Origin of the sequence: Burkholderia sp. SIMBA_051 (assembly GCF_046534915.1) — a bacterium.
In the GTDB taxonomy this organism is placed as follows: Bacteria; Pseudomonadota; Gammaproteobacteria; order Burkholderiales; family Burkholderiaceae; genus Burkholderia; species Burkholderia ambifaria.
On record NZ_JAWRXS010000012.1, the window covers coordinates 1 to 230686 of the forward strand.

The 230686-nt window shown below is 64.3% G+C and carries 167 protein-coding genes and 5 pseudogenes (1 of these 172 cut by a window edge); 91 read left to right on the forward strand and 81 right to left on the reverse strand.

Annotation, left to right across the window (positions count from 1 at the left end; all coding sequences use genetic code 11):
• From SB771_RS26350 to SB771_RS26380, 7 genes are all read right to left on the reverse strand, one after another.
• The coding region (locus tag SB771_RS26350; protein WP_410721210.1) for a beta strand repeat-containing protein at positions 1-5891 on the reverse strand (5891 nt) is incomplete at its 3' end.
• A gap of 89 nt (positions 5892-5980) precedes the next feature.
• Positions 5981-7405, reverse strand: a complete 1425-nt coding sequence (locus SB771_RS26355; RefSeq protein WP_175662138.1) for an HlyD family type I secretion periplasmic adaptor subunit — start codon at positions 7403-7405, stop codon at positions 5981-5983.
• Positions 7389-9590 (reverse strand): type I secretion system permease/ATPase, encoded by a 2202-nt coding sequence (locus SB771_RS26360; RefSeq protein ID WP_175662137.1) that lies wholly within the window; start codon positions 9588-9590, stop codon positions 7389-7391. The genes SB771_RS26355 and SB771_RS26360 overlap by 17 nt, the downstream gene beginning before the upstream one ends.
• Positions 9591-10186: 596 nt before the next feature.
• Positions 10187-11428 (reverse strand): citrate synthase family protein, encoded by a 1242-nt coding sequence (locus SB771_RS26365; RefSeq protein WP_175662136.1) that lies wholly within the window; start codon positions 11426-11428, stop codon positions 10187-10189.
• Between the two features lie 60 nt (positions 11429-11488).
• Complete coding sequence (locus SB771_RS26370; protein ID WP_175662135.1) at positions 11489-11881, reverse strand: VOC family protein; 393 nt, start codon at positions 11879-11881, stop codon at positions 11489-11491.
• Between the two features lie 59 nt (positions 11882-11940).
• On the reverse strand, positions 11941-13227 hold the full coding sequence (locus SB771_RS26375) for an MFS transporter (protein WP_175662152.1): 1287 nt from the start codon (positions 13225-13227) through the stop codon (positions 11941-11943).
• A 97-nt stretch (positions 13228-13324) separates the two neighbouring features.
• Entirely contained in the window at positions 13325-14083 is a 759-nt protein-coding gene (locus SB771_RS26380) for an SDR family oxidoreductase (protein WP_175662134.1), read from the reverse strand.
• A 313-nt stretch (positions 14084-14396) separates the two neighbouring features.
• On the opposite strand from SB771_RS26380, the gene SB771_RS26385 reads away from it, so the two are divergent.
• The 4 genes from SB771_RS26385 (at position 14397) to SB771_RS26400 (ending at position 20193) form a co-directional block, all read left to right on the forward strand.
• Positions 14397-15359, forward strand: a complete 963-nt coding sequence (locus SB771_RS26385) for a 2-hydroxyacid dehydrogenase (protein WP_175662133.1) — start codon at positions 14397-14399, stop codon at positions 15357-15359.
• A gap of 618 nt (positions 15360-15977) precedes the next feature.
• A complete protein-coding gene (locus SB771_RS26390) occupies positions 15978-18098 on the forward strand; it encodes a polysaccharide deacetylase family protein (protein WP_175662132.1) in 2121 nt (706 codons plus the stop codon).
• Between the two features lie 34 nt (positions 18099-18132).
• On the forward strand, positions 18133-19365 hold the full coding sequence (locus tag SB771_RS26395; RefSeq protein ID WP_175662131.1) for a S53 family peptidase: 1233 nt from the start codon (positions 18133-18135) through the stop codon (positions 19363-19365).
• A gap of 528 nt (positions 19366-19893) precedes the next feature.
• Complete coding sequence (locus SB771_RS26400; RefSeq protein ID WP_011661253.1) at positions 19894-20193, forward strand: H-NS family nucleoid-associated regulatory protein; 300 nt, start codon at positions 19894-19896, stop codon at positions 20191-20193.
• A 28-nt stretch (positions 20194-20221) separates the two neighbouring features.
• On the opposite strand, the gene SB771_RS26405 is transcribed toward SB771_RS26400, so the two are convergent.
• The 4 genes from SB771_RS26405 to SB771_RS26420 all read right to left on the reverse strand — a co-directional run bounded on the left by SB771_RS26405 (position 20222) and on the right by SB771_RS26420 (position 23136).
• On the reverse strand, positions 20222-20665 hold the full coding sequence (locus SB771_RS26405; RefSeq protein ID WP_175662130.1) for a hypothetical protein: 444 nt from the start codon (positions 20663-20665) through the stop codon (positions 20222-20224).
• Between the two features lie 41 nt (positions 20666-20706).
• Complete coding sequence (locus SB771_RS26410; RefSeq protein ID WP_126224658.1) at positions 20707-21162, reverse strand: carboxymuconolactone decarboxylase family protein; 456 nt, start codon at positions 21160-21162, stop codon at positions 20707-20709.
• Between the two features lie 25 nt (positions 21163-21187).
• Positions 21188-21604, reverse strand: coding sequence for a cupin domain-containing protein (locus tag SB771_RS26415; RefSeq protein ID WP_175662129.1), 417 nt, complete (start codon positions 21602-21604; stop codon positions 21188-21190).
• Between the two features lie 119 nt (positions 21605-21723).
• A complete protein-coding gene (locus tag SB771_RS26420; RefSeq protein ID WP_175662151.1) occupies positions 21724-23136 on the reverse strand; it encodes a PLP-dependent aminotransferase family protein in 1413 nt (470 codons plus the stop codon).
• 147 nt (positions 23137-23283) lie between these two features.
• Between SB771_RS26420 and SB771_RS26425 the strand changes: the two genes are divergently transcribed.
• The 4 genes from SB771_RS26425 to SB771_RS26440 all read left to right on the forward strand — a co-directional run bounded on the left by SB771_RS26425 (position 23284) and on the right by SB771_RS26440 (position 25776).
• The gene (locus SB771_RS26425) at positions 23284-23940 is read left to right on the forward strand and encodes an HD domain-containing protein (RefSeq protein WP_175662128.1); all 657 of its coding nucleotides are present in this window, start codon (positions 23284-23286) and stop codon (positions 23938-23940) included.
• A 313-nt stretch (positions 23941-24253) separates the two neighbouring features.
• Entirely contained in the window at positions 24254-24694 is a 441-nt protein-coding gene (locus SB771_RS26430; RefSeq protein ID WP_006751146.1) for an Hsp20/alpha crystallin family protein, read from the forward strand.
• Between the two features lie 15 nt (positions 24695-24709).
• Positions 24710-25117 (forward strand): Hsp20/alpha crystallin family protein, encoded by a 408-nt coding sequence (locus SB771_RS26435; RefSeq protein WP_105831526.1) that lies wholly within the window; start codon positions 24710-24712, stop codon positions 25115-25117.
• A 95-nt stretch (positions 25118-25212) separates the two neighbouring features.
• Entirely contained in the window at positions 25213-25776 is a 564-nt protein-coding gene (locus SB771_RS26440) for an Hsp20/alpha crystallin family protein (RefSeq protein WP_175662150.1), read from the forward strand.
• A gap of 36 nt (positions 25777-25812) precedes the next feature.
• Here the strand turns inward: SB771_RS26440 and SB771_RS26445 are convergent, their stop codons facing one another.
• Complete coding sequence (locus SB771_RS26445; protein WP_175662149.1) at positions 25813-26067, reverse strand: hypothetical protein; 255 nt, start codon at positions 26065-26067, stop codon at positions 25813-25815.
• A gap of 119 nt (positions 26068-26186) precedes the next feature.
• Between SB771_RS26445 and SB771_RS26450 the strand changes: the two genes are divergently transcribed.
• The gene (locus tag SB771_RS26450) at positions 26187-27239 is read left to right on the forward strand and encodes an RNA-guided endonuclease InsQ/TnpB family protein (RefSeq protein WP_175662127.1); all 1053 of its coding nucleotides are present in this window, start codon (positions 26187-26189) and stop codon (positions 27237-27239) included.
• Between the two features lie 123 nt (positions 27240-27362).
• Here SB771_RS26450 and groL read toward each other — a convergent pair whose 3' ends face one another.
• From groL to SB771_RS26465, 3 genes are all read right to left on the reverse strand, one after another.
• Positions 27363-28985 (reverse strand): chaperonin GroEL, encoded by a 1623-nt coding sequence (gene groL, locus SB771_RS26455; RefSeq protein ID WP_175662126.1) that lies wholly within the window; start codon positions 28983-28985, stop codon positions 27363-27365.
• A gap of 77 nt (positions 28986-29062) precedes the next feature.
• Positions 29063-29380 carry a co-chaperone GroES gene (groES, locus tag SB771_RS26460; RefSeq protein WP_006759515.1) on the reverse strand — a complete coding sequence of 106 codons (318 nt, stop codon included), beginning with the start codon at positions 29378-29380 and terminating at the stop codon, positions 29063-29065.
• A gap of 171 nt (positions 29381-29551) precedes the next feature.
• A complete protein-coding gene (locus SB771_RS26465) occupies positions 29552-30190 on the reverse strand; it encodes a diguanylate cyclase (protein ID WP_175705141.1) in 639 nt (212 codons plus the stop codon).
• A gap of 198 nt (positions 30191-30388) precedes the next feature.
• Here SB771_RS26465 and SB771_RS26470 point away from each other — a divergent pair, with 198 nt between their 5' ends.
• The 5 genes from SB771_RS26470 to SB771_RS26490 all read left to right on the forward strand — a co-directional run bounded on the left by SB771_RS26470 (position 30389) and on the right by SB771_RS26490 (position 32297).
• A complete protein-coding gene (locus SB771_RS26470) occupies positions 30389-30577 on the forward strand; it encodes a hypothetical protein (protein ID WP_244096857.1) in 189 nt (62 codons plus the stop codon).
• Positions 30578-30814: 237 nt separating this feature from the next.
• Complete coding sequence (locus SB771_RS26475) at positions 30815-31051, forward strand: hypothetical protein (protein WP_175662125.1); 237 nt, start codon at positions 30815-30817, stop codon at positions 31049-31051.
• 145 nt (positions 31052-31196) lie between these two features.
• Positions 31197-31439 (forward strand): hypothetical protein, encoded by a 243-nt coding sequence (locus tag SB771_RS26480; protein WP_175662124.1) that lies wholly within the window; start codon positions 31197-31199, stop codon positions 31437-31439.
• A 214-nt stretch (positions 31440-31653) separates the two neighbouring features.
• Positions 31654-31884: a hypothetical protein gene (locus SB771_RS26485; RefSeq protein ID WP_175662123.1), complete on the forward strand. Its 231-nt coding sequence runs from the start codon at positions 31654-31656 to the stop codon at positions 31882-31884.
• Positions 31885-32081: 197 nt separating this feature from the next.
• Positions 32082-32297 (forward strand): hypothetical protein, encoded by a 216-nt coding sequence (locus SB771_RS26490; protein WP_105831556.1) that lies wholly within the window; start codon positions 32082-32084, stop codon positions 32295-32297.
• Between the two features lie 49 nt (positions 32298-32346).
• Here the strand turns inward: SB771_RS26490 and SB771_RS26495 are convergent, their stop codons facing one another.
• The 4 genes from SB771_RS26495 to SB771_RS26510 all read right to left on the reverse strand — a co-directional run bounded on the left by SB771_RS26495 (position 32347) and on the right by SB771_RS26510 (position 34374).
• Positions 32347-32658, reverse strand: a complete 312-nt coding sequence (locus tag SB771_RS26495) for a hypothetical protein (protein WP_175662122.1) — start codon at positions 32656-32658, stop codon at positions 32347-32349.
• A gap of 69 nt (positions 32659-32727) precedes the next feature.
• The gene (locus tag SB771_RS26500) at positions 32728-32964 is read right to left on the reverse strand and encodes a hypothetical protein (protein WP_011661270.1); all 237 of its coding nucleotides are present in this window, start codon (positions 32962-32964) and stop codon (positions 32728-32730) included.
• 560 nt (positions 32965-33524) lie between these two features.
• A complete protein-coding gene (locus SB771_RS26505; RefSeq protein ID WP_011661271.1) occupies positions 33525-33839 on the reverse strand; it encodes a hypothetical protein in 315 nt (104 codons plus the stop codon).
• A gap of 169 nt (positions 33840-34008) precedes the next feature.
• The gene (locus SB771_RS26510) at positions 34009-34374 is read right to left on the reverse strand and encodes a winged helix-turn-helix transcriptional regulator (RefSeq protein WP_175662121.1); all 366 of its coding nucleotides are present in this window, start codon (positions 34372-34374) and stop codon (positions 34009-34011) included.
• 91 nt (positions 34375-34465) lie between these two features.
• Here SB771_RS26510 and SB771_RS26515 point away from each other — a divergent pair, with 91 nt between their 5' ends.
• Together SB771_RS26515 and SB771_RS26520 are read left to right on the forward strand one after the other, a co-directional pair.
• On the forward strand, positions 34466-34792 hold the full coding sequence (locus SB771_RS26515) for a nuclear transport factor 2 family protein (RefSeq protein ID WP_175662120.1): 327 nt from the start codon (positions 34466-34468) through the stop codon (positions 34790-34792).
• Positions 34792-35571, forward strand: a complete 780-nt coding sequence (locus SB771_RS26520) for an SDR family oxidoreductase (protein ID WP_175662119.1) — start codon at positions 34792-34794, stop codon at positions 35569-35571. The genes SB771_RS26515 and SB771_RS26520 overlap by 1 nt, the downstream gene beginning before the upstream one ends.
• A gap of 116 nt (positions 35572-35687) precedes the next feature.
• Here the strand turns inward: SB771_RS26520 and gcvA (SB771_RS26525) are convergent, their stop codons facing one another.
• Positions 35688-36620: a transcriptional regulator GcvA gene (gene gcvA / locus SB771_RS26525; RefSeq protein ID WP_175662147.1), complete on the reverse strand. Its 933-nt coding sequence runs from the start codon at positions 36618-36620 to the stop codon at positions 35688-35690.
• A 142-nt stretch (positions 36621-36762) separates the two neighbouring features.
• Between gcvA (SB771_RS26525) and SB771_RS26530 the strand changes: the two genes are divergently transcribed.
• Both SB771_RS26530 and SB771_RS26535 read left to right on the forward strand, forming a co-directional pair.
• Complete coding sequence (locus tag SB771_RS26530) at positions 36763-37974, forward strand: MFS transporter (RefSeq protein WP_175662118.1); 1212 nt, start codon at positions 36763-36765, stop codon at positions 37972-37974.
• Positions 37975-37979: 5 nt separating this feature from the next.
• Positions 37980-38876 (forward strand): oxidoreductase, encoded by an 897-nt coding sequence (locus SB771_RS26535; protein ID WP_175662117.1) that lies wholly within the window; start codon positions 37980-37982, stop codon positions 38874-38876.
• 439 nt (positions 38877-39315) lie between these two features.
• Here the strand turns inward: SB771_RS26535 and SB771_RS26540 are convergent, their stop codons facing one another.
• The 8 genes from SB771_RS26540 to SB771_RS26575 form a co-directional block, all read right to left on the reverse strand.
• Entirely contained in the window at positions 39316-40347 is a 1032-nt protein-coding gene (locus SB771_RS26540; protein ID WP_175662116.1) for an alcohol dehydrogenase, read from the reverse strand.
• Between the two features lie 123 nt (positions 40348-40470).
• A complete protein-coding gene (locus tag SB771_RS26545; protein WP_410721211.1) occupies positions 40471-40581 on the reverse strand; it encodes an SDR family oxidoreductase in 111 nt (36 codons plus the stop codon).
• 79 nt (positions 40582-40660) lie between these two features.
• A complete protein-coding gene (locus SB771_RS26550; protein WP_175662115.1) occupies positions 40661-41887 on the reverse strand; it encodes a bifunctional alpha/beta hydrolase/OsmC family protein in 1227 nt (408 codons plus the stop codon).
• 10 nt (positions 41888-41897) lie between these two features.
• Positions 41898-43061 carry a flavin monoamine oxidase family protein gene (locus tag SB771_RS26555; protein ID WP_175662114.1) on the reverse strand — a complete coding sequence of 388 codons (1164 nt, stop codon included), beginning with the start codon at positions 43059-43061 and terminating at the stop codon, positions 41898-41900.
• Between the two features lie 2 nt (positions 43062-43063).
• The gene (locus SB771_RS26560) at positions 43064-43732 is read right to left on the reverse strand and encodes a cupin domain-containing protein (protein WP_175662146.1); all 669 of its coding nucleotides are present in this window, start codon (positions 43730-43732) and stop codon (positions 43064-43066) included.
• Between the two features lie 77 nt (positions 43733-43809).
• Complete coding sequence (locus tag SB771_RS26565; protein ID WP_105834166.1) at positions 43810-44154, reverse strand: carboxymuconolactone decarboxylase family protein; 345 nt, start codon at positions 44152-44154, stop codon at positions 43810-43812.
• Between the two features lie 61 nt (positions 44155-44215).
• Positions 44216-44497: a hypothetical protein gene (locus tag SB771_RS26570; RefSeq protein WP_012372478.1), complete on the reverse strand. Its 282-nt coding sequence runs from the start codon at positions 44495-44497 to the stop codon at positions 44216-44218.
• A 64-nt stretch (positions 44498-44561) separates the two neighbouring features.
• The gene (locus SB771_RS26575) at positions 44562-45335 is read right to left on the reverse strand and encodes an SDR family NAD(P)-dependent oxidoreductase (protein WP_011661318.1); all 774 of its coding nucleotides are present in this window, start codon (positions 45333-45335) and stop codon (positions 44562-44564) included.
• Between the two features lie 307 nt (positions 45336-45642).
• Between SB771_RS26575 and gcvA (SB771_RS26580) the strand changes: the two genes are divergently transcribed.
• Entirely contained in the window at positions 45643-46572 is a 930-nt protein-coding gene (gcvA, locus tag SB771_RS26580) for a transcriptional regulator GcvA (RefSeq protein WP_175662113.1), read from the forward strand.
• 73 nt (positions 46573-46645) lie between these two features.
• On the opposite strand, the gene SB771_RS26585 is transcribed toward gcvA (SB771_RS26580), so the two are convergent.
• The gene (locus tag SB771_RS26585) at positions 46646-47263 is read right to left on the reverse strand and encodes a TetR/AcrR family transcriptional regulator (protein ID WP_175662112.1); all 618 of its coding nucleotides are present in this window, start codon (positions 47261-47263) and stop codon (positions 46646-46648) included.
• 69 nt (positions 47264-47332) lie between these two features.
• Here SB771_RS26585 and SB771_RS26590 point away from each other — a divergent pair, with 69 nt between their 5' ends.
• From SB771_RS26590 to SB771_RS26610, 5 genes are all read left to right on the forward strand, one after another.
• The gene (locus SB771_RS26590; RefSeq protein WP_175662111.1) at positions 47333-48220 is read left to right on the forward strand and encodes an alpha/beta hydrolase; all 888 of its coding nucleotides are present in this window, start codon (positions 47333-47335) and stop codon (positions 48218-48220) included.
• Between the two features lie 17 nt (positions 48221-48237).
• Positions 48238-49065 carry an SDR family NAD(P)-dependent oxidoreductase gene (locus SB771_RS26595; protein WP_175662110.1) on the forward strand — a complete coding sequence of 276 codons (828 nt, stop codon included), beginning with the start codon at positions 48238-48240 and terminating at the stop codon, positions 49063-49065.
• A gap of 422 nt (positions 49066-49487) precedes the next feature.
• Entirely contained in the window at positions 49488-50036 is a 549-nt protein-coding gene (locus SB771_RS26600; protein ID WP_175662145.1) for an OsmC family protein, read from the forward strand.
• 87 nt (positions 50037-50123) lie between these two features.
• Positions 50124-51002: a PhzF family phenazine biosynthesis protein gene (locus SB771_RS26605; protein ID WP_175662109.1), complete on the forward strand. Its 879-nt coding sequence runs from the start codon at positions 50124-50126 to the stop codon at positions 51000-51002.
• Positions 51003-51252: 250 nt separating this feature from the next.
• A complete protein-coding gene (locus SB771_RS26610; protein WP_175662108.1) occupies positions 51253-51783 on the forward strand; it encodes a GNAT family N-acetyltransferase in 531 nt (176 codons plus the stop codon).
• A gap of 27 nt (positions 51784-51810) precedes the next feature.
• On the opposite strand, the gene SB771_RS26615 is transcribed toward SB771_RS26610, so the two are convergent.
• Positions 51811-52689: a LysR substrate-binding domain-containing protein gene (locus tag SB771_RS26615; RefSeq protein WP_175662144.1), complete on the reverse strand. Its 879-nt coding sequence runs from the start codon at positions 52687-52689 to the stop codon at positions 51811-51813.
• 126 nt (positions 52690-52815) lie between these two features.
• Here SB771_RS26615 and argH point away from each other — a divergent pair, with 126 nt between their 5' ends.
• The 8 genes from argH to SB771_RS26655 all read left to right on the forward strand — a co-directional run bounded on the left by argH (position 52816) and on the right by SB771_RS26655 (position 64861).
• The gene (gene argH, locus SB771_RS26620; RefSeq protein ID WP_175662107.1) at positions 52816-54249 is read left to right on the forward strand and encodes an argininosuccinate lyase; all 1434 of its coding nucleotides are present in this window, start codon (positions 52816-52818) and stop codon (positions 54247-54249) included.
• Positions 54243-55136, forward strand: coding sequence for an amino acid ABC transporter permease (locus SB771_RS26625; protein WP_175662106.1), 894 nt, complete (start codon positions 54243-54245; stop codon positions 55134-55136). The genes argH and SB771_RS26625 overlap by 7 nt, the downstream gene beginning before the upstream one ends.
• Positions 55133-55936, forward strand: coding sequence for an amino acid ABC transporter ATP-binding protein (locus SB771_RS26630; protein WP_279607332.1), 804 nt, complete (start codon positions 55133-55135; stop codon positions 55934-55936). The genes SB771_RS26625 and SB771_RS26630 overlap by 4 nt, the downstream gene beginning before the upstream one ends.
• 94 nt (positions 55937-56030) lie before the next feature.
• Complete coding sequence (locus SB771_RS26635; protein ID WP_012372490.1) at positions 56031-56864, forward strand: ABC transporter substrate-binding protein; 834 nt, start codon at positions 56031-56033, stop codon at positions 56862-56864.
• A gap of 7 nt (positions 56865-56871) precedes the next feature.
• Positions 56872-57744 carry a polysaccharide deacetylase family protein gene (locus SB771_RS26640; RefSeq protein ID WP_175662104.1) on the forward strand — a complete coding sequence of 291 codons (873 nt, stop codon included), beginning with the start codon at positions 56872-56874 and terminating at the stop codon, positions 57742-57744.
• Complete coding sequence (locus SB771_RS26645; RefSeq protein WP_175662103.1) at positions 57741-58649, forward strand: polysaccharide deacetylase family protein; 909 nt, start codon at positions 57741-57743, stop codon at positions 58647-58649. Before SB771_RS26640 ends, SB771_RS26645 begins: the two co-directional genes overlap by 4 nt.
• On the forward strand, positions 58646-60022 hold the full coding sequence (locus SB771_RS26650) for an MmgE/PrpD family protein (protein ID WP_175662102.1): 1377 nt from the start codon (positions 58646-58648) through the stop codon (positions 60020-60022). Before SB771_RS26645 ends, SB771_RS26650 begins: the two co-directional genes overlap by 4 nt.
• 459 nt (positions 60023-60481) lie before the next feature.
• Positions 60482-64861, forward strand: coding sequence for an autotransporter-associated beta strand repeat-containing protein (locus tag SB771_RS26655; RefSeq protein ID WP_175705140.1), 4380 nt, complete (start codon positions 60482-60484; stop codon positions 64859-64861).
• Positions 64862-65186: 325 nt separating this feature from the next.
• Here the strand turns inward: SB771_RS26655 and SB771_RS26660 are convergent, their stop codons facing one another.
• On the reverse strand, positions 65187-66935 hold the full coding sequence (locus SB771_RS26660) for a cholesterol oxidase substrate-binding domain-containing protein (RefSeq protein WP_175662100.1): 1749 nt from the start codon (positions 66933-66935) through the stop codon (positions 65187-65189).
• Between the two features lie 1556 nt (positions 66936-68491).
• Between SB771_RS26660 and SB771_RS26665 the strand changes: the two genes are divergently transcribed.
• Positions 68492-69325, forward strand: a complete 834-nt coding sequence (locus SB771_RS26665) for a response regulator transcription factor (RefSeq protein ID WP_244096855.1) — start codon at positions 68492-68494, stop codon at positions 69323-69325.
• A 243-nt stretch (positions 69326-69568) separates the two neighbouring features.
• Here the strand turns inward: SB771_RS26665 and SB771_RS26670 are convergent, their stop codons facing one another.
• From SB771_RS26670 to SB771_RS26680, 3 genes are read right to left on the reverse strand one after another with little or no spacing between them, the layout of a single operon-like run.
• The gene (locus SB771_RS26670; RefSeq protein WP_244096854.1) at positions 69569-70711 is read right to left on the reverse strand and encodes a helix-turn-helix transcriptional regulator; all 1143 of its coding nucleotides are present in this window, start codon (positions 70709-70711) and stop codon (positions 69569-69571) included.
• A complete protein-coding gene (locus SB771_RS26675; RefSeq protein ID WP_175662097.1) occupies positions 70605-72308 on the reverse strand; it encodes a cyclic peptide export ABC transporter in 1704 nt (567 codons plus the stop codon). Before SB771_RS26675 ends, SB771_RS26670 begins: the two co-directional genes overlap by 107 nt.
• Positions 72309-72324: 16 nt before the next feature.
• A complete protein-coding gene (locus SB771_RS26680; protein ID WP_175662142.1) occupies positions 72325-72804 on the reverse strand; it encodes a hypothetical protein in 480 nt (159 codons plus the stop codon).
• A gap of 92 nt (positions 72805-72896) precedes the next feature.
• Here SB771_RS26680 and SB771_RS26685 point away from each other — a divergent pair, with 92 nt between their 5' ends.
• Positions 72897-73949, forward strand: coding sequence for an RNA-guided endonuclease InsQ/TnpB family protein (locus tag SB771_RS26685; protein WP_175662096.1), 1053 nt, complete (start codon positions 72897-72899; stop codon positions 73947-73949).
• A gap of 70 nt (positions 73950-74019) precedes the next feature.
• Here SB771_RS26685 and SB771_RS26690 read toward each other — a convergent pair whose 3' ends face one another.
• The 12 genes from SB771_RS26690 to SB771_RS26745 all read right to left on the reverse strand — a co-directional run bounded on the left by SB771_RS26690 (position 74020) and on the right by SB771_RS26745 (position 124703).
• Positions 74020-74676: a glycosyltransferase family 25 protein gene (locus SB771_RS26690; protein WP_175662095.1), complete on the reverse strand. Its 657-nt coding sequence runs from the start codon at positions 74674-74676 to the stop codon at positions 74020-74022.
• Positions 74673-84215 carry a non-ribosomal peptide synthetase gene (locus SB771_RS26695; RefSeq protein ID WP_175662094.1) on the reverse strand — a complete coding sequence of 3181 codons (9543 nt, stop codon included), beginning with the start codon at positions 84213-84215 and terminating at the stop codon, positions 74673-74675. The genes SB771_RS26690 and SB771_RS26695 overlap by 4 nt, the downstream gene beginning before the upstream one ends.
• An 87-nt stretch (positions 84216-84302) precedes the next feature.
• Entirely contained in the window at positions 84303-93413 is a 9111-nt protein-coding gene (locus SB771_RS26700; protein ID WP_175662093.1) for a non-ribosomal peptide synthetase, read from the reverse strand.
• Positions 93410-97324, reverse strand: a complete 3915-nt coding sequence (locus tag SB771_RS26705; protein WP_175662092.1) for a non-ribosomal peptide synthetase — start codon at positions 97322-97324, stop codon at positions 93410-93412. Before SB771_RS26705 ends, SB771_RS26700 begins: the two co-directional genes overlap by 4 nt.
• Complete coding sequence (locus tag SB771_RS26710; protein ID WP_175662091.1) at positions 97312-98928, reverse strand: MBL fold metallo-hydrolase; 1617 nt, start codon at positions 98926-98928, stop codon at positions 97312-97314. The genes SB771_RS26705 and SB771_RS26710 overlap by 13 nt, the downstream gene beginning before the upstream one ends.
• A gap of 10 nt (positions 98929-98938) precedes the next feature.
• Complete coding sequence (locus SB771_RS26715) at positions 98939-112366, reverse strand: non-ribosomal peptide synthetase/type I polyketide synthase (protein ID WP_175705139.1); 13428 nt, start codon at positions 112364-112366, stop codon at positions 98939-98941.
• Entirely contained in the window at positions 112363-115686 is a 3324-nt protein-coding gene (locus SB771_RS26720; RefSeq protein ID WP_175662089.1) for a type I polyketide synthase, read from the reverse strand. Before SB771_RS26720 ends, SB771_RS26715 begins: the two co-directional genes overlap by 4 nt.
• Positions 115683-120107: a beta-ketoacyl synthase N-terminal-like domain-containing protein gene (locus tag SB771_RS26725; protein ID WP_175662088.1), complete on the reverse strand. Its 4425-nt coding sequence runs from the start codon at positions 120105-120107 to the stop codon at positions 115683-115685. Before SB771_RS26725 ends, SB771_RS26720 begins: the two co-directional genes overlap by 4 nt.
• A 190-nt stretch (positions 120108-120297) precedes the next feature.
• Positions 120298-121296 (reverse strand): TauD/TfdA family dioxygenase, encoded by a 999-nt coding sequence (locus SB771_RS26730; protein ID WP_175662087.1) that lies wholly within the window; start codon positions 121294-121296, stop codon positions 120298-120300.
• A 77-nt stretch (positions 121297-121373) separates the two neighbouring features.
• The gene (locus SB771_RS26735; RefSeq protein WP_175662086.1) at positions 121374-122684 is read right to left on the reverse strand and encodes a diaminobutyrate--2-oxoglutarate transaminase family protein; all 1311 of its coding nucleotides are present in this window, start codon (positions 122682-122684) and stop codon (positions 121374-121376) included.
• 193 nt (positions 122685-122877) lie between these two features.
• Positions 122878-123828: a UDP-glucuronic acid decarboxylase family protein gene (locus tag SB771_RS26740; protein WP_175662085.1), complete on the reverse strand. Its 951-nt coding sequence runs from the start codon at positions 123826-123828 to the stop codon at positions 122878-122880.
• Between the two features lie 155 nt (positions 123829-123983).
• The gene (locus SB771_RS26745) at positions 123984-124703 is read right to left on the reverse strand and encodes a thioesterase II family protein (protein WP_175662084.1); all 720 of its coding nucleotides are present in this window, start codon (positions 124701-124703) and stop codon (positions 123984-123986) included.
• Positions 124704-125878: 1175 nt separating this feature from the next.
• On the opposite strand from SB771_RS26745, the gene SB771_RS26750 reads away from it, so the two are divergent.
• From SB771_RS26750 to SB771_RS26775, 6 genes are all read left to right on the forward strand, one after another.
• On the forward strand, positions 125879-127159 hold the full coding sequence (locus SB771_RS26750) for a polysaccharide biosynthesis/export family protein (RefSeq protein WP_175662083.1): 1281 nt from the start codon (positions 125879-125881) through the stop codon (positions 127157-127159).
• A gap of 406 nt (positions 127160-127565) precedes the next feature.
• The gene (locus SB771_RS26755; protein ID WP_175662141.1) at positions 127566-128783 is read left to right on the forward strand and encodes a carboxylate--amine ligase; all 1218 of its coding nucleotides are present in this window, start codon (positions 127566-127568) and stop codon (positions 128781-128783) included.
• On the forward strand, positions 128770-130038 hold the full coding sequence (locus SB771_RS26760; protein WP_175662082.1) for an NAD(P)-binding domain-containing protein: 1269 nt from the start codon (positions 128770-128772) through the stop codon (positions 130036-130038). The genes SB771_RS26755 and SB771_RS26760 overlap by 14 nt, the downstream gene beginning before the upstream one ends.
• Before the next feature lie 79 nt (positions 130039-130117).
• The gene (locus tag SB771_RS26765) at positions 130118-131002 is read left to right on the forward strand and encodes a polysaccharide deacetylase family protein (protein ID WP_175662081.1); all 885 of its coding nucleotides are present in this window, start codon (positions 130118-130120) and stop codon (positions 131000-131002) included.
• Between the two features lie 172 nt (positions 131003-131174).
• On the forward strand, positions 131175-133520 hold the full coding sequence (locus SB771_RS26770; RefSeq protein WP_175662080.1) for a polysaccharide biosynthesis tyrosine autokinase: 2346 nt from the start codon (positions 131175-131177) through the stop codon (positions 133518-133520).
• Between the two features lie 65 nt (positions 133521-133585).
• The gene (locus tag SB771_RS26775; RefSeq protein ID WP_175662079.1) at positions 133586-134914 is read left to right on the forward strand and encodes an O-antigen ligase family protein; all 1329 of its coding nucleotides are present in this window, start codon (positions 133586-133588) and stop codon (positions 134912-134914) included.
• Here the strand turns inward: SB771_RS26775 and SB771_RS26780 are convergent.
• Together SB771_RS26780 and SB771_RS26785 are read right to left on the reverse strand one after the other, a co-directional pair.
• Positions 134826-136259, reverse strand: coding sequence for a hypothetical protein (locus tag SB771_RS26780; protein ID WP_175662078.1), 1434 nt, complete (start codon positions 136257-136259; stop codon positions 134826-134828). The two genes, SB771_RS26775 and SB771_RS26780, sit on opposite strands and share 89 nt — an antisense overlap.
• On the reverse strand, positions 136243-137487 hold the full coding sequence (locus tag SB771_RS26785; protein WP_175662077.1) for a glycosyltransferase family 4 protein: 1245 nt from the start codon (positions 137485-137487) through the stop codon (positions 136243-136245). Before SB771_RS26785 ends, SB771_RS26780 begins: the two co-directional genes overlap by 17 nt.
• A 666-nt stretch (positions 137488-138153) precedes the next feature.
• Between SB771_RS26785 and SB771_RS26790 the strand changes: the two genes are divergently transcribed.
• From SB771_RS26790 to SB771_RS26805, 4 genes are all read left to right on the forward strand, one after another.
• Positions 138154-139236 carry a sugar transferase gene (locus tag SB771_RS26790; protein WP_175662140.1) on the forward strand — a complete coding sequence of 361 codons (1083 nt, stop codon included), beginning with the start codon at positions 138154-138156 and terminating at the stop codon, positions 139234-139236.
• 64 nt (positions 139237-139300) lie between these two features.
• Positions 139301-140509: a glycosyltransferase family 4 protein gene (locus SB771_RS26795; protein WP_175662076.1), complete on the forward strand. Its 1209-nt coding sequence runs from the start codon at positions 139301-139303 to the stop codon at positions 140507-140509.
• 100 nt (positions 140510-140609) lie between these two features.
• Complete coding sequence (murJ, locus tag SB771_RS26800; RefSeq protein ID WP_244100491.1) at positions 140610-141890, forward strand: murein biosynthesis integral membrane protein MurJ; 1281 nt, start codon at positions 140610-140612, stop codon at positions 141888-141890.
• A 226-nt stretch (positions 141891-142116) separates the two neighbouring features.
• Complete coding sequence (locus tag SB771_RS26805) at positions 142117-143661, forward strand: mannose-1-phosphate guanylyltransferase/mannose-6-phosphate isomerase (RefSeq protein WP_175662075.1); 1545 nt, start codon at positions 142117-142119, stop codon at positions 143659-143661.
• A gap of 159 nt (positions 143662-143820) precedes the next feature.
• Here the strand turns inward: SB771_RS26805 and SB771_RS26810 are convergent, their stop codons facing one another.
• On the reverse strand, positions 143821-144624 hold the full coding sequence (locus SB771_RS26810; RefSeq protein WP_175662074.1) for a Crp/Fnr family transcriptional regulator: 804 nt from the start codon (positions 144622-144624) through the stop codon (positions 143821-143823).
• A 793-nt stretch (positions 144625-145417) separates the two neighbouring features.
• On the opposite strand from SB771_RS26810, the gene SB771_RS26815 reads away from it, so the two are divergent.
• A complete protein-coding gene (locus tag SB771_RS26815; protein WP_175662073.1) occupies positions 145418-145606 on the forward strand; it encodes a hypothetical protein in 189 nt (62 codons plus the stop codon).
• 118 nt (positions 145607-145724) lie between these two features.
• On the opposite strand, the gene SB771_RS26820 is transcribed toward SB771_RS26815, so the two are convergent.
• A complete protein-coding gene (locus SB771_RS26820) occupies positions 145725-147095 on the reverse strand; it encodes an MFS transporter (RefSeq protein WP_126224773.1) in 1371 nt (456 codons plus the stop codon).
• 606 nt (positions 147096-147701) lie between these two features.
• Between SB771_RS26820 and SB771_RS26825 the strand changes: the two genes are divergently transcribed.
• From SB771_RS26825 to SB771_RS26845, 5 genes are all read left to right on the forward strand, one after another.
• Positions 147702-148505 (forward strand): transporter substrate-binding domain-containing protein, encoded by an 804-nt coding sequence (locus SB771_RS26825; RefSeq protein ID WP_175662072.1) that lies wholly within the window; start codon positions 147702-147704, stop codon positions 148503-148505.
• Between the two features lie 4 nt (positions 148506-148509).
• The gene (locus SB771_RS26830) at positions 148510-149244 is read left to right on the forward strand and encodes an ABC transporter permease (RefSeq protein ID WP_175662071.1); all 735 of its coding nucleotides are present in this window, start codon (positions 148510-148512) and stop codon (positions 149242-149244) included.
• Positions 149241-150008: an ABC transporter permease gene (locus tag SB771_RS26835; RefSeq protein WP_175662070.1), complete on the forward strand. Its 768-nt coding sequence runs from the start codon at positions 149241-149243 to the stop codon at positions 150006-150008. The genes SB771_RS26830 and SB771_RS26835 overlap by 4 nt, the downstream gene beginning before the upstream one ends.
• Positions 150009-150034: 26 nt before the next feature.
• Positions 150035-151417 carry an LLM class flavin-dependent oxidoreductase gene (locus SB771_RS26840; protein WP_175662069.1) on the forward strand — a complete coding sequence of 461 codons (1383 nt, stop codon included), beginning with the start codon at positions 150035-150037 and terminating at the stop codon, positions 151415-151417.
• A gap of 368 nt (positions 151418-151785) precedes the next feature.
• Positions 151786-152870, forward strand: a protein-coding gene (locus SB771_RS26845; RefSeq protein WP_175662068.1) for an IS3 family transposase whose coding sequence is annotated in 2 segments (ribosomal slippage) — positions 151786-152038 and positions 152038-152870 — 1086 coding nt in all. Because the reading frame shifts where the segments join, the coding sequence is not laid out codon by codon here.
• Positions 152871-153281: 411 nt separating this feature from the next.
• On the opposite strand, the pseudogene SB771_RS26850 reads toward SB771_RS26845, so the two are convergent.
• Positions 153282-153599: pseudogene (locus tag SB771_RS26850) on the reverse strand (transposase); the annotation flags it as partial.
• A gap of 880 nt (positions 153600-154479) precedes the next feature.
• Between SB771_RS26850 and SB771_RS26855 the strand changes: the two are divergent.
• The 18 genes and pseudogenes from SB771_RS26855 to SB771_RS26940 all read left to right on the forward strand — a co-directional run bounded on the left by SB771_RS26855 (position 154480) and on the right by SB771_RS26940 (position 179324).
• A complete protein-coding gene (locus tag SB771_RS26855) occupies positions 154480-155562 on the forward strand; it encodes a 3-deoxy-7-phosphoheptulonate synthase (protein ID WP_175662067.1) in 1083 nt (360 codons plus the stop codon).
• Positions 155563-155746: 184 nt separating this feature from the next.
• Complete coding sequence (locus SB771_RS26860; protein ID WP_175662066.1) at positions 155747-156751, forward strand: reactive intermediate/imine deaminase; 1005 nt, start codon at positions 155747-155749, stop codon at positions 156749-156751.
• Complete coding sequence (locus SB771_RS26865) at positions 156741-157637, forward strand: glutathione binding-like protein (protein ID WP_175662065.1); 897 nt, start codon at positions 156741-156743, stop codon at positions 157635-157637. Before SB771_RS26860 ends, SB771_RS26865 begins: the two co-directional genes overlap by 11 nt.
• Before the next feature lie 17 nt (positions 157638-157654).
• A complete protein-coding gene (locus SB771_RS26870) occupies positions 157655-158830 on the forward strand; it encodes an MFS transporter (protein ID WP_175662064.1) in 1176 nt (391 codons plus the stop codon).
• Between the two features lie 169 nt (positions 158831-158999).
• Positions 159000-160415, forward strand: a complete 1416-nt coding sequence (locus tag SB771_RS26875; RefSeq protein WP_175662063.1) for a phenylacetate--CoA ligase family protein — start codon at positions 159000-159002, stop codon at positions 160413-160415.
• A 127-nt stretch (positions 160416-160542) separates the two neighbouring features.
• Positions 160543-162405: an asparagine synthetase B family protein gene (locus tag SB771_RS26880; RefSeq protein ID WP_175662062.1), complete on the forward strand. Its 1863-nt coding sequence runs from the start codon at positions 160543-160545 to the stop codon at positions 162403-162405.
• A gap of 234 nt (positions 162406-162639) precedes the next feature.
• Positions 162640-163024: pseudogene (locus SB771_RS26885) on the forward strand (transposase); the annotation flags it as partial.
• A 58-nt stretch (positions 163025-163082) separates the two neighbouring features.
• Positions 163083-163670, forward strand: coding sequence for a shikimate kinase (locus SB771_RS26890; RefSeq protein ID WP_175662061.1), 588 nt, complete (start codon positions 163083-163085; stop codon positions 163668-163670).
• A 392-nt stretch (positions 163671-164062) separates the two neighbouring features.
• Positions 164063-164470: pseudogene (locus SB771_RS26895) on the forward strand (hypothetical protein); the annotation flags it as partial.
• A gap of 500 nt (positions 164471-164970) precedes the next feature.
• Entirely contained in the window at positions 164971-166851 is a 1881-nt protein-coding gene (gene tssF, locus SB771_RS26900) for a type VI secretion system baseplate subunit TssF (RefSeq protein ID WP_175662060.1), read from the forward strand.
• A 147-nt stretch (positions 166852-166998) separates the two neighbouring features.
• Positions 166999-169998 carry a type VI secretion system Vgr family protein gene (locus SB771_RS26905; protein WP_175662059.1) on the forward strand — a complete coding sequence of 1000 codons (3000 nt, stop codon included), beginning with the start codon at positions 166999-167001 and terminating at the stop codon, positions 169996-169998.
• Positions 169998-170867: an ankyrin repeat domain-containing protein gene (locus SB771_RS26910; protein ID WP_175662058.1), complete on the forward strand. Its 870-nt coding sequence runs from the start codon at positions 169998-170000 to the stop codon at positions 170865-170867. Before SB771_RS26905 ends, SB771_RS26910 begins: the two co-directional genes overlap by 1 nt.
• Positions 170868-170882: 15 nt before the next feature.
• On the forward strand, positions 170883-171323 hold the full coding sequence (locus SB771_RS26915; protein ID WP_175662057.1) for a hypothetical protein: 441 nt from the start codon (positions 170883-170885) through the stop codon (positions 171321-171323).
• 65 nt (positions 171324-171388) lie between these two features.
• Complete coding sequence (locus tag SB771_RS26920) at positions 171389-171847, forward strand: DUF1795 domain-containing protein (protein WP_175662056.1); 459 nt, start codon at positions 171389-171391, stop codon at positions 171845-171847.
• A gap of 21 nt (positions 171848-171868) precedes the next feature.
• Positions 171869-176131, forward strand: coding sequence for an RHS repeat-associated core domain-containing protein (locus SB771_RS26925; RefSeq protein WP_175662055.1), 4263 nt, complete (start codon positions 171869-171871; stop codon positions 176129-176131).
• A gap of 9 nt (positions 176132-176140) precedes the next feature.
• Positions 176141-176569, forward strand: coding sequence for an NTF2 fold immunity protein (locus tag SB771_RS26930; protein WP_175705137.1), 429 nt, complete (start codon positions 176141-176143; stop codon positions 176567-176569).
• A gap of 234 nt (positions 176570-176803) precedes the next feature.
• Positions 176804-177364, forward strand: coding sequence for an imm11 family protein (locus SB771_RS26935; protein ID WP_244096852.1), 561 nt, complete (start codon positions 176804-176806; stop codon positions 177362-177364).
• Between the two features lie 1495 nt (positions 177365-178859).
• Entirely contained in the window at positions 178860-179324 is a 465-nt protein-coding gene (locus SB771_RS26940; protein ID WP_175662052.1) for a hypothetical protein, read from the forward strand.
• 64 nt (positions 179325-179388) lie between these two features.
• On the opposite strand, the gene SB771_RS26945 is transcribed toward SB771_RS26940, so the two are convergent.
• The 3 genes and pseudogenes from SB771_RS26945 to SB771_RS26955 all read right to left on the reverse strand — a co-directional run.
• Positions 179389-179592, reverse strand: a complete 204-nt coding sequence (locus SB771_RS26945; protein WP_175662051.1) for a hypothetical protein — start codon at positions 179590-179592, stop codon at positions 179389-179391.
• Between the two features lie 12 nt (positions 179593-179604).
• On the reverse strand, positions 179605-179814 hold the full coding sequence (locus SB771_RS26950; protein ID WP_081467185.1) for a hypothetical protein: 210 nt from the start codon (positions 179812-179814) through the stop codon (positions 179605-179607).
• A gap of 21 nt (positions 179815-179835) precedes the next feature.
• A pseudogene (locus SB771_RS26955) lies at positions 179836-179988 on the reverse strand (H-NS family nucleoid-associated regulatory protein); the annotation flags it as partial.
• A gap of 14 nt (positions 179989-180002) precedes the next feature.
• Between SB771_RS26955 and SB771_RS26960 the strand changes: the two are divergent.
• The 3 genes and pseudogenes from SB771_RS26960 to SB771_RS26970 form a co-directional block, all read left to right on the forward strand.
• A pseudogene (locus SB771_RS26960) lies at positions 180003-181400 on the forward strand (RHS repeat-associated core domain-containing protein); the annotation flags it as partial.
• A gap of 9 nt (positions 181401-181409) precedes the next feature.
• Positions 181410-181934, forward strand: coding sequence for an SMI1/KNR4 family protein (locus SB771_RS26965; RefSeq protein ID WP_175662050.1), 525 nt, complete (start codon positions 181410-181412; stop codon positions 181932-181934).
• A gap of 512 nt (positions 181935-182446) precedes the next feature.
• Entirely contained in the window at positions 182447-183262 is an 816-nt protein-coding gene (locus SB771_RS26970; RefSeq protein WP_175662049.1) for a DUF817 domain-containing protein, read from the forward strand.
• A gap of 126 nt (positions 183263-183388) precedes the next feature.
• Here SB771_RS26970 and SB771_RS26975 read toward each other — a convergent pair whose 3' ends face one another.
• Positions 183389-183808, reverse strand: a complete 420-nt coding sequence (locus tag SB771_RS26975; RefSeq protein WP_244102798.1) for a hypothetical protein — start codon at positions 183806-183808, stop codon at positions 183389-183391.
• A 761-nt stretch (positions 183809-184569) separates the two neighbouring features.
• Here SB771_RS26975 and SB771_RS26980 point away from each other — a divergent pair.
• Complete coding sequence (locus SB771_RS26980; RefSeq protein WP_105830806.1) at positions 184570-185493, forward strand: LysR family transcriptional regulator; 924 nt, start codon at positions 184570-184572, stop codon at positions 185491-185493.
• Positions 185494-185541: 48 nt separating this feature from the next.
• On the opposite strand, the gene SB771_RS26985 is transcribed toward SB771_RS26980, so the two are convergent.
• The 12 genes from SB771_RS26985 to SB771_RS27040 all read right to left on the reverse strand — a co-directional run bounded on the left by SB771_RS26985 (position 185542) and on the right by SB771_RS27040 (position 198788).
• Positions 185542-186846: an MFS transporter gene (locus tag SB771_RS26985; protein ID WP_175662048.1), complete on the reverse strand. Its 1305-nt coding sequence runs from the start codon at positions 186844-186846 to the stop codon at positions 185542-185544.
• A 402-nt stretch (positions 186847-187248) separates the two neighbouring features.
• A complete protein-coding gene (locus SB771_RS26990; RefSeq protein ID WP_165754556.1) occupies positions 187249-187686 on the reverse strand; it encodes an acyl-CoA thioesterase in 438 nt (145 codons plus the stop codon).
• A 137-nt stretch (positions 187687-187823) separates the two neighbouring features.
• Entirely contained in the window at positions 187824-188645 is an 822-nt protein-coding gene (locus SB771_RS26995; RefSeq protein ID WP_175662047.1) for an acetoacetate decarboxylase family protein, read from the reverse strand.
• 61 nt (positions 188646-188706) lie between these two features.
• Positions 188707-189225, reverse strand: coding sequence for a cupin domain-containing protein (locus tag SB771_RS27000; protein WP_006756721.1), 519 nt, complete (start codon positions 189223-189225; stop codon positions 188707-188709).
• Between the two features lie 2 nt (positions 189226-189227).
• On the reverse strand, positions 189228-189884 hold the full coding sequence (gene maiA / locus SB771_RS27005; protein ID WP_175662046.1) for a maleylacetoacetate isomerase: 657 nt from the start codon (positions 189882-189884) through the stop codon (positions 189228-189230).
• Positions 189885-189886: 2 nt separating this feature from the next.
• Positions 189887-191824 (reverse strand): FAD/NAD(P)-binding protein, encoded by a 1938-nt coding sequence (locus SB771_RS27010; RefSeq protein WP_175662045.1) that lies wholly within the window; start codon positions 191822-191824, stop codon positions 189887-189889.
• Positions 191821-192729, reverse strand: coding sequence for an N-acyl homoserine lactonase family protein (locus SB771_RS27015; RefSeq protein WP_165754559.1), 909 nt, complete (start codon positions 192727-192729; stop codon positions 191821-191823). Before SB771_RS27015 ends, SB771_RS27010 begins: the two co-directional genes overlap by 4 nt.
• Positions 192726-194123, reverse strand: coding sequence for a KamA family radical SAM protein (locus SB771_RS27020; RefSeq protein WP_175662044.1), 1398 nt, complete (start codon positions 194121-194123; stop codon positions 192726-192728). The genes SB771_RS27015 and SB771_RS27020 overlap by 4 nt, the downstream gene beginning before the upstream one ends.
• A gap of 152 nt (positions 194124-194275) precedes the next feature.
• A complete protein-coding gene (locus SB771_RS27025; protein WP_229083561.1) occupies positions 194276-194917 on the reverse strand; it encodes a CoA transferase subunit B in 642 nt (213 codons plus the stop codon).
• A 1-nt stretch (position 194918) separates the two neighbouring features.
• A complete protein-coding gene (locus SB771_RS27030; RefSeq protein ID WP_410721214.1) occupies positions 194919-195623 on the reverse strand; it encodes a CoA transferase subunit A in 705 nt (234 codons plus the stop codon).
• An 84-nt stretch (positions 195624-195707) separates the two neighbouring features.
• A complete protein-coding gene (locus SB771_RS27035) occupies positions 195708-197387 on the reverse strand; it encodes a flavin-containing monooxygenase (RefSeq protein ID WP_175661278.1) in 1680 nt (559 codons plus the stop codon).
• Between the two features lie 138 nt (positions 197388-197525).
• Positions 197526-198788, reverse strand: coding sequence for an MFS transporter (locus tag SB771_RS27040; protein ID WP_165754564.1), 1263 nt, complete (start codon positions 198786-198788; stop codon positions 197526-197528).
• A 391-nt stretch (positions 198789-199179) separates the two neighbouring features.
• Between SB771_RS27040 and SB771_RS27045 the strand changes: the two genes are divergently transcribed.
• Together SB771_RS27045 and SB771_RS27050 are read left to right on the forward strand one after the other, a co-directional pair.
• Entirely contained in the window at positions 199180-199545 is a 366-nt protein-coding gene (locus SB771_RS27045) for a hypothetical protein (RefSeq protein WP_175661277.1), read from the forward strand.
• A gap of 254 nt (positions 199546-199799) precedes the next feature.
• Complete coding sequence (locus SB771_RS27050; RefSeq protein ID WP_175661276.1) at positions 199800-201206, forward strand: MBL fold metallo-hydrolase RNA specificity domain-containing protein; 1407 nt, start codon at positions 199800-199802, stop codon at positions 201204-201206.
• Between the two features lie 62 nt (positions 201207-201268).
• Here the strand turns inward: SB771_RS27050 and SB771_RS27055 are convergent, their stop codons facing one another.
• Positions 201269-202189 carry a LysR family transcriptional regulator gene (locus tag SB771_RS27055; protein ID WP_175661275.1) on the reverse strand — a complete coding sequence of 307 codons (921 nt, stop codon included), beginning with the start codon at positions 202187-202189 and terminating at the stop codon, positions 201269-201271.
• 95 nt (positions 202190-202284) lie between these two features.
• On the opposite strand from SB771_RS27055, the gene SB771_RS27060 reads away from it, so the two are divergent.
• The 5 genes from SB771_RS27060 to aroE are packed head-to-tail and all read left to right on the forward strand — an operon-like array spanning position 202285 to position 206138.
• A complete protein-coding gene (locus tag SB771_RS27060; protein WP_175661274.1) occupies positions 202285-203235 on the forward strand; it encodes a ketopantoate reductase family protein in 951 nt (316 codons plus the stop codon).
• Positions 203232-203624 (forward strand): VOC family protein, encoded by a 393-nt coding sequence (locus SB771_RS27065; protein ID WP_126224814.1) that lies wholly within the window; start codon positions 203232-203234, stop codon positions 203622-203624. Before SB771_RS27060 ends, SB771_RS27065 begins: the two co-directional genes overlap by 4 nt.
• Positions 203625-203626: 2 nt before the next feature.
• Positions 203627-204085, forward strand: a complete 459-nt coding sequence (locus SB771_RS27070) for a MaoC family dehydratase (protein ID WP_175661273.1) — start codon at positions 203627-203629, stop codon at positions 204083-204085.
• A complete protein-coding gene (locus tag SB771_RS27075) occupies positions 204085-205308 on the forward strand; it encodes a CaiB/BaiF CoA transferase family protein (protein ID WP_175661272.1) in 1224 nt (407 codons plus the stop codon). Before SB771_RS27070 ends, SB771_RS27075 begins: the two co-directional genes overlap by 1 nt.
• Positions 205305-206138: a shikimate dehydrogenase gene (gene aroE / locus SB771_RS27080; protein ID WP_175661271.1), complete on the forward strand. Its 834-nt coding sequence runs from the start codon at positions 205305-205307 to the stop codon at positions 206136-206138. Before SB771_RS27075 ends, aroE begins: the two co-directional genes overlap by 4 nt.
• A gap of 200 nt (positions 206139-206338) precedes the next feature.
• On the opposite strand, the gene SB771_RS27085 is transcribed toward aroE, so the two are convergent.
• From SB771_RS27085 to SB771_RS27100, 4 genes are all read right to left on the reverse strand, one after another.
• Positions 206339-207226, reverse strand: a complete 888-nt coding sequence (locus SB771_RS27085; protein WP_175661270.1) for an ABC transporter permease — start codon at positions 207224-207226, stop codon at positions 206339-206341.
• Positions 207223-208191: an ABC transporter ATP-binding protein gene (locus SB771_RS27090; protein ID WP_244096802.1), complete on the reverse strand. Its 969-nt coding sequence runs from the start codon at positions 208189-208191 to the stop codon at positions 207223-207225. Before SB771_RS27090 ends, SB771_RS27085 begins: the two co-directional genes overlap by 4 nt.
• Positions 208192-208315: 124 nt before the next feature.
• Positions 208316-209371, reverse strand: coding sequence for an ABC transporter substrate-binding protein (locus tag SB771_RS27095; RefSeq protein ID WP_175661268.1), 1056 nt, complete (start codon positions 209369-209371; stop codon positions 208316-208318).
• 46 nt (positions 209372-209417) lie between these two features.
• Entirely contained in the window at positions 209418-210344 is a 927-nt protein-coding gene (locus SB771_RS27100) for a TauD/TfdA dioxygenase family protein (protein ID WP_175661267.1), read from the reverse strand.
• Positions 210345-210714: 370 nt separating this feature from the next.
• On the opposite strand from SB771_RS27100, the gene SB771_RS27105 reads away from it, so the two are divergent.
• Positions 210715-212907: an ATP-binding protein gene (locus tag SB771_RS27105; RefSeq protein ID WP_175661266.1), complete on the forward strand. Its 2193-nt coding sequence runs from the start codon at positions 210715-210717 to the stop codon at positions 212905-212907.
• Between the two features lie 56 nt (positions 212908-212963).
• On the opposite strand, the gene SB771_RS27110 is transcribed toward SB771_RS27105, so the two are convergent.
• The gene (locus tag SB771_RS27110; RefSeq protein ID WP_126224841.1) at positions 212964-213674 is read right to left on the reverse strand and encodes an MgtC/SapB family protein; all 711 of its coding nucleotides are present in this window, start codon (positions 213672-213674) and stop codon (positions 212964-212966) included.
• Between the two features lie 310 nt (positions 213675-213984).
• On the opposite strand from SB771_RS27110, the gene SB771_RS27115 reads away from it, so the two are divergent.
• Together SB771_RS27115 and SB771_RS27120 are read left to right on the forward strand one after the other, a co-directional pair.
• Positions 213985-214269 carry a multiprotein-bridging factor 1 family protein gene (locus SB771_RS27115; protein WP_175661265.1) on the forward strand — a complete coding sequence of 95 codons (285 nt, stop codon included), beginning with the start codon at positions 213985-213987 and terminating at the stop codon, positions 214267-214269.
• Entirely contained in the window at positions 214259-215563 is a 1305-nt protein-coding gene (locus SB771_RS27120) for a HipA domain-containing protein (RefSeq protein ID WP_175661264.1), read from the forward strand. The genes SB771_RS27115 and SB771_RS27120 overlap by 11 nt, the downstream gene beginning before the upstream one ends.
• Before the next feature lie 104 nt (positions 215564-215667).
• On the opposite strand, the gene SB771_RS27125 is transcribed toward SB771_RS27120, so the two are convergent.
• The 3 genes from SB771_RS27125 to nthA are packed head-to-tail and all read right to left on the reverse strand — an operon-like array spanning position 215668 to position 218215.
• Positions 215668-216921, reverse strand: a complete 1254-nt coding sequence (locus SB771_RS27125) for a GTP-binding protein (protein ID WP_175661263.1) — start codon at positions 216919-216921, stop codon at positions 215668-215670.
• Complete coding sequence (gene nthB, locus SB771_RS27130) at positions 216918-217571, reverse strand: nitrile hydratase subunit beta (RefSeq protein ID WP_175661262.1); 654 nt, start codon at positions 217569-217571, stop codon at positions 216918-216920. The genes SB771_RS27125 and nthB overlap by 4 nt, the downstream gene beginning before the upstream one ends.
• A gap of 44 nt (positions 217572-217615) precedes the next feature.
• Positions 217616-218215: a nitrile hydratase subunit alpha gene (gene nthA, locus SB771_RS27135; protein WP_175661261.1), complete on the reverse strand. Its 600-nt coding sequence runs from the start codon at positions 218213-218215 to the stop codon at positions 217616-217618.
• A gap of 425 nt (positions 218216-218640) precedes the next feature.
• Between nthA and SB771_RS27140 the strand changes: the two genes are divergently transcribed.
• The 4 genes from SB771_RS27140 to SB771_RS27155 all read left to right on the forward strand — a co-directional run bounded on the left by SB771_RS27140 (position 218641) and on the right by SB771_RS27155 (position 223441).
• Positions 218641-219537 (forward strand): transporter, encoded by an 897-nt coding sequence (locus tag SB771_RS27140; protein WP_175661260.1) that lies wholly within the window; start codon positions 218641-218643, stop codon positions 219535-219537.
• Between the two features lie 97 nt (positions 219538-219634).
• Positions 219635-220687, forward strand: coding sequence for a phenylacetaldoxime dehydratase family protein (locus SB771_RS27145; protein WP_175661259.1), 1053 nt, complete (start codon positions 219635-219637; stop codon positions 220685-220687).
• A 57-nt stretch (positions 220688-220744) separates the two neighbouring features.
• Positions 220745-222271 carry an amidase gene (locus tag SB771_RS27150; RefSeq protein WP_175661258.1) on the forward strand — a complete coding sequence of 509 codons (1527 nt, stop codon included), beginning with the start codon at positions 220745-220747 and terminating at the stop codon, positions 222269-222271.
• 132 nt (positions 222272-222403) lie between these two features.
• Entirely contained in the window at positions 222404-223441 is a 1038-nt protein-coding gene (locus SB771_RS27155) for a helix-turn-helix domain-containing protein (protein ID WP_175705049.1), read from the forward strand.
• A gap of 187 nt (positions 223442-223628) precedes the next feature.
• Here the strand turns inward: SB771_RS27155 and SB771_RS27160 are convergent, their stop codons facing one another.
• Together SB771_RS27160 and SB771_RS27165 are read right to left on the reverse strand one after the other, a co-directional pair.
• A complete protein-coding gene (locus tag SB771_RS27160) occupies positions 223629-223841 on the reverse strand; it encodes a twin transmembrane helix small protein (protein ID WP_006752898.1) in 213 nt (70 codons plus the stop codon).
• Positions 223838-224188, reverse strand: a complete 351-nt coding sequence (locus tag SB771_RS27165) for a hypothetical protein (RefSeq protein ID WP_175661256.1) — start codon at positions 224186-224188, stop codon at positions 223838-223840. Before SB771_RS27165 ends, SB771_RS27160 begins: the two co-directional genes overlap by 4 nt.
• Before the next feature lie 314 nt (positions 224189-224502).
• Here SB771_RS27165 and SB771_RS27170 point away from each other — a divergent pair, with 314 nt between their 5' ends.
• On the forward strand, positions 224503-225261 hold the full coding sequence (locus tag SB771_RS27170) for a YoaK family protein (protein WP_011661419.1): 759 nt from the start codon (positions 224503-224505) through the stop codon (positions 225259-225261).
• Between the two features lie 92 nt (positions 225262-225353).
• The gene (locus SB771_RS27175; protein WP_006752901.1) at positions 225354-225539 is read left to right on the forward strand and encodes a ribbon-helix-helix protein, CopG family; all 186 of its coding nucleotides are present in this window, start codon (positions 225354-225356) and stop codon (positions 225537-225539) included.
• Between the two features lie 33 nt (positions 225540-225572).
• Here SB771_RS27175 and SB771_RS27180 read toward each other — a convergent pair whose 3' ends face one another.
• Together SB771_RS27180 and SB771_RS27185 are read right to left on the reverse strand one after the other, a co-directional pair.
• Entirely contained in the window at positions 225573-226409 is an 837-nt protein-coding gene (locus SB771_RS27180; protein WP_165754582.1) for a spermidine synthase, read from the reverse strand.
• Between the two features lie 44 nt (positions 226410-226453).
• The gene (locus tag SB771_RS27185) at positions 226454-226798 is read right to left on the reverse strand and encodes a zinc ribbon domain-containing protein YjdM (RefSeq protein ID WP_006752903.1); all 345 of its coding nucleotides are present in this window, start codon (positions 226796-226798) and stop codon (positions 226454-226456) included.
• Positions 226799-227151: 353 nt separating this feature from the next.
• On the opposite strand from SB771_RS27185, the gene SB771_RS27190 reads away from it, so the two are divergent.
• The 3 genes from SB771_RS27190 (at position 227152) to SB771_RS27200 (ending at position 228607) form a co-directional block, all read left to right on the forward strand.
• The gene (locus SB771_RS27190; protein WP_041491840.1) at positions 227152-227415 is read left to right on the forward strand and encodes an HPr family phosphocarrier protein; all 264 of its coding nucleotides are present in this window, start codon (positions 227152-227154) and stop codon (positions 227413-227415) included.
• Positions 227416-227480: 65 nt separating this feature from the next.
• Entirely contained in the window at positions 227481-227702 is a 222-nt protein-coding gene (locus tag SB771_RS27195) for a hypothetical protein (protein ID WP_011661424.1), read from the forward strand.
• A 350-nt stretch (positions 227703-228052) separates the two neighbouring features.
• Positions 228053-228607: a GNAT family N-acetyltransferase gene (locus SB771_RS27200; RefSeq protein ID WP_244096800.1), complete on the forward strand. Its 555-nt coding sequence runs from the start codon at positions 228053-228055 to the stop codon at positions 228605-228607.
• 582 nt (positions 228608-229189) lie between these two features.
• Here SB771_RS27200 and SB771_RS27205 read toward each other — a convergent pair.
• On the reverse strand, positions 229190-230686 hold the 3' portion of the coding sequence (locus tag SB771_RS27205; protein WP_175661254.1) for an efflux transporter outer membrane subunit. Its footprint extends 324 nt past the window's final position; 1497 of the gene's 1821 nt are visible here — the last part of the coding sequence; its start codon lies beyond the right edge, outside the window; it ends in the stop codon at positions 229190-229192.

Sequence of the window (230686 nt, forward strand, 5' to 3'; positions counted from 1 at the left end):
CTGGTGTTCCAGGTATGGCCGCCATCGGTCGAGTATTCGACGGTGGCGCCCGTTTCGACAACGGTCAGATTCAACGTACCGACGTTGGTGATGTGATCCGTCGAGCTAGTGCCAGAATCGGCGGTCAATGCGACGCCGGGCGCGGCGGCTGAGGTATCAAGTGTAAAGCTGAACGCCGTCGGATCCGACGTATTGCCTGCGACATCGGTTTGCCGGACCTGCACGTCGTTCACGCCTTCGACGGCATTGAAACTGGTGTTCCAAGTATGGCCGCCGTCGATCGAGTATTCGACAACTGCGCCAGTCTCCACACCAGACACGTTGAGTGTGCCGACCTTGGTGATGTGATCAGTGGCGTTGCTGCCGGAATCGGCGGTCAACGCAATACCCGGTGCAGCGGCCGAGGTATCGAGTGTGAAGTGGAACGTCGTCGAATCCGACGTGTTGCCTGCGATATCGGTCTGCCGCACCTGTACGTCATTCACGCCTTCGACGGCATTGAAGCTGGTGTTCCAGGTGTGTCCACCATCGGTCGAGTATTCGACGGTGGCGCTCGTTTCGACGCCGGTGAGATTCAACGTACCGACATTGGTGATGTGATCGGTGGCGCTGCTGCCGGAGTCGGTGGTCAGTGCGACACCGGGCGCGGCGGCCGAGGTATCGAGCGTGAAGCTGAACGAGGTCGGGGCCGACGTGTTGCCAGCGACATCGGTCTGCCGCACCTGTACGTCGTTCACGCCTTCGACGGCGTTGAAGCTGGTGTTCCAGGTGTGGCCACCATCCGTCGAGTATTCGATCGTGGCGCCGGTTTCGACACCGGTGAGATTCAACGTGCCGACGTTGGTGATGTGATCGGTGGCGTTGCTGCCGGAATCGGTCGTCAATGCAACGCCGGGCGCGGCGGCCGAGGTATCAAGTGTGAAGCTGAACGCCGTCGGATCCGACGTATTGCCTGCGATATCGGTCTGCCGAACCTGTACGTCGTTCACGCCTTCGACGGCGTTGAAGCTGGTGTTCCAGGTATGGCCACCATCGGTCGAATATTCGACGGTGGCGCCCGTTTCAATACCGGTGAGATTCAACGTGCTGACGTTGGTGATGTGGTCCGAGGCGCTACTACCGGAATCATTCGCGAGCACGACACCGGGCGCAGCAGCCGAGGTATCGAGCGTGAAGCTGAACGAGGTCGGGACAGACGTGTTGCCCGCGACATCGGTCTGCCGAACCTGTACGTCATTCACCCCTTCGACGGCATTGAAATTGGTGTTCCAGGTGTGTCCACCATCGGTCGAGTATTCGACGGTGGCGCCCGTTTCGACACCGTTGAGATTCAACGTACCGACATTGGTAATGTGGTCGGTGGCACTGCTACCGGAATCGCTCGATAGTGTGACACCGGGCGCAGCAGCTGAGGTATCAAGCGCGAAGCTGAACGCCGTCGGATCGGATGTATTTCCTGCGACGTCGGTTTGCCGAACCTGTACGTCATTCATGCCTTCGACCGCGTTGAAATTGGTGTTCCAGGTATGACCGTCATCGGTCGAGTATTCGACGGTGGCGCCGGTTTCAACGCCGGTGAGATTCAACGTGCCGGCATTGGTGATGTGGTCGGTGACATTGCTGCCGGAATCGGTGGTCAATGAAACGCCGGGCGCGGCGGCCGACGTATCAAGCGTGAAGCTGAACGCCGTCGGGTCCGACGTATTGCCTGCGATATCGGTTTGACGGACCTGGACGTCATTCACGCCTTCGATGGCATTGAAACTGGTGTTCCAGGTATGACCGCCATCGATCGAGTATTCGACGGTGGCGCCCGTTTCGACACCGGTGAGGTTCAACGTACCGACATTGGTGATGTGATCGGTGGCGTTGCTACCGGAGTCGATGGTCAGTGCGACGCCGGGCGCGGCGGCCGAGGTGTCGAGTGTGAAGCTAAACGAGGTCGGGACGGACGTGTTGCCTGCGACATCGGTCTGCCGCACCTGTACGTCGTTCACGCCTTCGACGGCGTTAAAGCTGGTGTTCCAGGTGTGGCCACCATCCGTCGAGTATTCGATCGTGGCGCCGGTTTCGACACCGGTGAGATTCAACGTACCGACATTGGTGATGTGATCGGTGGCGCTGCTGCCGGAATCGGTCGTCAATGCAACGCCGGGCGCGGCGGCCGAGGTATCGAGCGTGAAGCTGAACGCCGTCGGGGCAGACGTGTTGCCCGCGACATCGGTCTGCCGCACCTGTACGTCATTCACGCCTTCGACGGCATTGAAACTGGTGTTCCAGGTATGGCCGCCGTCGATCGAGTATTCGACGGTGGCACCCGTTTCGACACCGGTGAGATTCAACGAACCGACATTGGTAATGTGGTCGGTGGCACTGCTGCCGGAATCGCCGGTGAGCGCGACGCCAGGCGCGGCGGCCGAGGTGTCAAGCGTGAAGCTGAACGAGGTCGAGGCGGACGTGTTGCCTGCGACATCAGTCTGCCGGATCTGTACGTCGTTCACGCCTTCGACGGCATTGAAACTGGTGTTCCAGGTATGGCCGCCGTCGATCGAGTATTCGACGGTGGCACCCGTTTCGACACCGTTGAGATTCAACGAACCGACATTGGTAATGTGGTCGGTGGCACTGCTGCCGGAATCGCCGGTGAGCGCGACGCCAGGCGCGGCGGCCGAGGTATCGAGTGTGAAGCTGAACGAGGTCGAGGCGGACGTGTTGCCTGCGACATCAGTCTGCCGGATCTGTACGTCGTTCACGCCTTCGACGGCATTGAAACTGGTGTTCCAGGTATGGCCGCCATCGGTCGAATATTCGACGGTGGCGCCCGTTTCGACGCCTGTGAGATTCAGCGTACCGACATTGGTGGTGCGATCAGTAGAGCCGCTACCGGAATCGCTCGTGAGCGCGACACCGGGCGCAGCAGCTGAGGTATCGAGCGTGAAGCTGAACGCCGTCGGGTCCGACGTATTGCCAGCGACATCGGTCTGCCGAACCTGTACGCCGTTCACGCCTTCGACCGCGTTGAAACCGGTGTTCCAGGTGTGGCCACCATCCGTCGAGTATTCGATCGTGGCGCCGGTTTCGACACCGGTGAGATTCAACGTACCGACATTGGTGATGTGATCGGTGGCGCTGCTCCCGGAGTCGGCGGTCAGTGCGACACTGGGCGCGGCGGCCGAGGTATCGAGCGTGAAGCTGAACGAGGTCGAGGCGGACGTGTTGCCTGCGACATCAGTCTGCCGGATCTGTACGTCGTTCACGCCTTCGACGGCATTGAAACTGGTGTTCCAGGTATGGCCGCCATCGGTCGAATATTCGACGGTGGCGCCCGTTTCGACCCCGGTGAGATTCAACGTACCGACATTGGTGATGTGATCGGTCGAGCCACTGCCGGAATCGGTAGTCAGTGCGACACCGGGCGCGGCGGCCGAGGTGTCGAGCGTGAAGCTGAACGAGGTCGGGACGGACGTGTTGCCTGCGACATCGGTCTGCCGGACCTGGACGTCGTTCACGCCTTCGACAGCGCTGAAGCTGGTGTTCCAGGTGTGGCCACCATCGATCGAGTATTCGACAACTGCGCCGGTTTCCGCACCAGAAACATTGAGTGTACCGACGTTGGTGATGTGATCGGCGGCGTTGCTACCGGAATCACTCGCGAGTGCGACACCGGGCGCAGCGGCTAAGGTATCGAGCGTAAAGCTGAACGAGGTCGGGTCTGATGTATTGCCCGCAATATCGGTTTGCCGAACCTGTACGTCATTCACGCCTTCGATGGCATTGAAACTAGTGTTCCAGGTATGGCCGCCATCCGTCGAGTATTCGATCGTGGCGCCGGTTTCGACACCGGTGAGATTCAACGTACCGACATTGGTGATGTGATCGGTGGCGTTGCTACCGGAGTCGGTGGTCAGTGCGACGCCCGGCGCGGCGGCCGAGGTGTCGAGTGTGAAGCTAAACGAGGTCGGGGCCGACGTGTTGCCCGCGACATCGGTTTGCCGAACCTGTACGTCATTCACGCCTTCGACAGCATTGAAACCGGTGTTCCAGGTATGACCGCCATCGATCGAATATTCGACGGTGGCGCCCGTTTCGACACCGGTGAGATTCAGCGTGCCGACGTTGGTGACGTGGTCGGTCGTGTTGCTACCGGAATCGCTCGTGAGTGCGACACCGGGCGCGGCGGCCGAGGTGTCGAGCGTGAAGCTGAACGAGGTCGGGGCAGACGTATTGCCTGCGACATCGGTCTGCCGAACCTGTACGTCGTTCACGCCTTCGACGGCGTTGAAACTGGTGTTCCAGGTATGGCCACCATCCGTCGAGTATTCGACAGTCGCGCCGGTTTCGACACCGGCGAGATTCAACGTGCCGACATTGGTGATGTGATCGGTGGCGTTGCTGCCGGAATCGGTGGTCAGGGCGACACCCGGCGCAGCGGCCGACGTATCGAGCGTGAAACTGAACGACGTTGCCGACGACGTATTGCCCGCAACATCGACCTGCCGAACTTGCACGTTGTTCAACCCCTCGACGGCGCTGAAGCTCGTGTTCCAATGCCCACCGTTATCGATGCTGTATTGAACTGTGGCGCCGGTTTCGACGCCAGTGACGTTCAGTGTGCCGACATTGGTGACGTGGTCGGTCGAGCTGCCACCGGAATCGCTCGTAAGCGCAACACCCGGCGCAGCAGCCGCGGTATCCAGCGTGAAACTGAACGAGGTCGGAGCCGACGCATTCCCCGCAACATCGACCTGCCGAACCTGCACATTGTTCAGCCCTTCGACGGCACTGAAGCTCGTGTTCCAATGCCCGCCGTTATCAACGCTGTACTGAACGGTGGCGCCGGTTTCGATCCCCGAGAGATTCAACGTCCCGACATTGGTCACGTGGTCGGCGGCATTGCCACCGGAGTCGGTACTCAACGCAACACCGGGCGCCCCAGCCGCCGTATCCAGCGTGAAACTGAACGAGGTCGGAGCCGATGCATTCCCCGCAACATCAACCTGCCGAACCTGCAAATTGTTCAGCCCTTCGACGGCACTGAAGCTCGTACTCCAATGCGCGCCATTATCAACGCTGTACTGCACGGTAGCACCCGTGTCGACCCCGGTGACATTCAGCGCCCCGACATTCGTAACATGATCCGTCGCACTACTACCCGAATCGACCGCCAACGCCACCCCGGGCGCCGTCGCCCCAGCCGTATCCAGCGTGAACGTGCACGAAGAAACGGCCGATGCATTGCCGGTCACGTCGATCTGCCGCACCATCACGGTATTCGTTCCTTCGACGGCGCAGAAGCTCGTGTTCCAGTGCGCGCCGTTGTCGGTGCTGTACTGAACGGTCGCGCCGTGCGCGACCGCGCCGACCGACAGCGTACAGTCCGACGTGAGGTGGTCGGTCGCCGACATCCCCGTGTCGTGCGCCAGCGAGACGACAGGGGCGGGCGGTGCAATGTCGACATAGGCGGTCGCCCAGCTCAGCGTACCGTTGCCCAGCCGGATCGCATACGTGAAGCTGTCCTGCGCGTAGCCGAGCGTATTGAAGCTGTTCGACAACCACGACGCGTCGAGATGGCTCGCGTCATACCCGACCTTGCCGTCCGACGTGATCCAGATGTGCGCGCCGTGCGCGCTGAAATCCGTGCTCACCGATTCGGCCCGGACCGTATCCTGCGTCAGCAACGCCGCCTGTTCGAGCGAGACGGTCGTTTCAGTGCCGGAGTCGAGCGAATAGAGCGTCTTGGCCGCGCCGCCGAGATCGTTCGCCATCACGTTCAGGTAGACGGTGGTGAGCGAGTTGTCTGTGAGCCCCGTCTGCGCCGACGTAAATACGTCGTTCGTTGCCTGCGGCGTATTGCTGATGGAAACCGCGGTCCCGCTTGAAGTCGTCGCCATGTCGTGCTCCCCGTCCTGTCATGTTTTGATGCGGGCGCTGCGCCGCCCGATGCGGCGCATGCCCGACGAACTGCAAACCGCTTTTCGTGTCAACGCTCGCGCAACGCCATTTCCTTGGTCTTGATGACGGGCTTGAGCAGGTAATGCAATACGGTACGGCGCCCGGTGCGGATGTCGACGGTCGCGATCATCCCCGGCACGATCGCGACGGGCTGGCTCCGGCCGCTCGGCTTGCTTTGCCGGGTGCGCACCAGTACGCGGTAATAGCTGTCCGGTTTCTCGCCGGGACGGTCCGGCACGATCGTGTCGGCGCTGATGTCCTCGACGACGGCGGGAAAGCCGCCATAGATCGAGAAGTCGTACGCGGACAGCTTGACCGTCGCGTCCTGCCCCGGGTGCAGGAACGCGATGTCCGCCGGCCGCACGCGTGCCTCGATCAACAGCGTGTCGTCGAGCGGCACGATTTCCAGCAGGTCCATCCCCGGCTGGATCACGCCGCCCACGGTGTTGATCTTGATCTGCTTGATCATCCCTTTCAGCGGCGCGCGCACGAGCGTGCGCGTGACGCGATCCTCGAGCGCGACGTTGGCCGCACTCAGCGCCGACTGATCGGCGCGCGCGAGATTCAGTTCCTTCATCGCGTCGGCACGAAAATGCGCGGTCGTTTCGTCGATTTTCTGGCGCGCCTCGCGATAGGCGGCTTCCAGCCGCGGCATCGCGAGCCGCGTCGCATCGAGGTCGCCCTTCATGTCGGTCGCCTGCCGCTCGAGCCGCAGCACCTCGACGTCCGATACCGCGCCTTTTTCGACGAGCGGGCTCGTCAACGCCAGCTCCTTCGCGACGAGCGCGTAGCTGTGTTGCAACTGCCCCTCGCGCGAGCGCTTTTCCGCGAGCTCCTGCCGGTGCTGTTCGGCCTGTTGCCTGAGCACGTCGAGATTGGCCTGCAATTCGCGCTGACGCGACTCGAACAGCGAGCGTTCCTCGTCCAGCAGGCCCGGGTTCGCGCGCGCCAGGGCGGCCGGCACGACGAACGCGGCGCCGTTCGCTTCGGCGCTCAGCCGCGCGATGCGGGCGAGGAGGGCGGCATCCTTCGCCTGTCCTTCCTTGTACGACGACGTGAACCGCGTATCGTCGATGCGCATCAGCGGCTGGCCTTTCTGCACGACCTGGCCGACGCGCACCATGATCTCGGAGACGATCCCGCCCTCCAGGTTCTGCACCACCTGCACGCGGCTGGACGGAATCACCTTGCCTTCCCCGACGGTGACTTCGTCGACTTCGGCGAACGCGGCCCACAGGAGGGCGATGACGATGAACGCGAGCGTCGCCCACAGGATCCAGTGAGTGAAGTAGCGCGGCCCCTCCATCGCGGCCGCGCAGCGTTCGCGCATGAACGCGGTATCGTCGGCGCGCGGCTTCAGCGCGGCGCCGATGCGCGCGCGCAGCGCCCTGAGCGCGGCGATGCGATGCGTCGTCGGCGCGCCGGCGCCGTCGGGTTCAGCCAGCAGCGACATGGAGCTTTCTCCCTGCAAGAGCCGCGAGGACTTGGTCCTTCGGGCCGTCAGCGACGACACGTCCTTGATCCATCACGATCAGGCGATCGACGAGCGAGAGCAGCGACGGACGGTGCGTGACCAGCAGCAGCGTGCGGCCGGCGAGCTGAGCCGACAGACGTGCCTTGAACAGCTCCTCCGAGCGGTTGTCCATCGCGCTGCTGGGCTCGTCGAGCAACAGCACCGGCGGCGACAGCAGCATCGCGCGGGCGATGGCGATGGCCTGGCGCTGCCCGCCGGACAACGCTTCGCCGCGCTCGCCCACCGCGAGGTCGAAGCCGTTCGGCACACGGTTGACGAAGTCCGCGACGCCGGACACCTGCGCGGCGCGCAACACGGCGTCGTCGTCCGCGCCGGGCGCGCCGAGCACGATGTTGTCGCGCACGGTGCCGTTGAACAGCATCACGTCCTGCGGCACGTGACCGATCCCGCGCCGCAGCGCGGCAGGGTCGTACTGACGCAGTTCGACGCCGTCGATCAGCACGTTGCCGGATGAAGGCGGGTAGAGGCCGAGGACGAGTTTTTCGATGGTGGTCTTGCCCGAGCCGACGCGCCCGATGATGCCGACGCGCTCGCCCGCGGCGATGCGGAACGACACGCCTTCGAGCGACACGCCGCTCTGGCCGGGATACGCGAAGCCGACGTTGCGGAATTCGATTTCGCCGGCGAGTGCGGGCCGATGGACGAAGCGCTGCTCGGCCGGACGCTCGCCGGGCAGGTTCATCACGCCGTCGATCGACGCGAGCGCGCTGCGCGACTGGTGGTAGCGGGTCAGCAGCGACGCGACCTGGCCCATCGGCGCGAGCGCGCGGCCGGTGAAGATCGTGCAGGCGATCAGTCCGCCGGTCGTGAGCCGGTCGTCGCCGATCATGTACACGCCGCACAGGACCACCGCGAGATAGGCCGCCTGCTGCGCGAACATCGCGAAATTGACCGCGCAACCCGACAGCAGGCGCGACTTGAGCCCGAGCCGTGCGATCTCGCCGAGCATCTGCTCCCAGCGCGCCTGCATCGGTCCTTCCGCGCCGTTGACCTTGATCGTCTCGAGGCCGACCAGCGTTTCGATCAGCAGGGCCTGGCGCTGGCTCGCGTGGCGCTGGCTGGCTTGCACGGCCCGCGCGAGCGGCCCCTGCACGGCCACGCCCGCGCCGATCACGAGCGGCAAGGCCAGCAGCGGCAGCCAGCCGAGCCCGCCGCCGACCCAGAACATCGCCACGACGAACACGATCGAAAACGGCAGGTCGATCAGCGCCGCCGCGGTCGCCGACGTGAGGAATTCGCGCACGGCTTCGAATTCCTGGATCTGCGAAGCGAACCCGCCGACGGACGGCGGCCGCGCCGCCATCCGGATGCCGAGTACTTTCTCGTAGAGGTTTGCCGACAGGATCACGTCGATCTTCTTGCCGGCCACGTCGATGAAATAGCCGCGCAACGTGCGCATCACGACGTCGAACACGATCACGAGCGCGATGCCGGCCGCCAGCGCCCACAGCGTCTCGAGCGCGCGGTTCGGCACGACGCGGTCGTAGACGTTCATCGTGAACAGCGGCATCGCCAGCGCGAAAAGATTGACCAGCGTCGACGCGAGCATCACTTCCGCATAGATCGGCCACGATTGCGCGACCACGCCCCAGAACCAGTGACGCGGGCGCGGCACGACGCTTTCCGTGTCGCGTGCATCGAACCGGTGGGCCGGGCGCGCGAACAGCACGTGGCCGGCGTGGCGTTGCGCGAGTTCGGCCGCGTCGACGGCTTCCTCGCCGATGCCGGTTTCAGGAAGGATCACCTGCAGGGTGCCGCACGCGTTGCGGCGAACCAGCACGCAGGCCTGGCCGTCGTTGAGCAGCAGCACCGCGGGCAGGACCGCATCCGGGATGTCGGGCAGCGCGCGCCGGGCCAGTTTGGCCGATAGGCCGGCGCGCGCCGCGGCCCGCACGAACAGGGCCGGCGTGAGGCGCCGGCCGGCGAGCGGCAGGCCGGCCACGAGCGTGTCGACGCCGACCGGCCGGTCGAACAGCCGCGTCAGCACGAGCAGGCAGCCCAGCAACGGATCGTCTTCGACACCCGATCCGTGTGGCAGATTCCAGCCGTGCGCGGCGCACGGCTCCCCGGCCGCGGCAGCGGCTTGCGTAGCGGCGGCCTGCATTACAGCACGCCGCCGGCCTGATGACGGTTCGACCGGTGCGGCAGCCCGCCGCGCGCGCATATTGCCGCCGTCAAGCGCTCCGTCTTGTTCATGCCTCACCCCGATTGTTTATGTGCTGTTGGTCGCTTGTGCGACTGCTTGTGACTGCCTTGTGTTTGCTTCTGTTTGCGTCGGAGCAACAGCAAGGAGCGGGCCAGATGCGGCGACTGCCGCGCGGGGTGGGGTTTAGGCAGGCATGCGCCGGCCGACGGTGGTATGCGAATGCGGGTTTGGTTTCAGGTCTGATACGTTGCGGCTGCGCGGGCGCCGGGCGATTTCGTGCCTATCCAGCGGCAATGGCGCACTGGAGAAGGCGCGCACGCTACTCCTGATGCGGAATCGCGGTCGGCACGGGGCCGGATCCGGTATCGAAAATGTTTCAGGCGTGAAACGTTGCGGTTAGGGGGGCGTATCGGCGGTGTACATATGCGTCGGTTCAACGCACCGTCGGGCGCCTGCACTTCATGCGCCTACGCGCCGGGAGGCTTCGATCGGAATCGTGACGAATCGAAAAGGCCGCGTCGATGCTTTGCGGTCTACCTCCATCGCAGCCGCCGTCAATCCACGATCTTGAACACCCGGTTCTTCTCGATCACGCCGGCTTTCGGCAGTTTGCCGTCGTCCTCGGCCTCGGGGCGCAGATGCCGTTCGTCGAGCGTCGGCCCCGTATAGCGGCTGCGCGGCCGGATCACCTTGCCCACGCGCAGTTGTTCGATGCAGTGGGCCAGCAGCCCGACGCTGCGCGCGATGGAAAACAGCCCGAAAGCCGCGTCGCGCGGCAACCGAAGCTGTACCGACAGCATCGCGAGCGCGACATCGATGGTCGGCCGCTGGCCGGTGAGCGTCGTCACCTTGTCGATGAAGTGCGCGAGTTCCGCCGACGGATCGAGCCGCGCGAGCAACGCGGCCGCGCGCGGGTCGCCGTCGGGGTAGAGATGATGACCGAAGCCGGGAATCGGGATCGCGGACTTCAGGTGATGATCGACCACGTGCGCGGCCCCGAGCCGCTGCACATCGTCGAACACCGCGCGCACGCGTCCTGACGCGTCGCCGTGCAGCGGGCCTGACAACGTCGCGAGCCCGGTCAGCAGGCAGCCCGCGAGCGACGCGCCGGTCGATGCGGTGATGCGCGCGGCGAACGCCGAACTCGTGATCTCGTGATCGGCGACGAGCACCATCGCGCGGCGCAGCAGGTCCGCGCCGCGATCGTCCAGGCCCCAGCCCGCCGCGAGCCGCTGATGGGTCCACGGCAGGCCCGCGTCGTCCTGCGCACCGAACGCGCGCGCGACGATCGCGACAAGTTGGCCGGCTTCGATGTGCAGTGCGCTGTCGAGCCGGCCGAGCGTCGAGTGGCCGTGCGCCGCCAACGTGGCTAGCAGCGTGAACGCGCACTGGCGATCCCGCTCGCCGGCCGGCAATGCAACCGCGGGCGCGTCGAACGTCACGGGTGCGGTGGCTTGCCAGAGCAGCGCGGCCGTGTCCTCGAGCGTGGCGGTGTCCGACAGTTGAATGCTGTCGCGGCCGCGATACCACGCACGGCCCTTGGAGAAGGTGGTGATGCCGCTCGGGATGCACGGCTCGGCGCCGAAGATCGTGCCGGCTGCCAGCGCCGCACGCTTGCGGCCGACCTGTTTCTTGCGGCACAGCGCGATCACGTCCTCGGCGCGATACAGGCTCTTGCGCGGATCGTCGGGATCCTGCATCACGGCGATGCTGCCGCGGCTCGCATACGCGTAGACGGTCTGCGCCCGCACGCCGAGCCGCCGCGCGGCTTCCGTCAGGGTGATCCAGTTGTGCATGGGGAGTCGTGATGAGGACGCGGCCGGTGCCCGGCCGCTTGCGCCGACTATAGACCGGGTTCAGCCCGATGTCATCTCGGCCGGGCGCCGCTCGAGCACCTCGACGAGGATCTCGCCCGGCGCGCGCACGAAACAGCCACGCACGCCGGCGCGGATCCGCGTCACCGGCTGGACGATTTCGGCGCCATGTTCGATCAGGTGGGCGTACGCGGCATCGAGATCCTCGACCAGCACGCCGAAGTGATCGATGCCTTGCGCACGTGCGCCGTCGGGTACGGCGGCCGGTCGTGCGTCGGGTAGCGCCGTGATGAACAGGTTGATGGCGCCGATCCGCAGGTCGACGCGGCCGGGCCGTCGCACGATTTCGGCGTTCAGGCAGCGCGCGAACCACGCGGCGGTGGCCTCGGCGTCGGCCGAGCAGAGTTGCAGGTGATCCCATTTGAATTCGATCATGATCGTGGGCCGGATGGAGTTGAGCCGCCGCGGCGGCCGGTCAAGGGATGCGAACGCGTTCAGAGCTCGATGCGCGACAGCTTGCCGAGCAGCACGGAGTACGACAGCGTGCCGACGAGGCAGATCGCGCCCATCAGGTTCAGCGCCCAGAAGAAGTTGCCGGTGTGCTGGGTCACGTAGCCGATCATCAGCGGCGTGGTGACGGCCGCGATATTGGCCGCGAGGCTCGTGATGCTGCTGGTGAGCCCGACATAGCGTCTCGGCGCGATCTCGGATACGGCGGCCCAGGACATCGAGCCGATCCCCTGCGCGAAGAACGCGACGGTCAGGATCGCGATCACGAGCGCGTTCGAGTGCACGAAGTTGACCAGCACGATCGACGCGCCGAGGAAGGTGCCGATCACGAGCGGCGCCTTGCGGGACGACGACATCGACACGCCGCGCCGGATGCAAAGATCGGACAGGTAGCCGGCGATCAGGATTCCCAACGTCGCGCCAATGAACGGCATCGCCTGAAAGAAGCCGACCTTGATCATCGACATGTGCCGTTCCTCGACCAGGTAGGTCATGAACCAGGTCGTGAAGAACACCAGCAGCGTGTTGTTGCAGAACTTGCCGAGACAGATCGCGAGGATCTGCCGGTAGCCGAGCAGGCGCAGCGCCATGCGCCAGTCGAAGCGCTCGCGTGCGGTCACGACAGGGCGCCCTTCGGTGATGTACTGCAGCTCGGCCGCGTTGACGCTGCGATGCCGCGACGGATCGCGATAGAGCCGGTACCAGACGAGGCTGAACAGGATGCCGAAGCCGCCCGTCGCGAAGAACACCGCGCGCCACCCGAACGCCGACGAGATCCACAGCAGCAGCCCGGTGAAGAGCGGTGTGCCGATGTACTGACCCATCACGTAGACGCTCGTCGCGAAGCCGCGCTCCTGGACCGGGAACCACATCGTTACCGCGCGCGCGTTCGACGGGAAGGCCGGCGCTTCCAGCGCGCCCATCGCGAGCCGCGAGCCGAGCAGCATGTGATAGCCGTGCGCGAGCCCTTGCGTCAGCGTTGCCAGCGACCAGCCGACCAGCGACAGCGCATAGGCGACGCGCGAGCCGAGCAGGTCGGCGAGCACGCCCGCTGGCACCAGCGCGATCGAATAGGCGAGGCCGAACACGGCGAACAGCTCGCCCATCTGCACGCGGGTGAGCGCGAGATCCTTCGACAGCGCAGGTGCGACGATGCCGAGCGCCGAGCGGTCGACGTAGTTGAGGATGGTTGCCACCAGCAGCATCGACAGCACGCCGTAGCGTACTCGCGACCTTCTGGCGACGTCCGCGTGCGAGCCGAACTCGCGCATGACCGAAACCTGTTCTTCTGCGGTTTTCAAGGTTGTCTCCTGTCTCCTGATGGGGGGGGCCGGCGCGGTGTCGTCATGCGCGCCGGCGGTCGTCCGGTCAGCCGCGCCCGACGTAGGGCATCGCGCTTGCCATGATCGTCATGTTCAGAATGTTGGCTTCGAGCGGAAGGCTCGCCATCTGCACGATGGCGTTTGCGACGTGCGCGACGTCGACGCGCGGCTCGGGCGCGACGCGGCCGTCGGCCTGCAGCACGCCGCTGTTCATGCGCTCGGTCAGCGACGTGGCGGCGTTGCCGATGTCGATCTGGCCGCACGCGATGTTGAACGGCCGGCCGTCGAGCGCGAGCGAGCGGGTGATGCCGAGGACGGCATGCTTGGTGGCCGTGTACGCGATCGTGTTCGGGCGCGGCGAGTGCGCCGAGATCGAACCGTTGTTGATGATGCGGCCGCCTTGCGGAGTCTGGCGCTTCATCTGGCGGCACGCGGCGCGTGCGCACAGGAACACGCCGGTCAGGTTGGTCGCGACCACGTCGTTCCAGAATTCGAGCGAGTAGTCGTCGAGCGGCACGGCGCCGGCATTGCGGCCGGCGTTGTTGAACAGCACGTCGAGGTGCCCGAACTCTCGTTCGATCCGCGCGAAGCTTGCGTCGACCGACGCCTCGTCGGCGACGTCGGTCGGAATCGCCGCGGCCACCCCGCCGGCCTGTTCGATGATCTCCTTCGTCGCGAGCAGCGGCTCGACGCGCCTGCCGAGCAATGCCACGCCGAATCCGGCTCGCGCCAGCGCGACGGCCGCTGCGTGGCCGATCCCCGTGCCGGCGCCCGTCACTGCCGCGATTTTTTTCCGTGCCTGCATTTTCACGACCTCGTCTTCCGTCCGTTGAACATGCAAAAAGCATTGCGCGGCGGCGATTCCCCAGCAATCTTGATTCTTTCAATCAATATCAAGTGCCCCGTCGCGACGGGGCGGCGTCAGGGTTTTCCTGAGTTCGCGGGCACGTCGTGCACGGGCCGCGATGGGGGATGCGCATGATGCGCCGCAACCGGAACCGGCCGGGGAAGCCGGCAGTGCGATGCCGCGCGGACACGTTGATTGAATCAATCAATATTGACCCGCGCCGAGCGCGCTTCGTAGGCTGTGCTCCGTTTTCCGACCCAAGGACGAGACCATGCCTGACAACAATTCCCCCCGCCTGCTGGTAGCGCGACGGGTCCCCGCCGCCGTGGCCGCACGCGCCGAAGCCGAATTCCATGCGTACGTGACGGACGCCGACATGGATGCGCCGTCCGTCGTCGAGTTCTGCAATCGCTACGCGACGCCGGCCGTGCTGATCGGCAAGAAATCGGGGCTGCAGGCCAAGCACATCGCGGCATTGCCGCCGAGCGTGAAGATCATCGCGAACGCGAGCGCCGGCTACGACCACCTGGATGTGGCCGCCGCGCGCGAGCGCGGGATCGTGGTCAGCAATGCGCCCGACGCGCTGACCGATTGCACGGCCGATTTCACGATGCTGCTGATTCTCGCCGCGTGCCGGCGTGCATCGGAGTACGAGCGCATCGTGCGCGCGGGCTGGGGCAAGTCGTTCGGCATGACCGACATGCTCGGCACGCGCGTGAACGGCAAGACGCTCGGGATCGTCGGCTTTGGCCGGATCGGCCGCGCGGTCGCGCAGCGCGCACGCGGCTTCGGGATGAAGATCGTCTATACCGACAGGCGGCCGGCGCCGCCCGAGGTCGAGTCGGGCGCCCGCTATTGCGCGGATCTCGACACGCTGCTGCCGCAGTGCGACATCCTCACGCTGCATGTGCCGGGCGGCGGCACGCCGTTGATGACCCGCCGCGCGTTCGCCCTGATGCGCGACGGCGCGGTGTTCGTCAATGCGGCGCGCGGGAGTCTCGTCGACGAGGATGCGCTTTACGACGCGTTGAAGTCGCAGCGGTTGTTCGGCGCGGGGCTGGACGTCTATCGGAACGAGCCCCATATCGATCCGCGTTTCGCCGCGCTCGATAACGTGTTTCTGTCGCCGCACATGGCCAGCGCGACGATCGAGACGCGCGACCAGATGGGTTTTACCGCGCTCGATAACGTCGCCGCGGTGCTTGACGGAAGGGCGGCGCCGAACGCGGTTTGACGGGGAACGTGAGGGGTGGGGTGAAGCTCGCGGCGCGCATCCGTGCCGCTGGCATGATGCAGTTTCGGGGCTTCCGGTGACCGGAGGCACCCAGCTGTTAGCACGGCGTTACACGTCAGAATCATTTTCCGTCGATGTCCTGGCCCCCCGCCGAGGTCCGGCCCATGCCGCTAGCGATCGCGCCGGGCCGCGGCGCGCGACGCGCGTCCGTGCGACGCCGCACCAACGGATCGCATCGTCCATCGCGACGCTTCCCGCCGGCTTCGTTCCATTGCGCGATCCGGTACGCCGTATCGACGCTGTAACGTTTTTTGCGCGATTTTTCCCGTGCGCGGTGCTTGGCAAGGCCGCCCGCTGTCCCGGCAGAGCGGTCGCAAGACTGGCACGTTGTTAGCTTCACCGGTTGTGGTGGGAACGAGGGTCGCCGCGCATTCGTGATCGTCCGACGAATCGATGCGCATGCGCCGCCGGTGACGCGTTCGAAACGCGACACATTCGCTCGCCGCCAGCCGATGGCGCCACACGGCCCACGCCGGCCGCACGCACGCGATGTGCGGAACGCGCCGGCAGCAGCGTGCTGGACATCGGCAGTCATCACACCTCCGCCGGGAGAGCATAATGTTGGCCAACTCAATTCGCACCCTACGAGCCTTTCTGATCGTCTTCACCGTTTGCGTGATGACGTTCGCGCCCGGACGGGCAAACGCCCTGTCGAACCAGTTGCTGTTGCTGCTGCCGGACAACTTCACGCTGCCCGACCCGCGTGTGTCCGCGTGGCTCGATTCCGCGTCGGAGGAAGGGCTGCAGATCTCGCTCATCAGCGACACGCAATTCAAGCAGGGCGGCACGTCGCTGCAGCAGTACCAGGGGCTCATCCTGCCGGACCAGGTGCATACGGTCGCCGACGATACCCTCGTGACCGCCATCCAGAACTATGCGCTCAACGGCGGGCGCGTGATGCTCGTCTATGACTTCGGCGTACTGAACGCAACCGGCTTCTATCCGCCCGGGCAATCGCGCTTCAGCTCGATGGCCGGCGTCAACTACGTGCTCTACGACACGCTCGGCGGCAGCATGATCGGCCTCGGCCCGGTGACCGGGATGGGCAGCACGTTGCGCGCGCTGCAGATTCCGCCCGGAAAGTCCATGGCATGGTCCGGCTCGACGACCGCCGCAACGGCATTGGCCGCCACCGCGTCGATTGCTTCGACCGGCTCGACGACGAACGAGCAGCTCTTCCTGCAGCCGAGCGCGTCGAACGCGGGCGGGCTGGCCGGTTACAACCATCAGGCGTACTTCACGTACAAGATGAATAACGGCCGCATGACCGGCGTGCCGCTGAATCTCGGGCGCGTGTGGAAGGGTGGCAAGGTCAAATCCGGATCGTATTCGCCGACCTCGTCGAAGCTGCCGGCGGTGAATGGCGCGACGTCGCTCGTGACCGCGTCGCCCTCCGTGACGACGGACGTGCTCGAAGGAATTTCCGGCTACGTATACGGCTTCCTCACCTATCCGAGCTACGTCACGCAAGGCACGTATACCGGCACGACGCTGCTGACTTCACCGAACTTCGGTCTCGTCGCCGGCTATCAGCCGTACGGAAACGGCGGCGTGATGTTCGTCAACCTGCCGCTCGCCTATCTCGACGGACAAACCGACAGCATGCCGATCCACGGCTTCCTGCGCTACTTCACGACGAACATCGTGCCGATGCCGCACCTGTCGCTGCAGCCGCGCGCCCAGGCCGGGATGGTGCTGAACTGGCACTTCTGTGCGGCGGACCAGATCCAGCCGGCGCAGTACCTGAAGAATTACGGTGTCTGGAACAGCGGCCCGTACTCGATCGTCGTGACGGCCGGCCCGGACGACGTGACGATCGGCGACGGTCTCGGGATCAACCTGAAGAACAACACGCCGGCGAAGCAACTGATGTCGTTCCTGCTCAAGCGCGGGCACAAGATCGGCAGCCACGGCGGCTGGGCGCACGACTACTGGGGGGCGAACGCCAGCGAAACGAACGCGAGCACGTTCACGCAATATCTGGTGCTGAACCACAATGCGGTCCAGTCGGTCACCGGAAAGCCGGACGTCGAATGGGCAGCGCCGGAAGGCAACACGCCGACGTGGGTAGTGAACTGGCTCGAAGCGAACGGCTATTCGGGCTACTACTTCACCGGCCATACCGGCAATGCGCAAACGCGCGCGTATCGCAACGGGTCGCTGCTGAACCCGGGCGTCTGGGCGTTTCCGGTGATGCCGTTCGGCAAGTATGCGACGTTCGAAGAGTTCCAGGAGTTCGCGGTGCCGACGACAGACGTGCAGAACTGGTATCAGTCGCTGATGGATTTCGTCGTCGCGAACCGCACGAGCCGGCTGATCTACATGCACCCGCTGGGCGCGTCGTGGTATCCGAGCGTCGTCACGACGATGCTCGGCTATGCGGCGTCGCTCGCGGCGACCGGCCAGTTCAAGTGGTTCACGATGGACCAGCTCACGCAGTTCGACCGGCGCCGTCTGCTGGTGAACTGGACGGCGACCGATACCGGCACCGGCTGGACATTCAGCGCGACGCATCCGACGAGCCTGCAGGACATGACCTGGCTGCTGCCGAAGAGCACCTATCAGATGCCGAGCGTGCAAAGCGGCAGCGCGACGGTCGTGATCACCGATCCGAACAACTGGCTGGTCATCGCGGGCACGGGCAAGTCGCTGTCGTTCACGAGCGCGAAGGCGCATTGACGCACGTCGGCTTGCTTGCCAACCGGGAAACACCATGAAACGAGCTTCGTTCATGCGTGCGCTGCGCACGCTCGTCTCGGCGAGCGTCGCGCTCACGTTCGGCGTGTCGTTCGCGCAGCACGCGCCGCGGGCCCCGCACGCGTTCGCGCGGCCGCCGCTCCATCTGCACGGGCCTGCGAAACGGAACCCGGTCGGGCTGTCGCCGCAGCGGATCCGCAGTTTCTACGGGTTCGATCAATTGCCGGCGCGCGGCTATGGCGGCGACGATCAGGTCATCGCGATCGTCGATGCGTACGACAACCCGAACATCGAAGCGGACCTGCGATTGTTCAGCAGCACGTTCGGCCTGCCGCCGTGCGCGTCCCCGCGCTGCTTCACGAAGATCTACGCGACCCCGGACAAGCGTCCGCCGCCACCCGACGCGTTGTGGGCGCTCGAGAGCTCGCTCGACGTGCAGTGGGCGCACGCGATCGCACCGAATGCGCGGATCGTGCTGGTCGAAGCCGCATCGAGTTCGCTCGACGACCTGATGAGCGCGATCGCGCTCGCGACGACGCCGGCTCCCGCCGGCCCCGGCGCGAAGGTCGTGTCGATCAGCTGGGGCACCCCCGAATTCCTGGCCGAAACGCAATTCGATGGACAGTTCGCCAGCGCGAACGGCGTGTCGTTCGTCGCCGGGTCCGGTGACGGCGGCAATGGGATCGACTACCCAGCCGCGTCGCCGTATGTGCTGAGCGTCGGCGGCACGTCGATCGCGACCGATGCGGGCGGCGCCTATGCCGGCGAAACGGCGTGGGCGGGCAGCGGCGGCGGACAGAGCGCCATCGAGCCGGAGCCGACGTATCAGTCGAACCTCGGGATACCGTCGGATAGCCTCGGGCTGCGCGGCGTGCCCGACGTCGCCTATCACGCCGACCCGGCGTCCGGCTTCGCGATCTACGATTCGTACGGCTATGCGGGGCAGAGCGGCTGGTTCGTCGTCGGCGGCACGAGTGCAGGTGCGCCGCAATGGTCCGCGTTGATCGCGATTGCGAACAGCGTGCGCATCGCGCGCGGCAAGACGACGTTGAACGCGGTGGGCGCGATCCACACCGTGCTGTACGGGCTTGCGTCGAGCGCCTCCGCGACGAACTTCCGCGACATTGTCAGCGGCTCGAACGGCGCGTGCGGCACGCTTTGCACCGCGACCACTGGATACGACTACGTGACCGGCCTCGGGCGCCCGATGGCCGCCAATCTGGTCCAGGCGCTGATCGCCGCACCTTGATGCGGATAGGCGTGACGAAAGCACGATCGCGCGATCGCGCGACTAAGCGGCTTCTCGGCTTGGGACAGTGACGAGGTTGGCACACTGTCCCGATACGAAATCTTGAACTCCGCATTCCGGCAGCCGGCCCATCAGCCGGCGAGCCATGCCGCATGGTCAATTCAAGCCGTTGCGTTGCACGTCACGGCTTGCGTCTCCCATCCGCCGTTGAATGACCTAGAACCGGTCCAATTCACGCGTCGTCACCGTAATTCGTTCCGTTGCAGTCCTCGCAATCTCCGGCCGTGGACACCCCGCGACCCGATCGCTTGCGCGGCGCGAAAGCGGATATTCCTATAAAACTACGACGCCGCTTCCGGTTTTCAGTTTGATTTATATAAAGACGATAGGGCATACTGCGGAAATCGATCGCTATCGATTGTCGTCAATGTCGCGAATATAATGCCGACGGTGTAGTCGACGGCCTTTCGCGACGACATAAAGGGCTGTTGAGCCACTTCCCACATTTCAAGGAATCCTTTCATATCCATGGCTACCTACCTCGAACTCAAAGCACAGGCAGAAGCGCTGGCACAGAAAGCGGAAGCAGCGCGGCTCGCCGAACTGGAAAGCCTTATCGCGACGATGCGTGAGCAGATTGCCGAATATGGCATCACGCCCGACCAGCTTTTCGGGCGACGTCGTGCCGCTTCGTCGGGCGCCACCCGCGCGCCGGTCGCACCGAAGTATCGCGATCCGAAAACGGGCGCGACGTGGAGCGGCCGCGGCAAGCCGCCGCATTGGATTGCAGGCGCAAAGAACCGTGACCGGTTTTTGATCGAGCAGTGAAGGGAGTCGGCGGTTGAGTCCGATGCCGTCAACGCTCCCCGATGGAAAATACCGGGCGACGTGCCGCGAGCGGACGATCTTTGCGGCCAGGGCGATGGGACACGGCGACGTATTTCCGGACGCCGAGTTGATCGTCGAGAATGGATGGGCCACCTTCACACGGAATGCCGCTGAAGTGTGGAATTGCAGTGCGCGCTATGCCGCTGCTCACTTCGACATTCAGTCCGCCTAGGAAGCGCCGCCAATGAGCGAGCTTGTTCAGATTGCGCCGGGTGTTGTGTTCTCGTCCGATGTGCTTGGCATCGCGTGGGCGCGCAAGTATCAGCCGGGCGGTGGGAATGCGGCGCGCAATGGAAACATGCAGTCCGCGGACCGCCCGGGCCCACCGGCACAGGAAAGCGAACACGACGCTCGCGCAACCGCGTCGGGCCAATTGTCGTTGTTGTAGAGAGGATTGCAGGATGACGGGCATCCTGCGACTATCGGCTGTCGGCCTTCACATTGCGGCCAACATTACTGCTCCAGCACGGCCTGCGGCGTATTGCGGAAGCTGATCGCCATACGGTTGTAGGTGTTCATCAGGCTGACTGCAATCGTGAGGTCGACGATCTCGCGTTCATCGAATACGGCGCGCGCCGCGTCGTAGGCGTCATCCGGTACACCGGTCGCCGCGACCAGCGTCACCGACTCGGCCCATGCCAGCGCGGCACGCTCGCGTTCGTCAAATAGATTGCCGGCCTCCCGCCACGCCTGCACCAGCGCCAGCTTTTCAACCTTCACGCCTTTCTTCAGCAGGTCGCGCGTGTGCATGTCGAGGCAGTACGCGCAGTTATTGATCTGCGACACGCGAAGGTAGACGAGGTCGACGAGAACCGGCGACAGCCCGCTCTGCATGACATAACCATACACGCCGCCCAGGGCCTTCACGCCCGCGGGCGCAATCTGGTTGTAATCGAGACGCTTGCTCATGACGTAACTCCTTGATGAAGGGGATTTACTTGACCGGGGTGGTCAGGACCGTGTCGTTGCTGTCCGCGACGAATACCGCGAGTAACCTGGCGGGCCGCGATTCGCTCGCATTGCGGCTCACGCGATGAACGGCGCCGGGCTCCTCGAAGAAGCTTTCTCCGGCGTGATAGACGCGCTTCGGGCCGTCGTTCACCTGAGACTCGATGTCGCCCGACACGACGTACGCATAGATGAAAGCCGAGCCCGCATGCCGGTGCGCCGGCGATGCGGCGCCGGGTGCGTAGTCGACGACGACGGCGGTCAGCGACTTCCCGGGAATGTTGGGAATCGCATGCTGGAAGTTCGGCGTGACGGTTTCACCGGCGCCGTGTGCCGCGGCCGGCACCGCGATGCACAAGGCGATGCTGGTGCAGGCGGCAACTGCAAAGGACTGAAGGTTCATGGTCGTCTGGCTCGTTGATGTTCGCCCATTGTGGTGTGGGACGCGGACACCCGAAAGCACCAGGAATGAACATTTTCGTTGTACCAAGACGCAATGGCGGCGCCGCGCTTGCCGGCCTGTCAGGGGCCCGCGCGAACGAGCTCCAGCAGGCGGGAACAGTCGGTGGCGAGCGTGCGTTCGGTCAGGTTCGTCACGCCGAGCAGCAGGCCCTGCTGCCGCGGCGTGCCCGTGTACCACGGCGAAAGCGGGACCGGGGCCAGCCCGAACGCGCGTGCCCGCAACGCGATATCGACATCCGACACCTCCGCGGGCAGCGTCGTCACCACCGCCATGCCGGCAGTGGCCCGGATCTGGATCGCGTTCGAGCCCAGTTCCTTCAGACAACTAAGCAGCGCCTCCCGATGCGATGCGTAGAGACGTTTCATACGACGTAAATGGCGAAGATAGTGCCCGCCATGCATGAACTCGGTGACGGCGTGCTGGATGCACGCCGCCGGCGCGGGCGCGAGGCACGCCGCGATATCGCCGAAGCGGCGCGTCATGTCCGGCGGCACCACGAGAAAGCCAAGACGCAGCGCCGGGCTGATCGTCTTGCTGAAACTGCCGACGTGCAGAACCCGTCCGTCCTGATCGATCGACGCAAGCGCGGGCGCTGCCCGGCCGCTCAGCTGCAGCTCGCTCAGGTAGTCGTCTTCGACGATCCACGCATCGTTTTCTTGGGCCCAGGCGAGCAGTGCAATCCGCCGAGGGAGCGACATCGTCATCCCGAGCGGCGCCTGCTGGCCGGGCGTGACCACGGCAAGCGCCGCTTCCTTCGCCTGCCGGATGCCTGCCTCCACATCGAGGCCGTCGGCGTCCACCGGCACGGCCGTCACGGTCATGCCTGCCAGCCCGAGCGCGGTGCGCGTGAGCGGAAAGCCGGGGTCTTCGATCCATGCTTGCCGGCCTTCGATTCCGAGCCCGCGAATCGCGAGGCTCAGTGCGCCTGAGAAACCGGCCGTGACGAAGACCTGCGACGGACTGCAGCGAAGACCGCGGGCGACACCCAGATAGGCGGCGATTTCCCGGCGCAAGTCCGGCTCGCCGCGCGGATCGGGGTAGCCGACCGGCGCCGCGGAGGCCCGGCGCGCCGCACGCGCCAGGATGCGCGACCACAGCTTGAACGGAAACGCGTCCTGTGACGGCACGCCCATTTGAAACGCGCGAGGCGCCGCGCCGAACGCGTCGAACAGATCCGGCAGGGGCGGCGCTTCCGGCGACCAGCCGGCCGCGATCGGCACGGCCGGACGCTCTGCGACCCGCGTGCCGGCCGCGCCGAGGCCGATCGCGAATTGCTCGTCGATCAGACGCTCGTAAGCGGCGCGTACGGTGCCCCGCGATACGCCGAGCTGGGCGGCCAGATCCGACCAGGAAGGCAGCCGCGCGCCCGAAGCAAGCTTGCCGGACTCGATCGCGTCGCGGATCGCGCTGTAGATCTGCGCGGACAGCGACGTGCGTCTGGAGTGATCCAGGCCAATGGAAAGCGTCGTCATGTGTCGATGGTGCATTCGAATGTGTCGATCTTGGGACTGTTGCATGCCCCGGGAGAAGCGTAGCTTTTCTCCGTGGCCGCAGCCAATCGGTCCCGGCCCGAATGCTACGCGATGGGGCAGGCGAGCCACACGAAATCGAGCGAACAGATGAAGGAAGATACCGTGCAGACGAATGAATCGATCAACGCCGTGATCCCGGACAGCCAGCTGGCCCGCGAGGTCACGCAACTCATTCGCGATACCGAGGGCGATTTGCTGTTCAACCACTCGACTCGCGTCTACCTGTGGGGTGCGCTGCTCGGCGCACGAAACAACATCGCGTTCGATCGCGAGTTGCTCTACGTTGCGGCCATGTTTCATGACATCGGGTTGACGTCGATCTATCACGAGAGCCAGCTTCGGTTCGAAGTGGACGCCGCCAATGCGGCGCGCGATTTCCTGCGAAGCCATCGCATCAGCGAGGCAGACATCGAGAGGGTGTGGACAGCGGTGGCGCTCCACACGACGCCCGGCATTCCGGAGCACATGCATGGAGAAATCGCGCTGGTACAAGCGGGCGCGGGGATGGACGTGGCAGGGCGCGGCTTCGAGCAGTTCACCGACGAACAACGCGCCGCGGTGGTCGACGCCTATCCGCGCGGCGCCGACTTTGCCAACAAGATGATCGATGCGTTCTACGACGGCATGAAGCATCGCCCGGGCACGACGTTCGGCACCTTCAACGATGACTTCCTCGCGCACAAGGATCCGGGATTCGTCCGCGTCGATCTGTGCAGTGTCATGTTGAATTCGAGCTGGGGCTGAGTTTTCTCCGCTTTGGGTACGGACTCATCGATGCGACCGAATGCCCGCTGAGATCTGGCACGGATAATGGTCGGAAGAAAGTATGTCGGGCCCGACGCGCATGGGCGCCGCAGCAAAAATCCGGATGCAAAAAACGGCCCACCATCCCCTTGAAATTTTCCGCAGAATACCTATCTTAAGTTTCGCTCAGGCAGACGCGCGGGCCGCTTCACTCCGCGCGCTGCGTGTTTCGATTTGTTTGCCAGCAAGGTGGCAGGCGAACTGGAGCGCGTAGGCCCGTTCGCCTCCATGCTGCATCGAGGAGGATGTGATCATGAGCGATCTCTACTTCGGAACCGACCTCTTCAGCGAGTTCGACCGCCTGCAGCAGCAGATGGCGCAACTCTTCGGCGGTTTCCCGTCCAGCATCCGCGCGAGCCGTTTCGGCACGTTCCCGCAGGTCAATATCGGCGCGACAGACGATTCGATCGAGATCGTCGCGTTCGCGCCCGGCGTCGAGGCCGGCGCGTTCGACGTGTCGATCGACAAGGGGCTCTTGACCATCAGCGGCGAGCGCAAATCGTCGCAGCCCGACACGGACAGCGAGCGGCGCACCTATGCGCAGGAGCGTTTTAGCGGGATGTTCCGGCGCGTCATCGAGCTGCCCGAAACCGCCGATCCCGACAAGGTTCAGGCGCGCTACGAAAACGGCTGTCTGTCGATCAGCATCGGCAAGCGCGAATCGTCCAAGCCGCGCGCCATCACCGTCCAGTAATACGAGGAGCCGATCATGAAAGACACTACCCAGCTGGCGGAACGGGATTCCTCTGCCGTTGCCCGTCGCGGAACCGAACAGCCGGTGCGCCGCATGACACTCGTGCCGGCCGTCGACGTCTACGAGGACAGCCAGGGCGTCACGCTATGGGCCGATTTGCCCGGCGTCACGAAGGACAAGCTCGACGTCAAGGTTCACGACAGCAGCCTGCTGATCGAGGCCGAGGCAATGGTGCCGACGCCGCAAAACCTGCGGGTGCAGCATGCCGAGATCCGTGAGCCGCATTTCGCTCGCACGTTCACGCTGTCGGCCGACTTCGATACGTCCAGGATCGAGGCGAGCCTCCAGGATGGCGTGCTGAAGCTGACGATCCCGCGCCGCGACGAAGCGCGTCCACGACGCATCGAAATCAAGACCAGCTGATGCGTCGGCTGCCGCGGTGCAGCACGGGGTGCCTCGCTCGGTACCCGCTGCGCTGCCCGCGGCTCAAACCAGTTGAAGCTGAATCGGAGCACGCCATGAACACCGATCCGAAAAAGTGGAATCCCTTCAAGTTTCTTCGCGGCGCTCCCCGCAAGTCCGATGCGGAAGGCCCGGAAAACGCGTCGGCCAGCGAGCAATGGCGCGCGTCGTGGCCCGACATTTCGCGCCTGTTCTCGCGCGAATCATGGGGTGCGATGGAGGACTTCTTTCATGACCCGTTTGCCGGCCGCGGCGCGCTCGAGCGCTGGTTTGGCGACTTCAGTTCATCGCGTTTCCAGCCGCGCATCGACGTCGTCGACGAAGGGCCGGTGCTGCGCGTGACCGCCGAACTGCCCGGCATGGAGCGCGACGATCTGAAGGTGAGCGTCGAGGAAGGGGCAATCGTGCTGCGCGGCGAGAAAAAGCAGGACGTGCACAGTGAGGAAAACGGCTGCTACCGGCTGGAGCGCGCGCATGGAAGCTTCACGCGCACGATCCCGATGCCGGAAAACGCCGACCCCGAGCACACGTTGGCAAAGTTCGACAACGGTGTCCTCACGTTGACCGTGCCGAAATCGGAACCGGCCAAGTTCGCGAGCCGCACGATCGATATCGGCTGATGTAACGCACCGCGCGTCGGAACCGACGCGCCCGGTTCACTCGTCCGCCATCAGATAACGAATCACGAGTGCCGGGTCGGCGATATCGAGAATCAGCCGGCGCAGGATGCGTCGACGCATGTGTTCCTCGTCGAGTATCCAGGGCGCCCCCTTCTCGCTGAGATAACGGGTGATCGCGTCCTGGTGATCGGCGTTGGCGGGCAAATCCAGACGGACCGCCAGCAGTCCAGCCACGACGTCGTCGATATCGACGTCCAGCGGTTTCGAATCGATGTTCAGCTTCAGTTTCATCAGAATTTGCTCCGAGAAACCCCGCCATTTCACCCAAGGGGACTTCCTTCGGGGCGGATGGCGGGAAGGAAAGGCGTGCTGTTGACAGGCAGCTTCTTCCACGGGTTAGGATCACCGGCATGATCCTTGTCTACCGCTACCGGGTGAAGTCGCTCAACGGACTGCTCAACAAGCAGAGCCGTGCGGTGAACTACGTCTGGAACTTCTGCAATGACACGCAGAAGCATGCGCTCAAGTGGAGCAAGAAGTGGCCGACGGGATTCGATCTGAACGTGCTGACGACGGGGAGCAGCAAGGCGCTCGGCATCCACTCCGGCACGATCAACGCAACATGCGAGCAATACGCGAAGTCGCGCAGTCAGCACCGTCGGCCCTACCTGCGCTATCGCGGCAAGAAATCGCTCGGTTGGGTGCCATTGAAGGGCCGTGACCTGAAGCGCGAGGGTGACGCGTTCCGCTTTGCCGGCAACACGTTTCGCGTGTTCAACAGCCGGGCGCTTCCCGAAGGCAAGATCAAGGATGGGACCAACTTTGCGCAGGATGCACGCGGCAACTGGTTTCTCAACATCGTGATCGAGATGCCCGATGTGCAGGCCCGCCCGATCCGTTCCGGTGTTGGCATCGATCTCGGCCTGAAAGACTTCGCCACACTTTCGACCGGCGAGAAGCTGCCCAATGACCGATTCGGCCGACGCGCGGCGGAGAAACTGGCGAAAGCGCAACGGGCGCGAAAGCACAAGCGGCATATCGCGAAGCTGCACGCCAAGGTGGCGAATGCCCGTGCCGATTTCCAGCATAAGCTCGCGCTCGATCTGGTGCGGCGTTTCGATTACCTCGCGGTCGGCAACGTGTCGGCCGCGAAGCTCGCCAGAACCAGGATGGCGAAAAGCGTCTACGACGCGTCCTGGTCGTCCTTCCGAAACAAGCTCCGCTACAAAGCGATCGCGCACGGAGCCACGTTCGAGGAAGTCGACGAAAGCGGTTCTACCCAGTCCTGTTCGGCGTGCGGATCGAAAGACAGCACGACGCGGCCGAAAGGTATCGCGGGACTGCGAATAAGAGAGTGGGCCTGCAGTGGCTGTGGTGTCGTGCATGATCGTGATATCAACGCTGCGCTGAACATTCTCCGATGCGGACGTGCATCGCCAGGTGTGGGAATCCTCCGCCTTTAGGCGGGTGAGGACGTCAAGGCCGCTTCCACCACAAAAAGCGGCGCCGCATGACGGGAACGACTTGCGGCGCCGAACGCGTTGCGCCGGCCGCGACTGTTAGCCGGCGCGTGCAAGACCCGCAGGTCAGTACTCGAGCTCCGGCGCGGGTGCCTGCGCAGGCTTTTCGTCCTTCGGCGCATCGGCAACCGTTGCATCCGTCGTCAGAATCAGCCCGGCAATCGATGCGGCGTGCTGCAGTGCCGTACGCGTGACCTTGGTCGGATCGACGACGCCGGCCTCGACCAGATCGCCATACTCGCCGGTGGCCGCGTTGTAGCCGAAGTTGCCCTTGCCTTCGAGCACCTTCGCGATGACGACGGAAGGCTCGTCCCCGGCATTCGACGCGATCACGCGCAGCGGTGCCTCGAGCGCGCGCAGCACGATCTGGATACCGGCGTCCTGATCGCTGTTCGCGCCTTTCAGGCTCGTCGCCGTCGAACGCGCGCGCAGGAGCGCCACGCCACCGCCCGGCACGATGCCTTCCTCGACCGCCGCGCGCGTGGCGTGCAGCGCATCGTCGACGCGGTCCTTTTTCTCCTTCATCTCGACTTCGGTGGCAGCACCCACCTTGATGACGGCCACACCGCCGGCGAGCTTCGCCACGCGTTCCTGCAGCTTCTCGCGATCGTAGTCGCTCGTGGTTTCGTCGATCTGCGTACGGATCGACTTCACGCGCGCCTCGATGCGCTCCTGATCGCCCGCGCCGTCGATGATGATCGTGTCTTCCTTGCGGACCTCGACACGTTTCGCACTGCCGAGATCTTCGAGCGACGCCTTCTGCAGTTGCTTGCCGGTTTCTTCCGAGATGACGGTCGCGCCGGTGAGGATCGCGATGTCCTCCAGCATGGCCTTGCGCCGGTCGCCGAAACCGGGCGCCTTGACGGCCGCGACCTTCAGGATGCCCCGCATCGCGTTGACCACGAGCGTGGCCAGCGCTTCGCCGTCGATGTCTTCCGCGACGATCAGCAGTGGCTTGCCTGCCTTCGAGGTCGCCTCGAGAACCGGCAGCAGATCCCGGATGTTCGAAATCTTTTTGTCGTGCAACAGGATCAGCGCGTCGTCCAGATACGCGGCCTGCTTCTCCGGATCGTTGATGAAGTAGGGGCTGACGTAGCCGCGGTCGAACTGCATCCCTTCGACCACATCCAGCTCGTTCTCGAGCGACTTGCCGTCCTCGACCGTGATGACGCCTTCCTTGCCGACCTTCTCCATCGCGTCGGCGATGATCTTGCCGATCGCCTCGTCGGCGTTCGCCGAGATCGAACCCACCTGCGCGATCTCGCGGTTCGTGGAAATCGGCTTCGACAGTTTGCGCAGCTCGTCGAGCACGGCTGCCACGGCCTTGTCGATGCCGCGCTTGAGGTCCATCGGATTCATGCCGGCGGCCACGTGCTTCATGCCTTCCTGCACGATCGCCTGCGCGAGCACGGTGGCCGTGGTCGTGCCGTCGCCGGCCACATCGGCCGTCTTCGATGCGACCTGCTTGACGATCTGCGCGCCCATGTTTTCGAAGCGGTCCTTCAGCTCGATTTCCTTCGCGACCGACACGCCATCCTTCGTGATGGTGGGCGCGCCGAAGCTGCGCTCGATCACCACGTTGCGGCCTTTCGGCCCGAGCGTCACCTTCACCGCATCGGCGAGCACGTTCACGCCCTTGACGATGCGGGCGCGGGCGCTGTCATGGAATTTGACGTCTTTTGCACTCATGTTGTTGCTCCGGATAGTAGTCGTTGACTCAACGCGGCGCGAACCACCCGTCGGGTGTTCGCGACCGGCTCAGGATGTCAGGCGGCCTTGCGGGACGCGCCGGTATCGGACTCGAGGACACCCATCACGTCTTCCTCACGCATGACGAGGAGTTCGTCGCCATCGACCTTGACGGTCTGGCCTGCGTATTTGCCGAAGAGAACCTGGTCACCGACTTTCACCTGGAGCGCGCGCAGCGTTCCATCCTGCAGCAGCCGGCCGCTGCCGACCGCGACGACTTCACCCTGCTCGGGCTTTTCCGCGGCCGAGTCGGGGATCACGATGCCCGAGGCCGTCGTCCGCTGCGTCTCGATTCGCTTGACGATAACCCGGTCGTAGAGGGGACGAATCTGCATTCTCATCTCCTGAGCGATTGAAGGTTCACGAAAAAGGAATCCGGTTGCCGGGCGTCCTCACACGTAAGAGTCGCCGCCGGGCAGCCGCACCACTGTCTGGCGGAATGCGAAATAGAGGCGCCCATCGCGCCCTTCAAGAGGCGTCAAAACGCCTCTTTGTAACAAATTGTTTCAGCGCGGCAGCAGTATGCGACGGACCGTACCGAGGCGGTAAACCGTGCGGCCGCGTCCATTCGCGCGACGCGGCACAGGCGGCACAGGACAGGGCGGCTCGCGTCCGCCATCGGCGTCGAGCGTGTCGTCCGGCTCGTCGAGCGTGCGCCACACACCGCCCTTGACGGGCCGGAACAGCCAACGCACGTAGCCTCGGCGCGCGGCAAGTTGCATCAGCTCGTCGCGATCGGTTTCGTCAACGAGAAGCTGCGAGGGGGCGGCCGCGTTCTCGCCATAGTCGCCGAACGCCTGACGGCACGCGAGCGCCTCGGCAGCGCTGGCGCCGATCACGTTGCAGCCGCGCCGCTCGACGCGCTCGACATCCCATGCGCCGGATTGCCACGCGGCATCGAGCAGCATGGCATCGACGGTCTCGAGGCTGTGCCAAGGTGTATCGATCTGGAAAGCCGAGCCCGGAACCGGCCGTGGCGGAATCTCGATGCCGGGCAGCACGAGCGGTGTCGCGCGCCGGAATCCATGCCAGTGGAGTATCGCGAAGAGCGGGGTATTGACCTGTGCGGCCGCCGTGACCGTGACGGCAAAGAGCGGCATGCGCACGCTGTCCATCTGTTCCCGAAGCATATCGAAAAGGACCATGAAGCCTCCCGGATGACATGTTGCAGGGCCCCTTGAAATTTCCGTTGCTTGCGCTATTTTATGCATCGCTCAGGCAGTCGCGATAAGCGCTGCGTGTTTCGATTTGTTTGTCGGCGGAGCTTTTCCACGGACGGGCGAACTGGAGCGCGTGGTCCGGTTCGTTCCTCGTGAGAGGCCTCCGGTTTCAAGGAGCCAGTCATGAGCGATCTTTTCTTCAGCACAAATCTGCTGGGCGAATTCGACCGCCTGCACCGGCAGATGGCCAGCGTCCTGGCTGGCTTTCCCGCGCGCCTGCGCGCGATGCGCTACGAACTCTTTTCTCCACATCGGCCGCACCGACGACAGCGTCGAGATCACCGCGATCGCTGGCGGCGCTCGACCGTGTAGCGACCGATGGATCGCTTGAGCAGGGGACGCTGACGATCAGCGACGTGTGCAAGCCGCCAACGTGCGTGACACGCACCATCGGCGCCGGCTGTCTCGACGACACCGGCTCGCCGGCGCGCTTCGTCGCGCGAGTGCGCGACGGCGCATGGCGGCGGCGCCGTTCCATACGGCCTGCACGACGCGTCGCTTTTCTGCACCGTGCCCCTGCATTGGGACGATGTCTTATGGGAGACCAAAATGCTCAGCCCGCACGAATTTGCGACCTTGATGCTGGTTCGCCAGGCGCCGGACCAGATCGATATGAATCGCGCCGAGCTCGACGCACTGTTGGAGCGCCAATTGGTCATGCTCGAACATTGCGCCGCAGGCGCACGCCGCGCCTACCTGACCGAGAAGGGCAAAACGTTCCTCGATGCGCTGCACCCGAGCGACACACCACGCCGCAGCCGGCAGAGTGCTGACAACGGCGGATGATGAAGCAGGGAGGCGGCTACTGGACGCGCTGAGTGATGGACTGCGCGATCTCAACGACAAGGTTTTCATCGTGCGTCGGGCTTGCGGCAGCGACAGCCGACATCGTGTCGCCCGCGCCCCGGCGATGCACTGCAGGAGGTGTCGTATGCAAACGGACAACGTCATCGAGTATCACGGCTGCGAGGTCCGGCCGGTGGTAACCGCCACCGGCGGTGGCCGCTACGCGGCATCGGCCATCGTCACCGACCGTGTCGGCGAAACACGCACGCTCGGCGTCGATGGGGACTTCGCCGATGCGCAGGCGGCGCGCAATGAAGCACTGGAACTCGCCGTCGCATGGATCCAGCAGCGCTCGGTCGTGTCGGAGCGGTATGTCCGGCGGACCTAGCGTGCCGGTTGGAAACGGGGCTCGTGAGACGTTCCATGCATGAACGTCCGAACGAACCACGATATCGAGCCGATGCAGTCGTGCATATAAGCCGAATGTGCTCACAGGGTACGAATCGCCGATGAAACGACCGGAAAGGAGGGGTTTATAGGCGAATACGACTGGATGTTGACGAGCATACTTGAGATCCCAATGACTCGAACCGGGCTCGTCCATGGTGACCCTGAATATGCAAGCGATTGCGTGCGGCAAGACGATTCACGTTGTGCTGATGGCTGATGCCGGGAGTGCCAACGTTTTCGTGATGGACAACGAGAACGGCTCCCGTCAATCGCAGAGCATGAAGGTTCGCCAATACCTCGACGCAGGGATGACCGACGCGAGTGTTGCCCGCCATGTGATCAGTGTTGTCGTGGCCGCGATCGAACGTCGTGGTCACCGATAGGCGCACTGAACTTCTGCTTGCTCGTCGAGGTTGATTAACCGGTACGAGGCTCGCGTTCGCGGTGAATACACATGACGGTTGGCCACGTGCTCCCCGTTCATGCCGCGATACGGTTGAATGCTCAAGGTCCGACGCGCGTTCCTGCGCGGCTTCTGCCGCAGCACGGCTCGCGGAAACCGGCCACGGAGGGGTGGCAAATGCTCATCAATTCGACGCGGTTCCGAATCGATCCGACGCCGCGCAGGGCTGACGGAGAATTCATCGCGCACGTGAGGATCATCACGATTCTGGAGGACGGCGACGAGAGAGAAGTGCACGTCAGCGGCGACCTGGCCGGCTTCGATGTGCGTGACGATGCAGTTGCGTATGCAACGAAGTGGGCGGAGGAATGGCTGGCCGCTCAATTTGGCTGAACTCGAGGAACGGTAACGCCGCTGCTTCGGCCATCGCGGCGCGCTACATTCACGGCCGCTTCATCTCCTCGCTTTCCATCACTGCCTGTCGCGCTTCGCTTGCGGAAACGGATTCCATCGCTTCGTCGACCGACGCCAATGCATACTCGCAGGCCAATTTCGTTTCTTCGATATCCGCCTCGGGCTCTTCGTCGTCGTTCGGAGGCGGATCGAGCATGTCCCGAAGCATCGTCGCCAACTCCGGCGTGTCCCACGGTTCGCCTTTTTGACTTTTCCGCTTGATGTAGTGGTGAATTTCCGCGTCTTGTTCGACTGTGAGCGGCAGGTGCCGAAACGTGATGTTCGGGTTGGCGTCAATCATGATGTTGCTCCCGGGTCATACGGAGTGGATGCCGCGACTGTCGAGTTCCCGCACGCGCTCGGCAAACGCTTATTTGCGGAAGCTCGCATCCTGGATTCGCTGGAGGCGAGCAAAAAGCTCATCCATCTGGAGTTCGAGCACCTTGTTGCGCTCGAATCGCAAGCGGAGCTTGTTGAGCTTGACTCGCCAGTACGCGGGATCATTGACGGACGATCGGTTGACGAACGCATGTTGCGTCTTTTCAAGTAATCCGATCGATCGCCTGATATTCGCCAGCTCGTGCTCCACATCGCAGTACCAGCTCATGATTGCCACCTTCCTTTTTGGATTTGAAATTTTTGTTCGCTGAGCGGCGAAAACTCGTCACGAACGGGTGGCGCTCGTGGCGACGAACCGTGAGGATGAGCCCGTTCTTTCCGGATCGCCGACGCATGGCGGGGTGACGCGAAAGGGGCAACGACACGTGCGAGAGAGGGGCGGGGGCGGGGTGAGCAGTCAAGCCGCTTACGTGCACTCGGGCAAATTCATCATACGCGCATCCAACCTCGCGTGCGGGGCATATTTTTGCTGCGGTGAAGCGGCGTTCGGCGGGAAATTGGGCTCGACGGGTATCGAGACGAGGCGTAACGTGTTTGAGTGGAATCGGAGTGCGTGACGGTCGGATGGTTCGTGTCGATCATTGCGATCGTGGTGGCCAACTTCGCGACGGTGCGCGCGGCTGGTGCGCTGTGATTGCGATCCGGGGCCGGCGCGATATCGGCATCCGGAAGGCGCTGCGTTCAATGCTTGAGCGACGCACAAGCTCGAATTCGAAGTGCTGCACGAATGAGCACAACGCTCCCGTCGGCTTCCGTTCAGACCGCCTTTTACGCGTCTTTCAGCCAGGGCATTTCCACGGGTGACACGACCAGTTGCCGGAATTCGCGTTTCAGATCGAAGATGAACCCGACCAGGATCATGGAGTCGGCGTAAGGAATCGGAAAGACATGCGGATTTTCCGGAGTACGCAGCGGGCGCTCGGGTGTGTCCGCTGTCGCCGCGGCGTTCTCGCGAACGCTTTCCAGTTCGTCGGCCATGGCCGGGCCACTGACTTTCAGCACACGGCTACGCAGGTCGCTAAAGGGCTCGATGCGCGCGGCGTCTTCGTGGTATTCGGGCACTTCGTAAATGAACCAGGACATTGTCGTCTCCCATGAGAAGGGGCGCTATTCTAACGCTGCGCGAAGATCCACCGAAAATCGACCGCGTTGAGCGATGGCCGCGGTCGCTGTGAGTCAGTCTACCAGCGGCGATTTCTGACGACGCGGGGCCGCCTCCGCCGCGGAAGCGTTCTGTCGGCTAACCCAATCATCAGTCGTCAGTGTTGTCGTCCGGAACGGGCGTCACAACCATGGCTTCGCGTTTTTCCGCCCATTTCAGCATCGCGTCCAAAGCAGGACACAAAGCCTGCCCCCAATCCGTTAGACGGTACTCGACTTTCGGCGGCACTTGCGGATACAGCTTTCGCGACACGATTCCATCGGATTCCAGTTGCCGAAGTTGTTGGGCCAGCATCTTCTGGGAAATCCCGGGGATCAACTTCTCGAGATCCGAATAGCGTTGTACTTTTCCATCGAACAAATGGAAAAGGATGATCAGTTTCCATCGACCTTCCAGCAGTCGAAGAACTTCCTCTACTCCCAGTGCGGCGGTCGCGGGCGTGTATATCTTTCCCATAGCGCAGTAACTTACTTTCCGGTGCGTTCTTGTTGAATAGATAGTCTATGGCGAAAATACCAGTACAGCCAACTATAGCGAGAACGCAACCATGTCCCTTTCACTACCCGATCCAGTCTCTGCCTACTTCAAGATCACCAATGGCGAGGACATCGCGCACATCGTGCGTGTCTTCTCGCAGGATGCGTTCGTCGTTGACGAAGGCCGGACGCACCGAGGCCATGGTGCCATCGAGTCGTGGCGACGGGAGGCGCGGAAGAAATACGAGTACACCGCGGAGCCAGTCAGCGCTTCCCAGGAAGGCGGTCGGCTGACGGTCGCGGTCAATGTTGTCGGCAACTTCCCGGGTAGTCCTGTCCAGCTCGATCATGTGTTCAGCCTGGAAGGCGACAAGATCAAGGCGTTGGAGATCGGTTGATGGCCATGAACCTGGAATTGCAAGGCAAGCGCGTGTTGGTGACGGCAGGCACCAAGGGGATCGGAAAGGCCGTCGTCAGCCTGTTCCACGAACTCGGCGCAAAAGTACTCACCACGGCCAGAGGACAGCCGACCGATACGTTGGCTGACGTCTTCGTCGCAGCAGACTTGACGACAGTCGACGGCTGCGATGCGGTGGCAAGGGCCGTCACGGACCACTTTGGAGGCGTGGACATCATCGTCCACGTCGCGGGTGGTTCGATGGCACCTGGTGGAGGGTTCGCCGCATTGGGTGAAGACGAGTGGGGGCAAGAATTGAACCTCAATCTGCTTCCTGCCGTCCGGCTGGATCGTGCATTGTTGCCCGGCATGTTGGCACAGGGTGCCGGCGTCGTCATTCACGTCACCTCGATCCAACGCGAACTTCCGTTGCCGGAATCGACCACCGCCTATGCGGCGGCAAAGGCCGCGCTCTCGACATACAGCAAGAGCCTGTCGAAAGAGGTTTCACCGAAGGGCATTCGTGTCGTTCGGGTGGCGCCCGGGTGGGTTCAAACAGAGGCATCCGTGGCGCTGGCCGAGCGGCTTGCCTTGCAGGCGGGCACGGACTACGAGGGCGGGAAAAAGATCATCATGAATTCGCTGGGCGGTATTCCGCTAGGGCGGCCGTCGCAACCCATCGAGGTGGCGAACCTCATTGCCTTCCTGGCTTCTCCGCGCGCAGCCACGATCACCGGAACGGAGTATGTGATTGATGGGGGCACGATTCCTACTGCATAGGCATTCGGAAATATGAAGCGGCAAGGTGGAATCGCGTCGCGCGGCGTCTTGCGCGCTTGCCGCAGCGCAAACGGGCGCGCCGACGGAAGGTGTGCCGCCTGCCCTGATCTGCGAGCCTATCCAGCCTCTTGGCTCGCCATGCCTTCCATCCATTGCTCGAACGCGGACACCGCGGCATCGTCGGCGCGATCGGCGTTCGTCACCAGCGTGTAGTCGTCGGCGCGCCATACAGGCGATGCGATGGGGCACACGAGGCGGCCTTCGGCGAGATCGCGCCCGATCAACGGCAGCGACGCCAGCGCCACGCCCAGCCCCTCGATGGCCGCGCCGAGCTGAAGATTCACATGATCGAATTCGACATGGCGCGCTGTGCGCAGATCGGCGGCGCCCGCTTCCCGCAACCAGTGCGACCACGCTGAGCGCGTCGTGGCCGAATGCAGCAGCGTGTGATGGCGCAGATCGGCCACGCTCTGTATCGGATGCTGGCGCAGCAACGCGGGGTTGCAGGCCGGCACGCGCAGGTCGGGCATCAACGGGCGCGATACGACGCCCGCACCCTGTTCCGGACCGGAGCGAACACCGATATCGAAAGCGTCGGCGACATAGCGCAGCTTGCGCGATGTCGTCGACACCCTGACGTCGATGTCGGGATACCGCGAATGGAAATCGGCAAGCCGTGGCAGCAGCCAGCAAAACGCGAAGCTCATCGGCACATTGACCCGCACGACGCCCGATATCCGGTGCGTGAGGGTGTTGTGGCGCAGCCGCACCACCGCGGTACCGAGGTGTTCGAACGCGTGGCTGACGTCGTTCAGCAATACGGCCCCTTCGTCGGTCAGCACGACGCCGCGCGGACGACGGTCAAACAACGGCAGGCCGAACCAGTCCTCCAGCAGCCGGATCTGTTTTCCGACGGCCCAATGGGTGACATGCAGCTCCGCCGCCGCGCCCGCGAAGCTGCCGTGCCGCGCGACCGCATCGAAAGCGCGCAGCGCATTGAGCGGCGGCAACTCGTCCCGATTCTTCGCAGCACCTCGGCTTTCGCTCATGACGTACGTGACTTTTTCTCTCCGTTGACGCGATTTTAGCTCAATTGATATGACTGATACCTCGGCCATAAAATTGACGCGTCCAACCAGAAGAACACACCACGAGTGGCTTCCATCAGCCACTCGTATAGAGAGAACGTCGATGCGCTTGCCGGTTTTTTCCCCTCCCGTCATGCGGGACGCTGTGCCATCACGACCGCGCGTGCTATGGCTCTCGTGCATTGCACACGCACTCCACGATGGCTATACGGACATGATCTACGCGCTGCTGCCCGTATGGCAGTCCGAGTTCGGGCTCGACTTCGCGGCCCTGGCTATCCTGCGCGGCCTCTATGCCGGCACGATGGCGGTGCTGCAGTTGCCGGCAGGACGCCTCGCGCAAAGCCTCGGTAGTCGCGCCGTCCTCGCGATCGGCACGCTGCTCGCCGCGCTGGGCTATGCAATCGCCGGCATGTCGGGTGGCCTGCTCGGTTTGTGCGTGGCGCTGGCGATATCGGGCGGTGGATCCAGCACGCAACATCCGATCGCATCGGGCGCCATCTCCCGCACCTATGGGCGTGACGCGAGAGGCCCACTGAGCCTCTACAACTTTTCCGGCGATCTGGGGAAATCCGCGCTGCCGGCAGCCATTTCGCTGCTCGTGACCATGATGCCGTGGCGTCACGCGCTGTGGGTCGTCGCTGGATTGGGCTGCGTCGCTGCCGCCGGCATCGCGCTCTGGTTTCCCGCCGTGCCACGTGGCGCGGGAAAGACGGCGGCAAAAGAGCAAGCGTCCGCTCAACGCACGGGCACCCGGGGGCGCGGATTCAACGCGCTGTTTTCCATCGGCGTGCTCGATACGGCCGTACGCATGGGACTGCTTACCTTTCTGCCTTTCCTGCTCAACGCGAAAGGCATCTCGCCTCAACTGCTGGGAACGGCCCTTGCGCTTGTTTTCATTGGCGGGGCGGCCGGCAAATTCTTTTGTGGCTGGCTTGGCGCGCGTATGGGTGTGGTGAGGACTGTGCTGCTCACGGAAGGCGGTACGGCCGCATGCATCATCGGCGTGATGTATCTGCCGTTGGCGCTTACCATGGTGCTGCTGCCGATTCTGGGCATGATGCTCAACGGCACGTCGTCCGTGCTGTACGGAACCGTTCCGGAGATGTCCGCGCCCGAGCGCACGGAGCGCGCATTCGCGATTTTCTACACGGGAACGATCGCATCGGGCGCGATATCGCCTGTCCTCTACGGTTTCCTCGGCGACAGGATCGGTGTGCAGGCCGCTACGTATGCCACCGCGTTCACCGCTCTGGCAATTTTTCCGCTCGTGCTCGCACTGCGCCCGCATCTCGGAGATCACTCGAGAGGATGAACACCATGACGAAGTCTGACTACCCGACCGTGGCCGTTGTCGGTCCGGGCGCAATCGGAACGACCGTTGCCGCAGCCCTTCATGACGCTGGCCGCACGCCGGTGATCTGCGGCCGCTCGGCGCACGAGCGGTTGACGCTGCGCTTCGATGGCGGCGAGATCGTCGTGCCCGGTCCCGTGCGGACCGATCCGCAAGCGGTCAACGAAAGGTTCGATCTCGTGTTCGTTGCGGTCAAGTCGACGCAAGTGGCGAGCGCGGCACCCTGGATCCCGGCGCTATGCGATGCGAAGACGGTTGTCTGCGTGCTGCAAAATGGCGTCGAGCAAACAGCCGCCTTCGCGCCATATGCGGCCGGCGCGGCGATCGTGCCATCGGTCGTCTGGTTTCCGGCGCAACGCGAATCGGATGCGTTGGTGTGGCTGCGCGGCAAACCGCGGCTCACTTTGCCCGATACGCCGGCGAGCAACGTGGTGGTCTCGGCGTTGCACGGCACGCGATGCCCGGTCGAGGTGGCGGACGATTTCATCTCGCTCGCATGGCGAAAGCTTTTGCAGAACGCGGTGGCGGGACTGATGGTGCTGACTGGCCGCCGCGCCGGCATGTTCTCGCGAAGCGACATCACCGAGCTGTCGCTCGCCTACCTGCGGGAATGTCTCGAAGTCGCCCGTGCGGAGGGCGCGAAGCTGGGCGATGAAGTGCCGCGGGAGATCGTCGACGGATTCCATCGATTCCCGCCCGATTTGGGGACGTCCATTCTTGCCGACCGGCAGGGCAACCGCCCGCTCGAATGGGACTGCCGGAATGGCGTGGTGCAGCGATGCGGACGAGCTCACGGAATTTCGACGCCGATCAGTGATCTGGTCGTGCCGCTTCTCGCGGCCGCCAGCGATGGGCCGGGCTAGTAGCAAGGCGCCCGGTGGCCAACCCGACTTGCGTAAGCCGCCACCCGTCACTCGAACTGGCCGAAATCTGTTTCTTCCTTGACGAGTTTCCCTGTCAACAGGAGTGCTCGTTCGATGTCCGCGACTAGGGACGAGTTGTTGATTGAGGCGGTGACGGATAGTCTCCCAATATTGTTCTATTTCATAGTAGCCGCGAGCATATTTCCAATAGCTGAAATAGCGATCCTGAGTTAGTGCGCTTCGTGGATCATCGAGGCCATCTGGATGCGGCACTCGGACAGAATGGAGAGCATCTTGTAGGATCGCAGCGACGTTTGGAAAGTCGACAGTGCGATGGTCTTCAAGTATCTCGACCAGAAGATCGCTACCGTGATATATGGGCCGAACCGGCAATCGAATTAGTGTTGCCATTGCTCGTTTTTTTCTGTTGATTCGGGAATCACTTCCGGCGTGCACTCGTTGTCAAGACCATGCGAAACTTGACGTCGCCGGATTTCATCCGCCGGTATGCGTCATTGGCCTGTTCCAGCGGCATGACCTCGATCTTCGGACGAACACCAGCCAGCACGCTAAACGCAAGCGTCGACTCATTTTCGTACGGCGTGCCGGTGATTGAGCCGAGCATGCTGCGCTCGCCCACGACCATTTGGCCGGTCGAAACAGGCAACGGATCCTTGCCGGCGCCCAGTAGTACCAACCGTCCTTGCGGTGCCAGGCCGCCCATTAGTGCCGATACGGTGCCCGGATGAGCGATCGTGGTCAAAATGGCCTGCGCGCCACCCATGCTGCCGAGCTTGGCCACTGCATCTTCCTGCTCGGTGTCGATGTAGATGTGTGCGCCGAGCGCGAGCGCGTCATCGGCGATGTCGTTGCCTCGTCCGACAGCGACGACTCGGAAGCCCATGCGGCGTGCGTATTGCAGCGCCATATGTCCCAAGCCGCCGATACCCAGGACGACGACGGTGTCGCCAGCTTGGGCACCGCACTTCTTCAGCGCGTTGAACGTGGCGATCCCGGCGCAGAGAATCGGCGCCGCTTCCTCGGCATCGAGTTCGTCCGGAATAGATACGAGCCCGGTGGCGCGTGCGAGCATCATTTCGGCGTACCCACCGTCGCATGTTGCACCGACGAAGGGTTGATTCTGGCAGAGCTGAAAGTGTCCCTTTCGGCACTGGACACATTCGTTGCAATGTCCGCCGAGCCGACCAACCCCCACGCGCTGACCCACCTTCCAGATGGAGGGAACATGCGCACCGAGCGCGGCGATGCGGCCGACCACCTCGTGACCGGGCACACGCGGAGGTTGTACTTCCGTACTGGCTCCTTCGACGTCGCCGACGTCGGCGCCGCAGATGCCGCAGGCTTCTACTTCGATCAGCACTTCGCCGGTGCCCGGTGTGGGTGTCGGACGTTCCACTAGTTCAAGGAAGCCGGGGCGCGTTATTTGCATCGCACGGTAGACGGTTTTCATGATCGTTGCTCCTGGTGTGGTCGAAAGGTATGAAGGCACTAGCGCACCGGCACGGCCAGACGCTGGGTCTGGGGCATGGACCATGCTCGATCGAGCGCTGCGTGTTCCGCGCGGCTCAAGTTCTCAGAGCTGCGCGAATCCGCCATCGACGACGATTTCGGCGCCCATCATGTAGCGTGAATCATCGCCGGCAAGGAAGAGCACGGCCTGGGCAATTTCCATCGGCTCTCCCATGCGGCCCGGTAATCAAGGCGGTTTACCCTTTAATCTCATGGTCAATTCGTTGATATGAGTAGATTGTCAGGAGAGCGTCCTAATCATTCGACTGGATCACCAGTTTTTCGCTTTCCGTTTCGAGCGTGGTGCTGACATCCGAGCCGCGGACGAGCGTCAAATCGACGGGGCACCGGTCGGCAATTGCCAGGAGTTTCTGCCGCTGCTCGTCGTCGAGTGGCCCCTCGAGGGAGATCGTCCGAGCGAACAGGTCCGCGGGTGTCTGATCGGGGCGCTTGCTATGCGTCACCCGAGTAGATGCACGCACGAGCGGAATGCCTTTTCGGCGCGCATACATGCGCATGGTCATGACCGTACATGCGGCGAGCGCGGCACAGACGAACTCGTAAGGCGATAGTCCGCTTGCCATCCCGCCAACGGACTCCGGTTCGTCGGCCAGGAACTGATGCTTTCCGCTGCGCATGGCCAACTGAAACAGCCCGTTGCCTGTTTCCTCGGCCAATACGCCGTCTCCCTCGGAAATATCGGGTATATCGGCGGCTGCCGCGGGCAGGTAGCGTACGGCCCAAGCCGCGACCACCGACGCGACGTAGTCCGAATCCGGCCGACGAGTCAGCAGATGGTCGGCGTCGTCGAGCGACACGAAGCTCTTCGGATGGTGCGCGGCGACGAAGATTCGCGTTGCATGTTGAATGTCCACAATACGATCACCGGGCGCATGCATCACAAGCAAGGGCTTGTGCATGCGTGCAATGCGATCCTCCAGCTTCTGTTGGCGCACATCGTCGAGAAACGACTTTCGGAACGTGAACGGGCGTCCCGCAAGCAGAACCTCGGCTTCACCGTCTGCTTCGATTTGCGCGAGCGAATCGTTCCCGAACAGCCCGAGAACGTGTTCGACGCTCGAAGGGGCGCCGATCGTTGCGACAGCCTGCACCGAGGGCATATCGGCCGCGGCGGCCAACGCGGCCGCGCCTCCGAGGCTATGACCGATCAGCAGGGAAGGCGCGCGGCCTGAGGCGGCCATGGCGCGGCCGGCCGCCACGAGATCATCGACATCTGCCGCGAAAGTGGAATTTGCGAACTCGCCTCCGCTACCGCCCAAACCAGCGAAATCGAAACGAAGCACGCCGATTCCGCTCAACGCAAGGGCTCGGGCAATGCGTGCTGCAGCGACGCTGTCCTTACCGCACGTGAAGCAGTGAGCGAAAATCGCCCAACCGCGGGGCGTGGTCTGTGGGCTTTCGAGCCGGCCGGACAGAAGGGTTCCGTGCGCGCCGTGAAAATCGAAACGTTGCTCCGCCATGATCATCTCCTCAGTGAGACGCGGTCGTCAAAGAAGTGTTTCCCGTTGTGATGCGCGAAACGAGCGCCTGCACACCTAACCCGGCTGCCTCCACCGCGCCGGCCAGATAGCCGGGAAAGTGGGGTGACCATTCGCTGGCGATACCGGTCAGGCGCCCGCTCCATGGACCCGAAGAAACCGTCGCGACAGGGGCGGCGGCATGCGCGTTCGCAGCGACGAGGTCAGCGGACGTCGCCGTATAGGGTTCCTGTGCCCAGTCCTTGATGAATTCCGCGCGAGGTGCGGCTGCCGCCGGGCCGAACAGGCGCACAAACTGCGCGCGGCTATGCATGCACAGCACTTCGTCGGATACGTTCTGGCGAACCTGGGCGGGCACGCCGAAGAAGCCGAACAGTGCCGCGCTGCCGCCAGGCATCGAGGCGTCGTGAATTTCTCCCAACGGCCCGCGCGCGCTGCGGGCTTCGCCGGAGAGTCCCTGATCGCGCCAGAACGGCGTATCGTAGATCGCGATGTACTTTGCGTGGGGAGCCATCCAGGTCGCCGTAGCGCGCCATTGCCGCGCCAGCATGGGTGGAAGCTCCGGCTCGAACGAAATGGTGTTTTCGGCGAGGCGGGGCGGCAGCGCCAGCAATACCTGTGCGACGCGCCACGTCGTGAAGCCGCCGGAAGCGTCTTCACTATCCAGCTCGACATTCCCGTCCACGATGCGCATGCGGTTCACCGACTGGCCGGTGATAACCCGCTGGGGATCCAGCGCCCGGCGTAGGCGATCCACTAGCGAGCTCATGCCGCCGATCACGCGCATCGAGGCCGGCGAGTTGACATAGCCGCGCATGCGCACCGGTGGCTCATCAGGTGAGCGCTCCACCATCATGTCGCCCGTTTCGAACTGTTCGAACTGTTCCAGGCCCAACGCGTCGACGAGGAGTCGCAGCTCCTGCTGATACTCGGGCCAAAACCAGGTGGGCCCAAGGTCGAAGCGGTCGATCGCGTCCGCAGTGAAATCGGCGTCGGCTGAAGCCTGTCCCGGACCCGGGACGGAGATGATCCGGCCGCCGAGCGTATCGCGTGCTTCCAGCAGCACGTAGTCCCGGATGCCCTGGCGCTCGAGCAACCAGGCGGCATAAAGGCCGCTTAATCCTGCGCCGATGATGGCAATGCGAGCTGTTTGCATGGCTATACTTCCGCTCCGATGGCGACCGGAAGACCAGTCTTGAGATAAACAGTGGCTCCTTGCGAAGCAGCGACGACGTTGAGGGAGTCGTCGGCGGGAACCCGGATCCAGCTGCCGCGACCGTAAATTTCGCCTTCTGCCACCACGGCACCCGTCAGGACGAGTAGTTCGGTACCGTCTCCCTGCGCCGTGACGAGAGCATCGTTCGGCGCCACGCGGTGCAAGCAGACTTGTTCGGTCTCGCCGGCAAACAGTGGACAGACGTCGCGGCCGTTCTGCCTGCGCCAAGCGGCTGGGTCACGGGTGTCCACGCGGACACGGCGCGCCTCATGTAACGGCATCTGACGTAGCTTGACGAAGATCGTGGCGCCTTCACGACTCGACGGCTGATGACAGGAGCCGGGCGGATTACGGAGATACCAACCGGCCGGATAGTGGCCGCCCTCATCAGAGAAAGTGCCTGAGAGCACGAGGATTTCCTCGCCGGCTGGATGCTGATGGCGTGGGAAATGTGAACCTGGGGCGTAACGTACGATACTCGTTGCTCGCGCTTTCTCTGCGCCCACACGATCCAGCATGACGCGTTCGACGCCCCCTTGGGGCGACGCGACCCATTGGTATTCGTGTGGCGTGACGATCGCGCGGCGCGAGAAATCGGCGTTGATTAGCATGGATTCTTCCAGACATCGGATCGAAAAATGTGGGCTGGCCGTCTCATCGTCGAGCGGCCAGCTCATTTTCGTACTGCTTACTTGTTGGGCAATTGCTGATAGGTCTCGATGACGCGTGCCGAATAGGTCAGCGCAGCACCTGCGTTGAGGGCGATCGCAACGCCGAGCGCCTCGGAGATCTCCTCCAGCGACGCACCGGCCTCGACGGCCTTCTTGGTGTGAACCGAAATACAGCCGTCGCAACGCGTGGTCACGGCCACGGCCAGCGCGATCAGCTCGTGCATCTTCGCTTCCAGATGGCCGGTCTTCGCGGCGGCGTTGTCGATTGTCATCAGACCGCGCACGACCTCGGGGCTTTGCTTCGCGTAATCGCCCACGCGTTCCAGCAGGTCGTCGCGGTAGGAATTCCAGTCTTGCATCATGGCTTTTGCTCCTGTTGAGAATTGAGACGCCGGGTGTCAGCATTGGCCCGGCGACATGGAATTACACCGTCTGGTAAATGCGCACATCGGGTGCGGCATCGAGCAGCGGTTTGAGGGCGCCCACGACGTCGGCGTTGAACAACTCGCTTTGCAGATAAGCGCTCGCATGCGCTTCGGTATCGAAGCCGTGCAGCACCTGGACATCGTCGTCTCGCACCAACAGTTCCTTGGATTTCGCACCCTCGATGGTCTCGAGGAACGGCGCCTTGTATTTCTGATAAATACCGGCAGCTGCAGCGCGATTGCCTTGGGCGACCTTCAGCGTAATTTGCAGATAGACCATTTGCAGTTCTCCTTGATAAGTGGAAGTTGATGCGAACCTGCGCGGCGCTCGTGTGCGCCGTACCTCAATTGCGGCCGGCCATCACGCCGCCGTCGACATCCCAGATCGCGCCGGTGACCCAGCTCGCCTTGTCCGAGAGCAGGAATGCGACGACTTCCGCGACGTCTTGCGGCGTACCCACGCGGCCGATCGGGTGGAACGTGTTGAACCCTTGCAGTGCGGTGTGGACTTCCGCCTTGGGGATGAAGCCCTCGTAGATGGGGGTCTGAACGACCGCCGGCGACACGGCATTGACACGGATGTGCTTGGGCGCGAGTTCCATCGCGAGGTGCTGTGTCAGCGAGTGCAGACCGGCCTTCGCCATCGAATAGGCGGACGACGGCGTGGCTGCGATGGCCTGCTTAGCCCACATCGAACCGATGTTGACGATGGCGCCCGGCTTGCCGTTGGCGACCAGGTTGGCGGCGACCTTCTGCGTGATGAAGTAGAACGCCTTGTTCAGCTTCATGTATTGGTCATAATCCGCGCCGGTATGCTCGAGGAAAGGCTTGGGGAAGAACACACCCGCGGCATTGACCAGCAGATCGATGTCGGCGTGCTGTTCGTCGATGGTTTTGAGCAGCGTCGCTACGCCGTCGTCGCTGGACAGGTCCGCGGTCACTGCCCATACTTGGCCGAGCTTGGCCAGTTCCGCTCGCGCTTCTTCCGTTTTCTCCGGACGATTGCCGACGATTACTGCGCTGCCACCTTCGGCCAGCACCATGCGCGCCGACTGCATGCCCATGCCGCTGGTACCGCCGACGACCAGCAGTTTCTTGCCCTTGAATTGGTTGCTCATCTCGAAACCTCTGTTGTATACCCGCCGATGGGCAGGTGTTGGACTAGAAGAAAAACTCGCACGGCGCGGGCGGCTCGCTACTTCGATGCCCCGCCGGTGCGGCAGACTGCGACTGTCCGGGCTTCCGCCAGCCGCCATCGGAACCAATGCGAACAGATAAATGGGTGCTGCTTTTTCCCGTATTTGCATTGCGACCACGTCGCGGGCGGAAGCTACTGACCGTCGACATGGGAGTAATTCTTTGCCTGTTTGCATCCGCCGACAAACGAGATAAAGTGTCCGATGTTGAAAGAAAAACTTTGTCTCCATGAAATCTCCCGTCCATCTCAACGCATTACGGGCCTTTGAGGCCAGCGCTCGCCATCAGAGCTTCTCTGCGGCTGCGGTGGAACTGAACGTCACACCGGCAGCGGTCGGGCAATTGGTGCGCACACTCGAGGATTGGTTGGGCACGCCGTTGTTTCTTCGAAGCACCAGTGGGCGAGCGAGGCTCGTCCCGACGGAGATGGCCGAACGCGCGTTGCCGGACATCAGGGCCGGTTTCGATCGGCTGACGCTGGGTTTGGAGCGGTTGCAGGAGATCTCGACCAGCGGTGTGCTTACCGTGACGGTCAGCCCGGCTTTTGCCGCCAAGTGGCTGTTACCTCGTATCGATCGGTTCCAGGCCGCATGGCCTGACACGGACGTGCGCCTGGATACGAACCATAAGTCAGTCGATTTCGTGGCCCAGCGGATCGATATCGGTGTGCGCTATGGGATGGGAAGCTGGTCGGGCCTCAAGGCGGACAAGCTGATGGACGAGGAGGTTTATCCGGTCTGCTCGCCGGAACTGCTGCGGCAGCATTGGCGTCTGCGCAAACCGGCAGACATCGTGCGCGAGACCTTGATCCATGACTTGTCGATGGACGGCCACGCAGGCTTTCCGACCTGGGAGATATGGATGAAGAAAGCGGGTGTGACGAACGCGCCTCCCACGCGCGGCATGCAGATCAACAATTCCGCCGCGGTGCTCCAGGCTGCGATCGAGGGACACGGCATTGCGCTCGCACGCAGCGTCATGGCGGGAGATGATCTCGCGAGCGGACGATTGGTTCGACTATTCCCGGATATCAGCGTTGCATCCGAGTTGGCCTACTACGTCGTTTATCGGCCGGAGTGCGCCAGCTTGCCGAGATTGGTCGCCTTTCGTGACTGGTTGCTCGCCGAGGCGACGCAGCATGACGGAACAGGTCTCTGATCGTCGAAAGAGCCAGTGCTTCTCTGTCACGACCGCATACCTGTCCCCTGGCATTCGCTGAGCGTTGTTCGGGTCAGCGAGCTTGCATACCGCGCGCGAGCACTTTCCAGGTTTCGCGGACCAAATTTTCCGGGGCAACATTGTTTGGGCGCATGGCGTCGCTTCGCAAAGCCAGGCAGAGGACACCATCCATCATTGCCCACAGCGCGTTGGCAGCACTTTCAGGTTCCAGGTCTGCATGAAAGTCGCCAGCCGCGATCCCGTCCCGAATAATGCTTTCCAATTTCGCGTTCTGCTGACGCGCCATCGACGCGATGCGTTCGATCGCTTCCGGTTCATCCGGCGGATTGGCGAGGATACGAAACTGTTGCGGACGCTCGAATGCGAAGCGCACATACGCGTTGAACACGCTTAACGCGCGTTCTTCTGCCGTACCGGAGGCGCTATACGCCTCGTCAATGAACGCGTGATTTTCCTCCATGGCCCGCTCGGCGATGGCCATGAGCAGCGCTGGTTTGCGGCCGATCCGGTTGTAAACAGTTTGAAGGGAAACGTCCGCGCGTCGCGCGACCTCTTCAGCCGTCACGGCAGCCACACCTCCTTCGATCAGGAGGTCCTCCGCAATGTCGACGAGCGTACGCCGCATTTCAGCGGCTCGGCGCTGCGTGCGGGTCAGGGTTGGTGTATCCATGGGTTGACTTTACCTTTTTCAAAATTTAGAGTCCACTCCAACAATGGATTTCACTACACGGAGGTGCTCATGCGGCGGCTTGAGGTGACGTTCCCTTCCGAGGGCGACGATTGTGGAGCTTGGCTATACCTTCCGGACACTAGCAGGCCGGCCCCGGTGATCGTGATGGCACATGGTCTGGGCGGCACGCGTGAAATGCGACTGGACGCGTTTGCTCACAGATTCTGCGAGGCTGGATTTGCCTGTCTGGTGTTTGATTATCGGCACTTCGGCAGCAGTGGCGGCGAGCCGCGGCAGTTGCTTGATGTAGGCAAGCAGCTACAAGACTGGAGGGCCGCGATAGCATTTGCTCGAACACGAACCGACGTAAACGCAGAGAGAGTGATTGTCTGGGGATCGTCGTTTGGGGGAGGGCATGCACTGACCATCGCGGCCGACAACGCTCACGTGTCCGCGGTCATTGCCCAGTGTCCGTTCACGGATGGGCTGGCTTCTGTTTGCGCTTTACCATTAGGAACACTAATCAAGGTAACTGCCAGAGCGATCCGCGATCAATTCCGCGCATGGTTGGGAGGGCACCCGGTGACCATCCCGATAGCCGGGAAGCCCGGGGAGGCCGCATTAATGGTGGCTCCTGATGCCGAACCTGGCTACCTGAAGTTGGTGCCGAACGATATGTCACCGGTCTTTCGTAACTACGTGGCAGCCCGGTTCGCTCTTCAAATCATTCGCTATTTTCCCGGTCGCAAGACTTCACGGATCGCCTGCCCGGTGCTGTTCTGTGTTTGTGATCCTGATACCGTCGCGCCCACGCGTACGACGTTGCGTCACGCAAAACGTGCACCCAAAAGATTTGTGAATATATATCCGTTCGGACATTTCGACATTTATGTCGGTTATGCCTTTGAGCGGGCAGTCAGCGATCAAATCACCTTCCTTCAAAGATTCGTTGATTAATAAATAGAGAGAAATCCATGAAAAAATATGATGTTCGCAACCGAGTCGTCGCCATAACCGGCTCTACTGGAGGGCTGGGAGGCGGTCTTGCTCGTGCGCTGGTCGACAAAGGGGCGCGAGTCGCACTTCTCGATATTGACCGCCGTGCGCTGCATGCGCAACAAGCGTCACTTGGGCAATCGGCCGTCGCGTTTGAAACCGATGTCCGTTCGATGAGCAGCGTCAATGCCGCGATGAAGGCGGCTGCAGGGCATTTTGGCGGGATTGACATCGTGATCGCGAATGCCGGAATCGATTGCGTCGAGCCTTTGATCTCGGCAGATCCAGAAAATTTCGAGCGTGTCATCGATATCAACCTGACCGGCGTCTGGCGGACGTTCCATTCGAGTATTCCATATGTGGCGCAACGACAAGGCTATCTTATGGCGGTTTCTTCCATGGCTGCATTCGTTCATTCACCGTTGCAAGCCCACTACACCGCAAGTAAGGCTGCGGTGTGGGCGATGTGTAACAGCATTCGTCTCGAGGTCCGACACATGGGGGTCGACGTCGGCAGCGTGCATCCGACATTCTTCCAAACTCCCATGATGGAACAAGTTCATTCGGACAAGGCGGGATTGAAATTGTGGGGAGGAAATCGTGGCGGAATTTGGAAGATGATTTCAATCGAAAGCGTGGTGGATGGCATTGTCAACGGAATCGAGAACCGTAGAGACATGGTCGTGCTGCCGAAACAAAACGCATTGATCGCCAGAGCCCCGGGGTTATTCCGTCCGCTGATCGAAGCTATGGGCTTCAAAGAGAAGGATGTCAGGGAAGCAATCGAGATTTCGACCCGACGTTGAACCTCGTTCCGATGGAGCGAGTGGCGGCTGTCCATTGAGGCCGAGGTGCGGCACAAGTGCCCCCCTTTCATCCACGAAATGAAGTGGCGTCCGACCAAGGCCCGGAACGGTTCGACGGTGACATTGATCGCCGGCGCGAGGCGGTTGTCGAGGTAGCGTGAAAGTTTTTATTTCGGAAGGGAAAACTTTATCTCGTTTGCCAGAAGAAAAGAAAACGTCGAATCTTACGCTACGCCAACCCGCCAGCCAGCTTCATCACGAGTCGTATCAACAGACAAAAACGAATTCTCCTCGTCATGTCCTCGGTGGACGAACCGGCGTGAGGCTGCCGGAGCGCGTACGGAGCGTAACAACGGGCGATCAACTTCGCGAGCGCGGTAGTGGGATGCCAGCGTAGGCGTTAATGAAAAGAGGGTGAAATGATGAAAATGAATGGAATTGATCTGGTGGCGCTCGGCGCTATGGCTGATAAGGCCAAGAATAGTGGCGAGAATGCGACCGCTAAATTCAAGGTAAATACGAAATGGATGGGGCAAGCAAAGACAGTCGGCGTCGTATCTGAATACGTGCTTTTCGACGAGACTTTCAATCGCCATTTCGACATTAACGCGGACGAGCCACGTGAACTTCTCGGAGAGAATAGTGCGCCGAATCCGCAGGAGCTTTTGATGGCGGCTCTGAATGCCTGTATGTCAGTAGGTTTTGCGGCAAATGCAGCGGCAATGGGAATCAAGCTCGACAAGCTGGAAATTGAAACGGTCGGCGAGCTGGACCTTCGTGGTTTCCTCGGCATCGATCCGGCAGTCAAGCCAGGGTACGAAGAGGTACACTATACGGTCAGGGTTAAGTCCGATGCATCCCGCGAGCAGTTGGAAGAATTGCATCGGGCTGTCGTGAAGACGTCGCCGAATTTCTCCAATTTCTCGACCGCGATAAAAATGGTTCCGGAATTCATTATCGAAAATCTGTAGAGAGAGTGCGCCGCCTGGGTCGCTGTGACGTTCGTCATTGATTCCGGGCGGCGTTTGTCGAATATATCAATGCTCCAAGGGCCTTCCATGTCGAATATCCTTTTCAAGCAAGTCGATGTCTTCACCAGCGTACGGTTCAAAGGCAATCCTGTCGCGGTTGTGTTGCGCGCCGATGGATTGACCACTGAACAGATGCAGCAAATCGCCAATTGGACGAACCTGTCGGAGACAACCTTCGTATTGCCGACCATGGACCCGAAGGCAGACTATCGAGTTCGCATCTTTACACCCGGAGCTGAATTGCCCTTCGCCGGCCATCCCACCATCGGGACCGCTCATGCGCTTCTCGAGGCGGGTCTCGTCCACGCAAAGGAGGGAACGCTCATCCAGGAATGCAGCGCCGGTTTGATCAGGCTGAAGGTGGCGCGCGAGGACGATGGCGAACAGTGGATCTCGTTTGATCTCCCGGAGTCCACGATCACCCCGCTGGACGATGCTCAGATCGATGAGTTGGACGCCATCCTCGGTAGCTCATTGTGCCGCCAGTTCAAACCCAGTTTGATCGACGTCGGCGCACGCTGGATCGTCGCTCAGCTTGCTGATGCGCAGGCCGTGCTATCGACCAAGCCCGATCTGCAGCGCATGAAAGTGCAGGACACCAAGGCCAAAGCAACGGGTGTTGTGATCTTCGGGGAGTACGACGAAAAGGCGCCTTCGCGGATCGAGGTTCGCGCATTCGCTCCCGCACATGGGGTCAATGAAGATCCGGTTTGCGGCAGCGGCAATGGCGCTGTCGGCGTCTTCATTCGCCATACGGGCCAAACCGCTCACTTCGGCAGCGAGTTCCTGGCATCGCAGGGCAAGGTCGTTGGTCGGGCGGGTGTTCTCCGCTTGGCCGTGACCGATCAGCGCATCCAGGTCGGTGGAGTCGCTGTCACTTGCATTGACGGTCAGTTGTCGATTTGACGACTTGCCGGTTGCGCGATTCGGTCGGTCAGAAGCCGGCATGGGTGGGAGCGCGGGACGGCAGAACACCTCTTCGAGCGGCCGCAGCGGGTAGCGTTGACGCGGTTCCTGCGCAGCGTCCGCAACGCGGAAGCGGTACCGCACTGATCCGCCATGCCCGCAAGATGCTGACATCCTCGCCCGGATCATCGACAATCCGGCGTGTGCGCCGCGCCACCCGCGCGCGCCAAGCCGCCCGAGAGACGCTTCCATGTCCGGACTATCCATCCGATCCGCCAGCCTCGCCGATGCGCAGGCGATCGCGGATTTTCACGTCAAGGTCTGGCGCCATACCTATCGCGATCTCGCGCCGGCGCAAGCGCATGCCGTCCTCGACGCGCACTATCGCGGCCGGAAATGGCGAGAGAAGCTGGCGTCGAACGATGGCGACCAACTGGTGCTCGTGGCGGAAATCGACGGCACGATCGTCGGAATCGGCGCGGCCGGCGCGCCGTCGGAGCCGATCTTCGGCGGCCGTGGCGAGATCAAGTTCCTGTATGTCGATCCCGGGTTCAAGCGTCGCGGCATCGGCCGCACGCTGCTCGCCCGGCTCGCCACGCATTTGCAGCAGATGCGGTATCGGGGCGCGGCGTTGAGTGTCGTCAAGGGAAACGATGCCGCGATCGCCTTTTACGCGTCGCTGCACGGCCGGTTGGCGGGCGAGTATGTCGACCCGGGGCCGATCTGGCGATCGCACAACATCGTGATGGTATGGGACGACCTGGCGAGTCTCGCTACCTGAGTCCGCCCGCTGCCGCGCGCCCGCGCGTCACGCCAGACGGGCGCGCAACCACGTCGTGAACGCGGTTACGAGCGGCGAATCGGCCAGCTCGTGACGCGTGACCAGATAGTACGCATGACGCGATGGCACCGCCGCGCTGAACGGCCGCACGAGCGTGCCGTCGAGCAGGTCGTCGCGCACGGAGAGGCTGTCGCCGAGCGCGACGCCTTGCCCGTGCACCGCGGCTTCGACGCCGATGTGCGCGTTGCCGATTTCCAGAATGCGGATGCCCGGCAGCTTGTCCGCGTTCGCTTCGGCCAGCCAGCGCGTCCACGAGCCCGCGTGCTCGCAGAACAGCGTGCGTCCCGCGAGATCCTGCACCTTGCGGATCGCATCGGGCCCGTTCATCAGCGCCGGGCTCACGACCGGGAACAGCGCCGGATGCGCGAGCAGCTCGACGCGCCGGTTTCGCCAGTTGCCTTCCCCGTAGCGAATGCATACGTCGACGTCAGGCGAGTAGGTCTCGCGATCGTCGTTCGACGGAATCACTTTCAGATGGATCCCCGGATAACGCTCGAGAAAATCGCCGATATGCCGGGCGAGCCAGCGCGACGTGAGCGACAGCGGCGTCGACACGACGAGATCGCCGGCGGCCGCCGGCGAATCGAGCCTGACGGTGGCGTTCGCGATCATGTCGAACGCGGCGCCGACCGGTTCCAGCAATGCCTCGCCTTCGGGCGTGAGCTTCACGCGGGCTTTTGATCTGACGAATAGTGCGACGCCGAGCGTGCTCTCGAGAATCCGGATCTGGTGGCTGACCGCGCTCGCGGTCACGTGCAGTTCGTCGGCGGCGGCCGACACGGTGCCGCACCGGGCGGCAGCCTCGAACGCGCGAAGCGGGTTCAGCGGGGGCAGGCGGTTGCGCATCGGCGGGCGCGTCGCGGGCGACGGTGCTGAGAAAAATTTCATTAAAGCGGATTCAATTTCTCGCTACAACAAAAAAAATTGAATGCCTACAGTGGGGGTAATCCAACCGAGTCGAGGTCGACCGCAATGAGCCTTACCGAACCGATCGAGCGCCTGTGGGGCGGCCGCTTCCAGTCGAAACCGTCCGATGCGCTGCAGAACCTGTCGCGCTCCGATCCGAGTTTCTTCCGTCTCGTGCCGTACGACCTCGCGGGCTCCTGCGCGCATGCGCGCGAGTTGCATCGCGCCGGCATCGTGAACGACGAAGAGCTCGCACAACTGCTGGCCGCCATGGACGGCATCGCGCGCGACCACGCGGCCGGTGCGATCGCGCCGTCGCTCGCCGACGAGGACGTGCACACCTTCCTCGAGCGCGTGCTCACGCAGCGGCTGCCGGCGCTGGGCGGCAAGCTGCGCGCCGGGCGCTCGCGCAACGATCAGGCGGCGAACGACCTGCGCCTGTACCTGCGCGACAAGGCCCGCCAGCTCGTGCGCGGCGTGCTCGACCTGCAGGATGCGTTGATCGGCCAGGCGAGCCGGCACGTCGACACGGTCACCGCCGGATTCACCCACCTGCAGCCCGCGCAGCCGATCGTGTTCGGGCATCAGTTGCTCGCGCATGCGCAGTCGCTGTATCGCGACGTCGACCGCCTCGTCGACTGGGATCGCCGCACCGCGCGTTCGCCGCTCGGCGCGGCCGCGCTCGCGGGCTCGGCGATCTGCGTGCGGCCCGAGCTGTCCGCGCGGGAACTCGGTTACGACGCGCCGTGCGAGAACTCGATCGACGCGGTGGCCGCGCGCGATCACGTCGCCGAATTCGTATTCGTCACGAGCATGCTGGCCGTGAACCTGTCCCGGCTGTCGGAAGAAGTGATCCTGTGGACGTCACGGCAATTCCGCTGGGTGGAACTCGACGATGCCTATGCGACCGGCAGCTCGATCATGCCGCAGAAGAAGAACCCGGACATCGCGGAACTCGCGCGCGGCAAGGCGGGGCGCCTGATCGGCAACCTGACGGGCCTGCTCGCGACGCTGAAGTCGCTGCCGCTCGCGTACAACCGCGATCTCGCGGAAGACAAGATCGCGGCGTTCGACTCGATCGACACGCTCGAACTCGTGCTGCCCGCGATGGCGGGGATGATCCGCACGATGCGCGTGAACGTCGACGAGATGCGCCGCCAGGCGCCGCTCGGCTTCACGCTCGCGACCGAGGTGGCGGACTGGCTCGCGCTGACGGGCGTGCCGTTCAGCGAGGCGCACGAGATCACCGGCACGCTCGTGCGCGCGTGCGAGCGGGACGGCATCGAGCTGGCCGACGCGAGCGCGGAACAGTTGCTGGCCGTCGACACGCGTCTCGCGCCCGCGGTGCGCGCGCACTTGACGCTCGACGCGGCCGTCGCCGCCCGCGGCGGTGCGGGCGGCACGTCGCCCGCGCGCGTGCGCGAGCAGATCGACCGCCTGAGCGACGCGATCGAACGCCAGTCCGCATGGGCAGCCGACTACCGGGGGCCGTCATGCTGAGCGCATCCGAATCGGGCCGTCTCGATGACACGCCGGAGCCGGCCGCCCGCGCCGCGGACGATATCGCCGGGTTCGTGCGCGTGCGCCGGCGCTACTGGGGCCGCTATGTCGCGTCGATCGCGATCATTGCCGCGCTCGCGTATGTGGCGGTCGCGTTCGCGCGCGGACAGATCGAATGGCGCGTCGTCGGCCAGTTCCTGACCGCACGCTCGATCCTGACGGGGCTCGGCAACACGATCGTGATGACCGTCCTCGCGATGACGCTTGGCGTCGTGCTGGGCGTCGTCACAGCGGTGATGCGGCTGTCGTCGAACCCGGTGCTCGGCGCGATCGCGCAGGGGTACATCTGGTTGTTCCGCGGCACGCCGGTGATCCTGCAATTGCTGCTGTGGTTCAACCTCGCGCTGGTGTTTCCGACGCTCGGCATCCCGGGTATCGCCGAATACCGGACCGTCGACGTGATGACGCCGTTCCTCGCGGCGGTGCTCGGGCTCGGCATCAATCAGGGGGCCTATACATCGGAAGTCGTGCGGGCTGGGCTGCTGTCGGTCGACACGGGCCAGTACGAGGCCGCGAAATCGATCGGCATGGCGCGCCTGCAGGCGCTGCGCCGGATCATCCTGCCGCAGGCGATGCGCGTGATCGTGCCGCCGATCGGCAACGAGCTGATCGGCATGGTCAAGCTGACGTCGCTGGCGAGCGTCGTGCAGTACGCGGAGATGCTGCACAACGCGCAGAACATCTATTACGCGAACGCCCGCGTGATCGAGCTGCTGATCGTCGCGGGTATCTGGTATCTCGCGATCGTCACGGTGCTGTCGCTCGCGCAGGCCCGCGTCGAGCGGCGTTTCGCGCGCGGCGCGGGCCGGGCGGCGGGCCGCACATGAACGACACGACCCTCAACCCTCGGGAGAACGTCATGACGAACGCGGTCGTTCGCGCGGTCGACGTACGCAAGTCGTACGGCGATTTCCAGGCGCTGCACGGCATCACGCTCGACGTCGCGCCGGGTGAAGTGCTGTGCATCATCGGGCCGTCGGGCTCGGGCAAGAGCACGTTCCTGCGCTGCATCAACCAGCTAGAGACGATCAGCGCGGGTGCGCTGTGGGTCAACGGCGAACTGGCCGGCTACCGCCGCGCCGGCGACCGGCTCCACGAACTGTCGGAGCGCCAGGTCGCGCGCCAGCGGCTGGCGACGAGCATGGTGTTCCAGCGCTTCAACCTGTTTCCGCACAAGACGGCGCTCGAGAACGTGATCGAAGGCCCGGTGCAGGTGCTCAAGCGCCGCCGCGCGCAAGCGGAGGAGGAGGCGCGCGCGCTGCTCGCGCGTGTCGGGCTCGCGCACAAGTGCGACGCGTTCCCGGTCGAGCTGTCCGGCGGCCAGCAGCAGCGCGTCGCGATCGCGCGGGCGCTCGCGATGCATCCGCAACTGATCCTGTTCGACGAACCGACGTCGGCGCTCGACCCCGAACTGGTCGGTGAAGTGCTGGCCGTGATGCGCGACCTCGCGAAGAGCGGAATGACGATGATCGTCGTCACGCACGAGCTCGGGTTCGCGCGCGAGGTGGCCGACCGCGTGGTGTTCATGGACGGCGGCCGCATCGTCGAGAGCGGGCCGCCCGACCAGGTGCTGTCCGCGCCGACGCACGCGCGCACGCGCGAGTTCATCTCCGCCGTGATTGCATGACCGGGCCGGGCGCCCCGTTTTGCAGCGCCCAACGATCGAGCCGTCGACGAGCGCGGCATCGTCCCCATTCCTTCACCATCACAAGGCCACACCCATGAAAGCATCCGTCCTGACCCGCACGCTGGCCGCCGTCGCATTCGGCGCACTCGCGCTTCATGCATCGTTCGCCGCCGCGCAATCGGCAAGCGCGAAACGCACGCTGAACGTCGCGATCGTGCCGAACTATCCGCCGTTCGAATACAAGGATCCGGCGACCGACAAGCTCGCAGGCTTCGACGTCGATCTCGGCGAGGCGCTCGCCGCGAAGATGGGCGCGAAGCTGAACTGGGTCGAAACGAGCTTCGACCAGATGATGAGCGCGGTCGCGACGCAGCGCGTCGACATGATCCTGTCCGGCATGACCGACCTGCCGACGCGCCGCGACGCGGTGACATTCGTCGACTACATCGAGACCGGCCCGCAGTTCTATACGCTGAAGACGCGCGCGGGCGAGTTCGCGCAGATGGGCGCGCTGTGCGGCAAGCGCGTCGGGTCGAGCCGACGCACGTCGTTCCCCGACAACACCACCGCGTGGAGCGCCGAGAACTGCGTGAAGGCCGGCAAGCCGGCGATCATCGTCGTCGGTACCGACGGCTCGTCGGACGCGCGGATGCAGTTGCGCCAGAACCGCATCGACGCGGCCGTGCAGGGCGGCGAGACGCTGCCGTACCAGAACAGCCTCGAGCAGAACGCGTATGCACCGGTCGGCAAGCCGTTCCTGTCGCAATACACGGGCATCGGCGTCGCGAAGAGCAATACCGCGCTGAGCGGCGCACTGACGACGGCGCTCAACCAGCTGATCGCGGACGGCTCGTACCAGAAGCTGCTCGCGAAGTGGGGGCTGCAGGAGCATGCGGTCGCGAAGGCGATGGTCAACGGCACCCACTGAGCGCGCGATGACGGACCTGGCTCCCCGCTGGCCGGACGCGAAGCGCGCGTGCGTCGCGCTCGCGTTCGATCTCGACGGCCCGACCGGCGACGCGATGCTGAACGGGTCGATCTGGCGCAATCCCGCGTATTTCACGCTCGGCAGCTACGGGCCGTGGCGCGCGCTCGGACGGCTGCTCGACATGCTTGCGTCGTTCGGGCTGCCCGCGACGTTCTTCGTGCCCGCGTGGGTCGCGCGCACCTGGCCCGACCAATGCGCGGCCATCGTCGAGCGCGGCCACGAGATCGGATATCACGGTTACCGGCACGAAGCGTTCTGGGCGCTCGAGCCCTGGCGGCAGCGCGAGATCATGGCACAGTCGGCCGACGTCTTCGCGCGCACGCTCGGGGTGCGGCCGGTCGGGTTCCGCACGCCGTCCGGCGACTGGAGCGACGCGACGGTCGCGGTGCTGCGCGAAGCGGGCGTGCGCTATTCGAGCTCGATGCGCGGCGACGACCGTCCGTACCTGCTGCCCGGCGCGGACGGCGAGCCGCCGCTCGTCGAGATTCCCGGCCGCTGGGAGACCGACGATTACGCGTCGCTCGCGTATCACCGCAACCCCGACTATCCGGCCGGGCTCGACCGGATCGCCGGCTACGCGGCGACGCTCGACAACTGGACGCGCGAATTCGACGGGATATACCGCGAAGGGCTGTGCCTGACGACGCTGCTTCATCCGAAGGTCTGCGGCAAGCCGGGGCGCATCGCGCTGCTGGAGGCGTGGCTCGGCCACATGTGCGCGCAGGATGGCGTCTGGTTCGCGCGCTGCCGCGACGTGGCCGACTGGTGGCTCGCGCAGCACGCGCACGGCGCGCAACCCACGCACCGGAGCGACATGTGAACACACCTTGTGCATGGCCGGGCGGCGCGCGATGCGCGGTCGCGATCACGGTCGACTTCAACGACATTCATGGCATCCAGACACGCGAGCCGCGCATCGTCGGCCGGGAAAAATCGCTGTCGGTGTGGCGCTACGGCGCGACGCGGGGCGTCGACCGGCTGCTCGCCGCGTTCGACGAATTCAGCGTGCCGACGAGCTGGTTCGTGCCGGGCCGCGTCGCGCAGACGCATGGCGGCGCCGTGCGGGCGATCGCCGCCGCCGGGCACGAGCTCGGCGTGAGTGGTTTTCGCTGCGAGGATTTCGACGCACTGCCGCTTGCCGCGCAGATCGACGCGTGCCGCGCCGGGCGGGCGGCGCTCGCGGACGCGACAGGACGCCGCGCGGAAGGCTTTCGCTCGTTCACCGGCAACTGGGCCGACGGCTTTGCGGACTTTCTCGTGGCGGAAGGCTTCACGTGGTCGTCGTCGTGGCGCGGCGACGATTTGCCGTACCTGCATCCGCGCGCCGACGCAGGCGCGGCCGACCAGCGGCTCGTCGAGCTGCCGCTGCACTACGAACTCGAGGACGAGCCGTACTTCGAGTTCAACCTGTCGCCGCCGGTGCCGGCCGGTCAGCCGCGCATCGCCGCGTACCGTGACGTGCTCGACAACTGGCGGCGCGATGTCGACGGGTTTCGGCGCTTCGGGCTGTGCTGCGTGCTGCGCCTGCATCCGGAGATCATCGGCACGGCAGGGCGGATCGACCTGCTGCTTGCGTTGCTCGCGCACCTGCGCGATGCGGGCGACGTCTGGTTTGCGACCGGGCGCGATGTTGCGCGCTGGTGGCGCGAGCAGGCTCACGACAACGAGCCGAACCATCCGGTCGACGTGTTTGCACGCTGCGTGGCAGACGCGTCGGCGCGATGACGATGGATACCGAAACGCGCACCACGCGGCTCGCGACGTTTGTCGCGCAAACGCCCGCCGCCGCCGTGCCTGACGATGTCGTCGCCAAGGCCACGCGTCATGTGCTCGATACGTTCGGTGCCGCACTGGCTGGCACCTCGGCCGTCGAGACGCGCAGCGCACGTGCGCTCGCCGGCGCTGTCGCGCGCGACGGCGCGTCGCTGTGGGGCACGCGGTGCAGCGCAAGCGCGCGCGACGCCGCGTTCGTCAACGGGATCGCCGCACACGCGCTCGAGCTCGACGATGCCGGCGGCTGCGATCATTCGGGCGCCGTCGTGCTGCCGGCCGTGCTCGCCGCGTTGTCGTGCGCAGACCGCCCCGTGACCGGCCGGGAATGCGTGACCGCAATCGTGCTCGGCTACGACGTCGGCCGGCGCGTGCTGGAAGCCGCCGGCGGCTACGCAGCTCACAACGGTGCCGGCTGGCACTCGACGCTCAGTTGCGGCGTGTTCGGCGCGGCGGCCGCGAGCGCACGCGTGCTCGGGCTCGACGCTGCGCGCACGCGCGACGCGCTCGGCCATGCGGCAAGTTTCTCCGGTGGTCTGTGGGGCTTTATCCACGACGGCTCGCAGACGAAGCGGCTGCATGCCGGCCGGGCCGCGGAAGGCGGCGTGCTCGCGGCGCTGCTGGCACGCGAAGGTGTGACGGGCCCGGCCAGGGTGTTCGACGACGTGTGGGGCGGCTTCTTCAACACGTTCGCCGCGCAATCGCACGCGCCCGACGCACTGACCGACGGCCTCGGCGCGCACTGGAAACTGATGCGCTGCTCGATCAAGCCGCACGCGTCGTGCCGCAGCGCGCATGCGGCGATCGACGCGGCGCTGCAGCTTGCGGACGGTCACACGTTCGACGCCGGCGAGATCGAGGGCGTGGTCGTGCGGGCGAGCGCGTTCGTGGCCCGGATGTGCGGCGGCCGCGACCTGTCGACGCTGTCGTCGGCGCAGATGAGCCTGCCGTACGCGGTGGCGGCGGCCCTCGCGTATGGCGACACGGGGATCGACGTTTATCGCGACGACAGGCGGACGGATTCGCGCGTCACGGCGTTGCTCGCACGTATCGCGATCGAGGTCGATCCGGCGCTGGGCGATCTCGACGAGCCGACGGTGAGCCTGCATCGCGCGGACGGGCGGCGGGACTCGCGTCACGTGCCGATCGCGCTCGGCGATCCGCGCAATCCGTTGTCCGACGCGGCGCTGCTGGCGAAATATCGTGCGCTGGCGGGCATGGCGCTCGAGCATGCGCAGGCCGATGCGTTGAGCGACGCGTGCCTGTCGCTGGAGCGGTTGGCGGACGCGCGGGTGCTGAACGCGCTGCTCTCGGGGGATGCGCGCTAAACGGCTCGCGAGGGTCCATGAAACGCTGGCCGGTCCCGTTTGCCTTCGACGCAAGCGTATAAGCGAACGCACCGGCAACCGGGCAGGTCGGCGTGAAGCGCGATGCGGCGAGCGCTCCCGATAGATGTTGACCACGGTGGTGCCCGTAAACGTGGACGTGGCGTGGATCAACCGATCTGCGTGACACAGCAGGCAACCACGCGCCGGGGCGACACAGCGCGTTTTTCTAGGGATTCGGCCGGATACCCGGAGCGTGGCGGGCCCGCGACAGCCCGGGCAATGTTTCCCGGGCAGGTGTTATATTGCGCGCGCATGCGCCCCGACCGATGAGCCAAGAGCCGTAGTACCCGCGGACCGGCGCGCCAGAGAACGACAACAGAAACGGGTCCGTCGCGCCATCGGTCCAGCCTCTCCGTGACCAGTGCCAGGCCGACGGGCCGATGCATCGAGGGGATCAACATGAACCGGGTCTATCGGCTGGTCTGGAACCGCACCTTGCGCGCCCCGCAAGTGGTATCCGAACGCACCCGCGCGTCGCACGGCGGGATCGACGCCAGCCATGGCGCCATGCCTGCGCGCCGCTGTGCCGCTTCCATCGTTTCCATCGGCGTGTCGCTCGGTCTGGCCGGCACGGCCCTCCCGGGCTGGGCCGCCACGTGCACTGTCAGCACCATCGCGAATTGCAGCGCCCCCGGCGGCGACGGTATCCCGGACCGAAGCGGCAACGGCGGCAGCGGTAACGGCGGTGGCGGGGGTGCCTCTGCGTTGGGCGGAGGCACCACCACGATCCAGGTTCCTGGCGGGCCCACGTCGGGCGGGACAGGCGGTACCGGTGCCATGAACGACAGTGGCCAGAGCGGCCCCGGCGGGGCGCCCGACGTGGTGCTCGCCGGCGATGCCGTGATCAACGGGAACGCTCAGGGCGGCGCGGGCCAGGGCTTCGACGGATTCAATTTCGCGGGCGGCGGCGGCGGCGGTGGCGCGGGCGTGTATTCCACCGGCACCGGCGTGACCGTCAACAACGGCGTGACGGTGCAAGGCGGCACAGGCGGAAATGGCGGCGCCGGCACATCGGGGCCTGCCTCCAACGGTGGCGGTGGCGGAGGCGGGGGCGGTGCGCTGGTGATCGTGACGCCGGCGGCCGATGTGATGAACCGAGGCACGCTCATTGGCGGAAATGGCGGCAACGGGGGAGGCGGCGGAAACCCGGGAGGCGGCGGCGGTGGCGGCGACGGCCTGCTGACCGTGGGACCGGGTTCGCAGGTGACCAACCTTGGGACGATCGTGGGTGGCGTGGGCGGCGCCGCTGGCGGTGGCGGAAGCACGGCGGGCGCCAGCGGCGCGGGCGTCAACTTGGGCGGTGGATTCACCGTGCTGTCCAACGTCGGCACGATCACGGGCGGTGCCGGCAACGGAGGGGCCGCGGGAGCGGGTGTCATCGCCAATGGTGGCGATGTCATCGTCAACGGCGGCACGATTGCGGGCGGCTTGTTCGCGGACGGCGTGACGCGCGCGGCAGCCATCCGGTTCAACGGAGCGAACGATACGCTGCAGTTGCTCGGCGGATCCAACATCATCGGTGATCTCGAGGTGGCGTCGGGCGCGTCGGCCACCATCACCGCGGGCACGCCGGGGCTTGCGCTGTCCAACCACATCACGCTCGGCGATGCCGCATCCCGCGTGACCTTGAACTCAAACACGACCGATCTCGCGGTTTCAGGCGTCATATCGGGGACGGGCAACGTGGCCGTGAGCGGCAGCCACACGATCACGCTGACGGGTGACAGCACCTATACCGGCGGCACCACGATCAACGCCGGCACGCTGCAGATCGGCAATGGCGGGACCACCGGCTCCGTCGTCGGCGACATCGTCAACAACGGCACGCTGGCTTTCAACCGCAGCGATACGGTGTCCTATGGCGGCACCATCAGCGGGACGGGCAGCCTCGTGCAGGCGGGTACCGGCACGCTGGCGATATCCGGCGCCGCCGGCTATGCGGGGAGCACCACCGTCAACGCCGGCACGCTCGCGCTGATCGGCGCGGGCAGCATTGCCGCTTCCAGCGGGGTCGTCAATAACGGCACGTTCGATGTCTCGGGGACTACCTCCGGGGCTACGATCAATGCGCTGACGGGTACGGGCGCGGTTGCGCTGGGCGGCCAGACACTGACGCTGGCCAATGCGGCCGGCACGTTCGGCGGAACCATCGGCGGTACGGGTGCGGTGACCGTCGGCGGCGGTACGCAAGCGCTGTCCGGGCTGAACACCTACACGGGTGTCACCGCTGTCAACGCCGGCACGCTCGCGTTGACCGGCACCGGCAGCATTGCCGCTTCCAGCGGGGTCGTCAACAACGGCACGTTCGATATTTCGGGGACCACATCCGGGGCCACGATCAATGCGCTCACCGGCACGGGTACGGTCGCGCTGGGCGGCCAGACGCTGACGCTGGCCAATGCGTCCGGCACATTCAGCGGTGCCATTGGCGGTACCGGCGGGCTCACCGTGGCGGGCGGCACGCAGACGCTGTCGGGTGCCAACGGCTATACCGGCGCAACGTCGATCAGCGCCGGCACGCTCGCGCTGTCAGGCGGCGGCAGCATTGCCGCTTCCAGCGGAGTCGTCAACAACGGCACGTTCGATATTTCGGGGACTACCTCCGGGGCGACGATCAATGCGCTCACCGGCACGGGCTCTGTTGCACTGGGTGACCGGACACTGACGCTGGCCAATGCATCCGGCACGTTTGCCGGAACCATCGGCGGTACGGGTGCGGTGACCGTCGGCGGCGGTACGCAAGCACTGTCCGGGGCGAACACCTACACGGGCGTCACCACCGTCAGCGCGGGCACGCTCGCGCTGATCGGCGCGGGCAGCATTGCCGCTTCCAGCGGGGTCGTCAATAATGGCACGTTCGATATTTCGGGGACGACCTCGGGGGCCACGATCAATGCGCTCACCGGCACGGGCACCGTTGCGCTGGGCGATCGGACGCTGACGCTGGCCAATGCATCCGGCACGTTCAGTGGCGCCATCGGCGGCACCGGCGGGCTCACCGTGGCGGGCGGCACGCAGACGCTGTCCGGCGTGAACACCTATACCGGCGCGACGATGGTCAACGCCGGCACGCTCGCGTTGTCGGGTGCTGGCCGGCTTGCCCCTTCCACGTCGGTCACGCTCGCCGGCGCAACGGCCGCGCTCGACCTGTCCGCCGGCGGCAGCCAGACGGTCGCACATCTCTCCGGCGTGGCAGGCAGCCGCGTGGTGCTCGGCGGCAATGCGCTCACGCTGTCTGACGACTCGTCGCAAATATTCGCCGGCAGCCTCAGCGGCACCGGCGGTTTGGTCAAACAAGGCGCGGGCACGCTGACGCTGAACGGTGTCAGCGGCGCGTTCTCCGGGACGACGACAGTGGCTGGCGGCACGTTGGCCGTGGGCGAAGCGGCTAATGCCGGTGCGGTGTTGGGCGGCAATGTCCTGGTGAACGCGCTTGGCACGTTGCGCGGCCATGGCGCGGTATCGGGCGACGTCAGCAGTAGCGGCGTGGTCGCGCCGGGCGGCTCCATCGGAACGCTGTCCGTGGGCGGCAACTATACCCAGGCGGCGGGCGGCACCCTGTCGATCGAGGTCAGCCCGACGGAGGCGTCGCAACTACGCGTAGGCGGTGCCGCGACGCTCAATGGCTCATTGGCGGTTCTGTTCGATCCCGGCACCTATACCGCACGCCGCTACACCGTGCTGAGCGCCGCCAACGGCGTGACGGGCCGCTTCGCGAACGTCGGCACCACCACGGCCGGCGCGAATCTCGGCGCGTTGCAGTCGTCGGTGGACTACGGCGCCAATGGAGTCGACTTGCTGCTCGCCGAAGCCGCCGGGCCCACGCCGGCCGGCCCGACTGTCATCGCGCCGACCAAGACCTCCATCTACACGGCGCTCGGCACGACGGCATTGCTCCAGGCGCAGGGCGCCAGTTCGACGCTGCTCGGCCGTCTGGTGGGCCCGCAGGATAACGCGGCGGGTTCGCGCAGCGTGTGGGCCGTTGCCAGCGGTTCCAGCACGAAGGTGGGCGGCACGGGCGGCGCGCCCGGCTTTCTCACCCACGCCTATGGGTTCCTGGCGGGCGCGGGAGGACGGCTCGGCGATGCGACGATCGGTGCGGCCGGCGGCTACACGCACACCACGCTGGGTGAGGACACGACGGGCGCATCGGGTGCCATCGATACGCTGCGTGTCGCCCTGTATGGCGCGCAGCCCGTGGGTGCCGTCAACCTGTCGGCCACGGTCGGCTATGGGCTGGATTTCCTGTCGCAGAAGCGGCCGTTCGGTAGCGCGGGGACCGCAGAAGGCGATCATCTCGGCCACGAGTTCACCGCCGCGACGCAGGCCAGCCTGCCGATGGACGCCGGCGGCCTTCGGATTGCGCCGCACATCGGGCTCCGGTATGCGTACGTGCGCGGCAGCGGCTTCGGCGAGAGCGGCGCCAACGGCCAGAACCTGCACGTCGGCCCCGACAGCGCGAGGAGCCTCCAGCCTTACGTCGGCGTCTCGCTCGACAAGGCTTTTGGCGATGCCTTGCGCCCCGTCAACGTACAGCTTCGGCTGGCCTATGCGCACGAGGTGCTGGGCGCGCGCCGCGTCGTCCAGGTCGGGAGCCAGGACGGGACCGTATTCGCCGCGCCGGGCACCGATCTGCCGCGTTCATTCCTGACCACGGGCGCCGGCGTCACCGTTCAGGCCGCCAAGGCGACCACGGTATCGCTCGGGTTCGATGCGACGATCGACACGAGCCATGTGTCGGCGCAGTCGGCGTATGTACGGGTCAATCACTCGTTCTGACTGCGGGGGCATGGATTGGGCCGTGCGGTTGCGCTTCGCATCCGCGCGACCGGCGACCCGACACAGGCGCCAGCTACGGCGCAAGCGATTGCGCCATTCGGTTCATGAACACCTGCACCCGCATCGGCAGGTGCCGCCGGTGCGGGTGCGCGAGCGACACCGGGCATCGGTGGAGGCGGGAAGTCGTGCAGCCCGTCGACGTGCGTGTAGCCGCGCGACCACCATCCCCAATGCGTCCTGAGGAACGATCTCGAACCTGTCTCGCCGCGCATCGTCACGTGCTCCGTTCCGTTGCGGCCATGGCAGCCGGCTTGCGCAGCGATCGCTACGGCATCAACCGATCGAGCAGCGGCGACCGGAAGATCCGGCTCGGATCGTAGCGTTCGAGCGTCGCGCGCGCCGCATCCCAGCTGCTCGACGGCGGCTGGCCGTCACGATGCAGGTTCGGGATCGTGGTCGCGAGCATCGTGCCGTCCTGCCAGGCGGCCGTGTCGGTATAGCCCCAGCCCTTCGACCATTCGGGGCGCAGCGTCGCATACGAGCCGGTGTAGTTCGCGAGCATCCATTGCTCGATCTCGCGATAGAAGCGATCGGCGCCCGGCGTGCCCGGTAACGTCAGGATATCGAACCATACGGCGATGTCCCATTCGGGGTGGTCGGGGCGCGGCTTGAGCGCGGACAGCGTGGGAACGACCGCGCCGGCGCCTGCATCGGCCGGCTTGTCGAGACCGGTGACACGGATCTCGACCGGACCGTTGATCGGGTACTCGCCGCGTGCCTTGTACGCGTCGATGCGATTCTGATAGAACTGCACGAATTCGCTGATCACGCGCTGCACGTCGGCGCGCCGCGCCACTATCGCGTAGCCGTTCGCGGTGACGCGCAGCGTCGTCGGCCGAATGTACTGCAGCACGGTGCGCGACCAGCCCCAGATGTCCCCGCTCAGCGTGAGTGCGAGGCCGGCGGTCGTGATGGCCAGCTGCGTCTGGCCGAACAACGGTGTCAATGCGCCTTCGCCGCCGATCACGATCCGCTTGACGAGATCCGAGATGGACTGCGAGATCGAATCGGAGAACGGATAGTTGTATGGCTGCGTGACGGCGCGCGACAGGAGCGGCTTGCCGGGCGTCGGCGTCCAGACCTTGAGCCACGGGCTGGTCGTGAACGGGAACCAGATCGCTTCCATCCGGCCCGAGCGATCGAGAAACGACGCGATCGTGCGGCCCGGCGTGCCGGCCGGCGCAAACAGTTCGGACGACGGAATGTCGACGAAGCTCTGGCAGCGCAGCCGCTGGTTCGGGCCTGCAATCAGCGTGACTTCGACGACGAACGCCATCCCGATGTGCGCGAGGAACGCGCCGATCTCGGGATCGCTGCGCTCGAACCGGCGCAGCACGTATTGCTGCCGGGCCGCATCGAACACGACCGCGGTCAGCGCGACCACGAGATTGCTCAGCGAGCCGTAGGTGTGACCCGGCTGCAGGGTCTCGCCGGCCGCCGGTACGGCGGTGCCGTGTGCATCGATCGCGAGCGCACCGCCGAGCGTGATGCCGCCCGGCGCGGGCGCGGCGATCACGCCGAGCCCATATTGCTCGAGCGTCGCGAGCAGCGCCTCCAGCGAGACGCCCGTTTGTGCGGTGACGCGCGCCGGACGCGCCGACGTGTCGACGGAGACTGCCGTGAGCGACTGCGTCGTATCGAGCAGCACGAGGTTCGCCGCGCCGGCGCTCGGGTCCAGCGTCAGCGGCGACCAGTTGTGCATGTAGCCGCGCGGGCGTATCCGGTAGCCGTTCGCGCGCGCCCAGTTGACTGCCGCGACGACGTCGTCGGCGGAGCGCGGCGCGGCGGTCCATACGTCCTGCACGACGATCTCGCCACTCCAGTTCTGGAACGCCTGCTTGTAAAGCGGAATGTTGGCCGGGAAGCCGGGCGGTGTCGCGCCGGCCGTCCGCGCGTGCGCCGCAATCTGGTAAAGCGGCGTCCAGCCGGTGACGACGCCGGCCGCCGCGAGCTTCGCCATGTCGGCGAGGAAGGCGCGGCGCGGCGCAGGTTCGTCTCGGAAGTCGTGACTCATGGTGTGCTCCAATTTTTCGGAATTGTTTTGCAGATTGGAAAGACGACAAGTGGCGCGTTGAGACCCATGCGGCAATTCGGGCAGCCGTGACGTGCGGGAAGCGTTGCGCGTTGCCGGGCCAGGATTGAAAAAGACGATGCGTTCGGCAATGCGCGGCCGCACCTCAGCACGGATGTCCAAGGGGAAATCGAAAAACCGCCGGGCGAATTCTTCAATTGGCCGTCGGCCTGCCTGCCGGCAAACGGATAGGGAGATTCGATTGAATAGCGCGTGGCGAAGCGCTCGCCGCGACGATCGACAAGAGATGATTGCGCGTGAATATTAATTTACATATTTCGTTTTTTTAAATAAACCAGCCCGTAATTTAAAATCGATTGACGATGCATTATTTATTCCGTTGGAAAGCGTAACAATTTATTTATCGGGCGGCAAGTGGTGGAGTTGACAAATTCCGTGCCCTTCAATATGGAAATTTTGTGACTGGCAATGGCTTCGCCATTTGTGGATATTTTGCAACACCGTTGTTGGCAGTGCTGAAAATGATGTTCGTGGAAATTTTTATCGCTTGAAAGGGTAATCAACGGCGCGCAGCCTCAGGCCGACGGCGGGGATTATGTTTTTCCGGCGCACATATCAAATCGATCGTTGAGAAACGCGAAACAATATCCGGGCGACAATGCCTGAGGCCACGTCGGCGGGCGAGAAGAGCATGATGAAAATCAACAATTCGCCTCTCGCTTAAGGATTCGGATGAGAATCCGTGGTATGTGGCGCCGAGACAATTTTTACAAACTTTCGTGGTAAATGGATGTTGATTTATCCAGAAAACTTAGAATCGCATCGCTGCGCAGCGCGCAGATCGATCGATTTCAGGATCGCGCGCGGCGTGACTAAAAAAATGGACATCACGGTAACTGCAAGGATTTTAAATCGTCGCTATCATACGCGGCTGGGATATGCAGGGATCAAATTCAATGGAAAGAACCGTTTCGTTTTTTGTTCGTGATTTTTGTTGAATTCGACGGGAATAAAGTCCGCTCCGGGCTGACGCCGGGTTTTCCGATTCTGGGATTCAGCGCGTCGGGCGTTTTCATCCAGCAACGCTCATTGACTGAAGTGGATGTTTCAGCTTCTCGCAGCGCTCGCCGGTAAGGATCGCCCATCGATGCGACGCCGCCTGCATGGCGCCGTCCAATAAGGAGGAAACATCGTGCCTGTTTCATGCTTGTCATCGCGCTGTTCGACCGTCGGTGACGAGGCTGCGCTCGCCGCGCCTGAAGGTCGTTCGCACGAGCATGGCGTCCTCCGGATCGCGGGCTGGGCATGCTTGCCCGACCGTCCCGGCCCCGCACGCGATCCCGCATCGAACTGAACAGGGAACGGCGCGCCGCCGTTCGCGTGAGCCGAACGCATCGGCGCGCGATGGTGGCGGCGCGTCGCCCGCCAAAAGAGGCACGCGACGAAGCGTGACGAAACGCGCGCCGCGCACACCGCGCCGGCTCGCCCGCGCTGGCGTTGCGTCGCCATCCTCAAGAATGCACAACAAGGAGAGTCAGATGTTCGCGAAGCTCGGGAAGGTGATTTCGAGCGCCGGCAGTGAGCGGTTCGCATCCGACATGCATGCATTGCTGGTCGAATCGATTCCGCTTGCGATCACCCGGATGACGGAATGGACGCTCGACGAGCCGGCGGGCGAAGTCGTCCGCGTACAATCGCTCGGCGCGTTCGGCGTGCCGGCTGACGACGGGCGCGCCGGCGCGCCGGCCGCGCACGGCGAACGGGAACCGGCGGCGCATCCGCTGTCGAGCCGGATCGTGGCTGCCTGCGACCGACAGCTCATTCACATCAATCCGCTGATGCGGCGCGGCAATGGCGGCAATGGCGGCGAAGTCGCACCGCCGCGCGCGCCGGGCGGCGGATTTCAGTGCCATCTCGTGTCGGGCAAGGCGAATCGCCGCTACGTGATCTCGCTGCATCGAACGGCATCGCATCGCGACTTCTCGTTGCAGGAGATGTCGTTCCTGAAGAGTTTCGCCGATACGCTGCTGCCGCTCGTCGAGTGGCATGCGTCGACGCGCCGGCACGGGGAACTCGAAGGCGCGACAGCGCCCGGTGCGACGCCGGCCATGCCCGGCGTCGAGGCGCTGCGCCACGAGTTCGAATCGCGGCTCGCGCGCGCGGCGGTCGTGCTGTCGGCGCGCGAAAGCGAAGTGTGCCTCGGCCTGCTCGCGGGCAAGATGCTGCGCGAAATGGCCGGCGAGCTCGGGGTGAAGGAAAGCACGGTCGAGACGTACATCAAGCGCGCCGCGGTGAAGCTCGGCATCAGCGGCCGGCACGGGCTCACGAAATGGATGATCGACGATTACATGCCGTGCGCGTCGGCGGCGTGATGCCGTCACGCCGGGCGCGCGCGTCGATACCCGACGCACGACGGACGCCACCGGTCGACGTGCCGGAATGGCTGCCGCTTGTCGTCGCGGGCGATGACGGCGAGGTCACGGGGTGCGGCAGTTCGGTCTGTGTCGCCGGCCGGATTGCCGGCGCGAGACGGGAGGGGCAGGCCGGCGGCCGCTATCCCGGGTCGTTTCGCGCGTCGTCTGTGGAGGCAGCCCGCGCGTTCGGGCCGAGAGCGTTCAGGTTCCGATGCACGGCGCCGCGCAGTCGCGCGGCGCGCTTCTCGTGCCGTCCCGGCCGGCGTCCGTCGTGGTCCCGGCCGTCTCCTCGAGCATCCAGCGCGTCAGGCCATGACGCCCGCCGAAGCCCAGCTTGACGGCTGCCCGCTTCAGATAGGTCTCGACGGTGCTTTCGCGCAGCGCGAAACGCACGGCGATGGCGGACACCGTGTCGCCGGCCAGCAGCGCCGTGCATGCCTCGATCTCGCGCGTGGACAACTTGACGCCGGCTTGCCGCAAACGGTCGGCGAACCGCCGCGCCACGCGCTCCCGGCCCGATTGCGTCGCCGGCGGCGCGGCGGTGGTCACACGGGCGACCGGCGGAGCCGAATCGAGCGCCGCGACATGGCTGTCGATGATCGGAAACAGCACGTGCGAGAGCTCCTTGAGGAAGCTCCGCTGATGCGGCGAGAAATCGTCGAACGTGTTCGCGCGATACAACGAGATCACGTAATAGTGGCCCCGCTTGCGGGTCACCAGATGGAATTGCACGCGATGCGGCGGCACGGTCTCCGCCTGCATGAGGAAGAAGCGCTCGAGCAGCGCGTGGGTGGGGGCATGGCCGGCGAGCGTGTCGGCGACGTGCACGCGGCTCATGTCGAGGCGCGGCAGCATCCGCGGCCCGTGACAGGCAGCGGCCGGGCCGGCCTGCGTGAGCGCCGCGCCGGCCACGCCGAGGCTGCGCACGCCGAGATCGCCGTGAGGCGCGGCGTCGGCCGCGAACGCCGAAATACGCATTTCGTCGACGGGGACCGCCGCGCAGATCAGGCTGTACATCATGCGGGGAAAGCGTCGGCTCCCGCTGGTCGAGATCGCTTCGCCGACGTGTGCGAACAATCTGCTGAACTCCATGAAAGGATTCCTGATGAGACGTTGAAGCTGCGCTTGCGCGCATGGTTGCCGACGTGATTTAAACACCCCTCCGCGAACGCGTCTGTAACGGATAGCCGGGACAGCCGACGAATCGCCGGCCGCCGAACCGGGCGCGGCGCGCGGCTCATCCCGCGACTTCGGCTTGCACGGCACACATGGCCGTATCGGAGAAGATGCGGCCGCTATCCAGGCGAATGACGCGGTCCGCCAGCTTGAAATACTGATCGTCATGGGTGATGATCACGACGCATTTCCCGCGGGATTTCAGATCGGGAACCAGCACTTCATAGAAAAATCGCTTGAAAACCGGATCTTGATCGGCGGCCCATTCGTCCAGGATGTAAATCGGACGATCTTCGATGTACGCGCACAGCAACGCCAGTCGCTTGCGTTGTCCTGTCGATAAAGCCCTGGTCGTCGAGTACGTCTTGCCGTTGATCTCGACCTTGCCCGCCAATTTCAGCGTGTCGAGGTATTGCCGCGCAAGTTCGATGCTGCCATTTTCCCCGTCCGGCCCGATGATGCGGTTGAACAAATGGAAATCGGTGAAGACGGCGGAAAACAGGTTGCGGTACCGTTCCCTGGCATCGTCGTCGATGACTTGTCCATCGAGCGCGATATGGCCTTCGGTAGGCGCATAGAGGCCGCTGAGTACCTTGCCCAACGTGCTCTTGCCGCTGCCGTTGCCACCGATGACATAGACGAGCTCGCCGGCATGAATCGTCATATTGATGGGGCCAAGCACGAAGTCGGCCGACGACTCGTTGTCACGGTAGTTCATCTTCACGTCTTTCAGCTCGATGCGCGTCCACGGCTTCGCCGATGACGATTCCCCGGTGCCCGCGGCGGACGGTTCCTTGGGCGAATCCTGCGTGTCGTCGAGCAGAAAGCCGAATTCCGCCAGCCGCGCGAGCGCGGTCTTGCCTTCGGCCACGATCGGCAGAATATTGATCAGCATGGTCAGCGGGCCCATCATGTACAGAACGGCCAGAATGCTCGCCGTGAGTACCGAAGGGTCCACGACGCCGAGCGAAGGTACGCCGAACAGCAGGAATCCGAGCAGGACCGCTACCGTGATCTGGCCGATGCTGTCGCCGCCCATGAACCAGAAGCGTTCGATGTAATTGAATCCTGCCACGCGCTTCGACGACAATTCGATCGCGGCTCGGGTGAACCAGCGCCGCCTCGCCCGGTTGAGCTTGAGCTCCTTGATGCCGAACACGAGGCCGTGCGTATATTCATTGAACTGGACGAATTCATCGCGAACCCGCTCCGTGAAATTGACCGCCTTTCGATAGAAAAACAGATACAGCACCAGGCCGACGATGGTCAGGAGGATCGTCGAAGCGAAAACGATCCACGAGAGATAGGCGAGATAGACGATGCTGCATATCAAGACGACGGATTGAACGATGATCGTCGGCAGGGTGAGCAGGGTCTGGCTCAGTTGCGGAATGTCCTGGGTCAGCATGGTCAGCACATGGGGTGCGCCGCGCCTGTCGATTTCATCGAGCGGGGTCGCGAGGATCCTTTTGCACAGGTTGACGCGCAGTCTCGTCATGACTTTCATGCACGCATAGGAGGGCATCACGGCAGCGCTGCTTCTGCATAGAACGGCGACGACATTCACGGCAACGAACAGCAGCAACAGCGTCTGTCGATCCTCCCCGTCATGCAGCACCCGGCTGATCAATCCGACGCCCACGATCGACGCGATGCCGCTGACGAGGCCCGTCAGGACCGTGCCCAGCGTCAACCAGGGATGACTGCGCCACATCAGGGTGGCGGCCGAATGCCACGGCGGCGATTTACTTTGAGCGGAATCCATGAGTTGCCAATATGACTCAGTTGATCAGGTGGCTGAGTTCGACATTGTTTGCCGCTGATCTCAACCTCGACGAGGTTTCATGCTTGCCCAGGAACGTGATGCTTTCCACGATTTCCAGCGGCGAGTCGGAAAACAGGATGCAGCACTTCAGCAAGCGCTGCGCACGGTCCCACCCGAGGCTCGATGAATCGGCCACGCTGCGCAATGCAGCCTCGATCGACGCGACTGTCCAGCTGGGCTCATGTGTCAGCCGCGACTCGATCAGTCGAAGAAACTGCAGGAGGGTGCGGGGATTCCTTTCTATGCTGTACATCAGAACGTAATCCACCCGCCGTTTCTTCGTGATCAACGGAAAAATCAGATCGATCACGTCGGCGGTCGATTCGCATTTCCCGTAAGCGAGCGAAATTGCCTCGCCGAGCTTGCAGTCCCGGTGGAGCGAATCGAGCGCGGACTTGACGAACGCCGCTTCGAGGTCGACGGTGGTGATTTTCATCAGAATTTGCTCCGAGAAACCCCGCCATTGATGGCGGGAAGGAAAGGAGTGCTGTTGACAGGCAGCTTCTTCCACGGGTTAGGATCACCTGCATGATTGTTGTCTACCGCTACCGCGTGAAGTCGCTCAACGGACTGCTCAACAAGCAGAGCCGTGCGGTGAACTACGTCTGGAACTTCTGCAATGACACGCAGAAGCACGCGCTCAAGTGGAGCAAGAAGTGGCCGACGGGATTCGATCTGAACGTGCTGACGACGGGGAGCAGCAAGGCGCTCGGCATCCACTCCGGCACGATCAACGCGACGTGCGAGCAATATGCGAAGTCGCGCAGTCAGCACCGTCGGCCCTACCTGCGCTATCGCGGCAGGAAATCGCTGGGCTGGGTGCCGCTGAAGGGCCGTGACCTGAAGCGCGAGGGTGACGCGTTCCGTTTCGCCGGCAACACCTTCCGCGTGTTCAACAGCCGACCGCTTCCCGAAGGCAAGATCAAGGACGGGACCAACTTTGCGCAGGATGCGCGCGGCAACTGGTTCTTGAATATCGTGATCGAAATGCCCGATGTTCAGGCCCGCCCGATCCATTCCGGTGTCGGCATCGATCTCGGCCTGAAAGACTTCGCCACACTTTCGACCGGCGAGAAGCTGCCCAATGACCAGTTCGGTCGACGAGCGGCGGAAAAGCTTGCGAAAGCGCAACGGGCGCGAAAGCACAAGCGGCATATCGCGAAGTTGCACGCCAAGGTCGCGAATGCCCGCGCCGATTTCCAGCACAAGCTCGCGCTCGATCTGGTGCGGCGCTTCGATTACCTCGCGGTCGGCAACGTGTCGGCCGCGAAGCTCGCCAGAACCAGGATGGCGAAAAGCGTCTACGACGCATCCTGGTCGTCCTTCCGAAACAAGCTCCGTCACAAGGCGATGGCGCACGGGGCCACGTTCGAGGAAGTCGACGAAAGCGGTTCTACCCAGTCCTGTTCGGCGTGCGGATCGAAAGACAGCACGACGCGGCCGAAAGGTATCGCGGGACTGCGAATAAGAGAATGGGCCTGCAGTGACTGTGGTGTCGAGCATGATCGTGATATCAACGCTGCGCTGAACATTCTCCGATGCGGACGTGCATCGCCAGGTGTGGGAATCACCTGCCTTTAGGCGGGTGAGGACGTCAAGATCTTCAAGGGTCTGTCGAGAGTGGGATCGCTGCGAGCGCCGGCCACAGCCATTACCAGCCGTCCGGAATCGGAAGGGAATAGGTCAGCGGCTTTTCCGGCATGACTTCGTCCATGATGTCGGAGTAACCGGACTCCTGTCCGACCAGATTGGGCTCGAAGCAATAGCAATTGAACGTCTGCTGCAGGACGAGGTTGTTGCGGTCGTTGATCGCCGGCGGGTTTTCGTTGATCGCAATGAATGCGTCGTAAAGCGAGTCCCTGACGACGTACGCATGCGCGGTGAGCGTCTCCACGGTCTTGACGATGTACGGCGCGACGGGAATGGGCGGCGTGAAGTGATAGGCGCCCAGAAACAGCATGTGCCAGTCGTTCGGCAGCTGCGCGATGAACTCGGGGAAGCGCGCGGCGAAGTCGCGGTCGAAGAACGCGTCGTCCTCGAAGATCAGGACTTCGCTCGCGCCGGCGGCCTTGGCCTGTTTCACGGCGGCGAGATGGCTCATCGTGCAGCCGTAGTCCTGCGGGCGCATATGGCGCAACGATTCCGGCACGGTCACCTGCCGCGCGTCGACGGCGGACAGTCGTTCCACCGTGAGGATGTTCTGCTCCGCGAATTTCCTTTGCATGGCTTCCCAGCGGTCGGGACGCCGGTCCAGATTGATGCAGACCTTGCGGGCGAAGGTGTTGTCGATCGTCGGTGTCGAGTTCATGAGGGCTTTTTTTCCAGAAACGGATTGACGTGGGTAGCGAGCACGCCGGCGTGCGGATCGAGCAGCATGGTCAGGTGGTCGCCGGGTACGTCCGTCACCTCGACGGGCAGCGCCGAGAAGCGGGACCAGCCCCAGGTCGGGTCCAGGCGGAGCTGTGCGATCTCGGGCGACGGATCGTAGTCGCCGGGATCCCGCTCGGTGCTGCGGAACAAGGCGATCGGCACGGGAAGCGCGGTGGCTTGCGGCGCGTAGCGCGATTTGAAGTTGGCCTGATAGACCCGCAGATACGCGCGCACGCGGTCGGATCCGGCATCCGCGAACCAGTTGCCGCGGTCGCCGATTCGGTCGAGGATCAGGCCGGCCTGGGCGTCGGGGTCGAGCGCGACGAGGTCCGCTCGCGTCACTTCGAGGTCGGTCCCGAGGAAGGTGCCGATTTCATGCGCGATCGCGACCAGCCAATCGGTGTCGTCCCAGTCTTGCCAGTAGGTGGCGGCCGAGCTGTCGACGGGGGCCGACGCGTCGAAGATCGCCAGCAGTTTGACGACGGCGCCCTTGGCGACGAGCTGCCGGCTCATTTCGAGCGCCACCTGCGCGCCGAACGAGTGGCCCGCCAGGTAGTACGGACCCGCGCCCACCAGCGGCCAGATGCGTTCGATATGACGGGCCGCGATGTCTTCCACGCGGGTGAGCGGCAGGCAGGCGCCGTCGAGGCCGAGCGCTTCGAGGCCGAGCACCGCGTGAGCCTCGCTCAGGTGGTTCGCGAGCGGGTGGAAGTAGACCACGTTCCCGCCGGCGCCCGGCAGCAGGAAGAGCGGCGCGGCGGGACCGCCGTCCCGGATCGTCACGAGTCCGCCTGGAGGGGCGGACGGCGTTTTCTTGGCCAGTGCCGCCGCCAGTTTTTCGATCGTCGGATTCTCGAAGAGACAGGAAATGGGCAGCCGGCGATCGAACGCCTTTTCGACATTGGCCATCAGCTGGATCGCGATGATCGAGTGCCCGCCGAGGTCGAAATAATTGTCGCTGACCGTGATGTCGTCTCGTTTGAAGATCCGCTGCCAGATCGCCAGCAACGTACTTTCGTCCGCCGTCGGCGCGACGGCGCGTGCCGTCGCGGCCGCACCGGCGGCGGGTTGGGCGGGTTGGGCGGGTTCCGCGGCAGCGGCGGCCACGTCGCGCGGCGCGCCCGGCCGGCTGCCGGCGGCCTGCGCCGGCGCATCGGCGAGCTGGCCGGTCAGCTGCGCCGGATCGTCGGCGAATCGTTCCAGCAACGCGCGGAGCGTGCCCAGCATCTGCCGCACCGCGTCCGGGGCGACGCGGTGCGCGTCGTGCGTGATAAGGAACGCGAGGCGGTTATCCGGGTGTACGGTCAGGGTCAGCGGATAATTCGATTCCGCGAAGGCGCGGGTGTCGCGGATCTCGATGCCGTCCGGCCCGAGATCGGGCGCGGCGGCAACCGGGAAGTTCTCGAACACCAGCAGGCTGTCGAACAGGCTGTCGCGGGCGGCCAGTTCGCTCCATGACTGGATATCGACCAGCGAACTGTACGAATGCGGCTCCATCGCCGTCTGGGCTGCGTGGACCTCCGCCAGCCACTCGACGAAGGGGCGCTCCGGCGCGATGCGCACGCGAAACGGCAGCGTGTTGATGAACAGCCCCACGATCGACTCGACGCCGTCGAGCTGCGGCGGACGGCCGGACACGGTGACGCCGAACACGACGTCGTTCGTCCCGGCGTGGCGCCGCAGCACCAGCGCCCAGACCGCGCGTATCAGGACGTTGAGGGTGAGGCGATGGGTGCGCATGAGCGCTTGCAGCCGGGTGGTCAGGGCTTCGTCCAGCACGCATTGCTGTGTCCGGAGCGTGTCCTGCCGCGCGGCGTCGCCGGCGCTCTGCCGGGCCGGCTTGGCCGCGATCGGCGTGGCGGCATGGAACCCGGCCAGCTCGGCGCGCCACCAGGCTTCGTCGGCCGAACGAGGATGACGCGCGAGCCAGTCGATGTACCTGCGGTATCCCGGCGCCGACGACGCGGTCGCGGGCGTGCCGGTGCGGGCGAGCGACAGGTAATCGTCGAACACTTCCTTCATCAGCGTGGCGGTGCTCCAGCCGTCGAGAATGATGTGGTGCGCGCTCCAGCAGAACCGATGGCGTGCCTCCGCTTCCTGAATCAGCGTGCAGCGGAACAACGGCGCCCGGTGCAGATCGAAGCCGCGCCGCCGGTCGTCGGCGAGGAACGCATCGAAGTCCTGCGCGCGGCGGGACGCATCGCGGTGTCGCCAGTCGAGGAACGTCCACGGCAGGTCGACCGTGTGCAGGACGGTCTGGACGGGATGGTCGCGATCGGCCCACGCGAACGCGGTGCGCAATACGGGATGGCGCGCGAGCGCGTTGGCCCACGCTTGCCGGAGCGCCGGCACCTGGAGCGGGCCGCTGACGACGAAGCTGAACTGCTGGAAGTAGGCGGCAGGGTCCAGTTCGTACAGCGAATGGAACAGAATGCCCTGCTGCAGGGACGACAGCGGGTAGCTGTCTTCGACGTTGTCCCACGTGGTGTCGGAAACCGACGCCACGAAGTCGAGCAACCGGTCCTTGAAGTGCGCGGCCAGGTTTTCGACCGTCTGCCGCTGGTGGAGACGCTCGCCGTAGCGCCAGTCCACCTGAAGCTTGCCGTCGGAAACGGCGGCGACGATCTCGAACGCGTGCGTGCGCCGGGACCGCTCGGCGCGCAGCGAACCGAGGTCTTCGGCCGCCGGGCTCCAGCCGTCGGACTGTTGCAGCACGGTATCGAGCTGCCCGTGATAGTTGAACAGGATATCGGCATTCGGCAGCGTGGCGAGGCTGTCACGCACGGCCTCGTCGGGGCTCAGGTAGCGGAGCAGCGCATACCCGAGGCCGTCGGCCGGAATCCGGCGCAGCTGCTGCTGGCCGGCACGCAGCGCTTTCTCCGGCGTGTGCATCGCGTCGGCCTCGAGCACGATCGGGTAGATGGAGGTGAACCAGCCCACCGTTCGGGTGACGTCGAGCGGCGCATCCGACACGTGGCGGCCGTGACTTTCGAGATCGATCCGGGTGCGGGCGTTGCCGGTGGCCATGCTGCACGCTTGCGCGAGCGCGACGAGCAGGACGTCGTTGATGCGGGTGTCGTAGGCCCGCGGCAGCCGGCGCAGCAACGCCGTGGTGTCGGCTTCGTCCAGCTCGAATGAAACGGATGCCGCGTCGCCGACCGCATTGTTGTCCGCTTTATTGGCCGCGCCGGCGGCCGGATAATCGACCGGCATGGGCTCGACGTCCTGCGACAGGAGGGCTTGCCACCGTGGGGCCTCGTCGCCGATGGCCGGCGACCGCGCCAGTTGCTGCAGATGCAACGCCCATTCGCGGAACGAAGTCGTCTTCGCGGGCAACGGCCGGCCGTGGTACGCGGCATGCAGGTCCTCGAGGAGCACGCGCCATGACACGCCGTCCACCGCAAGGTGATGGATCGAGACGAACAGGCGGGCGAGCGGTTCGTCGGCAAAGCAGAAAAGCCGGGCCGCCAGCAACGGGCCATGCGTGATGTCGATACCGCGTTCCGCTTCCTCGGCGGCGGCGCGCATCGCCGCGATGCGCTCGCCGGCGTCGCCTGCCAGCACTTCCTTCGCGAAGAGCGCCGGCATCTCGCCGGCGGCGACGACTTCCTGAGTCCAGTGGCCCGCGCTGCGCGAGAAACGCAGGCGCAATGCATCGTGATGTTCGTAGACTTGCCGGAACGCGTCGGCGAGCCTCGACGCGTCGATATCCGCCGGCACCTGGATCAGGACCGTTTGATTGTAGTGCGACGGCGTATCGATCTCCTGTTCGAAGAACCAGTGCTGGACCGGTGTGAGCGGCGCATCGCCCAGCGGGCTGACGCTCGACGCGTGCGCTGCCCGTTCTTCAGGCGCGGCGGCCAGCTGAGCGACCGTCTGATACTGGAACAGCTGTTTCGCCGTCACGCGAAGTCCCGCCTGATTGGCGCGCGAGATCACCTGAATGCTCAGGATCGAGTCGCCGCCCAGCTCGAAGAAATTGTCGTGGATGCCGATGGACGGCAGTTGCAGCACGTCTTGCCAGATCGACGCCAGCAGGATTTCCCGGGGCGTGACGGCTGGCGCGTGCGGCTGGGCCGCGTCGACCGTGTCCGCCGGGACGGGCAGCGCCTTGCGGTTGATCTTGCCGTTGGGCAGCAGCGGCAGGGAGTCGAGCGTGACGAACTTCGACGGCACCATGTAGTCCGCGAGCTTGCCGCTCAGATAGCCGCGAAGATCGGCGAGGTTCGGCGATACGGTCGCGACATAGGCGATCAGGAACGTCCGGGCGCCGTCGGTTTTCGCGATCACGACACAGTCGTCGACCGACGGATGCTCGCGCAGCGCCGCCTCGATTTCACCGGGTTCGATGCGCAGGCCGCGCAGCTTGATCTGGTGGTCGATGCGGCCGAGGAATTCGATGTTGCCGTCGGGCCGGTAGCGCGCGAGATCGCCGGTGCGGTAGAGGCGTGCATGCGGATCGGCAGAGAACGGATCGGCGATGAACTTCTCGGCGCTCAGTTCGGGCTCACCGTGGTAGCCGCGCCCGACCGGCGTGCCGCCGATCAGCAGCTCGCCCGCCACACCGATCGGCACCGGCTGCAGCTGCGCGTCCACGATGTAGACGCGCGTATTGGCGATGGGCCGGCCGATCGGCACGATGCGGTGCGGGTCGTCGCGCCGGCATTCCCAGGCGGTCACGTCGACGGCGGCCTCGGTGGGGCCGTAGAGGTTGAACAGCCTGACGTCCAGGCGCGCGAGGCAACGCTGCTGCAGGTCGTATGGCAGCGCCTCGCCGCTGCACACGACGCGGCGCAGCGACGTGCAGTGCGCGTCGAGGTCCGGATGATCGAGAAAGGCGCGCAGCATCGAGGGCACGAAATGGACCGTGGTGATCCGTTCGCGCTCGATGAGTTCGACCAGATAGTCGGTCTCGCGCTGTCCGCCGGGCCGGGCGAACACGAGGCGCGCGCCGGTGACGAGCGGCCAGAAGAATTCCCAGACCGACACGTCGAAGCTGAACGGGGTCTTCTGCAGCACGGCATCGTCGGCGCCGAGCGTATACGCGTGTTGCATCCACAGGATGCGGTTGGTGATGGCGCGATGGGTGTTGAGCGCGCCCTTGGGCCTGCCGGTCGAACCGGAGGTGTAGATCATGTAGGCGAGGTTCTCGCCGCTCAGCGCAGGCGCGGGGTTGGACGCGGGCGCGGCATCGAGGTCGAGCGTGTCGCGATCGACGACGATCACGCGGGCGTCGGTATCGGGCAGTGCGTCAAGCAGATGCTGCTGGGTGAGGAGCCAGCGTAGCTGCGCGTGGTCGATCATGAAGCGCACGCGCTCGGCGGGGTACTCGGGGTCGACGGGGACGTAAGCGCCGCCGGCCTTGAGGATCGCGAGCAGCGCGACGCTCATGTCGAGCGAGCGCTCCATGGCGACGCCGACGAGGGCATCGGGGGCGACGCCGAGCTCGATGAGCCGGTGGGCGAGGCGATTGGCGCGCAGGTTGAGTTCGGCGTAGGTGAGCGCGACGTCGTCGTAGACGGCGGCGACGGCATCGGGCGTGCGCTCGACCTGCTGTTCGAACAACCGGTGCAGCGGTTGCGCGGCGGCCTCACCGAAATCCGTCTCGGTCCGGTTCCGCTCGATTGTCAGCAGGTTCCGCTCCGCATCGCTCCACAACGCAAGCGCGCTGAGCGGCCGGTCCGGATCGGCGACCACGGCATCGAGGAGCGTGCGAAAGTGTTCCGCCATGCGATCGATCGTATCGGCGTCGAACAGGTCCAGGTTGTATTCCAGCGAGCCCGCGAGCCCGTGGTCGGCATCCTGGATATGGAGCGTGAGGTCGAACTTGGCGGTGTGGGTCTCCACCGACACCGGCGTGGCCACGAGACCGGGGAAGTCCACCGCATGGGGCTGCGCTTTCTCGTACGCGAACACGGCCTGGAAAACGGGCGTGCGGCTCAGGTTGCGTTCGAGCTTGAGCGAGTCCACCACCTGCTCGAACGGAATCTCCTGGCGACTGTAGCCGTCCAGCGCGACGCGCTTCACGCGCGCCAGCAGTTCGCCGAAGGTCGGATTGCCCGACAGGTCCACGCGCAGCGCGAGCATGTTCGCGAAGAAGCCGATCAGCGGCTCGGTCATGCTGGAACGCCGATTGGCAATCGGCGAGCCGATGACGAGGTCTTGCTGGTTGCTGTACCGCGAAAGGAGCAGCGCATACGCGGCGAGCACGACCATGTACGTGCTGGTGCCGGACGCGCGCGCGATCGCACGCAGGCCGTCGGCGCGTTCGGCGTTCAGCTGGAACGGCAGCACCGCGCCGTGAAAACGCTGGATGGCGGGCCGGGGGCGATCGGTGGGCAGTTCGATCAGGTCCGGCGCATCCGCCAGCGCCGCGCTCACGAGCGCCAGTTCCCGATGCGTGTCGGCCGACGCCAGGCGCTCGTGCTGCCAGGCGGCGTAGTCCGCGTACTGGACGGCGAGTTCCGGCAGCGACTGGCCGGCATAGAGCGCGGCCAGTTCGCGGATGAGGATGCCTGACGACCACGCATCCGAAATGATGTGATGCATCGTGATGCCGAAGACATGCAGGCGCGCGTGCACGCGATACAGCACGACGCGATAGAGCGGCCCGGTGGCGAGATCGAATGGGCGGTCGGCTTCCTCGGCGAGCAGCGCGAGCGTGTCGGACTCGCTGGCGACGTCGACGACGTCCAGCGCGACCGGCGCCGGCGGCGCGATGCGTTGAACCCCGAGGCCGTCGACGGCGGGAAACGTGGTGCGCAGGATCTCGTGACGCCGGCTGATGTCGGACACGGCGGCGCGCAGGCGCGCGACGTCCAGATCGCCGTCGAAACGCAGCGCGCTCGAAATGTTGTAGGTGGCCGACGGGCCTTCCAGTTGCGCGAGGAACCACAGGCGCTGCTGCGGAAAGGACAGCGGCAGGTCGTTCGCGCGCGAGCGGAGCGGGATGTTGCCGGCCATCGAGCCGGTCCGCGGCGACGACGCCTCGATCAGGTCGGACACCGCGCCGATGGTCTGGAGTTCGAAGATGGCGTCGATGCCGATCTCGACGGAGAAGCTGCTCCAGATCCGCGAGACGAGCTGCATGGCCTGCAGCGAATCCCCGCCGTAGTCGAAGAAGCGGCCGGTGAGATCGACGGCCGGATTGTCGAGCACTTCGCGCCAGATGCGCACCAGCTCGAGCTGGATCGGCGTGGCGTCGAGGCTGGCGTCGAGGCTGGCGGCGCCGGGCGCGGCGGCGGGCTCCATGGCCAGGAGCGCCGGGCGATCCAGCTTGCCGTTGGCGTTGAGCGGAAATTCGGCGATCGGGAAAATGTCGGACGGGACCATATAGTCCGGCAGTTTCCCGGCCAGGAAGGCCCTGAGGTCCGCGACGTTCAGGTTCGCGGAACCCTTGACGTAGGCCGCCAGCTTGCGCACCCCGTGGGCGGATTCGCGCAGCATGACCGCCGCGCCGACGACATCCTCGTGCGCGGTGAGCGCGGCCTCGATCTCGCCCAGTTCGACACGGTGCCCGCGGATCTTGACCTGATCGTCGACGCGTCCGTAGCACTGGATCTGTCCGTCGGGCAGCCAGCGGCCGATGTCGCCGGTGCGATAGATGCGCGCTTCGCCGGGGAACGGATGCTCGACGAATTTCGCGGCGGTGACGTCGGGCCGCTGGTGATAGCCGCGCGCGAGGCCGTCGCCGGCGATGCAGATTTCCCCCGGCACGCCGAGCGGGACCGGCCGCAGCGCGTCGTCGAGCATGTACACGCGCGTGTTGGCGATGGGCCGGCCGATCAGCACCGTGGGCGGCGTGCCGTCGACGCGCTCGACGATGCAGCCGACCGTCGCCTCGGTGGGACCGTACTCGTTGTAGATGTCGAGCGCGGGATCGATCTTCCGCAGCGTCGCGATGTGCTGGGGCGTCAGTTCCTCGCCGCCGACGATCACCTTGCGCACGCCGGAGCGTGACAGGTTCATGTATTCCAGCAGGTGAATGTGGGTGGGCGTGAGCTTGAGGGTGTCGACGCCGCTGCCGGGCTGGAACATGCGGGCCAGGATGGTGTCGATGCTTTCCGACTGCGGATAGATGCGCAGCGATTTGCCGCGCACCAGCGGGCAGAAGATATTGGTCAGCGTGAAATCGAAGCACAGCGAGCTGTACAGGCCGAAGCTGCCGGTCGTGCTGTCCGCAAAGTAATACCCGGCGGCCCACGCAATGTAGTGGGCCAGGTTCCGGTGTTCGAGCAGGCAGCCTTTCGGTCGCCCGGTCGAGCCGGACGTGTAGATCACGTAAGCCAGGTTCGCCGGCTCGGCGCGGCAAGGCGGGTTGTCCGGCAGCGGCGTCCAGCCGGGGAGCTCCTGATCCAGCAGCAGCGTCACGCCGGAGAATTCGTACCACTGCGCGAGTTGGCTCGATTGGGTCACCAGCAGCGACAGGCCGGTGTCGCCGAGGATGTGATTGATCCGTTCGGGCGGATACGCCGGGTCCAGCGGAACGAACGCCGCCCCCGCCTTCAATATGCCGAGAATCGCGACGATCATCCATTCGGAACGGTCGAGCATGATGCCGACCAGCGATTCCGGCCCGACGCCATGGTGGTGGCGCAACTCATGCGCGAGGCGGTTGGCCTGCGCGTTCAGATCGGCGTAGGTCGTGAGCGAACTGTCGGTGACGAGCGCCGGCGCCGCGGGCGTGCGGGCGACCTGGGCTTCGAACATCTCGACGACCGTGGGATGGCTGGGGCCGGCCGTCGCGGTTTCATTGAACGAAGCCAGCATCCGGCGCGCTTGCGGCGGGATCGCCTCGATGTCGCCGACCGGCTTGTCGAGCTGTTCGAATTCCTCGAGCACCACGCCGAGGCTCGTGGCGAAACCGTCGATGAGCAAAGGCTCGATGGCGCCTGCGTAACGAATCTCGATTTCGCCGCGCGCGAGTCGCAGGTGCAACTGCAGGTCGTCGTCTTCGCGGCCCAGCGCGCGGTGCACGCGGTCGTCCACCAGCGAGACCTTCGTGAGCTGCGCGAGCTCCATGTCCTTTTCGTTGCGCACGAGCGTTTCCAGCGGGAAATGGTGCTCGGCATAGCTGTCTTCCACGATCCCGGCCACGCGCGACAGGTAGTCGTCGATGCGCTCTTCGGGACGGACCTCGACGATCAGCGGAACGGTGGCGGCACGGGCCGACGGATGCTCGGCAAGCCCCGGCGTTCCGAGCACCGTGACCGGGATCCGGAAGTACTTCCAGAGCAGCAACGCAATGCCCGCGGCCGTGACGGCGAATTCGGCAAGCTCGCCGTCGCCGATGCGCCGCAACAGGTCGAGCGACGCGGGCGTGAGCGGCACCGTGCGGGACAGCAGACGGCCCGGCTGCGGACTCGGGGCGTGCGTTGCGATCCGGTAGACGCCGGTCACCAGGGAAAGGCTTTCGCGCCAGAAACGCGCGGTTTGCGCATAGCGATGGTCGGTGACCAGTACGTTATTGTCTTGCACACGAAACTCCTTGAGACGTTTTGTTCATCCGAAACAACCCGACGCAGGCCGCATGGCGCCCGCCGGTCAAACCCCGCCCGGCCCGCATCACGTTTTCTCCTCGAGCGCATCGTCGGCGGTGACTTCGGGCGTGCGCTTCAGGCGCAGGCCGACCCGGACCTTCGGGCTCGCGGCGGGCGCATGGCCGGAGAGCGAAATGCGATCGACCGGCGTGGTCGGATCACGGAGAAAGACGTCGTGGATCTCGAGCAGTCGATCGCGCATCGCGGCGATGGTCGCGGGGCGGAACAGGTGGGTGTTGTAGATGAACTGGATGAGGTGCCTGCCATCGCTTTCCACGATCTGGAAGGACAGGTCGAACTTGGCCGTGGTGTCCGTCTGCGAGCGGTCCGTGATGCGAAGGCCCGGCTGAGGCGCCGGCATCGAAATGTGGTTCGCTTGAATGTCGAAGATCGGGAAATGGCCCGCCGGGGTGCGGATCCGCAGATCTTCCAGCAGGACATCGAACGGATAGGACGCGTGCTCCAGCGCTTGCGTGGAGGCTTTCGCCACACCGTCGATCACTTCTTCCACGGTCGCGGATTGCCGCACCGGCACGCGGAGCACGACGGTGTTGAGGAACACGCCGATCTGCGATTCGAGCTGTTCGCTGTCGCGCCCGGCCGACACGCTGCCGATGACGATGTCCTCACGCCCCGTGTAGCGGTGCATCAGCACGCAGAACGATGCGAGGAGCACGGCGTAGAGCGACGTATGGTGAGCGCGGGCCAGCTTCGCGAGCCCTTCCACCCGCGGGCCCGACAGTTCGACTTCGAGCGTCTGCCCGGCATGACCGGGCCGCTCGGGGCGCGGGTAGTCGGATGCCAGTTGCAGGCGGGGCAGCGGCGGCGCGAGTTGCTCGAGCCAGTACGCGCGATGCGCGGCGGCACGCGCGCCTGCCAGGCTGGCGTTGTGCCACGCGGCGTAGTCGCGGTACTGGATCGAAAGCGGCGGCAGGTCGCGTCCCGCATACAGCGCATGCAGATCGTCGGTCAGCACGCGAATCGACCACGCATCCGATATCACGTGGTGCATGTTCAGCAGCAGCAGGTGTTGCTCCGGTGAGAGCCGGACCAGCTTGACGCGAAAGAGCGGTCCCGTCGCGAGATCGAATGGCTGCTCGCTTTCCGCGCGGATCAGCGTATCGATCGCTTGCGGCCCGGCATCGTCCGCGAGGTCCACCTGCTCGACGCGGAAACCGGAGGCTTCGCGGGTGAGGATGCGTTGCCGCAGATCGCCTTCGATCATCGCAAACACGGTGCGCAGGCTCTCGTGCCGATCGACCAGCATGTCGAACGCACGCACGAGACGCGCCGTATCGACGGCGCCGTCCAGTTGCAGCGCACCTGCCATGTTGTACGTGGACGGATCCGCGCCGCGGCTGGCGAGCCAGATCCGCTTCTGGGCGCGAGACACCGCGTACGACGATTGCGCGGCAAGGGCCGGGATGATCGCGTCGACACCGGCGTCGTCGGCGGGCGTGGAAGCCAGCTTCCGCGCGAGCGCGCGTGGCGACGGCGCATGGAAGATATCGGCGACCGCGACGTTCAGTTTCAGTTCGCGCCTGATCCGGCTGACCATCTGGATCGCCTTGAGGCTTTGGCCGCCATGCTCGAAGAAATTGTCGTCGACACCGCCCGGCTGGCGGCCGAGCACCTCCGCGAAGATGCGCAGCAGCGCCGCCTCGACCGGCGTCCGCGGTTCGACCGGCACGCCGTCGGGCACGGACGCGGCCTCCGGGAGCGGCAGCGCGGCGCGGTTGATCTTGCCGTTCGGCATGACGGGTAGGGCCGGCAGCAGCATCAAGGTGTCGGGCACCATATGCGCCGGCAGTGTGTCGCGCAGTGCATCGCGCAGGCGTTTGGGCGTCCAGCCGGTGCCCGACGCGTAGCCGCACAGAGTCTTTTCCGCGTCCGGCGTGTCGCGGACGACCACGACGGCGTTGGAAATGCCGGCAAGACCGGTTAGCGCGGTTTCGATTTCGCCGAGCTCGATGCGATAGCCGCGAATCTTGACCTGGAAGTCGCGGCGTCCGAAGAAGTGGAGATTGCCGTCCGGCCCGAAGCAGCCGACATCGCCGGTGCGATACAGGCGCGCGCCCGGTTCCGGACTGAACGGGTCGTCGCGGAACACCGCCCGGGTGCGCGCTTCGTCGAACAGGTAGCCGCGCCCGACGCCGGCGCCGCCGATGCAGATCTCGCCCTTGACGCCGACCGGGCAGAGGTTCATGTCGGCATCCACGACGTAGAGGCGCAGGTTCTCGATGGGGCGGCCGATCGGAATCGCCGGCAGATCCGGCGCGCGCTCCATGCTGTAGTGCGCCACGGAGTCCGACGCTTCGGTCGGCCCATAGGCGTTGATGAGCCGGACCCCCGGATTCAGACGGAACCACGCTTGCGCGGAAGCAGGCTGCAGGGTTTCGCCGATGGTCAGCAGCGTGTCGAGGTGCGGGAAAGCCGGGGCCGCATGCGTTTCCAGCTCGCCGAGAAAGGTGGCCAGATAAGACGGCACGAATTGCATCGCCGTGATGCGGTCGCGCTGAAGGCGGTCGATCAGGCGCGCGGGCTCGAGGATCACGGCATCGGGATAGATCACGGTCGTACCGCCCGACACCAGCGCCGCGAAGCACTGCCAGACCGAAATATCGGAGCAGTGCGAAGCGGTCTGCGCGACCGCGCTCCGCGCGCCGAGTTCGACCCGGCGCGCCATGGCGAGCACGTGATTGAGCATGCCGCGATGCTCGACCATCGCGCCCTTCGGTTGGCCGGTCGAACCCGACGTGAAGATCACGTAGGCCAGGTCCACGGGCCGGCAACGCGGCGTCACGGGTGCCGGCGCCCCGGCGCCGTGAGGGGCGGGCAGTCGGGCGGGATCGACCAGCGGGATCGACGCCAGGGCCGGCGGCGGCACGCAGTCCGTGGCGACGATGACCGTCGGCCGGGCCAGCGTCAGGATGGTCTCGACCCGCTGGGCCGGATAGGCCGGATCGACCGGAACGTAGGCCGCGCCGCACTTCCAGATGGCCAGGATCGTTTCCAGCATCAGCGGCGAGCGCGGCATCCAGACGGCGATCCGGTCGTCCGGCTGGATCGCCGCTGTCTGCAGCAGATGACCGGCGATCCGGTTGGCGCCCTCGACGAGATCCCGATAGGTGCGGACCTCCGTGCCGTGGCGGACCGCAATGCGCTCGGGATGAGCGGCGGCCGCGGCCTCGATCAGGTCGGGCAGCGTCCGGTCGGACGGAACCGGCGCGACGCTGTCGTTCCAGTCGAGCAGGATGGCGTCGCGGTCGTCCGCGGTGAGGAGCGGAATGCCGCGGTTCGGGCGATCTTCCGCACCGGCCAAGCCGGCGAGCAGCGTTTCGACATGGCGCAACAGGCAGACGATCGTGTCGCGGTCGAACCGGCCATTGTCATACAGCACTTGAAGCGACAGGCGCTTGCCCGGCGTCACGACCAGGGTCAGCGGGTAATTGTTCGGATCGGACACCTGGAATTCGCCGATCCGCAGCCCAGGCAGCGCATCGGCCAGCGCTTCCTCGACCGGATAGTTCTGGAAGATGAGCAGGCTTTCGAAGAGCGGCACGCCGGGCGGCAGGCCCGCGAATGTCTGAATGTCGGCCAGCGGATAGTGCGCATACTCCTCCTGCTGCGCGAGATCCATCTGCAGCTGGGCGAGCCACGCGGACGTCGGGCGCGTGTCGATGCGGACCCGCACCGGCAGCGTGTTGATGAACAGCCCGACCATCTCGTCCGACGCCGGCAGCGACGCCGGTCGACCGGAAACGATCGTGCCGAACACGACGTCCGCTTCGCCGCTATAGCGGCCCAGCAACTGCGCCCACGCGCCCTGGGCGAGCGTGTTGAGGGTGATGCGGCGCGTTTGCGCGAAGGCGACGAGCCGCCGCGTCTCGCTTTCGGAGAGCAGCAGCTGTTCTTCCACATAGGCGCCCGGCGCGGCCGTGCCGTCGAGTTCGGGGCGTCCCAGCACGAGCGGCGTCGTGGTCGGGAAATCCTCCAGCTTCGTCTTCCAGAAGCGTTCCGCCGCGGCGGCGTCCTGGCGCGCCAGCCAGCGCACGTAATCGGCGAAGGCGGGCGGCGCGGCGCGCTGCGGGGCGGCTTCGTCCGCCAGGTCCTGATAGGTGGCGGCCACTTCGCTCAGGAGCCGGGCGGAGCTCCACCCATCGAGCAGGATGTGGTGATGGCTCCAATGGAAGCGCCATGCGTGATCTTCCACGCGCAACAGCGCGAGCCGCATCAGCGGCGCCCGGGTAAAGTCGAAGCCGCGTGCCCGGTCTTGCGCCACGTAGGCCGCCCAACGCCGCTCCGCCTCCTCGGCGGACGCCGCGCGCAGATCCTCGTCATGCCAGGGCAACTCGATACGGCGATGCACGACCTGCACGGGGCTTTCGATTTCTTCCCAGTGAAACGAGGTTCGCAGGATGTCGTGCCGGTGCGCCACCGTCTCCCACGCGCGGCGGAATCGTTCGACGTCGAGTGCCCCGTCGATACGGAAATCGAGGCTGCTGAAATACGCATCCGATGCCGGTTCGTACAGGCTATGGAACAGCATGCCCTGTTGGGTCGGCGTCAGCGCGTAGACGTCGGCGATCTCGTGCGGTATGACCGAGGCCAGCGCCTGCGGCAGCGCATTCGGCGGCTGGCCCAACGCGGGCCCGGCCGATGCGGACTGGACGGCATGGTCGGCGACCAGCGATTCGAGCGCCGCGATGTAGGCATGCGCTACGCGCCGGATGGTGTCGGCGTCGTGGCAGGCGCGGCTGAATTCCCATGCAACGTGCAGGCGGTTACCGGTCACGTAGGCGTTGATGTCGAGCAGGTGCTCGCGCAGCTGGTTCGCATCGCGGCCGTCTCCGCTCGGCTCCGCGGCCTGTTTCCAGTCGCGGGCGGCGTTCAGCATCTGGTCGGTCTGACCCAGGTAGTTGAACAGCAGCCGAGGCCGCGGAACAGGGCCGTCGAGCCGGTCCCGCAGCAGACCGTAGGTGAGGCCCGCGCTCGGGACGGCGCGCAATTGCGTCTTGATCGACGCAACCAGGCGAGCCGGGTCGTGCGAGCCGGCATCGACCGTCAGCACGACCGGGAACAGGGACGTGAACCAGCCGACCGTGCGCGAGATGTCGAGATCCGCGATCAGTTCCTCGCGCCCGTGCGCTTCGAGATCCACCAGCACGTCGGCGCATCCGCTCCAGTCGCTGACGGCACGCGCGAGCGCGGCCAGCAGCACGTCGTTGATCTGCGCGTCGTAGGCGCGGGGCGCGGCGCCCAGCAAGGCCGCGGTCGCGGATTCGCCCAGCTCGACCACGATCGTTTCGGCGGACGACACGGAATTGGCGGCAGCCGTTGCGGCACGATCGAGCGGCAGGCCGGGCAGGGTGGCGCGCGCCAACGCCTGCCAGTGGGCGAGGTCGGCGTCGGCGGCGCCGGAGCCGGCCCAATCCGAGATGGCCCGGGTCCATGCGGTCCACGTCGCGCCGCCGCCCGCGAATTCGGGGGCCTGGCCGTGGCGCAGGCGGGTATAGGCGTCGTACACGGTTTCGAGCAGCGCGCCCCATGACACGCCGTCGATGACCAGATGATGGGCGACCAGCAGCAAGCGCAGCGATCGGCCTTCGTCGACGCGGAACAGGTCCGCGCGCACGACGGGGCCGTCCGACAGATTCAGGCTCGCATGAGCGTGCGCGACGTGCTGCGCGAGTTGATCGCGTCCGATCTCGACTACGCCGACGGGAATCTCCGGATCGTCGACGACTTCCTGGATCCAGCCGGACTCGCCCGCACGAAAGCGCAGCCGCAGCGCGTCATGCCATTTGACCGCGTGCCGCAGCGCCTGGCGCAGCAAGACCGGATCGACATCCGCCGGCACGTCGAGCAGGACCGCCTGGTTGTACTGGTCCTGGTCGTCCTTGCGCTGCGCGAAGAAGTCCTTCTGGATGGGCGTCAGCGGCAGCGGGCCGGACGACGCGACGAACTCCGCCGCGCCGAGCGTGGCGCGGGTGGCCACGGCGGCGAGTTCGGCAACCGTCGGATGCTGGAAGATGAGCCGGGTGGTGAGCTTCAGCCCTGCCTTGGCGGCCAGCGACACGATGCGCATGCTGAGAATCGAATCGCCGCCCAGCGCGAAGAAATTGTCGTGGATGCCCGGCGCCGGAATGCCCAGCGCTTCGCCCCAGAGGCGGCACAGCAGCGTCTCGGTGGGCGTGCGGGGCAATGTCGGCGCCTGTCGCGCGGCGGACAGCCGCGCGCGGTCCAGCGGGGGCAGCGCGTTGCGGTGGATCTTGCCGTTGCCGCTCAAGGGCAGCGCGTCGAGCACCACGTAGATGCCGGGCACCATGTAGTCCGGCAGCGTGGCGGACAACGCGGCGGCAATCTCCGCATCGCTCAGCGACGCGCCGGCGCGGAACGCGACGTACGCGCACAGCGCGGCGCGGCCGGCGTCGTCGCGATAATCGAGCGCGGCCGCCTGGCGGATTTCCGGAATGGCGGCCAGCGCGTTGTCGATCTCCCCGAGTTCGATGCGGTAGCCGCGGATCTTCAGCTGATGGTCCTTGCGGCCGTAGAGCACGATCGAACCATCGGGGAGATAGCAGCCGATGTCGCGGGTGCGGTACATGCGCACACCGCGGTCCGCGCGGAACGGATCTTCGAGGAACGCTTCCCGCGTGCCGGCCTCGTTGTTGAGATAGCCACGGCCGACGGCGACGCCGGATACGCACAGTTCGCCGGGAACCCCGATCGGGCACAGGTTCATCTGCGGGTCGACGACGTAGATGCGCACGTTGCGGACCGGCTTGCCGACCGGTACGTAAGGCGTGGTCGGCGCGCACGTCATGCGGTGCTGCGCGACGTCGTCGGACGCTTCGGCCGGGCCGTACGCGTTCACCACCGCGATGTCCGGGAACAGGTCGAACCACCGTTTCACCAGGGCCGGGCTGACCATCTCGCCGGTGACGAGGAGGTGCCGCAGGTGCCGCATCAGCGCGGGCCGTTCCGACGCGTGGTCGAGCACGGCGGACAGATAGGACGGCACCAGTTCGAGGATGCTGATCCGCGCGGCTTCCAGGGTCGCGACGAAAGACGCCGGGTCGCGGATGCACGCGTCGTCGACGATCACGGTCTTGCCGCCGACGAGCGGCGCGGTGAAAAATTGCCAGACCGAAATATCGAAGCAATGCGGCGCGGTTTGCGCGATCACCGACGACGCCGAGATCGAAAACTCGTCGATTTCGGCGAGCATGTGATTCAGCATGCCGGCGTGCTCGACCATCGCCCCTTTGGGCTTGCCGGTCGAACCGGACGTGTAGATCACGTAGGCGAGGCTGTCGGGCGACACGGGGCGGCCGGGATTGGCGTCGTCGACGATATCGGTGGCGGCGTCGAGCGACACGACCGGCGCGAGCGTGGCCAGCTCGGGCGGCAGGAGGCCGTCGCAGGTCATGACGAGCGCGGCGCCGGAATCCTCGAGAATCGTGCGGATGCGGGCCGCCGGATAGTCGGGGTCGATCGGGATATAGGCGGCGCCGCACTTCCAGACCGCGAGGATCGCCTCCATCAGGCGCTCCGACCGGTGCATGCAGATTGCGACCAGCGCGTCCGGCCGCAGCTCGACGGCGGCCAGCAGGCGGTGAGCCGTGCGGTTGGCGCGGGCGTTCAGCTCGCCCGCGCTCAGGACGATATCCCGGTACTCGACCGCCGGCCGCTCGGGGTGGTCCGCCGCGGCCTGTTCCAGGCGATGCACCACGGTGCGCGCGGCGTCGAACGGCACGTCGGTGTCGTTGAAGGTGTCCAGCAACTGCCGGCGTTCGGCCTCGGGCAGCATCGGCAGGCGCCCTAGCAGCCGGTTCGGATCGGCCGCGAATGCGTCGAGCGTCGCGGCCACGTGGCCCAGCATCCGCTGCATGGTGTCTTCATCGAAGCGCCGCGGATCGAACGACAGCTCCATCTTCCAGTCGTCGCGCGCCGTCACGACGAATTCGAGCGGGATGTCGGCGCGGTTGTAAAGCTGCACCTCGTCGACCGCCAGGCCATGCGCGCCGTGCGTCAGCGACGCATCGAGCGGGTAATTCATGAACGTGATGTTGCTTTCGAACAGCGGCGTCGTCAGCGGCACTTCGCTGCAGCGCTGGATATCGGGAAGCGGGGTGTGCTCGAACTGCGCACGGGCGGCCACGCGCGCCTGGATCATCTTCAGCCAGGCCGCGAGCGGCTGCCGCGGATCGACCCGCACCCGCACCGGCACCGTATTGATGAACAGGCCGAGCATGGTTTCGATCCCCGGCAGGTTGGCGCCCCGTCCGGACACGACGGCGCCGAACACCACGTCGGTTTCCCCGCTGTAACGCGACAGCACGAGCGCCCAGGCCGCTTGCGCGAGGGTGTTGAGGGTGACGTGATGCCGGGCCGCGAATTGCCGCAGGCGCGCGCTCAGGTCGGCCGACAGGTCGGCCTGGACTTGCGCGAGGCCCTGGCCGAAGCGCTCGCCCGCTTCCGCGCGCGCTGCCGTGGGCAGCGGGGTCGGCGAGCGGAACCCTTCGAGATAGCGCGTCCAGTATTGCTGCGCGGCTTGCGGTTCGCGCTGCTGCAGCCACTGGATGTAGTCGCGATAGGGGCGCACCGCGGGGAGCGCCGGCGGCACGCCGCGCGTGAGCGCGCCATAGACCTCGAAAATTTCCTCGATGACGAGCGACAGGCACCAGCCGTCGGCCAGGATGTGATGGTGGCTCCAGCTGAACAGGTACGCGTCGTCGGCGACGCGCGCGAGCCGGCAGCGCACGAGCGGCGCGCGATCGAGCGCGAAGCCCTCGGCCAGATCGTTGTCGAGATGCGCGCGCCACCGCGTGCGCTGTTCGTCTTCCGGCAGGTCGCGCCAGTCGTCCTCCACCCACGGCAGCGCGGCATGTGCATGCACGACCTGCATGGGCTTGTCGAATTCCTCCCAATGGAACGACGTGCGCATCACCGGATGCCGATCGACCAGCTGCTGCCATGCGGCATGAAACAGCGCGGGGTCGAGGCTGCCGGTGATCCGGCAACCGAGCTGGTTGAAGCTGCTTCTCGTGCCGGGCGAGTGCACGGCATGAAAGAGCATCGCCTCCTGCATCGGGGAAAGCTCGTAGATATCGGCAATGGTGGGGGATGTCACGATTTGATCCTTGAGACAAGCGCGTCCAACGCTTCCTGGCTGATGCGCGCGGCCGGAAAGTCCGTCGGGCTCAGCCCGCGCGGGTCGCCGCCGCTGGCCGCGACGATCGACAGCAGACGGCTGCGGTAGCACTGCGTCAGCTGCGCGATGACGTCCGGCTCGCAGGCTTCCCGGTTGTAGTGCCAGGTCAGGCGCAAACGCCCGTCGCACACCATCCCGTCGATCTCGAAAAGATGGCCGCGCCGCGCGCGCGCGCTGTGCTCGGGGCTCTGGAAGTCGAGCACCGGCTTCCAGCCCGTGTCGTCGGTCAGCACGCGATCGATCTGGCCGAGATAGTTGAAGCGCACCGGCGCCGGCGGCTGCCGTTCCAGTGCTGCCGCGATGCCGGCGTCCTTGCCGAGGTAGCGTGCGATGCCGTAGCCGAGCCCGCGCATCGGCACCGCGCGCAACTGTTCCTTGACGTTGCGCAACGCCTCGGCCGCCACGGTGGCGTCGCCGGCACTCAGGAACACCGGATAGTGCGCGGTGAACCAGCCGATGGTGCGCGACGTATCGACACCGTCGAAGAGGTCCTCGCGGCCGTGGGCTTCCAGATCGACGACCAGCGAAGCGTTGCCGGTCCAGTCGCCGAACGCGAGCAGCAGGGCCGTCAGCAGGACTTCATTGATCTGGGTGTTGAACGCGCGCGGCACGTCCTGCAACAGCGCGAGCGTCTGCTGGGCGTCGAACTCGATGAACGTCGAGCCGGCTTCGGCGACGGTGCCGACCGGCATGTCGTCGAAGCCGGACGGTTCTTCGGCGTTCGCCTGGAGCCAATAGTCCAGTCCGTCGAGCGCGCTCGCGCCGAGTTCGGACAGGCGCGTCGACCAGTCGCGCCAGGCCGTCGTCCGGGCCGGGAGCTGTACCGCTTCGCCCGCCTCGAGCTGGCGGCACGCCGTGTACAGGTCTTCGAACAGGATGCGCCACGAGACGCCGTCGATCACCAGGTGATGCGCCACCACGAGCAGGCGCTGCGGCTCGCCGGGACCGAACTGGAACAGGTGGGCGCGCAGCAGCGGCGGCGCGGACAACGTGAAGCTTTCCTGCATGCGGGTGGCGGTCGCGAGCATCTCGGCCTGCCGCACGGCGGGCGCCGCGCCGGCCAGCGACGTGACGCCGAGCGGGATCGCCAGCGGCGGCGCCGCATGCGATTGCTGCCACGCGCCGGCGACGCGCTCGAAACTCAGCCGCAGCGCGTCGTGATGCGTCGCGACGGCCGCGAGCGCGTGCTCGATCACGTCCGGCCGCAGCGACGCGGGCACCTCGATCATGGTCGACTGGTTGTAGTGGTGCGGATCCGCCACGTCTTGCGCGAAGAACCAATGCTGGATCGGCGTCAGCAGGGCGGGACCGACCACCGGCTCCTGAGGAATTCTGATGGGTGGCGCATCCACGACGACCCGGGCGAGGTCGGCGATGGTCGGATGGGCGAAAAACTGATCGGCGGTGAATCGCAGGCCGACTTGCTGGGCCAGCGACATCACCTGAATGAGCAGGATCGAGTCGCCGCCCAGTTCGAAGAAATTGTCGTGCACGCCGATCGGCTCGCGGCCCAGCACCTCCGACCAGATCGTGCCCAGGCGCGCCTCGACGTCATTGGTCGGCGCGGCATACTCGGTTTCGCTCGCCACGGGCACCAGTTCCAGCGCGGCGAGCGCCTTGCGGTCGGGCTTGCCGTTCGGCGTCAGCGGCAGCCGTTCGAGCGTCACGATCGATGCCGGCACCATGAACTCGGGCAGGCGTTCCTTCAGGTATTCCCGCAGGCCGGCGACGCTGGCCGTCGCCGTCTCGACGCAGGCCACCAGCTGCCTGTGCTGCGGCGTGTCCTCGCGCACGAACACGATCGCGTCCGCGACGTCGGCGTGCTGCCTGAGCGCCGCTTCGATTTCCCCCATTTCGATGCGATAGCCGCGAATCTTCACTTGCATGTCGCGGCGCCCGGTGACTTCCAGGTTGCCGTCAGGCAGCCAGACGCCGAGGTCGCCGGTACGATAGAGGCGCTCGCCCGACTCGAACGGGTGGTCGACGAAAGCGGCGGCGGTCAGGTCGTCCCGGCCGAGGTAGCCGCGCGCCAGCGCGATGCCGGACACGCAGATCTCCCCCGTGCAGCCCTCGGGCGCCAGTGCCCCGTGCTCGTCGAGCAGGTACAGGTGCGTATTGTGGATCGGCCGGCCGACCGGCAGACGGGCGCCGTAGGCGATTGCCGGATCGACCACGTAGTCCGCGATGCAGACGGTGGCCTCGGTGGGGCCGTACGAGTTGTGGCACGTGCGGGTGCGAGCCAGCTCGCGCAGATCCGCCACGCGGGCGTTGTCGCCCGCGCTGATGATCCGTTTCACGGCGCCGAGCGCGTTCCAGTCGAGCGCGGCGAGATAGGCCGGCGTCGCGTTGACGGTGGTGACGCCCTGCTGCGCGATATATTCGACGAAACGCGGCACGTCCCGGATCACGGCAGGCTTCGCCAGCACCAGGCGCGCGCCCGCGAGCAGCGTGACGAAAATCTCCATGATCGAGCCGTCGAAGCCCGGGGAGTAGAACTGGACGAACCGGTCGGCGGCATCGAAACCGAAGGCGTCCACATGGTATTGCGCCATGTTCAGGAGGCCTGCGTGTTCGAGCACGACGCCCTTGGGCACGCCCGTGGAGCCGGACGTGTAGATGATGTACGCGGCGTCGTCCGGCCGGACCTCGACCTGCGCCGACGCCGATGCGGGCGCCAGCGTGTCGAGCTGAAAGTCGAGGGCGAACATCGGAATCGCCCAGAAATCGGCGAGCAGCGGCAGGTGTTCCGAGTGCGTCAGCAGCGCCTTGACCTTCGCGTCCTCGATCATGAAGCGCAGGCGCTCCTGCGGAAACTCCGGGTCGAGCGGCAGATACACCGCGCCCGCCTTGAGCGCGCCGAGCAGGCCGACGATCCAGCGCTCGGAACGGTCGGCCACCACGCCCACCACGTCGCCGCGTTCGATCGCGTATTCCGTGAGCAGGAAGCTCGCCAGCCGCGACGCCTGATCGTCCAGTTCGGCATAGGTCAGCGATGCGTCGGCGGTCGCCACGGCGATGCTGTCCGGCGCGGCCGCGACCCGTTGCGCGAACTGCGCCAGGAAGGTGCCCTGCACCGCGACGGGCGCCGCATGCGAGCGAAGTCGCGCACGTTCGTCGTCGTCGAGCAGCGAGACGATGTCGAGCGGCGCATCCAGCGTGCCGAAGCCGGCCAGGACGTTGCGCAGGTGTCGCGCGACATGCTGGAGATAATGCAGCGTGAACGCCGTCGGCCGGCCCGTCAGCACGATCTCGTAGCGCTCGCGATGCCGGATCTCGATCGACAGGTCGTGGTCCGCCGACGCCCAGTTTTCGTGAAGACCGTCGAAGCGCACGCCTACGTTGGTCGTGCGGCGTTCGCCATGCAGCTTGTGCGCCAGCGCGGCGATCGGAAAGTCCTGATACGAATAGCTGCGCTGCACCCTGTCGCGAACCTGGTTCAGATACGCGCGCACCGTGGGGCCGGGCTGGATCGCGTCGAACAGCGGGACGGGGTCGGCGGAGCCGCTCGCGGGTTCGACGATCAGGTGCGGGGACTCCACGAACAGGCCGGCGGTGCCGTCGTAGCGCCCGAGGACACGGAACAGGGCCGCCAGCAGCACGACGAAAGCGCCCAACGCCTGACCGGCAGAGAGCTTCTCCAGCACCTGCGATGCGTCGCCGTCGAGCTCGAACGTCAGTTCCGGTGCCGGGCCGAGCGGCAGCGCATAGGCTTGCCACGCCTGCTGAAGCCGGAAGTCTTCGTCGATGCGACCGAGCGCGTCGCTCCAGAACGCCACGTGTTCCTGGTATTGCCCGCTGGTCGAGAGCGTGTTGAGATTCAGTTCTGACACAGCACGATCTCCCTCGTCGCGTACAGGATTTCGGAATCGATGCCCTTGGCCTTGCAGTGCGCGACGAACTGTGTGGACTGGATATGGCTGGGCGAGTTTTCGTCGAAGGTGTTGTCGAGGAGGTAATTCAGCCACGGCTCCTGACCCATCGCGTAGACATATGCTGCGTTGAACGCGAAGTCGTCCACCAGCGCGGCGGCCTCGCCGAACTGGCAGCCGCGCGCCCGGCGCGACTGATCGATGTCGCGCGGCAGCGCCTTCGGAAACAGCGGGCCACAGACCCACGACGGCGGCGCGCCCTCGGTTTCCATCCCGACGAACAGGGTGTCCGGCTTGCCCGCGACGCGAAAGACATGCTCGTAAAGGGTGGGGTCGAGGTTGCACGAATCGGCGACGCACAGCACCGAGCGCGTGCCGAAGCGGATCATGAAGCCCTGCTTGCTCTGGATCGCCAGGTCGTTGTGTTCGCCCAGGAACGGAATGGCGGTGATGGCGCCGTTGGTCACCTTGATTTCCTGAGCATCCCGAACTTCCAGCACGTCGTCGAAGCCGAGCTTGCGCAACGCCAGTTGCAGTGACGGATCTTGCGGAAAACCGTCCAGGTTCCTGCCGACCACCACGGTCTTGACCTTGTGGCGAAGCTGCAGCAGCGTTTCCAACACGATGTGATCGTGATGGCTGTGCGTGATCAGCACGTAGTCGATCTGGTCCGGCAGGTCGGCGAAGGTATAGCGCGGCAGCGCGGTGTCGTAGCCGTAGCTGATCACCGGATCGATCAGGATGCTCACGCCGCGGCTCTGAATCAGCAGGCACGCGTGGCCGTAGTAACGGATGCGGATGTCGTCGCCATCGAACGAACGATCCGGTTTCGGTGCCGGCGCCTCCTCGACGAAGAACGAGCGGAACAGCGGCTCGTCCTTCTCCTCCACGCGCATCAGATCGACGATTTTCGCATAGCTGCCGGGCGTGTCGCGCATGCGGAACAGCACGTCGAGCGCGCGATCGTCGAAGGCCGTGTTGCTGAACACCGTGCGCTCGTCGCTGAGCCGGGGCGTGCTGAGAATGAATGGCCGGGGCGTGTGCTCGTCGATCGCCGACAGCGCGATGCTCTGCGCGTCGCGCACATAGAGCGGGCTCGCGTACAGCAAGCTCTCGTAGACCCGGAAGGACGGGTTGTGATTCAGGTCGTAGTAGATCTCGACATAGCCTTTCAACACCTCGGGAATCTGCGGGTAGAGCGGGTCCGACGCCATCCCCTTGGCCTGTTCCAGCAGCAGCGTGGAGAATGCCTTGTAGGCCTTCGCCAGTTCCAGTTGCCCGGTCGCGCGCCGGGTGGTCTGCTCGATCAGCGCGCGGATTTCGTCGACGCGCTTGCCGTCCAGGTCGAGGAACGGGCCGCCGCGCATCGCCGGATCCTTGCACGCCGCCGCATGCATCATCGGCGATGCGACATAGGACTTCATCAGCGGCAGGAACCGCTCGGCCACGTTGAGTGCGGCGGTCAACGGCGGAAGCGTGTGAAACCACGCGTACCAGCCGTTGATCAGCGGTTCGAACTGGATGTTTTGCCGCAGGTAGACCTGCGTGTTGGACGAAATGGTCAACGAAGGCTCCTTAGAATGCACTGAGTTCGACGGTGGGCTGGCGGGCTTCGGCCTGCAGCACGTGTTGTCCCAAGGTCAGGTTCCGGATGCGAACGCCCGGATTGGCCAGCACTTCGCCGATGACGGACGTCAGCTCGTTGGCAAGGCCCTGCACCAAGGCCTCGCTGAACCGCCCGGCGTGATAGACGACGCGGATCGCGAGGCCCTCGGCGTGCGGCTCGGCCAGGAACCAGAAGTCCGTCGCGGCTTCCGTGTCCGCACCCAGCAGGTCGTGGTCCGGCAGTTCGGCGATGCGCACTTGTCCCGCGTAGCGATCGACGGCGCCTTGTCGCTGGTTCTGCAGCGTCAGCCCGATGTCGAAGAGCGGATTGCGTCCCGCGACGCGTTTGATGCGCAGGTCGTCGAGCAAGCGATCCAGCGGATACAGCGGGTGCGAGAACGCTTCGAGGGTGGTGTCCCGCACGCGGGTCAGCAGCGTATCGAAACGATCGTCGCCGACGACGCGATCGCGCAGCGCCAGCACGTTCAGATAGGGGCCGACCTGCGACTCGAGTTCGGGAAGCTCGCGGCCCGCGACCGGCGTGCCGACGACGATGTCCTCCTGGCCGGAGCGGCGGTAGAACAGCGCCTTGATCGCGGACAGCAGCGCGATGAACAAGGTCGCGCCGTGGCGTTTGCCGAGCGATTCCAGCGCCGTCGTCTCGGCGGCGGGCAGCTCGAACCGCCAGGTCTTCCAGCTCGGCGCGGCCGGCTGCTCGACGTCGCCCGGCAGTTCCAGCGCGCGCAGGCCGCCGCCCAGCCTGGTCAGCCAGTATTCCTTCATCCGTTCGCCGTCCGGCCCGGCGAGCAGGCGGTTCAGCCAGCCGGCGTAATCCTTGTACTGGATGGAAAGCGCGGGCAACGGATTGTCGCGACGCTGGACCAACGCGTCATAGATCGTCGACAGGTCGTCGAGCAGCACCTCCGTCGACCAGCCGTCGCTCACGATGTGATGCATCGTGCAGATGCAGACGTGGCGGACTTCGGAGAGCCTGAGCAGCTTGACGCGGAAGAGCGGGCCGGTGCCGAGATCCATCGGCGCGAGCCGCTCGCGGGCGGTGATCGACATGGCCTGGGCATCCCGGTCCTCGGCTTCCTGCAAATCGATGACCTCGACCGGGAAGGCGGCTTCGCCCGGAGGCAGCACTTGCTGGACCGGCTCATTGCCGGACAGCACGAAACGCGTGCGCAAGATCTCATGACGTTCGCTCAATGCACGGAACGCTCGCACGAGCGCGTCCACGTCCAGCACCCCTTCGAACAGCAGGGACGTGGGCAGCGGCCCGCCGGATTGCGCCGCATTCAGGCGATCCTGGACCCACAGCCGCGTCTGGGCGGGAGAGAGTGCGTAATGCGCGTGCGCCGGCAGCGGCGTCACCGGCGCGTAATCGATCGGTTGCGTATCCGCGATGCGTTTCGCGAGGCTCGCAATGGTGGGATGCGAGAACAGGCTGCGGATGTCCAGCTTCACCTGCAGATCGCGGCGGATGCGCGCGGCGACCTTCGTCGCGGAAAGCGAATTGCCGCCCAGCTCGAAGAAATTGGCGGTGGTGCTGATCCGGGCCTGGCCGAGCACTTCCTGCCAGATTGCCGTCAACTGCGCTTCGAGCGCGTTGGCGGGCGCAACGTGGTCCAGGCCGTCGCCCGGTTCGGGCAGTCGGGCGCGATCGAGCTTGCCGTTGGGCAGTTGCTCGAACGCGGGCACGACGACGAATGCGGACGGCACCATGTAATCCGGCAGCCGCTGGCGCAGGTGCCCGCGTACCGCTGCGATCAGTTCGGCTTCGGCGTGCGACGAGCGCAGCCATGCGACGAGTCGCGCGCCGTCGTCCGCACCGCGCAGTGCCACGACCGCGGCCTCGACCAGCGGATGCGATGCCAGCGCCGCCTCGATTTCGCCGGGTTCGATGCGCAGGCCGCGCAGCTTGATCTGATGGTCGATGCGGCCGAGGAAGTCGATATTGCCGTCGGGCCGGTAGCGCGCGAGATCGCCGGTGCGGTAGAGGCGTGCATGCGGATCGGCGATGAACGGATCGGCGATGAACTTCTCGGCGCTCAGTTCGGGCTCACCGTGGTAGCCGCGCCCGACCGGCGTGCCGCCGATCAGCAGCTCGCCCGCCACGCCGATCGGCACCGGCTGCAGCTGCGCGTCCACGATGTAGACGCGCGTATTGGCGATGGGCCGGCCGATCGGCACGATACGGTGCGGGTCGTCGCGCCGGCATTCCCAGGCGGTCACGTCGACGGCAGCCTCGGTGGGGCCGTAAAGGTTGAACAGCCTGACGTCCAGGCGCGCGAGGCAACGCTGCTGCAGATCGAATGGCAGGGCCTCGCCGCTGCATACGACGCGGCGCAGCGACGCGCAGTGCGCGTCGAGGTCCGGATGGTCGAGAAAGGCGCGCAGCATCGAGGGCACGAAATGGACCGTGGTGATCCGTTCGCGCTCGATGAGTTCGACCAGGTAGTCGGTCTCGCGCTGGCCGCCGGGCCGGGCGAACACGAGGCGCGCGCCGGTGACGAGCGGCCAGAAGAATTCCCAGACCGACACGTCGAAGCTGAACGGGGTCTTCTGCAGCACGGCATCGTCGGCGCCGAGCGTGTACGCGTGTTGCATCCACAGGATGCGGTTGGTGATGGCGCGATGGGTGTTGAGCGCGCCCTTGGGCCTGCCGGTCGAACCGGAGGTGTAGATCATGTAGGCGAGGTTCTCGCCGCTCAGCGCAGGCGCGGGGTTGGACGCGGGCGCGGCATCGAGGTCGAGCATGTCGCGATCGACGACGATCACGCGGGCATCGGTATCGGGCAGCGCGTCAAGCAGATGCTGCTGGGTGAGGAGCCAGCGCAACTGCGCGTGGTCGATCATGAAGCGCACGCGCTCGGCGGGGTACTCCGGGTCGACGGGGACGTAAGCGCCGCCGGCCTTGAGGATCGCGAGCAGCGCGACGATCATGTCGAGCGAGCGCTCCATGGCGACGCCGACGAGGGCATCGGGGGTGACGCCGAGCTCGATGAGCCGGTGGGCGAGGCGATTGGCGCGCAGGTTGAGTTCGGCGTAGGTGAGCGCGACGTCGTCGTAGACGGCGGCGACGGCATCGGGCGTGCGCTCGACCTGCTGTTCGAACAACCGGTGCAGCGGTTGCGTGGCGGTCTCGCCGAAATCCGTCTCGGTCCGGTTCCATTCGACGGTCAGCAGGTTCCGCTCCGCCTCGCTCGTCAGCGGCAGCCGCGCAACGGCGGCCGACGCATCGTCCGCGAGACGCGTCAGCAAGGTCCGGTAGAACCCGAGGAAACGTTGCACCGTGCTCTCGTCGAACAGATCGCTGTTGTAGTCGCAGTCGATCAGGAGTGCCTGCCCCGCGTCGAGGATGTTGACGTTCAGATCGAACGCGGTATGGCGGATCAGCGGCGTGACCAGGCCGACCGTCAGGCCGGGCAGTTCGGGCAGCGCCGACACGGGTTCCAGATTGAAGACGACCGACACCAGCGGGGCGGCGTTGAGATCGCGCTGCGCGCCGATTTCGCGGACCATTTCGGCGAACGGGAAATCCTGGTGCTCGAGCGCGTCGAGCAGGTTCTGGCGGGTGCCCGCCAGGAAGCCGGCCACGGTGGCCTGCTCCGGCAGCGTGGAGCGCAACGGCAGCAGATGCGTGCAATAGCCGGCGAGGCGATCGCTGCCGGCCACGGAGCGGCCGGTCACCGGGATGCCGGTGACGATCTCCTGCTGGCCGGCGATGCGGTGCAGGAACAGGTTGAAGCCCGCGAGCAGCATCATGTAGAGCGTGCAGCCGTTCTGACGGGCGGCGGTGCGCAGCGATGCGGCCTCCGCCGCGTCCAGATGCAGGGACACGCGCGCGCCGTGAAACGTCTTCACCGCGGGCCGGGGGTAATCCAGCGGGAGATTCAGCGGTTCGGTCTGGCGCGCGCATTGCGCCAGCCAGTACGCGCGATTCGCCTTCGTTTCCGGGCTGTGGCGCTGGCCGTCGAGCTGCTTCAGGTACTCGCGGAACTGCAGCGGCGCCGCGGCCGGTGCAGCACCGGCATAAGCGCGGGCGAGATCCTCGAGCAGGATGCCGAACGTCGAGCCGTCACAGATGATGTGATGGGCCGTCATCACCAGCAGGTGACGCGTGCTGTCCAGGCGCACGAGCGCGGCGCGAAAGAGCGGACCGTTCACGAGGTCGAACGGCTGGCGGCTTTCGTGGTCGCGCCACGCGTCCTGGTTCGTGTCGATCAGCGGAATCTGCAGCGTCAGCGACGGATGCACGATCTGGCCCGACCCGTCCGGCGTCAGCGTGGTGCGCAGCGCTTCGTGCCGGTCGACGAGACCCTGCACGGCCGCGCGCATGGCGGCCTCGTCGAGCCGGCCATTCAGTTCGAGGGTGGTGTTGACGTTGTAGGCCAGCGATCCTTCGGGATCGACTTCCGACAGGATCCACAGCTGGCGTTGCGCTTCGCTCAGCGCGGCCACCGTGCCGTGCTTCGAGTGAGGCCGGATGAAACCGCCCCCGCGCAGGTCGGCGACGCTGTCCTTCACCGCCCGGATGAATCGGTCGATATCGGCTTCCGTATGCGCGGTGGAGAGGAAGCAGGTGCGCCACTCCCAGATGTAGATGCCCTTTTCGAGCATGTGATAGAAGAACAGGTCGAGGTTCTCGGTGAATTCGAAGCGGAACATCGAGCCGAACCACGTGACCTTGATCGGCGCCTCGGCCTCCGCGAAAAACGCATTCAACGTTTCGGCGATTTGCGCGGTCCGTTCGTTGAGCGCGGCCTGCAGCGCCGGCCCCTCCTGTTCGATCTTCTCCAGCACGGCCAGCGCGGCCGCCATCGCGAGCGGGTACTGGCAGAAGGTGCCGCCGAACGCGGTGCGGTCGGCCGCGGGGAACGAGTGGTCGCCGTAGGTCCACATGCCGCCGTCGATGGCGTCCATGAAGCGGCTGGAACCGGCGATGACGCCCAACGGCAGGCCGCCGCCGATGATCTTGCCGTATGTCGCGAGATCGGCCCGGACCCCGAACATGGCCTGCGAGCCGCCCGGATGGACGCGGAAGCCGGTGATCATTTCGTCGAAGATCAGCGCGATTCCGGCCTCCTCGGTGATGCGGCGCAGTTCCTTGAGGAACGCGACCGGCTGCAGGGACGGGTTGCGGCTCTGCACCGGCTCCACCATCACGGCGGCGAGGGTCGAGGCCATCCCGCGAATGGCCTCGAGCGCGGCGTCGCTGCCGTAATCGAGCAGGACCATGTTCTCGACCGAACCGAACGGCACGCCGGGGGCGATGGTTTCCGTCACGCCTTCCGCGTTCGCCGCGGCGAGCGTGCCGTCGGCATGGCCGTGATACGAATGCGTGAACATCACGATCTTGTCGCGCCCGGTCACGGCGCGCGCGAGCCGCATGGCCGTCATGACCGCCTCGGTGCCGGTGTTCGAGAAAGCCACGCGATCGAGACCGGTGACGCGCGCAAAGCGCGCGGCCACTTCGCCGACGAGGCTCGAGCGCGCGCCCAGTTCGAGCGGACGTTGCCACTCGCGGGTGACCTGGTGCTGGATGAAGTCCGGCGTGTGGCCGAACAGATGCACGCCGAAGCCCATCGTGAAATCGATGTACTCGTTGCCGTCGATGTCCCACAGTCGCGAACCGGCCGCGCGATCGCCGACGATCGGATACAGCATCTCCTTGGTCGAAAACCGGAAGCCGACCGTGGCGCGGCTGTCGGCCAGTACCGGGCGGGACGCCTGCACCGATTCCTTCGATTTCCGGGTGCGCGTCGTGTAACGCACGATCAGCGCTTCGAGATGCTCCTGCTGCACGGCGGACAAGCCACGCGCCCGCTGTTCGACCGGGCTGCCCCACGGCATCATCGGCTTGGACGGCCGATTGTCCGCCGCGGCCGCGGCTGCAGTTGCAGGCGCGGGCTTCGTTGCGGGCCCGGCGGCCGGGGCCGCGATCGCGGCCTTCGGTGTGACGTTGGCGACGCTCGCAGCGCTCGCGACGGCTTGCGCGGCGATCGTCGCCGGCCGGACGCCGGCCTGGCCGGTCAGCGACGTGCGCAGCAATTCCATCTGCTGGCCCATGACGCGGGACAGCAACTGATTCTGCTCCCGCAATACCCGCTCGACCGTGGAGCCGCCTTCGGCCGCCACCCATTCCGCCGGGGCGGCGGCGAGCGGTGCAAGCGCCGCCTCGGACGGCGCGACCGCCACCGCGGACAGCCCGGCTTCGGCCGTGGCCTCGGGCTCGGCCGGCGCGGCAGCCGCCGGCAGATTGTCCGCGACGTACTCGGCGAGCGCCTGCACCGTCGCCAGGTCTTCGAAGAAGCGGCGCATGACCAGCTTCACGCCGTACTGTTTCTCGATGTGCCGGATGGCCTCGATCAGCACGATCGAGTCGGCGCCCATCTCCAGGAACGGCAGGTCGATGTTGATGGTGGCGGGATCGGCCTGGATCAATTCGCCGATCTTGCCGCGAAGCCATTCGAGAACCTCGCCGCTACGATTGTGCGTCGGCGTTGCAGCGATGGGTGATGCGCTTGTCTGAGTCATGGACATGTCCGCTTTCTGGAACCAGGTACGGCTGCGTTGGAAGGGATAGGACGGCAATGCGACGCGCGTGGGCGCGGGTGTTTCGGTGGGGGCCCAGTCGACATCGACGCCGCGCGCGTAAAGGCTCGACAGCGTTTCGATCAGCGCTTGCTGCTCGACTTGCGGCCGCTGCAGCGCAAGGAACTGGATCCCGGCGTCCGGCGCACAGCACGCGCGGGCCAGGTTGACGAGCACCGGCTTGGGACCGATTTCGACCAGCAGGTTGAACCCGGCTTCGGCGAGGCGCTCGACGCTGCTCGCGAACTGCACCGGCTCCCGGCAGTGACGGCGCCAGTATTCGTCGGTGGGCGCCTCGTCCATCACGGCGCCCGTGAGATTGGAATAGAACGGGATCGCCGGGCGCGTGGCGCGTACTGCTTTTGCCACGGCCTGGAAGCGGTCCAGCATCGGCTCGACCAGCGGCGAGTGGAACGCGTGCGACGTATTGAGCTGCACGGACCGGATGTCCAGCACCGCGAACGCGTCGACCAGCGTCGCGATGCGCTCGCGCTTGCCGGAGATCACGATGCTGGCCGGACCGTTGACGGCCGCCACCGCGACCTCGTGCGGCCAGGCTTCGATCGCGCGCTCGACCGTGGCGAGGTCGGTGAAGATGGCCGCCATCTCGCCGTCGCGGGGCAACGCCTGCATCAGCCGGCCGCGTTCGGCGATCAGCCGCAGGCCGTCTTCCGGCGAGAAGACGCCGGCCGCGCAAGCCGCTGCGTACTCGCCGACGCTGTGTCCCATCACGGCGTCGGGCACCACGCCGAACGACGCCAGCAACGTGGTGAGCGCGAACTGCAGCGAGAACAGGGCCGGCTGGCTGTAGCCGGTCTGGTGGATATCGTCGTTCGGGGCCGACAGCACCTCGAGCAACGGTTTGTCGAGCAGCGGATCGGCCACCGCACGGCAGCGGTCGATGGCGTCGCGGAACACCGGATAGGCGTCGTACAGACGGCGGCCCATGCCGGCGTATTGCGAGCCCTGACCGGTGAACAGGAACGCCATTTTCACCCGCGGGGGCTGCGCCGCGTCGGCCGGTTCCTTCGCCTGGAACGCGCGCAGCTTTTCGATGGCGTCCTCGAGCGACGTCACCGGCAGCGCCAGCCGATGCGCGAAATGCGAGCGGCCGGTCGATGCCGAAAAGGCCACGGCCGCGATATCGAGACCGGGTTCGGCTTCGAGCCGCCGCTGATAGCGCCGGCCAAGCTCGCGCAATGCTGCCGGCGTCTTGGCCGACAGGACCAGCGGATGCACGTTGTGCTTCGACGGCGTCGCCTGCCGCACCGGCGCGGGCGCTTCTTCCAGCACCAGGTGCGCATTGGTGCCGCTCGCGCCGAACGCGCTGACGCCGGCGCGCCGCGGCCGCTCGCCGCGCGGCCACGCGCTCGCCTCGGCGCAGACCTCGATCGGCAGCGCGTCCCACCGCACCAGCGGGCTCGGCTGGCGGAAATGCAGGTGGGCGGGAATGCGGTCGTGGTTCAGCGACAGCACGACCTTGATGACCCCCGCGATGCCGGCGGCGGATTCCGTGTGGCCGATGTTGGTTTTCACCGAGCCGATGCGCAGCCGCCGGCCCTCGCCGCGGTCGGCGCCGAACACCGTCGCCAGCGCCTCGACCTCGACGGGATCGCCCAGCGGCGTGCCGGTGCCGTGCGCTTCCACGTAATCGATGGATGCGGCGGGAAGCCCGCCCAGCGCCTGGCGGATGACGGCTTCCTGCGCGCGGCCGTTCGGCGCGGTAAAGCCGCTCGACGCACCGTCGTGGTTGACGGCCGAACCGCGGAGCACGGCCAGCACGCGATCGCCCGCGGCGAGCGCATCGGACAGGCGCTTGAGCACCAGCGCGCCGCAGCCTTCACTGCGCACGAAGCCGTCCGCCGCCGCGTCGAAGGTCTTGCAGCGGCCGTCCGGCGCCAGCGCCCGCGTGCGCGAGACGGCGATCGAGTTGTCCGGCGACAGGATCAGGTTGACGCCGCCCGCGATCGCGAGATCACACTCGCCGCTGCGCAGATTCTGGCTGGCGGTATGGATCGCGGTGAGCGACGACGAGCAGGCGGTGTCGATCGCCATGCTCGGCCCCTGCACACCGAGCCCGTAGGAGATGCGGCCGGCCGCCGTGTTGAGCGGATTGCCGGTGAAGAAATAGCCGTCGATGCCGCTGCCGCCGCCGTTGCGAAGCTGCAGATTCGCGTAATCGTTGGTGGTGATGCCGACGAAGACGCCGGTCCGGCTGCCCTTGAGACTGTCGACGGGAATGCCGGCGTGCTCCAGCGCTTCGTGACTGACTTCGAGCAACAGGCGCTGCTGCGGGTCCATCGCGGCCGCTTCGCGCGGCGTGATCCGGAAAAATGCCGGATCGAACTGATCGACGTCTTCGAGAAAACCGCCGAAGCGGCAGTACATCCGGCCCGGCGCTTCCGGATCGGGATCGTAGTACGCGTCGACATCCCAGCGCTCGCGCGGCACTTCGGAAATCGCATCCACGCCGTCGTTCAGCAGCCGCCAGTAGGCGTCGAGATCGTGCGCGGCGCCCGGAAACCGGCAGCTCATGCCGACGATCGCGATCGGTTCCGGCGTGCCCGCCTCGCGCGGCGCAACGGCTGGCGCGGCCGGCCGCGACGGCACGGCCTGCGCCGGCGCCGCGCTCGCGTCCGGCGCCGTGGGGGACGACTGGTCCGCCAGGAAATCCGCGAGGGCATTGACCGTCGGATGATCGAACAACAGCGCGACCGACAACGGGATGCCAAGCACTTTCTCGAGCTGCGTGCGCACATCCAGCGCCATCAGCGAATCCATGCCCATCTCGAAGAAGCCGAGGTCGCGGTCCAGCGTCGTCGCGCCGAAGCCGAGCACCTGGGCCACCGCGCGATCGATGCTGTCCGCCAGCAGGCGCTTTCGCGCGCGGGGTGAGGCGTCGCTCAACGCCGGCATCGCCAGCGCGCCTGACGCGGCTGCGGCCACCCGCACGCGATCGAGGAACGGCTTGGGTCCGCGCGCCTCGTAGGAGCCCTGGAACAGCGCGAGGTCGATATCGACGACCGCGATCTGGGGCACGGCGGGGAGACGATCCAGCACGTCGAGCGCGCGATCCGCCGTCAGCGAGCGGATCCCGACACGCCGCAGCAGCGCTTCGGCCTCGGGGAACGTCATGCCGCCTTGCGCCCACGGCCCCCAGTTCACGCTCAGGGCCGGCAGGCCCAGGCCGCGGCGATGATGCGCGAGCGCGTCGAGGAATCGGTTCGCGGCGCTGTAGTGCGCCTGGTCGCGCGAACCCCACGCGGACGCGATCGACGAAAACAGGATGAAGAAATCGAGCGGGAACGGTTCGCTGTGCTGATGAATCAGCCAGGCGCCCGCGACCTTCGGCTGCAGGACGGCTTCCAGTTCCTCGCGCTCGAACTGCATCAGCGGCTTGTAGCCGACGATGCCGGCCGCGTGCACGATGCCCCGCAGCGGCACGCCGTCGCGCCGGAGCGCGGCGAAGAAATCGGCGACCGCCACCGGGTCGGCGATATCGAGGCGCTCGCAACGCACGGATAGGTTCCGCTCGCGCAGCTCGGCGATCGCCTGCCGGCTCTCGTCGCCCCTGGGCCCTTGTCGGCCGACGAGGATCAGCGTGCGTGCGCCGTGTGCCGCCAGCCACCGGGCGGTGTGCAGCCCGAGCGCGCCGAACCCGCCGGTGATCAGGTAGGCCGCTTCCGGGTCGACCCGCAGCGCGGCCGCTTCGGCGGGCGCGAGCGGGCTCAGGCGCGCGACATGGCGCACGCCGTGCCGCAACGCCACCAGCTCCTCACGGCTTTCACCGAGGATTTCCCGAAGCAGCGCCTGCGTCTCGTCCTCCGGCGCGGCCGGATCGAGATCGATCGAGGTGCCGAACCATTCCGGATGCTCGATCATCGCGCCCCGCGCCAGGCCCGACAACGCAGCCTGTGCGAGCCCCGATACGCGGGGCGATTCGCCGGCTTCCACCGCGTCGCGCGTGACCACCCAGATCCTGGGTCGGGTCGACGACGCCCAATCGCGCTCGCTGCCGACCAACGCGTGCACGAGATGCAGCAGGGCGGTGGCCATGCGCGACGCGCCGACGGCTTCGTCCAGCGCCCATAGAAACACGATGCGCTGGCCCGGGGCGGCGGTCTCGTTCAGCAAGCGGACGAAATGATCCGGCCGCTCGGGCGCGACTTGCCAGCCCGCTTCCGCGACGCCGCCATGGTCGGGGCCGGGGCGCACCAGCGAGCAGGATGCGCCGCGCGCGCGCAGCAGCGCCGCGAACCGCTCGCCCACACCGCTTTCGTCCGCGAAAATCAACCACGGGGACGCGTCGGCGGCGAACCGGGCCTCCGGCAACGCGGCTTGCGGCTCCCATGCGACGTGATAGAGCGGGTGGGCGTTCGGGGCAGCGGTTCCGGCGGGAGCGAACGCAGTCTGAAGCAGGTCCGGCAACGCGTTCAGCACGTCCTCAGAGTACTTGCCCGACGTCTTGAGGTGCCGCAACGCTTCCTCGATGCTGCCGGCATCCATGCCGACGACGGGCGACGGCGTTTTCTCCAGGCCGAAGCGCTGCCGCTCGAACGGATAGTTCGGCAGGGGCGTGGCGGGCTGGGCCGGCACCGGGAACAATGCGTTCCAGTCGAACTGCGCGCCCTGCACATACAGCGCCGCGAGTGCGCGCTCCAGTGCATCGCCGGCGCATGGCGGCGGCAGCCAGCCGTCGGCAAGCCCCTCCGGCGCGGGCGGCGCCTCGGCCTGCGCGTTGGCCTGCACTTGGGCCTGATTCGACAACTCGGCAAGCTGCAACCAGTACTGGGGATGCGTTACCTCGTCGGTCACCTCGGCGCCGAGACAGCCGGAAATCAGGCGGACCGAGGGCCGTGCGAGGGGCATGTCCTGAAGCGCGGCGCGCAACGCGTCGGCATCCGACCGGGCTGCGACGAGACGCAGCGCGTCGGCAACGCTGATGACCCCCGCCACGCAGGCCGCGACATATTCTCCGACGCCGTGGCCCGACACGACGGACGGGCGGATGCCCCATGCGTTCCACAGTTCCGCCCACGCGAACTGGATCGCGAAGCAGCCCTCGTCGGTATCGAGTGCCGCCAGCGGCACCGCGCAACGCGCGAAGGCGTCGCGGAAAAGCGGTTCGGACGCATGGAGTTCGCGTGCGACGCCGGTGTCCGGCGCACCGAACATGAAGCCGATGCGCAAGGCCTTGCCCGTGCGTGCCGCTGCCGCCGACGGTTCCCTCACGCCCGACACATAGGCCGCGCGAAACGGATAATGGGTCCGCCCCGTGGCGGCGGCCCGGCAGATGGCGGCCAGTTCCCGCGGCGTCGCGCCGGCGATCGCGCGCTCGTAGCGTTGTGCGAGCGCCGTGAGCGCAGCTTCGGACCGGGCCGACAGCAGCAGCAGCGTGCGCTGCGCGGCGTGGGCCGGCGCGACGGGCGGTTCCTCGACGATCGCGTGGGCATTGGTGCCGCTGAATCCGAACGCGCTCACCCCGGCGATTCGCCTGCGTTCCCCGCGCCGCCACGCGACCGGGTCGGCCGCCACGCGAATGGGGATGTCCTGCCACGGCGTATGCGGATTGGGCTGCGTGAAATGCAGATGCGCCGGGATCCTGTCGTGCTCGAACGACAGCAACACCTTGATCAGGCCGGCGATGCCGGAGGCCGACTCCAGATGCCCGATATTGGTCTTGACCGAACCGATCACGAGCGGCTCGGCCGCCTCGCGCCCGGGGCCATAGACGCCGGCCAGCGCTTCGACCTCGATCGGGTCGCCGAGGGACGTCCCCGTACCGTGGGCCTCGACATAGGAGATGTCGCCGGGCACGAGGCCGGCCTGATTCAGCGCGCGACGGATCACCCGTTCCTGCGAATCGCGGCTCGGCACGGTGAGCCCGCCGCCCGCCCCGCCCTGATCGACCGCCGTGCCACGCACGATGCCGAGCACGCGGTCGCCGTCGGCGAGCGCATCGGACAGGCGCTTGAGCACCACCATGCCGCAACCTTCGCCGCGCACATAGCCGTCTGCCGCCGCGTCGAAGGTCTTGCACCGGCCGTCCGGCGACAGCATGCGCGCTTGCGAGAAACTGACCATCACCTCGGGCGAGAGCATCAGGTTGACGCCGCCTGCAAGCGCCATGTTGCTTTCGCGCGAGCGCAGGCTTTCGCAGGCCAGGTGCAGACAGACCAGCGACGACGAGCACGCGGTATCGATCGCCATGCTCGGGCCGGTGAGGCCCAGCACGAACGACAAGCGGCCCGCGGCCATGTTCAGCGCGCTGCCCGTGCCGGCGTAGCTGCTCGACGGCGTCGCCGCATTGGACACCTGGATCGCATGGTCGAAGCAGGTAATGCCGACATACACGCCCGTGGCGGACTGCCTGAAGCGTTCGGGCGGGAGATGGGCGTTTTCGAGCGCTTCCCAGGCCACTTCGAGCAGGAGCCTTTGCTGCGGGTCGAGGTAAGTGGCTTCGCGCGGCGCGATCCCGAAGAACGCCGCGTCGAATTCATCCACGCGTTCGAGAAACGCGCCGTGGCGGGTCGCCATCTTGCCGGGCGTGGATGGATCGGGGTCGTAATAGCGACCGATGTCCCAGCGTTCGGCCGGCACTTCGGCGACGGCATCGCGCGCGTGATCGAGCAATTGCCAGAACGCGGACGGCGTATCGCTCTGGCCGGGGAATCGGCAAGCCATGCCGATGACGGCGATCGGCTCGTTGCGGTCCGAACGCAGTGCCGCGATCTCCGCGCGCCGCAGGCGCAGTTCGTCGAGCGCGGCTTTCAGTGCATGCGTGGCCTTGGCGTTCATTGGGCGCCGATCTCCTGGGCGATCAGTTCGGAAAGGTCGTCCTCGTCGAGGTCGTCGGATGCTTCATCGACGACAGGCGCGGGGAGCGACGGCGACAGTTCGTTGAGAACGTACTGGGCGAGCGTTTGCAGGTTCGGATAGGAAAAGAACAGCGTCGCGCGAAACGGCCGTCCGAACACCTTGTTGAGGCGGTCGGTCAGTTCGAGCGCGACCAGCGAATCCAGGCCGAGATCGAGCAGCGATTGCTCGGCCGCAATGGCGTCGGGGCCCGACAGACGAAGGGTCTCGGCCAGCATCTTCGCGAGCGTGTCGGTGATGAGCTCGACCCGCTCGCGCGGCGCGCACGCATGCAGTTGGCGCAGCAATGCCGTCTCTTGCTGTGAAGGCTGCGCGGCCGGTTGCGCCAGCTCGGAAAACAGCGCCGACCCGGCGGCCGGCGCGTCGACCCGGAACAGGGTCGGCCAGTCGATCCGGGCCACCCCGGACTGGGCGACGCCGGACGCCATCAGCCGTTCCAGCGCCGCGATGGCCAGTTCGGGCGACAGCGTGCCGACGCCGAGCGCGGCCAGCTGTTCGTGCGCGCGCCGTCCATAGTCGGTGGCGGCGTGGCCGATCTCCGCCCACGGCCCCCAATTCACGCTGAGCGCCGGTTTTCCCTGCGCGCGCCGATGCTGCGCGAGGGCGTCGAGGAAGCTGTTCGCCGCCGCGTAGTTGCCCTGGCCCGGCATGGTGATCAGCGCGGCCATCGACGAGAACAGCACGAAATGATCAAGCGGCAGGTCGGCCGTCAGCTCGTGCAGATACCACGCGCCATCGGCCTTGCCGCTTCCGGCGCGATGGAAGGCATCGTCGTCCTGGCGCGTGAGCAGCGCATCGTCCAGCGCGCCGGCGAGGTGAAAGACCCCCTTGAGCGGCGGCATCGAATGCGCGATTTCACCGAGCGCCTGCGCGACGTCCTCGCGACGCGACAGGTCGGCGCGAATGAACCGCGCGTCGAGCGTGCTCAGGATTTTTTCGGCCGCGGGGGAGGGCGCGCCGCGCCCGAGCAGCACGACCTTGCCGGCGCCGTTGGCGGCAAGCCAGGACGCGAGCCGCAGGCCGAGCCCGCCGAGCCCGCCGGTCACCAGATAGGTCGCGTCATGGTGGAATCGGATCGGACGGTGACTGACGAATTCGCGATTGTCGCGGGCGATACGCGCGACGTAGCGCTGTCCGCCGCGAAACGCGATCATGTCTTCACGGCCGCCGGCCTGTACCGCCTGCACGATGTGCGCCGCGGACGGCTGCGCGGGATCGAGGTCGATGAGCCCGCCCCACAGCGCCGCATGCTCCACGGCGATCGCTCGCCCCAATCCCCACAGGGGGGCCTGCGCCGGGGCAGTCGATTCGCCGTCCAGCACGTTCATCGCGCCCGACGTCACCAGCCACAGACGCGCCTGCCGCGCCGCCGGTGCGCGTGACGCAAGCGCCCTGACCAGTTGCAGCACGCTTGCGCTGGCACGCCGTCTCGCCGCGATGTCAGCCGGTGCGAGATCGAGACTCCACAGGTGAACGATGCCCTTCAGCGGCCGGTCGGGCGCGGGCAGTTCCGGCGTCGCGTCGGCGAAGCGCAGCGTGCACGTATCGCCCGCGCTTTCCAGCAGGTCGGCCAGTTGCGCGCCGACGCCGCCGCGGTCCGCGAGAATCAGCCACTCGCCGTGCGCCGAAGCGCCGGTTGCCGCGTCGACGCTCGACGGTCTCCACACGCGTTGATAGAGCAGCGCGGACAAGTCGTGCCGCTCGACGGTGGACGCGGAACGCACATGCTGCAACCGCAGCGCATCGATCTCGATCAGCAGTCGCCCGGCGAGGTCATGGACGCGGATATCGCCCTCCAGCGCGCCTTGCCCGATCGGCTTGCGCAGCGTGGCGTGACTCCATGCGTCCGTTGACGACGGCGGCTGATGAACCCGTACCGCACCGATCGAACTGGGCAGGTACAGGTCGCCCGCCTCCAGCGCGTCCGGATCGATCGCGGCGGCGAGCACCCGGCTGCACGCGTCGAGAAAGGCGGGGTGCACCTGGTATTGCGACGATGCCAGCGCGTCGGCCGGCAGGCTGATTTTCCCCAGCGCCTCGCCGGCCGTGCGCCAGATCTGCTGGATCGCATCGAACACGCCGTCGATCTGCACGCCGTGCTGCCGGACTTCGCCATTGAAGTCCGCGCCTGAAGTCGTTTCGATGCAGCGGGCCTGCACCGCGGCGGCATCGAATCTCGTCGGCGCGGCGGATTGCCTCGGGGCACACAGCTCCCGCAGCCGACGCAACTGCGGAAGATTGCCGAGGATCAGCTCGACCGGCGGACCGAAATCGAGCAGGCAGGCCACTTCGTCCACGCCGATCGACTCGAGATCGCGCACCAGTTCCACGCAGGTTTCCGGCGTGCCGATGAGGCCGCGCGATTGCGCGAAGCGTTCGTAGAGAAACTCGACGAACTCGTCCAGTTCGCGCGCGCCCATCGCGCGCACGTCCACCGACTGGCCGCGGCTCTGCGCCAGCCCGTTCAACAGCCCGATATTGCTGCGGATGTAGTTGCAGAACGGCGCACGCGCCTGCTCGCGCACCCGCGCCGCATCGTCGCCGACGAACGTGTGCAGCATCACGGACACGGTGCCGGCCGCCGGATCGAAGCCATGCGTTGCGCGCGCCGCGCGGTAGAGGGCGATCTTCTGCGCGAGCTGGTCCCGATCCTGGTCGAGCACGTGGGTCAGCAGGTTGGCGCCGACTTCACCGGCGCGCACGAAGGTCTGCGGATTGCTCGCGGCGGTCACCCAGACGGGCAGCTCCGGCTGCACCGGCGTCGGATAGATGCGCAACTGCACCGGCTTGCCGACGCCGTTGCGCGCATCCAGCGACCCGCCGCGCCACAGATGCTGGACGGCGCGCATCGTGGTCAGCATCTCATCCTGCCGGGTCGCATATTTGTCCGGGGCGAACACGAAGTCGTCCGGATTCCATCCGGACGCGAACGACACGCCCACGCGGCCATTCGACAGGTTGTCCACCATGGACCACTCTTCCGCGATCCGGATCGGGTTGTGCAACGCTGCGACCACGCTGCCCGCGACCAGCTTCACGCGTTCGGTGGCCGCGGCGAGCGCGGCGTGCAGGACAGCGGGATTCGGGTACAGCGAGCCGAATTCGGTGAAATGGCGCTCCGGCACCCATACGCTGGAAAACCCATTCGCATCGGCGAAACGGGCGCTTTCCATCACGAGCTGGTACTTGTTGCCGGACAACGCCTCTTCACTGCTGGCGAAGAACATCAGGCCGAATTTCATGCGTGGCTCCGATCCGATTCGTGAATTTCGGCACTCGCGCATATCTGCCATGACGCGGCGGCGCGGGTGTCCTCGATCCGGTGATAGACGGCAAACGAAAACGGTCCCCAGGACCGGCGGCTCAGCACGGTCTGCACGCTGTGCGATGCATGCGGATGCAGCGGCAACGGCGCATGCAGTGCGAGGTCCTTCAACGTGGTATGGCTGGCGGCGCCGATTTCCGACGTCGCCGCCAGCGCCATTTCCACATAAGCGGAATAGGGCAGCACGGGCGATCCGTTGACGCGATGACCGCCGAGAAAGGTGGTGGCCGGCGCGTCGAGACGCGACTGCCAGATCCACGTGGCCGGCGCATGTGCGTGCTGCTCCATGAGACGCCCGAGCAACGGATGCCGAGGCGCACGTGGACTGATCCAGAACGCGCGACGCTCGAACGGGTAGGTCGGCAGCGCGAGCCGGCGGCGCGGGACGTCCTGCTCCACGGCATCCCAGTCGACGGACGCGCCGCGTACGTAAAGCTCGGCGAGCGTGCGCAGGATCGTGTCCCACGCGGCCGTGTGCGCGCCGATTTCGATCACGATGCCGTGGCTTCCCGCCGCAGCGCCGTCCGGCGCGTGCGGCACATCAGCAAACGCGGCCGCGGCGCGATGCCCGTCGCCCGTGCTGCTGACGGCGCCCGGCGTGATACCGAAGGACATCCACAGTTGCGCGAGCGCGCGCTGGAATGCCGTGAATCCGGCTTCGGCGGAATCGACCGCGGGCGCGTCGGACACCGCCGATTGCCGCTGCATCAGCGCGCCGAAAGCGGGGCAGGCCGAACGCAATTGCCGCACCGCCTCGTCGCTGCCGCCGTCGTCGGCGCAAAAGTGGAACGTCACCGCAGGCGGCGTTTCGGCGGGCTCGCCGGCCGAAACGGCATCCAGTTGCGAACGCAACGTATCGAGACTCGACGCGACGATGGCCGCGCGCCGCGTGAAGTGGGTGCGCCCGGTATTTGCCGTGAACGCGACATCGCGCACACGGATCCCGGGATGGGCGTCGAGATACGCCGCATAGGACGCCGCCAGTGCTTGCAACGCTTCTGGGGTGCGCGCGGAGAGCGTCACGACGCGCGCCGCAGGCGCCGCCGGGTCGGCTTCGATCTCGCCGGGCCGTGGCGCTTCGGACAGGATCATGTGTGCGTTGGTGCCGCCGAAGCCGAACGAACTCACGCCGGCCATGCGCGGCCCGTGTTCCGAATGCCAGGGCGTGACGTGCTGCGGAATACGGAAGGGCGTGCCGTCGAGCGCGATTTCAGGATTGATCGACCGGAAATGGAGGTTCGGCGGAATGGCGCGATGGTGTAGCGCAAGGGCGGTCTTGATCAGGCTGGCGATGCCCGCCGCCGATTCCAGATGGCCGATGTTGGTCTTGACCGAACCGATCCAGCAGTGATCATCCGGCCCACGGGATTCGCTCAGGACGGCCGCCAGCGCGTTCAATTCGATCGGATCTCCGAGCGGCGTTCCCGTACCGTGCGCTTCGACGAAGCCGATGTCCTGCGCGCGTACGCCGGCATCGTGCAGCGCACCGCGAATCACGGCCTGCTGAGCCGGGCCGTTCGGCGCGGTCAGGCCATTGCTGCGTCCATCCTGGTTCACCGCCGAGCCGCGGATCACGGCGTACACGGTGTCGCCGTGCTCGAGCGCATCGTCGAGACGCTTGAGCAGCACCATGCCCGCACCTTCGCCGCGCACATAGCCGTTGGCTGCCGCGTCGAACGCCTTGCATCGACCATCCGGCGAAAGCATGCCCGCCTGCGTGAAGGAGTCGCTCAATTGCGGTGCCAGAATCAGGTTGACCCCGCCGGCCAGCGCCGCATCGGCCTCGCCGCGCTGCAGCGCGCGGCACGCGTGGTGAACCGCGACGAGCGAGGACGAACACGCGGTATCGACCGCCCAGCTCGGGCCGCGCAAATCGAGCATGTAGGAAATGCGGTTGGCGGCGACGCTGAGCGCATTGCCGGTCGCGACATAAGGGCCGACATCCGCGAATTCTTCCTGCGCCAGACGGATGTAGTCCGAATTGCTGATGCCCACGATGACCGCGGTGCGTCCGCCGGCGAGACGCCGCGGCGCGATCCCCGCATGCTCGAGCGTCTCCCACGCAACCTCGAGAAGCAGGCGCTGTTGCGGATCCATCGCTTCGGCTTCGCGGGCGCTGATGCCGAAGAACGCCGCATCGAACAGATCGACCTGATCCAGCAGTCCGGTGGGCGGAAGGTCGCCGGCACGCTTCTTCGACGCGCCGACCGCGTCCCGGCCCTCCAGCAGAAGCTGCCAGAATGCGTCGGGATGATCGGCGCCGGGGAAACGGCATCCCATGCCGACGATCGCGATATCCGCGCGTGCTGCGGCGGAACCGGGCGCGTGGTCCGGCACGGCATTCCCGATACCGCTCAAATGGCGCGCCAGCAGGGAAATACTCGGAAAATCGTAGACGACGGTAGGCGAGACCGGCAGCCCGAGCCAATCCTGCAACTCGCCCGACAGCATGATGGCGTCCTTCGAATCGAGCCCGTAGATGCTGAACGGCGCGTCGGGGTCGATCTTGCCGGCATCGATTCCCGACAGACGCGAGACACGCTCGACGCACCATTGCACCAGCGCTTGCGTGTCGCGTAGCGCGGCCGTGGAGGGCGCGTACGCCGCGGAGAACGAACGCCGCCACTCGCCCGCGATCGCGAGCCCCTGTTCGTCGAGGAACGCTTGCCTGATTCGGCTCCGCTGGATTTTTCCGCTGGACGTGCGCAGGATCGTCGCGGGCTTCAACAGGATCGCCGCATACAGATCGACGTCATGCGCTTCGGCGAGCGTGCGCCGGATCTCCGCGGCGACGGCTTCCGCGTCCAGCGTGTTGAGCGCTTCCCGGCGCACTTCGCATGCGATAACGACGCGCTCCACGTCATCGACGTTGATCGAGAAAGCCGCCGATGCGTTGGGCGCCAGCGCGGGGTGGCTGCCCTCGGCGGATTGCTCTAGATCCTGCGGGTAGTGATTGCGCCCGGCGACGATGATGAGGTCCTTGAGACGGCCGGTGACGAAGAGGTGCTCGCCATCGACGAAGCCGAGATCGCCCGTGCGCAGGTAATGCGCATCATCGCCATCCAGCTTCGCGCGAAAGGTGTGCTCCGTTTCGTCGACGCGGTTCCAGTAACCGACGCCGACGCTCGGGCCCGTCACCCAGATTTCGCCGATCCGGTCGGGCGGGCAGCGCTCGCCGGTATCCGGATTCACGATCTGCAGGCGGTGCTCCGCCCAGGCCCGGCCGCACGACACCAGCGCGTGGCGCTTGCCGCCGTCGCTTCTCGTCGCCACGCCTTGTGCGAGGCCGTCGGCGTCGTAGTCCGCCACGAGCGGCAGCGAGCGTGCCGGCTGACCGGAGATGAACAAGGTCGCCTCGGCCATGCCGTAGACCGGGCGCATGGTATGCGCGTGGAAGCCGCATGCGGCGAAGGCGCGCGAGAAACGCGCCACCGACTCCGCGCGCACCGGTTCCGCGCCGTTGAATGCAACGCGCCAACTGCTCAGATCCAGCTGCGCGCGGGCTTCGTCGGATATTTTGCGCGCGCACAGGTCGTACGCGAAATCCGGCGCGGCGCAATGCGTGCCGCGATACTTCGTGATGGCCTGCAGCCAGCGGATCGGTTTCTGCACGAACGCCGCGGGCGCCATCAGCACTGCCGGCACACCGAGATAGATCGGCAGCAGCACCTTCCCGAAGAAACCCATGTCGTGAAACACCGGGAGCCAACTGACGAACACCGTCGACGCATCGGCATCGCTCGCCTCGGCGATGACCGCCATATTGCTCAGGATGTTCGCGTGGCTGATCATCACGCCTTTGGGCGTACCGGTGGAGCCTGACGTGTATTGCAGAAGCGCCAGCGTCTGCGGCGTGATGTCCGGTGCGCGCCATTGCTCGGCCGGTGCGTCGAAGCCCTGGTCCGTCGCAAGGATCTTCAGTTCCAGCGTGTCGGAATAGCCATCCGCGCGATGCGCGATGCCGTCGAGCGTGGCTGCATCGGTCAGCGCGACGACCGGGCTAGCGTCGGCGACGATGGCCTTCAGACGATCGGCGGGACGATGCCGGCGCGGAGGATAGGCCGGCACGCCGATCAGGCCGGCGTACAGGCATCCCGCCCATGCGCAGATGAATTCAAGGCCGGGCGGATAGACCAGCAGGACGCGGTCGCCCGGCTGCGCCATGCCCTGCAGCCTGGCGGCGATGCCGCGCGCGCGTTTGTCCAGGTCGCCGAACGTGAGTCGAGCCCGCTCCGATTCGCCGTTCTCGAGAAAAATGAATGCCGTCTTCTCCGGTTCGACCTTGCCGCGAAATATGAAAATTTCTGTAACAGTCCTGAATTTTGTATCGGGAAGCATCTCGACCTTCGTTGTCTGCTGAACGTTGAATTCCTCAGGACCCGTTGCGACGATCCCGCCAAGCTTGCTTCTTGAATTGGATGGCATGAAATTAGAGCACCGCTCCAACCCGACGTCTGCCCCGTAATCCAAGGACACGGCGTTTCGCACACTTGATCAATACGGGTTTTAATTTGCGCGCGCGGCCCTGCTAACGACCGGCCATTCCTTCGATGTCGGGGGAGTACGGGTCCAGCAGGGACACGACGACCTTGCGCTCGCCTTCGAACGGGTTGCGGCCATGCGCGAAGCGCATGTTGTCGACCAGCAGCACGTCGCCTCGTTGCCATGGAAACGTGATCGCGCATTCGCGGAACGCGTTGCGGATCTGCTCGATGTCGGCGAGATCGAACGGACTCCCGTCGCCATGGCACGCGTTGCGCGGAATTCGGTCAGTGCCGAACAGGCTGACGATCGAACTGGCGAGCGATGCTTCCAGGTTCGAGATATGGAACAGATGTGCCTGATTGAAGAACACCCTGTCGCGGGTGACCGGATGGTAGGCCACGCCCTGATTGATCTGTACGGTGCGTAACGTGTCGTCGTCGAGCCATTCGAGCGCGATGTCGTTGTCCGCGCAGAAGGCCGCAACCTGGCTGCGGTCGCCGGTCTGAAAGACGGTTTCCCACGGAATGTCGACATGCCGCCGGTAGTGCCTGACGTAGCGCACCCGCTTCGCCTCGAAGCGCTCCATGATGCGCGGCCCGATCCTGCGGCTCACCTCCCGCATGTCGGCAATTGGCGTTTCGCCGCCGGTCGTGGCCGGCGTCAGGCAACAGAATGCAACTCTCAGCGGCCAGCTTCGTTGATACGCGTTTTCGCAATGAAGTGCGATCGTCTCGCTCGGCGGATACTCGGTTGCGGTGAAGATGCCGTTGCCGATCGAGGTGCGCGGCGTGGAACGATAGACGTAGTCGGACTTATGGGCCGAAATCGCGTTGGCAAACGCTTCGAAGCCGCCCACGGATGAAACGTCGAAGCCGCGAAACAGCAGCGCACCATGTTCCAGAAGCCGGGATTCGAGTTCCACCCGGTTGTCGTTCACCGCCAGCACGAGATCGTGCCCGTTCGCGCGTGCGTTCGACGCAGGCTCCAGCAGCCACGGAGAGCTCCCCTCGGCAAGCAGCTTGCGTTCCGTCATGCCCAGCATCGTCAATGGTCCTTTTCTGAACGAGGATCGCGGCGCAACCCGGACCGGTCGGCCGGCAGGGTCGCGCCGCGGTGCGGCTAGGCACGGCAGGCCGTTTCCACGGCATGCTCGAAGCGATTGAGAATTTCGTGGATATCCGCTTCCGAAACGACCAGCGGCGGCAGGAATCGGAGCACCGCGCCGTTGCGGCCGCCGGTTTCGATCACGAGTCCGTTTCGCAGGCAGTTCAGCTTGATGGCTTTCGCCCGTGCCGCATCGGTCGGGCCGGTTTGGCCGTTCGTGCCGGGTATGACGACTTCAGCGCCGATCATCAGGCCGCGGCCGCGTATCTGGCCCAGGCAGGGGAAGCGTTCGGCCAACCCTTCGAGGCCGGCAACCAGCAGTTTGCCCATTCGCTCCGCGTGCGCCGACAGGCCGTCCCGTTCGACGATCTGCATGGTCGACAAGCCGGCCACCATCGCGATCTGGTTGCCTCTAAAGGTGCCGGCGTGTGCGCCGGGCGGCCAGGTGTCCAGGCGCTCGTCATAGACCACCACCGATAACGGATAGCCGCCGCCGAATGCCTTCGATAACACCAGTACGTCCGGCCGGATGCCGGAATGTTCGATGGCGAACAGGGCGCCGGTTCGACCGAGCCCGGTCTGCACTTCGTCGACGATCAACGGGATTTCATGCCGAAGCGTCAGGTCGCGCAATTCGATCAACCAGGCGTCGGAAGCGGGGATGCAGCCGCCTTCGCCTTGCACGACTTCGACAATGATTGCCGCCGGTTTGGTTATCCCGCTCTCGGGATCGGACAGAACGGTCCGAATATAGTTGATGCTGAGTTGATCGGTCGCCGAGCCATCGGTGCCGAACGGGCAGCGAAACGCATACGGATACGGCAGGAAATGAACGTCGCGTCCATTGCCGCCGGCCGATTTGGGCGTGAGATTTCCCGATGCGGCGAGTGCGCCGGCCGTCATGCCGTGGTAGGCGCCGTGGAACGCCATGATCGTCGAGCGGCCCGTATAGTGCTTGGTCAGCTTGACAGCCGCTTCGACGCCATCCGCACCGCTGGGACTGCAAAACTGGATCTTGCCGGATTCGGCGATCTTCCCGGGCAGGAGCGAGAAAAGCTTCTCGACGAACGCGTGCTTTGCCGGCGTTGCCAGGTCGAGTGCCTGTTGCATTTGATCGGACGACAGAAACCGCATGACGGCTTCATTGACTTCCGGGTGATTGTGTCCGAGCGCGAGCGTACCTGCATTCGACAGACAATCGATGTATTCCTGCCCGTCGGAGTCGCGTACGCGTATGCCTTTGGCATGGGTAAACAGCCGTGGGAAAGATGTCGCGTAGGTCCGTGCCTTCGATTCGACATGCTTCAGATACTCGAGTTTTTCCATGCGCGGAGAGCCGGCTTGCGAGGCGGATTGATGGACACTGGCGCACGAGAATCGCTTCATCCCGGCCAATGGCGTGATTGGAGCATGTCCTCCATGTCACGTCTGTCACGTAAAAATGGGACACAGGCAATGCAACGTCACTACGTGATGCAATCGCCTCTCGACCATCGACGCGTGGTTTTTGGACGCGCCGTCAAGCCGGCACGGTCGAGCGGAAATAGTCGATGGTCCGCCGCAGCCCGGCTTCGAGCGCGACCGTCGGCGCCCAGTCGAGGTGGGCGCGTGCGAGGCCGATATCGGGGCAGCGTTGTGTCGGATCATCCTTCGGCAGCGGACGGAATACGAGCCGCGACTTGGAGCCGGTCAGCCGCAAAATGATCTGCGCGAGTTCGCTGATCGCGATCTCGTGCGGATTGCCGAGATTGATCGGGCCGGTGAGGTCCGCGGGCGACGCCATCATCCGGATCAAACCGTCGACCATATCGTCGACATAGCAGAACGCCCGGGTCTGGCTGCCGTCGCCGTACAGCGTGATGTTCTCGCCGCGCAGCGCCTGCACGATGAAGTTGGACACCACGCGGCCGTCATTGGGATGCATGCGCGGCCCGTACGTGTTGAAGATGCGTACCACCTTGATTCGCACGTTTTGCTGGCGGTGATAGTCGAAGAACAGCGTCTCCGCGCAACGTTTTCCTTCGTCGTAGCAGGCGCGCGGCCCGAGCGGGTTGACGTTGCCACGGTAACTCTCCGGTTGCGGATGCACATCGGGGTCGCCGTACACTTCGCTCGTCGAGGTTTGCAGCACGCGTGCATGCGTGCGCTTGGCGAGCCCCAGCATGTTGATCGCGCCCATCACACTGGTCTTGGTGGTCTGCACGGGATCGAATTGATAGTGGATCGGCGAAGCCGGACAGGCGAGGTTGTAGATCTCGTCCACCTCCACGTACAACGGAAAGGTCACGTCGTGGCGCAGCGCCTCGAAGCTCGGGTTGCCGAGCAGGGCGGCCACGTTCTGCTTCGTGCCGGTGAAATAGTTGTCGACGCACAGTACGTCGTGACCGAGTTCGACCAGCCGCTCGCAAAGATGCGAACCGAGGAAACCCGCGCCACCTGTCACGAGGATTCGTTTTCGATTACGTTGCACAATTGCACTCCAAGTATCGCGCGCAAGGAAGCGACGCGCGGCCGCCACGCATGCTTGACCGGCTCGCGGCGCCGGCATGGAAGCCGATAACGCGCGAGCCTCTTCATTCGACGATCACGGCGCCGGCCGGCACGCCGATCGCGAGGATCGGCCCGTCATGCTTGCAGTGCGCTCCACGCAACGTGTTCCGTGCGCCGCAGGCGCGCCGCGATGATGCCGGCCATCGTCCGCATTTCGCTTCTCATAAAGAAATGATCGCCTTCGATCACATGAAAATCGAAGTGCCCGGTCGTCTCGGCGCCCCAGCCTGCAACGGCATCAACGGGGGCGTGTTCATCCGCGCGGCCCGCGAACGCGGTGATGTCCACCGCGAGCCGGCGCCCGGGCACGGGCCGGTAGTTTTCGATCAGCGTGAAATCCGCACGCAGCGCCGGCATCAGCAGCGCCATCAGTTCGCTGTTGTCCAGCACCGGCCTCGGTGTGCCGCCCATCTCGTGCAGTGCATCGACGAAGGCGCGGTCGTCCAGCGCCTGCATCTGTCGCATCGGTCGCTCCCTGCCCGGTGCGGCGCGCCCGCTCACGAACAGATGCCGCAGATTCGGTTGCGCCCGGGCGGGAAGCCGCAGCGCCAGTTCGACGGCAATAGCCGCGCCCATGCTGTGTCCGAGCAGTGCGAAGGGACGATCGAAGCAGTTGTCCAGGTCGCACAGCAACGCGTCGATCAGCGTCGACATGTCTCGTGCGGCAGGCTCGGACAGGCGGCTGCCCCGGCCTGCAAGTTCATGACGGCACACTTCGATGCCGGGCAACAACGCTTGCAGCGCACGATAAACGGCGGCCGAGCCGCCCGCATAGGGAAAACAGATCAGGCGCATGCGAGCGGGGTCTCGAGCGGCTCGCTTGCTGCCGGCGCGCGGGAGATCGCACTGCGGGAATTCACGTGTTCGGCGTTTTTCACCATTCAAGTTCCAGTCATTGTTGCCACGGCGATGCGTCGGCAATCTTCACGTGGAGAGAAACGGGCGCGACAGCCAGGCGCGCGCAGGTTCACGCTCCGATGGCCGGTTCGTCAACGCTACAAGGGCGTTGCGTCGAGCACGACGCAACGCATGGAAGCATCGATTTGCGTCATGAAAATTCACGGTGCACGCCGCTCGGATCCGGAATACGCCCGATCCGCTCTGGCATGAGTTAAACATGCGGCCGCGTGAATGTATGTCGTAGGAAAAGGGGACGCGCGGAGTCGAAAATGTCTGCGCCTGACGTCATACGCACATCACATGCTGGGCTTGGCGATCCATCCGGATCGCTTAAGCCGGCTGTCGGTCAGACCATCGCAGTCGCCTTCGACGCAAATCCCGATCCAAAGTCGAGACCGCGTCAGCGGTACACGGAAACCTGGGCGGCCCCTCGCGTTGATGCGAGGACGGTACTGACGAACGGGCGCATCTTGCGCAGCGCGCGCCGTGCCGCCTCGGGCGGGGAAACACGTAGGGAAACACCCGCTCTTGTTTCAGCGCGGATACATCGGAGTCGGTCCCGGTGCGTTGCGCGGCCGTGCGTATCGCAGTCCGCATGTCGGGCGGCATCCGACGCGTGCATGTGCAACGGTTGTGGATGAGAGTCGGTTGTCGGCTCTGCCGTCCGTTGCACGGCCTGTTCGCCGCGCGGAGCCGCGCGCGCAAACGGCCCCGTCCGGTCCGGGAAATCAGTGCGAACCTGACGCGGCGCGTAGCAAATTTGAAACGAAAACGCGTTTTTGCGTCGCGATTCTCGTGCGCGCCGCCCGGTGTCCCTCAAAGGGGCTGGATTTCCGATGGGTGGCACGCTTCTCGCTGGCGCTCGGAGGTAAGGCCAACGCCGACGCATATCAGCGCTGTGCCTGCATGGCAGCGGTTCGCCCTCTGAAGGGTGGACGCTCACGCGTTCGCACTGCATTGCGCGGAACGCTGCGGCTCTTGCGATCGTATGAACGGCCGGTGCCCCCATACACGCAACCTCGGCAGCGGTGCCCGTGCATTGCTGCCTCGATACGAAGAGGTATGACGCGATGTTACCTAATCGACGTGAACGGGCGAAGGCGCCGGGGCTTGAATCCGGCGACAGGACGGCTTCTGATCGACCAGTGGCCGCCGTGCCAGCGGGCACGTCGTGGCTGGCGGTCCTGACCATCGCGGCGGTCGTGCTGAACGGATGCACGCTGGCGCCGGGCATGAGCTTCAGCGACAGTTCGGCAGGGGGCGCCGCGACCACCGCACGGTTTGGCGACGCGTCGCGCGCGGTCCACGATGCCAGAGGCACCGGCGGGAAGGGCTCGGCTGCATCCGGACGCGACGCGGCCCCGGCGGGCTCGCTGATCGAGATCAATGACGAGCTCATCCGTACCGAACGCGCCGCCGTCGAACCAGGCATTCCCACCAAAGTGCGCAAACTGTTTGCCCGGCCCGGCCCCTATACGCTCGGTCCCGGCGATGTGTTGAGCATCGTCGTCTGGGATCATCCGGAGCTCAACATGCCGCCCCCGACGATCGGCGCCGGCGCGGACGCAGCCGGATCGAACTCGGTCGTCGCCGGCTATACGGTCGATTCCGGTGGCAACGTGCAATTTGCCTATGCCGGCCCGATCAAGCTGAGCGGCCTGACCGAGATGAAAGCGCGCGACCTGCTGGCGTCGAAGATCGCTCGCTACATCCGCAACCCGCAGGTGACGCTGCGCATACAGGCATATCGCAGCAAGCGCGTCTATCTCGACGGAGAAGTGCGCAACCCGGGCATCCAGATCCTCAACGACCTGCCGATGACGTTGCCCGAGGCGATCAACCGGGCGGGCGGCTTTACCGCCAACGGCGATCGTGCGGCGGTCGCGGTGACGCGTGGCGACGATACCGCCGTCGTCGACATCGCCGCGATGATCGAAAAGGGCATCAATCCGGACAAGATCCTGCTGCGCGATGGCGACCTCGTGCGCGTGTACTCGGTGAACGACCGAAAGGTGTTCGTGCTGGGCGAGGTCGGGCGCGCGACCTCGCTGCCGCTCAACAACGGACGGCTGTCGCTGAACGAGGCCCTCGGGTCCGCCGGCGGGGTCAGCCAATACTCGGGCGATGCCGGGCAGGTGTATGTCGTGCGCAACAAGCGTCCTGGCAAACCGGAAATTTTCCATCTCGACGCGCGATCGCCGGTTGCAATGGCGCTGGCCAACGACTTCGAACTGAAGCCGAACGATGTCGTGTTCGTCGATGCGTCGCCGCTCGTTCGCTGGAGCCGCGTCATCAACATGCTCCTGCCGAGCGCGCAGACCCTCGCCACCGGTCGAAACGCTGCGTACTGACGGCGGGCGGGACTCTGTAACCCTTCGTTTTCCGATCATTCAGCGCGCCGTCCTGGCGGCGCGCTGAATGATCGCGTCCATCCCATCGATCATGTTGTTAGAACGACGAAGCGTACGCATCATGCCATTGGTTGCTCATACACCTATATCGATGAATCTCTCAAGCCTTGGTCTCGCATCGCCGCTCGTATGCGAGTGTGCTCTAACACACCGTAACGGAGGCCACGTGCGCATAACCTTCTTCCTTGAGATGCGTCACCTGATTCGATTCATCGAGTCCGGGCCATTTGCCGATGCGCACGAAGGCGTTTCCCCGTCGACCGATGCGCATGCCGGGCTTTGACGAACACGAAAGGGTGCCGACGGGATTCGGCGTATGAAAGACACAATCGATGGAGACGTTTCCATGTCGCACGCATACGATTCTGACCAGAAGGTCGCGGTTGTCGTGGTCGGCTGCTCGCTCAACGGGCTGGGCGTTGTCCGCTCGCTCGCCCGCGAGCGGGTTCCGATCGTCGCGGTGGATTGCAAACGAATCGGGCCGGCCTTGTGGTCGCGCCATGTCCGCGGGCATTTGATCCGCAGCTTCGTGGGGCGGAAGTTTGTCGACGACATGGCGCGTCTCGGCGCGACGTTCGAGCGTCCGCCGGTGCTCCTGCTGACGGACGAGGATGCCGTTCATTCCGTTTCCGAGAACCGCGACGAGCTGGCGAAATGGTTCTGCTTCTGTCTACCCGAGGATCGCAACGTCAAGCTCCTGAGCAGCAAGTCGTCATTTCATGAATTTGCGTGGCAGCACGGTTTCCCGGTCCCGCGCTCCGTCATTCTGCAGACGCAGGCCGACCTCGGCCTGCTCGCCGAGCTGCGCTTTCCGTGCGTGCTGAAGCCGGACGACAAGCGTTACGTGCTGACGGGGAAGAAAGAGCGGGCGGTGCGCGTGCGGACGTTGAGCGAGGCGCGTGAACACGCGGTCGTCATGCTCAGTTCACCGGGCGGCATCGTTGCGCAGGAATGGATCGAGGGGCCGGGCAGCAATATCCATTTCACACTCTTCTATCGCGGAGCGGGCGGGGAAGTCGTCAGCGTGTTCACCGGCCGCAAGATCCTGAGCGATCCCCCCGACATCGGCAATACGGCGATTTGCGTCGCCGCGGATGAAGCGCGCGATGTCCTCGAGCCCATGACGCTGGACTTCGCGGAGCGCGCGGGCATGGTCGGCATGGGCAGCATGGAATACAAATGGGACGACAACTACAAGGAATTCGTGATGATCGAGCCGACCGTCGGAAGGACGGACTGGCAGGAGGAAATCGCGACGCTGTGCGGGGTCAATATTCCCGCGGCCGCGTATCGATATGAACTCGGCTTTCCGCCATTGCCCGCTCAAATGAATCATGCATCGGTCGCGTGGCGCGCGACCTTCCTCGACCGGCCTCCGCCCCGCCTGACGCGTGCCGGTACGAGGATGATCGACGGCTACTTCCGATGGAACGATCCGTTGCCGGCGTTGCAGTTTTACTGCGCGATTGGTCCTCTGCGCCGCGTCGTCAGAGGATGGCGGGAAAAAAAGCGTACGCGGATTGCACGACAAATACTCAGGGAGGCAAAGAATGCCATCGACTGACACGGTAATCATTGGCGCAGGTCCGTACGGCTTGTCGCTCGCGACACATCTGAAGGCCGCCGGCGTGCCGCATCAAATCCTCGGTCAGCCGATGTGCGCGTGGCGAAACTACATGCCGCCCGGCATGCTCATGCGCTCGGAGGCATTTGCTTCGAATCTCAGTGCGCCGCGACGCGGCTATACGCTGAAGGACTATTGCCGGGTGAAGGGCATCCCGTATCAGCCGGTGGGCATGAAGCTGACATTGGAAACCTTCGTCGACTACGGGCTTTGGTTTCAATCAACCCTGGCCGTCGAGACCCGGCCGGTCGAAGTCGTCGACCTGCGCCGCAGCGACGATGGCTTCAACCTGAGCCTGAGCGACGGCAGCACGCTGGACGCGCGCAGGGTGGTGATGGCGCTGGGCCTCAAGGGATTTGCCCACACACCGCCGGCGCTGCAGGGATTGCCGGATACCTACGTGTCGCATTCCGAAAAGTACGGCAGCCTGACATGGGCCGCCGGACGGGACATCGTCATCGTCGGCGGCGGGCAATCGGCGCTCGGGCTGGCTGCACTGCTGAACGAAGTGGGCGCAAGCGTTCGCGTGCTGGTGCGAGATCAGTCGGTGGACTGGAATCCGACGCCGGAAACCGAGCGCTCGTTCGTGTCGAAAATGCGGAGTCCGGACGCAGGCCTGGGCCGTGGCTGGCGAACGCATGTGCTGTGTGAATATCCGCAGATCTTTCACGCGCTGAGCCCGCGATTGCGCAAGCATCTCATCGAGCGATTGCATGGGCCGTCCGGCGCGTGGTGGCTGCATGATCGCGTCGTCGACAAAATCCCGATCGCCGTCGGCACGGAAGTACGAAGCGCGGCAATCGACGACGACAAGGTGGCGCTGCGGGTCGCGAACGGGAACGGAGAGTCGACCGTCACGGCTTCGCATGTCATTGTCGCCACCGGATTCAAGACCGACATGACGCGGCACACGTTCATTTCGAAAGAAATCATGGATTCGATTTCACTCTTCAGCGGCGGGCCGGAGCTGACGAGCCACTTCGAGACGACGGTGCGCGGGCTTTACGTGATCGGGCCGGCTTCCGCGCAATCCTTTGGTCCGGTGATGCGCTTCGTCTACGGGGCAAAACACGCCGCTCCGCACGTGGCATTGCACATCGGCAACGCGCACCGAAGCGAGACGGCGAAGATCGGATGGCGCGACGCGGCAGGCCAACTCCTCGAGCCGACGAGCGAGCGAGACGGTTCGTTATAGGAAACCGGCACCAGCGCACCGTTGCTGAACGAAACCATTCGAATCGGTTGCTCGAATGCAACGATACGGAGAGTCGACGATGATCTCGGGTAAAGCAATGTTGAGAGAGATCCTTTCGCGATGTGTGATGATGTTCGGCATCGACCATATGGTTCGCGTGTTGCTATGGCGCGATCGAGTGGCGATCCTGCTCTACCACGACCCCGATCCGGCGACGCTGGATCGGCACCTCACCTACCTGAAAACAATCTGCGATCTCGTGCCGCTCGACGCACGCGGTTTGCCGGGGAACGGGCGTCCGCGCGCGGCCATCACGTTTGACGACGGACTGGCGGGGAATGCCCGCCTGCTGCCGATCTTCATCAAGCACCAGGTGCGGCCGACGATTTTCCTGTGCAGCCGCATTGTCTGCCGGCCGCGCAGGCACTGGTGGTTGCATCCGGCCGCGGAGCGGCTTGGCGTCGAGCGCCTGAAGCGACTCGCGAACGATCAACGCCTCGCCGAGCTGCGTGTGCACGGCTTCGACCAGGATGGCGACGACGAGCCGACAGGGCTGAACCTGCAACAGCTCGAAGCGATGCGCCCATTCGTGGATTTTCAGGCGCATACGCGCTTTCACCCGATACTGACGCGCTGCGGCGACAGCGAATGCAAAGCGGAAATCATCGAATCCCGGCGTGAGGTCGAGGCGTTGACGGGCAACCGTTGCGAACACTTCGCCTATCCGAACGGCAATTACGGCAAGCGGGAAATCAATCTGCTGAAGGCAGCGGGGTACAAGAGCGCGCGAACCTGCGACGTCGGCTGGAACGATCACCGTAGCGACGCGTTTCGTCTGAAAACCATCATCATCGACGATCGCGCATCGCTCAGGTGGTTCATCTGCAATTTGACGGGCATCCCGCCGTTTTTGGGTTATCTGCGCAAGGGCGGCGGTTTGCGCGGGCATTTTCCCCAGTTCTGATCCGGCCGCGACCCTGTCGATACGCGAGCGCGCCCGCGATATGGAACGTGCAATGTGCGCTGGTGAACATACACGGCGCCCGCCGATGACAGACTACGGATATCGCAAGACGAACGACGTCGCTTGCAGATAATTCGGATTTCGAAAGAGTCGTGCGTAAGGAGTATTCGACATGATTGCCCGACAGCTTGAAATGGGGACGATCGATGCCAGCGATGAAACCGGCGGTTCGTCTCCGAAGGAGATGATTCGGTTCATCATCGACAACATCTGGACCGTCATCCTCATCACCGCGGCGGTGACGATAGCGGCGAGCCTTTACTGCGTGTTCGCCACGCGCGTTTACTCCGCCGATGCGATTCTGCAGGTCGATCGATCGAATTCCGGCGGGCTGAGCATCGCTGCGCAGCCGACCGCGCAGACCCAGCAGCAGCCAGCCACGCCGATGGCGCAGCTGAGCCAGACCGAAATACAAATCATCCGCAGCCGCTCGGTGCTGACGCCGATCATCGAGCAATACCGGTTGTTCGTGTCCGTTACGCCGCGCACGGTGCCGGTGCTCGGCCAGATTGCCGAGCGATTCGCGACGCCCGGCCATCTCGCCGCGCCCTGGCTGGGACTGAGCGACTACGGCTGGGGCGGAGAACGAGCCGATATTGCCGTTCTGGATGTGCCGGCCAGTCTCGAGAGCAAGGAACTGCAATTGATCGCGCTGCAACATGGCGGCTATCGGCTTGCCGATCCGAATGGACGGGTGCTGGTGGAAGGGACGGTGGGCAAGGAGGCGACCGGCAATGGCGTGCGGATCCGGATTACGCAACTGGTGGCGCACTCGGGGATGCGCTTCGGCGTGGTCCGTTATAACGACATCGATGCCATGCAGCGCTTCTTGCGCGATCTGCGGGTGAGCGAGCAGGGCGCGGATACCGGCCTCATCAAGGTTTCCTACGAGAGTGCCGACCCGGCGCGTGCCACCGCGGTCGCCAACGATATCGCGCAGAACTACATGGCCTCGCATATTGCATACCGTCAGGACGAGGCCACCCGGATGCTGGCCTTCGTCAACGGCGAGCTGCCGCGCCTGCGTACCGAGATGAAGGAGGCGGAAGACAAGCTCACCAAGCATCAGGCGACGACCGCTTCACTGCAGCCGGCCAGCGAGAGCCAGGTCTACCTGCAAGGGATCATGGACTTCGACCGACAGATCGCGACGCTCTCGATTCAGCGCACGCAAATGCTCGAGCGCTTCACGACGGAGAGCGCGCAAGTCCGGACTATCGATCAGCAGCTCGGCCAGCTCAACATGGCGAAGCGCAATTTCGAGGCCCGCTTTGCCAGCATGCCCGCCGCCGCGCGCCAGTCGGCCGATCTGACACGCGACGCGAAAGTGGCCGAGCAGATCTACGTGGCAATGGTCGGCAAGGCAAACGAGTTGTCGGTCACGCGTGCGGGCACGATCGGCAACGCGCACATTCTCGATGCCGCCGTGCGACCCGCGGCGCCGATCAAGCCGCAGAGCGCCTTCATCATCCCCATCGGCGGCGTGCTGGGGCTCATGTGCGGCGTGTTGTTCGTCACCGTGCCGCGCCGGTTCTCGTCGAAGATCGAGGATCCGGTTGCCGTCGAGCGGCGCTTCCGGCTATCCGGTCTGGGCGTGATCCCGTTCAGCGAAGAACAGGTGAGGCTCTCGCGTTGCCTGCAGCAGGTCGATGCAATGCAACGCGAGCCGGATGCGTGCGGCGATGCGTCGGCTCCCCGGATTCCGGACGGACGTGCAGGCGTCCCGGACGAAGCCGCGCCGCCGGTGTGCGACTTGCGCGCCACGCTGCTGGCGATGCGGTGCCCTCAGGATGTCTCGGTCGAGGCGCTGCGCTGCGTGCGCACCGCGGTCGTGAGCGAGATGGCGGACGTGCCCAGCAAGGTGCTGGTGATCACGAGCCCGACGCCATCGACCGGCAAGAGCTTCGTCGCGTCCAACCTTGCCGTGCTCCTGGCGGAAACGGGCAGTCGGGTGCTGTTGATCGACGCCGACTTGCGGCGCGGCAATCTCGCTGCGCGCTTCGGGCAGCCGCGCGCATGCGGTCTTGCCGATCTGCTGGCCGGGCACATCGAAGCACGTCAGGCGATCCGGCCGATCATCGACGACAGGTTGTGGTTCATCTCGACCGGGCCGTATACCGCCAATCCGTCGGTATTGCTGTCGACGCCGCGGATGAACGAATTGCTGAACGAGTTCCGTGCCAGTTTCGACTTCGTCATCGTCGATTCGCCGCCGGTGCTGGCTGTGAGCGATGCGTCGATGGCAGCGGGCAGCGCCGACGCGACGATTCTCGTGCTGCGTGCCAACGTGCAGACCGAGCGCGAGATCGAGGAAACGCTGAGCCGGCTCGAGCGGGCAGGCGCGCGGGTGATCGGCCCGGTGTTCAATGCCGTCGCCATTCGGCGCAGCGACAAGCGCCTTTACCAATACACGAGCGCCTATATCGCCGACGAGCCGGCCAGGTGGCAAATCAACTAACGACGTCGCCGGCGCCCCAAGGGTGCCGGTGAGAACACTATCCGACACCATTCGAGCTGCTTCCCGTGGTCTACATCACGCTCATCGCGCTGCTTTTCAGCATCACGAACTTCATCCCGGTCAGTGCGATCGGCTTCGCGCCGATTTGCCTCTGCGCGTGGCGCTTGTTCGACCGGCGCTATCCGCCGTTCGTGACCTGCTTGTCCGTGTTCGGGCTGTTGGCGCTGGGCTCGACGCTGCTTTACGACCCGCAAGCGTTGCTGTCATACGATTTCTACCGCCACGATGGCAACTTCTTCGTGTCCTATGCGCCGATTCTTGCCGGTTGCCTGTATTCGCACGAGCTGGATCTCGACAAGGCGCTGAGACGCTTCTTCGTGTTTGCCGTGCTCGCGAACCTGCCGCCCTATGCCGTCTATGTCGCGCAAAACGGCCTGTTGGCGATATTCTCGAACGCCAACGACTCGTTCGGCAGCTACTTCATTGCCCGTAACGCCGCCGGCGGTTTCCTCGCGATGCTGTTCTGTCTCGGCTTGGCCTGCTACGTGAAGCGCCACGACAAGCTCGTGCTCGGGTTGCTGGTCCTCAACGCGATGTTCGTGTTTTCCACCTACAGCCGTGGATCGATGCTGGGGATGGCGACCGCCATCGCGTACCTGTTGCTGGGCCGCAAGCGCTGGTTGGTGGCGGTGCTGATGGCCGCGGCAGTGGCGTTCTCCTTCGGCGCGGCCTGGAACCACACGCAATCGGCAGTCGACTACATGGCCCACGAGCACACGGTGCGGGATGTGGACGCGAAAACGGCTAATGTGGACGTGCGCTTCGGATGGCTCTGGCCGCGGGCATTGGCGTATTTCGAAGCAAGCCCGATCATCGGGATGGGTGTCGGGTCGTTCGACGACGAAGTGCATGACGTCGTGAACTATTTCGGTGTGGTCGGCCAGCCGCGGGACGTCACCGTGCTTCATACCGATGCGCATGCACACAATTCCTACCTGCATATCGCCGCGGAGCTGGGCGTGATCGGTCTCGCTCTGATGCTCGCCTTCTATTGGCATCTCGTCAAATGGGCAGTGGAAGGCGCCGCGTCGACGCTGCCTGCGCGCCGCAGCAGTGTCGGCGCGTATACGTTCGTCGAGTTGTCATCGGTGTGCCTGCTCGCGATGGGCACGACGGAGCACCGCCTGACCACGCCGTCGAATGTGCTGATTCTTGCGCTGGTGGTGTCGTTGCTGCTGTCGTGGCGCGTGCGGCGCGCGGGTGCGGTGGCAAACGTGGCGCGTCCCGCGACGCGCGGCGTGGCGCTTAAGGCAGCGGCGTCACGACGAGATAGCCAAGGCACGGGCACGGTTTGTCGTCCGCGCCGGGCCGTGGCTCCGGTACGTAGAAGCTGATCGAAAGGTGACCGCCGGCCCACGACGACACGAGACGCGGTTCCGGAATCGGCGTGCCGAGGATGGCGTCGACGTAATCGATGCGAAACCGGCCCGATGCCGGTGCCGGCAGGCCGTCGACCGAAAGCCATCTGCGCCCTGGTGTGCCGCCGACCTGGAACACGATGCTTTCGCCGGAGATCAGCGCGTTGCCCGACAGTTCGGGGCTGAATTCGATCCGGTGATGAAACGCTGCGAGCGGGCCCGACAAGACGGACCTGAGCGTAATCAGCGAGCGCCCGGACGCGTTATAGACGCGCGTCGACCCGCGATGCGTGAGCCGGTACGGCTCGCTGCCATCCCAGTGATAGATCATCGACACGTACTTGTCGGGGTCGTCCCAATTCCGATCGAGCGCCCACGCGGCAAGATCGAAAAAGTACGTGGGCAGGTAATTCGGATTGTCGATGTAGGTATCGCCCATCTCGGTCTGCCACAAGCCGCGCACCTTGCCGGTGGCGACGTAGCGCTGGTAAAGCCGGTCGAGGCTGTCGAGGCCGAGATAATGGACATCGAGATAGTCGACCCAATCGAGCATTCGCGCGTGAGCGGTCGGGCTGGTGTATTCGAGCCAGCGCATGTAGTTGTCGAGGCCGCCCTGGTCGGGCCAGCCGCCGTAGACGACGTACGCGTGATACTTGCGGATGATTCTGGCCGCCGGTATGTGAATTCGCTCGACATAGTCGCGCATCGCGTCAGGGTACGGGCGGGCCAGCGCCGGATTGCGGTTGTTGCCCGGTCCATGCCAGAACGACGCTTGCGGCGAGCCGCCCGAAAGCGGGCCGGCCGCCTCGTTCCAGATCTGGAAGTACTTGACGTTGTACGGCGGTGCCGAATACTTCTTCACGACGGCCTCGACATACCGTTCCCACACCGCGACGTCCTTCGGCGCGGAAAACCCGTCTCCGGGCACGGACGCATTCCATGCCGGGGTATAGCCGACGAACAGCAGGGACTTGATGCCGTTGCGGTTGTTGCGCAACAGGATCGGCGGCAATTCCGCGCCGTAGCTCGGGCCGGTCCGGTCAATATCGATCCGGCCGTCGTGCGGGCCGGGCTGACCCGGGCCGACGGAATCGCGTCCCCAGCGAAGGCCCATGCGTTGCCAGTACGGAATGTCTTCGTCCGAGCCCGGCCATCCGTTGGTGCCGATCAGCTCCGTGATCCGGTGTCGCGCCGGCGACGTGCGTGGCGCAGGATTCGTGTCGGTGCCGCTCCATGCCGGCAGCGCGTTTCCCAGTACCGCCAGCGCAAACGCAACGCACGCGCCGCGCGCCGCGCGCGTCATTTCAATGGGACGGCACATGGGCGTGCGCTCCGTTCGCGACTGGATCGCGCGCTTCGGGGAGCAGTTCGGTGTTCGGCTCGCCGAGCGACAAGTGACGCATCACCTCGCACGCGTAACGCGACTTCGTGTACAAGCCCACGTCGTACGACAGCTGCGCGTTCGCGAGATGATCGGCGAGCGCATCGAGTGCTGCCGCGAGGCTGGCCGGGTTCGCCGAGTATTTGATCTTGTTGCCGATTTCGTCACCGAAGGTCGACATGCTGCCGAGATCATGAACGAGGATCGGCATGCCGAGCGCGGCCGCTTCGACGATCACCAGCGGCGCGTTCTCGCCGCAAATCGACGGGAGCACCAGCGCGTCGAGCCCGCGCGCACGCGGAAACAGCTCGGCGTGCGGCAGACTGCCCGCGAACGACACACGTCCTGCGTCGATCAGCGAAGCGTACCGGCTTTCCAGCCGGCGTCTGTCGGGACCGTCGCCGAACAGCGTGATGCACCGCACGCCGTGAAATTGCGTGGCCGCCAGTAGCTCGAGGAACTGGCCGATGCCCTTTTCCGCCGAAATTCGCCCGATGAACGCGAGTTGCAGGCCTGAATCGCGTCGGCCGGCGCGCCGTGGATGACATTCCGGAATCGCGACGGGGTTGGGAAAGAACACGCTGTTCGTGATGCCGCGCCGGCGCAACGCTTCGCGCATGAACACGCTCGGGCACAGGAACAGATCGAAGGCGCTGCGCGGATCGGTCAGCCGGTCCATGGCCAGCCAGTGCATTTTCCTGAGCGTGTCGTAGACGAAGCCGCGCGGGCTGGAGCGTGTCATCAGCGGACGCAGCGTGCCGATATCATCGAGCGGGACCGGCACCACGCGCCCGCGTGGGTAATAGAGCATCAGCGGGTTATGAAACACGAGGTGGTAGTCGTGGCAGGTCAGGTAGGTCCTGTAGCCGAACCGCTGCCTGTTTCGCCTGATCACGCCGAGAATCGACGAAGACATGTAGCCGTGATAGTTGTGGACCCAGATGCGATCCGGCATGAACCGCTGAATCGTCCTGTCCAGCGCCAGCGCGGCACGAATGTTCCATACGGGATGGGCAGCCAGGCTCACCTCCGCGACATCGCCCTTGTCGAATTTCTCGACCACGACTTCGGGCATCTCCCGCAACGTCTCCACCGACAATCGATAGACCTGCTCGGCCCCGCCGAAGGCATCGTAGTCGTTCACGATCAGCACGCGCTTGCTTTGCATAAGAGGCCTCGGAGCGTGCCGTTCCGCCACAGGATCAGGACGCGATGATTGCGGCGCGCATCGCGATGGATGAATGGAATGGCTTCGATCCGGAACGGATCGATTTCGAGTGGTGCCGCCATTGATTCACGAATACGCGCCGGATTTTCCCGATCCACTTCTCAGCATGCGGTATGCCAGCAGTGAAAGAAACGAGGCGTGCCAAGGGTAAGCGCGACGAGGCGGCATTTTTGAATGCCCAATTCGATGAAAAACGTTGCAGGCGTGAATCGTCGGCGCGTGGAACCAGCGCGTGGCGGGCATCCGTGGTTTCAAGAGAGAAACGTTGCGCGGGATAACGGCGCGATCGCTCGTTCGTTGATCGTATGAATTTCGCCCGCCCGATTCGATATGAACATTTCCATTAATTAAAAGGAGCCGTCCACAGACGTTTTGCGGAATTACGGTATTTCTTTGTGGGTTTCATAACAGAGCACGCGTGCTTCCTTCAGTACGATCGATCATGAATCGGGGTGGCGGGCGACAGACGCCGAGTAGCGAAGGGACGGGGGCCAGCGGCCATTTCCAGTCCTCGGTCGGTGCTGTCGTCATAAGCGGAAGGACCGGCTGCGTCGGCGGTTTCGTGGCACGACCGTCGCGGTGGCTGCAATGCTGGGGGAAGCTGAAATGCCTGGATATTTCCACAGAGCGATCGACGTCACGTTGATCGTGTTGGGCGCGGTCGGAACATCCCGTGTCGGTATGGCCGACATCGGCAGTCCACCCCGACTGGATCCCTCGTTGGTCGCATTCGTCGCCGCGCTTGCGTTGTCGGTATTCCCCGCGTGCGGCGCCTACTCGGCGCGATGCACGAAGTCGCTCGCAAGTGCGATCAGCCGCACGACGCTCGCGTGGTTCGTCGTGCAGCTGTGCGGCCTCGTCTTGCTGTTCATGATTCATCGCAGCGCGCCGCCGTTGTTGCCGTGGTTCATCTACTGGACCCTGGTGAGCGGGATTTCGCTTCTCGTTTCACATACGGCCGCCCTCGTTGCATTGTCTGTCGCGCGGCCGGCCTGGCTCGGCCATTGGCAGACGGCACATGGCTACGGCATCGGCGGCGCCGCCCCGGCATCGGCCGGCGAAGCACGCCCGTCCGTGCCGGCGCGGTACATCGTGAAGCGCTGTTTCGACGTGGTCGGCGGTGCGTTGCTGATCGTCGTGCTGTCGCCGCTGCTGATCACGCTGATGGTCGTCGTATGGTGCGACGGCGGGCCGGCATTCTACGGACACGTTCGCGTCGGGCAGCATGGCCGCAAATTTCGCTGCATGAAGTTCCGCTCGATGGTCGTGAACGCGGACCAGATGCTCAAGCAACTGCTGGACACGGATCCTCAGGCGCGCGCCGAGTGGGAGAGTGGCTTCAAGCTCAAGAACGATGTCCGCGTGACGCGTATCGGCCGCTTTCTGCGCCGCACGAGCCTGGACGAGCTGCCGCAGCTCTGGAACGTGATGCGCGGAGAGATGAGTCTGGTGGGGCCGCGGCCGATCGTCGATGAAGAGCTCGCGCGTTACGGCGCCGACGTCAAGTACTACCTGCAGGTCAGGCCCGGCATGACGGGGCTTTGGCAGGTCAGCGGCCGCAGCAATACCGACTATGCGACGCGCGTGTCGCTGGATGTGGACTATGTGAAGAACTGGTCGGTCCTTCGGGACGTGGTGATCCTGTTCAAGACGATCAAGGTGGTCGTCAAGGGCCACGGCGCGTACTGATCACCCGGGCGCGATCCCGTCGCCGGGATCAATTACCTCACGCACATACTGAAGAGATGTCGACATGGCTCATGTGATGCAAAGCGATACGGCCGTCAGCGATTCAACGCGCTTCGGCAGGGTGGCGATCGTGCACGACTGGCTGACGACGTATGCCGGATCCGAGCGCGTGCTGGAGCAGATCATCCGGATCTGGCCTGACGCGGACTTGTTCAGCATCGTCGACTTCTTTCCCGACGAGCATCGCGCCGCGCTGGGCGGCAAGCGTGCGAAGACCTCGTTCATCCAGCATCTGCCTCGGGCGAGAACGGCTTTTCGCACGTACTTGCCGCTCATGCCGCTGGCCGTCGAACAGTTCGATCTCTCCGCGTACGACCTCGTGATTTCGTCGAGCCATGCGGTTGCGAAGGGGGTCATTACCGGGCCCGACCAGGTTCATGTCAGCTATGTGCATTCGCCTATCCGCTACGCGTGGGATCTTCAGCACCAGTACCTGATGCAGGCCGGCGTGACGAAGGGGCCGAAGAGCTGGCTCGCACGCAGCGTGCTGCATTACATGCGGATCTGGGATCAGCGCACCGCGCATGGTGTCGATGCGTTCGTCGCGAACTCGGAATTTATCGGCCGCCGGATTCGCAAGATCTATGGAGCCGGCTCGACGGTCGTGTATCCGCCGGTAGACGTCGATCGTTTCGACCTCGGCACAAACCGTGAGGATTTCTATCTGATCGCGTCGAGGATGGTGCCGTACAAGCGTATCCCGCTGATTGTCGAGGCGTTCGCGAGCCTCCCCAATCGACGTCTGGTCGTCGTCGGCGACGGGCCCGACTTCAAGCGGGCGAAGGCGCTGGCGGGGCCGAACGTCACGTTGCTCGGGTATCAGCCGACACCCGTGCTGGTCGACCTGATGCGGCGCACGCGCGCGTTCGTGTTCGCCGCGGAAGAAGATTTCGGCATCACGCTCGTGGAGGCGCAGGCCTGCGGCGCGCCGGTCATCGCGTACGGCCGGGGCGGGGCGCTCGAAACGGTCATCGAGTCGCAGGATCCGAACTACGGCACGGGCCTCTTTTTCATGCAGCAGAGCGTGCCGGCGATCGTCGATGCGATCACGCGCTTCGAAGCGCATGAGCCGATGCGTCCGGAGGTGTGTCGCGGCAATGCGGTTCGCTTTACCGCCGAGCGCTTCAGAGCCGAGTTTCTGCAGGTCGTCGAGAACGCCATATGCGAGGCGCGCGCGCGATGTTCGCCACACGGTGCATTCGAGGGGGCATGAATTGATCGCACAGATCGCAGCGTGGCGGAGCCGCCTGTCCCGGCTTCACCCCGACCATCTGCGGATCGCGCGGGGCGCGATCTGGATTTCGACGTTTGTCTTGCTCGGCAAAGTCGCGGCCGCGCTGCGGGAAATGGCGATCGCCTACCACTACGGCATCAGCCCGGTCGTCGATGCCTACCAGCTCACGTTCAACCTGATTACATTTCTGCCGGCGGCATTCGTCGTCGGGCTTCAGATCATGCTGGTACCCACGCTGGTCGGACTACGCACGCAGCCCGTACGCGAGCAGGCACGCTTTCTGGGCGAATTGCAGATGGTGGCGCTGGTGTTCGGCAGCGTCTGCGCAACGGCGTTGCTGGTTGCGTGGCCCTGGATGCTCGGACTGTTCGAGCGCAACCTGTCCGGCCAGACGCGCGAGATGTCTCGCGCGATGATGATGACGATGAGCCCGATCGGCATCCTGATGATGACGATCTGCGTGTTCGCGGCGCGCCTGCAGGCGCGCGAGCGCCACATCAACACGTTGCTGGAAGCGCTGCCTGCCGTCGTGGTGCTGCTCTTCCTGATCGTCTGGCGGCAAGGGAATTCGCCCGCGCCGCTGATGTGGGGCACGACGATCGGTTTCCTGCTGCAAGCGGCATGGCTCGCCGCGCTGGCGCGCGCCACCGACGGTGTGCAAACCCGCTTCTTTTTTTCGCTGCGGTCGCCGCAATGGTCGCGCAACTATCGCACGGTCGGCATGTTCATGCTGTGTCAGCTCGTGTTGAGCCTTGCGGTGCCCCTCGATCAGTATTTCGTCGCGGGCCTCGGCGATGGCGCGATCGCGACGCTCTCCTATTCAGGCCGGCTGATTGCGCTGCTCGAAGGCGTCGGTGCGATGGCTATCGGCCGCGCGACATTGCCGGTGTTCTCGGATATCCAGAGCAACGGCGAGCCGGCGAGGGCACGCGAGATGGCGCTCAAGTGGTCGTTCCTGATGCTGGGCGTTGGCGTGCTGGTGACGGCGATCGTCTGGCCGCTCGCGCCGATCGTCATCAAGCTGATCTTTCAACACGGCGCGTTCACGGATGCGGACACGGCCACCGTCGCCCATCTGGTGCGCTGGAGTCTCGTGAAGTTGCCGTTTTATTTCGCACAACTGGTGCTGCTGCAGCTGTTCGCGAGCGAAGGGCGCCTGAAGGCGTTGGCCGGCATGGCCATCGTGTGCTTCATCGTCAAGGCGCTCGCGAACGTCGTGTTGATCCAGTGGCTCGGCATCGTCGGTATCGTGCTCGCATCGGCGGCATCCGCCGCGAGCGCGTTCGCCTACCATCTCTCGCTCATGGGTTGGGACCGGCACGTTCGAACGGTGACCCGGAGCGGGAAACGAAAGTCATGATCGTCATCCGTTCACTGCGCGGCCGTGGAGCGGTGGCGGCGACCTGATGAACCACGCATGTCGCGAATCGAACGTCCAGTGTGTCGTTACGCACGGTCTGCGAAATCGATGCGACTTAGAGTGAATGCATGAAAGGGCGGGCGCGATCGTCCGGAAAGCATCGCGCGTCCGAATGCGCTTCAGTCGCGGGAGACAGCGGCGCGTTCCTCGACAGCGGAGCAATACCATGTCATCACTGCAAGTAGAGACGTGCGACCTCGACGAAGGCCGGCAGCCGGAGTGCGGTCCGGTCGTCGATCAGTCGACGGCGCCGGTGCGTACGCGGATTCTGCCGGTCATCCTGGCCGGCGGTTCGGGCACACGCCTATGGCCGGTTTCGCGCGAGCATTATCCGAAGCAACTGATCGATGTCGTCGGCTCGGATTCGTTGCTGCAAGCCACCGCAACGCGAATGACCGATCTCCCGGCCGGCTGGCAGGTGTCGGGCTCGCCTGTCGTCGTGTGCGGCGCCGATCTTCAATTCCTGATCGCCGAGCAACTGCGCGCGGGCGGGATCGACGCGCGGTTCATCGTCGAGCCCGTGCGGCGGGATACCGCGCCCGCGTTGACACTGGCGGCCTCGTTTGCATGCGCGGCCGGCGACGACGCGATCCTGGTCGTCATGCCGTCCGACCAGTTGATCAAGGACACACCGGCGCTCAAGCGGGCCGTTGCCCTGGCCGCACGCCATGCGGAAGCGGGAGCGATCGCGACGCTCGGTGTGCCGCCGACCCACGCCGCGACTGCTTTCGGGTACATCTGCGTCGGTGCCGCGATTGGCGACGGCGCGCACCGGATCGAGCGGTTCGTCGAGAAGCCATCGGCGGAGCGCGCGGCCGAGTACCTCGCGGCGGGCGGCTACTGGTGGAACAGCGGCATCTTCGTGTTGCGCGCGTCGGTCTGGCTCGCGACGTTGCAACGGCTGCAGCCGGACATGCACGAGTCGTGTCTTGCCGCGTTCGTCGCCGGCGCGTCCAGCGGCAGCGTCTTCAATCCCGAGCCCGGCGCGTTCGCCCGCGTCGACGCGAACTCGATCGATTATGCGGTCATGGAGCGCATCGGCATGCCCGAATCGGAGTGCGACGGGGTCGTCATACCGCTCGACGCCGGCTGGTCGGACCTCGGTTCGTGGGATGGCGTGTGGGACGCGCTCGACAAGGACGATTGCGGCAATGTGGGGCGCGGACGCGTCATGTTCGAAGGCGCGGCTTCCACGTACGCTCATTCGAACGGCCGCCTCGTGGCGTGCGTGGGTACCACCAATGTCGTCGTGGTCGAAACGGCCGATGCGGTGCTCGTGGCCGACCGGGCGCACGTGCAGGACGTGAAGCGGCTTGTGGCGCGCATCAAGGCGGAGCGGGCGCCCGAGGCCGATTCGCATCGCAAGGTGCATCGCCCTTGGGGCTTCTATGATTCGATCGATCGCGGCGAGCGTTTTCAGGTGAAGCATATCGTCGTGTCGTCCGGTGGGCGGCTGTCGTTGCAGATGCATCACCACCGTGCGGAGCATTGGGTCGTCGTGCGTGGCACCGCGCTCGTCACGCGCGGTGACGAGCAGCTGCTGCTCACCGAAAACGAGTCGGCCTTCATCCCGGTCGGCGTGCGTCACCGGCTCGAGAATCCGGGTAAAGTCCCGCTCGAGATCATCGAGGTTCAATCGGGCACGTATCTGGGCGAAGACGACATCGTTCGTTTCGACGACAGCTATGGGCGCTGCGACTCGCACACGTGATGCCGGATGAAGCGCTTGCGACGTCCGCCGGATCGGCGTCGCTCGCTTTGTCCTGGTGCCGCGCCTGCCGGGGCGGCGGTTGGTCGCGGCACGGCAACGCCGCGCCGACGCGCGTTCGCGGCGCGGCGCGGCGCACCGCTGCCGCATTTCGCATGCGGGTTAGACAGAGGGGCTGTGCAACGGTGTGAGGCCGCAAATCGCTTCGCCCTCCGGGCGCCCGACCGTACCTGCGTCGGGCAGGGCCGCGCGGTGCCGATGCGGCAACAAGCGGTCGAACTCGCGCTTGACGAGTCCATAGCATTCGCAGGCGTTCGCTTCGAGGCCGTTGCGATCCAGCACCCGGATATGGCCGCGGCGATGGAGGATGAGGCCTTCGCGATGCAGCTTTCCGGCCGCTTCGGTGACGCCCTCGCGCCGCACGCCGAGCATTTCCGAGATCAGTTGCTGGGTGACCGCCAGTTCGTACGAGTCGACCCGGTCGACCTCGATCAGCAGCCACCGGCAAAGTTGCTTGTTCAATGAATGGTGCCGGTTGCACGCGGCCATCTGCGCGATCTGGGTGAGCAGTGCGTGCATGTAGAGCAACATCAGGCGCTGCATGCGCTCGGATCGCGCGAAATGGAGCCGGAGCGCCTGCGCGCTCATTCGGTACGCGAAGCCGGCGTACTGCACCTGGACGCGGTTCGGCATCGCTTCTCCGCCGGTCAGGACGGGCACGCCGGTCATGCCTTCGCGGCCGACTGCGGCCACCTCGACGGAGCCGCCGTTTTCCATCATGTAGAGGATGGAGATGACTGCCGTGGTCGGGAAGTAGACGTGATGGATCCGTTGCCCCGAGTCATATAGCAACTGTTCCGCGCGCAAACGAACGAGTTCGAGGTGGGGGGCGAGCGCTTGCCATTCATCGTATGGCAGTGCGCTGAGGAGGTGGTTGCCGTGAAGATCCGATTGCAGCGCCAACATGTCAAGTTCTCCATCCGAAGCCGCATGTGACGCAGCTTGTTGCATCCGCATCCGGTTTGCACGGCTAGCCCTGATCTGCCGGATGAACGGCGACCAGGGGCAGTACCGTGCGATTCAACGCTATGCGGCCCCGATGCAGATGCTGAATTTATCGAGCAAGTGGCTAGGTTTAAAGCTAGAAACATGCCAATCGAACGGAAAGCAAGCGCTGATATGGTGCAACGAGTTGTCCGTGCGAGCGCTTGCGGGAATACGTACACCGACGATTGCGTTGTGTTTCAATTTCGAACGCCATTTTCCGGCGAGCGGCGCGGCGATCTTCCCAATGATTCAACGGAGGTGGTTGATTCGATTGGGTTTCCATGGCGAAGACCCGCGCACGTCCGCTGCGCACCGCACGTCAGGCGGCTGCATCTGCAGCAAATCGGCATCCGGCCGGGATCGAATTGTTTCAGAAGTGTTCACGGTGGTTTCCCTATGGCGGACCGCAGGATTCGATGTGCGGTGGGGGAGCGCCGGGTGCCTGTGTGTGTACCGCGGTCTGTCCTGACACGGGATCGATCTCCCCGGCGCACTGGCCGAGATCGGATGTCCCGCGGCCATTTGGGTAAACGTGCATCACCTTCTGCGGAAGGAAATCGCGGTCAATCGTGCCAGGCGTTATCGTGGTTGCGTCCGCAAGTGTCGGCTGCGGACGCAAGCGTGACCGCGTCATCGCAGCGACATTTTTCTCGCGTAAATCTATCGCACTTCGTCAGTCGGCGGGGTACCGTTTTCTCAAGGAATACCGACCATGGCGGCAAAACGCCTTCGCATCAACATGATTACCCGTCGCCAGTCGACGTTCGATGGCCGGCATCTCGACACCGAGTCGGCACGCCGTTTCGACGCGCACGCGCAGGACGCGACGCCTGCTCATCTGAAAGGTACGCAGGGCGCCGTGGCTGAATGGCAGCCGCGCGTGAAAGTCAGCGAGAGATAACCCGGTCGTCTCGCGGCGCGGGCCCCGCGGGTCGGCTCACCAAAGGAGCTGCGATGCGCCCGCGGCGCCATGGGATCGCGGCTGCCGCCGTCATCGCCTGCCTGATCTGGCGAATTCGTCAAGTCACCGGCGGCGCGTGCTCATGATCCCCCAAACCCCGAGCGTCGTCGTATTCCCGCGAAATATCCTTGTTCGTGTAGTCCCCGAGCTTCGATGCGGCAACCACGCTCAGCACCGCGCACACCAGCACGTACGCCGCGATCGCATACCCCGAGTGGTAGTAGGCAAACAGCGCCGTTGCGATAAGCGGTGCCGGGCCGCCGGCAATGACCGAAGCGAGTTGATAACCCATCGACGCCCCGCTATACCGCAAGCGCCCTGTGAATGACTCGGCAATCAATGCAGCCTGCGGTCCATACATCATCGAATGCGGGACCAGCGACAACACGATGGCCGCGAATATCCATACCGGATTCCGGCTATCGACCATGGCGAAGTAGACGAATCCGAACACGCCGGCGGCAGCCGCACCGATCATGTACATCCTTCGCCGCCCGATCAGATCCGACACGTGCCCGAACAGCGGAATGGTGAAGAACTCGACCACGGATGCGACCAGCACCGCCGCCAGCAGCAGTTCGCGCGTGACGCCCAGCGCCGTGATCCCGTACGTGAACACAAACGCCGTATAGATGTAGAACGGCGCCTGTTCAGCCATCCGCGCAAACGCCGACAGCACGATATCCCTCGGCTGCTTGCGCAGCACTTCGAGCATCGGCGTCTTCTCGATCCGGCGCTCAGCCAGCAGCTTCGCGAAGATCGGCGTCTCGAGAATATTCAGCCGGATATAGAGTCCGATCGCGACCAGCACGATGCTGAGGAAAAACGGCACGCGCCAGCCCCACGCGAGGAAAGCGTTGCCGGAAAACCAGCTCATGGCCAGCACGGCAAGGTTGGCGAGGAACAATCCCGCAGGCACGCCGAACTGCGGCCACGACGCGACGAAACCGCGATGCGTATTGGTGCGCGCCCACTCCATCGACATCAGGACCGAGCCGCCCCATTCGCCGCCCACGCCGACGCCCTGGATGAAGCGCAGTACCGTGAGGATAACGGCGCCCCAGATGCCGATCGCGGCATAGGTCGGAACAAAGGCCACGGCGAACGTGGCGAGCCCCATCAGCAACAGGGTCACGATCAGTGTGGCCTTGCGTCCGATGCGATCGCCGTAATGGCCGAAGATCGCCGCGCCGACCGGCCGTGCGACAAAGCCGACGGCATAGATCAGGAACGCCTGCAGCGTGCCGACGAGTGGGTGGGATTGCGGGAAATAGAGCTTTGCGAAGACCAGGCCGGTGACCGTGCTGTAGAGGAAGAAGTCATACCATTCGATCGTGGTGCCTATCGTGCTGGCGATGACGGCGCGATGCAACTGGCGCCGGGCTTCCTCGTCGGAGAGGGGCGTGGCCGCGGATTGCATGGCAGCCATTTTGATATCTCCCGAAAAAGGGCGATAGAGAAATAAACCTTACGCCCAGCGACAGGATCCTGCAAGCAGCAAGCTGCGAATTTTTCCACGGCGTCCGGATGTGTTTATTCAGCCATCCTTATATATCACGATATGACATATGGTTGCCATTCGCCACTGGTCCGATGGAGTTGGCCTGATGTTCGAAGTGAACGCACGAGGAACCGATTTGCGAATCCACGGTATTCCATATCCGGCCGGAGCGTTTCGATCTCGTTGTGCGAAGCGGTGTGGAAGCGAAGTTCGTTGGCTGAGGCATCGCTAACTCGACGTTCGCCGAAATCAAGAGACGGTGGAATTCAAGGCCGATGGTTCGAGGAGTCTTTGCCGCAGACAATCATTCGGTCGACTGTTCTTGCACATGAATCGTCGCCGTCGAGCTGCAGCGATTTCGACGGCAAGGCGCATGGCCGGAGGCATCCGGCACGTATGGCAGTGGCATATCTCACGATCAGATATCTATCGAAAAAATAACCATTTGGTACACGCATCGGCAGGCACTAAAGTCACGCATCCCGATGCCGGTGCGACACCGGTGACTTCGATGTTATCTCGGAAGCCTGCCAAATGAATCGTTTGATGTATTCAACGGTCCGCCGTGCTGCGGCCGCACTGTTCGTCCTCGGTCTTGTGCCGGCAGTCCATGCGACCCAGCCGGTACTGCGCGTCGGGATCGACGCCGAGTCGTACCCGCCGTTCTTCTCCAAGGATGCAACCGGCAAGTGGAAAGGCTGGGAAGTCGACCTGCTCGAGGCCGCATGCGGCAAGCTCAATGTGCGCTGCGAAGTCACCGACATCGCGTGGGACGGGCTGATTCCGGCGCTGCAAAACCGCAAGATCGACGTGATCTGGTCGTCGATGACGATCACCGGCGAACGGCAGAAGGCGATCGACTTCAGTCGCGCCTATTACGAATCGCCGACGGTATTCGTCGGCGCGAAAAGCGATCGACGTCGTATCGATTGCGCGGTGCCCGCAACCTTCAAGGATCGCGTGATCGGCGTGGAAGCCGGCACGAATTTCTCGGCATTCCTCGATGCACGCTTCAAGCGTGACGCGCAAATCAAGGCGTTCGATAAATTCGACAACGCGCTCGCGGACCTGGTCTCCGGACGGGTCGACTACGTGCAGGAAGCGAAGGGCCTGTTCACGGCGTTTTTGTCGTCGCGCGACGGAAAGGATTTCGAGGTCAAAGCCGCCTGCGGGGACAACCCGGTGCTGGGTCTCGGCGTCGGCGCGGGCGTGCGGCAAGGCGATGCACTGCGCGGCCGGTTGTCGACCGTGATCGCGCAACTTCAGCAGGACGGCACGTGGGACGCGATCACCGCGCGCTATCCGAACCTGAAGGGCACGATCGAGAAGGGCCGGTGAGCGGATGGCCGCGGATGATTCGCTGCTGGCATTGCTCGCGTTCGGTGACGGCGGTTACGGCCGCATCTTTGCGAGCGCGTTCGCGCTGACGCTTGGCGTCGCCGCGTCGTCGTTTGGCGCCGGGACGCTGCTCGGCATCGCCGGCGCGCTCGGCAAGCTGTCACGGCACGCGTCGCTCGCGTGGCTCGCACGGATTTACACGACACTCGTGCGCGCGCTGCCCGAACTGTTGTGCCTGCTGCTCGCGTTCTACGCGGTCGCGCCAGCGCTCGAGGCCGTTCTGCACCGCATCGGTGTCGTGCCCGACGGTTTCGCATTCGATCCGTTCATCGTGGCCGCGTTGTCGCTCGGCTTCATCCAAGGCGCCTATCTGACCGATATATTCCGCGCGGCGCTCGTCAACGTGCCGGTCGGGCAGATCGAGGCCGCACACGCATACGGAATGAGCCCGTGGCAAACCTTGACTCGCGTCCGGCTTCCGATTGCGGCGCGGCTCGCGCTGTCCGGCGTCGGCAACGTGTGGCTGAACGCGACCAAGGACGCTTCGTTCATCAGCGTGCTGGGCTCGTTCACGGATCTGCTGAAGGCGAGCCAGCTCGCCGCCGGTGCGACGCGGCATTACGTTTTCTTTTACCTGGTCACGGCGGCGCTGTTCCTGGTGATGAGCATCACGTCGACGGGGCTTTTCGCTCTGCTCGAGCGGTACGCTAATCGTGGCACGAGGCGCGCCTCCGCATGAATTTTTCTCTGACGTTCCTGCTCGACACGGTGATGCCGAAGCTGCTCGCCGCGGTGCCGACGACCCTGGCGTTGCTGCTGTTGTCCGGTATCGCCAGCGTGGCGATCGGCATTCCGCTCGCGCTTGCGGCGGGTTCGCGTCACGCACCCTACCGCTGGCCCGCGCGCGGCTGGATCATGCTGATTCGCGGCACGCCGTTGCTGGTGCAACTCTACCTGCTGTATTACGGCTTCGGCCAGATCGTCCCGCGCGAATGGATGCGCGACAGCTGGGCGTCGCCTCTGTTGCGGGACGCGTACTGGTACGCCGTCGTCGCGTTGAGCGTGAACGAGGGTGCCTATGTCGCGACGATCCTGCGCGGCGCGATTGCCGGCGTGCCGGCCGGCGAGATCGAGGCCGGCTATGCATACGGAATGACGCGGGCGGGTGTACTGCGCCGGATCGTCGGGCCGCGTGCATGGCGACTCGCGCTGCCCGCGCTCACCGGCGAAGCGATCCTGCTGCTGAAATCGACCGTCCTCGCGTCGACCGTCACGGTGTTCGACGTGATGGGGACGGCCAATACACTGCGCTTCGAAACATTGCGAGTGTACGAACCGCTGGCCGGCGCGGCGATCGTCTATGTCGTGCTGGTCGCGCTGCTGACGATTCCCGCCGCCCATCTCGAGAAACACCTCAACCGCTACCTGACGCGCGTGCCCGACGATCGCATGCCCGCACGGCGCCGCGGCACATCGTCCGGCGCGTGGGCGGCACCCAACTGATTCCTCCTTTTGCACTGAACACGACGATGTCCGATCCTCGCCCCTTGCTGTTTTCCCTTTATGAACAAGCCAGCGTCGGCTGCGGCGGCGCGCCGAGCCTCTGGACCCATCCCGCCGATGAGCGACTGCGCGCGAATACGCTTGCGTACTGGTCGGATCTCGCGCGCAAGGCCGAGCAGGCCGATCTCGACATGCTGTTCTTCGCGGATGTGCTCGGTCTCTATGACGTATATGGCGGGTCGGCCGATGCGGCACTGCGATGGGCGGTGGAGTTGCCCGCGAACGATCCGATGATGCTGATCCCCGCGCTTGTCGCCCAGACCGAGCGGCTCGCATTCGGCGTGACCGCGAGCACGACGTATGAGCATCCATTCGCGCTCGCGCGGCGCTTCAGCACGCTCGACCACCTGAGCAACGGCCGGATCGGCTGGAACATCGTGACATCCTACCTGACAAGCGCAGCGCGCAATTTCGGGCTCGACCGGATGATCAGCCACGACGAACGCTACGCACGTGCGGAGGAGTTCCTCGACGTCGTGTACAAGCTGTGGGAAGGGAGCTGGGCGGACGACGCCGTTGTGGCCGACAAGCACGAACCGCGCTACGCGCGCGGCGATCGTGTGCGGCCGATCGAGCACGTGGGGAGCCATTATCGCGTGCACGGTCCGCATGTCTGTGCGCCGTCGCCGCAGCGCTCACCGGTGCTGATCCAGGCCGGCTGGTCGGGGCGTGGGCGTGAATTCGCGGCGAAGCATGCCGAAGTGGTGTTCGTCGCGAAGTCGAATCCACTCGAGATTCGCACCGGCCTCGATGAAATCCGGCGGCTGGCGGTCGAAAACGGCCGTGCAGCGGAGGATGTGAAAGCGCTCACCGTGCTGCGCATCGTGACTGCGCGCTCGTCGGCCGACGCGAAGGAGAAGTACCACGCGCTGCAGCAGCACTATCACCTGCAGGCGCAACTCGTCAGCTATGCGGGCGATACCGGCATCGACATCGACCGCTATGCGGATGACGAGCCGCTGACCACGCAAACCGAAGGGCTCACGTCCTACGTCGTGCGGCCGGACGGTAGCGGCAAGGCGCTGACCGCTGGCGACGTGCGGCGCAAATTCGCGAGCGTTACGCGCGGCACCGATCTGATACTCGTCGGTTCGCCTGACGAAGTTGCCGACCAACTCGCCGAGCACGCGCGGCAGTCGACGACGAGCGGCTACATGCTCAATCCACTGATCAGCCGAGGCACGCTCGATGATTTCGCCGAATTGATCGTGCCGGAACTGAAGAAGCGCGGCCTGTACCGGATGACGCCGCCGGCCGGTACCTTCCGCTCGCGACTGAGCGCCCGCGATCGCCTACCGAATAGCGCCTATGGCGCTTCATTCCGGCAATCTGGCGAGACCGGGCGCTGACGAACGCAACGTTTCGTTGGAAGGCACTTACGCCGGCATGGAGCCTAGGCTTCGACTTGTCCAAGCCTACCAACTGAGTCCTTGGCTAGCCGAGGGGTGAGGCGAGTGTCTTCAATAGAAGACGAAGAGCCCGACGCCTGTCGTGCCGGATCGTCCGGGCGGGAAGGATCGATCGTGGCCTTGGAAACCAGCATATCGGTGCAGCACCCAGTCTTGCAGACTCGACTCATCGTGGAAGCTGCCTGCGGGTCCATAGCGGCACCTGTGGAAATGCGTGTGGTTGGGATGTACGATTTTTCGCCCGCTAAAAAAGTATATGGTTGGAATGTAGGGGTCGGAAATCTATGCGGTTGGGATGTAACCTTGTCATGAAGAAGTCGCGGTTCAGCGAAGAGCAGATTATCGGGGTGCTGAAGGAAGCCGATGCTGGCATGAAGGTCGCGGACTTGTGCCGCAAGCACGGCATATCGGATGCAACGTTCTATAACCGGCGTAGCCGCTACGATGGCATGGATGTGTCGGAAGCACGGCGATTGCGGCAGTTGGAGGAGGAAAACCAGCGACTCAAGCGGTTGGTAGCGGACCAGGCGCTGGATATCCAGGTTCTGAAGGACGTGCTCGGAAAAAAGTGAGTTCGCCCGCGCAGCGCCGGGAATTCGTGCAGCAGGTAATTGAACAGCACGACTATTCGGAGCGCCGGGCGTGCGCGCTCATTGGCCTGAATCGCCGAACGTTCCGGCGGCCGGCGCCGCCTGACGTCGACCACGAAGTGCGGCAGCGGCTGCGCGAGCTGGCACAGGAGCGACCACGGTTTGGCTCGCCGCGCCTGCATGTCTTGCTGCGTCGGGAGGGCCTAGTCCAGAACCACAAGCGGACTGAGCGGTTGTACCGCGCAGAAGGTCTGTCGCTTCGCCTGAAACGGCGAAAGAAGCGCCCGAGTCATCTGCGCGTGGTGATGCCGACGCCTAACGGCGCAGACGAAAGCTGGGCGATGGACTTTGTTGCTGACGCGCTGGTGCATGGCCGACGTATTCGCATGTTGACCATCATCGACGCGTGGAATCGCGAGTGCCCGCACATCGAGGTCGACTTCTCGCTGACGGGCGTTCGGGTCGCGCGCGTGCTGGAGCAGCTACGTCAGCAGGGACGGCAGCCTAATCTGATTCAGGTCGGCAACGGGCCAGAGTTCGTCAGCAAGGCGCTCGATGCCTGCGCGCACGAACATGGCGTCAAGCTGCAGTTCATCCGTCCAGGTAAGCCGGTGGAAAACGCGCACATCGAGAGCTTCAACGGACGGCTGCGCGAAGAGTGTTTGAACCAGCATGCGTTCGTCAGTCTCGACGATGCACGCACGCGAATCGAAGCGTGGCGCACGGACTACAACTCGGTGCGCCCGCATAGGTGCCTTGGGGCAACTGGCGCCGGACCAATTCCAGCAACTGCATCAACCTAAAAACGGCGAGCCCACTAACTTACGAATGGTGTACTCGGCGGGGTAAGGTCAGCTCAACGACGGCATTCTGAGCATGATCCAGACGCCGCATGAGTGGGTCTTCGACCAGAAGTACTTGGTGTATTGCTTCAGATGTCTTGTTCTGAACGACGCCGATGTCACTGCATCACGGTGGAAGAGGGAGTGGCTCGATCCGTCAGCCGACTACTGCCGGGTGCACCACAGCCTGCTCGAGACTGTTCCGCAATCGATTTTCGCCAACGCTCCGAATTTCGACGCCGCGCTGCGGGCGATATCACGTTATCGATGCCCACCGCTTAGGCCGAGCAAAACACTACGCTAGCAGTATTAGTGAACATTGCTAGCACTCCTTTGGGCACGGCTAGCATTGATTGTGAACTCCTACAGATTCCACACCGCGTCTTCGATCGACAGGCCGACGAACCAACGGAACAGAAGGTTATACGAGATCTGCTCGACCAGTTGCCGCTCGCTGCGAATGCTGTACAGCACCTGAAGTAGCATCGCCCGCATCAGCTTCTCCGGCGCAATGCTCGGCCGACCGCCTTTGATGTCCGCTTCGTACATCGCCGAGAACTTGGCATCCATATTCGACAGCGCCTCGTTCATCCAAGTCCGGATCGGGCGCAGCGGATGCGTTTGCGGTACGAACTCCTCCAGTCTGACTGTACTGAACAGGGATTCGTTGTAGCTGTCGGTGCCTCGCATGCTGCCTTCGTGCCTTGGGATCGGGTTGGCTACATCGTGACGGATCGGCGGGGGTATTTCAACGGCCTGTTAGGGTCAATTTATGAGGTGCACCGACACATGAACGAGATCCGCCGAACACGCACCAAATTTGCTTGGCAGCGATTCTTGTCACGGAATCCACCTTCTGGCTGCACATTTAGCCAAACATGCGTGCACCACGTACGATTTGTTCGTTTTTATAAATTATCAAACACAAAATTTGAAAATATCAAATCGGACATTTAATGATTGAAGGGGCGGCTTATGTGCCGTGCTTCACTGACCTGCCTGATTTCTTCAGGTCATCCCAGCCTTGGAGAACGGCCTCGCGCGACGAAATACAGAATTTCGCCTTGGTAAAAAAACAACTTGGTCGATTTATAATTCGAAATTACCGTACGCGGCTCAATAGAATGTTTATGTAATATCTCTTTCAATTAAATAACGAATGCGGCGGCGCAAAAAAAGCTTGACAGGGTTTGATCGTGGAGATGATCATTGCAATTAAGTAAAACGAATTTCATTCACGCTGAGAGATTCCACAGGGCCAATTTATCTCCCGTTTTTGGGAGAATCCTCGTCCTGAGTACGGGAGTTCACTTATCGTCGCTCGCACTCTCCTTGATGTGTCAACTAATATATCGATGTAAGTGCGGCGGGGGATGTCAACCAACCGCCGAGTTGCCTCAGTATGAGTGTCAGGTGATTTTTGTAATTAATTTCGGTGTCGCGCAGTCCGAAAAGATCGTCTTTGACGTGAATGCAATTCTTCAAAATAAATACGAAAATTCGGTGGATTGGTAATTTTTACCACTTTAAATCCACTCGAGAGTTCGCTCTTTATCTTAGGATTTTCAAAATGCTATCGGATGCCAATAATCACTTTGGCAGTAATGCGGTGCGGCTGAGCTCTCCATTGGAAATGATCGATGCATATCCTGCGACGCGTGATATGCTGCGTTACGTCGAGCAGGCCCGGACACGCATCGGCCATCTGTTGAGCGGAAACTCAGACAAACTGTTGGTCATTACTGGCCCCTGCTCGATACATGACGTCGATGCCGCGCATCGGTATGCGCAATATCTGATCGAGGCGCGCAGGGAGTTTGGCGATGAGCTAGAAATTCTGATGCGAGTTTATTTCGAGAAACCGCGCACCGTGTCGGGATGGAAGGGATTCGTGAACGATCCGCATCTTAACGAGACCTACGACATCGAATACGGTCTGCGTAACGCGCGCAAACTCTTGGTCGACCTCACAGGAACCGGCGTTCCGATCGCGACGGAACTCCTCGATACGCTCGGACACGGATATTTCTCGGATCTGATCAGTTGGGGCGCAATAGGTGCGCGGACTGTGGAATCGCAGGTGCATCGGGAGATGGCGTCAGGTATGCCGTTCCCTGTCGGCTTCAAGAATCGCACCGACGGCAATGTCAAGGTCGCGGTGGACGCGATACGGGCAGCGGCCCGCCCGCATCACTTTCTGGCCGCGGGCGAGGACGGCCGTTACATTAAACGGAGCACAGCGGGCAATCCCGAGAGCCATCTGGTGTTGCGCGGCGGCGAGACGCCAAACTATGACGCTGTGAGCGTGGATGTCGCATGCGCGATGCTGGCCTCGCACGGACTATTGACGCGTGTCGTCATCGACGCGAGCCATGGCAACAGCGGCAAGAATCATGAAAATCAGTCGGCGGTCTGCGAATCGCTGGGTTTCAGAATTGCGTCCGGAGACCGACGGATCGCCGGCATTATGATCGAGTCCAATATCATCGCCGGTAATCAGCCGCTCGTTCCGGGCGAGCCCCTCGCGTTTGGAAAAAGCATTACCGATGGTTGCATCGGTTTGCCCGAAACCACGTGGATTCTAAGCAATCTCGCACAATCCGTCAGGTTGCGTCGGGAGATTGCCTATGACGTTAAGCCGGTTCGGGCTTGACGCGCGCCGTCACGCCTTTTTTTACCGCTTCCGTGTCTGATCAGACGAAATCAGCGTCGAAATATATCATCGACTGAGTCGTTATTTTTAAAAACCTAACCGATTAATATTATTATCGGAATGGCGGGGCTTTTTCGATTCAAATTTAAACATTATATTTTAATGAAAATTTAGGCCTGCATTTATGGAAATTCAAGAAACCTTGAACGTGACGTACGATCCGCCGGAAACCATGCGCTATGGCGAGTTGGTCGAGATCAATTTCAATTCATCACGCAGCGGAATCAAGCTGGAGCAGGGCCGGATCAAAATAGATATTCCCGGTTTGGGCCCGATCGTACGGGAAGTGTGGTCCTTGGGCCAGGAATCGAAGCTTCCCGTCGAATATGGCCGCGAGGATGCCATCGTCTGGGGGGATACCGGCACGTCTTTCGTGTGCGCTGTGCAGATGGATGATGAAGGTGTGCTGGCCAGCTCCGTCGCGCAGCTTTATCGTCGCGCGCTCGACATCATCAAGGCGAAGGGTTACTCGCATCCATATCGAATCTGGAACTACATCGGCAACATCAATGAGCCGAATTCGAACGGACTGGAGCGATATCGCGATTTCTGCAAGGGCCGCGCGGAAGGCTTCGACACCTCTAAGACTCCGTTCAATGACCTGCCCGCGGGCACCGGCATCGGCTTTGCGTCCGGAGGGGTCACCGCGATTTTCTTCTCGTCGAGGCAGGGGCACTTCTTTCATATCGAAAACCCGCTTCAGATGCCTGCCTATCACTATCCGGATCAGTATGGTCCGCGGTCGCCGTCCTTCGCGCGCGGCACGATCCATGCGCTCGTGGGCGAGGCACGCCTCTTTATCTCCGGTACGGCGAGTATCCGGTCGCACGAAACCATCGGCTCGACGGTGGACGAACAATTGAAGATCACCTTCGAGAATCTTGAAACCCTGGTCGAGAACGGTCGGCAGAAGTTGATTAACGAGGGCCGCCGGATCCGTGGCGGACATTTCGAGTCTGTAAAGATCTACGTCCGACACGAGCGTGATCTGCGCTACGTGGCGGATCAGGTTCGTGAGCACTTCCAGCTTGGAGCGGATCTCGCTCCAGCCTTGCTGTCCGACATCTGTCGCGCGGACCTCCTGCTGGAAATCGAGGGCGTCTATCAATTCTCGCTTTATGAAAACTGATTGCTTCTTGCCGCCGGAAAACTATGTGCTGGGGATTCCCGGCGGCCCGATCCTACCGCGGCAGATCTTTCGTTCGCCGCTCATGGAGCGTCGCCTGCAAGCCGGCACAAACCGCTATAAATTGGTCTATTCGGCGGTCGCGCCGTCCGGGCAGAAACTTGCGCTGACCGTTGCCTGCGCGGGTTTGCTCGATGAGATTGGTGTCCTGTGCGTCGAGGAAGGCAAGCTGTCGCATACACGGTCTGATGGCGCCGATTCGCTCGTGTGGACGCCATTCGATGCAGCCGACGCGGTGATCATCCAAATCGCGCGGCAATACCGATTGCCGGCGCTCGTCGATCTGGAGACGCGCTCGGTCGTCAGCAATGATCCGTACGCGTTGCCGTACAAGATCATCCTCGACCTCGGCAGCGAACACGACGGTAACGATGATGTCCTGAATGCCGCCCGTATGCGCTGCGAAGATCATGTCTCGATCGAGCAGGACCTTTTCTACAACCTGCACACGGCAGTCTACCGGTCAGGATTCTTGGACGGTCAAGCCTCATACGACACCGAAGTAGCCAAGGTCTACGACTACTTGCACCGGCTGGACGCGACCCTGGCTAACGAGAGGTATCTAGCCGGCGACGCGCTGAGTATCGTCGACTTGTGGCTGTTTAGCCTGCTGATCCGTTACGACAACATCTATGCGACAGCATTTCGCTTGCACAAGTATCGGCTCAGGGACTTTTCCAGAATCTGGCGGTACGTTCGACAGCTATACCAAAGGGAGGCATTCCGTCTGACGACCAACTTTGATGTGATTTCAAGAGGCTACTTCCTGGGTATCCCGGCACTCAATCGTGGCGTGGTGCCTCGCGGGCCGGATGACCTGTTCTTGTAAAAAAGTGGAAAGATGAAATGAAACTGAAGTTAATCGTGTTGTGGGCGACTCTGTTCGTGATCGGCAGCGACGGCTTCGTCATCGCCGGCCTGTTGCAGGATATTGCCAGCCACACCGGCGTTTCGGTGTCGACGGCCGGCCAGCTGATCACGGTGTTCTCGTTGGTCTATGCAGTGTCTGGTCCGATTTTGGCGTCCACATTCGGCAATATCGACCGCAAGCATCTTCTGATCACCGCGATGCTGGTATTCACCGCTGGGAATCTGCTGATCGGCGTGACGAGCGATTACGGCGTAATAGTGGCGGGCCGCGTCATCGCTGCGCTTGGCGCCTGCCTGGTAACACCGACCGTCATGATGATCACCGCGATGATGGCTCCGGTGGAGCGCAGGGGCAAGTACATGTCCTATGTCATTGGTGGCATCACGGTCGCCACAATCGTCGGCGTGCCGCTTGGCACCTTTGCTGGACATCTGCTCGGATATCGGTCCGTGTTCTTCGCGATCGCGCTCGGTTCCGTGCTAATCATCGTCCTGCAACTGGCGATGTTTCCACGAACGCCTTCCCCGTTCAATGTGCCACTGGCGGCCCGGCTCAGCGTGCTGAAGCTGCAAGGAGCGAAAAGAACGCTGCTCATTACGTTCCTGGTGTTCCTTGGAGCGTTCACCGTGTACTCGTATGTCTCGGTCTATTTCGCTGGTCGCGCGGACGTCTCGGTGGGCGAGATCGCCGAGATCCTGCTTGCGTTCGGTATCGGCGGGAGTATCGGAAACCTGTTGGGAGGGCATCTTACCGATCGGTGGGGTGCAAAGAAAACCGTGTTTGTCAGCGTCTCTGGACTGTGCGTTTCGTTCGTGTTGATCAGCCTGTTCGCCAAGGAAATTTCGACGATTCTTGTGCTGACGTTCCTCTGGGGCGTGTTCGGATGGCTGCTTGCACCGGCGCAACAACACCGCCTCGTAGGCATCGGCAAGGAGCGTTCCCAATTGCTGATTTCGCTTAACGCGTCGGGAATGTACTTCGGGATAGGCGCGTCGGGGATCGTTGGAGCGCTCGTCATCCGGCATCTGGGGCCGGCGGCATTGACGTGGGTTGCCGCGACCGTCGCCGTGCTGTGCGCCGTACTGGTGATGACGCTTTACCAGGACGAGCATGCGGTGCTCGAATCGTCAGGCACGCAGCGTTCGTCCTGAAGAAACGTATCGCCGGATCGCAGCGCTTTTCCGTCCGGATTCGCGACATGACGCCTCTAGTCGTCGTGAGATGTCGCACATTCATCATCTTGACAGCCATAGTGAAGCCACTGGACCGACGGCAGGCGCGACGCCTGTCGTTCGGTGAGGGTTCTGGGAGGGTATGACGATGCATCAGAGTCTTGCGGTTCGAGAGCATGTCAACGCGCTGGTGCAAAGCCAGCAGGATCTTATTCGAAACTGGGACGCGGTAAATCCGGACGAGTATTATCTTCGCCGCCTGCGCACCGTGCTGTCTGCAGCGCTAGCGCTGCCGTTCTATGGCGAGCTCTACCGGAACAGTGGTGTGCCCCCCGTAGACGGGCTGTTCGACGGGCACGCGACCTATTACGACATCCTTGGAAAATTGCCATTCATGTCCAAGGCCGAGAGCCGGTCGGTGAGCAACGACGTGCTCGAGGTCAATCGCGGCAAGCTGATCAACTACTTCGAGACGTCGGGGACGACTGACGTGCCGGTCTCGGCGCCGAAGGCGCTCGACGATCTGGTGCTGAACACGGTCAATTTCGGCGAAGGCTGGTCGTCGTTTCTCGATGCAAGCGATTCGGCCGTGATTCTCATCAACACGCCGCAAGGGCCGGCGGCCTTTCAGTTCGAGAAAGCACTGAACTATCTCGGGATATTCACTTTCAGGACCTGGGTCGATACGGTTCGGAACGATTATGGCAGAGTGATCGAGACGATCGCGAGGATTCGTCCGACCGTGTTTGCAGGTGCGCCGTCGCAGCTGCTCAATCTGTATGAATTCGCCAGCATCAGGAAGCTGGCGCCGCCGAAGTTTAGGAAGGTCTTGCTGACTGGGGAAAACTCCAGTGTCGCGCTGAAAGCGCGGATCGGCCATCTGACTGGCGCGAGCGTTTTCGATGCGTCATACGGTTCCTCGGAAACGGGAACGACGGCCGTGGCGATCTCCCCTGGCACGATGAAGCTGCAGGAACACAGCTACATCTTCGAATTGCTTGACGCCCAGAATGCATCGTTGCGGCCGTCAGGAAAGCTCGCGATCACGGGCGAGTTAGTCGTGACGTCGCTCGATAACCTCTCCAAGCCGCTTGTCCGTTATCGCACCGGCGACCTGGTCACGATCGAACCGCTCGCATCCGGAGGGAAGACGCTGGTTCCCATGGGTCGACTAAGCGACAACCGGAAATTCGAATGGCTGAATGCGGATCAGGCGACGATTGAATCGCTCATCTGGGGACGCGACGGGCGCGTTCGCATCTTCAACTATGTGATCGCGCGCACGCCGGAACAGGTCCATTTCCTCGTCACCGGAGACTACGGTAGCAGCGATGCGTTGCGTGATGACGTGCCAGAGCTCAGGCGCTCGTTTCCGGAGGCGTCGATCGTGCTGGTGCCGAAGCTTCCCGAGATCGCGAGCCTCGGGTCCGCGATCGGCTGGAAGATGTCCCGCATCCACGACCTGACGAAGTCCTATGACGAGTATCCCGCGCATACCGCGGGCGCGATTCAGGAGCTGAAGCGGTTTGTCGAGGCAGTTGAAGCATCGACTGCCAAGGTCTGAATCAGCAAGACGCCAAGGCGCCCGAAGGCACCGACGGGGTGATCGTCAAGGTGACACATCGTCCTGGAAGGGAAACCCTCAACGCCGGAAATTAACTTACGCAGTTGATCGTAACGGGATATTAGTGATGAGCGCGATTACATTTGTGTGGAACGAGATGCCGGTGATCAATGGCATCACGAATGAGAATTTCGTCAGGAATGCGCTCTCTGCCATGACCGGGCGAGCGCCTGGCACTGTCGACGTTCTGGCGCAGGGCCGGCATGCCGTCTTTGGCTTCAGGAAGTCCCGGCCGCTCGCGAAAGGTCCATGGCAATCGGACGGAATTGCATCGAGAATGATCCATGGCCAGCAGATCACGCTGGCGATCAGCGGCTTCATCGATAATGCGGAGGACATATCGGGCAAGTTCGGCCAGCGCGACAAACCGGGGGCGAGCTCCGTCGCGGATCTGCTGATCGATCTGTATCTGGCTAATGGGCGGGATTTTGCATCGGAAATCGGTGGATCGTTCTCGATTGTGATCCGGGACGAACGGCGCGATGAGACGCTCCTCGTTCGGGATCGATTCGGCATTGAACCACTGTATTTCTGGGTCGGCGAGAACGGGACGAAACTGATCGCCGCGTCCGAGCCGAAGGCGATCATCGAGGATCGAGAATTCAAGCGTGTGTTCGATGAGTCCGCGATCACGGACTTGCTCAACTCGACCTCCCGGATTCCGGGCACGACGGTGTACAGAAACCTCAATGAGGTGCGTCCGTCTGAAGTCCTCACTTTCAGGCGGGGTTATTTTTACAGTGCGCGATATTGGTCTCTGCCGCTAAGCTTCGGCCGCCCGTCGGATACGGAAGAGGTCTCCAGCACCCTTTCGGATCTGCTGCATCAGGCGGTGTCACGGCGGGTGGACACGTCGCGCAATGCACAAGCCTTTTTGCTGTCCGGTGGGCTCGATTCGAGTGCGATCTGCACGCTGGCTAACCGGATCGCGCCAGATCGAGAAGGCTTGCGTACCTTCTCGTTTACTTATCCGGAAGACGAGGCGGACTTTCAGTCCGACGCGCTGCACATCACGTCGGACAGCCCCTACGTCGACATCATGGCTCGCTTCCTCGGATCCCGGCACGAGAATATCGCCATTACGAATGTCGACTTCAGGCTCGCGCTCGAAGAAACGGTTCACGCGCGGGACCTGCCGGGCGTGGGAGACCTGGACGTCACGTTGCTGCAACTGTTCAAGGGCCTGAGATCGCGTGGCTATACGGAAGCATTCTCAGGGGAAGGCTCGGACGACACCTTTGGTGGGTATCCGTGGTTTCACGGAGAAGCAGTGGAACCTACCCGCTCGTTCCCCTGGCTGAAGGGAACCGAGGCGTCGAAGTTCCTGAACGGTGGCTTGCTCGAACGGATCGACGTAAAGGACATCCTGCGCGAGCGCTGGTCGGCTGCGTCGAGCGAACAGCCGTATCTGCGATCGGTGGATCGATTCCAACAACACATGGATCAAGTCTTCTACATGGAGATCACGCGATTCCTGCCGTTCCTGCTCGATCGTGTTGACAGAATGTCGGCGGGCGCGGGTATTCGGGTCCACCTGCCGTTCCTGGATCATCGCCTGATCGAATACGTGTGGTCGCTCGATTACAGCAGGATCAAGACAGTGGGCGGGATGGAAAAGGGAATCCTGAGAAAGGCACTCGAAGACAAGCTGCCGTCCGACATCACGCAGCGCAAGAAGAGCGGGTTCGCGGTCACGCGGAACGCGCGCTATCTGTCGGCAATTCGAGATTACCTACTTGAGAAAGTGATCCACGGCGATACGGCCACACGCGAGATCGTCAATATCGAGGCCCTCAAATCGATTCTTGAAGGCCCGTCGTGGTTCGACGGCACGTTTAGCGCGCCACCGATCCTGCCTCGCATCGTGCTGTTCGACATGTGGATCAGGCGCTATGGCGCGGCGTTCGAATCGGTGAGGGATGCGGGCTGAACGGCAAGCGCTGCCCGCCGACGCGCCTGACGCCGCGTGGCACTCGCCCGTTGCGGGCCGGTCGATTAGAGGTGAGTTTAAACACCGCGTGAGGAGACTGGTTACTCCTTCGGCGAGTTGTCAACCTTGAGCACGGGAACAGCGTAAGCCCAAGGACGGAAGCGCCGATCGTTGGCGACGAAGTTTGGATACTGATCGGTCCATTGTTGTCACCGGCGAAGCGTCGTGCGAAGAGCAATCCCGACCGGCGCGAACGCCAACGACAGAAAACATTTGCCGACGCTCGTTGAGGCAATTCCGTCAATTCGCGGGGTCCGTGGCAGGTCAGTTCGGAAATCGGGCGCCGTCTACGCTGATCGCGACTACGGCTCCACAAAAGCACCGAACTGCACTGTGTGAGCAGTGGCAACATGCCCATGATCGCAAAGCGCTGGACCGAACGCGACAGTGGGCTTAGAAGGTATCGGTTGGTGGTCGAATGGACGCGCCCTAGCTCCATAGTTTCCATCGTTTTCGCGTGCGCTGCGAACGATGGACCGATATTCACGAAGCATTCTTGAAACTTGGCTGCTCGCTCGTCTGCTGGAACGTCTTCAGGCAAGCTGATCACGGTTTTTGAACTGGCCTCGTAGAGTATCCAATCATTTCCTCTGCCGTGTTATTCGGGTGCCACGAACATGTCTCTCAATTCTCAGTCGGAAGCAGCTCTGCACGCCGCTCTCGGCGAGCGCTGTATTGTGCTGATCGGCATGATGGGATCAGGAAAGACATCGACAGGCCGGCTGCTAGCGGTGCGGCTCGGGCTGGATTTTGCCGACTCCGATGCCGAAATCGAAGCGACCCACCGCATGACAGTCTCGGAAATTTTCGCTACGTACGGCGAATCCTATTTTCGCGACAGTGAGCGACGGGTTCTCGGTCAGATCCTGAGCGAGGGCCCGAAAGTTGTTGCGACTGGCGGCGGTGCCTTCATGAATGCAGAGACGCGCGCAAGAATCCTGGAGAGCGGGGTGTCGATCTGGTTAAAAGCCGATTTCGACGTACTGATCCGCCGCGTGCAGCGGCATGCCAACCGGCCGCTTCTGCAAGTTCCCGATCCCGAAGGCACCCTGCGCATGTTGATCGATGACCGTTACCCAATTTATGCTCAGGCTGACGTGACGGTGGTGTTTGACGACGGACCGCCTGAAATGGTTGCGGCGGAAGCCATGCGGATGTTGATGTCCCACTTGTGCAGTGAAGAGTCCTGGGGACGGGCGAGTTGACTTGGGGCGACATGTAAAACTGGGCCCTCACGAGCGAGGCCGCGCACGCACCCGGCGCCATCATACCGCTCGGCATCTCGCCGATTGCTTCGCCCGCGAGCGTGTCGGGATTGCCACACTTGTAGCACTGACCTGTCCCACCCGATCAGTCGAAAGCGTCGCCGAGGATGCGAAAGCTGACAAGTAAAGATCGCTCATCTGATAATGAGAAGTTATTCCTCCCGGCCTCGCTATTGAGCCGATTTACGCCGCGCCTCCTCTAGAACGGCAAATGAAAGGACGTCGCTTGCCCTAGGGCGTGCGTCAGGTGATCGCGGGGGAGATCCTCGCTGGTGCAAAGCGGGTTGAGTGTCGGCGAAGCTGGCCGGCGGGGGCTGGGGCAATGGTGCGCTAACCAACAATGGCGCGGCCGCAGATTCTTCGACGATTGGGCCGCGTCGAGTGCTGGCCGTGCTGGCGAGCGCGTGTGTCTGCGGTGGGTGTTCAGCACCGAGGACTATACCGATTCGCGCAGCGGCCGCGACATGAATTTCGTGCCGCGCTGGACCCATACGCGCAAGATCGCCGGGCTGAAGAACACCGCGAAGCTCGACGTATACAGCCTCGCCGGCAAGCTGACGCAATTCGACGAGCGTATCGGCCACCGGTTCGCCGGGTACTTCTACGGCCTGCACGGCAACCTGATCCTGAGCGGACAGATGGAACGCATGCTGGAGGCCGCCGAGTCGGGCCTGATCGTATTGCCCGAACACGACTACCAGGTGCTGCGGCGCTGGGGCGACGATCAATATGGATTTTGACGGGGATCTCTGCGATGGCCAGCGGACCCCAAAAAGTTGGATCACGGCGGCCTGCACTGGACGCAGATGAAGGTGACGCGTCGCACGCTGACGGAGTTGCGTCGACGAGGAAAGGGTTCGCGAGATCGGTGCCTGCGGACGAGCGACATTGAGCGCATTGCTGGCAATCGGTGAACAATCGTTAAACGGTCTCGACCAACGAACGTGCTCTGCTACGATGCCGACAAGTTTCGAGAGCGTGTTCACCGCTTTTGCTCGCTTGGCGATGAACAACCGAACCTCCCGAAGCTCAGAGGGCTGTCACGAGGGCCATAGTGGCGACCCTCGCTTCATAACATTGGCGGTCCTCATGGCTTGCGTATTTCAAGCATTCTGATTTATTCGCCCCCGACTCGATAAATTCGAGATAATCGTGCGCGACGCCCGGTTAGAATCGCTGCGTCTACCTATGTATGAGCACGGTACCGATTGAGAGATCGGCGTGACCATCTGAAAAGCGTATGGCCATCGAACCCGAGGATCTTCTACCGCATTTTGAGCGTGAGTTGGGTCTGCTGCGCCGCTCGACGCGCGCATTCACCGAGCGTTACCCCAAAATCGCGGCTCGTCTTGCGATGTCCGGTGAGCACTCGGATGACCCACACGTCGAGCGGCTGCTGCAATCGTTCGCGTTGATGTGCGCTCGGCACGACATCCGACTCGAAGATGAGGTGCCGGAGTTTACTCACGCGTTGATTGACACAATCCACGGAGCGTTCTTGCGGCCGTTTCCGTCTTGTGCGATGGCCCAATTCCGCGTGGATCGAGCTAGCAAGCAGACCGAGCCGCGGATAGTTCCACGCGGCACGCAACTGGTGGCGCCGAATAGCCGCCTGGTGTTCCGCACCGCCGCCGACGTCACGTTGGTGCCGTTGACTGTCTCCGGTGTACGTTACGCGACGTCGACCGTCGCGCCGATGGAAACGACACTGCCGTCCGACACCACGGGGATTTTGTCTTTCACCCTTGAGCTCACGGCGCCGTCAGCCCAGTTCTCCATCGCGCCAGATATGCTGCGGTTGCACTTGGCAGGGGAGAGGGAGGTCGCGGCCGCGCTCGCCGACGGCGTGCTGATGCACGCCACGCGTGCCTTCGTTGAACTGGACGGCAACGGGCGCTGGCGTCGGGTGGACATGCCGCTTGCGGCCGCAGGTTTCGACGATGCCGACGCGCTGCTTCCGCCGCCTCGCGACAACACGATTGCTCCGTTTCATCTGTTGATGGAGTACGGCGCGTTTCCCGCTCGATTTGACAACCTCGATCTGAATTTGGCGCGGTTGAAACGGTTGGCGGTTGGCGCGCGCCGGATCACGTTGCATTTGGCCCTTGCCGGCATCCACCCTGACTCACGTCGCGCGCAACGGCTGGTAGCCGCGTCGGCCGACAATCTCCGGCTATTTTGCACGCCAGTAGTCAACTTGTTCTCGAGCAATGCGGAGCCAATCGAAACGAGGGCTGGGCAACCGTACTATGCGCTGAAACCGTTTTCGCTCAAGACCGCAGCTACGAGCGAGGTCTGGTCAGTTGATCAGGTCCGTATAACGACGGCCCAGGGTGCCGTGCTTCTGCCGCCCTTCGAATCTTTGCAGCACGCGCTTGGCGCAGCGCCTGGCCTCTATTGGGTTGTTTTGCGCGACGAAGCCCGGCGCGCGCCGAAGCCGCCTTCCGAGCCCGCCAAGCCGGGACAGGAAGCGCTGCGCGGACAGGCAACGGTAGCGCGCGCAGACGGATTGCGCGGCTTGGAACTCGCGCTTGTGAACGCTCGCGGCGAGCCCGTTGATCCGGCCGCGCAGCGCCAACTCGACATCGTGCTGTCTTGCACAAATGGCAACCTGGCGGACATGCGCGAGAGCCAGTTGGCCGTGCGCGATGGGGACTCCGGTGACGAGCTCGAGTTATTGGCTCAACCCAGTTCAAGTCCCGCGCCGATTCTACGCCGCGGCGAGCTGTGGGAATTGCTGTCGTGGCTGGTTCCGCAGGCAGCGCGGCTGAACGCCGAAGGCCTCAATGAGCTCAAGCGGCTGTGCACTCGCTTCGGCATGTTTGCGCCCGACGCCGGCCGGCGATTCGACGCGCTCGTGTCCCTCTCGACTGAAAGGGTGCGGCGCTGGATGCCAGGCAAGCCGGCTTCAGCGTTCGTCCAAGGATTGGAGGTCCGGCTCGTGATCGACGAGCAGCGTTTCGTCCAATTCAGTCTCGCCGGATTAGGGCGCGTGATGGATCGACTATTTTCCCCGTACGTTCCAGTCACGAGCTTCGTGCAAATCGTGTTGGTCTCGGCAGAGACCGGTGCGGTTCTGCGACGGGGAGAACCCTGCGCCGGTTCCCAACCGCTTATTTGATTGGCGGGTGGAAGTGGTGTCAGCTAGGAAATTGCAAAGGAATTTCAGGTATCTTTCGCTGGCAAACGTTTTGTCCTACAGTAGCGGGGCCTCAAGCTGGTGAGTCAGTTGGGGACAGAACCTGAGACGAAAATAAAGGGTATTCAAATGAGTTTCGCCCCGAATGGCGGTATTCCGGCCGGTTCCGGTGGGAATCTGTTGGGCTCGTTGAGCGCGCTTGGCGGCCTCGCCGGGCCGGTTGCGTCCACGGTGGCAGGCCAGATTGGCCCGCTCGCCGGCGTCGCAAGTCATATCGACACGGTGCAACGCGCCGTCCAGCTTGCGCAGACCGGTTTCTCGCTGATGAACAAAACGCCAGCCGCAATTGCGGACGCGCTCAACAATGCGGCTGGCGGCGTTGCGCGACTGACTCAGCTAAATCGATACGTGACCATCGACTCGCCGCTTGGTCCGGACGTGCTGCTGGTCAGCACCGCGGTCATCGATGAACACGTCAATCGGTTGCCGGAAATCCACCTCGATTTGCTGTCGCACCAGCATGATCTGGCGCCCGATCAGCTGATCGGCCAACCGATCAAGATCCGATTTGACCAAAGCGCGCGGCAGTCCACGCTAGAGCGCATCGTCTCGTCAGGCGGGGCCGACGGTATTCGCTACTTCGACGGCTACGTCACGTCGTTCGACCGGGCGGGCAACCCGGGCAAGGTGACGCAATATCAAATGACGGTGGCGCCGTGGTTCTGGTTTCTGACGCGCTCGACCGACTGCCGGATTTTCCAGAACAAGACCGCTCAGGACATCCTCACCGAAATTTTTCAGGATCACGGGTTCACCGATTTCGAGTTCGACATCCGGACCGCACAGAAGCCGCTCGAATACATCGTGATGTACCAGGAGTCGTACTTCAACTTCTGTGCACGTCTGATGGAGCAGGAAGGCCTGATTTGGACGCATCGCTACGAAAAGGAAAAGCACTTCCTTGTCATTGGCGATACGAATTTCGTTTTCCGCCCAATCGACGGGTTGGCCAATTTGCCTTATGCAGCCACCGCTGCGAGTGAAGACAACGGGATCGACCAGTTGCACGAAGGGCGACGCTTTGGCGTTGGTAAGATCGCCTTTCGCGACTTCAATCACCAGAACCCGTCGTCGCCGCTGATGCTGGCGCAGGCCGAGCCAGAGAATCTCCGGCATGCGGGACTCGAGACAACGGAGCGATTCGAACACCAGTCGTTATTCGACCACGGTGATGATGGCGATCGCTACGCACGCATTGCGATGCAGGCGGAAGAAGCGAGCGCGCATCGCTATACGGGCAGCGGCTATGCATGGCGGATGACGGCTGCAGGCAGCGTGACGGTGTCGAACCATCCGGTCATGGCCAACAATCAGGAATACGCCATCCTGCACGTTCGCCACGAGGCCGTGAACGATTACACGGAACACAACGCAAAGCTGCCGTACCGCAATACATTTTCTCTGCTTCCGAAGAAGTTTCCGTATCGTTCGCCCAGAAATACGCCGAAGCCCGTCATTCACGGCACGCAGTCGGCGATCGTGGTCGGCCCAAAGGGCGAAGAAATTCACACGAACGGCAGTGCTGTGAAGGTGCACTTCCTGTGGGATCGCCGCGGCAAGTTGGACGGGTCGGATTCGATGTGGATCCGCGTGTCCCAACCGTGGGCAGGCGACGGGTGGGGGGCCGCAGCCATTCCGCGGATCAAACAGGAGGTCTTGGTCGCGTTTAATCAAGGGGACCCAGACAATCCGGTCATTGTGGGCCGCGTCTACAACGGCGAGCAGGGCAACCCTTATCACGGGGCTGCAGGGCAGACGATGGGGATCAAGAGCCAGACTCACAAGGGCGCAGGCTCCAACGAGCTGCGATTCTCTGATGTGAACGGTGCTCAAGAAGTCTTTCTGCACGCGCAGAAGGATATGAACACGGTCATCAAGGATGCGGAAACGCACACGGTCGAAGCCGGCCCGCGCACGGTGTCGCTGCTCAAGGGCAGCGAGACGAAGCAGATCGCCCAGGGCGGATTGAAGGAAACCATCGCGCTGACTCGCGACACCACGGCGAACGTGATCAATACGAAGGCCATCGCAAGCAAGGCCGGGCCCGGCATGCAAAGCCATCAGGCGAGCGACGGCATCGAGCATCGGGTCGGCGATGGCGTCGTGACGATGACGCCGGACAGCATCAAGCTGACCTTCGGTCCGTCAACGATCGTCATCAACGCGAACGGCATTTATCTCGACGGGCCGGTCATCCATCTGAATCGCGGCAGCGCGCCGTCCGCCGAACAGGCGCTCGCACTCGAGTGGGCGGCGGAGCAGGCGACGATCGCGAAGGGGCTGGCGAGCTCCGACCCGGCGACGCGCGCGGCGGCAGCCAAGCTGGCGAGCTCGCTGAAGGCGCAGCAACTGGCGAAACTCGCGGATCACGTGTATCACCCGAACGATCCGCCGCCGACCGGGTGGAAGATGGCGACCAACGATCCGGAAGCATTGAAGGCGTTCGGCCTAAAGCCGAGCGATTTCGAGAAAAGCGGTAGCAACTTCGGGTCGCAGATGTATGTCCCGGATCCGAAAGTCTTCGGCGACAGCATGAAGCCGACGGTTGCGTTCAAGGGGACGCAGCAGCTCTTCGGCGAAGACATGAGCAACAACATGGCCCAAGGGCTCGGCGCGGATGCGCCGTATTACCGCAACGCGGTCACGATCGGCAAGAACATCGAGACCACGGGGGCGTCGGCCGGCGTCGATTTCACCGGGCACTCGCTCGGCGGCGGGCTGGCGTCCGCTGCAGCCGAGGCCAGCGGCGGTTCGGCAGTGACCTTCAATGCTGCGGGCCTCAATCCGGAGACGGTCGCGCAATACGGCGGGACCGCCCAGGCGGCCAACATCACGGCCTATCGCGTCGACGGCGATATCCTGACCGGCCTGCAGGAGGGCCGACTGGGGCCGATCAGCGACGGTACGGCGGCGCTGATGCCCAAGGCGGTTGGCAGCCCCGTCACGCTCGATGGCGAGAGTGTGACCACGGTCGGCCGTCACCTGATGGGTGACGTGACGAACGGGATCAACCAGCAGGTCGCGAAGGATCAACTCGACCTCGTTTCCCAACTGAATTCATCTCACTAATGCGATACAAGAAAGCGATAACCGCCGGCGCGATTGCCGCACTCGTTGGAGTGTCCTCGCCGCTCTGGTGGCCCACTCAAGCCCAAGGGACGAACATGACTGGCTTCAAGCGTTACGCACCGGAAGATTTCTTTTCGGGGCAGCAACTCACGTTGGCTCAGGCCATTCATGACGGCGATCTCACCCGCGTTCAGCAGCTCGCGCCTAAGACTGATCTGAATGCACCGGGCGCGAAGAATACGACGCTTCTGTCGTATGCAGTGCAGGAAATCGTCCCGGTCAAGAACGACGCGTCGAATCCGCGCTACCAGATCATTTCCGTACTCCTGAAGAATGGCGCAGATCCCAAGGCGCCAGTCGGCGCCAGCGGCGGATCGGTTGCCGATGTCGCGCTACGTGCAGATACGCCGAACCTGCTGCGCGTGCTGCTGAACAGCGGGCTCGATCCTAACTGGCAGTACAACGGCGACACGCCGATGATTTTCGCAGTTGCAGAGAACCGGCTGCTGCCGCAGTTGAAGTTGCTGATCGAGCACAAGGCGAACGTGAATGCTCGCGACTCGCTGGGAAAGACGGCGCTCTTCGAGGCGACGATGATCCAGCAATGGGATGTCGTCGACTACCTGCTCGCGCATGGTGCGGATCCGAAGATCGCCAGCCAGCTCGGCATATCGTACGGGTGGGTGTTGCAGAACGAATTGAAGAACCACACCACCGCGGATTCTCCGGCACGCACGCGCATCGAAGAGATCCGCCGCAAGATCGTTTCGGCCGGCGCGCCTTGGCCGCCGTTGGACCCGAAGGCGCAACGCGCGGCGATGCGGGCGCGCGGCGAGAAGGTCGTGACGCCGGCCGGCCAGGCCGATTGATCGCGCGTTCCGAAAATGACGCGCGCCTTTGATTCGGTGCCGCGTGTCAGGCGGGAGACGGTTCTCGGCGTGTCCGGGGTGCTGTACGTCCTCTCGCTGATGACGCCGGCAATGTATTTCGAAAAGGAAGCGCCGTTGAGCGGGATGTCGGTGCTCGTCCAGGGATGGTGGGGGCTGTTCATGCTGAGTCCTGCATGGCTCGCCAATCCGCTTTATGTGGTCGCGGCCGTTCAGCTTGTGCGAAACCGATACGCCCGCGCAAGCATGCTCTCGGCTGCGGCGCTCGCATGCGCACTGTGTTCGCTGTTCACGACGAAGTGGTATTTCAACGAAGCGGACGCGACGCCGATTTCCAGCTTCGGGATTGCGTTTTACGCGTGGTTCATCGCGCAGCTCGTATTGCTGTTGGGCTGTTTGCGTTTGCGTCGGGAAGCCACTGCTGCGCTGCCGGGCTAATGATCGGCGAACGCGGGCGCTGATTTCGACAATTTCCAATTTCAACGAACGACGAGAGAACCAGCATGACGGATTCCGAAAACCGTATCCGGATTCACGAAGGCAGCATCGTTCTGCCGGACGGTTTCGAGGATCGCACGACCAACCTCTTTGTGCCGGCTGATACGGCCACGCAGCCCAACCTCAGTGTTGCGCGCGATTGGCTCAAGGACGGAGAAACCCTGGCACCGTACGTCGATCGCCAGATCGCGTTGCTCAAATCGCGGTTGCAGGGCCATCGGGTGCTTTCCCGTCAGACCGAGCGTCTTGGACCTGAAATCGATGGCATGCCGGGTGAGCGCATCGATGCCGCATATCGGAACGGCCCGAAGACGGTGTTTCAACGGCAGGGCGCGTTCATCGTCGCCCCGGGACGCGTGCTGATCTTTACCGCATCGAGCGCAAAAAGCTTCGGTGCAACGCTCGATGCACTGTGGCGCAACTGGCTCGACGGTTACCGTCCGGCCGAACAAGAGTCGGCATAACAACAGCAAAGGACCATCATCGTGTACGAAGCCGCACGAGTCACTGACCCGATCGATCACACCAGCGCGCTGGCAGGCTTTCTGGTCGGCGCTGTGCTGGGCATTGCCCTGATCGCCGCAGTCGCCTTCGCCACATTCACGTGCGGATTCGGCGTGGCGTTGCTGGCGGGCATGATGGCCGGTATCGGAGCGCAGGCTCTCCTATCAATAGGCGAGTCGATCGGCAAGATGTTCAGCTCGCAATCTGGCAACATCATCACTGGTTCGCCGGACGTCTACGTCAACTCCCTTTCGGCGGCGTATGCGACGCTGAGCGGCGTGGCTTGCAGCAAGCACAATCCCATCCCGCTTGTCGCGCAAGGATCGACGAACATCTTCATCAACGGGCGGCCCGCGGCGCGGAAGGACGACAAGATCAAGTGCGGCGCGACGATCTCCGGCGGTTCGCACGATACGTTCTTTCACGGCGGCACGCAGACATACCTACCGGTTGATGACGAAGTGCCGCCTTGGTTACGGACCGGGACCGACTGGGCGTTTGCGCTGGCGGGACTGGTCGGGGGGCTTGGCGGACTCTTGAAGGCAGCTGGCGGCCTGTCGCGCGCGGTTCTACCGTGCGCCGCAAAGTTCATCGGCGGGTTTGTTCTTGGAGAAGCCTTTGGGCGCTACGTCGCCGGCCCTGCGATCAACAAGGCGATAGGCGGGATGTTTGGTAACCCGGTCGATGTGACGACCGGCCGGAAGATCCTGCAGGCCGAATCGGAAACCGACTTCGTGATCCCGAGCCCGATGCCGGTTTCCGTCGAACGATTTTATTCAAGCAGTATTGACTATGAGGGAACGCTCGGCCGCGGGTGGGTGCTGCCGTGGGAGCGCCGTCTGCATGCTCGTGACGGGCGCCTCTGGTTGACTGACACACAAGGACGCGAGAGTGGGTTTCCGCTGCTGAGGGCTGGGCAAGCTGCGTTCAGCGAAGCCGAGCAGCAATATCTGACCTGTACGCCGGATGGACGTTACATCCTGCATGACATTGGCGAGACGTATTACGACTTCGGCCGATACGATCCGGACTCCGGCCGTATCGCATGGGTGCGCCGCATCGAGGATCAGGCTGGGCAGTGGTGCCAGTTCGAGCGCGACAGCCGCGGCCGCGTCACCGAGATTCTGACGTGCGGCGGATTGAATGCCGTGCTCGATTACGAGCAGGGACACGGACGGCTTAGCGCGGTCACGCTCGTTCATGGCAATGAGCGCCGGCTGGCCGTCGCTTACGGATACGATGAGAACGGCCAGCTGGCGTCGGTGACGGACGCAAATGGGGCGGTCGTGCGCCAGTTCGCATATACCAACGGCCTGATGGCGAGTCATGTGAACGCACTGGGTTTCACGTCGAGTTACGTGTGGTCGACGATAGAAAGCCAGCCGCGGGTAGTCGCGACACGCACCAGCGAAGGCGAGGACGCGACGCTCGAATACGACATCGAAGGCCGTCAAACCCGCGTTCGGTACGCCGATGGCCGCACCGCGCACTGGCGCTTCGACTCACAGTTTCAGATTGTCGAGTACATCGACTTCGACGGCGGCCTCTACCGGATCAAATACAACGACGCTGGCATGCCGGTGATGCTGATGCTGCCGGGTGAGCGCACGGTCGAGTTCGAGTACGACGATGCAGGCCGGATCGTCGCCGAGACCGATCCGCTGGGCCGTACGACTCGCACTCGCTATGACGGCAACAGCATGCGGCCCGTGGAGGTTGTCGGGGCTGACGGCGGCGCCTGGCGCGCGGAATACGATCCGCAGGGCCGGCTGCTGTTGAGTCAGGATCCGCTTGGTCGGGAAAATCGCTACGAATATCCCAAAGGCCTGACCGCGCTGCCGATCGCGCACGTCGACGCGCGTGGCGGCCGTTCGACGCTGGAGTGGAACAGCCTCGGCGAGCTCGTCCGCTACACGGACTGTTCCGGCAAAACGACGCGGACGATTTTCGATGCGTTCGGCCTGCCGCTCGCGCGCGAGAATGCTCTGGGGCAACGCATCTCGTATGATCTGCGCGCCACCGGGGAGCCGCGCCAGATTAGGTATCCAGACGGCAGCGCGGAGACATTCGAGCACGATGCGGCAGGATTGATGGTCAGACACGTCGACCGTGGCGGACACGTCCAGCAATTGCTGCGGAATACTCGAGGGCAGCTAATCGAGACGATCGATCCCGCCGGAAGGCGGCTTTGCTATCGCTACGATGCACAAGGACGGCTTCGCGAGCTCCGACAGGGCCACGCCCACTACACATTCACGTATAGCGCAGGCGGTCGCCTGTTGACCGAGACCCGTCCGGATGGCGTGCAGCGGCGGTTTGAGTATGGGGAAGCTGGTGAATTGTTGGCTGTAGACTTTGTTGGTGCGCCAGAAGGCCGTTCGGCGCAAGATCGTCCGATTCGAACCATCCGATTGGAACGTGACCGGATGGGAAATGTGAAGGTGCAATATTCGCCGACCGAAGTCACGCGCTTCGAGTACAACAAGGGCGACCAGTTAGTGAGGGTAGAGCGGACGCCGACGTCAGCCGGCATAGCACTTGGGATCTCGCCGGACGTTGTGAACTTCGAATACGACAAGGCCGGTCGACTGGTTGCCGAGCATGGGGCGAATGGCAGGGTCGAATATGCGCTCGATGCACTCGATAACGTGATGGCGCTCGAGTTGCCTCACAACCAGACGTTGCAGATGTTGCGTTACGGCTCTGGGCACGTGCACCAGATCCGCTGCGGCGATCAGGTGGTGAGCGACTTCGAGCGTGACGACTTGCATCGCGAGATCACGCGTACACAGGGGCGGCTGACTCAACGCTCCGCCTATGATCCGCTCGGTCGTAAGGTCTGGCAGTCGTCTGGCCTCCAACCTGAAGCGTTGGGACGCGGGCGCGGTCAGTTGTGGCGAAACTACGGATACGATGCCGCCGGCGAGTTGATCGAGATGAGCGACAGCCTACGCGGCAACACGCAGTACAACTACGATCCGGCTGGGCAACTGACTCGTCGCGCAAACACCGTGGACCGGCAGCTCGAGGAATTTGCTTGGGACGCCGCCGGAAATCTGCTCGACGAAGCGCAGCGGCGAAGTCGTGGGTACGTCGAAGGCAATCGCCTGCGCATGTGGCAGGACCTGCGCTTTGAATACGATGCGTTCGGCAATCTGGCGGCAAAGTTTCGCGGGGCGAACCGGACGCAGCGCTTCACGTATGACGGGCAGGACCGGCTGATTCTGGTCCGAACGCAGGACGTGCGTGGCGTCGTCGAAACTCATTTTGCCTACGATCCGCTCGGTCGGCGCATCGCGAAAACCGATACCACTTTCGATGTGCGCGGCGCGAAGCAACGGTCCGAGACGAAACGGTTTGTTTGGGAGGGGGCGCGACTGGCTCAGGAGGTCCGCGAGACTGGTGTGAGCAGCTATGTGTACAGTCAAGACGCACCTTACTCGCCAGTGGCGCGCGTCGACGCGGTACTTGCAGAGGCGTTGGCTGCAGCGGCAATCGACACGGCCCAGCGTGCCGCGCGGATCTACTACTTCCATACCGATCTCGTGGGGGCGCCGCTCGAAGTGACCGACGAGGCGGGGGAGCTAGCGTGGGCCGGCCAATATGCGGCTTGGGGTAAGGTCGAACCGGGCGGCCGGCAAGTAACCGCCGCGCGCACCGACCAGCCGTTGCGCTATGCTGGGCAATATGCCGACGACAGCACTGGCCTCCACTACAACACGTTTCGATACTATGATCCGGACGTAGGGCGGTTCATCAACCAAGATCCGATCGGCTTGTTGGGTGGTGACAATCTGTACGCGTATGCGCCCAATCCAACCGGATGGATTGATCCGTGGGGATGGTGTGTTACACCTGCTGTTTCGCGTGGGGCCGCCGGTCAGCCACTTCGTGCAACCGCGACGATCACGGCTGCGGACCTCGGCACCGGAACCGCAACGAATGCGTCGTCTCGAGCGTGGGCGAGATTATTGGGGTATCCAACTGACGATGCGGGCCACATTCTAGGAAAACTTCTCGGCGGGAGTGGTGGAAAGGACGGTGTCTTCCCTCAGTTGCCAGGCATCAACCGTGGTTTGTTCAGGGATTTCGAGGGACGGGTCGCAGCTTATGTGAAGAGGGCTGGCTCGGCTGATGTGGACATCCAATTCGTCTACGGTAACGGTGGCACTCGGCCTACGCAGATAATCTATGACGTATTCCAGAATGGGCAGAAGATTATGGGTAGTATTTTCAATAATTAAAGGTTTAAGATGATGGATGATAATGTTGAGCAAGCACGAGCGGCGTTGCGATCATTTATGTTGGAGATGAATCAATGGGAAAAGGATTTTTACGAGAAAAAGCATAGTGCTCTGAAAAGTGGCGGCGATGTTTCTGGTATTGATGACCGTGCACGGAAAGATCTTTCTGCTATTTTAGAGAAATGGGCGTTCCAGGAAAAAACAAACCAAGGTCGTTTGATTGACTTGGGTTGTTCGGATCCGCCGACATACGATCCTGAAACTGATGTTGAAGATAGCGTCGAATCCAAAGACGGAGAGGTGGTTTTGACCATTCGCCAGACATTGGGAATGTTGACGATATCTCGATTCACGATGAAGGAAAAGGCGGGTAAATGGATAGTGAAGAAAAAAGAGTTTCTTAATTTTAACGACAAATGGCAACGTTCAGTTCTCTAACAACGTCGTTCGCCCCGTTTTTCTGATTGGGCGTTGTCAAGCCTGGCGGAATGGGACACCCTTTGATTCCGTGCAGAAAGGTAAATAGTATCGGTCTGGATGTCGTGGGTGCGGAGAGTAACACGCCGACATTTTTTCTTGAGCCGTGTGAGGCCGGGATGCGCGAGGAGTTGCACCGCGCCATAATAGCTGATGGATTCTCGGTATTTATGGAATTTGGATGTGGGGCGGTGCGTGAGTAACGTTTACGGTTTGAGGCAGGATGAAGCATTTCAGCCTCTCGTCCAAGTCGACGATGACGGTGAAATCGCATATGACAAGAGCGTGGCTATACGAGCAACCGCTCTATGCGGGCAAGGGTTTGGTCAAGATTATGACCCCGTTAAGCTTACGTGGGGCACTTCGCGCAGAAAAAAGACTAGCGACGTTCACACGATGCTATCTCCGTTTCTCGTGTTTAGTGAGAGGGCGCTGGATGTATTGGCGCCGGTACTTCGTGACAGCGGGGAGGTATTGCAGGTCGAGGCCCCGATAAAAGACATGTCCGGATTTCATGTAACCCGGGTGATAGAGAATGCTGTCGATATGGATGCATCAAAATTCAAAGTCTATCCTCAGGCGACGGTTTTTAATAAAATATTTCTTCTGAAGACTCGCATTGAAGGGGCTGATATATTTCGCCTAAAAGAAAGTCCGGCTACAGTATTTGTATCCGAGCGTTTTAGAGAGCTTGTAGAGCAAAATAAATTAAAATGGTTCGATTTCGGAGAGGTCATTTCGCAATCTGAGAAGTAGGATTTCTCAACTCCCGGTGACTGGTCAGAGCATGCCCGGGTGGCCTCGATTTCACGAGAGTAACTTGTGAGAATCATACGTTGGGGGTGGTCGACTTCTGGGCCTCTATGCGCGGGTAGGCCGACGAAAGGAATTTTGCGGAGCAGCAACGTTGGCACTCGATCAGTTGAAGCGAATGCGAGAGGCACTTCGTCCATACGGACTGAAGTTGCTGGAATCAGAATGGAGAGGTTGGAACGCGCAGTATCGATTTCGATGTCGCAAGGGACACGAATCAAGCCGATGCGGCTCCTATCTGTTCTACACGATGGTCCAGTGTCCGGCATGTCGCGTTGACGAGGTACTTCGTCAGATCCATCAACTCGCGCGCCAGGCAGGCGGGCGCTGTCTTTCGGAGCAGTACGCGGGCCGAGGCTCACCACTCCAGTTTGTATGTAAGGCAGGGCACGTTTTCGAGAAGACCGCCGAGAATCTGCGAAAAGGCTCTTGGTGCGTGCTCTGCGCGAGGGCGCAACATTCGAGGCGCATGGCCGATCCGGATGGGATGACGCGCATGCGAGCCGCTGCAAAAGCGAGAGGTGGCAAGTGTTTGTCGACCGGCTACACGAAACTGACAGAGCGCTATCGTTTCCGGTGTGCTGTTGGACACGAATGGGAGACTTCCGGTACCGAGATCGTGCGCGGTGCATGGTGTCGCATTTGTTCGGACCGAGAGAAGGTGCACGCATATCGTCACAAGGACGGCCTGCGAAGGTTACGTGAACGAGCGAAGAGCCACGGTGGGTTTGTCTCTCGAAGGTCTACGAGGGCTGCAAGGCCTACTAGAGATTCCGGTGTGGTGCTGATCACGAGTGGGAAACACAAGGCGCGAGAATCTTTCGTGGTACTTGGTGCCCGGAGTGTCAGCGGGACTCGATGCGCTTTGGGATCGAGCGCATGCGCCAGCGGGCGACGCAGCTGGGCGGTCGGTGCTTGTCCGAAACATACCGAAACGCGGCGACGCGCCTGAAATGGGAGTGCGAACATGGGCATCGCTGGGAGGCTGCTCCTGGGGCAGTTGTTCGGGGGCATTGGTGCCCAGTATGTAGCCGCGACGCGTCCAAGCTTGGGCTTGATCTGATGAAAAACATTGCGCTTGAGCGTGGTGGGAAGTGTATCTCAGCGACTTGTGTGAATAGCGCAACCAGACTTGAGTGGGAATGTGCCCGAGGCCATCGATGGCTCGCCACACCGAATACGATTCGACGTGGCCACTGGTGTGCTCGGTGTTATTTCATCAGTATCACGACAACCGAAGAGACTCGCCGCAAGCGGCGACATGAAGCGGTCGGGAGGTGAGCTTTTCAACCGGATGCGCGACGCGCCGGCGCGTTTCAGCTCAGTGAGATTGTCTTTGGCGGACAATGACGCGATAGGATTTGAGCCGTTGCTCAATCGCTCATGACGTACTGTTTTGTTATGCTCCGGTGTGATCGCATGGGATCAGAGACGAACGATGCTCATTCGGGAACAAGGGCGCCTCATCAAGTTGCTTCGGGTCGAGCCTCCAAAGCGGCCTTCCATCAGGGCGCGGGCGCGCGAATGTGTCATCGGTACGTTTCGTGCCGACGAACCTGTCCCGACTGGGCTGCTTGACACTCTGTCCCGCGACGAGCGGAAGCTGCTCGAGCGATGGCTCGAAGCCTATCGGGAAAGCAAGGCGCGGGATCAAGTGCGCCCCGTGCTGGCCAGCGCATCCGAACAGCTCGAGAGGCTCGTTGATGCGCTCGAAGTGGCGGCCGATACTTTGTCGAGCGCCGAAGCAGATCAGATTTGGGCGCAGCTTCATGCGATTGCGCGCACGTTGAAGAGAGCGGGGCATCCGCGGCCACGAGCAGCACGTCGGCCGCCGGCGCCACTGTCAGGGCAGCAGGACTTCTTTGATGAATTCGACGAGCTCGAGCGGCTGGCCGAACAATGAACATGCGCCGCTTGATCTTCTCTATGCGAGGCGGACGGGCAGAGGTTGGCGCACCGGTCGTCGTCTACAACAACGACATCTGGCTCGATGTGCTTTCGTCGATCGCCTGATCGGTTTCCTTCGCGGGCCGGTTCCGCCGAGCTCCGGATTGCGCATGCCCGTTTGGCACTTCAATTTCAGTGATCTGCTGATACTTACGTGCCCAGTCGGCCCCGAGTACATCGGCGGAGAACACGACACCCGGCGCAATCTGAACAAGCTGGCTCATCGGCAGGTCTTCCTAAGCGGACTGAACGTCGAAGTGCGCAGCGGCGTAGCGCGCGCTGCAGTTCCACACTTCGACGCCGTCACGGGTGAACGTAGCCCATCCATCTTTCACGATCATCTCTGCGCGCGGAAATACGTCGCCGTGACCGTTTGCGGAGGCAGCAAAGATCGTCCGCTCACGACATGTCGCCCAGTATGTCCCGTCGGGTAAAGATGACGACATCGCGCCGAACCGCCTATCGGCTTACTGTTCGATCAAAAAGCGATCGCGGTTTTTCGCGTTCGCAATCCAATGGGGAGCCTTGCCGCGCCCGCTCCAGGTCGCACCGGTCTTCGGATCGCGATACTTCGGCGCGATCGGGGCACGAGGGCTCGATGCAACGGCGCGACGCGCCGGTCGGAGGGACAATGGCGAATCGCCCGATTCGCACTATTCGCTTCGAGCGCGACCGGATGGGTAATTTGAAGGTCCAGCATACACCGACCGAGGTGACCTTCTTTGAGCGCGACAAGGGTGACCGGGCGGTGAAGGTTGAGCGTAAGCCAACTCCAGCCGGTATTGCGCTCGGCATCACGGCGGACGTCGTGAGCTTCGAGTATGACAAAGCGGGTCGCCTTGTTGCCGAGCACGGTGCAAACGGCTCGGTCGAGTATGAGCTCGATGCGCTCGACAACGTGACAGCGCTCGCGCTGCCGCACGATCAGACCTTGCAGATGCTGCGTTATGGCTCCGGTCATGTGCACCAGATCCGCTGCGGCGATCAGGTCGTGAGCGACTTCGAGCGCGACGATTTGCATCGAGAGGTGATGCGCACGCAAGGGCGATTGACTCAGCGTTCCGCATACGATCCGCTCGGTCGGACGGTGTGGCAGTCGGCTGGATTCCAACCTGAAGTGCTAGTGCGTGGCGTGAAACTGCGCAGCGAGACGAAGCGGTTTGTGTGGGAGGGGCTACGGCTCGCGCAGGAGGTGCGCGAGACTGGGGTGAGCAGCTATGTGTACAGCCCAGATGCTTCGTACTCTCCAGCAGCACGCGTCGATGCGGTTATCGCGGAGGCGATAGCGGCGGCCGCGATCGACACGGCGAAGCACGCATCGCGGATCTATCACTTCCATACGGATCTGGTGGGCGCACCGCTAGAAGTCACTGACGAAGCTGGAGATCTGGCGTGGGCAGGGCAATATACGTCGTGGGGCAAGGTCGAGCCAGGCAGCCGTCAACTGACCGCTGCACGCACGGATCAGCCGCTGCGCTTTGCTGGACAGTATGCTGATGACAGCACGGGCCTTCACTACAATACCTTCCGGTTCTATGATCCGGATGTAGGCCGGTTCATCAACCACGATCCGATCGGGTTGATGGGGGGTGACAATCTGTATGCGTATGCCCCCAATCCGACAGGATGGATCGACCCGTGGGGCTGGTTCGGGGAGAAGCCTCTGAACTCTCCGGATGTGACGAAATGGCTGGATAAAGGTGGAACGGTCCACGTCGAGGTAGAGTCAGGGACGTGGGTATATACCAACGCAAAAGGTACTGTTGTTCGGTATCCAAACGGCTATCCTGATTTCAAGCCGTATGAGATCAGATCCGTAGACGTTGAGGGGTTGAAAGGAAATCATAGTAGGGCGGCAACAGGGGATTTTGGATTGGCCGATGCGAAGGCAGGAAGTGCGGCCGACTACAAAAACAATTCTTGGCACCACCATGAGAACATGGTAACCATGCAGGAAATTCCGAAGGACATTCACGGTGAGTTCACCCATAGAGGTGGCGTCTCTAATTTGAAGAATCAACCGTCGTGTTGAGGAGGTAAAGTGCCAGTACTGTACGGAGCAAAACTTGCGCAGCCGCTTCTCGCTAAATTTGAGTCGGAGCTGGGATTCAGCATTCCTGCGGATTACGCGAATTTATTGAGAAAGTGGAACGGTATATTTATCGATGGTGTCGACTATCTCGATCTCGATTTTCCGGGCGTTGACAATGGAATGATTTCCTTTGCGTCGTTATTTGGGCTCGGTTCAAGTAACGGCAATTTTGATTTGATTGAGCAAAATGAACGTGTCAGAGATGAGGTCGGATTTCTGAACGAGTTCTTTGTGATCGGAGATGATCCGGGAGGCAATTACTACGCGCTTGCGAAGTTCGATGGCGTTCACAAAGTTCTTTATTGGGACAGAACGCATCTGCATGCGGATGACGCCGCCAAGCCGGACATCGCAGAGGTGGCCGAATGTGGCAACCTCTACTATGTAGCCGATGAATTCTCGGGATTTCTGGATATGATCGTCGCTGGAACAAAGCACATGCAGTTCGTCGCGGTCGACGACTGGCCTGGCTAAAATCCGGATGTCACCGTCGGGGCATGAACTCGGACATTTCAATCTAGCCACTACAATCAAAAAGTTCGATCATCAGCATTATGTAAAATTCAATTGCTTATGCAAATCAATGACATCGGCGGCGTCGATGTTGACCGGCGCCGTCTCGGAGCATCCGATGACGAATACCATATTGTCCGGTGAACGACACGAATGATCAGTCACGTCGACGATAGACACGAAGCTTGGAAAGCGGAGTTCTTGACCAGGAAAGCGTCTCAACAGTGCGTAGTTTCTGAGGCGTCAGCGAGCACGAGACCGGGATAACAGGATTGGAAAGCGTGGAGCGACTATCATACTGGCTACCTCGTTATACCGAACGAATTTCATGTTAGATGCATTGTGGGCATCGGTGAACAGCTCACACCCAACCTGTCTTCAGTGCCTTTCCCCCCTCTATGCCCCCTTCCAACTCGATTCAATGCTCGCCGCACGCATCCCGCCCTCGTCTGAACGCCTTGGACGACTGGCTCATGACGCCGCCGTTACCCGGCAGGCTGGATGGATTCAGGCGCTTTGTTCTGGAGTTTTTCTTCTTCGGTCTGAAGGAAGCGCGTAGTTGTCTGTTCGCCGGGTTGTTCTTCCTGGCGGTGTTCGCCACGCCACGCGCCGGGCTTTGGGGCGTGCCGCGCTATGATGCACTACTAATTGCCGCACTGCTTATTCAAGCGGGCATGGTTTTCACGCGCCTGGAGACGCTGGACGAACTCAAGGTCATCTCGCTGTTTCATTGCGTGGGTTTTGCGCTGGAGGTGTTCAAAACCTCTGGCAGCATCCAGTCCTGGGCTTATCCCGACCCTGGCTACACGAAACTATGGGGTGTGCCCTTGTTCTCGGGCTTTATGTATGCCGCCGTGGGCAGCTACATCATCCAGGCCTGGCGGCTATTCGATCTGCACATACGTCATCATCCCCCGCACTGGATGGCGGCGCTGATCGCAGTGCTTATCTATGTCAACTTTTTTACCCACCACTATATTGGCGACTATCGCTGGTATCTGGCAGCCTGCGCTCTGGGCCTGTATGCTCGGACCACCGTGGTATTTCGTCCGCTGGATCGAAACTACCAGATGCCCTTGCTGCTGGCCTTCGTGCTCATTGGCGGTTTTATCTGGCTGGCCGAAAACATCAGCACCTTTGCGGGCGTATGGCGCTATCCGAACCAGATCGGAGCATGGTCGGCCGTGCACGTCGGCAAATGGAGCTCATGGTCCATGTTGGTCATCATGACCTTCACTATCGTGGCCAATCTCAAGCATATCAAGGAGCGCATCCACGTGCCGCGCTGAGGTAGCCGTCAATGATCGACCCACCGTTTGCGCGGCATCCACCGCGACACGCGCCTGGGAGGCAGCCGCACGCAACGCGCGAGCGAGGTCGAAGCGCAACCGGAGCTCGCACGCTGCCGGTTCAGTTCATGCTGCTGTTGCAGCGCGCGGCTCGCGATGCAGCCGCCGGCCGTCACCGAATCCGATCAAACGGCTTGGACAGGAAAGGCTCAGGTCATGCGCGCGCGAAGCCAGAATGCCGGTGTCGGGCCCCGCCCATGCGATCATCGACAGACATGGTGCTTTTTTCCCTCGAATTCTCTCGGTGTAACACAGCGTGCTCCCGCGCGTAGACAGTCCGGCCGACAGCGCGGCGCGCACACTCAATGGGCGCCAGCCGGTCCAGTTGACGCCGATCCATTCGAGACAGACGTCCGGGCTCCCGACGCGCCCGGCGCCCGCCACCCTTCCGGCACAGGCTACTCGTCCGGCCAGATAGCGTATTGTTCCTCGTGATTGACGACTACCGTTGAAAACGGTGGCGTTTTTCGGCGTGTCGACTTCCATGTCTCTCTCGTTTCGATAATTGATCCTGCGTGTCGCCCGCATCACATAAATCGATATTTCGATAGAAACGGCACGCCCGCTCGCGCCGGGGCAACGATTCAAGTTGTTTGAAATCGAAGCCGGTCGGCTTGTCCATAAACCATCCGGAATTAATTACGTTTTCATTACAACAGAGTCGAATAAATTATCATCTCCAACCGCCAGCACTTTTGATCTTTGCTTCTTAAATATGCTAACAGAGAAAAACAACCCATCTTTCCCGATAAATAAATAATCGGCATAATTGTTTAAAAATCTCGCATACCGATTTCTTAAAGCGGAGTCCCGAAGCATCGCCCTACTGGCCGGTACCCTCCCCATTCCGCTCCAGCGCCGGACGGCACGGCATCGGCCGCATCATGCCTGCGGCGCGGCAGCCAATTACTCCGGCTTGGAGAGCGTCTTTCCGGACGGCATCGAAGCGTGGCTGATCGAACTGCCCGGCCGCGCATAAACATCAGGTAGTGACGTGACGGCCCCGACTGCTCAGCCTCTTAATTGCCGCACAACGACGCGCCCCCCGACCCCTCCGGTACATTGAATTTCTTATGCGTAAAAAGTTTCAGCCTAAATTGACAGGGTTGGGTATAGTTACGCGTCTGCCCCACGTAACGAGTTGTAACATCCCAAACGGGCCTATCGCTCGCCGGCGGCCGGACAGAAACAAGCGAACCTGTTTTCGCTTTTCAGAATAACTAAATTCTTCCGATTATCGAGGGTCTATGGATTTGCTGGCGGCCATGCGAATTTTCGTGCGGGTTGTCGAGCGTGGCAATTTATCGAGGGCCGCGAAAGATCTCGGCCTCGGCCAACCTACCGTTAGCGACCGAGTCGATCGGCTCGAACGGTTTCTCGGCGTCAAATTGCTGCTCCGAAACACGCGCGCGGTGTCGTGCACCGATGAAGGCATTCTGTTCTATCAGCGAAGCAAGGTCGTGCTCGACGCGGCCGACGAGGCACGGGCCGTCGTCACGCTCGGCAACAAGATCGTGCGTGGGCGCATTCGCATTGCCGCGCCACATGGGTTGGGCGAAGTCGTGTTGCCGGAAATCCTCACGGTCATCCGCGAACAAAATCCGCAGCTCTATATCGAGCTCGTCCTGAATGACGAAATCACCGACCCCGTCACCGAGGGCGTCGATATTTCATTGCGGCTCGGCCAGATCGGCGATGGCAATTTCGTCGCGCGTCGATTGGGTTACGTACGACGCGTACTGGTCGCATCGCCGCTTTATATCGAAAAGCATGGGCTGCCAGAGGAACCGACCGACATCGTCGGGCATCCATTCATTCGCGTCACGGGGCTCTTCAACGACGGCCAGCTTCGCCTGATGAGTCCGTCGAAATCGGCGCGGCCGACGCCGATCAACGTCGTCGTCAGCACCAGCCACTGGCGGCCGGTCTACGAGCTACTGCTGAACGGCGCGGGTATCGGCGTCCTTCAGGAACACGTCTGCATCGACGCCCTGGAATCCGGCCGGCTCGTCAGGCTGCTGCCGGATTACACGGTACCGGGATTCGACCTGCATGCGCTGCTGCCGGTCACACGGCCCGTGCCTTCCAAGACCCAGGTCGTCGTGAAGATCATCGAGGAGTATCTGCCGAAGATGATGGCGCGGGCTGCGGACGACGCGCTCGACATGTAGCACGATCGACAAAACGAATCCCCGACCGTGCATCGACGTCCGCATATTTCACTTTTTTCCGCGCATTGAAACGGGAGCGGGCCGGGTGGCCGCAAGCAGCGCGGCGCCGATGGCCATGATGGCCGCCATCAGCACCAGGCACACGCGGAAGCTCCCGGTCGACGTACGCAGCCAGCCGATTGCCGCAGGACTGAAAAAGCCGCCCAACACGCCGATCGTATTGATCAGCGCGATGCCGCCCGCGGCGGCGGGTCCTTTCAGATAGGCGGATGGAATGGTCCAGAACACCGTGTAGGCCATCCACATTGCGGTCGTCGCAACCGTGATGAATATCAGCGAAACGTCGAGCCTGTCGCTCGACACGACAGTCGCAACGAGTGAAATCGCGCTGATCAGAGCCGGAATCGCGCTGTGCCAGCGCCGCTCGTTGCGACGATCGGAACTACGGCCCGCGACGACCATGCCGATGGTCGCGGCAACGAACGGAATCGACGAATAGAGGCCGATCTTCATCGGATCGGTGACGCCGCTGGCCGCCAGCAGGCCGGGCAACCAGAAATTGATCAGGTAGATGCCGCAAATGACGCAGAAATAGGCGGCGCTCATCAAATAGACGTACGGATCCTTCACGACTTCCGCGAAACCGTGCCGCTCCGCATGTTGAGGCTTCGCGGTCATGTCGACGAGTTCCTGCCGTTCCTCGGGTGACAGCCACGTTGCGGTCTCGGGCCGATCGGCAAGCAGCACGCGGGCCATGATGCCGAGCGCGACGCACGGCAGCCCTTCGATCAGGTACATCCACTGCCAGCCGGACAGGCCGCCCAAGCCTGCGAAGGTCGTCATGATCCACATCGACAGCGGGCCGCCGAGCACGCCCGCAAGGGGGCCGCCGATCATGACCGCGGCGATGGCTTTCGCACGGCGGGATTCGGGATACCAGCAGGTCAGATAGAACAGGATGCCCGGCGTGAATCCGGCCTCGAAGACGCCCAGGAGAAAGCGCAGCACATAGAACGTCGTCGCATCGCGCGTCGCGACCATGGCTGCGGACGTCAGGCCCCACAGCACCAGGATCCGGCTGATGGCCTTGCGCGCGCCGATTTTCGGCAGCAGCAGGTTGGACGGCACCTCGAAGAGCGCGTATCCGATGAAAAATATGCCGGCGGCCAGGCCGTATTGCGCATCGGTCAAGCCGATGTCGGACTGCATGTGCAGCCGGGCGAAACCAACATTGAGCCGGTCAAGGCACGCAAATAAATAACAGATGAGCAGAAAGGAAAGCAGGCGGCGGTCGAGCCGGCGATACAGCGCCGACGTGCGATCGCCATTCTGGATCGAGACGACAGTGGACATGCCAGTCCATATGAACGCGTCCCGGTTGCAACAGTGTTCATGTGTGTCGACAGGCAGGACGGTTTGCAGTGCTACATATCACCCGTTGTTCTGCTGATGGCAGGCATTCAGGTTTGGCGAACCCTGGTCCTGCCCGGCTTGTCACCACACTCGATTACTGCGCAACCTTTCGACGTTCACCCTGAATTGAACGTTGATCTTCTCGCTGGCGTGTGCCGTTCTGGCCGGTTTCACGCTAACGTAGCCTTTTCGGTACAACCTGTCGTGAGCCGGGCACCTTCGCATGTGTCGACACCGCTCATGCGCCGTCAATCCGGCATTCGATCCCGGCAATCCGCTTTCCCCGGGCCGACCGTGGCACTGCGCCCGGCATCGAATCGGGCGCAGTGACGGCGCGATTTGTCAGGCAACTTCGGACAATTCGGGCGCCTCCTCTTCCTGGTATTGCCTGACGCGTGCGCGGAACGTGTCCGACAGCGGCACGGTCGACTCCGTCACGTAGTCGTAAGCAACGTGCGTCGACGCGCCGCGCGCGATCACGGTATTGGCGTCGTCCGCGAGCGTGATCAGGTATTCGAGGTCGAAGCTCTTCGTGCCGAGGCGAGTGATTCGCGCGCTCAACTCGAGCGTTTCCCCCCATTTCGCGGAACGGACGTATTCGCACGACGTCTTCAGCATGATCTGCGGAATGCCCTGATCGAGCGGCACCTCCAGCAGTTCATGCGCGTAAGCCATATATGCATTCAGCATGTACACGTAATACATCGTCGCGCTGACGTGGCCGGCGGGATCCTGGTCGCGATACGTGACGTCGAATTTCTGGGTGAAGGCTCGGGTCATCTTGGCACCTGTGGGGTTGAGGTTGTACCCGCCGGACTGCCCGGCGGGTCGGGTCAAGCAAACGTTGAATGCCCGATGGCATTCGCGCATCGCGCGAAAGCATGCGGCGCGATACCGGACGGGCCCGGGCATGCGCGCTACGACAGCACGCGCTGATCCAGGTATGGCTTCCCGCCATGCGCATGCACGATCGAGCCGCCGCGCATCTCGACGATCGGCAACTCGGCGAGGGCATTGACGACGTGCGCCATCGTCGGCAGGTCCGACCAGCTCGCGACGTTGAAGCGCACGCGCGCATCTCCGACCTGCCGCCGGTCGACCGTGACGTACGGGTCGTGAACCGGCGTCAGCGTGACCTGGCACAGCTCGGTCGCACCCCAGTCGCCGGTGCGCGGCGTGTACTTCAGCATCAAGGTGCCGTCGGACCGGGCCGGCGGCGTGTCGGCGACCGGCTCGCGCAATCCCGTCACGCCAAGCTCGAGAAAGCGAAAGCCCATCCAGCTCGCTTCGCAATGCTGTTCGCCGTTGAACTGCCGCGGCGCCGCGACGTCCGCATACAGCTTCGGATGACCGATCTCGTCACGGCCGGTGATGATCGGATCCGCGAGGTTTTCCCATACCGCCGCGAGAAACTTTCCGGCAGCGCGGTCGCGCGTTCCCGCAAAGATCGCGGGCCAGCTCACGTGAACCATCGTGTAGCCGCGTCCGGCGAGCCAGTCGATGCCGGTCAGGTAGTGGAACTCGACGGTCACGACGGGCTCGCCGGCGAGCGTGAAACGTTCCGGAAGATGCCGTTCCAGCCGGGCCGCATCGGTGAGAAACGACGCGGATACCGTCATGCGCGTCGGATTGCGGTGCGGGTCGACCGCGAGCGCGTCCGGCACCTGCCGGGGGCCCGGTGCCGGTCCGAAGTGAGTGGGCATTCGATAGATGCGGCCCTTCTCGAACGTGTAAGCCAACGAACACCTCCTTCGTCTATACGCGGGCCGGTTGCCGTGTACGGCCGACCCGCGCGTCGCGTTACCGATGGGATGCCAGACCCGCGCCGGCATAGATGATTTGCAGCTCCCCCTGGATTTCGCGCATGAGATTGCCCGAACTCGCGTTCTGCGGAAGGTTCTGCAGGCGGAACAGCACGAACGGCTCGGTGCCCGACGGGTTACCGATCGCGTGATAGCTCCAGGCGGGCACGAACACGGTGTCGCCCGGCACGAGCCGCTCGTGCGTCTGGTCTTCGCCGAACGCCATTTCTCCGGACCCCGAATGAACGATGTACAGATGCCAGAACGAATGGCGATGCCGCTCCGTCATCTCGCCGGGCTTCAGTACCTGGATGACGAGCGACAGTTCGGGGGCGACCGTCCCGTGCTCGTCGACTCTGCCGCCGGACAGCGCAAGCGTGCCCTGCGGGTTATGCGGGCGGCTGCGCGTCATTGATTCGATCGACTGCCACTTCCAGACCACCGGGTCGGCCGGGGGTTTCGACGTCAGTTCGAGATATTCCGAGAACGAGAGAATGTCGCCTTCGATCGTCTGCATGGTTACTCCTTGTAGTACGCAGGGTGGGATGAACAGGTATCCGGATGGGCATCGCGGAACGCCGCGAGCTGCATGCATGCGTCATGAATGCGCGATACGGTCGGATACGGCGTGATATCGACGTTGACGTTGCGGGCCGAGACGATTTGCGGCACCAGCGCGAGGTCCGCGAGCGACGGCCGATCGCCGTGACAGAATCGCCCCGTCTCGTCGCTGCCGGCGAGCATCGTCTCGAGCGCGTCCAGGCTCGTGGTGATCCAGTGCTGCTTCCAGCGGAGTACCACGCCGTCGTCGCAGCCGGTCGCCTCTTTCAGGTACTGGGCGACACGCATGGCCGTGATCGGGTGGGTGTCCGCCGCGACCGTCTGGAACAGCGCCCGCACGCGCGCGCGCTCCTGCGTGCCGGCTGGCAGCAGCGGCGGGTCCGGATATTCGTCGTCGAGATACTCGACGATCGCCGACGACTGGGTCAGCACGCGGTCGCCGATCCGCAGCGCAGGCAGCAGGCCTTGCGGATTGATCGACAGATACGGATCGGCGCGGTGGGCGCGCGCATCGAGATCCTGAACGACCGTCGTATAGGCGACGCCCTTCAGATTGAGCGCGATACGCACCCGGAACGATGCGGACGAGCGGTGGAAATCGTGCAGGGTCAGCATATTCAGTTGCCCTCCAGCGCCGCTGTCAACGCGGCTTCAGGCGCGGCTGCGAGCGAATCGCGCGTCGCGGTCGTGTCGTCGCCCGGCACGCCCATGCGGGCCGGGCCGGTGGCCTGTTCGGCCGCGATCATGTCGAGCAGTTCGAGCACGCAGCGCTCGGCGTCGCGCGTCTGCCGCGACGCGATGCCCGGACGCGGCAGCGCATGCGTGTAGAAGTGCGCGCCTTCGACGGGAAAGCCGATGGCCCACAGGCGCGACTGCGCTTCGCCGTCGCGGCCGAGCGGATGCATACCCGTATCGACGTCGAGTCCGCCCGGGTGGTAGTCGCCGTTCCGGTACGGGCGGACGATGCCGCGGCCGAGCAGCGCGGTCGAGAGCGGCGAACCGTCGGTGACGGGCGAATACGGATCGAGCCGCGCGACGACGAGCACGTCCGCGTAGCGGCGCTCCACCCGCTCGCCGTAGTGCGCCTCGATGCGGAAATGCGCGCACGTCTCGTCGGCGACGAGCCGCGCGCCGGGGCCGCCGGCGATGTCGAGCAAGCCGGCGCGGTGCAGTGCGAGGTGCTCGCGGTTGCGCCGCAGCGGCGGGCCGAACGACACGCGGTTCGTGATGGCGTTGAATTCGTCGACGAAGTAGCGATGCGAATCGGGCGTCAGCCCGCCGTATTCGACGGCCGCGCGCAACGCGTCGCGCGTATCGCGCAGCACGTCGGTCGCCGCCTTGACCGGGCTCGTCAGGTTGCCGAGCAGCGCGTGATGCAGGTCGTCGCGCATGAGCGTGAAAAAGAACGTGTGGAATGCGTCGAAGGATTCGAACCTTCGGCCCTCGAGCGGCCACAGAATCTGGCCAATCGCATGCAGCTCATCGGCGTTCGGCTCGAACCCGTCGGCATCGACGTTGCCGCCTTGCAGCGCGAGCCGGTACGCGTAAGCCATTTCCTTGATGATCAGCGGCAGCACGTCTGCGCGGAAATCGATCCGGCTGTCGCCCGTCGTATCCAGCGCAGCCGCACGCAATGCCGCCACCGCGTCCGGCGTGAAGAAGCGCGGGCGGTGGCGGCCCGTCAGCCCCTTCTGGTTGATCCCGCGCGCGGCGAACGGCAGGCAGTTGCGGGAGAACAGCAGGATCTGCGGCTCGAGCCCCGACTTCTGGTATTCGAGTTCGCCGTCGCGTTCGACGTAGCGTCCGCCACGGCCGATCGTCAGCGCGGACACGACATCGTGTGCGGTGAGGCCGAACCCCTGTATGGCGACAGTCGCGGTAGGGGCGATATCGTTCAGCGTCTCGATCGGGTATGGCGACGGCACGTACGCGAGCTGCGCGTTGTTGACCTGATGCCGCTCCGCGAACTGCGCGAGGCGCTGGTCGCTCTCGGTCGGCCGGCGCGTGCCGTGGCCCGTCGTCAGGAACACGTAGTGCGCAAAGGCCGGCGCACTGTCGTCGACATGCAGTTCGTAGCCGCGGTTGGCCGGCACGAGATCGACCACTCGGGCACGGCGATGCGTCACCGCGACGCTGCGCGGCAGCGCCGCGACGATCCGTGCATAAACCCAGGACAGATATTCGCCGAGCAGGCTGCGCGGCAGATGGTCGGCCTCATTGAGCGGGCGGCCCGCATCGACCGACGCCCTCCGGAACGCGCCGTCGACGTAGCGATATCCGCTGTCATGCGCCCATTCGACGAGCGACGGCGCGCCGTGCCGGCCCAGCTCGCTCGACGGCGCGAACATCGTCACTTGCGACGCGACGGTGTTGATCATCAAGTGATCCGGCTGGCTCGACGGATGCGCGCCCTGCCCGCATTCGCCGGCGTCGAACACCGTGATGTCCAGCGCGATGCCGGCCGGAATATTGCGCGCGTGCTCGACGAGGCGCTCGAGCACGGTGACGCCGCGCGGCCCCAGGCCAATGATCGCAATCGAAATCGTGTTCGTCATTGCGTTTCTCCCGTTTCGAGTTGAACGTCGGCCGATGCTGTCGCCGGGTTCGATGCCGCCACGCGCGACGCGTCGACGGCGAGGTGCGCGTCGCTCAGGGGCGACGCGTGCAGCGCCACGATGTCCGGATGTCCGTTCCAGCGCGGGAAGCGCTGGCGCACCGCCGGGTCGTGGCCGGGAATGATGTGGTCGGGGCCGTCCGCCAGCGCTTCGATCGCCGCATGCCCGTCGAGCATGCGCGCGACGTTGAAGACGATCGGGAACGGGCGCTTCGAGCGGATGTGGTCCCAGTAGTGCGCGGCGTCGCTGGCCAGCACCACATGGCCGCGCGCCGTGCGCACCCGCACCACCTGCAGGCCGGCCGTGTGGCCGCCGATCAGATGCGTATGAATGCCGGATGCCACCGCGTGATCGCCGTCGGCGAATCGCACGCGGCCTGCGTGCAGCCGTTCGATCGCCGCGCACACGTCACGCGCCTCGAACGGCTTGCGAATCGCTTCGTGACACATGCAGCGCCCAGTGCAGTACGCCATCTCCGCATCCTGGATATGCAGCGTCGCCGCCGGAAACGCGCGGATGTTCCCCGCGTGGTCGTAGTGCATGTGAGTGATGATCACGTCGTCCACGTCGGCCGCGTCGATGCCGAGCTCGCCCAGCAGCTCCACCGGCGAATGCAGATAGCGACGCTTGCGCCGGGCGGCCGTCGACGCGTCGAACCCCGTGTCGACCAACACCGTGCGACCCATGCCGCGAATCACCCAGACATAGAAGTCGAGCGGCATGGAGATGTCGTCGTGCGGATCGTCGCCGAGATAGTTCTCGCCGCTGCGCCGATCGTCGTGCGTCGCGTAACGCAGCGCAAAGACTTCGTACTCCGCGCTGTCCTGATCGAGAAGGCCGCTCATTCCACGGCCTCCAGCAAATCGGGGCGCACGGCATCGTGACGCGCCACGGCGATGGTCCGGCCCGATCCGCGAGTGCCCGCCTCCATCGCCGCCAGTTCGTCCTGGAAGAAGAAGGTTTTTTCGCCGAATGCGGGGACGAGCTCGTCGAACCAGGTCGCTTTCGGATCGAACTTCGCATAGAACGGCCGGCGCACCCATTCCGGGTTGCGGGCCTGCAGCAGTTGCAGCGCGAACACCTTCTCGCCGGCCAGCTCGACGATGCCGTCGACCATCACCTTGCCCGGGAACGCGCTCATCGATGGGCCGCGCACGGTGCGGGCGAGGCCCGATATCGAGCGGTAGGCGGCCTGGAAAATCTCGTAGGCGCGTGCGAGCGGCAGCTTGAAATAGTCGCTGGGTCCGGTGTCGCGTTCGACGAACATGTAGTACGGGATCGCGCCGAGCCGCACGCCCGTCGTCCACAGCTCGGCCCAGGCGGCCGGATCCTCGTTGATGTGCCGGATCAGCGGCGCCTGGATGCGCACGGTCGCGCCGGTACCGATGATGCGTCGCAAGGCTCGCTGCGCGATCGGGTGCTGCAGTTCGCGCGGATGGTTGTAATGGCCCATGATCGCGAGATTGCGCCCGGACGCCACCACCTTTTCGAATACGCGCAGCAGGTCGTCCGAGTCCTTGTCGCTCACGAAGCGCTGCGGCCAATACGCGACCGATTTCGTGCCGATCCGGATGTTCTGCAAATGGTCGAACTCCGGCGCGAGCAACGGCTCGAGGTACTCGCCGAGCGCGCGGGCACTCATCACGAGCGGATCGCCGCCCGTCACGAGAATGTCGGTGACTTCCGGATGACGCCGCAGATAGGCGGTGAGCTCCTGCGACGAACGCGCGTCGAACTTGAGTTCGTCCATGCCGACGAACTGCGGCCAGCGGAAGCAGAACGTGCAATACGCGTGGCAGGATTGCCCCGCACTCGGAAAGAACAGCACCGTCTCGCGATACTTGTGCTGCAGGCCGCTTAACGGCACGCCGTCGAGATAGGGCACGTTGTGGGTCAGTTGCCCGGCGGGATGCGGATTCATCCGCAGGCGGATCTGGCGGACGACGGCGTCGATGCGCGCTTCGTCGGCACCTTCCCGGACGAGATCGCGGATCGCCGCATACTCGTCGTCCTTCAGCATGTCGCGGTGCGGGAACGTCAGCCGGTAGATCGGGTCGTCGGGAACCTTGTCCCAGTCGATCAGCTCGTTCAGCACATAGGGATTGACTCGAAACGGCAGTACGCGCGAGACGACGTCGACGGCTTCCTGAAGCTCGCTCGGCAACAGCTGCCATTGCGGCGATTGGGAAACCGTGTGCCTCGTATACGGCTTGAACTTCCACAACTGATCCTGACTCATGACGGCCCTCTCAAACAGATTAGATTTATGAATGTGACGACATCGAACTCAATTTCCTGGTGATAAAGGTGATGCAGTAAGTACAGCGAAACAACGAACGCAAATTGAAAGCGACGAAACGGCGTGATGCATTGCCGTTCTTCGCCGGTGTTTCAGGACACGGCGCTTACATCGAGCGGCGCGCTGGTCTTCGCCTTGATCTCGCCGACGCTCACGCCGTCGGCGAGTTCGAGCACCTTCAGGCCGTGCGGCGTCACTTCGATCACACCGAGATCTGTGATGATCAGGTCGACCACGCCGACACCCGTCAGCGGCAGGTTGCATTCGTCGAGAATCTTGTGCTGGTCGCCCTTCGCGACGTGCTCCATCAGCACGACGACGCGCTTCACGCCCGCGACGAGATCCATCGCGCCGCCCATGCCCTTGATCATCTTGCCCGGGATCATCCAGTTCGCGAGGTCGCCCGTCTTGCTGACCTGCATCGCGCCGAGGATCGCGAGGTTGATGTGGCCGCCGCGAATCATCGCGAACGAATCGGCCGACGAGAAGATCGACGAGCCCGGCAGCGTCGTGACGGTCTGCTTGCCGGCGTTGATGAGATCCGCATCGACTTCGTCCTCGGTCGGCGACGGGCCGATGCCGAGCAGGCCGTTCTCCGACTGCAGCCACACCTCGACGCCTTCCGGCACGTGGTTCGCGACGAGCGTCGGCAGGCCGATGCCGAGGTTCACGTAGAAGCCGTCCTGCAGTTCCTTCGCCGCGCGCGCGGCCATCTGGTCACGATTCCAGGCCATGTCAGTCTCCTTTCGCGCGTACGACGCGTTGTTCGATGCGTTTCTCGGGTGTCGCATTCAGCACGATGCGCTGCACGAAGATGCCCGGCGTGTGGACCTGGTCCGGATCGAGCGTGCCGTTCTCGACGATCTCCTCGACTTCCACGACGGTGATCCTGCCGGCCATCGCGCACATCGGGTTGAAGTTGCGCGCGGTGCGGCGATAGATCAGGTTGCCGGACTTGTCGGCCTTCCACGCCTTCACGAGCGCGACGTCGGCCGTCAGCGACGGCTCGAGCACGTAGTGGCGATCGCCGAACTGGCGCGTTTCCTTGCCTTCGGCGATCACGGTGCCGTAGCCGGTGTTCGTGAAGAAGGCGGGAATGCCGGCACCGCCCGCGCGCAGCTTCTCGGCGAGCGTGCCCTGCGGCGTGAATTCGAGCTCGAGTTCGCCGGCCAGGTACTGGCGCTCGAACTCCTTGTTCTCGCCGACGTACGACGAGATCATCTTCTTGATCTGGCGCGTTTCCAGCAGCAGGCCGAGACCGAAGCCGTCGACGCCCGCGTTGTTGCTGATGCAGGTGATGCCCTTGACGGCCGAATCGCGCAGTGCCGCGATCAGCGCCTCGGGAATCCCGCACAGGCCGAAGCCGCCGATCGCGAAGGTCTGGCCGTCGCGCACGATGTCCCGGAGCGCTGAAGCGGCGCTCGAATAAAGTTTGCTCATACGTAATCCTTATTGAGATTCGCGCCCGTCAGGCGCGAATCTCCGGTGGGGAGAAAACCGATTCAGAGGGAGGACGTCGCGCGGTCAGACTTCGGCCACACTTTCGGGAAGGGAATGATCTGCGGTTGCTCGGTTGAACAGGAAGCCTTCGTAATCGCGTTCGATGATGCCGTCGCATACAGCGATATAGGAATCGAATCCCTCGAGATCGAGCAGGACGGCACGCGGCTTGCCCGGCACGTTTGCGCCGACGTACCAGGAGTTGCTCTGATGGATCAGCGTCTTCTCGGCGATCGCCTGGATGCGTGCCGTCCACGCTTCCTGCGCCGCGCGAGTCGGCTCGACGGTAGCCGCATCGTGGTGCTTGGCGCGCTCGATCAGCTTCATCACGAGGTCGACCTGGTGCTCGTCGCACGGCACCGCGCTGCTCAGCGAGGCGGTGCTGCCGGGGCCCGCGATGTTGAAGAGGTTGGGGAACGCCGCACTCATGAGCCCCAGATACGTGTGCGGACCGCTCTTCCACGCGCTGCGCAGCGATTCGCCGTGACGCCCGCGAATGTCCACGTTCAGCAGCGCGCCCGTCACCGCATCGAAGCCGGTTGCGAACACGATCATGTCGAGCTCGATCTCGCGGCCGCCCGCGACGATGCCGTTGCGGGTGATCGACTCGATCGGCGTTTCCTTCAGGTCGATCAGCGACACGTTGTCGCGATTGAAGGTTTCGAAATAGCCACTGTCGGCGCACAGGCGCTTCGTCAGGATCGGATGGCCGCTCGGCGTGAGCTTGTCGGCCAGCACGGGATCGTCGATCTTCTCCCGGATCTTCGCGCGAACGAACGCCGTGAGCGTGTCGTTCGCCTCCTTGTTCGTCAGCAGATCGTTATACGACGTGTAGAAACACAGCCCGCCCGCGGCCCAGCGCGCTTCGTATTCGCGCAGTCGTTCTTCCGGCGTGACGGACAGCGCGGAAATCCGCAGCGGTTGACGTGGTTCGCCGCCGACACAGACGAAGCCGCCAGGCGATTGCCATTCCATGCGGCGCAGTTCCGCGTAGTTCGCCTTCATTTGCTGCTCGTATTCGGCGTCCATTGGGCGGTTGCGCAGCGGGATGCTGTAGTTCGGCGTGCGCTGGAACACGGTGACGTGTGCGGCCGATTGCGCGGCTACCGGGATGAACTGAATCGCCGACGAACCGGTGCCGATCACGCCGATGCGCTTGCCCGCAAGGTCGACCGTGCCGGCCGGCCAGCGCGACGTGAAGTGGGTTTCGCCGGCGAAGCTGCCGTATCCAGGGACGTCCGGCACCTTCGGCGCGGACAGGCAGCCGGTCGCCATCACGCAGTAGCGGGCGTGCAGTCGTTCGCCGGCGTGAGTGACGAGCGTCCAGCGGGCGCGCGATTCGTCGAACGTCGCGGCATCGATCCGCGTGCCGAGCCGGATGTGTTCATAGAGCCCGAAGCGATGCGCGACGTGATCGAAATAGCGCAGCAGTTCAGGCTGCGATGCATAGCGTTCCGTCCAACGCCATTCCTGTTCGAGTTCGCTCGAGAACGAGTACGAATACTCGAAGCTCTCGATGTCGACGCGTGCGCCGGGATAGCGATTCCAGAACCAGGTACCGCCGATGCCGTCGGCCGCGTCGACGAGCCGTACGGACAGGCCGGCTTCCTTGGCCCGATGCAGCATGTACAGGCCGGCTACGCCGGCGCCGACGATGACCATATCGAATGCGGCGTCCTCGTCACTTGATGCGATGTTCACCATGTCAGTCCTTCAATATGAAGTGTTGCTGGATTGATCGGGTACTTCCGTTTCGATACAGGGAGAGCATGCGCCGGCCTGGAACCCGGTTGGCGCCCGGGCCGCATCGCCGCAGCGATGCGCGCACCGGGAAAACACACATCAGTCGTAGGCGCGCGAGCCGACGGACACGATCGGCACGGACCACTTTCGGCCATACGCCAGCATCATCACGAAGCTGAGGACGAAACTCAGGCCGCCGACCATCAGCAGGCCGAGCTCGCCGAGCACGGGCAACAGGTTGGTGAGGAAGCCGGTCACGACCCAGGCGATCGCCATCACTGAGCCGGCGACGCCGAGCGCCCAGCCCTGCCGGTCCTCGCTCACCGCGTCCGAATACGCGGTGTACATGGTGGTGTATGCAACCATGTCGAAGCAGCCGACCACCATGCCGAGCACCCAGAGTGTGTTTTCGTGCGGAAACAGCGCCGACAGCACTTGCCCGATGCCCGCGATCAAGAGGCCCGTCTTCGCGATGTCGACGACGCTCCAGATTTTCAGCATCAGCCGCACGATCACCATCAGCCCGAACACGAAAGATATGCCGATCAGGCCGCTGAACAGGCCGAGCTGCGAGCTGGTGTAATGAAATTTCGTCTGCAGCACCAGCATGATCGTCTGCAGATACAGCCCGTAGCCGACCTGCATCAGGAAGAACACGATCGACAGGAACGCGACGCGGCGGTGCGTGCCGGCCTGGTAGATGATCCGCAGCGGCATCAGCAGGTCCACACGCGTGTTACCGGTCGGCGCGACCGCGTTGCGATATGACCAGAACGTCCAGAGCCCGCAGACGACCGACAGCGCGGCGACCAGCAGGAACGGCGTGCCGTAGTTGAAGAACGGCGCGATCGTGCGGTCGGACGTGACGCCGCCGAGCACGGGGCCGACGATGACGCCCGCGCTGAACGCGATCGACATGATGCTCATGTTGTACGCCTTGGTTTCCGGCGTGCTCATGTCCGTGATCGCGGCCTGCGCGATCCCCTGGCAACCGGCCATCAGCCCGCTCAGGCCGCGTCCGATCAGCAACAGCGCGATACTCGGCAGCAGCGCGCCGACCGCCATCAGGAAGTAGCTGAGCGCCAGGCCGAACACGCACAGCAGCAGGATCTTCCGCCGACCGTAGCCGTCGGACAGCTCACCCATCAGCGAAGAGCCGAAGAACATGCAGAACGGATAGACGCCGTACCCGAGCCCGAGGTAGAAATTGCGGAGGTGCGGACTCGTGTCGGCCCCGATGATGCCCGATTGGGGGTCGGAGAAGATCGCCGCCATGATCGGGTACACGAGCCCGAATCCCATCGCGTCGATCGCAATGGCAAGCAGGCATGGACCCAGCAGTTTGATGTTGAGTTTGGACATGAATGGCCTCGGTAGTAACGTGACGGCTACAGTAGTCGAAGGCCGGTTTTGCGAGTAGAGACGTATCTGCAATAGAAATTATCGTAGTTACCGATAACCCAGGATTTCCTTTCAGAACTGTAGGGAAAGGCTGATGGCAGTGAGTTCGCGCTCTGCCTGGTCATGGGTCCGCGGATGGGAAATTAAAAGGTTCATCGCGGATTTTCGGCGGGAGCGCCGGGGAGGAGCGTCGGCGTTCAGTCAGAAGCGGTCAATCGATTGATCGCATCGAAAGCCGGGTTTCAGGCGCCGGAATACGACACGACGCTGTCATGCAGACGGCATGCGGTACTTCGACCACATTCGCATGTGGCACAATCGACGCCGCTCTGTCGAAACAGAAAAACGGGCAATGACAAAACTGATTCGATTCCGGGTTCGGCCCGTCTACCACGGTAGCGATCTTCTGGTCGAGATACTCGAAGACCATCGCACTGTCGACTTTCCCAACGTCGCTGCGATCCTGCAAGATGCTCTGCATTCTGTCCAAGTACCGCATCCAGACGGCCTTGATGATCCAGGAATCGCCTTATCTCAGGACCACTATTTCAGCTATTGGAAATATGCTCGCGGCTACTATGAAATAGACGACGATATCTGGGGACTCTTCGTGACCGCCTCAATCGACAACGCGTCCATAGTCGCGGACATCGAACGAGCGCTCCTGTTGACAGGGAAGTTCGTCAAAGAAGAAGCAGATTTCGGCAAGTTCAAGTGAGTCAACGGGATCCGGGGACGCTCACGCAACAACGGCGAACACCAGCACCGCACCTGATGCATCGAGCGCGCGATGGGCGTTGAGATGAATCTGCATCTGCCCTGCCCGTCGTGCCAGCCCAAGCCGCCCGGCTAGCCCAACGAGCGCCACAGCGCCAGCGGCAAATCCCCCCACTTCCTGATTTTGGTCAACCGTCTCTCTCACGTTCGGGCTGTAATCGAATTACCGTCCCGTCGACTCCGCTGAGGCGCTCCATGAAACTGACTTTTCTCGGCGCGACCGAAACCGTGACCGGCTCGAAATACCTGGTCGAGCATGGCACCCGGCGCGTGCTGGTCGATTGCGGTCTGTTCCAGGGTACGAAGAACCTGCGGCTGCGCAACTGGCAGCCGCTGCCGCTCGCGCCCGGCACGCTGGACGCGGTCGTGCTCACCCACGCGCATCTCGATCACTCCGGCTATCTTCCGGTGCTGGTGCGCGAAGGCTATCGCGGGCCGGTGTACTGCACGGCGGCCACGGCGGAGCTCTGCGACATCATGCTGCGCGACAGCGCGCGGCTGCAGGAAGAGGAAGCCGACTTCGCGAACCGGCACGATTATTCGAAGCATCGGCCGGCGCAGCCGCTTTACACGCTGGACGACGCGCAGCGCGCGCTGCGCCTGCTGAAGCCCGTTGCATACGACGAATGCACGGCGCTGGGCGGCGGCGGCCTGTCGTTCCGGATGCTGCCGGCCGGGCACATCCTGGGCGCGGCGAGCGTCGTGATGCACTGGGATCACAAGGTGCTCGCGTTCTCCGGCGACCTCGGCCGGTATCACGACCCGATCATGCAGCCGCCACGGCCGCCCGCGCATGCGGACTACGTCGTCGTCGAATCGACGTACGGCGACCGGCTGCACCCGGCGTCGGATCCCGAGAACGAGCTGGCCGCCATGTTCGACAAGACCTTCGCGCGCGGCGGGGTCGTCGTGATGCCTTGCTTCACCGTCGGCCGCACGCAGGAAATCCTGTACTACATCGCGCGGCTGAAGGCGTCCGGCCGCATGGCGCACGTCCCGGTCTTCCTGGATAGCCCGATGGCGACGAACGCGACCGAGATCTATCGCCACCATATCCTCGAACATCGCCTGACCGTCTCCGAAGCGAATACGCTCGGCCATGCGGCGACGATGGTCCGCTCGGTCGACCAGTCGAAGGCGATCGCCGAACACCATGGCCCGATGGTCATCATCGCCGGCAGCGGGATGGCGACCGGCGGACGCGTGCTGCATCACCTGAGCCGCTATGCACCCGATGCGCGCAACACGATCGCGCTGGTCGGCTACCAGGCCACCGGCACGCGCGGCGCGGCGCTGGCCGCGCACGAGCCGACGCTGAAGATTCACGGCGAGTACGTCCGTCTGCGTGCGCAGGTCGAGTCGATCACGGCGCTCTCGGCCCATGCCGACTATGAAGAGATCCTCACGTGGCTCGGCACGATGCAGTGCGCTCCCGTCCGGACTTTCATCACGCATGGCGAACCGGCTGCCGCGGACGCGTTGCGGCGGCGTATTGCGGAGCGCCTGCAGTGGCCGTGCGAGGTGCCGGCTTACAAGCAATGCGTCGATCTGGATGAAGTCGCATCCGGCGGTGCGCATGGATCCGCGGTGCTTTCGTCATAACTGACGGCAATGCGGCGCATTGCAGGATGCGCATGACGGGAAGTAGATGCTCGCGCTCCCCCTCACCGCCCGTTCGCGAACAACTGAACCACGACGCCGCGCAGCCAGCGATTGCCTGCTTCGTGGTGATATCGCGAGTGCCAGTGCTGTCGGACCGCGAACCCCTCGACCTCGATCGGACACGCATGCACCGTCAGGTCATTGGCCTGAGCCAGCGTCTCGCCGATATGGCGCGGCAGCGTCGTGATCAGGTCCGTGCTCTGGATGATCGCGCCCAAACCCAGAAACCCCGGCAGCCCCAGCACGACCTGACGCTCGATGCGCTCCCGCATCAGCGCCTGGTCGAGAAGCTGCGCGCCCGTTCCGGCCGTAATGGCCACATGGCCCTCCGACCGGTACTGTTTCACGCCGAGGCGACCGCGAATCCTCGGATGATGGCGATTGGCCAGGCATACCCAGTCCTGGTCGTACAGTTTCTGCTGGTAGATGCCTCCGCCGAGCCACGGCACATAGCCGATCGCGAGATCGGCTTCGCCCGACTCGAGCGCCCGTTCCGTGTTGCCGTCGATCCTCGCCGCCTCCAGCCGCACGCCCGGCGCCTGCGCGCGAACGTGTGCGAGAAGCCGCGGCAGCAGCGTGACATGGCTCGCATCGGTCATGCAAATGCGAAACCGGCGCTGGGCAGTCGCCGGGTCGAACGCGATCTCCCAGGCCGCGAAGCGCCGCAACGATTCGAGGATTTCCCGGCACGGGCCGATGAGCGCGTCGGCCTGAGGCGTCGGCGCCATGCCGCCGGGCGTTCGAATGAACAGCGGATCGTGAAGGTGTTCGCGCAAGCGCCCGAGCCAGATGCTGACGGTCGGCTGGCTTTGTCCGAGTTGCTCGGCCACGCGGGTGACGCTGCGCGCGTCGTACAGCAGATCGAAAAGCTGCAACAGCTTCAGGTCGGGAAGATCGGTCGGAATCATCGCATTATTGTCCATCGCAATAACGTCATTGTAGTCATTGCATTGTCAGCATGACGGGCAACTTCTATCGTGCAGCGATACGTCAACCCTGCATGACATCGGAGAAACCCATGAAGATTGCAATGCTGGGCGCCGGCGCGCTGGGCTGCGCGATTGGCGCCGCCCTGACCGAAGGCGGCCACGAGACCTGGCTGATCGCCCGCTCGCCGTCGCACGTCGGCGCGATGTGCCGCGACGGCCTTCAGGTCGACGATACGAGCGGATCCCGGCGCGTCCGCGTCCGTGCGACGACGCAGGCGGACGACGTCGGCGTGGCGGATCTGGTGATCGTGCTGGTCAAGTCGTTCCACACCGACGCGGCCATGCGCGGCGCGGAGGGGCTGATCGGGCCCGATACGCTCGTGCTGTCGCTGCAGAACGGCCTCGGGCACGAGGACATCCTCGCCGACGTCGTCGGCCGCGAGCGCGTGCTCGCGGGCAAAACCTACGTCGGCGGCGTGCGGCGCGGCGACGCGCACATCGAATCGGGCGTGGCCGGCAAGCTGACCTTCATCGGCGAACTCGACGGCCGCATCACGCCGCGCGTCCAGGCAATCGCCGACGCATTCAACGCCGCGGGCCTCGCGACGACCGTCAGCGACAACATCGTCGGCACGATGTGGGACAAGCTGCTGGTCAACGTCGCCACGGGCGCGCTCACCGGCATCACCGGCCTGACCTACGGACAGCTCTACGGCGAGCCGCTGCTGAAGTCCACGTCGCTTGCGGCCGTCGCCGAGGCGATCGAGGTCGCGCAGGCGGCCGGCGTCAGGTTGTCGATGACGGACCCGGAGCAGGCGTGGACGCTCGCCGCGGAGGGCCTGCCAGCCGCGTTCAAGACATCGATGCTGCAAAGCCTGGAGAGAGGGACGATGACCGAAATCGACTTCATCAACGGATCGGTCGTGCGCTGGGGACAGCGATACGGCGTACCCACGCCGGTCAACGCAACGCTGGTCGCGTGCATCAAGGGCATCGAGCGGGCGATGGCCGATCGCCAAGCGAAGGAGGTGGTCGCATGAGCGCCACGAAAGCTTATCTGGAGCACGTCGCCATCTGGGTGAAGGACATCCATTGGCACATCCGCTTCTTCGAGGACGTGCTCGGCATGACGATGCGCGAGGTGGACGGCACCGTCGATGCGCCGCGGCAGTACTGGACGCTCGGCGGCCTGCAGTTCATCCATGCGCCGGGCTGGGACGGCCCCGAGGGCCGGCTCGGCCATCTCGGCGTGATGTGCGAGGACCTGGAAGCCGCGCTGGCCGCGGCGCAAGCGTACGGCGTGACCGACATGCCGCAGGGGCGGAACTGGCTGCGCTTGCCGGACGGCCTGGTCGTCGAGCTCATTCAGGCAACGCCCGCCTCCTGTGTCGCGCAGGCGCTGGCGATCAACCCGCGGACGGAGGCATGACCATGACGATCGTCGAAAAGTACTGGGACGATGCCCGCGAGGGCGACGCGTGCACGAGTCCGACCTACACGGTCACCCAGGCGCGCATCCTCTCTTACGCCGATCTCACCGGCGACCACACGCCGGTGCACGTCGACGAGGCGTACGCGAACGCGAGCCACTTCGGCTGCCTCGTCGCGCACGGGCTGTTCGGGCTGTCGATCGCCGACGGCCTCAAGACGCAGAGCGACTACCGTTTCCTGCCGGGCATGTCGCTCGGCTGGACCTGGGACTTCCTGCTGCCGATCAAGGTGAACGACGTGCTGCACGTGACGTTCCGCGTCGGCTCGATGCGGGCGAGCAAGAGCCGCCCGGGCTGGGGCATCGTCGTGCTGCCGTCGGAGCTGATCAACCAGGACGGCCAGGTCGTCCAGCGCGGCGAGCATCGACTGATGGTGCCGCGCCGGCCGGGAGCGTTCTGATGCAGGCCCGCCCTCTCGAAGGTATTCGCGTCGTCGACTACAGCCATTTCCTGGCCGGCCCGTATGTCGGGCGCTGCCTCGCGGCGCTCGGCGCCGAAGTGATCAAGGTCGAACGCCCCGGCACCGGCGACGCCGGCCGCCAGCACGCGACGGTACTCGACGACCAGCAAAGCGGCTATTTCCTGCAGCTCAACATGGGCAAGCGCGGCGTCAGCGTGAACATGAAGGACGCGCGCGGCAAGGCATTCATGCAGCGGCTGTGCGATTCCGCGGACGTGTTCATCGAGAACTACCGGCCAGGCGCGCTGGACAAGCTGGGGCTGGGTTATGCGGAGTTGTCGGCCCGCAATCCGGCACTCGTCTATTGCTCGATCTCGGCCTACGGACATACCGGTCCCGATGCGCATCGCGCGGGCTTCGGGCTGATCGCCGAGGCCAAGAGCGGCATCATGCAGATGGTCGGCACACCGGGCGAGCGGCCGCCGCTGCTGCGGATATCGCTCGGCGACATGTACACCGGCATTCACGCGGTCGCGGCCATCAACGCCGCGCTGTTGGGACGCGTGAAGAGCGGCCGCGGGCAGCACATCGACATGGCGCTGTACGACACGCTGGTCTCCATGCACGAATACGCGGTCCAGTGCTACACGCTGCAAGGCGTGCTGCCCGAGCAGACCGGGCACGACATGCCGACGTCGACGCTCTACGGCGTGTTTCGCGCGGCGGACGGCGATCTCGTGATCGCCGCGCAGGTCGACGACGCATGGAAGCGCTTCGCCGCCCTGATCGAAGCGCATGGCGGACCGGCCGGCTTCGGCGCCGACACGCGCTTTCACGACAGTGTCGGACGCAACGCGCACCGTGTCGAGATCCTGTCGGTCGTCGAGCCGTGGGTGGCCGCCCAGTCCGTCGCGTCGGTGCTCGACCTGCTCGATCGCATCGACGTGCCGTGCGCGAAGGTACAACGCATCGACGAGGTACTGGCGGATCCGCAGATCCAGGCGCGCGGCATGGTCGTCGAGCAGGAGCACCCGCGCTACGGCACGCTGCGCCTGCCGAATCTGCCGTTCCGGTTCTCGGATTGCGATACGACGATTCGCGACATCGCGCCCGATCTCGGGCAGCACAACGTCGACGTCGCGCGTTCGCTCGGGTTCGAGCCCGCCGAAATCGACGCAATGCAGGCCGATGGTGTTCTCTATTCAAAAGCGAGCCAACGATGACTGACCAGTACGCGGTGATCGGCAACCCGATCGGACACACGAAATCTCCGCTGATCCACGGCATCTTCGCGCAAGCGACGCGGCAGGACATGCAGTACTCGGCCATCGAAGGGCCGCTCGAGCCGGAAGGCGCGTTCGTCGGCGTGGTGCGGGCATTCGCCGCGAGCGGCGGCAAAGGCATCAACATCACCGCCCCGTTCAAGCTCCAGGCGTTCGCGATGTCGGACGAACGCAGCGAGCGCGCGTCGCTCGCCGGCGCGGCCAATGCGCTGAAGTTCGAAGGTGGACGCATCCTCGCCGACAACTTCGACGGGATCGGGCTCGTGCGCGACATCGAAATCAATCTCGGCCTGCCGATGGCCGGCAAACGCGTGCTGATGCTCGGCGCCGGGGGCGCAGCGCGCGGCGCGCTGCTGCCGTTCCTCGCGGCCGGGCCGGCCGAGATGGTGATCGCGAATCGCGACGTCGACAAGGCGCGCGCACTGTCCGCGCAGGTCGCCGGACGCGGGCCGCTGGCGGCGTGCGGCTATGCCGATCTCGTCGCGATGGGACGTTTCGATCTGGTGGTGAACGCCACGTCGGCGAGCCTTGCCGGCGATCTGCCGCCCGTCCCGCCGGGCGTGTTCAGCCCGACCGGGGCTGCGTACGAGCTTGCTTACGGCAAGCGGCTGACGCCCTTTCTCCGGCTCGCACGCAATGCGGGCGTGCGCCGCGTCGCGGACGGCGTCGGCATGCTGGTCGAGCAGGCCGCCGAAGCGTTCGCGTGGTGGCGCGGCGTGCGCCCGGAGACGGCTACCGTGATCGAACGACTCACGGTCCCGCTGGACTGAATGCGGGGTGGAAATCCGGTTGAAGCGCGGAGCCGACATCGACGATGCGGCTCGTCGGCATTCATGCTGGCGCGGCGGCGCGAGAAATCGACCTGCGCCGCAGATGTCCGCTTCGGCAGCGCATACCTCGCATGCGATCGCGGCCGGATGGCTGGGCTGGTTCTGATATAGCGCGAGCGCCAACGCTTCGATCGATGCGGTCAGTGCTGAATACCCCAGCGGCGCACCGTCACACGCTCGAGCGTATCGAACACGAGATGCTCGACCAGCAGCCCGATCACGATGACCGCCGCGAGGCCCGCGAACACGCGGTCGGTGTACAGCTCGTTGCGGTTCTGGAAGATGTACCAGCCGAGCCCGCCCTGCCCGGCGCTCGCGCCGAACACCAGTTCCGCCGCGATCAGCGTGCGCCACGCGAATGCCCAGCCGACGCGCAGCCCCGACAGGATCGACGGCAGCGCGGCAGGCACCAGGATCAGCGCGATCTGCCGCGCGCCGGTGAGGCCGTAGTTGCGCCCGGCCATCTTCAGCGTCGCCGGCACACCGGCAAAACCCGTGTACATGCTGAGCGCGAGCGGCCACAGCACCGCGTGCACGAGCACGAACAGCAGGCTGCCGGTGCCGAGCCCGAACCACAGCAGCGCGATCGGCAGCAACGCGATCGACGGCAGCGGATTGAACATCGCGGTTAGCATCGTCAGTACGTCACGGCCGATGCGCGTCGACACCGCGAGCGACGTCAGCACGAACGCGAACACCACGCCGAGCGCATAGCCGCGCAGCAGCACCGACATCGAGATAGCCGTCTTCACCAGCAGTTCGCCCGACGCGATGCCTTGCACGAACGCGGCCAGCGTCGCGCCGACGGTCGGCACGAGCAGATCGTTGGCGACGATGCGCGCGACGATTTCCCACGCGGCGATCAGCACGAGCGCGACGACGACGCGCCGAAACGCGCTCGCCCCGACGATGCGGCGCACCAGCGGCGCGGGTGCCGCACGTTCGGCGTCGGGCGGCGTGTCGAGCGTGCGCACGTATTCGGCGCGAACGGGCGGCAGCGGCGGCAGAACCGGATCGATCGTGCTCATGATGCCGTGGTCTCCGTGGTCTCCGTGGTCTCCGTGGTCTCCGTAGTCGATGCGGGATGCGTTCCGCTCGTCACGTCGGTATCGAACAGCAGATGATGAATCCGCGCGACGCTGTCGCGGAAGTCGCCGCTGCCGATGCTGTCGAGCGAATAATCGTGGCTGTTGAGCTCCGCGCGCACGCGGCCCGGATGCGGCGACAGCAGCAGGATCCGGTTGCCGACGACGAGCGCCTCCTCGATCGAATGTGTGACGAACAGCAGCGTGAAGCGGAATTCGTCCCACAGGCGCAGCAGCTCTTCCTGCATCTTGCGGCGCGTGAGCGCGTCGAGCGCGGCGAACGGTTCGTCCATCAGCAGCACGCGCGGCTGCATCGCCAGCGCACGCGCGATCGCGACGCGCTGCTTCATTCCGCCCGACAGCGTATGCGGATACGCATCGGCGAACGCGCCGAGCCCGACCTTGTCGAGATAGTGCAGCGCACGTTCGCGTGCTTCGGCGCGCGACAGCTTCGCGGCCGCGCGCAACGGAAACGCGACGTTCTCGACGACCGTCTTCCACGGCGGCAACTGATCGAACTCCTGGAACACGACGATGCGGTCGGGGCCCGGCCCGTGCACTGGCTGGCCATCGAGCGCGATCGAACCCGACACGGGCTCGATGAAGCCGGCGATTGCCTTCAGCAGCGTGGACTTGCCGCACCCCGACGGGCCGAGCAGCACGAAACGGTCGCTGCCGTACACGTCGAAGCTGACCTGATGGGTCGCGCGGACGATCCGCGCACCGTTGCGGTATTCGAGGCTCACGCGATCGATCGCGAGCAGGCGCTCGCTGTGCGCGCCCGCCGGTGCGGCCTGCGGCGCGGCCCGGCTCGCCGCGCGTGCGTCGGTGGCGGGATGGGCGGCCGGCGCGGCCGCGCCGCGCGCCGCATACGGCGGCAAGCCGATTCGGGGGGAAGTGGCGTTCACGATCGAAACTCTCGGCGGGAAAGCATCAACATACGGCGGCGCGGCGCGCGACCCAACCAACGATTGCGCATATCGAAACCGCGTCGACGCATAAGCATCGATCGCGACGTCGCAACACCATCGCTCAACTGCCGCCGGCCGTCGCCGGATCGTCGAAGAAGTAATCGCGCCACGACTTCGGCTCGTTGCGGATCGCACCGGTGCGATACATGAACTGCGCGAGCTTCAGCGTGTTCTGCGGAGCCGTCTTGAATTGCACCTGCGGATTGCGCAGGATCTTCAGCAGCAAAGCGCGATCGATCTTCGACCCGTTCACGCGGATATAGGTGTCGGCCGCGCGCTCGGGATCGGCGGCGATCTGGCGGGCCGCGTCGGCGAGCGCGGCAACGAACGCGCGGTATGTCTTCGGGTTGTCGTCGCGGAATTTCCCGGTCGCGTACAGCACCGTCGCGGAACTCGGGCCGCCGAGCACGTCGTAGGAATTCAGCACGATATGCGCGTTCGGATTGCCCGCGAGTTCCTGCTCCTGGAACGGCGGATTGCCGAAGTGGCCGTTGATCACGTTGCTGTTCGCGAGGATCGCGGCCGTCGCATCGGGATGCGGAATCGCCTGGGTCAGCGGATCGAGCTTGTCGAACTGCTTGTCGCCCCACTGCTTCGCGGCCGCGTACTGCAGCACGCGCGACTGCACCGACACGCCGACGGCCGGCACCGCGATGCGGTCCTTCGCGCCCAGGTCGGCGATCGTCTTCACGTTCGGATTGCTGCTGACGAGGTAATACGGAAAATTGCCGAGCGACGCGACGCCCTTCACGTTCTGCCGGCCGCGCGTGCGATCCCACACGGTCAGCAGCGGCCCGACGCCCGCGCCGGCGATATCGACCGCGCCCGACAGCAGCGCGTCGTTCACGGCCGCCCCGCCCGACAGCCGCACCCAGTCGACCTTGATGTCGATGCCGGCCTTGCGCCCTTCCTTCTCGATCAGTTGCTGGTCGCGCACGACGTTCAGCATCAGGTAGACGACGCCGAACTGCTCGGCGATGCGGATGCGGCCTTCCGCGTGCGCGGCTTGCGGCGTGCCGGCGGCGGCGAACGCCAGCGCGGTGGTGAGCGTGGCGGCCAGCGCGCGGCGCGCGAGCCGGGTCGTGCGGCGCAGTGCCGGCGAAAGCGGAAACGACATCGGAACTCCAGTCAGGATGGGGCAGCGGGACGACGACGCGCGACGCTCAGAACGGCGCGTCGCCTTCGATCGTCGTGCGGTACAGCTTGCGGCGCAGATGGTCGGGCGTGCCGGCCGCGAGATGCATCAGCGAGCGGTTGTCCCAGAACACGAGGTCGTGCGCGCGCCAGTGGTGCCGATACAGATGCTCGGCACGCACGCTGTGCGCGAACAGTTCATCGAGCAGCGCGCGGCTTTCGTCTTCGGGCAGATCGACGATGCGCGTCGTGAAATGCTCGCTGACGAACAACGCCTTGCGGCCCGTTTCCGGATGCGTGCGCACGACCGGATGCACGACCGCTTCGACTTGCGCGATCTGCTCGGCCGACAGGTTCGGCCGCCACGGGCTGCGCGCCTGCAACTCGGCATAGCGCGCCAGATACGTATGCTCGGCACGCCGCCCTTCGACCGCGCGACGCAGGTGCGGGGGCAGCGTATCCCACGCGAGATGCATGTTCGCGAACAGCGTGTCGCCGCCCTCGGCCGGCAGCTCCTGCGCATGCAGCAGCGAGCCGAGGCTCGGTTTTTCCTTGTACGACAGGTCGGAATGCCAGAAATGGCCGGCGTCGCCGAGCCCGATCGGCCGGCCGTTCTCGACGATGTTCGACACGATCAGCACTTCCGGATGCGCGGCCAGCGCGAACTGGTGCAGCACATGGATCTGCAGCGGGCCGAAGCGGCGGCTGAACGCGACGTGTTCGTCCGGCGTGATGCGCTGGTCGCGAAACACCAGCACGTGGTGGTCGAGATGCGCGCGATGGACGCGCGCGAAATCGGCGGCACCGAGCGGTTGCGACAGGTCGATGCCAACGACTTCGGCGCCGAGCGGCGCATCGAACGGGACGATGTCGAATCGCTGCGCGCCGGCTTCCGGCGGCAACGCGGCCCGATGGCCGGCGGACGTCGATGCGGCGCGGATGGCGGAGGTCGTCACGGTACAAGCCCCTGATTCGGTAAAAATGCGAATCTACGAGCGCGTGCCGGATTGCGTCAACGAAGCGATTCCGATACGTTTATCTGCCGCGGCGATAAGGATCGGTGCCGGTGCGCTGCCGGCCGGATCGCGCACCCATCTTGCACACCGCGTGTCCAGAATTTACAAACCCGGGGGCGTCCGGCACCGCCCGCGGGGCGCCGAGGCCCGTGCCGCAAGGCCGCGGGGCCTGCCCCGAGCAGGCGGCACGCAGCTTGCTCACATCGGCCCGGATATGGCGACGGCGACAGCAGTGGGACGCCGGCCGCCACCGGCAATCGCCTGGTCGTGAGCTATGACACCTGACTCTCCCCTGCTGGAATCGGCCCTGATGCGGGCCGATCATTTCGTCCAGTTCTACGAATCCGACGAGCAGCTCGTGTCGGAGGTCGCGTCGTTCGCGGCCGATGCGTTGCGCGACGGCGGCAGCGCGATCGTGATCGCGCGGGCCGACCGGCTCGCGGCGGTGCACGAACGCCTGGATGGGCTCGGCGCGGCAATCGGCGCCGCGGCCCGCGACCGGATCTTCATGTCGAGCGCGCAGGCGCTGCTCGACAGCTTCATGGACGGCGACCTGCCCGATCCGGCGCGCTTTCGCCGCTCGATCGGCCCGATCGTCGAAGCCGCGATCCGCGCCGGCCGGCCCGTGCATGCATTCGGAGAAATGGTCTCCCTGCTGTGCGCGCAGGACCGATACGTCGGAGCCCTGCGACTGGAAGCGTTATGGGACGAACTGATCGCGCGGTACCGCTTCTCGCTCTACTGCGGCTATTCGCATGACGCGTTTCCGAGCGCCGAGCAGTCGGAGATGTTCCGCCACGTGTGCTCGCTGCACCGCCGCATCCTGCCCGCCGCGTCGCTGCGCAACGACGAGAACGAGCTGCACCTGACGCTGGCGCTGTCCCAGCAACGCTCGCGCGCGCTGAGCGACGAGATCCGCCGCCGCGAGGACGCCGAACAGCAACGCAACGGCGTCCTGATGCATGCGCCGTTGCCGATCGCGCTGCTGTCGGGCCCGGAGCACCGGATCGTGCTCGCGAATCACCGTTTCTCCGCGCTGTGCGGCCGGACCGACATCGTCGACCAGCCGCTGACGTCGGTGCTGCCCGGCGGCGATACGCCCGCGATCGTGCAGGCGCTTGAAACCGCCCGCGAGCAAGGCTGCTCGACGACGATCGGCGAGCACCACGACCGGCCCGAACCGGACGGCGCCGCCCGCGTGTACCGGCTGCATTTCAATCCGCAGCCGCTCGCCGAGGGGCTCGGCGTGATCGTCAGCGCGGTCGAGGTGACCGAGCACGTCGCCGCGCGCGAGAAGCTCGTCGCCGCGAATGCCGAGCGCGACCGGCTGCTGGGCGAACTGCGCGACGCGAACCAGGCGAAGGACCAGTTTCTCGCGGTGCTCGGCCACGAGCTGCGCAATCCGCTGACGCCGATCTCGCTCGCGCTCGAGCTGATCCGCAACCGCGACGGCCAGGCGACGCCGAACGAGATCGCGATCATCCAGCGGCAGCTCGATCACATGGTCCGGCTGATCGACGACCTGCTCGACGTGTCGCGCATCACGCGCGGCAAGATCACGCTGAAGAAGGAATCCTTGCGGCTCGCGGACATCGTCGACCGCGCGGTCGAGGTCGCCAGCCCGCTGCTCGAGCAGCGCCGCCACCGCCTGCATGTCGACGCCGATCCCGACGCGCGTTGCCACGGCGACCCGGTGCGGCTGTCGCAGGTCGTCGCGAACCTGCTGACCAATGCGGCGAAATACACGATGCCGGGCGGCGACATCACCGTGCGCGCGACGCACGGCGTGGACGGCGCCGCGATCATCGAGGTCTGCGACAACGGCGCCGGCATTCCGCCCGACCGCCTCGACAGCATCTTCGAGCCGTTCTACCGGCTCGACGGCGAAACGAAGCAGGCGCACGGCGGCCTCGGCATCGGCCTCGCGCTCGTGCGCAGCCTCGTGAACCTGCATGGCGGCACCGTGCGCGCGGACAGCGCCGGCCCCGGCTGCGGCAGCACATTTACGATCGCGCTGCCCGAATACCGGCCGAAAGCCGTGGCGGTGGTCGCACCGCAGCCGCCGCCGGGCATCCGCGAGTTGGCGCCGGGCAGCACGGGCCGGCGCGTGATGCTGGTCGACGACAACGAGGATGCCGCATCGACGCTCGCGCAATGGCTGCGCGACGCCGGCCATGAAGTCGCCGTCGTGCACGACCCGGTGACCGCGCTGGCCGCCTACCGCGCGTACCGCCCCGACGTCGCGATCCTCGATATCGGGCTGCCGGTGATGGACGGCTACGAGCTGCTGCGGCGGCTGAAGGCGATCAACGAAGTGACGACGTGCATGTTCCTCGCGCTGACCGGTTATGGCCGCAGCGCGGATCGCGAGCGCTGCCTCGCCACCGGGTTCCTGCAGCATTTCGTGAAGCCGGTCGATCCGGCCGCGCTGCATCTCGCGATGACGCTGCCCCGGCCGGGCGGCGATGCGCACGACGGCACGGGCGCGGAAGCCGGACGCTGAACGCGGCCCGGTACATGCGCGCCGTAGACGGCGGGCGGCGGACGGCGGCGCGCGGCTCAGTTCTCCGATGAACAGCGGACCGACGTCAGGCCGGCCGACTCGAGAGTCCGGATCAGTTGCGGCAGCATCACGTCGGTGTTGGCCTGCTCGCGCCACTGCACAAGCAGTTCCTCCTCGCGCAGCGCACGTGCGACCGATTCGTGAAAGCCGCGCGTGCGGCACGTGAATCCCGCGGCATGCAGTTGGGTCGTCAGCCGCTCGCGCGCCGTCGAGCCGAGTTCGTATTCGACCGTGACCCGCGCAGTCCTGACGCCGCGCAGCCGTTCCTCGACCAGCCGCAGCGGCCACACGACGAGCAATGCGAGCACGAGCCCGAGCGCGCCGAGCGACAATTGGCCGCCGCCGATGCACAGTCCGATGATCGTGACGAACCACAGCGTCGCTGCCGTGGTCACGCCGGAGACGAGGCCGTCGCGATGCAGGATTGCGCCCCCGCCGATGAAGCCCATCCCGGTCAGGATGCCGAGCGGCAGCCGCATCGGGTCGATCACCGCAAACGCGCCCTCCGGCTTGCCGGCCTGCATCAGCAGCGCATTCACCTGCAGCATCGCCAGGCACGCGGCGAGACAGACGAGGATCGTCGTGCGCAGCCCGGCCGTCTTGCCGGCTTCACTGCGATCGAGGCCGACCAGCCCGCCCGCGACGAGCGCCAGCGCGATCCTGAGGAGAGCATCGGTCCAGTGAAGTACGACCGGCATCGGCTCCATGCGCGCCTCCATGCAAATCGTGATGCGAGATGTGTCGCGGTACGACCGCGGACGACACTCCCGGGACGCAAGGTTCGAGCCCGACCGCGCGTGCAATGCGCGAACGCCACATCACGCTCTCGACGTATCCGATCGGATACGGAAATAGCCGCATGCGATGATTGAACGCCCCGCCGTTTCCGATCGGGTACGAAATGACGCGCCGACGTGCCGTGAACGCATCTTCGTTCCTGAACGGATACGAAATGGTGCCCGGGCCGGCGCGTTGTGCCATACTGTTCCCGATCAGATACGAAGCACGGAGAACGTCATGTCGGAGTCCCAGTCCGTCGACACGATCGGCGCGCTCGCCCACCTCATTCGCGCGACGCGGCTCCAGCAGGGGTTCACGCGCGACGAACTCGCGAACGCGACCGGGCTGTCGCCGAAATTCATCAGCCAGGTCGAAGCCGGAAAGCCGACCGCCCAAATCGGCAAGGTCATGCTGCTGCTGGGCGAACTCGGCGTGCGCCTGTACGCGGAGTCGTCGGTCGAGATTTCGGAAGCCACCTCGCTGAAGGCCGCGCAACGCCGCAGGAGCAGCCATGGCGGCTAGAACGCTGATCGCGTCCGCCAACGGCGTGCGCATGGGCACGCTGACCGACGACAAAGGTATCTGGTCGTTCGCGTACGATCCGCAGTGGCTCGCGTCCGCGGCCGCGTACCCGCTGTCGCCGGCGTTCGCGCTGCGCGCGGACACCTTCACCGACACGTCGACCGATCGCCCTGTCCAGTGGTTCTTCGACAACCTGCTGCCCGAGGAAGGCATGCGCACGTCGCTCGCGCGCGAGGCGAAGGTCGATGCCGCCGACGCATGGGGCCTGCTCGCATACTTCGGGCGCGAATCGGCCGGCGCGCTGACGCTGCTCGCCGACGGCGAGCGGGAAGCGCCCGGCAGCCTGCAGCCGCTGTCGCTCGACGAACTCGAGCGCCGGATCCAGGCGATGCCCGAGCGCGCGCTGACGGCCACCGCCCCCAAGCGCATGTCGGCGGCCGGCGCGCAGCAGAAGCTGCTGCTGGTGCTGCGCGGCGACGCGCCCGACTACACGCTGTACGAGCCGGTCGGCAGCGAGCCGTCGATGCACCTGCTCAAGCCGGACATGCGCGCGGCCGGCTACCCGCACTCGGCGATCAACGAATTCTTCTGCATGAAGCTCGCGAGGAAGATGGGGCTCGACGTGCCCGACGTGCACTTCCTGCGTGCGCCGTCCGCGTGCTATGTGATCGACCGGTTCGACCGCGACGTCGCGTCGGCGCCGGCCGGGCGCGTGCATACGATCGACGCGATGCAGCTGCTCAACTACGACCGCGGCTTCAAGTACCAGCGGGCGAATGCGCAGGAGCTGGCGCGCGCGATCGACCGCACCAGCACGCGCGCGCTGGCGCGCCTGTCGGTGTTCCGCTGGACCGTGTTCAACGTGGTGGTCGGCAATGCCGACGCGCATCTGAAGAACCTGTCGTTCTTCGTCGATGCGCGCGGCTACCGGCTCGCGCCGTTCTACGACATCGTCAGCACGGTCGTGTATCACACGCCGACGCACCGGCCCGACCATCGCGGCGATCATTGGCCGCACTGCGAACTGACGATGCCGCTCGGCAACGCGACGCGGTTTGCCGATATCGATGTGGATGCGCTGATTGCATTCGGCGAGGCGCTCGGGCTCAGAGGCAAGGCGGCGGCCAGCGAACTGCGGCGCTTTCTCGAGCCGCTCGATCGCCACGTCGCGCAGACGCTCGACGAAGTACGGGAGATCGCGCGGCCGGACGCCGGGGAGATGCGGTTGCTGAATTCGATTGTCGCGATGCCGATCGCGGAGATGGGGCGGGCGCTTCGGTCGATGCGGGATTGAACCGGGATGGGCGGAAAACCGTGCCGGCGGGCAACGCGCTTCGCCGCGGGCCTCCATCGCCGGGACACCCGCTCAGCGGCGCACCGCGAACGCGTCGACTCCCGTCAGCGCAGCGGAGGATGTTCGATGGCCACGAGCGCGTCGAACGCGTCGGCTTGCGGAAACGCCGCCCACGCTTCCGGTCCCGCCTCGATTTCCTCCACCGTCAACAGGCACGCATCGAGTTCGCGGCGCAACCGTTCGTGATCGATCGACTGGCCGATGAACACGATTTCCTGCCGGCAATCGCCGACCGGCTCCGCCCATTTTTCCAGCACGCCGGCGCGGCGATAGTCGTCGCGCGGCCAGTCCGACTGCGGCACGAATCGCCACCAGCGGCCGACGTAGCCCCACTGGAACCGGCCCCCCGTCTGCACGAGCATGCCGATCTCCTCATGGCGGTGCGCAGCCCACGCATAGCCTTTGCAGCGAAGTAGCCGGCCGTTGGTCCACGGCCGCCGCAGCCAGGCGAGCAGGCGCGCCGGATGAAACGGCGCACGTTCGCGATAGACCCACGATCCGATTCCGTATGTGTCGGATTCCGACGGTCGTTCGTCGACCTGCATGTGGCGCATCCATCCCGGAGATTCGACGAGCGCCGGCAAATCAAAGCGCCGGGTATCGAGCACGTCCGACGGATCGATTTCACCGTCCTGCATCGGCAGAATCCGCGCGGATGGATTCAACGACGCGAGCACCGCGCGCAGCCTGTCGAAACCCGCATCGCCGATCCGATCGAATCGGCTGACGAGGACGACGTTCGCATACTCGACCTGTTCGATCAGCAGGTCCGACAGCTTGCGTGGCTGCCCGGTTTCACTTCCGTTCGAGGCCGGTTCTTCCGACGTGATCATGTCCTCGAACGTCTCGCCGTTGACTACCGTGACGAGCGTATCGAGCCGCGCGAGTTCGCTGAGGCTGAAGCCGTCGCGATCGAGGAACGCGAACGTCTCCGCGACCGGCATGGGCTCCGAGATTCCAGTCGACTCGATCAGCAGGTAATCGAAGCGCTGCTGTCGCGCGAGCGTGCTGACCTGATCGAGCAGATCGGCGCGCAGCGTGCAACAGATGCAGCCGTTGCTCATCTCGACCAGCTCGTCCACGCCGCGATGCAGCTCGACGTTGCGTCGCACCTCGTCGGCGTCGACGTTCACTTCGCTCATGTCGTTGACGATCACGGCCACCTTCAGGCCGGCGCGATTGCGCAGGATGTAATTCAGCAGCGTCGTCTTCCCGGCGCCGAGGAATCCGGACAGTACCGTCACCGGAATCCGCGCCGGCGGGCCGGCCGGCGCGGGTTGATTCGCCAGCGCATTCATGCACGCGTCTCCGGCGCGCGATCGAGGTAGCCTTCGAACAGATCGGCCACGACATAACCGTCGTCGGCGGCGTCGCCCCACAGACCCCTCACGCGGAATTCGACGTGATAGGTCGGCTGATGCGCGGCGCCGGTGTCGCCGTGACCGATCGCGTCCGGGAACGGCCACGATTCGGTCGTCCGGTGCAGCACGACGCCTGTCTTTCCTCGCACGTAGCCCGGTGCCCGGATGTGTCCGCTCACGTATTCGTCGCGCACGACGACGCGATCGCCGACCTCGAACCGCGTCGCGCCCGCGGGCGCCGCCCGGCCGACGGAATGCGACGGGTTCGCGAGCCGGAAGTGCGAACCGAGCGCGCGGTCGAGTTCGTCCTGCGTCAGCACGCCGGTTTCGACGAGCAGCGTCGCGGTCGCGATCACGTAGCGCTCGTAGTAGCGCGTGCCGACATGCTGGCGCACGTCGATCCGTTCGACCGCGTGACGCACTTCGTCGACGCTGAACTTTTTCAATTGATCGACACCGACGAACATCAAGCTGTATGCGAGATGTTCCCAGTCTTCCTTAAAGACCGGCTTGTAGCCGAGGCTGTTGATCGTGTGCGGCACCCGGCCGAAGCCCTGGAATCCGCCGAGGTCGTGAAAGCCGTCCATCTGTGATCTCCGAAATGAAGGTCGATAAGGGAATGCGGCGCGGATCAGCTCGCGCGCGGTAGCGCGACGCCGATCAGCACGTCCTTCGTGACAAGCGTTCGCAGTTGTTCCTCGGTCATGTGCTCGGTGCCGGCGGGACGCACGGGCAGCACCAGGTAGCGGCTTTCGGCCGTCGTGTCCCAGACCTTCACGACGACGTCGTCGGGCAAGTCGGTACCGAGTTCGCGCAGCACCGTGCGCCCCTCGCGGACGAGCCGCGCGCGGTATTCGAAACCCTTGTACCACTCGGGCGGCAGCCCGAGCACCGGCCAGTTCGTGCACGAGCACAGGCTGCAGACGATCACGTTCTTCAGCGTCGGCGTATCTTCGAGCGCGACGATGTATTCACCCTGCGGGCCGGTGTAGCCGAACTGCGCACACGCGGCGGTACCGTCCTTCAACAGCAGCTTGCGAAACCCCGGATCGACCCACGCACGCGCGACGATGCGCGCGCCGTTGGCCGGGTCCCAGGTCGTCGACATCAGTTCCGTCAGGCCTTCGATATAGCCGTCCGGGATCAGGTTTTTCTCTTTCATCACGCGAAACAGCGCCCAGGCGCGTTCGCCGGGTGTCGATGCTGTTTCTGCAGAGTGGTTCGCGCTCATCGTGGGGCTCCTCGTGGGGGTTCGGGTCGACCGCCGCCACGCCGCTGCTTCCCTGGCGGCGCGCGGACACGTCGTATCGGTCACGCTACGACGAGTAGGTTAAGAAGAGAAAAAGCGCGGTTCTTTGCCGGCACGGATCGGAAACTGTGCTGAGACGGATCCAACACCTGCCTTTGTTGCGACTGCATGGCATCGGCGGCAGAGGCCCGCCACAGCCAATTTCTTGTTCCGCCGGAAAACAGAATCGCGGATTTTGCCTCCCTATTCTCATCCTCAAGCGACGGCCGTTCGGTGTCGCGAATCGTCGGTGCACCCGATGCGCCGATGGATAACAGCGTGCAGCACACCACGACTCCGGCGTCCGGCAACGGCGCGCGTGCGTCGCACATCGGACGCGATGGTTTCTGCGCATCCAGGCAAGGGGCATGATGGACAACGTCAACAGAATGAAACTGAAGCGAATCGCGCACTGGATCGGCGCATCGCTGCTGGTCGTCGCGTCGCATTACGCTGGCGCGGTCGAGGTGGATCCGGGCGACTACGAGCAGTACCCGGTCGGCGCGACGATCGGCGTGCTGTATTACAACTATTCGGCGACGAACGCGTACTACGCGAACGGCAGCAAGGCGTCGAATTTCGATCTGCAGTCGAACATCGGCATCGCGCGGCTGCTGCACGTATTCCAGATTACCGACCGGCTGACGATCGATCCGCAGGTGCTGCTGCCGTTCGGCCACGTAAGCGGTTTCGGCAATGCGAGCGCGCTCGGCAGCACGACCGGCGTCGGCGACGTGATTCTGACCGCGCCGCTGAAATTCCGCCTGAACGAAGCGAAGGACGTGATCGCCGCGACCGTCTACCTGTATGCGCCGACCGGAAGCTACGACCAGAACCGCGGCCTGAATCTCGGCGCGAACCGCTGGTCGCTCGACTTCCAGGCCTCGTACGTGAAGCATTTCTCGGCGCAGTGGGCGCTCGACCTCGTCGGCGACGCGATCTGGTACGGCAACAACACGTCGTACGGCGCAAGCGGTGCGACGCTGCATCAGCGGATGAGCTACAGCGCGCAGGCGATGGTTCGCTACATGCCTGATCCAGGCACATCGCTCGGCTTAGGGATCACGCAATTCTGGGGCGGCGAAACGCGCGTCGACGGTGTCGACGGCCATGACGCGCTGCGCACGACGCGGATGCGGCTGACCGCGTCGAAGTTCGTGACGAAGGCCGACCAGGTACAGGTCCAGCTCGGCACCGACCTGAGCGTGCGCAACGGGCCGAAGAACAGTCTGCTCGTCGGCCTGCGTTACGCGCACATCTTCTGACGATGAGCCGGCGCCGGGTTCTGCTTCCGGCGCATATCGATTCCTTTTACCGACAGTTGATTCGTCGACACCCGCCCCCTTTCCAATGAGGCCATGCATGGAATCTGCAATCGATAAACACCTGGTCTGCCCGCGCACGCTGTCACGCCGTGTCGCCGACGACTACCAGCCGCCGTTCCCGATGTACGTCGCCCGTGCGTCCGAAGACCTGAGCCAGGTCGTGATGGGCTATTTCGGCGTGCAGTATCGCGGCGCCGACAAGCGCTCCGTCGCACTGGCCGCGCTGCGCCGGATCGTCGCCGATTTCGATGCGCCGGACGGCCCGGGCAATCATGATCTGACGCAGCACACCGACAACCAGGGCTACGACAATCTGATCGCCGTCGGCTACTGGCGCGACCCTGACGCATACGCGCGCTGGATCGCGTCGCCGGCGGTCGCCGAATGGTGGGCATCCGACGCGCGACTCGAGGACGGCATCGGCTACTTCCGCGAGATCGTCGCGCCGCGCGCGGAGCAGTTCGAGACGCTGTACGCGTTCACGGACGATTTTCCCGGGGTCGGCTCGATCATGGACGGCGTCAGTGGGGAGATCGAGGAACACGGTTACTGGGGGTCGATGCGCGACCGGTTCCCGATTTCGCAAACCGACTGGATGCATGCGGACGGCGAATTGCGGATCGTCGCGGGTGACCCGGCGCGCGGCGGCCGCGTGGTCGTGCTGGCGCACGACAACATCGCGCTGATCCGTTCCGGGCAGGACTGGCGTGCGGCCGAAGACGACGAACGCCGGCTGTATCTCGACGAGATCGAGCCGACGCTTCGCAGCGGGATGGACTTCCTGCGCGACAACGGCGTCGACGTCGGCTGCTATAGCAACCGCTACGTGCGGTCGATCGATCTCGACGGCAATCTGCTCGACGAGAGCTACAACATCGGCCACTGGCGCTCGCTCGACCGCCTCGAGCGATGGGCCGAGTCGCATCCGACGCATCTTCGGATCTTCGTCACGTTCTTTCGCGTCGTCACCGGGCTGTCGAAGCTGCGGCTGTATCACGAGGTGTCCGTATTCGACGCGAAACATCAGGTCTACGAATACGTGAACTGCCATCCGACAACCGGGATGATGCGCGACGCCGTCGCCCGCTGAATCGTGCCGGCGCCGCGCAGTTCGGGCGGCGCCTCCTTACTGAACTGGAGAACGTCGATGGCCATCAAACGCCCGACCCGCGAACAACTTTCCGACATCGCAGCCGGCTTCGGCTTTCATGTCGATGCCCGGCAGCTCGCCGATTACGATGAAGTGCTGCAGGCGAATTTCGACGCGTACGACGCGATCGACGCGCTGCCCGACTATCTGCCGACCATCGCGTATCCGCGCACGCCGGGCTACCGCCCGGAAGGCGACGAGAACCGTTATGGCGCGTGGGCGCGCAAGAGCACGATCCACGGCGCCGCCGACGGCAAGCTGCGCGGCAAGACCGTGGCCGTGAAAGACAACATCTGCGTCGGCGGCGTGCCGATGCGCAACGGCGCGAGCACGTTCGAGGGTTACGTGCCCGACGTCGACGCGACTGTCGTCACGCGGATGCTCGACGCCGGCGCAACGATCGCCGGCAAGTCGACCTGCGAGTACTACTGTTTTTCCGGCGGCTCGCATACGAGCGCGTCCGGGCCCGTGCTCAATCCGCGCAAGGCCGGACATTCGGCCGGCGGTTCGTCGTCCGGCAGCGGTGCGCTGATCGCGAGCGGCGAAGTCGACATGGCGCTCGGCAGCGACCAGGGCGGCTCGGTGCGGATTCCGTCCGCGTATTGCGGTGTCTACGGAATGAAGCCGACGCACGGCCTGGTCCCGTATACCGGCGCCATGCCAATCGAGGCGACCGTCGACCACCTCGGGCCGATGACGAGCAACGTGCTCGACAACGCGCTGCTGCTCGACGTGATCGCCGGTGACGACGGACTCGATCCGCGCCAGCGGGCGCTGCCGCCGCGCGCCGACTATCTCGGTGCGATCCGGGACGGCATCGCCGGCCTCCGGATCGGCATCCTGCGCGAAGGGTTTGGACTCGCGAATTCGGAGGCGGTCGTCGACGAGGCCGTGCTCGTCGCCGCGCACCGGTTGCGCCAGCTTGGCGCGAAGGTCGACGAGGTATCGGTGCCGTTGCATGCGGCCGGAACGGCGATCTGGCTGCCGATTGCCGCCGAAGGCGCGACTCAGCAGATGATGAAGGGCAACAGCCACGGCTTCAACTGGGGCGGCCTGTACGTGACGGGCATGATCGATCATCACGCGGGCTGGCGCGAGCGTGCCGACGAGCTGCCGGATACCGTCAAGGTGACGATGCTGCTCGGAGAATATTTCACAAGCCGGTATCGCGGCCGTTATTACGCGAAGTGCCAGAACCTCGCACGGCGGCTGCGTGCGGATTACGACACGGCCTTGCAATCGTATGATCTTTTGCTGATGCCGACCGTGCCGATACGCGCGTCGAAACTGCCGGAGCCCGATTGCCCGATGTCCGAATCGCTGACGCGCGCGTTCGAGATGCTCGCGAATACGGCACCGTTCGACGTATCCGGACATCCGGCAATGTCGCTTCCCTGCGGGATCGCGGAAGATCTACCGATCGGGCTGCAACTGGTCGGGCGTCGCTTCGACGAGGCGACGATCTACCGGTGCGCCTATGCGTATGAACAGTCGTCCGACTGGCGCCAGACGACGTTCGCGTGATGAGCCGGGCCCGCCGGCGCACCCTGTCGCGTCGGCGGCCAATGCGGCGCGGGGTGTCGACCGGGTTGGACAACGCGTTTTTGAACGGGCACGCTACTCGCTGCCGTTTGCTTATCCATGTGGGGCACGATCATGACAACACCTTCGATCCCTCCCTTCCCCGGTTGCGAAGACTTCGCCCTCGCGTCAGGCGGTGCGCCGTTCGAATGGACGCGTTCGTCGATCGAGGTCGCGACCGACGGCTCTGTCAGCCAGCGCATCGAATTCTGGCGCGAGATGATCCTGCGCCTGTTTGCGGATGTGCAGATCGCGGCAGTCCAGAAAGACGATTTCTTTGGCCGGGTGCGGCAGCGCAAGTGCGACAAGCTGCGGATCTCGGATATCCACGCGAGCGAACAGGCGGTGACCCGGCGCTTTCGTCAGGCGCGTAGCGAGTACGAGGACAAGTATTTCGCGGTACTGATGCTCGAGGGTAGCCAGTCGGTCGAACAGGACGGCAAGATCGTCACACTGCGTCCGGGCGATTTCGCGGTGTACGACGCGACCAGGCCGCATCACCTGCAGTTCGGCCAGTCGTGGCGCGAAATCGTCGTCAGCATTCCGCGCACGACGCTCAACCAGCTCGTCGTCGGGATGGAGCACCGTACCGCTTGCCCGATGCCGACCGGGCAAGGCGTCGGCTACGTGATGCGCGGGTTTCTCGAACAGATGTCGTCGCAGATCCGCCACGTGTCCGAGGACGAGATGCTGCAGTTGTCGGATACCGCGATCTCGCTGATCGCGATGACCATCGGGAGCCTGCAGCGCAACGACGTCGCGCAGTCGCGGATGAAGGCGCTGACGCTCACGCGCGTGAAACGCCATCTGCTCGAACATCTGCGCGACCCGGAATTGAACCCCACGATGGTCGAGCAGGCGACCGGGATATCGTCGCGGTACATCAACAAGCTGTTCGAGGCGGAAAACACCTCGCTGATGCGCTACATATGGAACCTGCGGCTCGAACGGTGCGCGGAAGATCTCGCGAATCCGCAATGCGGGGTGCTGCGTGTGTCCGACATCGCGTTGCGCTGGGGATTCAACGACATGTCGCATTTCAGCCGGGCCTTCCGCGAACGGTTCGCGGTGGCGCCGCGCGCGTGGCGCCGGCAAGGTGGTGCGGAGAGTTGACGGTGTGACGGTTCCCCGCTGATCCAATTGTCGGTATTCGCTATCTCCCCGCCTGAGGGACCTCTCATCGATGCCGAGGCGTTTTTGTTGCGATCTATCAGGATAAGTATTCTTATCACAATACCTCTATTATCGAGCAAAACTCGAGCGCACCGAACCACGTCAGATGTGGCCGGCACGCACGAACTCACCTGCCGATCGGCAGCCCCGTCGGCTCGATCCACCCGAGCCGATACGCGATCAGCAGCGACAGGAACAACGTGATCGACAAGCCGACGCGCGCCGCGAGCGACCACGCCATCCGCTTGCTCCTGCCGCGGTCGTGATTCATGAAATACAGCGCGAAAATCAGGCTTCCGATAATCAGCGCGAACGCCACCGAAACCAGCGCAATCTTCATCGTTGATGCTCCTCCAGGCCCGAATCGGCCTTCAGCAGTTCAGTCAGTCTTTGCCGCTCGGCAGCGACGTCGGCCACACCCGACGCCGGCCAGTCGAGTGCGACGCCATTGCCCAGCGAATCGCGCACGAGCGTCTGGTAACGCCGGTCGCTGATTCGCCCGTCGTCCATCGCCTCCGAGATCTCATGTCGAAACGGTAGCGGAAAGCTCGTGTATGCGCGCGACAGCGCCGCATATTGCCGCGCGTCGATCTCCTTCGACGACGGCACGACGGCCCACACGACGACGGCCACGATGGCTGCGAAAGGAATCGCCGTGTAGCGGAGAACGAACTTGATCGGGGTCATGAGGCGGATATCGAAGTAACGACGATGTAGCGGGGAAAATAGCGGCGAAGTCACGCCGCACGGACGGCGCACCTGGGCCGCGTGGAACCGGATGCCGCCCGCGCAAGCCACGGCCGGCAGCGGCCTGCCGACATGGCAGACATTGTACTTAAAGCCCCATTCGGCTAACAGAGTATGATAATGTCATTATCATGTCTTGCAGATGATTCGAGCAACCCGGCCCCCTTTGCCGGTGGCCCACGCGGGCGCCTGACACCTGACACCGGTGTCGGTCGTCCTGTCCGTGCCCGCCATCCGGGCGATTGAGTACCCCTATGCCAGCGCAGTACTTTCGAAGCCTCACCGGAAAACACCGCAGCGCGACCGCGAACCGTCAGCTCGGCTTTTCGCTGGCCTTCGTCGCGGGCGCGGCCAACGCCGGCGGCTACCTGGCGGTCAAGCAATACACGTCGCACATGAGCGGCATCGTGTCGGCGATCGCCGACCAGACGGCGCTCGGCGACATCCAGCTCGCGCTGGCCGGCATCAGTTCGCTGGGTTCGTTCCTGATCGGCGCCAGCTGCTCGGCGATCCTCGTCAACTGGGGGCGGCGTCGCGGCCTGCAGAGCCAGTTCGTGCTGCCGCTGCTGGTCGAAGCCGTGCTACTGCTTCTGTTCGGGCTACTCGGCAGCCATCTCGCGCTGTGGGAAACGTTCTTCGTGCCGGTCACGGTCACGCTGCTGTGCTTCATCATGGGTCTGCAGAACGCGACGATCACGAAGCTGTCGGGCGCGGAAATCCGCACGACACACGTGACCGGCATCGTGACCGACCTCGGCATTGAGCTCGGCAAGCTGTTCTACTGGAATCGCTCGGCCGTCGACGTGGACGCGCACGCGGTGATCGCCAACCGTTCGAAACTGAGGATTCACGCGACGATGCTCGCGTCGTTCTTCGTCGGCGGGCTCGCCGGCGCGATCGGCTTCAAGCATGTCGGCTACGTGGTGACCGTGCCGCTCGCCTGCCTGCTCGTGATGCTCGCGGCGATGCCGCTGATCGACGACCTGCTTGCGTGGCTCGAACGCCGGCGTTGAGCCGGCGCACACGCTGCAACGGCGCATTCGGCGCTGGCGCCGAATGCGGATGCATTATAATTTGATTAACATATCGACCACCCTGCCGCACGATGGAAACGAAAACCGCCCGCCTGACCGTCCTGATCGATCCCGCCAAGAAAGAAGCGTTCGAAATGCTCTGCGCGGAGCAGGATCTCACGCCGTCGCAAGTCGTGCGTCAGTTGATCCGCGAGTATCTCGACAAGCACGGCGTCACGTACAAGACGAAGAGCGCGCTCGGCAAGCGGATGAAGTAACGCGGCAGAACCCGCGCCGCGCTCAGGTGCAGCTCAGGTGCAAATTTCCCATCGCGCGTGTTCACGCGCGCGCCACACGAGCCGCTCGGGAGCGATGCACTCCCCTTCCTTCATGCGCCGGGCGGTGGGCGACAGCTTGAGCTCGCCGGCCGACGCGAACCCCAGCGCGCGTTCGAGCAGGATGCGCAGCGACGGCAGCGGGTTGCCGTTCTTCCACGCAAACGCGATGAAGTTGTTGTCGTCGCCGCACGGCAGCAGCGCATACGAATCGTCGAACACCTCGCGCAATTGCGCGAGATGCCGCGGCAACGCCGGATCGTCGTCCATGAAATTGATCGCGAGCACGCCCGTTTCGCTCAACCGCGCACGGCACGCGTCGAAAAACGCGGCGCCCGTGCAGCGGCCCGGCATGCCGTCGGCGACGAACGCGTCGTGCAGGATCACGTCCGCCTTGACCTCCGGCCGGCCGACGTAGTCCGCGCCGTCCGCGCAGATCACGGCGAAGCGCGCGTCGTCTTGCGGAATCCTGAACACATCGCGCAGCGCGATCACGTCCGGGTTGATCTCGACCGCGTCGATCGCCGTATCGGGCAGATGGCGATAGCAGTACTTCGCCAGCGATCCGCCGCCGAGCCCGATCATGCAGATGCGCGCGGGCGCCGGCTGCAGCAGCAGGAAACCCATCATCACGCGCGTATAGCCGAGCTCGAGCCGGACCGGATCCTTCAGCGACATGAAGCTCTGCGTGCCGAAGTGGTCGAAGTGCAGCGAGACCGTGTGCTTGGTCTCGAGCACGAACGGACGGCCGTCGTTCAACGGCATCGCCAGAAACCGCAGGAATGCGTCATAGGAAATTCGATCCTCGCTCATGGTCGGCAGCCCGGTGGTCGGAGAGTCGGTCGAACCGCGCGCGGTCAGACCTTCTTCAGGTAGCACGCCTTCAGCATGAAGCCGCCCATGTCGGTCTTGCAATCGACTTCGTGATCGCCGCCGACGAGCCGGATGCTCTTGACCTTGGTGCCCATCTTCAGCGTGATCGACGAGCCCTTCACGCGCAAGTCCTTGATCAGCACGACCGAATCGCCATCCGACAGCACGTTGCCGTTCGCGTCCTTGACGACGTCGCCTGCCGGTTCGTCGCCGGCGTCCGCGCCGGCACCGGCCGACCATTCATGTCCGCAGTCCGCGCACACGGTCAGCGTGCCGTCCGGGTAGGTGTTTTCCATCGCGCATTGCGGGCAGGCGGGGGCGGCGTTCATTGCAGCTTCCATTCGGTGGGAGTTCGGGTCAATCGAAAAAAATGCCGGGCACGCAAGCGCGTGGCCCGGATCGCGCATCGCGGCGGCCCGTCGACAGGGCGACGGGGCGGCCTTCATGCACACGGCATTATAATGCAATACACATAATCCGGCTGTCGTATTATAATCGTCCACTTTCGAGCATTCGCCGGACTTGATGGCGGTTTCGCTGAGGATGTCGACATGTTCGAGATGAATGAAGCACCGGCGTCGGGCGCGCAAGGCCCGGCGCCCCGTCGGCAGGCCGTGTGCCGGGCCTGCGGGCCGGCCGTTGCACGCCGTTCCGACGACTTTCCCCGGGGCTGATCCGCATCGTGGCAACCGTCGTCTACGTTGAAATCGGCTCCGCATGGAACCGCGACCGTGCGCTTGCGTCCCGCGACGCGATCGTCGCGGCGGCACACCGCTTCAAAAGCGACATCCTGCTGCTCGCCAACGGGCTCAGCGGCAGCGCGAAGGACGCGACGGCCATCGCGGCGCTGCAGATGCATGGCGGCACGTCCGCGCAGGTGCTCGCCACCGGTCCCGACGAGGAAGCCGCGCTCCACGCGCTGCTGCCGTTGCTGCAGGCGGGTTGACTCCGCGTCGCCCGACCCCACGGCCTCGTGCCGTTCACCCTGAATCACCACTCTCCGAGGAAGCGATGAACGACAACGTCATGTCCAACACCCCCAACCTGTCGGCCTCCGCACTCTGGGCGCTCGAGCGCCTCGCCGATGTGCGCTACGGCCGCGATGCGCCGGCGCTCGGCTGGTCGGTCGAACAGGAGCTCGTCGGCGCGGGCTTCGTCAGCCATGCGTCGAACAGCCGCTCCGGCGCGTCGATCACCGCGCACGGCCGCAGCTTCTTGAAGAGCCGCAAGTAGGAGTGGGTGGCGCGGGCGCGATGCCGCTTCGTGCGAAAGATGCGGGCGTATCGATGTCCGCCGTGACGCGTCCGCGCACAACCCGCCGCTGCTGAGTTTCGCCCCGGGCTGCCAGCGATCGACACGCATTCGTCGAGCGCCGTGCGCCACGGTGAGGCCGCGATGTGTCGTCGTGCGACCTTGACCGTGCCGCCACCGGCGGACGTCGGCGACGGCCATTCGCTCGATTCATTTGCATTCCCCTAAGCAGGCAGGGATTGGCGGCGGCGCGCCGATTTCCGCGGTATCGTACTGAGCCCTGGCGCGGCGCACGGCCGCGCCTTCCCTGCCCCTTTCACATGGAACGCCGAATGACATCCAGCGCGCTGCCGCCCGTCATGTCCCCGCCGGTTCTCGACACCCCCCGCCTGATACTCGAAGGTCATCCGCTCGGCGACTTCGACGCGCTCGCCGCGATGTGGGCCGAGCCGACCGTCGTCGCGCACATCTTCAACGGCCAGCCGTCCGCGCCGCGCGACTCGTGGATGCGGCTGCTCGCCTATCGCGGGCTGTGGCCGCTGCTCGGCTACGGCTACTGGGCGATTCGCGAGAAGGCATCGGGCCGCTACGTCGGCGATCTCGGCTTCGCGGACTTCCACCGCGCGGTCGAGCCGTCGATTCGCGGCGTGCCGGAAGCCGGGTGGGCGCTCGCGAGCTGGGCGCACGGCAAAGGTTACGCAAGCGAAGCGCTGTCGCACGCGCTCGACTGGCTCGATGCGCAGAACCGGTTCGAACGCAGCGTATGCCTGATCGCGCCGACCAACGTCGCGTCGCTCCGCGTCGCGGAGAAGGCCGGGTATGCCGATCCGGTACGAATCCGCTTCAACGACGCCGATTCGCTGCTGTTTTCGCGCGCGTGCCAGTAATTGCGGTGCCCTGCGTCGGCCGCCGCACGGCGGCTGATGTCCCCGATCTCCCCGATGTGGTCGATGTCCCCGATGTGGCCGATGTGGCCGATGTGGCCGGTGTTGCCGGTGTTGCCGGTGTTGCCGGTGTTGCCGGTGTTGCCGGTGTTGCCGAGGTTGCCGAGGTTGCCGGTGTTGCCGGTGTTGCCGGTGTTGCCGGTGTTGCCGGTGTTGCCGAGGTTGCCGAGGTTGCCGAGGTTGCCGAGGTTGCCGAGGTTGCCGAGGTTGCCGAGGTTGCCGATGTGGCTGATGCCGCCGATGTGGCTGATGCCGCCGATGTGGCTGATGCCGCCGATGTGGCTGATGCCGCCGATGTGGCTGATGCCGCCGGTGTTGCCGGTGTTGCCGGTGTTGCCGGTGTTGCCGGTGTTGCCGGTGTTGCCGGTGTTGCCGAGGTTGCCGGTGTGGCCGGTGTGGCCGGTGTGGCCGGTGTCGCCGGTGTCGCCGGTGTGGCCGGTGTCGCCGGTGTGGCCGGTGTCGCCGGTGTCGCCGGTGTCGCCGGTGTCGCCGGTGTCGCCGGTGTCGCCGACGCGACCGCTGCAGCTATTGCGCGCGAGCCATATCGGCTCGTGACGGCGCCACCGCGCCGACCGTAGCCGCATCCGCGGCCGAGCCGGTCGTCTGCCAGCCGCCGCCCAGCGCCTTGTACAGCGCGACGAGATCGGTCGTCGTCTGCAACGCGCCCTGCACCGCCTGCTGCCGCCCCTCCGACCATTGCCGCTCGGCGTCGAGCACGTCGAGGAACGGCGACAACCCCTTCCGGTAACGATCGCGCGCGAGTTCCAGCGCGCCCTGCTCGGCCTTGACCGCATCGTCGAGCGCGGCCGCGCGTGCCTGGTCGGTGCGGTAGACGGCCAGCGCGTTGTCGACGTCGCGCAGCGCGACGAGCACGGCCCGTCGATAGGCGAGCGCCGCTTCGGCCTGGCGCGCCTGCGACAGCCGCAGGTTCGATACGAGTTGCCCGCCCGAGAAGATCGGCAACGACACGGCCGGCCCGAACGAGTAGAACAGATGCGACCAGTGCGCGAGCTCGCGCACGTGCGCCGCGCGCAATCCGACCTGCCCGGTCAGCGAAATGTCCGGATAGAACTGCGCGACCGCGACGCCGACGTCGGCGGTCGCCGCATGCAGCTCGGCCTCCGCGCGGCGGATGTCGGGCCGCCGGCGCGCCAGCGTCGATGGCAGTCCCACCGGCACGGTGGGCGGCACGCCCGGCAATGCGCGCGGCGCGTCGAGCCAGTCGTCGAGCGCGCCCGGGGCACCGCCGACCAGATACGCGAGGCCATTGCGCAGCAGCACGATCTGCTGGTCGAACTGCGGCAGTTGCGCACGAATCTGCGCGAGCCGCGCATCGGCGCTGCGCACGTCGAGGTCGCTTGCCAGACCATGCGCGGCCTGCGCGCGCGTGAGATCCAGCAGGTCGCGCTGCGCGCGTTGCAGGTCGTCGGCCAGCGCGCGTTGCGCTTCGGCGCCGCGCAGTTGCAGATAGGTCTGCGCGACTTCGGCCTCCAGCGACAGCAGCGCATCGTCGCGGCTCGCGACCGCGGCGCTCGCCTGCGCGCCGGCCGATTCGACCGAGCGACGCACGCGCCCGAACAGGTCGAGTTCCCACGATGCGTCGAACCCGGCCTGCCACACATTGACCGGCGCTTCGAGCGAATCGATCGCGGCGCGTGCGCCCTGCTGCACGCTCGCGCCGGTGCCCGGCCCGAAGCGGTCGAGCGGTGAACCGGGCGCGCCGAGACGATCGACGCGCTGGTCGATACCCTGTTCCTCGATGATGCCTTTCAGGCCCAACTGTTCGCGCTGATAGCTCGCGTTCGCCCGCACGTTCGGCAAGCCCTGCGCGGCGGCCGCGCGAACCTGCGCACGTGCCTGCGCGATGCGCAGCACGGCCGCCTGCACGTCGAGGTTGTCGCGCGCGGCACGCTCGACGAGGCGATCGAGCAGCGGATCGCCGAACGCGCGCCACCAGCGCGGGTCGGGATCGGCGCCGGTCGTCGGCGACGACGGCGCATGCGCGCCGGCGGCCGACGCGCG

Excerpts from the sequence above, each read along its gene's own strand:
- SB771_RS26355 (WP_175662138.1), bottom strand. The coding sequence starts at position 7,405 with ATGTCGCTGCTGGCTGAACCCGACGGCGCCGGCGCGCCGACGACGCAT.
- SB771_RS26360 (WP_175662137.1), bottom strand. The coding sequence starts at position 9,590 with ATGCAGGCCGCCGCTACGCAAGCCGCTGCCGCGGCCGGGGAGCCGTGC.
- SB771_RS26365 (WP_175662136.1), bottom strand. The coding sequence starts at position 11,428 with ATGCACAACTGGATCACCCTGACGGAAGCCGCGCGGCGGCTCGGCGTG.
- SB771_RS26370 (WP_175662135.1), bottom strand. The coding sequence starts at position 11,881 with ATGATCGAATTCAAATGGGATCACCTGCAACTCTGCTCGGCCGACGCC.
- SB771_RS26375 (WP_175662152.1), bottom strand. The coding sequence starts at position 13,227 with ATGCGCGAGTTCGGCTCGCACGCGGACGTCGCCAGAAGGTCGCGAGTA.
- SB771_RS26380 (WP_175662134.1), bottom strand. The coding sequence starts at position 14,083 with ATGCAGGCACGGAAAAAAATCGCGGCAGTGACGGGCGCCGGCACGGGG.
- SB771_RS26385 (WP_175662133.1), top strand. The coding sequence starts at position 14,397 with ATGCCTGACAACAATTCCCCCCGCCTGCTGGTAGCGCGACGGGTCCCC.
- SB771_RS26390 (WP_175662132.1), top strand. The coding sequence starts at position 15,978 with ATGTTGGCCAACTCAATTCGCACCCTACGAGCCTTTCTGATCGTCTTC.
- SB771_RS26395 (WP_175662131.1), top strand. The coding sequence starts at position 18,133 with ATGAAACGAGCTTCGTTCATGCGTGCGCTGCGCACGCTCGTCTCGGCG.
- SB771_RS26400 (WP_011661253.1), top strand. The coding sequence starts at position 19,894 with ATGGCTACCTACCTCGAACTCAAAGCACAGGCAGAAGCGCTGGCACAG.
- SB771_RS26405 (WP_175662130.1), bottom strand. The coding sequence starts at position 20,665 with ATGCCCGTCATCCTGCAATCCTCTCTACAACAACGACAATTGGCCCGA.
- SB771_RS26410 (WP_126224658.1), bottom strand. The coding sequence starts at position 21,162 with ATGAGCAAGCGTCTCGATTACAACCAGATTGCGCCCGCGGGCGTGAAG.
- SB771_RS26415 (WP_175662129.1), bottom strand. The coding sequence starts at position 21,604 with ATGAACCTTCAGTCCTTTGCAGTTGCCGCCTGCACCAGCATCGCCTTG.
- SB771_RS26420 (WP_175662151.1), bottom strand. The coding sequence starts at position 23,136 with ATGACGACGCTTTCCATTGGCCTGGATCACTCCAGACGCACGTCGCTG.
- SB771_RS26425 (WP_175662128.1), top strand. The coding sequence starts at position 23,284 with ATGAAGGAAGATACCGTGCAGACGAATGAATCGATCAACGCCGTGATC.
- SB771_RS26430 (WP_006751146.1), top strand. The coding sequence starts at position 24,254 with ATGAGCGATCTCTACTTCGGAACCGACCTCTTCAGCGAGTTCGACCGC.
- SB771_RS26435 (WP_105831526.1), top strand. The coding sequence starts at position 24,710 with ATGAAAGACACTACCCAGCTGGCGGAACGGGATTCCTCTGCCGTTGCC.
- SB771_RS26440 (WP_175662150.1), top strand. The coding sequence starts at position 25,213 with ATGAACACCGATCCGAAAAAGTGGAATCCCTTCAAGTTTCTTCGCGGC.
- SB771_RS26445 (WP_175662149.1), bottom strand. The coding sequence starts at position 26,067 with ATGAAACTGAAGCTGAACATCGATTCGAAACCGCTGGACGTCGATATC.
- SB771_RS26450 (WP_175662127.1), top strand. The coding sequence starts at position 26,187 with ATGATCCTTGTCTACCGCTACCGGGTGAAGTCGCTCAACGGACTGCTC.
- groL (WP_175662126.1), bottom strand. The coding sequence starts at position 28,985 with ATGAGTGCAAAAGACGTCAAATTCCATGACAGCGCCCGCGCCCGCATC.
- groES (WP_006759515.1), bottom strand. The coding sequence starts at position 29,380 with ATGCAGATTCGTCCCCTCTACGACCGGGTTATCGTCAAGCGAATCGAG.
- SB771_RS26465 (WP_175705141.1), bottom strand. The coding sequence starts at position 30,190 with ATGGTCCTTTTCGATATGCTTCGGGAACAGATGGACAGCGTGCGCATG.
- SB771_RS26470 (WP_244096857.1), top strand. The coding sequence starts at position 30,389 with ATGAGCGATCTTTTCTTCAGCACAAATCTGCTGGGCGAATTCGACCGC.
- SB771_RS26475 (WP_175662125.1), top strand. The coding sequence starts at position 30,815 with ATGCTCAGCCCGCACGAATTTGCGACCTTGATGCTGGTTCGCCAGGCG.
- SB771_RS26480 (WP_175662124.1), top strand. The coding sequence starts at position 31,197 with ATGCAAACGGACAACGTCATCGAGTATCACGGCTGCGAGGTCCGGCCG.
- SB771_RS26485 (WP_175662123.1), top strand. The coding sequence starts at position 31,654 with ATGGTGACCCTGAATATGCAAGCGATTGCGTGCGGCAAGACGATTCAC.
- SB771_RS26490 (WP_105831556.1), top strand. The coding sequence starts at position 32,082 with ATGCTCATCAATTCGACGCGGTTCCGAATCGATCCGACGCCGCGCAGG.
- SB771_RS26495 (WP_175662122.1), bottom strand. The coding sequence starts at position 32,658 with ATGATTGACGCCAACCCGAACATCACGTTTCGGCACCTGCCGCTCACA.
- SB771_RS26500 (WP_011661270.1), bottom strand. The coding sequence starts at position 32,964 with ATGAGCTGGTACTGCGATGTGGAGCACGAGCTGGCGAATATCAGGCGA.
- SB771_RS26505 (WP_011661271.1), bottom strand. The coding sequence starts at position 33,839 with ATGTCCTGGTTCATTTACGAAGTGCCCGAATACCACGAAGACGCCGCG.
- SB771_RS26510 (WP_175662121.1), bottom strand. The coding sequence starts at position 34,374 with ATGGGAAAGATATACACGCCCGCGACCGCCGCACTGGGAGTAGAGGAA.
- SB771_RS26515 (WP_175662120.1), top strand. The coding sequence starts at position 34,466 with ATGTCCCTTTCACTACCCGATCCAGTCTCTGCCTACTTCAAGATCACC.
- SB771_RS26520 (WP_175662119.1), top strand. The coding sequence starts at position 34,792 with ATGGCCATGAACCTGGAATTGCAAGGCAAGCGCGTGTTGGTGACGGCA.
- gcvA (WP_175662147.1), bottom strand. The coding sequence starts at position 36,620 with ATGAGCGAAAGCCGAGGTGCTGCGAAGAATCGGGACGAGTTGCCGCCG.
- SB771_RS26530 (WP_175662118.1), top strand. The coding sequence starts at position 36,763 with ATGCGCTTGCCGGTTTTTTCCCCTCCCGTCATGCGGGACGCTGTGCCA.
- SB771_RS26535 (WP_175662117.1), top strand. The coding sequence starts at position 37,980 with ATGACGAAGTCTGACTACCCGACCGTGGCCGTTGTCGGTCCGGGCGCA.
- SB771_RS26540 (WP_175662116.1), bottom strand. The coding sequence starts at position 40,347 with ATGAAAACCGTCTACCGTGCGATGCAAATAACGCGCCCCGGCTTCCTT.
- SB771_RS26545 (WP_410721211.1), bottom strand. The coding sequence starts at position 40,581 with ATGGGAGAGCCGATGGAAATTGCCCAGGCCGTGCTCTTCCTTGCCGGC.
- SB771_RS26550 (WP_175662115.1), bottom strand. The coding sequence starts at position 41,887 with ATGGCGGAGCAACGTTTCGATTTTCACGGCGCGCACGGAACCCTTCTG.
- SB771_RS26555 (WP_175662114.1), bottom strand. The coding sequence starts at position 43,061 with ATGCAAACAGCTCGCATTGCCATCATCGGCGCAGGATTAAGCGGCCTT.
- SB771_RS26560 (WP_175662146.1), bottom strand. The coding sequence starts at position 43,732 with ATGCTAATCAACGCCGATTTCTCGCGCCGCGCGATCGTCACGCCACAC.
- SB771_RS26565 (WP_105834166.1), bottom strand. The coding sequence starts at position 44,154 with ATGATGCAAGACTGGAATTCCTACCGCGACGACCTGCTGGAACGCGTG.
- SB771_RS26570 (WP_012372478.1), bottom strand. The coding sequence starts at position 44,497 with ATGGTCTATCTGCAAATTACGCTGAAGGTCGCCCAAGGCAATCGCGCT.
- SB771_RS26575 (WP_011661318.1), bottom strand. The coding sequence starts at position 45,335 with ATGAGCAACCAATTCAAGGGCAAGAAACTGCTGGTCGTCGGCGGTACC.
- gcvA (WP_175662113.1), top strand. The coding sequence starts at position 45,643 with ATGAAATCTCCCGTCCATCTCAACGCATTACGGGCCTTTGAGGCCAGC.
- SB771_RS26585 (WP_175662112.1), bottom strand. The coding sequence starts at position 47,263 with ATGGATACACCAACCCTGACCCGCACGCAGCGCCGAGCCGCTGAAATG.
- SB771_RS26590 (WP_175662111.1), top strand. The coding sequence starts at position 47,333 with ATGCGGCGGCTTGAGGTGACGTTCCCTTCCGAGGGCGACGATTGTGGA.
- SB771_RS26595 (WP_175662110.1), top strand. The coding sequence starts at position 48,238 with ATGAAAAAATATGATGTTCGCAACCGAGTCGTCGCCATAACCGGCTCT.
- SB771_RS26600 (WP_175662145.1), top strand. The coding sequence starts at position 49,488 with ATGAAAATGAATGGAATTGATCTGGTGGCGCTCGGCGCTATGGCTGAT.
- SB771_RS26605 (WP_175662109.1), top strand. The coding sequence starts at position 50,124 with ATGTCGAATATCCTTTTCAAGCAAGTCGATGTCTTCACCAGCGTACGG.
- SB771_RS26610 (WP_175662108.1), top strand. The coding sequence starts at position 51,253 with ATGTCCGGACTATCCATCCGATCCGCCAGCCTCGCCGATGCGCAGGCG.
- SB771_RS26615 (WP_175662144.1), bottom strand. The coding sequence starts at position 52,689 with ATGCGCAACCGCCTGCCCCCGCTGAACCCGCTTCGCGCGTTCGAGGCT.
- argH (WP_175662107.1), top strand. The coding sequence starts at position 52,816 with ATGAGCCTTACCGAACCGATCGAGCGCCTGTGGGGCGGCCGCTTCCAG.
- SB771_RS26625 (WP_175662106.1), top strand. The coding sequence starts at position 54,243 with ATGCTGAGCGCATCCGAATCGGGCCGTCTCGATGACACGCCGGAGCCG.
- SB771_RS26630 (WP_279607332.1), top strand. The coding sequence starts at position 55,133 with ATGAACGACACGACCCTCAACCCTCGGGAGAACGTCATGACGAACGCG.
- SB771_RS26635 (WP_012372490.1), top strand. The coding sequence starts at position 56,031 with ATGAAAGCATCCGTCCTGACCCGCACGCTGGCCGCCGTCGCATTCGGC.
- SB771_RS26640 (WP_175662104.1), top strand. The coding sequence starts at position 56,872 with ATGACGGACCTGGCTCCCCGCTGGCCGGACGCGAAGCGCGCGTGCGTC.
- SB771_RS26650 (WP_175662102.1), top strand. The coding sequence starts at position 58,646 with ATGACGATGGATACCGAAACGCGCACCACGCGGCTCGCGACGTTTGTC.
- SB771_RS26655 (WP_175705140.1), top strand. The coding sequence starts at position 60,482 with ATGAACCGGGTCTATCGGCTGGTCTGGAACCGCACCTTGCGCGCCCCG.
- SB771_RS26660 (WP_175662100.1), bottom strand. The coding sequence starts at position 66,935 with ATGAGTCACGACTTCCGAGACGAACCTGCGCCGCGCCGCGCCTTCCTC.
- SB771_RS26665 (WP_244096855.1), top strand. The coding sequence starts at position 68,492 with ATGTTCGCGAAGCTCGGGAAGGTGATTTCGAGCGCCGGCAGTGAGCGG.
- SB771_RS26670 (WP_244096854.1), bottom strand. The coding sequence starts at position 70,711 with ATGACGATCAGTATTTCAAGCTGGCGGACCGCGTCATTCGCCTGGATA.
- SB771_RS26675 (WP_175662097.1), bottom strand. The coding sequence starts at position 72,308 with ATGGATTCCGCTCAAAGTAAATCGCCGCCGTGGCATTCGGCCGCCACC.
- SB771_RS26680 (WP_175662142.1), bottom strand. The coding sequence starts at position 72,804 with ATGAAAATCACCACCGTCGACCTCGAAGCGGCGTTCGTCAAGTCCGCG.
- SB771_RS26685 (WP_175662096.1), top strand. The coding sequence starts at position 72,897 with ATGATTGTTGTCTACCGCTACCGCGTGAAGTCGCTCAACGGACTGCTC.
- SB771_RS26690 (WP_175662095.1), bottom strand. The coding sequence starts at position 74,676 with ATGAACTCGACACCGACGATCGACAACACCTTCGCCCGCAAGGTCTGC.
- SB771_RS26715 (WP_175705139.1), bottom strand. The coding sequence starts at position 112,366 with ATGAACGCCAAGGCCACGCATGCACTGAAAGCCGCGCTCGACGAACTG.
- SB771_RS26720 (WP_175662089.1), bottom strand. The coding sequence starts at position 115,686 with ATGAAATTCGGCCTGATGTTCTTCGCCAGCAGTGAAGAGGCGTTGTCC.
- SB771_RS26725 (WP_175662088.1), bottom strand. The coding sequence starts at position 120,107 with ATGCTTCCCGATACAAAATTCAGGACTGTTACAGAAATTTTCATATTT.
- SB771_RS26730 (WP_175662087.1), bottom strand. The coding sequence starts at position 121,296 with ATGCTGGGCATGACGGAACGCAAGCTGCTTGCCGAGGGGAGCTCTCCG.
- SB771_RS26735 (WP_175662086.1), bottom strand. The coding sequence starts at position 122,684 with ATGGAAAAACTCGAGTATCTGAAGCATGTCGAATCGAAGGCACGGACC.
- SB771_RS26745 (WP_175662084.1), bottom strand. The coding sequence starts at position 124,703 with ATGCGCCTGATCTGTTTTCCCTATGCGGGCGGCTCGGCCGCCGTTTAT.
- SB771_RS26750 (WP_175662083.1), top strand. The coding sequence starts at position 125,879 with ATGTTACCTAATCGACGTGAACGGGCGAAGGCGCCGGGGCTTGAATCC.
- SB771_RS26755 (WP_175662141.1), top strand. The coding sequence starts at position 127,566 with ATGTCGCACGCATACGATTCTGACCAGAAGGTCGCGGTTGTCGTGGTC.
- SB771_RS26760 (WP_175662082.1), top strand. The coding sequence starts at position 128,770 with ATGCCATCGACTGACACGGTAATCATTGGCGCAGGTCCGTACGGCTTG.
- SB771_RS26765 (WP_175662081.1), top strand. The coding sequence starts at position 130,118 with ATGATCTCGGGTAAAGCAATGTTGAGAGAGATCCTTTCGCGATGTGTG.
- SB771_RS26770 (WP_175662080.1), top strand. The coding sequence starts at position 131,175 with ATGATTGCCCGACAGCTTGAAATGGGGACGATCGATGCCAGCGATGAA.
- SB771_RS26780 (WP_175662078.1), bottom strand. The coding sequence starts at position 136,259 with ATGTGCCGTCCCATTGAAATGACGCGCGCGGCGCGCGGCGCGTGCGTT.
- SB771_RS26785 (WP_175662077.1), bottom strand. The coding sequence starts at position 137,487 with ATGCAAAGCAAGCGCGTGCTGATCGTGAACGACTACGATGCCTTCGGC.
- SB771_RS26790 (WP_175662140.1), top strand. The coding sequence starts at position 138,154 with ATGCCTGGATATTTCCACAGAGCGATCGACGTCACGTTGATCGTGTTG.
- SB771_RS26795 (WP_175662076.1), top strand. The coding sequence starts at position 139,301 with ATGGCTCATGTGATGCAAAGCGATACGGCCGTCAGCGATTCAACGCGC.
- SB771_RS26805 (WP_175662075.1), top strand. The coding sequence starts at position 142,117 with ATGTCATCACTGCAAGTAGAGACGTGCGACCTCGACGAAGGCCGGCAG.
- SB771_RS26810 (WP_175662074.1), bottom strand. The coding sequence starts at position 144,624 with ATGTTGGCGCTGCAATCGGATCTTCACGGCAACCACCTCCTCAGCGCA.
- SB771_RS26815 (WP_175662073.1), top strand. The coding sequence starts at position 145,418 with ATGGCGGCAAAACGCCTTCGCATCAACATGATTACCCGTCGCCAGTCG.
- SB771_RS26820 (WP_126224773.1), bottom strand. The coding sequence starts at position 147,095 with ATGGCTGCCATGCAATCCGCGGCCACGCCCCTCTCCGACGAGGAAGCC.
- SB771_RS26825 (WP_175662072.1), top strand. The coding sequence starts at position 147,702 with ATGAATCGTTTGATGTATTCAACGGTCCGCCGTGCTGCGGCCGCACTG.
- SB771_RS26830 (WP_175662071.1), top strand. The coding sequence starts at position 148,510 with ATGGCCGCGGATGATTCGCTGCTGGCATTGCTCGCGTTCGGTGACGGC.
- SB771_RS26835 (WP_175662070.1), top strand. The coding sequence starts at position 149,241 with ATGAATTTTTCTCTGACGTTCCTGCTCGACACGGTGATGCCGAAGCTG.
- SB771_RS26840 (WP_175662069.1), top strand. The coding sequence starts at position 150,035 with ATGTCCGATCCTCGCCCCTTGCTGTTTTCCCTTTATGAACAAGCCAGC.
- SB771_RS26855 (WP_175662067.1), top strand. The coding sequence starts at position 154,480 with ATGCTATCGGATGCCAATAATCACTTTGGCAGTAATGCGGTGCGGCTG.
- SB771_RS26860 (WP_175662066.1), top strand. The coding sequence starts at position 155,747 with ATGGAAATTCAAGAAACCTTGAACGTGACGTACGATCCGCCGGAAACC.
- SB771_RS26865 (WP_175662065.1), top strand. The coding sequence starts at position 156,741 with ATGAAAACTGATTGCTTCTTGCCGCCGGAAAACTATGTGCTGGGGATT.
- SB771_RS26870 (WP_175662064.1), top strand. The coding sequence starts at position 157,655 with ATGAAACTGAAGTTAATCGTGTTGTGGGCGACTCTGTTCGTGATCGGC.
- SB771_RS26875 (WP_175662063.1), top strand. The coding sequence starts at position 159,000 with ATGCATCAGAGTCTTGCGGTTCGAGAGCATGTCAACGCGCTGGTGCAA.
- SB771_RS26880 (WP_175662062.1), top strand. The coding sequence starts at position 160,543 with ATGAGCGCGATTACATTTGTGTGGAACGAGATGCCGGTGATCAATGGC.
- SB771_RS26890 (WP_175662061.1), top strand. The coding sequence starts at position 163,083 with ATGTCTCTCAATTCTCAGTCGGAAGCAGCTCTGCACGCCGCTCTCGGC.
- tssF (WP_175662060.1), top strand. The coding sequence starts at position 164,971 with ATGGCCATCGAACCCGAGGATCTTCTACCGCATTTTGAGCGTGAGTTG.
- SB771_RS26905 (WP_175662059.1), top strand. The coding sequence starts at position 166,999 with ATGAGTTTCGCCCCGAATGGCGGTATTCCGGCCGGTTCCGGTGGGAAT.
- SB771_RS26910 (WP_175662058.1), top strand. The coding sequence starts at position 169,998 with ATGCGATACAAGAAAGCGATAACCGCCGGCGCGATTGCCGCACTCGTT.
- SB771_RS26915 (WP_175662057.1), top strand. The coding sequence starts at position 170,883 with ATGACGCGCGCCTTTGATTCGGTGCCGCGTGTCAGGCGGGAGACGGTT.
- SB771_RS26920 (WP_175662056.1), top strand. The coding sequence starts at position 171,389 with ATGACGGATTCCGAAAACCGTATCCGGATTCACGAAGGCAGCATCGTT.
- SB771_RS26930 (WP_175705137.1), top strand. The coding sequence starts at position 176,141 with ATGATGGATGATAATGTTGAGCAAGCACGAGCGGCGTTGCGATCATTT.
- SB771_RS26940 (WP_175662052.1), top strand. The coding sequence starts at position 178,860 with ATGCTCATTCGGGAACAAGGGCGCCTCATCAAGTTGCTTCGGGTCGAG.
- SB771_RS26945 (WP_175662051.1), bottom strand. The coding sequence starts at position 179,592 with ATGAGCCAGCTTGTTCAGATTGCGCCGGGTGTCGTGTTCTCCGCCGAT.
- SB771_RS26950 (WP_081467185.1), bottom strand. The coding sequence starts at position 179,814 with ATGTCGTCATCTTTACCCGACGGGACATACTGGGCGACATGTCGTGAG.
- SB771_RS26970 (WP_175662049.1), top strand. The coding sequence starts at position 182,447 with ATGACGCCGCCGTTACCCGGCAGGCTGGATGGATTCAGGCGCTTTGTT.
- SB771_RS26975 (WP_244102798.1), bottom strand. The coding sequence starts at position 183,808 with ATGGAAGTCGACACGCCGAAAAACGCCACCGTTTTCAACGGTAGTCGT.
- SB771_RS26980 (WP_105830806.1), top strand. The coding sequence starts at position 184,570 with ATGGATTTGCTGGCGGCCATGCGAATTTTCGTGCGGGTTGTCGAGCGT.
- SB771_RS26985 (WP_175662048.1), bottom strand. The coding sequence starts at position 186,846 with ATGTCCACTGTCGTCTCGATCCAGAATGGCGATCGCACGTCGGCGCTG.
- SB771_RS26990 (WP_165754556.1), bottom strand. The coding sequence starts at position 187,686 with ATGACCCGAGCCTTCACCCAGAAATTCGACGTCACGTATCGCGACCAG.
- SB771_RS27000 (WP_006756721.1), bottom strand. The coding sequence starts at position 189,225 with ATGCAGACGATCGAAGGCGACATTCTCTCGTTCTCGGAATATCTCGAA.
- maiA (WP_175662046.1), bottom strand. The coding sequence starts at position 189,884 with ATGCTGACCCTGCACGATTTCCACCGCTCGTCCGCATCGTTCCGGGTG.
- SB771_RS27010 (WP_175662045.1), bottom strand. The coding sequence starts at position 191,824 with ATGACGAACACGATTTCGATTGCGATCATTGGCCTGGGGCCGCGCGGC.
- SB771_RS27015 (WP_165754559.1), bottom strand. The coding sequence starts at position 192,729 with ATGAGCGGCCTTCTCGATCAGGACAGCGCGGAGTACGAAGTCTTTGCG.
- SB771_RS27020 (WP_175662044.1), bottom strand. The coding sequence starts at position 194,123 with ATGAGTCAGGATCAGTTGTGGAAGTTCAAGCCGTATACGAGGCACACG.
- SB771_RS27025 (WP_229083561.1), bottom strand. The coding sequence starts at position 194,917 with ATGGCCTGGAATCGTGACCAGATGGCCGCGCGCGCGGCGAAGGAACTG.
- SB771_RS27030 (WP_410721214.1), bottom strand. The coding sequence starts at position 195,623 with ATGAGCAAACTTTATTCGAGCGCCGCTTCAGCGCTCCGGGACATCGTG.
- SB771_RS27035 (WP_175661278.1), bottom strand. The coding sequence starts at position 197,387 with ATGGTGAACATCGCATCAAGTGACGAGGACGCCGCATTCGATATGGTC.
- SB771_RS27040 (WP_165754564.1), bottom strand. The coding sequence starts at position 198,788 with ATGTCCAAACTCAACATCAAACTGCTGGGTCCATGCCTGCTTGCCATT.
- SB771_RS27045 (WP_175661277.1), top strand. The coding sequence starts at position 199,180 with ATGACAAAACTGATTCGATTCCGGGTTCGGCCCGTCTACCACGGTAGC.
- SB771_RS27050 (WP_175661276.1), top strand. The coding sequence starts at position 199,800 with ATGAAACTGACTTTTCTCGGCGCGACCGAAACCGTGACCGGCTCGAAA.
- SB771_RS27055 (WP_175661275.1), bottom strand. The coding sequence starts at position 202,189 with ATGGACAATAATGCGATGATTCCGACCGATCTTCCCGACCTGAAGCTG.
- SB771_RS27060 (WP_175661274.1), top strand. The coding sequence starts at position 202,285 with ATGAAGATTGCAATGCTGGGCGCCGGCGCGCTGGGCTGCGCGATTGGC.
- SB771_RS27065 (WP_126224814.1), top strand. The coding sequence starts at position 203,232 with ATGAGCGCCACGAAAGCTTATCTGGAGCACGTCGCCATCTGGGTGAAG.
- SB771_RS27070 (WP_175661273.1), top strand. The coding sequence starts at position 203,627 with ATGACGATCGTCGAAAAGTACTGGGACGATGCCCGCGAGGGCGACGCG.
- SB771_RS27075 (WP_175661272.1), top strand. The coding sequence starts at position 204,085 with ATGCAGGCCCGCCCTCTCGAAGGTATTCGCGTCGTCGACTACAGCCAT.
- aroE (WP_175661271.1), top strand. The coding sequence starts at position 205,305 with ATGACTGACCAGTACGCGGTGATCGGCAACCCGATCGGACACACGAAA.
- SB771_RS27085 (WP_175661270.1), bottom strand. The coding sequence starts at position 207,226 with ATGAGCACGATCGATCCGGTTCTGCCGCCGCTGCCGCCCGTTCGCGCC.
- SB771_RS27095 (WP_175661268.1), bottom strand. The coding sequence starts at position 209,371 with ATGTCGTTTCCGCTTTCGCCGGCACTGCGCCGCACGACCCGGCTCGCG.
- SB771_RS27105 (WP_175661266.1), top strand. The coding sequence starts at position 210,715 with ATGCGGGCCGATCATTTCGTCCAGTTCTACGAATCCGACGAGCAGCTC.
- SB771_RS27110 (WP_126224841.1), bottom strand. The coding sequence starts at position 213,674 with ATGGAGCCGATGCCGGTCGTACTTCACTGGACCGATGCTCTCCTCAGG.
- SB771_RS27115 (WP_175661265.1), top strand. The coding sequence starts at position 213,985 with ATGTCGGAGTCCCAGTCCGTCGACACGATCGGCGCGCTCGCCCACCTC.
- SB771_RS27120 (WP_175661264.1), top strand. The coding sequence starts at position 214,259 with ATGGCGGCTAGAACGCTGATCGCGTCCGCCAACGGCGTGCGCATGGGC.
- SB771_RS27125 (WP_175661263.1), bottom strand. The coding sequence starts at position 216,921 with ATGAATGCGCTGGCGAATCAACCCGCGCCGGCCGGCCCGCCGGCGCGG.
- nthB (WP_175661262.1), bottom strand. The coding sequence starts at position 217,571 with ATGGACGGCTTTCACGACCTCGGCGGATTCCAGGGCTTCGGCCGGGTG.
- nthA (WP_175661261.1), bottom strand. The coding sequence starts at position 218,215 with ATGAGCGCGAACCACTCTGCAGAAACAGCATCGACACCCGGCGAACGC.
- SB771_RS27140 (WP_175661260.1), top strand. The coding sequence starts at position 218,641 with ATGATGGACAACGTCAACAGAATGAAACTGAAGCGAATCGCGCACTGG.
- SB771_RS27145 (WP_175661259.1), top strand. The coding sequence starts at position 219,635 with ATGGAATCTGCAATCGATAAACACCTGGTCTGCCCGCGCACGCTGTCA.
- SB771_RS27150 (WP_175661258.1), top strand. The coding sequence starts at position 220,745 with ATGGCCATCAAACGCCCGACCCGCGAACAACTTTCCGACATCGCAGCC.
- SB771_RS27155 (WP_175705049.1), top strand. The coding sequence starts at position 222,404 with ATGACAACACCTTCGATCCCTCCCTTCCCCGGTTGCGAAGACTTCGCC.
- SB771_RS27160 (WP_006752898.1), bottom strand. The coding sequence starts at position 223,841 with ATGAAGATTGCGCTGGTTTCGGTGGCGTTCGCGCTGATTATCGGAAGC.
- SB771_RS27165 (WP_175661256.1), bottom strand. The coding sequence starts at position 224,188 with ATGACCCCGATCAAGTTCGTTCTCCGCTACACGGCGATTCCTTTCGCA.
- SB771_RS27170 (WP_011661419.1), top strand. The coding sequence starts at position 224,503 with ATGCCAGCGCAGTACTTTCGAAGCCTCACCGGAAAACACCGCAGCGCG.
- SB771_RS27175 (WP_006752901.1), top strand. The coding sequence starts at position 225,354 with ATGGAAACGAAAACCGCCCGCCTGACCGTCCTGATCGATCCCGCCAAG.
- SB771_RS27180 (WP_165754582.1), bottom strand. The coding sequence starts at position 226,409 with ATGAGCGAGGATCGAATTTCCTATGACGCATTCCTGCGGTTTCTGGCG.
- SB771_RS27185 (WP_006752903.1), bottom strand. The coding sequence starts at position 226,798 with ATGAACGCCGCCCCCGCCTGCCCGCAATGCGCGATGGAAAACACCTAC.
- SB771_RS27195 (WP_011661424.1), top strand. The coding sequence starts at position 227,481 with ATGAACGACAACGTCATGTCCAACACCCCCAACCTGTCGGCCTCCGCA.
- SB771_RS27200 (WP_244096800.1), top strand. The coding sequence starts at position 228,053 with ATGACATCCAGCGCGCTGCCGCCCGTCATGTCCCCGCCGGTTCTCGAC.